Origin of the sequence: Salmonella sp. SAL03688 (assembly GCF_046551895.1) — a bacterium.
Classification (GTDB): domain Bacteria; phylum Pseudomonadota; class Gammaproteobacteria; order Enterobacterales; family Enterobacteriaceae; genus Salmonella; species Salmonella enterica.
In genome coordinates, this window is record NZ_JBGDVI010000011.1 from 1 (window position 1) to 162,520 (window position 162,520).

At 52.2% G+C, this 162,520-nt stretch carries 146 protein-coding genes, 12 tRNA genes, 1 other RNA gene, 1 pseudogene and 1 riboswitch; of the genes and pseudogenes, 66 read left to right on the top strand and 94 right to left on the bottom strand.

The genetic code is table 11. From position 1 onward, the window contains the following. Window positions 1–137 precede the first annotated feature (137 nt). From ACLJR2_RS12710 to moaA, 6 genes are all read right to left on the bottom strand, one after another. Window positions 138–842: a Bax inhibitor-1 family protein gene (locus ACLJR2_RS12710; protein WP_000373611.1), complete on the bottom strand. Its 705-nt coding sequence runs from the start codon at window positions 840–842 to the stop codon at window positions 138–140. 47 nt (window positions 843–889) lie between these two features. Next, entirely contained in the window at window positions 890–1,342 is a 453-nt protein-coding gene (gene moaE / locus ACLJR2_RS12715; protein ID WP_000545204.1) for a molybdopterin synthase catalytic subunit MoaE, read from the bottom strand. A 1-nt stretch (window position 1,343) separates the two neighbouring features. Beyond that, complete coding sequence (gene moaD / locus ACLJR2_RS12720) at window positions 1,344–1,589, bottom strand: molybdopterin synthase sulfur carrier subunit (RefSeq protein WP_000598596.1); 246 nt, start codon at window positions 1,587–1,589, stop codon at window positions 1,344–1,346. Then, window positions 1,582–2,067, bottom strand: a complete 486-nt coding sequence (gene moaC / locus ACLJR2_RS12725) for a cyclic pyranopterin monophosphate synthase MoaC (protein WP_000080894.1) — start codon at window positions 2,065–2,067, stop codon at window positions 1,582–1,584. Before moaC ends, moaD begins: the two co-directional genes overlap by 8 nt. Window positions 2,068–2,069: 2 nt before the next feature. Beyond that, window positions 2,070–2,582, bottom strand: a complete 513-nt coding sequence (gene moaB, locus ACLJR2_RS12730) for a molybdenum cofactor biosynthesis protein B (RefSeq protein WP_000084604.1) — start codon at window positions 2,580–2,582, stop codon at window positions 2,070–2,072. A gap of 21 nt (window positions 2,583–2,603) precedes the next feature. Continuing rightward, window positions 2,604–3,593, bottom strand: a complete 990-nt coding sequence (moaA, locus tag ACLJR2_RS12735; RefSeq protein ID WP_000168180.1) for a GTP 3',8-cyclase MoaA — start codon at window positions 3,591–3,593, stop codon at window positions 2,604–2,606. Then, a riboswitch (molybdenum cofactor riboswitch) is annotated at window positions 3,581–3,725 on the bottom strand. It overlaps the preceding gene by 13 nt. Before the next feature lie 264 nt (window positions 3,726–3,989). Between moaA and yvcK the strand changes: the two genes are divergently transcribed. Further along, complete coding sequence (gene yvcK / locus ACLJR2_RS12740; RefSeq protein WP_001246030.1) at window positions 3,990–4,898, top strand: uridine diphosphate-N-acetylglucosamine-binding protein YvcK; 909 nt, start codon at window positions 3,990–3,992, stop codon at window positions 4,896–4,898. 91 nt (window positions 4,899–4,989) lie between these two features. Here yvcK and slrP read toward each other — a convergent pair whose 3' ends face one another. From slrP to bioB, 7 genes are all read right to left on the bottom strand, one after another. Beyond that, the gene (slrP, locus tag ACLJR2_RS12745) at window positions 4,990–7,287 is read right to left on the bottom strand and encodes an SPI-1 type III secretion system effector E3 ubiquitin transferase SlrP (protein WP_000482012.1); all 2,298 of its coding nucleotides are present in this window, start codon (window positions 7,285–7,287) and stop codon (window positions 4,990–4,992) included. A gap of 7 nt (window positions 7,288–7,294) precedes the next feature. Next, window positions 7,295–7,468, bottom strand: a complete 174-nt coding sequence (locus tag ACLJR2_RS12750; protein WP_001539544.1) for a hypothetical protein — start codon at window positions 7,466–7,468, stop codon at window positions 7,295–7,297. Window positions 7,469–7,776: 308 nt separating this feature from the next. Continuing rightward, window positions 7,777–9,798, bottom strand: a complete 2,022-nt coding sequence (uvrB, locus tag ACLJR2_RS12755) for an excinuclease ABC subunit UvrB (protein ID WP_000042502.1) — start codon at window positions 9,796–9,798, stop codon at window positions 7,777–7,779. Between the two features lie 650 nt (window positions 9,799–10,448). Continuing rightward, on the bottom strand, window positions 10,449–11,135 hold the full coding sequence (gene bioD / locus ACLJR2_RS12760) for a dethiobiotin synthase (protein ID WP_000167227.1): 687 nt from the start codon (window positions 11,133–11,135) through the stop codon (window positions 10,449–10,451). Further along, the gene (gene bioC / locus ACLJR2_RS12765; protein WP_000079914.1) at window positions 11,128–11,883 is read right to left on the bottom strand and encodes a malonyl-ACP O-methyltransferase BioC; all 756 of its coding nucleotides are present in this window, start codon (window positions 11,881–11,883) and stop codon (window positions 11,128–11,130) included. Before bioC ends, bioD begins: the two co-directional genes overlap by 8 nt. After that, on the bottom strand, window positions 11,867–13,024 hold the full coding sequence (gene bioF, locus ACLJR2_RS12770; RefSeq protein ID WP_000118950.1) for an 8-amino-7-oxononanoate synthase: 1,158 nt from the start codon (window positions 13,022–13,024) through the stop codon (window positions 11,867–11,869). Before bioF ends, bioC begins: the two co-directional genes overlap by 17 nt. Continuing rightward, entirely contained in the window at window positions 13,021–14,061 is a 1,041-nt protein-coding gene (bioB, locus tag ACLJR2_RS12775) for a biotin synthase BioB (protein ID WP_000090727.1), read from the bottom strand. The genes bioF and bioB overlap by 4 nt, the downstream gene beginning before the upstream one ends. 86 nt (window positions 14,062–14,147) lie before the next feature. Between bioB and bioA the strand changes: the two genes are divergently transcribed. Together bioA and ACLJR2_RS12785 are read left to right on the top strand one after the other, a co-directional pair. Then, window positions 14,148–15,437: an adenosylmethionine--8-amino-7-oxononanoate transaminase gene (bioA, locus tag ACLJR2_RS12780; protein ID WP_015632854.1), complete on the top strand. Its 1,290-nt coding sequence runs from the start codon at window positions 14,148–14,150 to the stop codon at window positions 15,435–15,437. Between the two features lie 57 nt (window positions 15,438–15,494). Further along, the gene (locus ACLJR2_RS12785; protein WP_000767403.1) at window positions 15,495–15,971 is read left to right on the top strand and encodes a kinase inhibitor; all 477 of its coding nucleotides are present in this window, start codon (window positions 15,495–15,497) and stop codon (window positions 15,969–15,971) included. An 84-nt stretch (window positions 15,972–16,055) separates the two neighbouring features. On the opposite strand, the gene hutH is transcribed toward ACLJR2_RS12785, so the two are convergent. The 5 genes from hutH to hutI all read right to left on the bottom strand — a co-directional run bounded on the left by hutH (window position 16,056) and on the right by hutI (window position 22,391). Continuing rightward, window positions 16,056–17,576, bottom strand: a complete 1,521-nt coding sequence (gene hutH, locus ACLJR2_RS12790; RefSeq protein WP_001095238.1) for a histidine ammonia-lyase — start codon at window positions 17,574–17,576, stop codon at window positions 16,056–16,058. A 1-nt stretch (window position 17,577) separates the two neighbouring features. Continuing rightward, on the bottom strand, window positions 17,578–19,263 hold the full coding sequence (hutU, locus tag ACLJR2_RS12795; RefSeq protein WP_001115211.1) for a urocanate hydratase: 1,686 nt from the start codon (window positions 19,261–19,263) through the stop codon (window positions 17,578–17,580). A gap of 196 nt (window positions 19,264–19,459) precedes the next feature. After that, a complete protein-coding gene (locus ACLJR2_RS12800; protein WP_000287411.1) occupies window positions 19,460–20,185 on the bottom strand; it encodes a histidine utilization repressor in 726 nt (241 codons plus the stop codon). A 44-nt stretch (window positions 20,186–20,229) separates the two neighbouring features. Continuing rightward, complete coding sequence (hutG, locus tag ACLJR2_RS12805) at window positions 20,230–21,171, bottom strand: formimidoylglutamase (protein WP_000195688.1); 942 nt, start codon at window positions 21,169–21,171, stop codon at window positions 20,230–20,232. Beyond that, window positions 21,168–22,391, bottom strand: coding sequence for an imidazolonepropionase (gene hutI / locus ACLJR2_RS12810; protein WP_001249486.1), 1,224 nt, complete (start codon window positions 22,389–22,391; stop codon window positions 21,168–21,170). Before hutI ends, hutG begins: the two co-directional genes overlap by 4 nt. Before the next feature lie 237 nt (window positions 22,392–22,628). Between hutI and ACLJR2_RS12815 the strand changes: the two genes are divergently transcribed. Next, entirely contained in the window at window positions 22,629–23,912 is a 1,284-nt protein-coding gene (locus tag ACLJR2_RS12815) for a putative acyl-CoA thioester hydrolase (protein ID WP_001094776.1), read from the top strand. Between the two features lie 60 nt (window positions 23,913–23,972). Here ACLJR2_RS12815 and ACLJR2_RS12820 read toward each other — a convergent pair whose 3' ends face one another. From ACLJR2_RS12820 to ACLJR2_RS12830, 3 genes are all read right to left on the bottom strand, one after another. Continuing rightward, window positions 23,973–26,231, bottom strand: coding sequence for a hydratase (locus ACLJR2_RS12820; RefSeq protein WP_000258265.1), 2,259 nt, complete (start codon window positions 26,229–26,231; stop codon window positions 23,973–23,975). Window positions 26,232–26,333: 102 nt separating this feature from the next. Beyond that, a complete protein-coding gene (locus ACLJR2_RS12825) occupies window positions 26,334–27,767 on the bottom strand; it encodes an anion permease (RefSeq protein WP_001534237.1) in 1,434 nt (477 codons plus the stop codon). A gap of 82 nt (window positions 27,768–27,849) precedes the next feature. Next, a complete protein-coding gene (locus tag ACLJR2_RS12830) occupies window positions 27,850–28,905 on the bottom strand; it encodes a 4-oxalomesaconate tautomerase (RefSeq protein WP_000723617.1) in 1,056 nt (351 codons plus the stop codon). A 198-nt stretch (window positions 28,906–29,103) separates the two neighbouring features. Between ACLJR2_RS12830 and ACLJR2_RS12835 the strand changes: the two genes are divergently transcribed. Continuing rightward, a complete protein-coding gene (locus ACLJR2_RS12835) occupies window positions 29,104–30,036 on the top strand; it encodes a LysR family transcriptional regulator (RefSeq protein ID WP_015632852.1) in 933 nt (310 codons plus the stop codon). A gap of 112 nt (window positions 30,037–30,148) precedes the next feature. Here ACLJR2_RS12835 and pgl read toward each other — a convergent pair whose 3' ends face one another. Then, window positions 30,149–31,144 carry a 6-phosphogluconolactonase gene (pgl, locus tag ACLJR2_RS12840; protein ID WP_000815469.1) on the bottom strand — a complete coding sequence of 332 codons (996 nt, stop codon included), beginning with the start codon at window positions 31,142–31,144 and terminating at the stop codon, window positions 30,149–30,151. Between the two features lie 163 nt (window positions 31,145–31,307). Between pgl and ACLJR2_RS12845 the strand changes: the two genes are divergently transcribed. Continuing rightward, a complete protein-coding gene (locus tag ACLJR2_RS12845; RefSeq protein ID WP_000127031.1) occupies window positions 31,308–32,126 on the top strand; it encodes a pyridoxal phosphatase in 819 nt (272 codons plus the stop codon). Here ACLJR2_RS12845 and modC read toward each other — a convergent pair whose 3' ends face one another. The 4 genes from modC to ACLJR2_RS12865 form a co-directional block, all read right to left on the bottom strand. Next, entirely contained in the window at window positions 32,127–33,185 is a 1,059-nt protein-coding gene (gene modC / locus ACLJR2_RS12850) for a molybdenum ABC transporter ATP-binding protein ModC (RefSeq protein ID WP_000891710.1), read from the bottom strand. A 2-nt stretch (window positions 33,186–33,187) separates the two neighbouring features. Then, entirely contained in the window at window positions 33,188–33,877 is a 690-nt protein-coding gene (gene modB / locus ACLJR2_RS12855; protein ID WP_000604026.1) for a molybdate ABC transporter permease subunit, read from the bottom strand. Further along, window positions 33,877–34,650 (bottom strand): molybdate ABC transporter substrate-binding protein, encoded by a 774-nt coding sequence (gene modA, locus ACLJR2_RS12860; RefSeq protein ID WP_000951701.1) that lies wholly within the window; start codon window positions 34,648–34,650, stop codon window positions 33,877–33,879. Before modA ends, modB begins: the two co-directional genes overlap by 1 nt. Before the next feature lie 166 nt (window positions 34,651–34,816). Continuing rightward, entirely contained in the window at window positions 34,817–34,966 is a 150-nt protein-coding gene (locus ACLJR2_RS12865) for an AcrZ family multidrug efflux pump-associated protein (RefSeq protein ID WP_000891513.1), read from the bottom strand. A 128-nt stretch (window positions 34,967–35,094) separates the two neighbouring features. Between ACLJR2_RS12865 and modE the strand changes: the two genes are divergently transcribed. The 8 genes from modE to gpmA all read left to right on the top strand — a co-directional run bounded on the left by modE (window position 35,095) and on the right by gpmA (window position 43,962). Then, window positions 35,095–35,883, top strand: coding sequence for a molybdenum-dependent transcriptional regulator (gene modE / locus ACLJR2_RS12870; protein WP_001147418.1), 789 nt, complete (start codon window positions 35,095–35,097; stop codon window positions 35,881–35,883). Window positions 35,884–35,950: 67 nt separating this feature from the next. Next, a complete protein-coding gene (gene modF, locus ACLJR2_RS12875) occupies window positions 35,951–37,426 on the top strand; it encodes a molybdate ABC transporter ATP-binding protein ModF (protein ID WP_000096945.1) in 1,476 nt (491 codons plus the stop codon). 170 nt (window positions 37,427–37,596) lie between these two features. After that, the gene (locus ACLJR2_RS12880) at window positions 37,597–38,505 is read left to right on the top strand and encodes a DUF2167 domain-containing protein (protein WP_000885519.1); all 909 of its coding nucleotides are present in this window, start codon (window positions 37,597–37,599) and stop codon (window positions 38,503–38,505) included. A 222-nt stretch (window positions 38,506–38,727) separates the two neighbouring features. Beyond that, window positions 38,728–39,744, top strand: a complete 1,017-nt coding sequence (gene galE / locus ACLJR2_RS12885; RefSeq protein ID WP_001265463.1) for a UDP-glucose 4-epimerase GalE — start codon at window positions 38,728–38,730, stop codon at window positions 39,742–39,744. Window positions 39,745–39,754: 10 nt separating this feature from the next. Further along, window positions 39,755–40,801 (top strand): galactose-1-phosphate uridylyltransferase, encoded by a 1,047-nt coding sequence (gene galT / locus ACLJR2_RS12890; RefSeq protein WP_000187473.1) that lies wholly within the window; start codon window positions 39,755–39,757, stop codon window positions 40,799–40,801. A 2-nt stretch (window positions 40,802–40,803) separates the two neighbouring features. Continuing rightward, a complete protein-coding gene (gene galK / locus ACLJR2_RS12895; protein ID WP_001049365.1) occupies window positions 40,804–41,952 on the top strand; it encodes a galactokinase in 1,149 nt (382 codons plus the stop codon). Then, on the top strand, window positions 41,946–42,986 hold the full coding sequence (gene galM, locus ACLJR2_RS12900; RefSeq protein ID WP_000931429.1) for a galactose-1-epimerase: 1,041 nt from the start codon (window positions 41,946–41,948) through the stop codon (window positions 42,984–42,986). The genes galK and galM overlap by 7 nt, the downstream gene beginning before the upstream one ends. 223 nt (window positions 42,987–43,209) lie before the next feature. Continuing rightward, window positions 43,210–43,962, top strand: coding sequence for a 2,3-diphosphoglycerate-dependent phosphoglycerate mutase (gene gpmA / locus ACLJR2_RS12905; protein ID WP_001534211.1), 753 nt, complete (start codon window positions 43,210–43,212; stop codon window positions 43,960–43,962). Window positions 43,963–44,052: 90 nt separating this feature from the next. On the opposite strand, the gene ACLJR2_RS12910 is transcribed toward gpmA, so the two are convergent. The 7 genes from ACLJR2_RS12910 to ACLJR2_RS12940 form a co-directional block, all read right to left on the bottom strand. Further along, window positions 44,053–44,829: an ABC transporter ATP-binding protein gene (locus ACLJR2_RS12910; RefSeq protein ID WP_001214710.1), complete on the bottom strand. Its 777-nt coding sequence runs from the start codon at window positions 44,827–44,829 to the stop codon at window positions 44,053–44,055. After that, window positions 44,829–45,908 (bottom strand): FecCD family ABC transporter permease, encoded by a 1,080-nt coding sequence (locus tag ACLJR2_RS12915; RefSeq protein WP_000128328.1) that lies wholly within the window; start codon window positions 45,906–45,908, stop codon window positions 44,829–44,831. The genes ACLJR2_RS12910 and ACLJR2_RS12915 overlap by 1 nt, the downstream gene beginning before the upstream one ends. A 379-nt stretch (window positions 45,909–46,287) precedes the next feature. Further along, complete coding sequence (locus tag ACLJR2_RS12920; RefSeq protein WP_001534215.1) at window positions 46,288–46,986, bottom strand: triphosphoribosyl-dephospho-CoA synthase; 699 nt, start codon at window positions 46,984–46,986, stop codon at window positions 46,288–46,290. Between the two features lie 93 nt (window positions 46,987–47,079). After that, the gene (locus ACLJR2_RS12925; protein ID WP_001534195.1) at window positions 47,080–48,381 is read right to left on the bottom strand and encodes an oxalacetate decarboxylase subunit beta; all 1,302 of its coding nucleotides are present in this window, start codon (window positions 48,379–48,381) and stop codon (window positions 47,080–47,082) included. A 12-nt stretch (window positions 48,382–48,393) separates the two neighbouring features. Then, window positions 48,394–50,163 (bottom strand): sodium-extruding oxaloacetate decarboxylase subunit alpha, encoded by a 1,770-nt coding sequence (gene oadA / locus ACLJR2_RS12930; RefSeq protein WP_001534234.1) that lies wholly within the window; start codon window positions 50,161–50,163, stop codon window positions 48,394–48,396. Between the two features lie 16 nt (window positions 50,164–50,179). Beyond that, a complete protein-coding gene (locus ACLJR2_RS12935) occupies window positions 50,180–50,419 on the bottom strand; it encodes an oxaloacetate decarboxylase subunit gamma (protein ID WP_043991123.1) in 240 nt (79 codons plus the stop codon). Between the two features lie 49 nt (window positions 50,420–50,468). After that, entirely contained in the window at window positions 50,469–51,737 is a 1,269-nt protein-coding gene (locus tag ACLJR2_RS12940; RefSeq protein WP_000074129.1) for an SLC13 family permease, read from the bottom strand. Between the two features lie 222 nt (window positions 51,738–51,959). Between ACLJR2_RS12940 and ACLJR2_RS12945 the strand changes: the two genes are divergently transcribed. Further along, complete coding sequence (locus tag ACLJR2_RS12945; RefSeq protein WP_000282119.1) at window positions 51,960–52,943, top strand: LysR family transcriptional regulator; 984 nt, start codon at window positions 51,960–51,962, stop codon at window positions 52,941–52,943. Here ACLJR2_RS12945 and ACLJR2_RS12950 read toward each other — a convergent pair whose 3' ends face one another. Beyond that, window positions 52,944–53,834, bottom strand: coding sequence for a LysR family transcriptional regulator (locus ACLJR2_RS12950; RefSeq protein WP_000405927.1), 891 nt, complete (start codon window positions 53,832–53,834; stop codon window positions 52,944–52,946). It abuts the gene before it with no gap. A gap of 129 nt (window positions 53,835–53,963) precedes the next feature. Here ACLJR2_RS12950 and ACLJR2_RS12955 point away from each other — a divergent pair, with 129 nt between their 5' ends. Both ACLJR2_RS12955 and ACLJR2_RS12960 read left to right on the top strand, forming a co-directional pair. Further along, the gene (locus tag ACLJR2_RS12955; protein ID WP_000086831.1) at window positions 53,964–54,809 is read left to right on the top strand and encodes a fumarate hydratase; all 846 of its coding nucleotides are present in this window, start codon (window positions 53,964–53,966) and stop codon (window positions 54,807–54,809) included. A 14-nt stretch (window positions 54,810–54,823) separates the two neighbouring features. Further along, window positions 54,824–55,372, top strand: coding sequence for a FumA C-terminus/TtdB family hydratase beta subunit (locus tag ACLJR2_RS12960; RefSeq protein ID WP_000970375.1), 549 nt, complete (start codon window positions 54,824–54,826; stop codon window positions 55,370–55,372). A gap of 90 nt (window positions 55,373–55,462) precedes the next feature. Here the strand turns inward: ACLJR2_RS12960 and aroG are convergent, their stop codons facing one another. Continuing rightward, window positions 55,463–56,515 (bottom strand): 3-deoxy-7-phosphoheptulonate synthase AroG, encoded by a 1,053-nt coding sequence (gene aroG, locus ACLJR2_RS12965; protein ID WP_001109233.1) that lies wholly within the window; start codon window positions 56,513–56,515, stop codon window positions 55,463–55,465. A gap of 319 nt (window positions 56,516–56,834) precedes the next feature. Here aroG and ACLJR2_RS12970 point away from each other — a divergent pair, with 319 nt between their 5' ends. Together ACLJR2_RS12970 and zitB are read left to right on the top strand one after the other, a co-directional pair. Beyond that, entirely contained in the window at window positions 56,835–57,221 is a 387-nt protein-coding gene (locus tag ACLJR2_RS12970) for a YbgS-like family protein (RefSeq protein ID WP_000784380.1), read from the top strand. A gap of 110 nt (window positions 57,222–57,331) precedes the next feature. Beyond that, a complete protein-coding gene (gene zitB, locus ACLJR2_RS12975; RefSeq protein WP_000951250.1) occupies window positions 57,332–58,270 on the top strand; it encodes a CDF family zinc transporter ZitB in 939 nt (312 codons plus the stop codon). Here the strand turns inward: zitB and pnuC are convergent. From pnuC to ACLJR2_RS13115, 28 genes are all read right to left on the bottom strand, one after another. Beyond that, a complete protein-coding gene (pnuC, locus tag ACLJR2_RS12980) occupies window positions 58,267–58,986 on the bottom strand; it encodes a nicotinamide riboside transporter PnuC (RefSeq protein ID WP_000345361.1) in 720 nt (239 codons plus the stop codon). The genes zitB and pnuC overlap by 4 nt on opposite strands. A gap of 25 nt (window positions 58,987–59,011) precedes the next feature. After that, window positions 59,012–60,055 (bottom strand): quinolinate synthase NadA, encoded by a 1,044-nt coding sequence (gene nadA, locus ACLJR2_RS12985; protein WP_000115344.1) that lies wholly within the window; start codon window positions 60,053–60,055, stop codon window positions 59,012–59,014. Window positions 60,056–60,348: 293 nt separating this feature from the next. Then, window positions 60,349–60,476: non-coding RNA, RtT sRNA (locus ACLJR2_RS12990), on the bottom strand. 128 nt (window positions 60,477–60,604) lie between these two features. Further along, window positions 60,605–60,680, bottom strand: a tRNA-Lys gene (locus tag ACLJR2_RS12995). 134 nt (window positions 60,681–60,814) lie between these two features. Next, window positions 60,815–60,890: transfer RNA gene (locus ACLJR2_RS13000), tRNA-Lys, on the bottom strand. Window positions 60,891–61,029: 139 nt separating this feature from the next. Then, window positions 61,030–61,105: transfer RNA gene (locus ACLJR2_RS13005), tRNA-Lys, on the bottom strand. Window positions 61,106–61,108: 3 nt separating this feature from the next. Next, window positions 61,109–61,184 (bottom strand) — tRNA-Val (locus ACLJR2_RS13010). Between the two features lie 136 nt (window positions 61,185–61,320). Next, window positions 61,321–61,396, bottom strand: a tRNA-Lys gene (locus ACLJR2_RS13015). Between the two features lie 164 nt (window positions 61,397–61,560). Beyond that, window positions 61,561–62,349, bottom strand: a complete 789-nt coding sequence (cpoB, locus tag ACLJR2_RS13020; protein ID WP_000097553.1) for a cell division protein CpoB — start codon at window positions 62,347–62,349, stop codon at window positions 61,561–61,563. 9 nt (window positions 62,350–62,358) lie between these two features. Next, window positions 62,359–62,883 (bottom strand): peptidoglycan-associated lipoprotein Pal, encoded by a 525-nt coding sequence (pal, locus tag ACLJR2_RS13025; protein ID WP_001176621.1) that lies wholly within the window; start codon window positions 62,881–62,883, stop codon window positions 62,359–62,361. A gap of 34 nt (window positions 62,884–62,917) precedes the next feature. Continuing rightward, window positions 62,918–64,210, bottom strand: a complete 1,293-nt coding sequence (gene tolB, locus ACLJR2_RS13030) for a Tol-Pal system beta propeller repeat protein TolB (RefSeq protein WP_001562341.1) — start codon at window positions 64,208–64,210, stop codon at window positions 62,918–62,920. 123 nt (window positions 64,211–64,333) lie between these two features. Then, on the bottom strand, window positions 64,334–65,512 hold the full coding sequence (tolA, locus tag ACLJR2_RS13035; protein WP_000030592.1) for a cell envelope integrity protein TolA: 1,179 nt from the start codon (window positions 65,510–65,512) through the stop codon (window positions 64,334–64,336). Window positions 65,513–65,576: 64 nt separating this feature from the next. Then, window positions 65,577–66,005: a colicin uptake protein TolR gene (tolR, locus tag ACLJR2_RS13040; protein WP_000124676.1), complete on the bottom strand. Its 429-nt coding sequence runs from the start codon at window positions 66,003–66,005 to the stop codon at window positions 65,577–65,579. A gap of 3 nt (window positions 66,006–66,008) precedes the next feature. After that, window positions 66,009–66,701 carry a Tol-Pal system protein TolQ gene (tolQ, locus tag ACLJR2_RS13045; protein ID WP_000131318.1) on the bottom strand — a complete coding sequence of 231 codons (693 nt, stop codon included), beginning with the start codon at window positions 66,699–66,701 and terminating at the stop codon, window positions 66,009–66,011. Further along, window positions 66,698–67,102 (bottom strand): tol-pal system-associated acyl-CoA thioesterase, encoded by a 405-nt coding sequence (gene ybgC / locus ACLJR2_RS13050; protein ID WP_001046240.1) that lies wholly within the window; start codon window positions 67,100–67,102, stop codon window positions 66,698–66,700. The genes tolQ and ybgC overlap by 4 nt, the downstream gene beginning before the upstream one ends. 228 nt (window positions 67,103–67,330) lie before the next feature. Continuing rightward, the gene (ybgE, locus tag ACLJR2_RS13055; RefSeq protein ID WP_000148790.1) at window positions 67,331–67,624 is read right to left on the bottom strand and encodes a cyd operon protein YbgE; all 294 of its coding nucleotides are present in this window, start codon (window positions 67,622–67,624) and stop codon (window positions 67,331–67,333) included. Continuing rightward, window positions 67,624–67,737 (bottom strand): cytochrome bd-I oxidase subunit CydX, encoded by a 114-nt coding sequence (gene cydX, locus ACLJR2_RS13060; protein WP_000270278.1) that lies wholly within the window; start codon window positions 67,735–67,737, stop codon window positions 67,624–67,626. Before cydX ends, ybgE begins: the two co-directional genes overlap by 1 nt. 14 nt (window positions 67,738–67,751) lie before the next feature. After that, on the bottom strand, window positions 67,752–68,891 hold the full coding sequence (gene cydB / locus ACLJR2_RS13065) for a cytochrome d ubiquinol oxidase subunit II (protein ID WP_000568258.1): 1,140 nt from the start codon (window positions 68,889–68,891) through the stop codon (window positions 67,752–67,754). A gap of 15 nt (window positions 68,892–68,906) precedes the next feature. Then, window positions 68,907–70,475 (bottom strand): cytochrome ubiquinol oxidase subunit I, encoded by a 1,569-nt coding sequence (cydA, locus tag ACLJR2_RS13070; protein WP_000884369.1) that lies wholly within the window; start codon window positions 70,473–70,475, stop codon window positions 68,907–68,909. Window positions 70,476–72,057: 1,582 nt separating this feature from the next. Then, window positions 72,058–72,927 carry a succinate--CoA ligase subunit alpha gene (gene sucD, locus ACLJR2_RS13075; RefSeq protein WP_000114631.1) on the bottom strand — a complete coding sequence of 290 codons (870 nt, stop codon included), beginning with the start codon at window positions 72,925–72,927 and terminating at the stop codon, window positions 72,058–72,060. Next, window positions 72,927–74,093 (bottom strand): ADP-forming succinate--CoA ligase subunit beta, encoded by a 1,167-nt coding sequence (gene sucC, locus ACLJR2_RS13080; RefSeq protein ID WP_001048590.1) that lies wholly within the window; start codon window positions 74,091–74,093, stop codon window positions 72,927–72,929. Before sucC ends, sucD begins: the two co-directional genes overlap by 1 nt. A 141-nt stretch (window positions 74,094–74,234) precedes the next feature. Then, a complete protein-coding gene (odhB, locus tag ACLJR2_RS13085; protein WP_000099858.1) occupies window positions 74,235–75,443 on the bottom strand; it encodes a 2-oxoglutarate dehydrogenase complex dihydrolipoyllysine-residue succinyltransferase in 1,209 nt (402 codons plus the stop codon). Between the two features lie 14 nt (window positions 75,444–75,457). Further along, window positions 75,458–78,259: a 2-oxoglutarate dehydrogenase E1 component gene (gene sucA / locus ACLJR2_RS13090; RefSeq protein ID WP_001181500.1), complete on the bottom strand. Its 2,802-nt coding sequence runs from the start codon at window positions 78,257–78,259 to the stop codon at window positions 75,458–75,460. A gap of 525 nt (window positions 78,260–78,784) precedes the next feature. Then, a complete protein-coding gene (gene sdhB, locus ACLJR2_RS13095) occupies window positions 78,785–79,501 on the bottom strand; it encodes a succinate dehydrogenase iron-sulfur subunit SdhB (protein ID WP_001727709.1) in 717 nt (238 codons plus the stop codon). A gap of 16 nt (window positions 79,502–79,517) precedes the next feature. Next, on the bottom strand, window positions 79,518–81,284 hold the full coding sequence (gene sdhA, locus ACLJR2_RS13100; protein ID WP_000775561.1) for a succinate dehydrogenase flavoprotein subunit: 1,767 nt from the start codon (window positions 81,282–81,284) through the stop codon (window positions 79,518–79,520). After that, on the bottom strand, window positions 81,284–81,631 hold the full coding sequence (sdhD, locus tag ACLJR2_RS13105) for a succinate dehydrogenase membrane anchor subunit (RefSeq protein ID WP_000254356.1): 348 nt from the start codon (window positions 81,629–81,631) through the stop codon (window positions 81,284–81,286). Before sdhD ends, sdhA begins: the two co-directional genes overlap by 1 nt. Further along, on the bottom strand, window positions 81,625–82,029 hold the full coding sequence (gene sdhC / locus ACLJR2_RS13110; protein WP_000263340.1) for a succinate dehydrogenase cytochrome b556 subunit: 405 nt from the start codon (window positions 82,027–82,029) through the stop codon (window positions 81,625–81,627). The genes sdhD and sdhC overlap by 7 nt, the downstream gene beginning before the upstream one ends. Window positions 82,030–82,422: 393 nt before the next feature. Further along, window positions 82,423–82,668 (bottom strand): hypothetical protein, encoded by a 246-nt coding sequence (locus tag ACLJR2_RS13115; protein ID WP_001539488.1) that lies wholly within the window; start codon window positions 82,666–82,668, stop codon window positions 82,423–82,425. A gap of 100 nt (window positions 82,669–82,768) precedes the next feature. Here ACLJR2_RS13115 and ACLJR2_RS13120 point away from each other — a divergent pair, with 100 nt between their 5' ends. Together ACLJR2_RS13120 and ACLJR2_RS13125 are read left to right on the top strand one after the other, a co-directional pair. After that, on the top strand, window positions 82,769–84,052 hold the full coding sequence (locus ACLJR2_RS13120; RefSeq protein WP_000785811.1) for a citrate synthase: 1,284 nt from the start codon (window positions 82,769–82,771) through the stop codon (window positions 84,050–84,052). Window positions 84,053–84,188: 136 nt separating this feature from the next. Further along, window positions 84,189–85,235 (top strand): AbrB family transcriptional regulator, encoded by a 1,047-nt coding sequence (locus ACLJR2_RS13125; RefSeq protein ID WP_001122047.1) that lies wholly within the window; start codon window positions 84,189–84,191, stop codon window positions 85,233–85,235. Between the two features lie 54 nt (window positions 85,236–85,289). Here ACLJR2_RS13125 and nei read toward each other — a convergent pair whose 3' ends face one another. From nei to ybgI, 18 genes are all read right to left on the bottom strand, one after another. Further along, window positions 85,290–86,081: an endonuclease VIII gene (nei, locus tag ACLJR2_RS13130; protein ID WP_001113973.1), complete on the bottom strand. Its 792-nt coding sequence runs from the start codon at window positions 86,079–86,081 to the stop codon at window positions 85,290–85,292. A gap of 33 nt (window positions 86,082–86,114) precedes the next feature. After that, window positions 86,115–86,267: a hypothetical protein gene (locus ACLJR2_RS13135; protein WP_001145914.1), complete on the bottom strand. Its 153-nt coding sequence runs from the start codon at window positions 86,265–86,267 to the stop codon at window positions 86,115–86,117. Window positions 86,268–86,334: 67 nt separating this feature from the next. After that, a complete protein-coding gene (locus ACLJR2_RS13140) occupies window positions 86,335–88,230 on the bottom strand; it encodes an HAD family hydrolase (protein ID WP_077905107.1) in 1,896 nt (631 codons plus the stop codon). A gap of 57 nt (window positions 88,231–88,287) precedes the next feature. After that, window positions 88,288–89,121 carry a glycosyltransferase family A protein gene (locus ACLJR2_RS13145; protein WP_001800477.1) on the bottom strand — a complete coding sequence of 278 codons (834 nt, stop codon included), beginning with the start codon at window positions 89,119–89,121 and terminating at the stop codon, window positions 88,288–88,290. Between the two features lie 192 nt (window positions 89,122–89,313). Then, window positions 89,314–91,092, bottom strand: coding sequence for a glycosyltransferase (locus ACLJR2_RS13150; RefSeq protein ID WP_000273748.1), 1,779 nt, complete (start codon window positions 91,090–91,092; stop codon window positions 89,314–89,316). Between the two features lie 93 nt (window positions 91,093–91,185). Beyond that, window positions 91,186–91,896 (bottom strand): ABC transporter ATP-binding protein, encoded by a 711-nt coding sequence (locus tag ACLJR2_RS13155; protein WP_000702849.1) that lies wholly within the window; start codon window positions 91,894–91,896, stop codon window positions 91,186–91,188. A gap of 3 nt (window positions 91,897–91,899) precedes the next feature. After that, window positions 91,900–92,670 (bottom strand): ABC transporter permease, encoded by a 771-nt coding sequence (locus ACLJR2_RS13160; protein WP_000998823.1) that lies wholly within the window; start codon window positions 92,668–92,670, stop codon window positions 91,900–91,902. 128 nt (window positions 92,671–92,798) lie between these two features. After that, entirely contained in the window at window positions 92,799–93,932 is a 1,134-nt protein-coding gene (locus ACLJR2_RS13165) for a glycosyltransferase family 4 protein (protein WP_000824901.1), read from the bottom strand. Between the two features lie 12 nt (window positions 93,933–93,944). After that, window positions 93,945–94,841: a glycosyltransferase gene (locus ACLJR2_RS13170; protein ID WP_000973922.1), complete on the bottom strand. Its 897-nt coding sequence runs from the start codon at window positions 94,839–94,841 to the stop codon at window positions 93,945–93,947. Then, the gene (gene glf, locus ACLJR2_RS13175; protein ID WP_001534225.1) at window positions 94,838–95,989 is read right to left on the bottom strand and encodes a UDP-galactopyranose mutase; all 1,152 of its coding nucleotides are present in this window, start codon (window positions 95,987–95,989) and stop codon (window positions 94,838–94,840) included. Before glf ends, ACLJR2_RS13170 begins: the two co-directional genes overlap by 4 nt. A 285-nt stretch (window positions 95,990–96,274) precedes the next feature. Next, a complete protein-coding gene (locus ACLJR2_RS13180; protein ID WP_001194237.1) occupies window positions 96,275–97,015 on the bottom strand; it encodes a hypothetical protein in 741 nt (246 codons plus the stop codon). A 1-nt stretch (window position 97,016) separates the two neighbouring features. Next, the gene (locus ACLJR2_RS13185; RefSeq protein WP_001182680.1) at window positions 97,017–97,352 is read right to left on the bottom strand and encodes a hypothetical protein; all 336 of its coding nucleotides are present in this window, start codon (window positions 97,350–97,352) and stop codon (window positions 97,017–97,019) included. 459 nt (window positions 97,353–97,811) lie between these two features. Then, entirely contained in the window at window positions 97,812–98,378 is a 567-nt protein-coding gene (locus ACLJR2_RS13190) for a tyrosine-type DNA invertase (protein WP_000824704.1), read from the bottom strand. Window positions 98,379–98,427: 49 nt separating this feature from the next. After that, window positions 98,428–98,568 carry a hypothetical protein gene (locus ACLJR2_RS13195; RefSeq protein ID WP_001534230.1) on the bottom strand — a complete coding sequence of 47 codons (141 nt, stop codon included), beginning with the start codon at window positions 98,566–98,568 and terminating at the stop codon, window positions 98,428–98,430. Between the two features lie 323 nt (window positions 98,569–98,891). Beyond that, window positions 98,892–99,626 (bottom strand): 5-oxoprolinase subunit PxpA, encoded by a 735-nt coding sequence (gene pxpA, locus ACLJR2_RS13200; RefSeq protein ID WP_001017922.1) that lies wholly within the window; start codon window positions 99,624–99,626, stop codon window positions 98,892–98,894. Then, window positions 99,616–100,548 carry a 5-oxoprolinase subunit PxpC gene (gene pxpC / locus ACLJR2_RS13205; protein WP_000932043.1) on the bottom strand — a complete coding sequence of 311 codons (933 nt, stop codon included), beginning with the start codon at window positions 100,546–100,548 and terminating at the stop codon, window positions 99,616–99,618. Before pxpC ends, pxpA begins: the two co-directional genes overlap by 11 nt. Then, window positions 100,542–101,198 carry a 5-oxoprolinase subunit PxpB gene (gene pxpB, locus ACLJR2_RS13210; protein WP_001188371.1) on the bottom strand — a complete coding sequence of 219 codons (657 nt, stop codon included), beginning with the start codon at window positions 101,196–101,198 and terminating at the stop codon, window positions 100,542–100,544. Before pxpB ends, pxpC begins: the two co-directional genes overlap by 7 nt. Before the next feature lie 15 nt (window positions 101,199–101,213). Next, a complete protein-coding gene (ybgI, locus tag ACLJR2_RS13215; protein ID WP_000798844.1) occupies window positions 101,214–101,957 on the bottom strand; it encodes a radiation resistance protein YbgI in 744 nt (247 codons plus the stop codon). A gap of 328 nt (window positions 101,958–102,285) precedes the next feature. Here ybgI and ACLJR2_RS13220 point away from each other — a divergent pair, with 328 nt between their 5' ends. Then, window positions 102,286–103,767, top strand: coding sequence for an MFS transporter (locus tag ACLJR2_RS13220; protein WP_001041123.1), 1,482 nt, complete (start codon window positions 102,286–102,288; stop codon window positions 103,765–103,767). 38 nt (window positions 103,768–103,805) lie between these two features. On the opposite strand, the gene phrB is transcribed toward ACLJR2_RS13220, so the two are convergent. Continuing rightward, window positions 103,806–105,227: a deoxyribodipyrimidine photo-lyase gene (phrB, locus tag ACLJR2_RS13225; RefSeq protein ID WP_001142016.1), complete on the bottom strand. Its 1,422-nt coding sequence runs from the start codon at window positions 105,225–105,227 to the stop codon at window positions 103,806–103,808. Between the two features lie 110 nt (window positions 105,228–105,337). Further along, entirely contained in the window at window positions 105,338–105,544 is a 207-nt protein-coding gene (locus ACLJR2_RS13230) for a YbfA family protein (protein ID WP_000401437.1), read from the bottom strand. 336 nt (window positions 105,545–105,880) lie between these two features. Between ACLJR2_RS13230 and kdpF the strand changes: the two genes are divergently transcribed. The 10 genes from kdpF to ACLJR2_RS13280 all read left to right on the top strand — a co-directional run bounded on the left by kdpF (window position 105,881) and on the right by ACLJR2_RS13280 (window position 118,492). Next, entirely contained in the window at window positions 105,881–105,970 is a 90-nt protein-coding gene (kdpF, locus tag ACLJR2_RS13235) for a K(+)-transporting ATPase subunit F (protein ID WP_001670793.1), read from the top strand. Then, window positions 105,970–107,649 (top strand): potassium-transporting ATPase subunit KdpA, encoded by a 1,680-nt coding sequence (gene kdpA, locus ACLJR2_RS13240; protein WP_000730068.1) that lies wholly within the window; start codon window positions 105,970–105,972, stop codon window positions 107,647–107,649. Before kdpF ends, kdpA begins: the two co-directional genes overlap by 1 nt. 20 nt (window positions 107,650–107,669) lie before the next feature. Next, window positions 107,670–109,718 carry a potassium-transporting ATPase subunit KdpB gene (gene kdpB, locus ACLJR2_RS13245; protein ID WP_000088038.1) on the top strand — a complete coding sequence of 683 codons (2,049 nt, stop codon included), beginning with the start codon at window positions 107,670–107,672 and terminating at the stop codon, window positions 109,716–109,718. Window positions 109,719–109,726: 8 nt separating this feature from the next. After that, a complete protein-coding gene (gene kdpC / locus ACLJR2_RS13250; RefSeq protein WP_001534231.1) occupies window positions 109,727–110,311 on the top strand; it encodes a potassium-transporting ATPase subunit KdpC in 585 nt (194 codons plus the stop codon). Further along, window positions 110,308–112,992: a two-component system sensor histidine kinase KdpD gene (kdpD, locus tag ACLJR2_RS13255; RefSeq protein WP_000997469.1), complete on the top strand. Its 2,685-nt coding sequence runs from the start codon at window positions 110,308–110,310 to the stop codon at window positions 112,990–112,992. The genes kdpC and kdpD overlap by 4 nt, the downstream gene beginning before the upstream one ends. Beyond that, a complete protein-coding gene (gene kdpE / locus ACLJR2_RS13260; protein ID WP_000186054.1) occupies window positions 112,989–113,666 on the top strand; it encodes a two-component system response regulator KdpE in 678 nt (225 codons plus the stop codon). Before kdpD ends, kdpE begins: the two co-directional genes overlap by 4 nt. Before the next feature lie 277 nt (window positions 113,667–113,943). Further along, on the top strand, window positions 113,944–114,048 hold the full coding sequence (gene speFL, locus ACLJR2_RS13265) for a leader peptide SpeFL (protein WP_015632840.1): 105 nt from the start codon (window positions 113,944–113,946) through the stop codon (window positions 114,046–114,048). A 379-nt stretch (window positions 114,049–114,427) separates the two neighbouring features. Next, a complete protein-coding gene (gene speF / locus ACLJR2_RS13270; RefSeq protein ID WP_001534205.1) occupies window positions 114,428–116,626 on the top strand; it encodes an ornithine decarboxylase SpeF in 2,199 nt (732 codons plus the stop codon). Next, window positions 116,623–117,942, top strand: coding sequence for a putrescine-ornithine antiporter (gene potE / locus ACLJR2_RS13275; protein ID WP_000042658.1), 1,320 nt, complete (start codon window positions 116,623–116,625; stop codon window positions 117,940–117,942). Before speF ends, potE begins: the two co-directional genes overlap by 4 nt. A gap of 64 nt (window positions 117,943–118,006) precedes the next feature. Continuing rightward, the gene (locus ACLJR2_RS13280; RefSeq protein ID WP_000070047.1) at window positions 118,007–118,492 is read left to right on the top strand and encodes a pyridoxamine 5'-phosphate oxidase family protein; all 486 of its coding nucleotides are present in this window, start codon (window positions 118,007–118,009) and stop codon (window positions 118,490–118,492) included. A gap of 114 nt (window positions 118,493–118,606) precedes the next feature. On the opposite strand, the gene pgm is transcribed toward ACLJR2_RS13280, so the two are convergent. Further along, the gene (pgm, locus tag ACLJR2_RS13285; RefSeq protein ID WP_000974372.1) at window positions 118,607–120,247 is read right to left on the bottom strand and encodes a phosphoglucomutase (alpha-D-glucose-1,6-bisphosphate-dependent); all 1,641 of its coding nucleotides are present in this window, start codon (window positions 120,245–120,247) and stop codon (window positions 118,607–118,609) included. A gap of 24 nt (window positions 120,248–120,271) precedes the next feature. Then, window positions 120,272–120,814 carry a replication initiation negative regulator SeqA gene (gene seqA / locus ACLJR2_RS13290; protein WP_000848396.1) on the bottom strand — a complete coding sequence of 181 codons (543 nt, stop codon included), beginning with the start codon at window positions 120,812–120,814 and terminating at the stop codon, window positions 120,272–120,274. A 184-nt stretch (window positions 120,815–120,998) separates the two neighbouring features. On the opposite strand from seqA, the gene ybfF reads away from it, so the two are divergent. The 9 genes and pseudogenes from ybfF (at window position 120,999) to tcuC (ending at window position 128,634) form a co-directional block, all read left to right on the top strand. Then, on the top strand, window positions 120,999–121,769 hold the full coding sequence (gene ybfF / locus ACLJR2_RS13295; protein WP_000773245.1) for an esterase: 771 nt from the start codon (window positions 120,999–121,001) through the stop codon (window positions 121,767–121,769). Between the two features lie 133 nt (window positions 121,770–121,902). Continuing rightward, entirely contained in the window at window positions 121,903–122,196 is a 294-nt protein-coding gene (gene ybfE / locus ACLJR2_RS13300; protein WP_001040939.1) for a LexA regulated protein, read from the top strand. Window positions 122,197–122,346: 150 nt separating this feature from the next. Beyond that, window positions 122,347–122,877, top strand: a complete 531-nt coding sequence (gene fldA / locus ACLJR2_RS13305; RefSeq protein ID WP_001018621.1) for a flavodoxin FldA — start codon at window positions 122,347–122,349, stop codon at window positions 122,875–122,877. Window positions 122,878–123,080: 203 nt separating this feature from the next. After that, a pseudogene (locus ACLJR2_RS13310) lies at window positions 123,081–123,166 on the top strand (ryhB-regulated fur leader peptide). Further along, the gene (gene fur, locus ACLJR2_RS13315) at window positions 123,159–123,611 is read left to right on the top strand and encodes a ferric iron uptake transcriptional regulator (RefSeq protein WP_000131699.1); all 453 of its coding nucleotides are present in this window, start codon (window positions 123,159–123,161) and stop codon (window positions 123,609–123,611) included. The pseudogene ACLJR2_RS13310 and the gene fur overlap by 8 nt, the downstream one beginning before the upstream one ends. Before the next feature lie 114 nt (window positions 123,612–123,725). Next, window positions 123,726–124,652 (top strand): tricarballylate utilization LysR family transcriptional regulator TcuR, encoded by a 927-nt coding sequence (tcuR, locus tag ACLJR2_RS13320; protein WP_000423371.1) that lies wholly within the window; start codon window positions 123,726–123,728, stop codon window positions 124,650–124,652. 97 nt (window positions 124,653–124,749) lie between these two features. Then, window positions 124,750–126,153, top strand: coding sequence for an FAD-dependent tricarballylate dehydrogenase TcuA (gene tcuA / locus ACLJR2_RS13325; RefSeq protein ID WP_000228705.1), 1,404 nt, complete (start codon window positions 124,750–124,752; stop codon window positions 126,151–126,153). Then, window positions 126,140–127,279 carry a tricarballylate utilization protein TcuB gene (gene tcuB / locus ACLJR2_RS13330; RefSeq protein ID WP_000811148.1) on the top strand — a complete coding sequence of 380 codons (1,140 nt, stop codon included), beginning with the start codon at window positions 126,140–126,142 and terminating at the stop codon, window positions 127,277–127,279. Before tcuA ends, tcuB begins: the two co-directional genes overlap by 14 nt. Window positions 127,280–127,329: 50 nt before the next feature. Then, on the top strand, window positions 127,330–128,634 hold the full coding sequence (gene tcuC, locus ACLJR2_RS13335; RefSeq protein WP_000057014.1) for a tricarballylate/proton symporter TcuC: 1,305 nt from the start codon (window positions 127,330–127,332) through the stop codon (window positions 128,632–128,634). A 48-nt stretch (window positions 128,635–128,682) separates the two neighbouring features. Here the strand turns inward: tcuC and chiQ are convergent, their stop codons facing one another. The 4 genes from chiQ to nagE all read right to left on the bottom strand — a co-directional run bounded on the left by chiQ (window position 128,683) and on the right by nagE (window position 134,752). After that, window positions 128,683–129,015 (bottom strand): ChiQ/YbfN family lipoprotein, encoded by a 333-nt coding sequence (gene chiQ, locus ACLJR2_RS13340; RefSeq protein ID WP_000722260.1) that lies wholly within the window; start codon window positions 129,013–129,015, stop codon window positions 128,683–128,685. A gap of 49 nt (window positions 129,016–129,064) precedes the next feature. After that, window positions 129,065–130,471, bottom strand: coding sequence for a chitoporin ChiP (gene chiP, locus ACLJR2_RS13345; protein WP_001258803.1), 1,407 nt, complete (start codon window positions 130,469–130,471; stop codon window positions 129,065–129,067). Window positions 130,472–130,922: 451 nt separating this feature from the next. Then, complete coding sequence (gene glnS / locus ACLJR2_RS13350) at window positions 130,923–132,590, bottom strand: glutamine--tRNA ligase (RefSeq protein WP_001287186.1); 1,668 nt, start codon at window positions 132,588–132,590, stop codon at window positions 130,923–130,925. 209 nt (window positions 132,591–132,799) lie between these two features. Beyond that, complete coding sequence (gene nagE, locus ACLJR2_RS13355) at window positions 132,800–134,752, bottom strand: PTS N-acetyl glucosamine transporter subunit IIABC (RefSeq protein ID WP_001023069.1); 1,953 nt, start codon at window positions 134,750–134,752, stop codon at window positions 132,800–132,802. A gap of 326 nt (window positions 134,753–135,078) precedes the next feature. Here nagE and nagB point away from each other — a divergent pair, with 326 nt between their 5' ends. From nagB to ACLJR2_RS13415, 12 genes are all read left to right on the top strand, one after another. Next, a complete protein-coding gene (nagB, locus tag ACLJR2_RS13360; RefSeq protein ID WP_001237060.1) occupies window positions 135,079–135,879 on the top strand; it encodes a glucosamine-6-phosphate deaminase in 801 nt (266 codons plus the stop codon). 59 nt (window positions 135,880–135,938) lie between these two features. Further along, complete coding sequence (nagA, locus tag ACLJR2_RS13365; protein ID WP_000271186.1) at window positions 135,939–137,093, top strand: N-acetylglucosamine-6-phosphate deacetylase; 1,155 nt, start codon at window positions 135,939–135,941, stop codon at window positions 137,091–137,093. Window positions 137,094–137,097: 4 nt separating this feature from the next. Further along, window positions 137,098–138,318 (top strand): DNA-binding transcriptional regulator NagC, encoded by a 1,221-nt coding sequence (gene nagC, locus ACLJR2_RS13370; protein WP_000187572.1) that lies wholly within the window; start codon window positions 137,098–137,100, stop codon window positions 138,316–138,318. A 46-nt stretch (window positions 138,319–138,364) separates the two neighbouring features. Next, entirely contained in the window at window positions 138,365–139,117 is a 753-nt protein-coding gene (gene nagD, locus ACLJR2_RS13375; RefSeq protein WP_000153143.1) for a ribonucleotide monophosphatase NagD, read from the top strand. Between the two features lie 289 nt (window positions 139,118–139,406). After that, entirely contained in the window at window positions 139,407–141,071 is a 1,665-nt protein-coding gene (gene asnB, locus ACLJR2_RS13380) for an asparagine synthase B (RefSeq protein ID WP_000337032.1), read from the top strand. A gap of 221 nt (window positions 141,072–141,292) precedes the next feature. Further along, a tRNA-Met gene (locus ACLJR2_RS13385) sits at window positions 141,293–141,369 on the top strand. An 8-nt stretch (window positions 141,370–141,377) separates the two neighbouring features. Continuing rightward, window positions 141,378–141,462 (top strand) — tRNA-Leu (locus ACLJR2_RS13390). Between the two features lie 23 nt (window positions 141,463–141,485). Next, window positions 141,486–141,560, top strand: a tRNA-Gln gene (locus ACLJR2_RS13395). A 35-nt stretch (window positions 141,561–141,595) separates the two neighbouring features. Further along, window positions 141,596–141,670, top strand: a tRNA-Gln gene (locus tag ACLJR2_RS13400). 15 nt (window positions 141,671–141,685) lie between these two features. Continuing rightward, window positions 141,686–141,762 (top strand) — tRNA-Met (locus ACLJR2_RS13405). Between the two features lie 46 nt (window positions 141,763–141,808). Next, window positions 141,809–141,883, top strand: a tRNA-Gln gene (locus ACLJR2_RS13410). A gap of 43 nt (window positions 141,884–141,926) precedes the next feature. Further along, window positions 141,927–142,001: transfer RNA gene (locus ACLJR2_RS13415), tRNA-Gln, on the top strand. Window positions 142,002–142,133: 132 nt separating this feature from the next. Here ACLJR2_RS13415 and ubiF read toward each other — a convergent pair. After that, a complete protein-coding gene (gene ubiF / locus ACLJR2_RS13420) occupies window positions 142,134–143,309 on the bottom strand; it encodes a 3-demethoxyubiquinol 3-hydroxylase (protein ID WP_000184630.1) in 1,176 nt (391 codons plus the stop codon). 143 nt (window positions 143,310–143,452) lie between these two features. Between ubiF and miaB the strand changes: the two genes are divergently transcribed. The 12 genes from miaB to hscC all read left to right on the top strand — a co-directional run bounded on the left by miaB (window position 143,453) and on the right by hscC (window position 156,894). Continuing rightward, window positions 143,453–144,877: a tRNA (N6-isopentenyl adenosine(37)-C2)-methylthiotransferase MiaB gene (gene miaB, locus ACLJR2_RS13425; protein ID WP_001519200.1), complete on the top strand. Its 1,425-nt coding sequence runs from the start codon at window positions 143,453–143,455 to the stop codon at window positions 144,875–144,877. Between the two features lie 204 nt (window positions 144,878–145,081). After that, complete coding sequence (locus ACLJR2_RS13430; protein ID WP_001018045.1) at window positions 145,082–146,128, top strand: PhoH family protein; 1,047 nt, start codon at window positions 145,082–145,084, stop codon at window positions 146,126–146,128. Continuing rightward, window positions 146,125–146,598 carry an rRNA maturation RNase YbeY gene (ybeY, locus tag ACLJR2_RS13435; protein ID WP_000084477.1) on the top strand — a complete coding sequence of 158 codons (474 nt, stop codon included), beginning with the start codon at window positions 146,125–146,127 and terminating at the stop codon, window positions 146,596–146,598. Before ACLJR2_RS13430 ends, ybeY begins: the two co-directional genes overlap by 4 nt. Window positions 146,599–146,755: 157 nt before the next feature. After that, window positions 146,756–147,634 carry a CNNM family magnesium/cobalt transport protein CorC gene (gene corC, locus ACLJR2_RS13440; protein WP_001278615.1) on the top strand — a complete coding sequence of 293 codons (879 nt, stop codon included), beginning with the start codon at window positions 146,756–146,758 and terminating at the stop codon, window positions 147,632–147,634. A gap of 19 nt (window positions 147,635–147,653) precedes the next feature. Then, a complete protein-coding gene (lnt, locus tag ACLJR2_RS13445; RefSeq protein WP_024134114.1) occupies window positions 147,654–149,192 on the top strand; it encodes an apolipoprotein N-acyltransferase in 1,539 nt (512 codons plus the stop codon). Window positions 149,193–149,609: 417 nt separating this feature from the next. Then, window positions 149,610–150,518: an amino acid ABC transporter substrate-binding protein gene (locus tag ACLJR2_RS13450; RefSeq protein ID WP_001518176.1), complete on the top strand. Its 909-nt coding sequence runs from the start codon at window positions 149,610–149,612 to the stop codon at window positions 150,516–150,518. Window positions 150,519–150,677: 159 nt separating this feature from the next. Then, window positions 150,678–151,418 carry a glutamate/aspartate ABC transporter permease GltJ gene (gene gltJ / locus ACLJR2_RS13455; protein WP_000020930.1) on the top strand — a complete coding sequence of 247 codons (741 nt, stop codon included), beginning with the start codon at window positions 150,678–150,680 and terminating at the stop codon, window positions 151,416–151,418. After that, window positions 151,418–152,092, top strand: a complete 675-nt coding sequence (gene gltK / locus ACLJR2_RS13460; RefSeq protein ID WP_000272794.1) for a glutamate/aspartate ABC transporter permease GltK — start codon at window positions 151,418–151,420, stop codon at window positions 152,090–152,092. The genes gltJ and gltK overlap by 1 nt, the downstream gene beginning before the upstream one ends. Continuing rightward, window positions 152,092–152,817 carry a glutamate/aspartate ABC transporter ATP-binding protein GltL gene (gltL, locus tag ACLJR2_RS13465; protein ID WP_000631369.1) on the top strand — a complete coding sequence of 242 codons (726 nt, stop codon included), beginning with the start codon at window positions 152,092–152,094 and terminating at the stop codon, window positions 152,815–152,817. The genes gltK and gltL overlap by 1 nt, the downstream gene beginning before the upstream one ends. A gap of 116 nt (window positions 152,818–152,933) precedes the next feature. Next, window positions 152,934–153,869 carry a pyrimidine-specific ribonucleoside hydrolase RihA gene (rihA, locus tag ACLJR2_RS13470; RefSeq protein WP_001207422.1) on the top strand — a complete coding sequence of 312 codons (936 nt, stop codon included), beginning with the start codon at window positions 152,934–152,936 and terminating at the stop codon, window positions 153,867–153,869. Between the two features lie 31 nt (window positions 153,870–153,900). Continuing rightward, window positions 153,901–155,139, top strand: a complete 1,239-nt coding sequence (locus tag ACLJR2_RS13475) for a hypothetical protein (protein ID WP_000498865.1) — start codon at window positions 153,901–153,903, stop codon at window positions 155,137–155,139. A 75-nt stretch (window positions 155,140–155,214) separates the two neighbouring features. Beyond that, window positions 155,215–156,894: a molecular chaperone HscC gene (gene hscC, locus ACLJR2_RS13480; protein ID WP_000368026.1), complete on the top strand. Its 1,680-nt coding sequence runs from the start codon at window positions 155,215–155,217 to the stop codon at window positions 156,892–156,894. 21 nt (window positions 156,895–156,915) lie between these two features. Here the strand turns inward: hscC and ACLJR2_RS13485 are convergent, their stop codons facing one another. Genes ACLJR2_RS13485 through ACLJR2_RS13500 form a run of 4 tightly spaced genes read right to left on the bottom strand, consistent with a single transcriptional unit; the run spans window position 156,916 to window position 161,229 of the window. Continuing rightward, entirely contained in the window at window positions 156,916–158,379 is a 1,464-nt protein-coding gene (locus ACLJR2_RS13485; protein ID WP_001534201.1) for a J domain-containing protein, read from the bottom strand. Further along, a complete protein-coding gene (locus ACLJR2_RS13490) occupies window positions 158,376–159,080 on the bottom strand; it encodes a DUF1266 domain-containing protein (protein ID WP_000356618.1) in 705 nt (234 codons plus the stop codon). The genes ACLJR2_RS13485 and ACLJR2_RS13490 overlap by 4 nt, the downstream gene beginning before the upstream one ends. 11 nt (window positions 159,081–159,091) lie before the next feature. Further along, window positions 159,092–160,525 (bottom strand): J domain-containing protein, encoded by a 1,434-nt coding sequence (locus tag ACLJR2_RS13495; RefSeq protein WP_000845195.1) that lies wholly within the window; start codon window positions 160,523–160,525, stop codon window positions 159,092–159,094. Beyond that, window positions 160,522–161,229 carry a DUF1266 domain-containing protein gene (locus tag ACLJR2_RS13500; RefSeq protein WP_001534204.1) on the bottom strand — a complete coding sequence of 236 codons (708 nt, stop codon included), beginning with the start codon at window positions 161,227–161,229 and terminating at the stop codon, window positions 160,522–160,524. The genes ACLJR2_RS13495 and ACLJR2_RS13500 overlap by 4 nt, the downstream gene beginning before the upstream one ends. Window positions 161,230–161,353: 124 nt before the next feature. Here ACLJR2_RS13500 and ACLJR2_RS13505 point away from each other — a divergent pair, with 124 nt between their 5' ends. Next, window positions 161,354–162,451: an SEL1-like repeat protein gene (locus tag ACLJR2_RS13505; protein WP_001534240.1), complete on the top strand. Its 1,098-nt coding sequence runs from the start codon at window positions 161,354–161,356 to the stop codon at window positions 162,449–162,451. The last annotated feature ends 69 nt before the right edge of the window (window positions 162,452–162,520 follow it).

Genomic DNA, 162,520 nt, shown 5'->3' on the forward strand with positions numbered 1-162,520 from the left:
ATGTTTTAACAAATCAAAAGGGGTTTTAATAACTGGCTTAAAGCTGAAAGCTTTCCGGAACCCCCAGCCTAGCTGGGGGTTTTCCATAGACAAAAAAAATCCTGGCGCAGGGCCAGGATTTTAAGAGATCGCTATAATTAGCGGCGATTACCAAAAATACGCAGTAACATCAGGAACAGGTTGATAAAGTCCAGGTACAGCGTTAACGCGCCGAGAATCGAATATTTACGCAGATTAGCGCTATCGCGGGTATCTATTTGCTCGCCGATATTTTTCAGTTTCTGCGTGTCATAGGCGGTCAGACCGACAAACACCACCACCCCGATATAGGTTACCGCCCACATCAGCGCTTCACTCTTCAGCCAGAAATTGACCAGCGACGCCAGAACGATACCAATAAGCGCCATAAACAGCATATTGCCGAAACCGCTAAGATCGCGTTTAGTGGTGTACCCGTACAGGCTCATGGCGCCAAACATTCCCCCCGTCACCACAAACGTGCTGGCGATAGAGGAGTAGGTGTAAACGATAAAAATACTGGATAACGTCAATCCGGTTAGCGCCGAATAGAGCATAAACAGCGTCGTCGCCATTCCGGCGCTAAGTTTATGCACCAGTCCCGACAGAACAAACACCAGCGCAAGCTGGGCAATAATTAAGCCAAAGAAGGTGATCTTACTGGAAAAGACAAACATCATGACGGCTGGCGTATTAGCCGCATACCACGCGATAAACGCGGTCAGTAACAGTCCGACCGTCATCCAGCCATACACTTGCGCCATATAGGTCTGCAGGCCGGATCGCGCCTGCACTATTGAATCAGATCGTGGAAATCTGTCCATGATGAACTCCTGTGTGGAAATGATACCCTAAAGCGTATCACATTCTGCTACCAACGTTTCGCCGACTGCTGGTCGCTGTCGCGCGCTTCGACCCAGCGATCGCCTTCCGGCGTGGCTTCACGCTTCCAGAACGGCGCACGGGTTTTCAGATAATCCATAATGAACTGACCGGCGTCGAACGCGCTACTGCGGTGCGCGCTGGTGACGCCGACAAACACAATCTCATCGCCCGGCCATAATTCGCCAACGCGATGAATCACCGTGACCCGCCCCAGCGGCCAGCGGGAACGCGCCTTTGCGACGATCTCCGCCAGAGCTTTCTCAGTCATGCCGGGATAATGCTCCAGCGTCAGCGCCTTAACGCTATCGCCCAGGTTATGATTGCGCACTTTTCCGGTAAAGGTGACGACCGCGCCGTCTTCGTCGCGCGCCGCCAGCCAGGAATATTCCTCCCCGACGCTAAACGGCGCAGGGCCGACTACAATTCGCGTTTCGTGCATGTTAGCCCCCCGTGACTGGCGGGAAAAACGCCACTTCATCGCCCGCCGTCAGCGGATGGTCAAAACTGACCAGCGTCTGGTTGACCGCCGCCAACAGCTTGCCGTCTTCCAGCGCCAGCGCCCAACGATCGCTCTTTGTCGCCAGATGCTGTCGCAGCGACTCAACGGTGGAAAAATCTGCTGGAAGATCCAGCGCGTCAGTTCCTGTAAGCTCGCGAACCTGGGCGAAGAAAAGCACCTTAATCATGCGCATCCACCTTAAAATCCCCCGATTTGCCGCCGCTTTTCGCCAGCAGGCGCACCGGACCAATTACCATATCTTTTTGTACCGCTTTGCACATGTCGTAGATGGTTAACGCCGCGACGGACGCCGCGGTTAACGCTTCCATTTCGACGCCGGTTTTACCGGTCAGACGGCACAGAGACTCAATACGCACGCGGTTATGCTCCGGCTCGGCCTGAAGCTGAATCTCCACTTTACTTAGCAGTAGCGGGTGGCACAGCGGGATCAGCTCCCAGGTGCGTTTGGCGGCCTGAATACCGGCAATTCGGGCGGTGGCGAAAACATCGCCCTTGTGGTGTTTGCCATCAACAATCATCGCCAGCGTTTCACTACGCATGGTAACGAATGCTTCCGCCCGCGCTTCACGAACGGTTTCCGCTTTAGCGGAAACGTCCACCATGTGCGCTTCGCCTGCGGCGTTTATATGGGTTAATTGCGACATCGTTATTTCTTTAAATGAGGGTGAAAATTACATGGGCGTGTACGGGCATCCAGCTGCGGCGCAATGATATTCTCCCATGCGGTTCTGCACGCTTTTGTGGAGCCCGGCATGGCGAAAATCAAGGTGTTATTCGCCACGCCAGCTACCGCGCGCGACTGCAGAGTTGCGGTGCCGATCTCTTCAAACGAGAGCATGCGAAACACTTCGCCAAATCCTTCCACTTCACGATCGAACAGCGGCAACAGCGCTTCCGGCGCCTGATCGCCTTCGGTCAAACCGGTCCCACCAGTTATCAATACGACCTGCACCTCATCACTGGCGATCCAGGCGGAAACCTGGGCGCGAATCGCGTAACGGTTCTCTTTAACGATGGCTTTCGCCACCACTTCATGCCCGGCCTCCTGCGCCGAATCACGCAGATAATGACCGGAGGTGTCGTCTTCTTCGCCGCGTCGGCTGGAAACAGTAAGAATAGCGATGCGGGTCGGGATAAATTCAGCGCTGACCTGACTCATCTGAAATCTCCTTATTAAGGATTAACCGCCAATGTAAGATAAATTTTGCGTAATACCAGTATTGCTCTGGTGAAGGAAATGGGTCTGCTTTTTCTCCCGCAACGCGTCGGAAATACGTTCCTCAAGCGCGTATTGCTGCGCGTCATCCTGTAACAGGTCGCGTAAACTCACGCCGCCGTCGCCAAACAGACATAAATGCAGCTTACCGACGGACGAAACACGCAGGCGGTTACAGGTGGCGCAGAAATCTTTTTCGTACGGCATAATGAGACCGATCTCACCGGCGTAATCGGGATGACAAAAAACCTGCGCCGGGCCATCGCTACGCTGGCGGAGCTGGTGGATCCAACCGCGCTTAATCAGCTCGTCGCGTAATACCTGACCCGAAATATGATGTTTGCGGAAGAGATCGCTCCCCTCGCCCGTCTCCATAAGTTCAATGAAGCGTAGCTGAATGGGGCGAGGCTGAATCCAGGCAAGGAAGGTATCCAACTGATGGTGATTTACGTCGCGCATCAGCACGGTGTTGACTTTCACCTTTTCGAAACCGGCGTCAAAGGCGGCATCAATGCCCGCCATCACCTGGCGGAATTTGTCCTGACCGGTAATCGCATGGAACTGACGCGCATCCAGGCTATCTACGCTAACATTGACGCCCGTCAGCCCCGCTTCGCGCCAGTTCGCGGCATCGCGCGCCAGTCGATAACCGTTAGTGGTCACCGCGATCTGGCGAATAGCATCATTTTCACCCACGGCGGCAATGATGTCGGTAAAATCGCGGCGTAATGAAGGCTCGCCGCCGGTAAGACGCACCTTCTCCGTGCCAAGACTGGCAAAAGCGCGCGTAACGCGACGAATTTCATCGACGGTAAGGAAACCGTTGTTAGTGACGCCGCCAGGTTTGTAGCCATCCGGCAGGCAGTAGGTGCAACGAAAGTTACACACATCGGTAATCGACAAACGCAAGTAGTAAAACTTACGCGCGAAAGCATCGGTAAGTTGTGAAGCCATGTACACCTTTCCAAATACGGGAGGCGGAGTCATTTCTTCCTGCGCCCTGGTGGCAAACGTTAAACGTTGTCACGGCCAAAGCACCATATCAAAAATGACCCAGGTGCAGAGGCTAGAGTGTTTACTGTGGTTACGCCGATACTAGCGTGTAAATGACAATTTCGCCATCACGCTTTCGCTATATAAACATATACATAGCGATATGATCGTGCTATTTAGCGACAGAATACGTGAAAATCACACTTTTACATTGATATATATCATTTAGCCGTGGTAACGCCCTCGCTATAAAGGGGTAGTCGGGAATAATTAATTGTCTTTTAGCCGGTCGGCTAATTGCTGAAAACCCGCGACTTGCGCTACTGTAGCGCTGCTTATTTGACTTCAGGAATTTTTATGCGCAATCGTACGCTGGCTGACCTTGATCGTGTCGTTGCCCTCGGCGGAGGGCATGGATTAGGACGCGTCCTCTCCTCGCTTTCTTCATTAGGTTCGCGCCTGACCGGCATTGTGACTACCACAGATAACGGGGGGTCAACTGGCCGTATTCGCCGCTCGGAAGGCGGGATCGCCTGGGGCGATATGCGCAACTGTCTGAATCAGTTAATTACCGAACCCAGCGTCGCATCCGCTATGTTTGAGTACCGTTTTGGCGGTAATGGCGAACTTTCTGGTCATAACCTCGGAAATTTGATGTTAAAGGCGTTAGATCACCTGAGCGTGCGGCCTCTGGAAGCGATTAATTTAATTCGTAATCTGCTTAAAGTGGACGCGCAGCTGATCCCGATGTCGGAGCTACCGGTAGATCTGATGGCGATTGACGATCAGGGGCATGAGATTTATGGCGAGGTGAATATCGATCAGTTAGCGACTCCGCCGCAGGAGATCATGTTAACGCCAAACGTTCCGGCGACGCGGGAAGCGGTACAGGCCATTAATGACGCGGATCTGATTCTGATTGGCCCTGGCAGTTTTTATACCAGCCTGATGCCTTGCCTGCTGCTGGATGAACTGGCGCAGGCGCTGCGGCGCACCCCGGCGCCAATGGTGTATATCGGCAATCTGGGCCGCGAACTGAGTCTGCCCGCCGCCAGTTTAACGCTGGTCGATAAGCTGGCGATGATGGAGCAATATATTGGCAAAAAGGTTATTGACGCGGTGGTGGTTGGACCGCAAGTTGACGTCAGTGCGGTGAACGATCGGCTGGTGATTCAGGCAGTGCTGGAGGCCAGCGATATCCCCTATCGCCACGATCGTCAGTTATTACACAATGCGCTGGAAAAAGCGCTACAGGCGTTGGGTTAAGCCCGTTTACCGACGACGCTGCGCTTATCAGAAGCCTGTTTACACCGAAGGGTAAACAGGCTCTCTCCCCCTTCTGATAAACTGCGTTCAGCTATCGCCAGTAGGCGCTCATGAGCGAGCTCAACTCTTTTTTCAGCAATATATTCTCCATGATCTCAGTAAAGAGGGTCTGATTGATCTCTTCCATTATTTTTATCCCAATAGCACGCTCTGCATCCATCTGTACCTCAGTAGTACGCTCTGCGTCAGAGTCGTCTGCTATTCTTAAATCTTCCAGTTCAGCATTGACCCGGCTCTGATACTCATCCGTTTCAATACACTCATCCCTTTTAGCCATCCTTTCACGCCACTCTTCTGGCGCTATACGCTCCAGCACTTTATGCCACGGCCCCCACAGCGCAAACCATTTGTGAAACTCCCTATTTTCAGCCATTTTTATCCTTATTTCCGCCTCGTCCAGGTCAGACTCAGTGATACCCGAAACGTTATAAAATCGCATATCCTGGGTCATTGTTGTCAGCGACAGCGACTCTCGTAACTGATTCTGAAAACCCAGGTATACTTCGACTTCGTCAATAAAAAACAGCCGTTTTACCTTTTCTCTGGCGAGCGATTCTATTTGCTCCAGCCGAAAAATTTCACGCCCCGCCATAATCAGTTCCGCTAAGTGGCTATCAAAGGCGCCTCTTTCAGCATCATGAACCAACGTCGCTTCCTGCATTTGGTGGTATGCCAGTGTGACCCGATCTTCACAGCTTATCGTTGCATCCATCGCTATAATAAATGCGGTTTCTCTTAGTGTGCTATCATCAGCCAGGCGCATTAGCCAGGCGGAGACTTGTTCCTTAAAATCCGGGTGTCGGGTGTTCTGCGTATCGCTAAGACGATCCAGAAACATGCTGAAAGCCGCCGCGTTTGCCTCTGCCTCAAACGCCCGCCATTGGTTGACGTCTTCCTCCTCGAGATTGGTTAGCCACCCCTGGACAGCTTGATGCAGTGGTCGAGTTACCCGAACAATTGAAAAGTCGCCCATGGCAAAAAATACCTGGGGTCCCTGATAACCCGCAGAGGACATTAGCCGCTGCATATTCTGTATTGTTCGTTCTGAAAAAGGATTATGTTCTACGATTATTCTTGTAGGTTGAGGTCCTTCACCACGAAAACGGGGTAACGACTCCGGGAGACGGACCAGGCGATTGCGAGAGGCCTGCATTATTTGTAATGCCGCCGGGAGGTTTTCCGGTAGATTACTCAATGCGTTACGGGAAACGTCCAGCGTTGTTATCGTGGGAGGTAGTGTTTCAGGCAGAACAGTAATCTGATTTTTACTTACATCCAGGACCTGTAATTCTGGTGGTAACGATGCGGGCAGACTGGTTAAGGCATTTTCGCCGGCCTCCAGAGTCTTCAGGCCCGGCGGCAATGTTTCAGGCAAAGCGGTTAACGAATTACTCTGCACATTCAAATGGGTAATCCCTGACGGAAGATGTGCTGGCAGTGTCCTTATGCGGTTATCATAAACGCTCAGGTACCGAAGTTCCTCAGGTAGATTTTCAGGTAAGCAACTAATTTTATTATGGAAAAGATCCAGCGATTGAAGCGCTGAAGGCAAACGTTCCGGCAATTCAGTAATACGGTTAATGCTCAGCTCCATTTTCTGTATGGTATCCGGTAACGTGGCAGGGATACTGGTTAGCTGATTACTTCTGGCATACAGGATCTTTATATTTCCCTGTAAATTTTCCGGCAAACTTTTCAGTTCATTGTTATCGAGTATCAAAGTAGTTATCTGCTCAGGAATACAGGCGGGTATAGTGGTAAGTCCTAATATTTTCAGACGGAGTTCCGTCTTATTATTTTTCAGGCAGTCACGCATCCGTTGTACGGCTTTTTCACGATTTGCTGCCTCTTCCGCTGGCGCCGCTTTTACCCACTCAGACCAGATTAACTCATAATTCACAGTATCTTTGGAGCCGGAAGCGCTACTCGCCTGCTCGCTTTCTGTCACACGGGTATAGGTGACTGACTTCCCCCCTCCCTCAACGGTATAACCCTCTGTATTAAAAACTATAGACAGAATTTCCTGACTATTTTCACTCAAAATACAGTATTGGTCTGCCCCTCCTCTACTATACTGAATATTATCCGCATACGCCGGGAAAGCTAACATCCTTAAACATTCAAACTTGCTTTTGATCTCTTCTGGCGAGGCGGTTTCAGGTGGATGACAAAGATAAGCGATGCAGCTTTGTGCTTCAACCTGATGTTCTGAAGAGAAAAAGGCACTTATTTTATTCCATATCTCTTCTTTTAAAGGCACCTCTGTTGATGCCTCATTGCTAATACTTTGATGCCTTGCCGTAGATTGTATATTAGTAATATTAAACATATTTTCCCTACCTGATCTGAACGTAACCTAAAGTAACAGATAAGGATATTCTCAATTTTAAACAAGAGGCCATAGTCGTCATTATTTCGGACAAATCATTCAGTATTTGCAGCGCTTGACTTATAAATGCTCGCGCTTCCATCACCTCTTTTTTAAGTAGAATGATGTAATCTGTTGCCATGACACGCTTTCAACGAACTCACATAAGATTAAAATGACGATCATGAGGATAGCTATACCGATAATACGGGGCGTTTTTTTTCATAGCCGAGGAGAGAGGGAAAATTAGCGTTGGGTTCAGCCTCAACGCTAATTTTCTTCAGTTGTGATTAAACTAGCTACCCCATTGATGTTTTGACTTTTTCGACAATCTCGTTAGTCAAAGCCTGTCACTGTTTTTCATTCCTGACTGACTTAGCCCTGACTATTGCACTGAAATTCTCAAAAGCGAGCCATGGTAACGATGACTCGCTGGCGATCGACACATTGTCAGGACGCCGCGATAAACAACTCGCGTAACTGGTGCAACTGGTCGCGAATTTGCGCGGCTTCTTCAAACTCCAGATTTTGCGCGTGCTGCATCATTTGCCCTTCCAGTTCATGAATTTTCTGCTGCAACGCTTTCGGCGTCATATCCAGTTCGACAATTCCGGCTTTTGCCGTAGAACGGCCCTTGCCTTTCCCCTTCGCTTTGGTTTTCGCAATGTTCTGCCCCAGCGCCAGGATGTCGACCACTTTTTTGTTCAGCCCCTGCGGAGTGATACCGTGCTCTTCGTTGTACTTCTGCTGCTTCTCGCGACGTCGCTCGGTTTCGCCAATCGCCTTCGCCATCGACGGCGTGATTTTATCGCCATACAGAATCGCTTTACCGTTAACGTTACGCGCCGCGCGTCCTATGGTCTGAATCAGGGAGCGCTCGGAGCGCAGGAAGCCCTCTTTATCGGCGTCCAGAATCGCCACCAGCGAGACTTCCGGCATATCCAGCCCTTCGCGCAGCAGGTTAATCCCTACCAGAACGTCAAACTCGCCCAGACGCAAATCGCGGATGATTTCCATGCGCTCCACGGTATCAATATCTGAGTGCAGGTAACGCACGCGCTCGCCGTGCTCTTCCAGATATTCGGTCAAATCTTCCGCCATCCGTTTGGTGAGCGTAGTGACAAGGACACGCTCATTAATGGCCGCACGCTGACGAATTTCGGACAGCAGATCGTCCACCTGGGTCGCCACCGGACGCACTTCAATAATCGGGTCCAGCAGCCCGGTCGGTCGCACGACCTGATCCACAACCTCATCACCAGATTTTTCCAGCTCATAGTTGCCGGGCGTGGCGGAAACATAGATAGTTTGCGGCGCTAAGGCTTCAAACTCCTCAAACTTCAGCGGACGGTTATCCAGCGCCGAAGGCAGACGGAAGCCATACTCGACCAGCGTCTCTTTGCGCGCCCGGTCGCCGCGGTACATGCCGCCTATCTGCGGGATGGTGACATGAGACTCATCCACCACCAGCAGTCCGTCGGCGGGCAGATAATCGAACAAGGTTGGCGGCGGTTCGCCCGGCCCGCGGCCCGACAGAAAGCGGGAATAGTTTTCAATGCCTGAGCAGTAGCCCAGCTCGTTCATCATCTCTAAATCGAACTGCGTGCGCTGGCTTAATCGCTGCTCTTCAAGCAGCTTATTATTTGCCAGCAAGACCTTACGCCTGTCCGCCAGCTCATCTTTTATCTCTTCCATCGCCTGCAGAATACGCTCGCGCGGCGTCACGTAGTGCGTTTTGGGATAGATAGTATAACGTGGCACCGTTGACTCTACCTGCCCGGTTAACGGGTCGAACAGCGACAGGCGTTCCACTTCTTCATCAAACAGCTCAACGCGTAGCGCGATGTCGTCAGATTCAGCCGGGAAGATGTCGATCACTTCGCCGCGCACGCGAAAGGTACCACGCTGAAAAGCTTGATCGTTACGGGTGTATTGCAATTCCGCCAGCCGACGCAAAATCGCGCGCTGGTCAATCAGCATTCCCACCGTCAGATGCAGCATCATTTTCAGGTAGAGATCCGGATCGCCCAGACCGTAAATCGCGGACACGGAAGCCACCACCACGACATCGCGTCGCTCAAGCAACGCTTTCGTTGCCGACAACCGCATTTGCTCAATATGTTCGTTTACCGAAGCGTCTTTTTCGATAAACGTATCCGAACTTGGCACATACGCTTCCGGCTGATAGTAGTCATAGTAGGAGACGAAATACTCCACCGCGTTTTCCGGGAAAAACTCTTTCATTTCGCCGTAGAGCTGCGCCGCCAGGGTTTTATTGGGCGCAAGCACCATCGTTGGCCGCTGCAAGTCCGCAATGACATTGGCAATGGTGAATGTCTTCCCGGAGCCGGTCACGCCCAATAACGTCTGATGCGCCAGCCCGTCCTCCAGCCCCTCTTCCAGACGACGTATAGCGTCCGGCTGATCGCCAGAAGGTTTAAAAGCGGAATTCAGTTTGAACGGTTTACTCATGAGCGGCTACCTGAAGGAGTGAGCGGGCAGGGGTGTAATTTTACTCTCGACGGTGAATATTGCCAATAAAAAATACTGGATGAAAAAACAGTAACACTCCAGTGTATAATGGCTATCGGCAGATACCCCACGCTATTTAGAGGTAAAACATAGACAGTCGCGGGGTAAAATTCCAGCAGTGTGCTGGTTATCCCCAGACCAGAGTCTTTTTTAACATTTGTCAAGTCGGATGATGAAAGTTTTATGTCAACGTATCCCCCTTCCTTTACAACCATTGATTTTATATAACTTGCTGTCTGAAAAGGGATATTTTCTCAAGCCGTCTTTCGCGCCAATTTAGTCGCAGGCCGCGTCGCCTCTCGCTTACGTTGTGTTTTCTAACTCTAATACACAAGGTTATCCACAGGAATAGTGGATAACTGCTTCCAGCCCGTATCCCCTGCCGCCTGGCAAAATCAGCCCTTGACGTTTTCGCCGGGCGATAAAAAAAAATTATCGCTATTTTTGGCAGATTATTGGCTAACGAGAAGGGAAAAATTGAGGCGTAGACGCTCACATTTTGCACATTTTCAGCATGGCGACGTCAGGAGGGTCTGGCGAAAGAGCAGCAGGATCGTCAGATCCTGCAAGAAGGCGGTTTTTAAGCGCGGTCAGGCGCGTTCCAGGGGGCTAAGGTCCAGATACTGTCCTGTCGCCGCCTGCGATGGAGAAACGCCCAGCCACGGGATTTCCCCTAACAGCGGGGCCGGTATGACGCGGCGAAGCGTCGCGAGATATTCACCATGACGCGCGCCCGGCGGCTGTATGTCGTTGGCTATCCATCCGACAAGTGGTAATCCGGCCTGTTCTACCGCCAGCGCCGTCAGCATGGCGTGATTAATACAGCCCAGCTTGACGCCAACAACCAGAATCACCGGCAGCTGTTCCGTCTGTACCCAGTCGGCAAACGTCAGCGTGGCAGAGAGCGGTGTAAACCAGCCGCCCGCCCCTTCTGTCAACACCCAGTCTGCCTGCGACTCCAGCGTTCGCAATCCGCGTGATAATACCGCCGCGTCTATCGCCCGGCCTTCGTCGGCGCTAACGATGTGGGGAGAGGTAGGCTCGGCAAAAGTATAAGGATTGATAGCGGAATAAGGTTGCGGCAGGCTGCTGTTACGCTGCAAGGCCAGGGCATCGCTATTGCGTAGCCCGTCGGTTGTCATTTCGCTGCCGGAAGCGACGGGCTTATAGCCTACGGTTTGATAACCTAACTGCGTTGCGGCCTGCAATAAGGCGCAACTGGCGACCGTTTTACCGACTTCAGTATCAGTACCGGTCACAAAATAGCGTTTAGTCACGTTCAATCACTCCCATAAAAAGGTGGTACGTCAGCGGATATTTCCCCTGCCGCTGCGGCCATGCCAGTTGAATCTGTCTAAGCCGGGCGCGGGTTAATACATCCGTCTCCCGCCCTTCATGAAGATGGGTGGCGCCAATGCCTTTGAGCGAACGCATCGCGCTCAGGGCATCCTCAAACCACAATGTCATCGCCTGAGTATGACGAGACGCCCGCCAGCCGCGTAGCGCGTGGTCAATGGCCTCTTCCGGCAAAAAGCTATTCGCGTGAGCGCGATTATCGACGGCCTGCCATGCCTGACGCAGCTCCGGCAACGACCCCTGGCACAAGGTGGTAAACGCCACCACGCCGCCGGGCCGTACAACCCGATACAACTCGCTCAACGCATCGCGTAAATCGCCGCACCACTGGACCGCCAGGTTGCTCCAGGCCAGGTCAAAAACTTCGGCGTCATGGGGAATCGCTTCGATATCCGCCAGCAAATAGTGATGCGCCGCCTGACGATCGCGAGCCTGTTGCAGCATCGGCAGCGAAAGATCCAGGGCGGTCACTTCGCTCCCCCGCTCTCGCCAGTAACGACTCATACGTCCGGGGCCGCAGCCTGCGTCCAACACACTGGCAAACTGGCGGCCTGTCAACAGCGTCAGCAGCGCATCCGCGCTGTGTTGCTGCAAAGAGGCGTGCTGTTCATATTGCGATGCGGCCCGGCCAAACGCCGCCGCAATAGCCTGCTTATTCACCTGCGCCATGCAGCACCTCCAGCAGACGGTCTATATCGCACGCTTCATGCGCCTGCGTTAACGTTAAGCGCAGGCGCGCCGTACCGACAGGCACCGTCGGCGGACGAATCGCCGTCGCCCAGCATCCTTGTTGACGCAGCGCCTCCGCCAGGCGCAATGCACGGCTGTTATCGCCCACGATTAACGGCTGGATGGCGCTATGGGCATTCAGTAGCGTAAATCGGGACGCGTTAACGCCGGCCCGAAAGCGCTGAACCAGAGCGGCGAGTTTTTCGCGCCGTTCACGACCTTCATCGCTACGGATCACCGCCAGCGAGGCGCTTAACGCCTGCGCCTGGGCGGGCGGCATACTGGTGCTGTAAACCAGATGACGAGCAAATTGCAGCAGATAATCTGCGACGCTTTCCGAGCAGAGCACCGCTGCGCCGCTGACGCCAAACCCCTTACCGAAAGTCACCACCAGCAACTCAGGCTTCACCCCCCGTTGCCAGCAGGTGCCCCTCCCCTCATCGCCAGTCACGCCGATGCCGTGCGCATCATCAACCAACAGCCAGGCATGATGCCTGCGGGCAATGTGCTGGATTTCCGCCAGCGGCGCGCTGTCGCCGTCCATGCTGTATACACCTTCTGTCACCACCAGTTGCTGACCCACGCAGGGCGATTGCAGTAAACGCGACAGATGCTGCGTATCGTTATGGATAAAGCGGCGAAGCTGCGCCGGACTCAGATTGGCGGCCTCCAGCAGGGAAGCATGACTCAACCTGTCGGCCACAATCCGGTCATTTTTTTTCATTAAGGCGGTAATGACCGCCTGATTCGCCGCAAAGCCAGAGATAAACAGTAGCGCGCGCGGATATCCTAACCATTGCGCCAGTTCCTCCTCTAACGCCCGGTGCGCCACGGAATAACCGCTGATATGACCCGACCCGCCGCTGCCGACGCCAAAACGCGTCGCTGCCTGTTGCCAGGCGCGAATAATCTGCGGGTGTTGACTTAAGCCGAGGTAATCATTGCTGGAGAAGTTAAGATACTGTCGCCCGTTCGCTACCAGCCAGCGTCCGGCGCCCTGCGACACCACATAGCGGCGGCGCAACGTATCCGTCGCCCGACGCGCCGTCAGCGCATCGTCGACGCGTTGTTGCCAACTCATAAGGCTGCCGCGTTGTAATAATCATCGGTGTCAGGCGTCATCAGCGTCTGCTCCAGACGTTGCTGCTGCTCGTTATCGCCCGCCAGCACCCTGGTCTGCTGCGGATTCAGCCCCAGCTTACGGAATAACTGCAGATCCTTGTCCTCTGCCGGATTTGGCGTAGTTAACAATTTGCAGCCATAGAAAATCGAGTTCGCCCCGGCCATAAAGCACATCGCCTGGGTCTGCTCGTTCATCTGTTCACGTCCTGCGGAAAGACGCACGTATGAGGTCGGCATCATGATGCGCGCTACGGCGATAGTACGAATAAAATCAAACGCATCCACGTCATCGTTATCCGCAAGCGGCGTGCCTTTTACCTTCACCAGCATGTTGATTGGCACGCTTTCCGGCGGCGTCGGCAGGTTCGCCAACTGCAACAACAGTCCGGCGCGATCGGTAACCGTTTCGCCCAGACCCACAATGCCGCCGGAGCACACTTTAATCCCTGCTTCACGGACTTTTTCCAGCGTGTCGAGGCGCTCCTGATAGGTACGGGTAGTGATGATATTGCCGTAAAACTCCGGCGAGGTATCGAGGTTGTGGTTGTAGTAATCCAGCCCGGCGTTAGCCAGACGCTGCGCCTGGCTCTCGTTCAACATGCCGAGCGTCATACAGGTTTCCAGCCCCATCGCTTTGACGCCCTGTACAATCTGCTCCAGATAAGGCATATCGCGTTCATGCGGATTCTTCCAGGCCGCTCCCATACAGAAGCGGGTCGAACCGGCGTTTTTCGCTTTACGGGCGGAGTCCAGTACCTGCTCTACCTCCATTAAACGCTCGGCTTCCAGCCCGGTTTTATAGCGCGAGCTCTGCGGGCAGTATTTACAATCCTCCGGGCAGGCGCCGGTTTTGATCGACAGCAGCGTACTAACCTGTACCTGCTGCGGATCGAAATGCTGGCGATGAATTTGCTGCGCTTCAAACAGCAATTCCAGCAGTGGTTTTTCAAATAATTCGGTTACTTGCGACAGTGTCCAGCGTGGGTGGCGAGCCATCGGGCTTCTCCAAAATATGTTGTTTGTTTTTGATATGGTGTAGACTCGTAAACCTAAATCTTTTTAATTTGGTTTACAAGTCGATTATGACAACGGACGATCTAGCCTTCGATAAACGCCATATTTGGCATCCTTACACTTCCATGACCTCGCCGCTGCCGGTATATCCCGTTGAGCGGGCCGAAGGCTGCGAGCTGGTTCTCGCCTCGGGCGAACGCCTGATTGAGGGGATGTCCTCCTGGTGGGCGGCCATTCATGGTTATAACCACCCGCAATTGAATGCGGCGATGAAAGCGCAAATTGACGCCATGTCGCATGTCATGTTCGGCGGCATAACCCATCAACCTGCGGTGAATCTGTGCCGTAAGCTGGTCGCGATAACGCCTGAACCGCTGGAGTGTGTCTTTCTGGCCGACTCCGGTTCGGTGTCGGTGGAAGTGGCCATGAAGATGGCGCTGCAATACTGGCAGGCGCGGGGCGAATCGCGTCAGCGTTTTCTGACGTTTCGCCACGGTTATCATGGCGACACGTTCGGCGCGATGTCGGTGTGCGATCCGGATAACTCCATGCACAGCTTGTGGAAAGGCTATCTGCCGGAGAATCTGTTCGCGCCGGCGCCGCAAAGCCGGATGGATGGCGAATGGGATGAAAGCGACATCGCGCCATTTGCCCGCCTGATGGCCGCGCATCGCCATGAAATAGCCGCCGTGATTCTGGAACCTATCGTTCAGGGCGCGGGCGGGATGCGCATATATCATCCACAATGGCTCAGGCGTATTCGTAACATGTGCGATCGCGAAGGCATTCTGCTGATTGCCGATGAAATAGCCACCGGGTTTGGCCGTACCGGCAAACTGTTCGCCTGCGAGCACGCCGGGATCGCGCCGGATATTCTGTGTCTCGGCAAAGCCTTAACCGGCGGCACCATGACCCTCTCGGCAACGCTCACGACACGCCAGGTTGCAGAGACTATTAGCAACGGCGAGGCGGGGTGTTTTATGCATGGCCCGACGTTTATGGGGAATCCGCTGGCCTGCGCCGTCGCCTGCGCCAGCCTGACGCTGCTGGAAAGCGGCGAATGGCGTCAGCAGGTGGCGTCTATCGAGTCTCAGTTACGCGCTGAGTTAGCCCCCGCGCAAGGTTCGCCCTGGGTGGCGGATGTGCGGGTGTTGGGCGCGATTGGGGTGGTTGAAACCACGCATCCGGTCAATATGGCGGCGCTTCAACGCTTCTTCGTCGGGCAAGGCGTCTGGATCAGGCCGTTCGGCAAGCTAATCTACCTGATGCCGCCCTACATTATTCGTCCGGATCAACTGCGCCGTTTGACCCAGGCGGTCAATGACGCGGTACACAATGAAACATTTTTTAGCCATTAATCAGCGGTAAGCGATGCTGCTTCTGGCTACACTTCTGGTGAGTCAAAAGGAGAGCGCATGAAACTTATCAGCAACGATTTGCGCGATGGAGATAAACTTCCTCATCGCCACGTTTTTAACGGTATGGGCTATGATGGCGATAATATTTCGCCGCATCTGGCCTGGGACGACGTGCCGATGGGCACCAAAAGTTTTGTCGTGACCTGTTACGATCCCGACGCGCCGACCGGCTCCGGCTGGTGGCACTGGGTGGTGGTGAACCTCCCGGCGGATACGCGCGTACTGACCCAGGGGTTCGGCTCAGGCCTGGTGGCCGTACCAGACGGCGTCATTCAGACGCGTACCGATTTCGGTAAAGCGGGCTACGGCGGCGCGGCGCCGCCTAAAGGGGAAACGCACCGCTATATCTTTACGGTTCACGCGCTGGACGTCGAGCGTCTTGACGTTGATGAAGACGCCAGCGGCGCGATGGTCGGCTTTAACGTGCATTTCCATTCGCTCGCCAGCGCCTCGATCACGGCGATGTTCAGTTAAACGCTGTGCCGGATGGCGGCGTAAACGTCTTACCCTACCAACGGGTTGGGTAAGCCGAATAAGCGCCGCGCCATCCGGCAGCATTCACATAAAGTCCGGCACCAGACGCTGTAACGCGCCTTGCGCCAGCAGCGCCGTCGCACACTCAATATCGGGCGCGAAAAAACGATCCTGCGTATAGTGCGCCACCCGCTCGCGCAGTGTCTGCCGCGCCTGTTCCAGTAACGGGCTGGAGGTTAACCCTTCCCGTAAATCTATCCCCTGACAGGCCGCCAGCCACTCCACGGCAATGATGCCGCGGGTATTCGCCGCCATTTCCCAGAGTCGCCGCCCTGCCGCCGGGGCCATTGAGACATGATCTTCCTGATTCGCCGAGGTCGGCAGGCTATCCACGCTGTGCGGGTGCGCCAGCGCTTTATTCTCGCTGGCGAGCGCCGCGGCGGTGACCTGGGCAATCATAAAACCGGAATTAACGCCGCCATTTTTCACCAGGAACGGCGGTAACTGCGACATATGTTTATCCATCATCAGCGCGATGCGCCGCTCCGATAGCGCGCCGATTTCCGCTATCGCCAGCGCCAGATTATCCGCCGCCATGGCAACCGGTTCAGCATGGAAGTTACCGCCGGAGATCACCTCCCCCGCATCGGCAAAGACCAGCGGATTATCGGACACCGCGTTGGCCTCAGCCAGCAGTACCTCTTTCGTCTGACGTAACTGGGTCAGACAAGCGCCCATTACCTGCGGCTGGCAGCGAAGGGAATACGGGTCCTGAACTTTATGACAGTGGTGATGTGATTCAGCAATAGCACTGGTATCGGTCAACAGATGCCGGAACAACCGCGCGGCGTCAATTTGCCCCTGTTGTCCGCGCGCGGCATGAATGCGCGCATCAAAAGGACGGCGCGATCCCAGTACGGCTTCGGTAGTCAGCGCGCCGCAGACAACGGCGGAGGCAAATAACTCCTGTGCCTCAAACAAACCGCGCAGCGCGAAGGCCGTTGACGCCTGGGTGCCGTTAAGCAGCGCCAGCCCCTCTTTGGCCGCCAGCGCGACAGGCTCCAGTCCGGCCTTTTTTAGCGCCGTCTGCGCCGGAAGCCATTCACCCTGCCAACGCGCTTTTCCTTCGCCAAGCAGCGTCAGCGACAGATGCGCCAGCGGCGCTAAGTCGCCCGACGCGCCAACCGAGCCTTTTGCCGGAATCAGCGGATACACGCCGGCATTCACCAGAGCGATGAGCGCTTCTATCACGCTCAGCCGAATCCCGGAAAACCCGCGCGCCAGGCTATTGATTTTCAATACCATAATCAGACGCACCATCGCGTCATCCAGTGGGTCGCCTACGCCCGCGGCGTGAGACAGCACCAACGATCGCTGTAGATTTTGCAAGTCTTCATCAGCGATGCGCGTCTGCGCCAGCAGGCCGAAACCGGTGTTGATGCCGTAGGCGGTACGCCCTTCGGCAACGATATCATTGACGCACGCGACACTGGCGTTAATACCGTCAATGGCGCTGGCGTCCAGCCGAAGCTGTACCGGATGACGCCAGACATCGTACAGTTGAGAGAGGCTTAACTGCCCCGGAGTGAGTGTCATGGTGTTCATATCAGCCTTTCCCCTGCGTCGCCGCAACCATCGGTAAATTCAGACCTTGCTCAACAGCGCATTCCACCGCGAGATCATATCCGGCATCGGCATGGCGCATGACGCCCGTCGCCGGATCGTTGTGTAACACGCGGCGAATACGCGCGGCGGCCTCGTCAGTGCCATCACAGACAATCACCATACCGGCGTGTTGCGAAAAACCCACCCCCACCCCGCCGCCATGATGGAGCGATACCCATGTCGCCCCGCTGGCGGTATTCAGCAAGGCATTTAACAGCGGCCAGTCGGAAACCGCGTCGGAACCGTCGCGCATCGCTTCGGTTTCACGGTTAGGGCTGGCGACAGAACCGGAATCCAGGTGATCGCGACCAATCACAATGGGCGCGGATACCTCGCCGCAACGCACCATTTCGTTGAACGCCAGCCCCAGTTTTTGCCGCCACTCCAGGCCTACCCAGCAGATACGCGCCGGTAGCCCCTGAAAATGAATGCGCTCGCGCGCCATATCCAGCCAGTGATGCAGATGTTTATCCTCAGCCACTATCTCTTTGACTTTGGCATCGGTTTTATAGATATCCTGCGGATCGCCGGACAGCGCCACCCAGCGAAACGGCCCGATGCCACGACAGAACAGCGGACGAATATAGGCTGGCACAAATCCCGGAAAATCAAAGGCGTTTTCCACCCCCATCTCTTTCGCCATCTGACGAATATTGTTGCCATAGTCAAAGGTCGGCACGCCCATTTTACTGAACGCCAGCATCGCCCGAACATGCGCCGCCATGGAACGTTTCGCTGCCTGCATCGTCCCGTGGGGATCGGATTGCGCGTTTTTCTGATACTCCTCCCAGCGCCAGCCGGAGGGTAAATAGCCATGTAGCGGATCGTGGGCGCTGGTCTGATCGGTCACCAGGTCCGGGCGCACGCCGCGATTAACCAGTTCCGGCAGGATATCCGCCGCGTTCGCGCACAGGGCGACGGACACGGCTTTCCCCTCGCGGGTGTAGCGCGTAATGCGGGCCAGCGCGTCATCCAGCGTGGCGGCCTGCTCATCCACGTAACGAGTACGCAGACGAAAATCGATCCGGCTTTGCTGGCATTCAATCGTCAGCGAACACGCTCCGGCCAGCGTCGCGGCTAGCGGTTGCGCGCCGCCCATGCCGCCCAGCCCGGCAGTCAGCACCCAGCGTCCCGCCAGCGTGCCGTTATAGTGCTGACGCCCCGCCTCGACAAAGGTTTCGTATGTTCCCTGCACGATTCCCTGGCTGCCGATATAGATCCAGCTTCCGGCCGTCATTTGACCGTACATCGCCAGCCCTTTCGCATCCAGTTCGTTAAAGTGTTCCCATGTCGCCCAGTGGGGAACCAGGTTGGAGTTGGCGATTAATACCCGCGGCGCGTTGTCGTGCGTTTTAAATACGCCGACCGGTTTGCCAGACTGAATAAGCAACGTTTCGTCCGCCTCCAGCCTGGTGAGCGCATCAACAATAGCGTCATAGCATTCCCAGTTGCGCGCGGCGCGACCAATCCCGCCGTAGACCACCAGCTCATGCGGATTTTCCGCCACGTCAGGATCGAGATTATTCATTAACATCCGCAGCGGGGCTTCTGTCAGCCAGCTTTTCGCCGTTAATACCGTGCCTCTGGGCGCGCGGATAGTCTGCTGACGATACTTGCTTTCAGGCATAGCAATGACTCCTCATTATTATCGGTCTGCCATCGCCAAATAACGCTAAAACGCCACTATCAGGCACCGCCGCAGACCCACAGATAAGAATCAGACATATACTTGTCTATACAAGTAAGTACAAGGATAGAATTAACAAAAATGATACAATTTTGTTATATTGTGTCAGCAATCACGTTTTCCGGCAGCGGCCCGCTCAGGAGATAAATCGTCCCTGTAGCCGGTAGCGCGACCCGGGGAAAAGTAAGCGGGCGTGAGAAACAATCCGCGACGCGGACCAGGTTGTACGACGAATGAGCAGACAAGGCTCATGCTCTTTGATAGTTAACCACGCGCACTCTTGCGCCGTGGCGCGCACCGCCTCCACAATATGTTCCCCTTCCGTTAACGGCGCGATCCGCGACAAATAAGCGTGCGGCGTGGTCTGACGGTAATCCTGCGTCAGGTAATCCACGGCAATATCCGCATTCACGCAGCGATCTTCAATTTGTACCGGCAGATCGTTTTCATAATGCACCATGATGGAATGGAAAATGACATCGCTCTCATTGACGTTGAGAGCGCTGGCCTGGATGGCGTTTGCCCGCACGCGCTCCAGCGTGAGCACCTCACAACAATGCTGATGACGGCGGGCGGCAATCTCCTCGGCGATACTGCGGACTTCAAACAGCGCGGACTGGCCTTTCGGTTCGGCGACAAACGTCCCCACGCCCTGTAAACGCACCAGCCACCCTTCATCCGTCAGCTCACGCAGCGCCCGGTTGATGGTCATTCGGCTAAAGCCATACTGGGCGACCAGTTCAGCTTCCGACGGAATGCGATCGTGCGGCTGCCAGACGCCGCCGGCTATTTTTTTACAGATGTCCTGTTTCACCGTTTCGTAAAAAGGCGCAGGCGCAGAACGGGAGCGGGATGAATACATGCGTGAAGCCTTCCTTATGCGGAGAGTGTTTTCCGGATGACAGATTAACGCCACCAGTGCGCGATTTGCCAGCCAAGCCGCGCCGCCACGCGCGCCGCTGCGCCATCTTCATCAAAGCGTGGATTAAATTCAACCAGATCCGCCGCCTGTAATTTTCCGCTGCGGCAAACCGGCTCAATTAAACGCAGAACCTGTATCAGCGGCACGCCCAGCGCTGCGGGAGCGGAGACGGCCGGCATTTCCCAGACAGGCAATACGTCGAGATCGATAGTCAGATAAATTTTATCCACCTTGTCGATAAACTGCGCCATCTGCGCCAGCGCGTCATGGCAGTCCAGATCCTCCACCACGGTAACATTCCGCCACTGCGCTTCCCGCCACAACGCCTGCGTATTCGCCGCACGGCTCACGCCGAAACAGGCATAATGAAACGCGCGGCTCTGCGCGTCGCATAGCTGCGCCAGTTGACGAAACGGCGTCCCGGATGTTGCCCGGTCGGTCTGACGGAGATCCAGATGCGCATCAAGATTAATGATCCCTACGCTTTCCTGCGCAAACGCGTCCAGCACCCCCGCGCCGTGTCCAAACGCGGTTTCATGCCCGCCGCCCAGTACCAGCGTGCGCATCCCGGCCCGCAGACAGCGGCTTACCGCATCGCGCAAGGCCTGCTGCGCGCCTTCCAGATCGGGCGTCGGCGCAACCCAATTGCCTAAATCCACCAGCCGTTCATGTCCCTGGTGGCTGGCCATATTCGCCAGCGCTTTACGCAACGCGTCCGGGCCGCCTGCCGCGCCGGGACGACCTGCATTGCGTTTTACCCCCTCGTCGCAGGCAAATCCCATTAACGCGATCTTTTGCTGCCAGTTTTCGGGGGAAAAGGTCTCGCTGCGCGTGACGGTCTGAAACAGACGCCGCGCATCCGGCGCTTCTATACTGTCATCGCGCCCCTGCCAGAGCGCCGGAGAAGCCGGATACCATTGCGTCATGAGATTTGTCCTCTGTATACCCGCTGATATAAAGGGTTACGCCCCGGCTCATACACAATCTCTACCGGCTGTTCAGCATCCCACACCACAAAATCTGCCCGGTAGCCGGCCCTGAGCTGCCCATGCGTCGCCTGTCTTCCCAGCGCGCGAGCGGCATGGCGCGTAACGCCCGCCCATGCCTCTTCCGGCGTCAGACCAAACTGTACGCAGGCCATATTCATCGCCAGATGCAAACTGCAAAACGGGCTGGTGCCGGGATTGAAATCGCTGGCGACAGCGACAGGCACCTGATAGCGGCGCAGCAGTTCCACCGGCGGGCGCTGCGTCTCGCGCAGAAAATAAAACGCGCCGGGCAACAACACGCCGACAGTACCGCCGTCACGCATCGCCGCGACGCCCGTTTCATCAAGATATTCGATATGATCCGCCGATAAACCCTGATAACGGCTCACCAACTGCGCGCCGCCCAACAGCGAAAGCTGCTCAACATGGCCTTTAACGGGAATACCTAACGCCTTCGCCGTCTGCAATACGCGCTCACTCTGCGCCACATTAAAGCCGACGCTCTCGCAAAAGAGGTCTACCACATCAAATAACCCTTTTTGCCAGAGCTGCGGAATCATCGTCTCGCAGACCAGAGTGATGTAGCCGTCCGGGTCGTCACGATACTCCGCTGGCGTAGCATGAGCGGCCAATAGCGTGGGGCTAATGTCGATAGCGTTTTCGGCGGCAAGTTTTGCAGCGACGCGCAACAGCTTTTCTTCTGTCGCCAGCTCCAGACCATAGCCGGATTTAATCTCCAGCAGCGTAACGCCTTCGCTGGCAAGGCGCATCATGCGTTCGCGCGCCAGCAGGTAGAGCGTCTCCTCCGCACAGGCGCGGGTTGCTGATACCGTCGCGTTAATGCCGCCGCCCTGAGCGCTAATATGCTGGTATGACGCGCCGTTAAGCCGCTGCTCCCACTCTGCGGCGCGGTTACCGGCAAACACCAGATGCGTGTGGCAATCGATAAGTCCCGGGGTTACCAGTCGTCCCTGCATATCATGGATATTGTCCCCACTGACAGGAAGCTGCGTCTCTGGCACGATATCGCAAATATGCCCTTCGCGTACAATCAGCGCCTGGTTATCCACCAGCCCGTACGGGGCTTGCCGCTGCGGGTCCATTGTCGCCAGCCTGATGTTTCGCCAGACAGTATCGCCCGGTAAAAGTTGCCGCATTCCTGTCGCTCTCTTGCCTGTCATGAGTTGTATAGACATTTATTTTCTTTCTGCTCCGGATTGTCAACTCAAAGCGCGAAAGTTGTTGCTTAATTGTGATAAAACTATCTGATGCTACAGGTGTTTCCAGCCTGAAAAGGAACTTTTTACCTTTTCGCCTTCCCGTTTCGTTCAACTTAGTATAAAAAAGCAGGCTTCAATGGATGTCATTTAACTTTTTCAAGCCCGGAGCAACCTGTGAATACATTATCGGTTTCCCGTCTGGCGCTGGCACTGGCTTTTGGCGTGACGCTGAGCGCCTGTAGCTCTACGCCACCCGATCAGATCCCTTCCGATCAAACCGCGCCTGGCACCGCCTCGCGCCCAATTCTGTCGGCAAATGAAGCGAAAAACTTCGTTGCGGCGCGCTATTTTGCCTCCCTGACGCCGAATACCGCCCCGTGGTCGCCGTCGCCGATTACCCTGCCCGCACAGCCTGACTTTGTGGTGGGGCCGGCAGGTACGCCAGGCGTTACGCACACCTCGATTCAGGCCGCGGTCGATGCGGCAATGGTTAAACGCACGAACAAACGCCAGTACATTGCTATTATGCCGGGCGACTATCAGGGGACCGTGTATGTTCCCGCCGCGCCGGGAAGTCTGACCCTGTACGGGACCGGTGAAAAACCGATCGATGTGAAAATTGGGATGGCGATTGATGGTGAAATGAGTGTCGCTGACTGGCGCCGCGCGGTGAATCCCGGCGGGAAATATATGCCTGGTAAACCCGCCTGGTATATGTTCGATAACTGCCAAAGCAAACACGCCGCGACGATCGGTGTAATGTGTTCTGCCGCGTTCTGGTCGCAGAATAACGGTCTGCAGCTACAAAATCTGACCATCGAGAACACGCTGGGCGACAGTGTCGATGCCGGAAACCATCCGGCGGTGGCGCTGCGTACCGATGGCGACAAAGTCCAGATTAACAAGGTCAATATCCTTGGCCGCCAGAACACCTTCTTTGTGACCAACAGCGGCGTGCAGAACCGTCTGCAAACCGATCGCCAGCCGCGTACGCTGGTGACGAACAGCTATATTGAAGGCGATGTGGATATGGTTTCCGGACGCGGCGCCGTGGTGTTCGATAACACCAACTTCCAGGTCGTCAACTCCCGCACACAGCAGGAAGCCTACGTCTTCGCCCCGGCGACGCTGTCCAATATTTACTATGGCTTTTTGGCGATCAACAGCCGCTTTAACGCCTCCGGCGATGGCGTTGCGCAGCTTGGCCGCTCGCTGGATGTCGACGCCAACACCAACGGTCAGGTCGTGATCCGCGACAGCGTGATTAACGAGGGCTTCAACGTTGCCAAACCGTGGGCCGACGCGGTCATCTCGAAACGTCCGTTTGCTGGAAATACGGGAACCGTGGATGACAAAGACGAGGTGCAGCGTAATCTGAACGACACTAACTACAACCGCATGTGGGAATACAACAACCGCGGTGTAGGCAGTAAAGTAGTGGCGGAACCTAAGCAGTAATCGCCGTTCCGGTTCAGGCTTATAAACGGGCCGCCGCAGCAGATGTGGCGGCCCGTGGTTTTACTGCAAGCGATGTTTATTGAAATTAATCAGGCATCCCGCCTTGATGATTTCCCGCTCCTCGGCGGTCAAATTTTCCATATACAGCGCAATTTCCTCGACCAGCACATTATCGCGAATAACATATCCCGTTATGGCAGGACTCGCGGTTTCCAGCGCCGCAAGAATGCCCGGAATATAGATATAATCCCCCACCGTAAAATTTGGCGTCTCCTTCATTTGCAGCGGCAGCATTCCCCAGTTGATCACATTAGAGCGGTAGCGTTTGGTGGCGTATTCCTGCGCGATATTCGCCAGACCGCCAATCACTCGCTGACAGCTTGCCGCCTGTTCCCGCGCCGAGCCATCCCCCGGCTTGACGGCATAAATCAGGCTTCCTATCCCGGTATCTTCAGGGCGTACGTTTTCCTGACCGGCAATCTGCTGAATACACGCGAACACCGGGGCCAGTTCGGCGACCTCGCCGTCCTGTCGCCGTTTTTCCAGCGCGGCGACAGCTTTACTTCTGCCGACATAGTCCGGATCGCGACGCGAGAGGGTAAATTCCGCCAGCCCTACCGGATTTGAGCGGTAAGAGGAGGTCTCGCCGGAAGGGATCAACTCGTCGGTGGTCGTCACCTCATCGAGAATTTTCGAACAGACCCTGAGCAGAATATTCTCTGTCAGCGCGCCTGACTCCGGCCAGTCTTTAATGTTGGGTCCATAAATAAGCGGCTGCTGCGTCACGCCTTTTACATATCCCTGATAAACCCGATTTTTGTACGGCGTAGGATCAAAAACATAATCCGGCACATTATCCCAACAATCCAGTTCCGCCGCTGACGTTAAATAGCCGCCGTTCACCGCCGTTGCGGCAATGGAGCGGGCATCCATCAGCGCGACGGCGGACATCTGTCCATTCCCCGGTTTAGACCCTTCCCGGTTCGGGAAGTTACGCGTGGTATGACGAATGCTCAGTCCGTTATGGACAGGCGTATCGCCAGCGCCAAAACAGGGACCGCAAAATGCCGTTCTGATTATCGCGCCTGCGCCCAGCAACTCCGCCACGACGCCTTTTTTCGTCAGATCCATAAACACCGGTTGGGAAGACGGATAAACGGCAAGCGAGAACGCGTCATTACCGCATGAACGATGACGTAACGCATTGGCTGCGGCAATCACGTTCTCATAGTTACCGCCGGAACAGCCAGCGATAATCCCTTGCTGTACTTTTAAACGACCGTTTTCAATTTTATCCACCAGTGAGAGTGTCGCTTGGCCGTGCGCCACGCGCGCCGATTCTATTTCCGTCTGACGAAGAATATCCGCCAGATTTTCATTTAAGGTATCGATTTCATAGACGTTGCTGGGATGGAAAGGCAACGCGATCATCGGCTTGATAGCGCTAAGATCGACATAGATACAACCGTCGTACCAGGCCATCGGCTGCGGATGTAACGGACGATAATCCTGCTCGCGACCATGCAACGCCAGCCAGCTTCGGGTTTCCTCATCCGTTTGCCAGACTGAACTCAGGCAGGTCGTTTCGGTGGTCATCACATCAATGCTGTTACGAAAATCCGTAGAAAGATGACGAATACCGGGGCCGACAAACTCCATCACTTTATTTTTGACGTAGCCGTTTTTGAATACCGCGCCGATAATCGCCAGCGCCACATCCTGCGGCCCAACATACGCCGCTGGCTGGCCGGTCAGATACACGGCGACCACATCGGGATAATCAATATCCCAGGTATCATTCAGCAGTTGTTTAACAAGCTCGCCGCCGCCCTCGCCTACCGCCATCGTTCCCAGCGCGCCATAACGAGTGTGACTGTCGGAGCCCAAAATCATTTTACCGCCGCCGGCCATCATCTCACGCATATACTGGTGAATAACGGCAATGTGCGGGGGCACATAAATGCCGCCATACCGTTGCGCCGCCGATAAACCAAACATATGGTCGTCGCTGTTAATGGTTCCACCGACAGCGCACAGAGAGTTATGGCAATTGGTCAGAACATAAGGTAAAGGAAACCGCTCCATCCCCGACGCTTTTGCCGTCTGAATAATACCTACATAAGTAATGTCGTGTGAGGTCAATGAATCAAACTTAATTTTCAGTTTGTCCATATTGTCAGACGTATTATGCGAGGCGAGGATTGACCAGCTAATGGTACCTTTTTTAGCCTGCGCTTTATCGACAGCCCCGGCGTATTGCTCTTCGGCAATAATCTCATTTCCGGACAGATAAATACCCGATTTATATAACGTAACCATGACTTACTCCATTTGACTGTCAGTTACTCGCACCGCCAGGCGTCGCCGCCATGAATAATGACAGTCAATAGTATATTTTAAAACAAAAGAGAGAGGATTTGCTTACAGCATGTGCCAGCTCATTAATAGCTTCCACCACCAGACGCCCAGGGTAATATGAACGAGGAAGGTGAAAATAGTTAGTACGGCGCCCACCAGCCACCAGGATTTTATATCATTATAACCAACACCAAAAATAACCGGCCCGGCGGCGCCGCCATAATGCGTCACCATGCCGCCGTAAGAGTTAGAAAATAACAACGCCAGGGCGGTTAACATAAGCGGCGCGCCAGACACATTCGCCAGCATCGCAAATACCGGCACCATTGCCACAATATAGGCGCTGCCGGATGCAAAAAAATAACGCACGGCAATACTCATAAAAAGAATAACAAAGAAAGCGACATTACCATGATGATCAAATGAGATATTATTTTTGAACAGTTCCGCCAGCCAGTCAAAAAATTTAACTTTTGACAGTAATGAACTCAGACCGATGATACCGCCATACCATATTAACGTATTCCAGCCGCCTTTATTTTTTACTACGTCATCCCAGGTGACCACGCCAAGCATCAGCATCGCGCCCATCACCACAATGGCGACGGTTGACTCATTAATCCCCAGATAGCTGCTAAAAATCCAGCCGAGGAGCGCCAAAACGAAAATCACTAATAATAGTTTTTCCCGTGCCTGCATCGGCCCTAATGCCTGAAGCCCGGATCTGGAAATGCTCTTATTATCGACCTTTTTTATCTCCGGAGGGTACATCGTATAAATCACCAGCGGTGTCGCCAGGAGCATAACTATTCCTGGCACCCCTGCCGCCAGCGCCCAGTCGCCCCAGCTTAATTGCAGATGGCAAATATCGTTGATCATTTTCAGCGCCAGGATATTTCCTGCCATGGCGGTGAAAAACATATAACTGGTAGTTTTCGTCACCATATAGACGCACATCATCAAGTAATGACCCACGCGATGCGGGCTTTTTTCCGGCTCAGACCCTAGCGCTACCGCAACACTATTGATAATCGGCAATACGATTCCACCCGCCCGCGCCGTATTTGACGGCGTTGCCGGAGATAAGACAAGATCGAGAAAAACGGTAACGTAACCCAGACCTAATGTGGTGTTGCCGATTTTACCAATCAATAGGTAGGCGATACGCTTGCCCAGCCCGGTGGTGACAAACGCGGCGCTCAGAGTAAAGGCGGAAAATACTAACCAGGTTGTCCCGGAGGCATAACCACTCAATACGCTGGAGGTTTTAAACGCTCCGCCGCCTAAATTACCGACGACAACCATCGACGCCGCGACCGCCATTAATAAAACGACGGGTTCCGGGAAAGGTTTAATGACTAATCCCACTATTGCAGCAAGATAAATACCAAAGAGTACCCACGCCAACTGGCTTAACCCAGTCGGCACCGGCAACAAGGCAATAATACAAGGGATAGCTAATATCGTTATTAGCTTCCATAAAGATTTTCGTTTCATTTTATATATCCTGATATTTCCGTATATCAAATACAGAATCGTGTCGGCTCTTCCATTTTGATGTCAGCGCAATGCGTCAACATTATTCCGGGAGATAGACATCGCCAGAAAAGATTTTTCTTGCGGTACGAATGACTGCCGCCCGAATGGAATCAGGGGTATCGCCATCATTTTTTAAATGAATATCAAGACAGCCGCCGGGATGTTCAATAGTTATATTGCCATAGCCATGGTCTGTGGTAAGCGACCGGGTCACTGTACCGTCAATGACACTGCTGCTGGCAATGGCGATAGCGCCGGTAATCGCCAGCGCTTTATGACATGAATGCGGCATAAAATAACGCGCATTAATTGTGCCGCCATGTTGTGCAGGAGAAATAAGTACAGGCTTAGGAATAACCATGGAACGGACATCGCCAAGGCCCATTGCTTTACCGGCCTGTAGACGAATAGATTCAATACGGCGTAATAATTCAGTATCACTGTCTAATTCCACAGGCGACTCATAGCCTGTTTTCCCTACGCTGGCGGCGGGAATGATAACCACCGGCATCGCCATATCCATGCAGGTAACGGCGATATCGTCAAAATAGTCGATACGGCGTCCGGTGGGGAAAACGTTGCCGGTTTTTGCGCCCGCAGCATTCAAAAACGTAAGCATTACCGGGGCTGCCGTCCCCGGCACGCCATCGATTTTCGTAGTGCCTTCATACGTAACCCTACCGTCTGGCGTCTGCACATCGGCATCAATATAGGTATTGGTATTCACATTACGTATGCGCACTCGCGTGACCGGCGACGTCGCGGTAATAAGCCCCTGCTCAATAGCAAATGCGCCGACGCCGGAAAGCATATTGCCGCAGTTTGGCGTGGTATCGACGCGTTGCTCCTGTACAACGACCTGGGCGAAAAGATAATCAATATCCGCCTGCGGATCATCCGAACGGCTGACAATCGCGACTTTACTGGTCAGCGGATTCCCGCCGCCAATGCCGTCAATTTCTAACGCATTGCCCGATCCCATAATCGCGATTAACGCGTTATCTCGCTGGGTTTTATCTTCGGGTAAATGTTCCGCTAATAAAAAAGCGCCTCTGGAGGTTCCCCCTCGCATTAATACACAAGGTATTTTTTTCATGACACAATCCTTAATCATCATCTTATTTTCGCTGTGACTATGGTTGCATGTAAAAAATGGCGAGGCTAATGACTTTCGTGATGTGATTAATCAGCTTTTTTTATTAATCAAAAGCCAGACACGGCGGGTACACTCTCTGCAATACCCACGATGCGCCTAATAATGGGAACGACATTATTTTTATATGCTGGAGTTATAATGAAACACGAACTATCAAGTATGAAAGCGTTTGTCGCTCTGGCGGAGACCACTTCTTTTAACAAAGCAGCTAAATCACTCAATATTACGCAACCTGCATTAACTCGCAGAATAAAAAACATGGAGGATGATTTACATACACTCCTTTTTGAAAGAACTACACGTACAGTAACATTAACAAAAGCGGGGAGAATGTTGTTACCCGAAGCTCGTGAATTAATCAGAAGACTGGATGAAACTATTTTTAATGTTCGTGAACTCAATAATTACCATCACGGTATAATTACATTATCATGTATTCCAACCGCCGTTTTCTATTTTTTACCGCTCGCGATTGGCAAATTTAATGCTTTATACCCCAACATTAAAGTGCGGATACTTGAAAAAGGCACCAATAATTGTATGGAATCCGTACTGTGCAAAGAGGCGGATTTTGGCATAAATATGAATAGCATCACAAATCCTGCGATTGATTTTACCCCGCTGGTAAATGAACCGTTTGTTCTGGCCTGCCGACGGGATCACCCTTTAGCCGCCAGACAACTGGTTGAATGGCAGGAATTAGTCAATCACACGCTGATAGGCGTACGCGCTTCAAGCGGCAACCGCCTCTTAATCGAGCAACAACTTGCTGATAAACCCTGGAAGCTGGAGTGGTTTTACGAGGTTCGCCATTTATCCACTTCGCTGGGTCTGGTGGAGGCAGGTTTAGGTATTTCCGCATTACCAGGACTGGCAATGCCGCAGGCACCGCATCCTACGCTCATTGGCATCCCCCTGATAGAACCGGTGATCAGGCGCACTCTGGGCATTATTCGCCGGAAAGACGCCATGCTTTCGCCGCCGGCGGAACGTTTTTTCTCACTGCTGTTAAATGTCTGGGCCGAAGGCAAAGACAACCTTTGGACGCATTTTGCCAAACCGCAGCCATAACGGCGGATGACGGCTTTCGCGCGCTGCGTGGTGGCCCAGGCCGGATTGCCCGGTGGCGCAGCCGCCTACCGGGCCTACAGATCCAGACCGCCGCCATCCGGCACACAGCGCTTTAGTACGCGTTCACCACAACCCACATTGGCCCTTGGCCGACGGCATAACGACCTTTTTCCGTCAGCACCCCCTGAGTGCCCGTAATTTCATAGACCGCGATATGATGTGATTTTTGACCCGCAGCAATCAGGTATTTTCCGCTATTGTCGATATTAAAGCCGCGCGGTTGAGCTTCCGTCGGCTGGAAGCCTTCAACGCTAAGTACGCTGCCGTCTTCGGAGACACTAAAGACGGTAATCAGACTGGCGGTGCGGTCACAGGCATACAGATGCCGTCCATCCGGCGTAATATGAATATCCGCCGCCCAACGGGTATCGGAAAAATCGGCGGGCATCATATCCAGGGTTTGTACGCACTCTATCTCGCCATGCGGATTTTTAAGCTGCCAGACATCCACCGAACTGTTCAGTTCATTGACGCAATACGCATATTGTCGATTCGGGTGGAAGACCATATGACGCGGGCCTGCCCCTTCGACTGTATTTACTTCCGCCGGCTCCTGGGCCACCAGATGGCCGTCATCGCTTAGCGTAAACAGACAAATGCGATCCTGTTTTAGCGCAGGCACCCACAGGGTACGGTTATCAGGCGTAATATTTGCCGAGTGGCAGCCGTCCAGCCCTTCCACCACATCCACCAGCTCAACCGGCAGACCATCCTGTAAGCGCGTCACGCTGACATTACCGGCGTTATACGATCCGACAAAGACAAAACGACCATGATGATCGGTAGAAATATGGGTCGGGCTACCCGGCAGGGCGGATTCGGCGGCAAACGTCAGCGCGCCATCATCCGGCGCAATACGATACGCCAGGACACGAAACTCCGGGCGCACGCCGACATAGAGGTAGCGTTTATCCGGACTGACCACCATCGGCTGAACCTGGCCGGGCACATCCACGACCTGCACCAGCGTCAGCGTCCCTTCGTGGTTCAGGCTCCAGACGTGAATTTGCTGACTCTCAGGGCTGGCGGTATAGACTGTTTGTTTCATGAATACTCCTTTGCATATGGCATGTAGCTGCAATAACAGGACACAGCTTAACGTAGTCGCTTTTGACGGCGAATGCTGAATTCAGACGCAGAATTTTGTCTGCTTACCGTCCCGGTGTACCATGCCGACAGACGGAATTATTACTCTTAATCTGGAAAAAATTATGACTGCACGCGTGATTGCCCTCGATTTAGACGGAACATTATTAACCCCGCATAAAACCTTACTCCCCTCCTCGCTTGAAGCGCTATCACGCGCCAAAGAGGCGGGCTTTCAACTTATCATTGTCACTGGTCGCCATCACGTTGCTATTCATCCTTTTTATCAGGCGCTGGCGCTGGAAACACCTGCTATTTGCTGCAACGGCACCTATTTGTATGATTATCAAGCTAAAACTGTCCTGGATGCCGATCCTATGCCCGTGGATAAGGCGTTGCAGTTGATTGATTTACTGGATGAGCATCAGATTCACGGCCTGATGTATGTTGATGACGCTATGCTTTACGAACACCCAACTGGTCACGTCGTGCGTACCTCCCGGTGGGCGCAGACCTTGCCGCCGGAGCAACGTCCGACCTTTACACAGGTCTCTTCGTTGGCGCAGGCGGCGCGCGACGTAAATGCCGTGTGGAAGTTTGCGCTTACCGATGAAGATATTCCCAGGCTACAGCGGTTCGGTCAGCATGTTGAACAGGCGCTTGGCCTGGAGTGCGAATGGTCATGGCACGATCAGGTGGATATCGCGCGCAAAGGCAACAGTAAAGGCAAGCGCCTTACCCAGTGGATAGAAGCGCAGGGAGGGTCAATGAAAAATGTGATCGCTTTCGGCGATAACTACAACGACATCAGTATGCTGGAGGCGGCAGGCACCGGCGTTGCGATGGGCAACGCCGATGAGGCGGTGAAAGCGCGCGCTGACGTTGTGATCGGCGATAACACTACCGATAGCATCGCCAAATTTATTTACACCCACCTGCTATAGTCAGGCGGTGATAGAAACGCTTTTCACCTGCGCGTAAAGCCACAGGCCAGGCTTGATATTCAGCTCATCCCTGGCCCACGGGCTTATTCGCGCCCACAGCGTTCTGCCGCCTATCTCAAGCTGGACTTCCACCTGTCCGTTATCGTCATAACAATTCGCCACTTTTGCCCGCAATACGTTGCGGATACTGGTCTGCTGCGGCGGCTGTAGTACTAGCGAGACATCCGACGCCTGTATGCGAATACGCAGTGTGGATTGCAGCGGCTGATTGAGTTTATTTACCCACAGGTGCTGGTCGCCAAGCGCCAGCGCGGTCATGGCATAATGCGGGTGATGCTCCAGCACGCTGACTTTCAGAATACTGCTCTGTTGCTCTTTCGGCAGCCACGGGTGCATAACGCTGCTTCCCCAGACCTCCTCCAGCGGGCCAAACGCTTTAACCTGTCCATCCTCCAGCACCATGACTTTATCCGCCAGGTGGAGAATTTCATCGAGAGAATGGCTGACATACAGCATGGGAATATTGATTTCTCGCGCCAGCCGTTGCAGGTACGGCAGTAATTCGCGTTTACGCGGGATATCCAGCGAGGCCAACGGTTCGTCCAACAGCAGCAACTCCGGGGCGGTGAGCAATGCCCGGCCTATCGCTACGCGCTGTTTTTCTCCGCCGGACAGGCTCCCCGGCAGGCGATCAAGCAACGCTTCAATTCCCAGCAGCGACACCAGCTTATCAAACTGGCCGGTCATGCTTTTCGCCATGCCGTAGCGCAAATTGCCGCGTACTTTGTAATGGGGGAACAGGCGCGCATCCTGGAAAACATAACCGATGCGGCGCTTTTCCGGCGTTAAACAGATACCGTTTTCCGCGTCATGCAACACCCGGCCATTCAGCGCGATGCGTCCTTTTTGCGGGCGAGTCAAACCGCTGATGGCATTAATCAGCGAGGTTTTTCCCGCGCCGGAGACGCCAAAGATAGCCGTGATCCCACTGGCTGGCAGCGTTTCGTTGAGGGTTAAACAGTGCGTTCCCAGCGTCTGGGAAAAATTAAGCTCCAGCATGGTTAGCGCCCCGTCCGTTCACGGCTAATCCGCGCCAGCCATTCAGAAATCAACAGCGAAATCAGCGCTAATACAATCGAAATCACGCACAGCCTCGCCGCCGCGCTCTCCCCGCCAGGCGTCTGAATCAAGGTATACATGGCGGAAGGTATGGTGCGGGTTTCGCCCGGAATATTGGAAACAAAGGTAATGGTCGCGCCAAATTCGCCAAGCGAACGGGCAAACGCCAGCACCGTACCGACAATAATGCCCGGCAGGGTAAGCGGTAAGGTGATAGTCAGAAAAACGCGCCAGCGCCCGGCGCCCAGCGTTCTGGCGGCCTGTTCAAGCTTGATATCCACCCCCTCCAGCGCCAGCCGAATGGCCCGCACCATCAGCGGGAAGGACATCACCGCCGCCGCCAGCACGGCGCCGCGCCAGCTAAAGGCAAACGTGAGACCGAACCAGTCATACAGCCACTGGCCAATAAACCCGCGTCGCCCCATCGACACCAGCAGCAGATAGCCGACCACCACCGGCGGCAGCACCAGCGGCAGATGCAGGACGCTATCAAGTAAGGCTTTGCCCGGAAACCGGCATCGCACCAGTAACCAGGCAAAAAAGATCCCAAACGGCAGGCTAAACAGCACGGCCAGGGAAGACACTTTCAGGCTAAGAAGGACAGCCTGCCATTCTGGATCGGTCAGTATCATTACTTCGTCGTAAATCCATAACGTTTAAAGATTGCCGAGGCCTGCGGTCCTTTCAGGTAATCATAGAACGCGCTGACGGTCGCATTTTTATGCCCCTCCACGATAGCGATGGGGTATTCCACTTTTTTATGTGAATCTTCCGGGAACGTCGCCACCACGTTGACCCCCTTGCTGGCGACCGCATCAGAACCGTATACAATGCCTAAAGGCGCTTCGTTACGTTCGACCAGCGCCAACGCGCCGCGCACATCCTCGCCCGGCGCCAGTTTCGGTTCAAGCGTTTGCCATGCGCCCAGCTTTTGCAGCGCTTCTTTGGCATAAATTCCCGCCGGTACGTGTTGCGGATCGCCCACCGCCAGACGCCCGCCGTTCAGCAGACGAATCCAGTCCGTTTTGTTGTCGATGGTAAACGGTTTCTGCCCGCTGGCTTTCGGCGCTACCACCACCAGGCTATTGCCAAGCAATGTTTCGCGTGTCGTGGTATCCACCGCTTTTTTATCGGCTGCGTAATCCATCCATTTCTGGTCAGCAGAGATGAACAGATCCGCCGGCGCGCCCGCTTCTATTTGGCGCGCCAGCGTTGAAGAGGAGGCGAATGAGGAAACCACATCCACATTTTTCTCTTTTTTATATTCTGCCGCAATGTCTTGCATCGCGTTCGTTAGCGACGCGGCGGCGAATACGGTGATCTTGCCTTCATCCGCCAGCGCATGACCAGCGATGACGAAAGATAATGTCGCCCCTGCGACCAGGCGTAACCAGTAATGCGCCATCTGTAACTCCTTGTGCGTTTCGTTATGTAAACGACAATATAACGATAATCTCAGGGGTTTCCCAGCGGTTATTCATACCCATTAACGATTAAACACAGAAAATATCGGCAGGAAAAGCAGGATCTTGAGTAACAAAAACGCCCGACTGAGCGGGCGTTTGGGGAAATCAGCGGTTCTGTCTGGACTGGTCTTTCTGACCGATACCGGAAAAAATGTTGAACACCTCACCCAGACCGTAAATCAGACCGAGGATGATGGCCATCACTACCGGTACCATGATGACGGCGAATACCAGACTTTTTAATAACTCTAACATGGGCAACTCCAGATATAGTCCTTTTTGTATTTTAACCGCATCACACAGAAAAGCACTCCCCTTTTGTGCGGTCGGCTTTGCGCTGACGCGCTTTTCAGTCACAATAGTCTTTTTACCAGGAGCTGGTTATGCAGGCCGAAATCCTTCTTACCCTGAAACTTCAGCAAAAGCTTTTTGCCGATCCCCGACGTATCTCTCTGCTGAAACACATTGCGCTTTCCGGCTCGATTAGTCAGGGCGCGAAAGACGCGGGAATCAGCTATAAGAGCGCCTGGGATGCGATAAACGACATGAACCAGCTTAGCGAACATATGCTGGTTGAACGCGCAACGGGCGGCAAAGGCGGCGGCGGCGCGGTATTAACCCGCTATGGCCAGCGTCTGATCCAGCTTTACGATTTGCTGGGCCAAATTCAGCAAAAAGCGTTCGATGTGTTAAGCGACGATGACGCCCTGCCGCTTGACAGTCTGCTGGCCGCTATCTCCCGCTTTTCACTGCAAACCAGCGCCCGAAATCAGTGGTTCGGCACCATTACCGCCCGCGATCGCGATCAGGTGCAACAGCATGTCGATGTGCTGCTGGCCGACGGCAAAACGCGGCTCAAAGTCGCGCTGACGGCACAAAGCGGCGAGCGTCTCGGCCTGGAGGAGGGAAAAGAAGTGCTGATCCTGCTAAAAGCGCCGTGGGTTGGCATTACCCGGGATGCAGCCGTTGCGCGCGCCGCTGACAATCAGTTGTCGGGAACGATCAGCCATATCGAGCGCGGCGCGGAACAGTGTGAAGTGTTGATGGCGCTGCCGGACGGCCAGACGCTGTGCGCCACGATACCGACTTCAGATGCCGCCACGTTAAAGGAAGGCGATGACGTGATTGCCTGGTTTAATGCGGACAGAGTGATTATTGCAACGTTGTGCTAAGCACATTGACATCCGTTGCCGAAAGACGTATCCCTGTCATTCATCGCTGCAAAAAATGGGATGCAAAATGTCATCGTTGCAAATTTCGCAAGGCACGTTTCGTCTGAGCGATACAAAAACACTTCATCTGGATTCGCTGACGCTCAATGCGGGCGATAGCTGGGCATTCGTTGGGGCTAACGGGAGCGGGAAGTCGGCGCTCGCCCGCGCGCTGGCGGGCGAACTGCCGTTATTAACAGGCGAGCGCCAGTGTCGGTTTACCCGCATTACTCGTCTGTCCTTTGAACAATTGCAAAAGCTGGTCAGCGATGAGTGGCAACGTAATAACACCGATATGCTCAGTCCTGGCGAAGACGATACCGGGCGCACTACCGCGGAAATTATTCAGGATGAAGTTCACCATCCTGCCCGCTGTGCGATGCTGGCGCAGCAGTTCGGTATTTCCGCTTTACTCAACAGGCGTTTTAAATACCTTTCTACCGGCGAGACGCGAAAAGCGCTGCTGTGTCAGGCGCTGATGTCTGAGCCGGAGTTATTAATCCTTGATGAACCGTTCGACGGACTTGACGTGACCGCCCGTCAACAACTGGCGCAACGCCTGACGGCGTTGAACCAGGCGGGTATGACCCTGGCGCTGGTACTCAACCGTTTTGATGAAATCCCGGACTTCGTGCAGTTTGCCGGCGTGCTTGCCGACTGTACGCTGGCGGAGACCGGAACGACGACAGAGTTACTGCAACGGGCGTTGGTCGCTCAACTCGCGCACAGCGAGCGTCTGACCGACGTACAATTACCCGAACCGGACGAACCTTCCGCCCGCCATGCGTTACCCGATGGCGAACCACGGATCGTACTTAACGATGGCGTAGTCTCGTATAACGATCGCCCTATCCTCCACCACCTAAGCTGGCGAGTCAATCCGGGCGAACACTGGCAGATCATCGGTCCTAACGGAGCGGGTAAGTCTACGTTGCTTAGCCTTATTACTGGCGATCATCCGCAAGGCTACAGCAACGATCTTACGCTGTTCGGGCGGCGGCGAGGAAGCGGCGAAACAATCTGGGATATCAAAAAACATATCGGCTACGTCAGCAGCAGTTTACATCTGGATTACCGCGTCAGTACCACGGTACGCAATGTCATTCTCTCCGGCTATTTCGATTCTATCGGCATTTACCAGGCCGTTTCAGACAGGCAACGAAAACTGGCGCAACAGTGGCTGGATATTCTGGGAATCGATAAGCGTACGGCGGATGCCCCCTTCCACAGTCTCTCCTGGGGACAGCAGCGGCTGGCGCTGATCGTGCGCGCGCTGGTTAAGCATCCGACAGTGTTGATTCTGGATGAGCCGCTGCAAGGGTTGGACCCGCTGAACCGCCAACTGGTACGCCGTTTTGTAGATGTATTAATTCGCCAGGGAGAGACCCAACTGCTGTTCGTTTCCCATCATGCAGAGGATGCGCCTGCCTGTATTACCCACCGGCTGGAATTTGTACCAGAGGGCGAACGTTATAAGTACGTTTCCGGACGATGCAATAATTAAATGTATTATCAGAATGGCGCCGCGCGCCATTCTGGAACCACTCTCCTTTTATTAAGAATAATAATAACGGTCGATAAGCTTACTATCTCTTGAATCGCTGACCGCCTCATTGTCATAATAATCCTGAAATTTTCGACAATGATGTCGTATGTGAATATAAGGGATTCATTATGGCTTTTCGTTTTCCACAAATAATACTATTTTTACTGGCAGCCATGTTATTTTGCCCCGGCAGTTATGCTGAGCAAAAGCCGACCGCTGCGCAGGAAGCGCGTAAAACCGCCGTTGAGGTCGCTGTTGAAGGCATGAGTCGCGCCGCCGTTGCGGGTCCGACAAAGATTAGTTTAGGTGATAAAGCCACGCTTAATCTGCCGGAAGGATTTACCTGGATACCCGCAAAAGAAGCGGCGGTATTTATGCGTGAAATTGGTAACTATGTTGACGATGAATATTTTTACGGTCTCGTATTTAAAAAGGAAATGAATGGATTTATTTCTATCGAATATGATGATTCTGGTTATGTAAAAGATGATGATGCAAAAAATTGGGATGCCGATGAATTAATGGATAACCTGCGCAAAGGCACAAAAGAAGCGAATAAAGATCGTATTGCAAAAGGCATTGAGCCGATAGAAATTATTGGCTGGATCGAGAAGCCTACCTACGATGCAACCAATCATCGTCTGATCTGGTCCGCCGCCATCCAGGATATCGGCACCAACGAACCACTGAATGAACAAGGCGTGAACTACAACACCTATCTGCTGGGACGTGAAGGTTATTTTTCTTTAAATCTGGTGACCGACAGAGGTTCTGTTGACCATGAAATCCCTCTGGCGAAAAGAATTCTCAGTTCCGTCAAGTTCAACGCTGGACAACGCTACGCTGACTTCAACGAATCAACGGACAAAATAGCGGAGTATGGGCTCGCCGCGCTGATTGGCGGTATCGCGGCCAAAAAAGTAGGTCTGCTTGCTATGCTCGGTATCGCGTTGCTTAAGTTCTGGAAAGTGACCGCCATCGGCGTCGTTGCCGTCGGGGCGCTCGCCAGGAAGCTACTCTCGCGTAAAAAAGACTGACAGCTCCTGCCCCGTCCGTTTCATTCCCAGGCGCGTAACGCGCCTTTTTTTCGGATAAAAAGCAGAAGCATTCTCAAGCCAGATGATTTGTAATCATTTAATTGATATAAATGCGTAAAATCACCAGTGTGTAAACGATTCCACTAATTTATTACATGTCACACTTTTCGCATCTTTGTTATGCTATGGTTATTCCATACCATAGGCTTAACGGAGCGAATTATGAGAGTATTGGTTACAGGTGGTAGCGGTTACATTGGAAGTCATACCTGCGTACAATTGCTGCAAAATGGTCATGACGTCGTCATCCTCGATAACCTCTGCAACAGCAAGCGCAGCGTGCTGCCCGTTATTGAACGTCTGGGCGGTAAGCACCCGACCTTTGTCGAAGGCGATATTCGCAACGAAGCGCTTATAACCGAAATTCTGCACGATCACGCGATTGATACCGTGATTCACTTTGCCGGCCTGAAAGCCGTCGGCGAATCGGTCGCCAGGCCGCTGGAGTACTATGACAACAACGTCAACGGTACGCTGCGGTTGGTCAGCGCCATGCGTGCGGCCAACGTTAAAAACCTTATTTTTAGCTCCTCCGCCACCGTTTATGGCGATCAGCCCAAAATTCCTTACGTCGAAAGTTTTCCTACCGGCACGCCGCAAAGCCCCTACGGCAAAAGTAAATTGATGGTAGAACAGATCCTCACCGATCTGCAAAAAGCCCAGCCGGAGTGGAGTATTGCGCTGCTGCGTTATTTCAATCCGGTCGGCGCGCACCCGTCGGGCGACATGGGAGAAGATCCGCAAGGTATTCCGAATAACCTGATGCCCTATATCGCCCAGGTCGCCGTGGGTCGTCGCGAATCGCTCGCCGTTTTCGGCAACGATTACCCGACCGAGGATGGCACCGGCGTACGCGATTACATTCACGTTATGGACTTAGCCGACGGGCACGTCGTGGCGATGGAAAAACTGGCGGACAAATCCGGCGTACATATTTATAACCTCGGCGCGGGTGTCGGCAGTAGCGTCCTGGATGTGGTCAACGCCTTTAGTAAAGCCTGCGGTAAACCCATTAATTACCACTTCGCGCCGCGTCGCGACGGCGATCTCCCGGCGTATTGGGCGGATGCCAGCAAAGCCGATCGCGAGCTGAACTGGCACGTCACCCGCACGCTTGACGAAATGGCGCAGGACACCTGGCACTGGCAGTCACGCCATCCGCAGGGATACCCAGATTAAGGATGTTGTTATGACCCCATTTAATCCCATCGATCATCCGCATCGCCGTTATAACCCGCTTACCGGCCAGTGGGTTCTGGTTTCGCCGCATCGCGCAAAACGCCCCTGGCAGGGGGCGCAGGAAACGCCGTCTCAGCAAATGCTGCCGGCCCACGATCCGGACTGCTTCTTGTGTGCGGGCAATACGCGTGTCACCGGCGATAAAAATCCCGATTACAAAGGGACTTACGTCTTTACTAACGATTTCGCGGCGCTGATGGCCGATACGCCGGATGCGCCGGACAGCCACGATCCGCTGATGCGCTGTCAGAGCGCGCGCGGCACCAGCCGCGTGATCTGCTTTTCTCCCGATCACAGTAAAACGCTGCCGGAGTTGAGCCTGCCCGCGCTGACGGAAATCGTCAGAACCTGGCAAACGCAGACCGCCGAGTTAGGCAAAACCTATCCGTGGGTGCAGGTCTTTGAAAATAAAGGCGCGGCGATGGGCTGTTCGAACCCGCATCCGCATGGCCAGGTCTGGGCCAACAGCTTCCTGCCGAATGAGGCCGAACGCGAAGATCGTTTACAAAAAGCCTATTTCGCCGAGCAGCGCTCGCCAATGCTGGTGGATTATGTCCAGCGGGAACTGGCGGACGGCAGCCGCACCGTGGTCGAAACCGAACACTGGCTGGCGGTGGTGCCTTACTGGGCGGCGTGGCCGTTCGAAACGCTACTGTTACCCAAAACGCATGTCCTGCGCATTACCGATTTAAGCGACGAGCAGCGCGACTCTCTGGCGCTGGCGTTGAAAAAGCTGACCAGTCGTTATGACAACCTGTTTCAGTGTTCCTTCCCCTACTCAATGGGCTGGCACGGCGCGCCGTTTAACGGTGAAGAAAACGCACACTGGCAGTTGCACGCGCACTTTTATCCGCCGCTGCTGCGCTCTGCGACCGTCCGTAAATTTATGGTCGGCTATGAAATGCTGGCGGAAACCCAGCGTGATTTAACCGCAGAACAAGCGGCTGAACGCCTGCGCGCGGTCAGCGACATCCATTTTCGCGAATCCGGAGTATAAAAATGAATCTGAAAGAGAAAACGCGCGCGCTGTTTGCTGAAATTTTCGGCTACCCTGCCACCCACACGATTCAGGCGCCAGGCCGCGTCAATCTGATCGGCGAGCATACTGATTACAATGATGGTTTTGTTCTGCCCTGCGCTATCGATTACCAGACCGTAATTAGCTGTGCGCCGCGCGACGATCGTACCGTACGGGTGATTGCCGCCGATTACGACAATCAGGTGGACGAATTTTCACTGGATGCGCCGATCGTGACCCACGATAGCCAGCAGTGGTCTAACTATGTGCGCGGCGTAGTGAAACACCTGCAACAGCGTAACAACGCGTTTGGCGGCGTGGATATGGTCATCAGCGGCAATGTGCCGCAGGGCGCCGGGTTAAGCTCCTCCGCCTCGCTGGAAGTGGCGGTGGGCACCGTCTTCCAGCAGCTTTATCACCTGCCGCTGGACGGCGCGCAAATTGCGCTCAACGGACAAGAGGCCGAGAACCAGTTTGTCGGCTGTAACTGCGGCATTATGGATCAGCTCATCTCTGCGCTCGGCAAAAAAGATCATGCGTTGCTGATTGATTGCCGTACGCTCGGCGCCAAAGCGGTTTCCATGCCGAAAGGTGTCGCCGTGGTGATCATCAATAGTAACTTTAAGCGCACGCTGGTGGGCAGCGAGTATAATACCCGCCGTGAACAGTGCGAAACCGGCGCCCGTTTCTTCCAGCAGCCGGCCCTGCGCGATGTCAGCCTTGAGGCGTTCAATGCCGTTGCCAGCGAACTGGACCCGGTAGTCGCAAAACGCGTTCGCCATGTATTGAGCGAAAATGCGCGCACCGTTGAAGCGGCAAGCGCGCTGGAGAAAGGTGATTTGCAACGTATGGGCCAACTGATGGCGGAGTCCCATGCCTCAATGCGCGATGATTTCGAAATTACCGTCCCGCAGATAGACACGCTGGTAGACATCGTCAAAGCGACCATCGGCGATCAAGGCGGCGTGCGCATGACCGGCGGCGGCTTCGGCGGCTGTGTTGTCGCACTGATCCCGGAAGATCTGGTTCCCGCTGTTCGGCAGGCCGTTGCGCAACAGTACGAAGCGAAAACCGGAATCAAAGAAACCTTTTATGTATGCAAACCGTCACAAGGAGCAGGACAGTGCTAAATGAAACGCCCGCACTGGCCCCCGATGGTCAACCGTACCGCCTGCTAACCCTGCGCAATAGCGCAGGGATGGTGGTAACGCTGATGGACTGGGGAGCCACTCTTCTTTCCGCCCGTATTCCGCTGTCTGACGGCAGCGTTCGGGAAGCATTGCTGGGCTGCGCCAGCCCGGAACACTACCCTGAACAGACGTCATTCCTCGGCGCCTCTATTGGCCGTTACGCGAACCGTATCGCCAATAGCCGTTATACGTTTGCCGGCGAAACCGTACAGTTAAGCCCAAGCCAGGGCGAGAACCAGCTACACGGCGGACCGGAAGGCTTTGACAAGCGCCGCTGGCAAATTGTGAACCAGAACGATCGCCAGGTATTATTCGCGCTCACCTCTGATGACGGCGACCAGGGCTTTCCTGGCCATCTTTGCGCCACGGCGCAATATCGTCTGACCGATGACAATAGAATCTCCATCACCTACCGGGCGACGGTCGATAAACCCTGTCCGGTGAATTTGACCAACCACGTCTATTTTAATCTGGACGGCGATCGGACCGACGTGCGCCAGCATAAGCTGCAAATTCTGGCGGATGAGTATCTGCCGGTAGATGAATCCGGTATTCCACGCCAGGGGCTAAAATCGGTAGCCAATACCTCGTTTGACTTCCGGATGCCAAAAGTCATTGCCAGCGAGTTTCTCGCCGATGACGATCAGCGCAAGGTTAAAGGCTACGATCATGCTTTCCTGCTACAGACGCAGGGTGATGGCAAAAAGCCGGCGGCCCGTCTGTGGTCACAGGATGGAAAGCTACAAATGATGGTTTACACCACCGCCCCGGCGCTACAGTTTTATTCCGGCAATTATCTGGCGGGTACACCTTCCCGCGGGCCGGAACCTTATGCCGACTGGCAAGGGCTGGCGCTGGAAAGCGAACTGCTGCCGGACAGCCCGAATCATCCTGAATGGCCGCAGCCTGACAGTATCCTTCGCCCTGGCGAGGAGTACGCCAGCCTGACCGAGTATCAGTTTATTCCGTTCTAACGATATGCCGCTACATGCCCGATGACGCAAGCTTATCGGGCCTACGCGCCATTGCCCTGCTCAAACCTCCACCACTTAAAGACAAAATCGCAACTCTGAGTTCACAAGAACCTTACACTGCGCCACTATTTTCGCTATGGTTATGCGTAAGCATTGCCGCCAACACCTCGCGGCAATATAATGAGAATTATTATCATTACATATGATTTATAGGAGTGAGAGTATGGCTGTAACTAAGCTGATTCTGGTACGTCACGGTGAAAGTCAATGGAACAAAGAGAACCGTTTCACCGGCTGGTATGATGTTGACCTGTCTGAAAAAGGCGTAAGCGAAGCAAAAGCAGCGGGTAAACTGCTAAAAGAAGAAGGTTTCAGCTTTGATTTTGCCTACACTTCCGTACTGAAACGCGCTATCCATACGCTGTGGAACGTACTGGATGAACTGGATCAGGCGTGGCTGCCGGTGGAAAAATCCTGGAAACTCAATGAACGTCACTATGGCGCGTTGCAGGGGCTGAATAAAGCGGAAACGGCAGAAAAATATGGTGACGAGCAGGTTAAACAGTGGCGCCGCGGTTTTGCCGTGACGCCGCCGGAACTGACCAAAGATGATGAGCGTTATCCGGGTCACGATCCACGTTATGCCAAACTGAGCGAGAAAGAGCTGCCGTTGACCGAAAGTCTGGCGCTGACCATCGACCGCGTTATTCCTTACTGGAACGACACCATCCTGCCGCGTATGAAGAGCGGTGAGCGCGTGATCATCGCCGCTCACGGTAACTCATTGCGTGCGCTGGTGAAATACCTGGATAACATGAGTGAAGATGAGATCCTTGAGTTAAACATCCCGACCGGCGTGCCGCTGGTGTATGAGTTCGACGAAAACTTCAAGCCGCTCAAACATTACTATCTGGGCAACGCTGACGAAATCGCCGCGAAAGCGGCTGCCGTGGCGAATCAGGGTAAAGCGAAGTAATCACCTTTGCCGGATGGCGGTATAACTGCCTTATCCGGCCTACGAGCAATGGGTAGGCCGGATAAGCGCAGCGCCATCAGGCAATATGTCTTAAACAGCGATCACGCCGTCCAGCACCACCTGCAGTTTACCCTGCGAACAGCGCTCCACGCGTCCTCGTACCCGGTACACTTCAGCCAGACGCTCCGCAGTAATCACCGTCTCCGGCGCGCCGCTGGCGACCAGCCTGCCGTCTTTTAGCATCAGGACATGGTCACCATGACGCAGTGCAATATTAATGTCATGCGCCACGACTATCGTTACCCTATTTTGCGCCTGGGTATCCCGACGCACGAGATCCATTACGTGAAACTGATAGTTTAAATCCAGCGCGCTGAGCGGCTCATCCAGCAACAGAAGTTCAGGGCGACGAATCAGCGATTGCGCCAGACCCACTAACTGCCGTTGACCGCCGGAAAGCTGGTCGAGATACTGCAACGCCAGATGCGTTATGCCCAATTGCTCAAGGATAGCCAGTATCTGCGCTCTGCCCTGCGCATTGTCTCTGCCGCCTGATGCCCGCAGTACCACGATAATCGACTCCAGTACATGCAGATGTACGCCCTGCGGTAATGACTGCGGCAAAAACACAACTTTCTGCGCCCGCTCGGCAAACGATAACGACATGAGATCTTCGCCATCAAGCAGCGCCTCGCCGTCGGCGTTATTCAGCCCGGCCAGCGAACGTAGTAACGTCGATTTACCACAGCCGTTCGGCCCCAGCAAAATGGTAATTTTCCCGCGCGGCAGTAAGGGAACGTTGAGATCTGCAATAACCGGCTGAGTGGAATAGCCGGCGCTAAATGAGCGGAGCATTAACCCGCGCATCAGAGACTCCCCCGATGTCGCAATACAATGCTTAAAAAGAACGGAACCCCGACCAGCGAGGTGACAATCCCCACCGGCACCATGACGCCCGGAATACTATTTTTCGCCGCAATAGAGGCCAGCGATAACACCAGCCCGCCTATCAGCACGCTGCCCGGAAGGTAGAAACGGTGATCTTCCCCCAAAAGTATTCGCGCAATGTGCGGTGCAACGAGACCAATAAAACCAATCGGCCCGACGAAAGCTACCGTCAGCGCTGATAACAAGCTGATACGCAACAATGACAGCAGGCGTAAACGGCGGACATGAATCCCAAAGCTCATCGCCCTCTCTTCGCCCAGACGTAATGCCGTGAGTTGCCAGGCGCTTCGTAACGCGCAAAAAAGCACAGCAATAAACACCACGGCCAGTACGCCCAATTTTTCCCACGACGCGCGGACCAGGCTCCCCATCGTCCAGAATACCAGCCCCTGCAGCGTATCTTCATCAGCCACAAACTGCATAATGGCGACCAACGCGTTAAAGGTGAATACCAGCGCAATACCGAACAACACCACTCCGGATGCGGCGACGCCTGTCCAACGGGTAATACCGTCCAGGAGTAACGCGGATAAAAGCGCAAAGATGAACGCATTGGCCGGGATAAACCAGGCGGCAGGAATACCGGGAATACCGATCCCCAACACAATCGCCAGCGCAGCGCCAAAAGCCGCTGCGGACGATACGCCAAGGGTAAACGGCGTCGCCAGCGGATTATTTAAAATGGTTTGCATTTCGGCGCCCGCTAACCCTAACGCCATGCCCACCAGTAGGGCCATCAGGGCATAGGGTAAACGAATATCCCAGACAATAACGTGTATGCCCGCATTCACCTTTTCCGGCTGGAAAAGCGCCTGCCACAGCGCACTGAGCGGTAAACCCGAAGACCCACAGGTTACATCCACCATCAGTGAAGCCATCATCGCCAGCGCAATAGCTAACATGAGCACAGCCCGTTTGCGTATGATCTGGCGATAGCGCGGAATGACGGGCGTGGAAGCGAGAGCGGGGGCTAAAAGTGATTTGTCCTGACAGGTCATGGCTCGGGCTACGTTATTAATCAGAGGAGAATTATAGCGCCGAATTATTTCGTTATATATTTATTTATATTTCGATTAATGACACGGTGGCCTATCTCACCGGTTTCCAATAAATATCCTCCGGCATAGCCCTGTGTCTTGATCAGATCTCCTGATCAAGACACAGGGCCTGGCTGGGGGTTTTCCATAGACAAAAAAAGCGTGGAGCCATCCACGCTTGAGGCTGTTGACAAAATGTAACCAGGTGGCAATGTTCCAACCACGGACCTACAAAAAGTACGTAATCTGTTGATATTCTCGTTTCGTAAGTCAGGCAAAGCGCTAGCTGCCTCTCGCAGAAATGCCAACACCACAGATAATTGTCAGCAGTCCTCATTTTTCAGTCAGCAAATATCGGTCCGGCAGGGAATTTCGCCAGAAACCCGGTGACGGCCAGCAGAGACCACAGCCCGGGCCACTCAATCTGGCGCTCCCGCAGTTCATCATCCAGCGTCATAAGCGCAAACTCACCTTTATCGCCCGGCACGCCGCCCTGCCAGAGCAGCCGCTGCGCCTGCTGCCGCGCCCAGGGAGAATCGCTCTTCCAGGCCAGCAGGTGCAGCAGAGCCTGCTGCAGGCAGACACTGTGAGAATGTTGATCCCGCAACAGCCGCCGGTAAACCGGCAGCGATATGCTGCGCACGGTATAAAAACCGCTGCGGGTTTCGCTGTCAACATCTGCCATGCCAGCACAGAACTGACTGGCCAGGTCACATAAACGATTGTGCGTCAGCGGCTGGCGCAGGGCATCCAGACGACCTGCTGCGGCACACAGCAGCCCGCTCCTTTGCCGTTCTTGTGGCAGCGAATCAGGCAAAACCGCTACCGTTTCAGCCGCCCCGGCCTGCGCATGCTGTACGCCCGCGTCATAACAACGGACAAAGAAATCATGGCTGCCACGGACAATTGACGGGTGCGCCAGCAGATTCAGCGCCGGGTGCAGTTGTTCAAGCTCGTCCAGTGATGCCAGCGTATAATTGACAACCACATCTTTTATCGATGCCCGGCCTTCCGGACGAAATGCTATGGTTTCATTCATCAAAGTCTCCTTATGGGACATTCCCGGAGGCGATGCTGCGCATCTGTCCGGGCTACAGAGCCATGCAATCCGGTAGCCCGGACAGGTACCGGTTTACATCGCCAGCACGTACTTGAGCATCACCCCGGCGGCTATCGCCGAGCCAATCACCCCCGCCACGTTCGGGCCCATCGCGTGCATCAGCAGGAAGTTCTGCGGGTCTGATTCCAGGCCCACCTTGTTCGATACGCGTGCCGCCATCGGCACCGCCGACACCCCCGCCGAACCGATAAGCGGGTTGATTTTGTTCTTACTGCACAGGTTCATCAGCTTCGCCATCAGCACCCCGGCCGCCGTCCCAATCCCGAACGCAATCACACCCAGCAGCAGAATGCCCAGCGTCTGCGGCTGCAGGAACTTGTCCGCCACCAGCTTCGCGCCCACCGACAGCCCGAGGAAGATGGTCACGATATTAATCAGCCCGTTCTGTACCGTGTCGCTCAGACGCTCCACCACGCCGCTTTCGCGCATCAGGTTGCCAAAGCAGAACATCCCCAGCAGCGGCGCGGCGTCCGGCAGCAGCAGGGCCACCAGTAGTAACAGCACCACCGGGAACAGAATCTTCTCCCGCTTGCTCACCGTGCGCAGCTGCACCATGCGGATTTTCCGCTCTTTCTCGCTGGTCAGCGCGCGCATAATCGGCGGCTGGATTAACGGCACCAGCGCCATATACGAGTACGCCGCCACCGCGATGGCCCCCAGCAGCTCCGGCGCCAGTTTGCCCGACAGGTAAATCGCCGTCGGGCCGTCCGCGCCGCCGATGATGCCGATGGCCGCCGCCTGCGGCAGGGTGAAGCTGATAAGGCCGAAGTAGTTCAGCGTCAGCGCCCCCAGTACGGTGGCGAAGATGCCGAACTGCGCCGCCGCGCCGAGCAGCAGGGTACGCGGGTTGGCCAGCAGCGGGCCGAAGTCGGTCATCGCGCCGACGCCCATGAAGATGACCAGCGGCGCGACGCCGGAACCAATCGCCACTTTGTAGAACAGCGCCAGTACGCCAGGCGTGTAGCCCATGTCCACCGCCAGATTTTCCATCTGGTTCTGGACGGAGGGCAGCGCCAGCGCTAACGCCTCTTTAATGGCGTGCACGTCCGGCGCGCAGTTCAGCTTCGCGGCAATCACCGCCAGCTGCCCGGCGTCGTGGTGCGCCAGCAGGCTTTCCAGCGCGGTCAGCGCCATACCCGCTTCCGGGATGTTGGAGAGCAGCCCGCCGAAGCCAATCGGCAGCAGCAGTAACGGCTCGAACTTCTTCGCAATCGCCAGCCACAGCAGCAGCAGGCTCACCAGCAGCATGATGGCCTGGCCTGCGCCAAGGTGCATCAGCCCCATGCCCTGAAGCAGGGCGTTCAGACTTTCCATTTCAGTTCTCCGTTACGCCAGCGTCATCAGGGTGTCGCCCACGGAGACCGCGTCCCCGGACTTCACCGCGATACCGCGTACCGTCCCGGCCTGCGCGGCGCGGATTTCGGTTTCCATCTTCATGGCTTCCAGAATCAGCAACACATCGCCTTCGGCCACCGTCTGGCCCTCGGTGGCAATCACCTTCCAGATGTTGCCCGCCAGCGGCGCGGTGACCGGGGTGCCGGCGCCTGCCGGGGCGGTGGCAGGAGCAGAAGAGGCAGCAGGTGCAGCCGCAGTGAGCTGGCTGATATCGCCGCCGTCGCTGACCTTCACCACAAAGGCTTTGCCTTCCACTTCCACGGTGTAGATACCGGAGGCGGCAGGCTTCTCTGCTTTTGCCACCGGCTGCGCGGCTTCCGCCTGCGGCAGTGGCTCAAACGCCGCCGGGTTGTGGCGGTTCTCAAGGAATTTGAGGCCGATTTGCGGGAACAGCGCCACGGTGAGCACGTCGTCGATGGCGTTTCCCGCCAGAGTAATCCCCTTCTCCTGCGCCTGGCGCCTGACGTCCGCTTCCAGTTCAGCCAGCTCTGGCTTCAGCAGGTCCGCCGGGCGGCAGGTCACCGGAGCGCCCCCGTCCAGCACGCGGGCCTGTAACGCAGCGTTCACCGGCACCGGGGTGTGGCCGTATTCGCCTTTCAGAATGCCGGCCGTTTCTTTGGCAATGGTTTTGTAGCGCTCGCCGGTCAGCACGTTGAGCACCGCCTGGGTGCCGACAATCTGCGAGGTGGGGGTCACCAGCGGGATAAAGCCAAGGTCCTCGCGCACGCGGGGGATTTCCGCCAGCACCTGGTCCAGCCTGTCCGCCGCGTTCTGCTGCTTCAGCTGGCTTTCGAGGTTGGTCAGCATTCCGCCCGGCACCTGGGCCACCAGAATGCGGCTGTCGTAGCCTTTCAGCTGGCCTTCAAAGGCGTGATACTTTTTGCGCACCTCGCGGAAGTACGCGGCGATGCTCTCCAGCTTCAGGATATCCAGCCCGGTGTCGTGCTCAGTACCTGCCAACGTCGCCACCAGCGCTTCGGTGGCCGGGTGGCCGTAGGTGGCGCTCATGGACGAAATCGCCGTGTCCACGCCGTCAACACCCGCCTCGATAGCCTTCAGCAGCGCCATCTCTGCCATCCCGGTGGTGGCGTGACAGTGCAGGTGCAGGCGCACCTCAAAACGTTTTTTGATTTCGCTGACCAGCTCATACGCCGCCATCGGGGTGAGAATGCCGGACATATCCTTGATGGCGATGGAATCGACGCCGGTTTCCAGCAGTTGCTCCGTTAAATCCAGCCAGGTCTGCAGCGTGTGCGCCGGGCTGGTGGTATAGCTCAGCGTGCCCTGGGCGTGGGCGCCGTGGCTGCGCACCGCCTGCAGGGCGGCTTTCATATTGCGCGGGTCGTTCATGGCATCGAAGACGCGGAACACGTCCATGCCGTTTTTTACCGCGCGTTCGACGAAGCGTTCCACCACATCATCGGCGTAGTGGCGATAACCGAGCAGGTTCTGGCCGCGCAGCAGCATCTGCAGGGGGGTCTTCGGCATGGCCTTTTTGAGTTCGCGCAGGCGCAGCCACGGGTCTTCGCCGAGGAAGCGGATGCAGGCGTCAAAGGTGGCGCCGCCCCAGCACTCCAGCGACCCGTAGCCCACGTCGTCGAGCTGAGCGGCAATCGGCAGCATGTCATCAAGGCGCAGGCGGGTGGCGAAAAGGGACTGGTGGGCGTCACGCAGGACGACGTCGGTAATGGCAATGGTCATGGATCCCTCCGGGAAATTAAACGTGGTGGCGGTGATGGTGAATGGCGGCGGCAATCACCGGCTTTAAGCGGGTGAAGTCGTCCACGGCGGGAACGGCGCGCGGTGCGGGCGCGGCGACGGGTTCCGGGAAGAAGCGAGTAATCACGGCGGACATGCCGCGGATGGCGAAAATCAGCAGGAACAGAAACGCCAGCACGAATCCCATGCCGAGGAACATCAGAGTGAAGCCTTCACCTAATAGCACCGAACTATTCATAATAAAGTCTCAAATTTAATAATCTAAAATAGAAAAGTAATATCAGGCATTAATAGAAGGGATAAAATACCGGTAGTAAAATCATACTAACGATAAAACAAACCAAACTAATCGCCAATCCGGGTTTTAAGAAATCTTTAAATTTAACATTCCCCGGACCAATAATCATTGAGTTTGCTGGAATAGCCATTGGAGTACAAACAGCAACACTACTCGCAATAAAAACAGCAATAACAACTGCACGAGGGTCTGCGCCAATAGACTGTGCGATAGTCCATCCTACCGGGCATAACAACGTACATGCTGCAGTGTTACTCATTACTTGAGTCAAAGCCCATGTAAGTATCCACAATGACGCCATAATAATCATAACGCCAGAATCTCCGGTTACTGAAATAACGGCATTGGCAATCATTTCTCCAGCACCAGTAGAATTAAGCGCGGCACCTAAAGGCATCATAAACGCAAGCATGAAAACAGTTAGCGTTTCAAAAGAATTAAAAGTTTCCTTTTGTGTTAAAACGCCAGCGAATACAAGAACAATAGCCGCACAACATGCAATAATATGCATTGGAGGCAGAAACTTAATATAATCAGTTGCCACCATTCCAGCGATAGACAGAATAAAAACGGCTAAAGTTAAATTTCTATGCCAGGCCGGAATTTGGCTATAATCCATTTGAGAATCAGATTGTGTATTTCCATCACGATCTGCGATGAGTTTTGAACCGAAGAAATAGAGAAATATAGAGCATGCAATCAGCAAAGGAATACCAATTTTAGCGTATTCGAAAAATGGCACCGACAGACTTCCCTTACTAAAAGTTTCAATAGTATTTTTAGCAATCAGATTTCCTGGCGAACCGATAATAGAAATGTCAGCACCGATTGTTGCCCCAAAAACCAGAGGCATAAGAAGTTTAATAGGCTTAATCTGACTACTGGCGGCAATACCTAAAACAATAGGAATTAGCACAGCAACTGTTCCGCTATTAGAAACAAAGGCAGACATAACTCCACCAATAAGAAAAATCAATACACTAAGGCTTCTTTCTGTTTTAGCATATTTTAGTAAAATTTTACTTGATTGCCATGCCAAACCTGTTTTAAAAAATGCCGCACCGAGTACACACATGGCGACGATAAGAATAACATTCGCATTTACGATTGAAGCAAAAATATCCTTAGCATCGATAACACCGGTAAAATAAAGTGCCATTGGGACCATAAATGCAACTAATCCCATAGGAAGACGATCGCTAACAAAGATAATTATTGCAACCACTAAAACCAACAAAGTAATAATCGCTGGTGACATGTATACGTCCTTATATTATTAGGGTACAAAAACAACTCATTACAGTCATGAATACAACTGCAACAAGCATAAATCACATGTTATACTAAAATTACATCTAATTAATTTCTATTGAGAAAGAATACACTCACATAAATAACAACACTTACCCGACAAAGGCATAACATATTCTTACTGCTTTTGTTTCTGTTTAATCAAATAATTTCCTCTTAAAATCTGTCTGTGTATAATGCTACTTATATAAATGAAACTCATCCAATGCTAATAAGGTTGCAGCTTATGCAATATCGGCATCACCTCGAACTAACATGGCTCGAAGACTGTCTGGCTCTAAAAGAAACGTTAAATTTTTCAAAAGCGTCTGCCTCAAGATATGTGACTCAACCCGCATTTAGTCGTCGGATACAATCTCTCGAAGAATGGGTGGGGACGCCCCTTTTTGAAAGAAGTAAACGGGGAGTCACCCTTACCAAGGCCGGAGAAGTATTTACAGACCAGCTTCCCGAACTGATCCACTCCTTGTACACATTGAAAAGTGATACCCTTGAGGCTGCAGGTAATAAACAACCCAGTCTTGTTTTTTCAGCAACGCATGCTTTGTCTTTCTCTTTTGTACCGCATTTGTTAAAACAGAGTGATAAAATTGCAAAATTTGGTTCATTTCGTCTTTTATCTGACTCATTGAATGCGTGCGAAAAAATGATGCGGCAGGGAGATTCACAATTTTTGCTGTGTCACCATCACCCACATATGCATCTAAATTTAAATAAAAATAACTTTATGAGCATTCGTCTTGGGTTTGATACATTAATTCCATTCAGTAAACCAGACTCAGAAACGTTAAAACCGTTGTGGAATATAAATAATAAGATTCAATTCCCTTACCTTTCTTTTTCATCACAATCAGGTCTGGGAAGAATAATAGCAAATACAGCGTCTATTAACAGAATTACCCATAATATAAATGTTGCCTTTGTGGCCGATCTGGCAGCAACACTATTGGCAATGGTCAGATCTGGCGACGGTGTTGCCTGGATACCTCAAAGCCTTGCCAGGCAAGATATAGAGGCTAAAACTATTGTTACTGCAGCGGAAAAAGAAAGCAATTTATGGGTACCCATAGAAATAAGACTTTATAGACCAGCCAAGAGAATGCCTCCAGATGCCGAAGAGCTATGGGAAATTTTTGTTGAAGAACAAATATAATTATTTAATTGTAAAATGTTCTTTAATATAATCCTCAATGAATTTAATTAACGCTCTGGTTGCATATGATAAATATTTATCTTTCTTCCAGGCCAAACCAATCGTAACATAAGTCGGCTCAGTCATGGCCTTGGTTATTACTTTTTCGGCTTTAAGATCGACAGCGTCCAAAATGAAAGAAATTCCTTCATTTTTAGCAACCAGATCTATGTTGGTTTGAACCCTGTTTGATGATAGAAAAATATGAGTATGAATTCCTCGCTTTGTACATTCTTCAATAATCGTTTTTCTATGCCAGGAATCTTTTTTCATTAGTATCAATGGCTCATATTGTAGATCTTCCCAATCGATACTATCCTTTTTTGCCAGGGGATGTTTATCTGACATACATACCACGTGCTGCTGAGTCATTAATGGTACCGTAACTAATTCTTTTGGACAGTCATTAATAATAACAATAGCAAGATCCAGCTCTCCAGCAGAAAGTTTATCATGTAAACCAAAAGTCCCCTCTTCAACAAGAGAGAGTTCCATCTCTGGATAAATCTCTCGGAAATGCTTGAAGAGCGGTGAAAAAAGAAACAAACTTATCATCGGTGGGATCCCCAAAGTTACTATACCACCATTTTCATTACGATAATCTTTCATTTCCGCTACGCTATTTTTTAACGCAATAAGGATAGGTTCAATTTTTTGTAAGAAAAACATGCCCTCCTCAGTAAGGACAAGTTTATTTTTCTTTCTATCAAATAATGTCACCCCTAATTCAGTCTCTAACTTCTTAATAGCAATGGTGATATTAGGTTGAGAAACAAAATGCCGCTCAGCAACTCTGGTTAAGTTACCTAACAAAGAAGCGCTTACAAAATATTCTAATTGTCTAATTTCCATCTATTTTCCACTACTATAAATAAAATTTATCATTTAATAAAAATAACATATTTCCTTCCTACAATGAATACGAATATCATGAAAATGTGATCAATGGATAAAACAATGCAACATAGCACTGGAGGGAGTATGAGTCGTATATTAAATACAGAAATTATCATTCCGGTTATCGAAAAACTTGTAAAAAAAGCTTGTTATGAACTGGATGATAATCTCATGTGTTCTTTTCGTAAAGCATATGATAAAGAAGAGTCAAAGATCGGCAAGGAAACCATTAAGATATTAATTGATAATGGAGAGTATGCAAAAAAAGAACAACTTGCATGCTGCCATGATACCGGCACTTGTATCGTTATAATGGAAATTGGACAACATGTATGCTGGGAAGGTAAGCCGCTTAAAGATCAGGTGAACCAGGGTGTTCGCCAGGGCTATGAAAATGGATACTTAAGAAAATCCATGGTTGCAGATCCATTAGAACGTATTAATACTAATGATAATACTCCTGCAATTTTACATACTGAAATTGTTGATGGTGACCGAGTGACAATTACCGTTATGCCAAAGGGCGGCGGTAGCGAAAATATGGGAACTTTTAAAACATTGCTTCCCGGCGATGGTATTGATGGTATAAAAGATTTTGTTCTGGAAACTGTCCGTCGTGTAGGAGGCAATCCATGCCCTCCTTATATTATTGGTATCGGCGTTGGCGGTACAATGGATCACTGTTCGTGGATGGCGAAGAAAGCATTATTACGCCCTCTTGGTGAGTTCAATGCTAAACCACTTTATGCCCAGCTCGAAGCTGAATTATTAGAGGCCGTGAATAATACAGGGATCGGCCCTTTAGGTATGGGCGGGCGTATTACGGCGTTAGGCGTGCATGTCGATTACTATCCTTGCCATATCACTGCACTGCCAGTCGCAATCAATTTCCAATGTAATGCAAGCCGCCACGCTAGTGAAATCATTTAATACCTGGAGAAGCTATGATGGAATTAACATTACCATTGACTAAAGAGAAAGCGAAAACTCTTAAGGTCGGCGATATATTATTTCTCACTGGATTTGCTTACACCTGCCGTGACGCCGCGCATAAAAAAATCGAAGTAGCGCTTAGTAACGGAGAAAAATCACCAGTCGATTTTCAAAATCAAACGATTTACTATGCTGGCCCCTGCCCTGCCAGACCTGGTTTACCTATTGGCTCCAACGGTCCTACAACGGCCGCGCGTATGGACCCATTTGTAGAAATGATGTTTCAACAAGGGGCAACTGCGTTTCTTGGCAAAGGCGATCGTGCTGATTATGTCGCTGAGCTTTGTAAAAAATACGGTGGGGTTTCGCTACTCGGGATTGGAGGAGCGTCTGCAATTAATACAAAACATGTTAAATCAGTAGAAATTGTTGCCTACGAAGAATTAGGAACAGAATCCATTAAGAAGTTATATTTTGACCGCTATAGAGTCATTGTAGGAATTGATTCGGAAGGAAATACTCTCCAGAAGCAGGAAGTACCTAAGTACGCCAAAGAATAATACATTAATATTGGCAATATCGGTCCGGTAGGCTGTTACCGGACCGATATGTTTTCTATCCTGCACTTCACCACAGGATAGAAACTAAACTTAGCCGCGACGGGCTTTTACCGCTGCCGACAACTGACGAAGCAGCGCATCGGTATCTTCCCAGCCAATACAGGCGTCAGTAATGCTTTTACCGTAGGTCAGCGGCTGACCGCTTTCCAGACTCTGGTTTCCTTCCACCAGATGACTCTCTACCATCACGCCAATAATCGCTTTTTCACCGCCTGCTATCTGCTGACAGACATCGGCGCAAACCTCCATCTGCTTTTGAAATTGCTTACAGGAGTTGGCATGGCTGAAATCGATCATGACCTGCGGCGTCAGTCCCGCTTTGATGAGGCCTTCTTTCACCTCAGCAACATGTTGCGCGCTATAGTTTGGCGCTTTACCGCCGCGCAGAATGATATGGCAGTCGCCGTTGCCGCTGGTATTCACAATCGCCGAATGACCCCATTTAGTGACGGAGAGGAAGCAATGCGGCGCGCCGGCGGCGTTGATGGCGTCAATGGCGACTTTAATCGTGCCATCAGTACCATTTTTAAAACCGACCGGACAAGAGAGGCCAGACGCCAGTTCGCGATGAACCTGGGATTCAGTAGTCCGCGCGCCAATGGCGCCCCAGCTCATCAGATCGGCCAGATATTGCGGCGTGATCATATCGAGGAATTCGCCGGCGGCAGGCAGGCCGCTGTCGTTAATATCCAGCAGCAGTTTGCGCGCAATACGCAGACCGTCGTTAATCTGGAAGCTGTTATCCATATGCGGATCGTTAATCAGCCCTTTCCAGCCGACGGTGGTACGCGGTTTCTCAAAATAGACACGCATGACAATTTCAAGCTCGCCTTGAAGCTCATCGCGTAGCGCCAGCAAACGGGCGGCATACTCTTTCGCCGCTGCCGGATCATGAATTGAACAAGGACCGATCACCACCAGCAGACGATCGTCATTGCCTTTGAGAATTTTATGGATGGCTTTGCGTGCGTGAGCAACGGTATTTGCTGCATTTTCCGTGGCGGGAAACTTTTCCAGCAGCGCGACCGGAGGTAATAACTCGTTGATTTCTTTAATGCGTAAATCGTCGTTCTGATAATTCATGTTTATTCCAGTGTTGCCGTACTTATCCCAATGAATGCAATCCCTCCAATCTATCTCTTCAATTAAATAGTGTAAACGGGCTTTTACACTTTGAACGGAATAATCCTGGAATTCAGGAAAAAAACGCACAAATGTAGCGAAAAATGGGATCTAACCTACACTTTTTAACTGTAACCACTCTGTTTATGAATTATTGCAAGATTCTCTGCTGCGTTAACCCGCGGCGGCGAACGCTTTTTATCCCTTATTTGAGGATTTGACTGACACGTGCACTGTTGGAAGAGGTTATCCGACATATCCACCATAACAGGAGCATCTTATGAAAATGACAAAACTGACTACGCTTTTACTCACCGCTACCCTCGGCCTTGCCAGCGGCGCAGCGTTAGCTGCTGAATCTAACGCGCAATCCAGTAATGGCCAGGCGAACTCGGCGGCAAATGCCGGTCAGGTTGCCCCGGACGCCCGCCAGAATGTAGCGCCGAATGATGTGAATAACAACGACATCAATACCAACGGCAATACTAACAGCACGATGCAGCATCCAGACGGTTCAACCATGAATCATGACGGAATGACCAAGGATGAAGAGCATAAAAATACCATGTGTAAAGACGGTCGCTGCCCGGATATTAATAAAAAAGTGGAAACCGGTAATGGCGTCAATAATGACGTGAATACCAAAACCGACGGTACCACACAGTAATGCAGAAAAAAGTCTGATAACGGGAGAGCTTTCGCTCTCCTTTTTATTTTGTCAGCGAAAAATCAGTATGATGTCTACAGTATTGATGAGAATAACAAAGGAATGACGTTATGGCGCACTCACACTCTCATGCCGATTCACACCTGCCGAAAGATAATAATGCTCGTCGCCTGCTTTTCGCCTTTATCGTCACTGCCGGATTTATGCTCCTTGAGGTGGTGGGCGGGATACTCTCCGGCTCTCTGGCGTTGTTGGCGGATGCGGGACATATGCTCACCGACGCGGCGGCCCTTCTCTTTGCGCTGCTGGCGGTTCAATTTTCCCGTCGTCCCCCGACTGTTCGCCACACTTTTGGCTGGCTAAGACTCACCACTCTGGCGGCCTTTGTGAATGCCATTGCGTTGGTGGTCATTACCCTTCTCATTGTCTGGGAAGCGATAGAGCGCTTTTACACGCCACGTCCGGTGGCGGGCAATCTGATGATGGTGATTGCGGTTGCGGGTCTGCTGGCGAACCTGTTTGCGTTCTGGATTCTCCATCGGGGAAGCGATGAAAAAAACCTGAACGTGCGCGCTGCCGCGCTACATGTGATGGGCGATTTGCTGGGTTCCGTCGGCGCAATAGTCGCCGCGTTGATCATTATCTGGACAGGCTGGACGCCAGCGGACCCGATTCTCTCTATTCTGGTTTCGGTACTGGTGCTACGCAGCGCCTGGCGTTTGTTAAAAGATAGCGTCAACGAATTGCTGGAAGGCGCGCCGGTTTCACTGGATATTAATGCCTTACAGCGCCATTTAAGTCGGGAAATCCCCGAAGTCCGCAACGTACACCATGTGCATGTCTGGATGGTCGGCGAAAAACCGGTCATGACGTTGCACGCTCAGGTCATTCCGCCACACGACCATGATGCGCTGCTGGAACGTATCCAGGATTTCCTGATGCACGAATACCATATTGCGCACGCTACGATTCAGATGGAGTATCAAGTGTGTCACGGCCCGGACTGTCATCTGAATCAGACGCCATCCGGGCATGTTCATCACCATTAACGGGAAAGCGCGCGCGATCCTCGCTCCCGCGCGCTGTTTATCCACAGGCGACTACCGTTCACGGCGATAAATGTCAGGATCAGATATTCCAGCGACATCGCATAGACGCCCTGCAAAGCAAAAATCACCACACTGATTACGTTGATTATCACCCACAGGAGCCAGTTTTCGACATATTTGCGTGTCATCAAAATCATCGCCACGATAGACAGCACCATCATGCAAGAGTCCCAGAACGGGAAAGCGTCCGGTTGCAGTACAGGCATTGTCACCTGTAACCCCAGCATCTGCATAATGGCGACGGCCACGCGCGTCAGGACGGCGAATACGGGATCGATATATCGCGTCATCAAACCAATGGCTATCACACATATCGCCAGCCATGCCATTGCTTTTGGCAACGGCAGCCAGCGGATTTTAAGCTCGGCTTCATTATCCTTTGTTTGCCGCGACCACGCATACCAGCCATAAATATTGGCGGCAAAGAAAAAGAGTTGCAGCAACAGGCTGGCATAAAGCTGGATCTGAAAGAAAATAATCGCAAACAGGGTGACGTTAACCAGTCCAAAAAAGTAGTTGCTGATCTTCTCCAGACTGGCAAGCCAAATACAGAGCAGGCCGGCGATGGTTCCTACCGCTTCGATCCACGAGAGATCGTACCCGCCAGCGCCAATCGGAATATGAATCAGTATGTTGTGCGTACTAAAAAAATCCATTCTCTCCCCCCAAAGATTTCCGTCTTTACGCCCGAAGTGTAGTCGCAAAATCCAGCATCCGGTTGAGGGGCAGTAACGCGCCCTCGCGTAGCGCCGCATCAACCTGTATTTCATGCGCCGCGCCTCCCTGCTCCAGCCCTTCAGCAATGGCTTTCAGGCCATTCATCGCCATCCACGGACAGTGCGCGCAGCTACGGCAGGTCGCCCCCTCGCCAGCCGTGGGCGCTTCAAGCAGCTCTTTTTCAGGCACCGCCTGCTGCATTTTGTAGAAGATGCCGCGATCGGTCGCCACGATAAGCTGTCTGTGCGGCAGCGTTTTTGCCGCCTTAATAAGCTGACTGGTGGAGCCCACCGCATCGGCCATTTCGACAATGGACTGCGGCGATTCAGGGTGAACCAGAAGAGCGGCATCGGGATAGATTTTTTTTAAACGGGTCAACGCCTGGGTTTTAAACTCGTCATGCACGATACACGCCCCTTGCCAACACAGTACATCGGCCCCGGTCTGTTTTTGCACGTAATTCCCCAGGTGTCTGTCCGGCGCCCAGATAATTTTTTCCCCCAAACTATCCAGATGCTCAATCAGTTCTACGGCGATACTGGAGGTCACAACCCAGTCCGCACGCGCTTTAACAGCAGCCGAGGTGTTAGCATAGACCACTACGGTTCTGTCAGGGTGCGCATCACAAAAAGCGCTAAATTCGTCTATTGGGCAGCCTAAATCCAGCGAACATTCCGCCGCCAGGGTAGGCATAAGAATGGTCTTTTCCGGGCTGAGGATTTTGGCGGTTTCCCCCATAAACCGTACGCCCGCTACCAGTAACGTGGATGCGGCGTGCTTCGCGCCGAAACGGGCCATTTCCAGTGAGTCGGAAATACAGCCGCCGGTTTCTTCTGCTAACTGTTGAATTTCCGGATCGGTGTAGTAGTGCGCCACCATGACGGCATTGCGCTCTTTGAGCAACCGCTTGATTTTCTCACGATAAAATTGCTTTTCGTCGTCGTTCAACGGCGTTGGTTTCGGCGGGAACGGGTAGATTGCGGCTTGTGGGTCAAACATTACGCTCATCGTGGCTTCTCGTTTTTCTGACTTAACGAAAAAACCGAATGAAAGCGTAATAAACGCCACAATCGGTTAATTTGTTTTATATGCTAAACAAGATAGCCGATTCAATAAGGAAAGTCACAATAATTACGTAGCCCGTGTCTGATGGCGGCGTAACGTTTTATCTGGCCTGCGTGAGCGGTGCCGTCTGTAGGCCTGATAAGCGCAGCGCATCAGGCAAGACCCAAACCTGCGGCAGGTTCGAATCTTCCATATCGCAGATAGCAAAAAGGCGCCGCCAGCGCCCTCTTTTACATTGGTGGGTCGTGCAGGATGACTCGGCTTCGCCTCGCCCTTCGGGCCGTCGCCGTAAACGGCTCCGTTGTCTCACTGCGTTCGACCCGAACCTGCGGCAGGTTCGAATCTTCCATATCGCAGATAGTAAAAAAGCGCCTTTAGGGCGCTTTTTTACATTGGTGGGTCGTGCAGGATGACTCGGCTTCGCCTCGCCCTACGGGCCGTTGCTGACGCAACGTTATCCTTCACGCTCAACATCTGAGTTTGATGTTAAATTGGTGGGTCGTGCAGGATTCGAACCTGCGACCAATTGATTAAAAGTCAACTGCTCTACCAACTGAGCTAACGACCCCCTGGATAAGGGTTACTGCTTCAATCATTCAGGATGGTGGGTCGTGCAGGATGACTCGGCTTCGCCTCGCCCTTCGGGCCGTTGCTAAAGCAATGTTATCCTTCACGTTCTCTACCAGTTACCACCTTGTATATTGGTGGGTCGTGCAGGATTCGAACCTGCGACCAATTGATTAAAAGTCAACTGCTCTACCAACTGAGCTAACGACCCATACGGGTGCTGCCTGAAAGATTTTACTCGGACCATCTAAAGATGGTGGGTCGTGCAGGATGACTCGGCTTCGCCTCGCCCTACAGGTTGCTGAAGCAACGTTATCCTTCACGTTCAACATCTGAGTTTGATGTTAAATTGGTGGGTCGTGCAGGATTCGAACCTGCGACCAATTGATTAAAAGTCAACTGCTCTACCAACTGAGCTAACGACCCAAGTGGTGGGTGATGACGGGATCGAACCGCCGACCCCCTCCTTGTAAGGGAGGTGCTCTCCCAGCTGAGCTAATCACCCGATACTACGCTGGATATTACTGACTAACCGAAGTTAGTGGTGGGTCGTGCAGGATGACTCGGCTTCGCCTCGCCCTACGGGCCGTTGCTGACGCAACGTTATCCTTCACGTTTTATTCTCGTTTCCACCGAACGATTGGTGGGTCGTGCAGGATTCGAACCTGCGACCAATTGATTAAAAGTCAACTGCTCTACCAACTGAGCTAACGACCCACTTTTACGTTGCTTTCGAGTTGTTTAATATCCCGTGGCAACGGCGGCATATATTACTGATTTCAGATTTGAGCGCAACAAAAATTTCGACGCAGAGGGCTCAACTGCTTAGGAATCGCACGACGCGACCAGAAAAAAGGCGTTTTCTGGTCGCATGGTACGCATTACATCGCGTTAAGACGCTTCTGCGCCTGTTTCGCGCCATCAGTGCCAGGATATTTGTTAATCACCTGCTGATAAACCGCTTTCGCTTTTGCCGTATCACCTTTGTCCTGCATGATAACGCCAACTTTGTACATCGCGTCCGCAGCCTTCGGCGACTTAGGATAGTTTTTTACTACCGAGGCGAAATAATAGGCGGCATCATCTTTTTTACCCTTGTTGTAATTCAACTGGCCCAGCCAATAATTGGCGTTCGGCTGATAAGTAGAATCAGGGTATTTCTTGATGAAGTTCTGAAACGCTACAATCGCATCATCCTGGCGAGACTTATCCTGCACCAGCGCGATAGCCGCATTGTAATCGGTATTCGCATCGCCACTTTGTACCGGCGCCCCTGAGGTTGCCGTACCGGCATCCGGGGCGGGGGTCGCAGTGGTTGCCGTCCCGCTCTGGTCACCAGCTGCTGGCTGCGCTGCGCCGCCATTATTTAAGCTCCCCAGCTGCAGCATAATTTGCTTCTGGCGCTCCATCACCTGATTCAGTTGATACTGATTTTCCTGGATTTGGCCGCGCAAAGAATCGATATCGGACTGATTATCGGAGAGCTGCTGCTGAAGTTGGGTTAAAAGCTGGCTGTGAGCGTTAGAGATACGCTCAAGTTGAGTGACGCGGTCTTCGACCGAGCCTGAGCCGACACTACTGATTGGCGCCTGAGCAAAAGCGGCCCAGGGGGCCGCTATGCCAACCAGTAACGACAGACTCAACAGGTGATGTCTGAAGTTACTGCTCATGCAATTCTCTTAGTAAACCAGTACAGCGCGACGGTTCTTAGCGTAAGCCGCTTCGTCGTGGCCCAGTACGGCAGGTTTTTCTTTACCGTAAGAAACGATGGAGATCTGGTCAGCGGAAACGCCTTTACCCTGCAGATACATCTTAACAGCGTTCGCACGACGTTCGCCCAGGGAGATGTTGTACTCCGGAGTACCGCGTTCGTCCGCGTGACCTTCTACGGTGACTTTGTAAGACGGGTTGCTACGCAGGAAGTTAGCGTGCGCATCCAGCATTGCCGCGAAGTCAGAACGGATATCGTACTTGTCGAGATCGAAGTAAACGATGTTGTTCTGCTGCAGCTGCTGCATCTGCAGACGCGCTTGCTCTTCAGATGACATGTTGCCGTTGCCGTTAGCGTCCATACCAGTGCCGGCGCCGTTCAGCATGCCGCCTTCGCTACCGTCATTGCTGGCGTTCTTGTTGGAAGAACATGCCGCGATTGCCATAACAGGCAGGGCAATCATCAGGCCCTTCAGCACTTTGTTCAGTTGCATTTCTTTAATTCCTTTAGTAATCAATTAATTATTATCACAGATACGGCGACCAGGCAGGCGATTTCACCTGACCATCAGTTGCCGGAAGACGCGCTTTGAAACGCCCATCTGTAGAAACCAAATTCAGCACAGATCCCATCCCCTGAGAAGAGCTGTAGATTACCATCGTGCCGTTAGGTGCCAGACTTGGCGTTTCATCCAGGAACGTTGACGACAGAACCTGTACGCCACCCGTCACCAGATCTTGTTTGGCAATGTGCTGCTGCCCGTTATTTGAGCTTACCATTACCATAAATTTACCGTCGCTGCTGACATCCGCATCCTGGTTTTGCGAACCTTCCCAGGTAATACGCTGCGCCGCACCGCCGTTAATGTTCATTTTATACACTTGCGGACGTCCAGCCTGGTCAGAGGTAAAGGCCAGAGTCTGGCTGTCCGGGAACCAGGTCGGCTCCGTATTGTTGCTACGCCCGTCCGTTATCTGACGAATCTGGCCGGAGGCGAGATCCATAACGTACAGGTTCAGACTTCCGGTTTTCGATAACGCGAACGCCAGTTTCGTCCCATCCGGCGAGAAGGCCGGCGCGCCGTTGTGACGCGGGAAGGACGCAACCTGACGCACTGCGCCGTTTGCCAGCGTCTGGATAACCAGCGCGGAGCGACCGCTTTCAAATGTCACGTAAGCCAGTTTTGAGCCGTCCGGAGACCACGCCGGAGACATCAACGGCTGCGGAGAACGGTGCACTACGAACTGATTATAGCCATCGTAATCCGACACACGCAGTTCATACGGGAACTGACCGCCGTTAGTCTGTACCACATAGGCGATACGAGTACGGAACGCGCCCTTAATGCCCGTCAGTTTTTCAAAGACTTCGTCACTGGCAGTGTGGCCTGCATAACGCAGCCACTGCTTGTTCACTTTATAAGAGTTTTGCGCCAGTACAGTCCCCGGCGCGCCGCCAGTGTCAACCAGCTGATAAGCAACATTGTAGGAACCGTCCGGATTCGGCGTTACCTGCCCAACGACGACGGCATCAATACCCAGCGCAGACCATGCGGTAGGCTGAACTTCCTGAGCGGTGGCTGGCTGCTGCGGCAGTCGGGACCGGTCTAACGGATTAAATTTACCGCTATTGCGTAAATCTGCCGCCACGATGCCGCCGATATCTTCAGGCGCAGCGCCCGGCCCGGCCCATTTAAAAGGCACAACGCCAATCGGTCGCGCCGAGTCCACCCCCTGGGTGATCTCGATACGGACTTCTGCGTGCAGCACTGCCGCCCACAGCATCAGAAAACCAAATGCTACTCGTAATGCCTGCTTCATCATATCTCCCATACCTGGGCCTGCGACCCACGATAATTTAGCAGAATGTTAACAAACTCAAATACACAAAACCACCAGGACCAGTAACAACTCAACCGCTCCAACTTCCATAAAGAAAAGTATCTACAGTTTAAAGTCTAGTTTGGCATCCTTTATTTTCTCATAAACAGCCTGGCTTGGCGGTTTAGGAATTTTCGCGGTTTTTGCCGCCATTAACGCCGCCTGACAAAGCGCCGGATCGCCGCCCTCAGACGTAATGCTTTTTAATGAGCCATCCGGCGCCAGGCTAATATGCAAGACACATTGTTTGCCCTGATACAGGCTCGCATCATACAGACGGCTCTGAATGGCGACCTGAATCTGTTTCGCGTAGGCGCTGATATCAGCGCCTGTCGCCCCACCGTTAGCGCCCGATGTACCGCTATCTTTCGATGGCTGACCATTCCCTTTCGCGCCACCGCCGGTTTTTGGCGCATTCTTACCCGAGCTGAGATCGCCAAGCAGATCGTCGACGCCTTCTGCGGCGGCCGCTTTTTCGGCAGCCGCTTTCTTCTTAGCGTCCGCCGCTGCTTTCGCCGCCGCGGCATCCGCTTTCTTCTTCGCCTCCGCCGCCGCTTTCGCCGCCTCGGCATCCGCTTTCTTCTTCGCCTCCGCCGCTGCTTTCGCCGCTTCGGCCTCCGCTTTCTTCTTCGCCTCCACCGCTGCTTTCGCCGCTTCGGCCTCTGCTTTCTTCTTCGCGTCCGCCGCCGCTTTCGCCGCTTCGGCTTCCGCTTTCTTCTTCGCGTCCGCCGCCGCTTTTACCGCCTCGGCCTCTGCTTTCTTCTTCGCGTCCGCCGCCGCTTTCGCCGCCTCGGCCTCCGCTTTTTTCTTCGCGTCTGCCGCCGCTTTCGCCGCTTCTTCGGCCTGTTGCTGCTGCTGTTGCGCCAGTTTTGCCGCTTCTTCAGCCTGCTTTTGCTGCTCCTGAGCCGCTAAACGTTCTTTCTCAAGTTGTTTCAACCGCTCCTGTTCGGCAGCCTGCTTCTGCTGCAGCTCCTCTGCTTGCTGCTGTTGCAGCTTTTTACGCTCTTCTTCCGCGCGTCTGGCGCTGGCCTGTTGATCCTGCTGACGGTTGTACTGCTGCACAACGGCGCCAGGATCGACCATCACCGCGTCGATAGCGGAACCGCCGCCGCCGCCGGCAGAAGCCTCTATATGCTCATCAAACGAACTCCAGATCAGCACTGCAAATAAGATGATATGCAGCACGGCTGAAATAATTATCGCCCGTTTGAGCTTGTCGTTTTGTTCGGTTGCCTTTGACACTCTCGGTTCCCAAAAAACTGTTCGCCTGTTACTCGCCGTCTTTCAAGCCAACGGGACGCAGACTTCAGATTGGCTGCGTCATTAAGCCAACCGATTTTACGCCCGCGCTGTGTAACAAGTTCAGCGCTTTAATTATTTCATCGTACGGCACCTCTTTCGCGCCGCCGATTAAAAAGACTGTTTTCGGATTAGCCTGCAGATGACGCTTTACTTCTGCGATCACCTGTTCAGACGGCAGTTGATCCATTCGATCTTTATCAACCACTACGCTGTATTGCCCTACTCCGGAAACCTCAATAATGACCGGTGGATCGTCGTTACTACTGACCGCCTGCGACTGATTCGCCTCCGGCAAGTCGACTTCCACGCTCTGGGTAATGATCGGCGCGGTTGCCATAAAGATCAGCAGCAGCACCAACAGTACGTCGAGTAGCGGTACAATATTGATTTCGGACTTAAGTTCGCGACGACCTCGTCCACGCGTTCTGGCCATGGCTTACCCCTTGTTGCTTTCGCTTACGGTAAACGCCTGGCGGTGCAGAATCGCGGTGAACTCTTCCATAAAGTTGTCGTAATTCAGTTCCAGCTTGTTCACGCGCTGATTCAGTCGGTTGTAAGCCATAACCGCAGGGATGGCGGCAAACAGACCAATCGCCGTGGCAATCAATGCTTCGGCAATACCCGGCGCAACCATTTGCAGAGTCGCCTGTTTCACCGCGCCCAGGGCGATAAACGCATGCATAATCCCCCATACGGTGCCAAACAGACCGATATAAGGACTGATAGAGCCTACCGTGCCAAGAAACGGGATATGCGTTTCCAGCGTTTCCAGCTCTCGGTTCATGGAGATGCGCATCGCACGCGACGCCCCCTCTACCACTGCCTCCGGCGCATGGCTGTTGGCGCGATGGAGCCGGACAAACTCTTTGAACCCGCTATAAAAGATTTGCTCCGAGCCCGACAGACTATCGCGTCTCCCCTGGCTTTCCTGGTACAGACGCGATAGTTCGATTCCGGACCAGAATTTATCTTCAAACGCTTCCGCCTCACGCGCAGCGGCGTTCAGGATACGCGTTCGCTGGATAATGATGGCCCAGGATGCTATTGAAAAACCAATCAAAATCAACATGATAAGTTTAACCAGAAGGCTTGCCTTCAGGAACAAATCAAGGATATTCATGTCAGTCACTGCTTAAACTCCGCGACAATAGACTTAGGAAGCGCACGAGGCTTCATTTTGAGTGGATCAACGCAAACAATCAGAACCTCTGCTTCATTTAGCAGCGTGTTCTCTGCGTTGACAATGCGTTGCGTGAAAACCAAAGCGGTGCCACGCATTGACGTAATTTCTGTTTGAACTTCAAGCATATCGTCGAGCCGCGCAGGCGCATAGTATTCCAGCGTCATCTTGCGCACCACAAAGGCGACCCGCTCCGCCAGCAGCACCTGTTGGCTGAAGTGATGGTGACGCAGCATCTCCGTGCGCGCTCTTTCATAAAAAGCGACATAGCTGGCGTGATAAACCACACCGCCGGCGTCCGTGTCTTCGTAATAAACTCGAATTGGCCATCGAAACATATACTTATTCATCCCTGCAGCCTCTTTGTTGGCGTCATCCGCTTGCCGCCGTAATGCCTCAAGAATGCCGTTGTATATCGCCTTGTATTCACTTTACATCCCGGTAATGCAACAAAAGTAGAGCTTTTAAACGTTGCTACTATACGCGTGGGAATGAGGCTTGGGAATGGGGGGAAGTTAAGGGAGAGTAAAAATATATGGGCTTATGCAAGCCCCTATATTTTTAAGGAGGTTTCTTATTCACAAGAAGAAGAAAATCAGGCCGACGATAAGGACGATATCCGCAAGGAGCGGACAGAAAATCCCTTGCCAGTGTACGGATTCAGGGCGAAAACCCACACCGTGGATTATGCCTGCGCAAACCGCCCACATCAGCAATAATCCGTGCCAGATTTCAAGCGTGCTGGTCCTGGCGGCAAACCGTGACGGGTCCCAGAACATACATCCTGCCAGCACTATCGCCATCACGAAGGAAAGCGCCCTTAACGGGCGCTTGTCCATTACCGCATACAGTTTTGCGATAATATGGGTCATTAGCTTTCTTCTTGACCGGTTTTACCCGCTTCAACGTGCTCAAGCGCCAGGGCGGTAATGATCCCGAATGCACAGGCAAGAAGCGTTCCCAGAATCCATGCGAAATACCACATTTTAAGCTCCTTACTTAGTACAGAGAGTGGGTGTTGCTTTCAATATGTTCTTTAGTGATACGACCGAACATTTTCCAGTAACACCAGCTGGTGTAGATCAGAATGATCGGTACGAACACCGCCGCAACCCAGGTCATCAGGTTCAGCGTCATCTGGCTGGATGTCGCATCCCACATGGTCAGGCTGGCATTCATCATCGTGCTGGACGGCATCACAAATGGGAACATAGCGATACCCGCCGTCAGAATAATGCAGGCCAGGGTCAGCGAAGAGAACAGGAATGCCCACGCGCCTTTCTCCATACGGGAAGTCAGGATAGTCAGCAGCGGCAGAACCACGCCCAGAGCCGGAACCAACCACAGGATCGGAGCATTATTAAAGTTCACCAGCCAGGCGCCAGCTTCACGCGCCACTTCTTTAGTCAGCGGGTTAGAGGCGGCATGATGATCAATCGCGGATGTCACGACATAACCATCAATACCATACATTACCCAAACGCCCGCCAGCGCAAAGCACACTAATGTCACCAGCGCCGCAATCTGCGAGGTGGCGCGCGCGCGCAGGTGCAGTTCGCCAACGGTACGCATTTGCAGGTAAGTCGCCCCCTGCGTGATGATCATCCCTACGCTTACGATACCCGCCAGCAGACCAAACGGGTTCAGCAACTGGAAGAAGTTACCGGTGTAGTACAGACGCAGATACTCATCCACGTGGAACGGTACGCCCTGCAACAGGTTGCCAAAGGCCACGCCAATCACCAGCGGCGGCACAAAGCTACCGATGAACACGCCCCAGTCCCACATGTTGCGCCAGCGCGGGTCTTCAATCTTGGAACGGTAATCAAAACCGACCGGACGGAAGAACAACGACGCCAGCACCAGGATCATCGCCACATAGAAACCGGAGAACGCCGCAGCGTAAACCATCGGCCAGGCAGCAAACAACGCACCGCCCGCGGTGATCAACCACACCTGGTTACCGTCCCAGTGTGGGGCGATAGAGTTAATCATAATTCGACGTTCGGTGTCGTTACGACCGAGGAAACGGGTGAGCATCCCCACCCCCATGTCGAACCCATCGGTGACGGCGAAACCAATTAGCAAAATGCCAACCAGCAGCCACCAGATAAAACGTAGTACTTCATAATCGATCATTTGACGACTCCTGTCTTAGCGTGCCGGCTGAGAAGTCACGGTGGACTGCTCAAAGTGATAGCGACCGGTTTTCAGGCTGCTTGGGCCAAGGCGTGCAAATTTGAACATCAGGAACAATTCTGCCACCAGGAACAGGGTATACAGGCCGCAAATCAGGAACATGGAGAACAGCAGATCGCCCACGGTCAGCGATGAGTTCGCCACGGCTGTCGGCAACACTTCGCCGATCGCCCACGGCTGACGACCATACTCGGCGACGAACCAACCTGCTTCAACCGCAATCCACGGCAGTGGAATGCCGTACAGCGCCGCGCGCAACAGCCATTTTTTCTCACCGATGCGGTTACGAATCACGCTCCAGAAGGAAAGTGCGATAATCGCCAGCAGCAGGAAGCCGCACGCCACCATGATACGGAAAGCGAAGTACAGCGGCGCAACGCGAGGAATAGAATCTTTCGTCGCTTGCTGGATCTGCGCTTCGGTCGCGTCAGTCACATTAGGCGTATAGCGTTTCAGCAGCAGGCCGTAACCGAGATCTTTCTTCATGCTGTTAAACTGGTCGCGAACGGCCTGGTCGGTAGAACCGGCGCGCAGCTGCTCCAGCAGTTCATAGGCTTTCATCCCGTTACGGATACGCTCTTCATGCTGAACCATGAGATCTTTCAGGCCAATAACCGGCGTGTCCACGGAACGCGTAGCGATAATGCCGAGCGCATAAGGAATCTGAATCGCCAGATGGTTTTCCTGTTTGTCCTGGTCAGGAATGCCGAACAGGGTAAAGGAGGCCGGAGCAGGTTGCGTTTCCCATTCTGCTTCAATCGCAGCGAGCTTGGTTTTCTGCACGTCGCCCATTTCGTAACCGGATTCGTCACCGAGTACGATAACGGACAGTACGGCAGCCATACCGAAGCTGGCAGCAATAGCAAAGGAGCGTTTAGCAAAGGCGAAGTCACGACCTTTCAGCATGTAGTAAGCGCTGATACCGAGGATGAACATCGCGCCGGTGACATAGCCGGACGCCACAGTGTGAACAAATTTCACCTGTGCTACCGGGTTCAGTACCAGTTCAGAGAAGCTCACCATTTCCATACGCATGGTTTCGAAATTGAAATCCGCAGCGATTGGGTTTTGCATCCAGCCGTTCGCTACCAGAATCCACAACGCGGAGAGGTTGGACCCCAGAGCCACCAGCCAGGTGACGCACATATGCTGAACTTTACTCAGACGATCCCAGCCGAAGAAGAACAGACCTACAAAGGTGGATTCGAGGAAGAAGGCCATCAAACCTTCGATGGCCAGCGGCGCACCGAAGATGTCCCCAACATAGTGGGAGTAGTACGACCAGTTTGTCCCGAACTGGAACTCCATGGTCAAACCGGTAGCCACACCCAGAGCAAAGTTGATACCAAACAACTTGCCCCAGAACTTGGTCATATCTTTATAAATCTGTTTGCCGGAAAGGACGTATACCGTTTCCATAATGGCCAGCAGGAACGCCATACCGAGCGTTAGCGGCACAAACAGGAAGTGGTACATCGCGGTCAAGGCAAACTGTAAGCGCGACAGTTCGACTATATCTAACATCATGACTCCTTGCTCATCGCATGAAGACTCCGAGAGTGAACCCCGTTAGAAAGGGTCACACGCATGCCCCAATACAAATTTATTTGCGGCCTTCCATCGTACTATCCCCTCGGGAAGGAAACAGTAATGATGAAAAGTTACAAACATGTTAATAAAAAACCCAAATTGATCCCGCAAATATATTACGCCGTAAAACCCTTACAATAAACAGGTTTTTAGTGGGTCAGATTTGCTTTTTTCGACAGCGATCAATTTATGGCTAATCTATCGCTTTTCAGGGAATTTGATCACGGACAATTTAACCAGTTTTGATGCTCTTTTCCAACATTTAAATATTGATTAAAATCAATTTTTGAAGTTAATGTTAATAATGTTTATTCATTGAATGCATGGTGAATTTTTTGTTAACTTTTTGTTTTTGCAAAGAGTAATTTCAAACTCCCTGTAAAAAGAGGCTTATTCGGTAAGGCTAAACATTTTGTGCGTTTTTTACTGCCCCGCATCCCGTAAAAAACATTCCACATTGATGTTCAATTATTGCTAAATAGCTCACAGATTTTTTCTGTAGGTTATCAACACTTATTATTTTATACATTTAGTCTATTTTTATTTTACTTATAATTAACACCGCAAAGAAACTATCTCATTGCACACGCGCCATCATCCCACCGGGATTACCCTGCCCCAACTTCCCTTTCCCGACGACTAACGGCCAGGATCATCTTGCCAGGTTATCGCCTTAATTATCGCTAATAAGCTTTCCAGATAGCCAGAAACAAACATTTTATTCGCTAATTTTTCTTTATTTCAATAACACCGTATTTGCCTCTCTATAATTATTATAGTGAAGATTCTGTTATCACCTTCACAGATTTACCCTCAATATCTACGTCACTCATAGTGATAATTCTGTTTATTCGCAGCCATAAATACCCTTTAAACATGATTAATCACGAACGAATAGTGTCAATAAGTTCTTAATAATTTTTAAAGTTAACCTCTTTTAACCAGCAAAAGTTCATATGATTTATTAAACGATATCTTTAATACTTCATGGAAATAATGTCGGTACTCTTATGATTAAAATAGCTGTTTTATTCTGCCATTAAACAAGCAGTCTGTGTAAGCGCGATACATCTGAGGAGACATGTAGTTCGCGCTCAGGCAAACATGCGCGGCCACAGAGTCAAGCGTCAATTTACTATAGAGGTTAGCGTCAACATAGTGTAATGCTGCGATGCGTTTTTTTCATGGCGGAAAGCGCATAATCCGTCTCCAGTGAGGTCGGCAGGTCTTTCACTAAGACAGCATCTGTATTTGCTGAAAAAGAGTTAACCAGCAATCTGAGTAAATTTACTGCCGCTGCCAGACGGTTATTATCAATTATTTTTAGACTCCACCATGTTTTTTTAATGAGGCATCATTTTCCTATAGTTCAATATTTACAAAGCCAATAATTTTATATCCCGGATGCTTCACCCGTACTTTGCCACAAACAATAAAGCCATAAAAAAGGCCACCGTAAAGGTGGCCAACCATGTCGAAAACGGACATTTATCTGTTCCCGCAGGAACAGCGAGTTTTATTTTATAATTGCTTTCAGCGCTTCGCCGATATCGGCCAGGCTGCGAACGGTTTTCACGCCCGCGGCTTCCAGCGCGGCAAATTTTTCATCCGCAGTGCCTTTACCACCGGCAATGATGGCGCCCGCGTGGCCCATACGCTTGCCTTTCGGCGCGGTAACACCCGCGATATAGCCAACAACCGGCTTGGTCACGTGGTCTTTAATGTAAGCCGCCGCTTCTTCTTCTGCGCTACCGCCGATCTCGCCGATCATCACGATCGCTTCAGTCTGCGGATCTTCCTGGAACAGTTTCAGAATGTCGATGAAGTTAGAGCCCGGAATCGGGTCGCCGCCGATACCCACGCAGGTGGACTGGCCGAAACCGTAGTCGGTGGTCTGCTTAACCGCTTCATAGGTCAGCGTGCCGGAACGGGAAACGATACCCACTTTACCCGGCTTATGAATGTGACCCGGCATGATGCCGATTTTGCATTCGCCCGGGGTGATCACACCTGGGCAGTTCGGGCCGATCATGCGTACGCCCGCTTCGTCCAGCTTCACTTTCACGGTCAGCATATCCAGCGTCGGAATACCTTCGGTGATGGTGATAATCAGTTTGATGCCTGCGTCGATCGCTTCCAGAATGGAGTCTTTGCAGAACGGCGCCGGGACGTAGATAACGGATGCGGTCGCACCGGTAGCTTCTACTGCTTCGCGCACGGTGTTGAACACCGGCAGACCCAGATGCGTGGTGCCGCCTTTGCCCGGCGTTACGCCGCCGACCATTTGCGTACCGTAAGCAATCGCCTGTTCGGAGTGGAAAGTCCCCTGGCTACCGGTGAAGCCCTGGCAGATAACCTTGGTATCTTTATTAATTAAAACGGACATTATTTCCCCTCCACTGCGGCAACAACCTGCTGAGCTGCATCCGTCAGACTTTTCGCTGCAATAATATTCAGGCCACTGTCAGCCAGTTTCTTCGCGCCGAGTTCGGCGTTGTTGCCTTCCAGACGCACCACCACCGGAACGTTCACGCCCACTTCTTCCACCGCGCCGATGATACCGTCGGCAATCAGGTCACAACGGACGATACCGCCGAAGATGTTAACCAGAACCGCTTTCACGTTGTCATCCGAGAGGATAATTTTAAACGCTTCGGTGACGCGCTCTTTGGTTGCGCCGCCGCCTACGTCAAGGAAGTTAGCCGGTTCGCCGCCATGCAGCTTAACGATGTCCATGGTGCCCATCGCCAGGCCCGCGCCGTTCACCATGCAACCGATGTTGCCGTCCAGCGCGACGTAGTTCAGTTCCCACTGTGCCGCCTGCGCTTCACGCGGGTCTTCCTGAGACTGGTCGCGCATTTCGCGCAGATCCGGCTGGCGGAACAGCGCGTTGCCGTCAGCGCCCAGCTTGCCGTCGAGGCAAATCAGATCGCCCTGCTTAGTGATCACCAGCGGATTAATTTCGATTAGCGCCAGGTCGCGCTCAAGGAAAATGGTTGCCAGGCCCATAAAGATTTTGGTGAACTGCTGCACCAGTTTACCTTCCAGACCCAATTTGAACGCCAGTTCCCGTCCCTGATACGGCATCGGGCCGGTCAGCGGATCGAGCGCGACTTTATGGATCAGATGCGGGGTTTCCTCCGCAACTTTTTCGATCTCTACGCCGCCTTCGGTAGACGCCATAAAGACCACGCGACGAGAACTACGGTCAACTACCGCGCCGAGGTACAGTTCTTTGCCGATGTCGGTCGCCGCTTCAACCAGAATCTGGTTTACCGGTTGGCCATTAGCGTCTGTTTGATAGGTCACCAGACGTTTGCCCAGCCAGTTTTCCGCGAAGGCGCGAATCTCTTCTTTGCTTTTTACTACCTTCACACCGCCCGCTTTGCCGCGGCCGCCAGCGTGAACCTGACATTTCACTACCCACGGGCCGGCACCGATTTTAGACGCGGCTTCTTCGGCTTCACGCGGAGTAGTACAGGCATAACCCACCGGCGCCGGTAAGCCATAGCGGGCAAAAAGTTGTTTTGCCTGATATTCATGTAAGTTCATGTGTTCTGTCCATCCTTCAGGTAATCGTTATCTTTAGACCTGTAGGCCTGAAAGCTGCGCGCCATCAGGCATTACACCATCGCCGGATGGCGGCGTGAACGCCTTATCCGGCCTACAGGTAGCAGGTGATGCTCTTGCTGACTACACGTCCAACAGCAGACGGGTCGGATCTTCCAGCAACTCTTTGATGGTGACCAGGAAGCCCACGGATTCGCGACCATCGATCAGGCGATGATCGTAAGAGAGCGCCAGATACATCATCGGCAGGATTTCCACCTTGCCATCCACCGCCATCGGCCTGTCTTTAATAGCATGCATTCCCAGAATCGCGCTCTGCGGCGGGTTGATGATCGGGGTAGACATCAGCGAACCGAATACGCCGCCGTTGGTAATGGTAAAGTTACCGCCGGTCAGGTCTTCTACGGTCAGCTTGCCGTCGCGGCCTTTGACAGCCAGTTCTTTAATTTTTTTCTCAATGTCAGCCATGCCCAGCGTATCCACGTCACGCAGGACCGGCGTGACCAGGCCGCGCGGCGTAGACACCGCCATGCTGACGTCGAAGTAGTTGTGATACACCACGTCATCGCCGTCGATAGAGGCGTTCACTTCCGGATAACGCTTCAGCGCTTCTACTACCGCTTTCACGTAGAAGGACATAAAGCCCAGGCGGATACCATGACGTTTTTCAAACACTTCGCCATACTGCTTACGCAAATCCATAATCGGCTTCATGTTGACTTCATTGAAGGTCGTCAGCATGGCGGTGGAATTTTTCGCTTCCAGCAGACGCTCGGCCACGCGCTTACGCAGGCGGGTCATTGGCACGCGTTTTTCGCCGCGCGCGCCCAGAGCGGGTTGTGCTGCAGGTTCAACAGCGGGTGCTTTAGACTCGCCTTTCGCCAGATGTTTTTCCACATCTTCACGGGTCAGACGCCCACCCACACCAGTGCCTTTAATGGCGCTGGCTTCCAGATTGTGTTCAGCCAGCAGGCGACGGATCGCCGGGCTGAGCGCATCGTTGTTTTGTTCTTCCAGCGACGCCTGCTGGCGCTGTGCCGGCGTAGACGCTTTCTCTTCAGATTTCGCGCTGGTCTCTTTACCCGCGCTGTTGCCTTCACGCAGGCGACCCAGGATCTGGCGAGAGGTGACAGTCGTCCCCTCTTCTTCCAGAACCGCATCCAGAATGCCGTCCGCTGATGCCGGTACTTCCAGTACCACTTTGTCAGTTTCGATTTCTACCAGCACTTCGTCACGAACAACCGCATCGCCCGGTTTTTTATGCCAGGTGGCGACGGTCGCGTCCGCTACGGACTCAGGCAGGTCGGGAACAAGAATATCTACGCTACTCATTATTTATCCTTTATTTAATCGACGTTCAGCGCGTCATTAACCAGATCTTGTTGCTGTTTCTGGTGAACGGACATATACCCTACCGCCGGAGAGGCGGAGGCCGGGCGACCTGCATAACGCAGAGCGGCCCCAAACGGAATCACTTCACGGAAATGATGCTGACTGCAGTACCATGCGCCCTGGTTGAGCGGCTCTTCCTGGCACCAGACAAAATCATGGACGTGAGCGTATGGTTGCAGCGCTTCCTGCACCGCTTTATGCGGGAACGGATAGAGCTGTTCGATGCGCACGATAGCGACATCTTTCTGGTCGTTTTTGCGACGTTGTTCCAGCAGGTCGTAATAAACCTTACCAGAACACATTACCACGCGTTTTACGGCTTTAGGGTCCAGCTCGTCAATTTCGCCAATGGCCGGCTGGAAGGAACCGTTCGCCAGTTCATCAAGCGTGGAAACCGCCAGCGGGTGACGCAGCAGCGATTTCGGCGACATCACCACCAGCGGACGACGCATCCCGCGCAGCGCCTGACGGCGCAGCATATGGTAGACCTGCGCCGGGGTGGACGGCACGCAAACCTGCATATTCTGCTCGGCGCAAAGTTGCAGATAACGTTCCAGACGCGCGGAAGAGTGCTCCGGCCCCTGCCCTTCATAGCCGTGCGGCAACAGCATCACGAGGCCGCACATCCGGCCCCATTTCTGCTCGCCGGAGGAGATGAACTGGTCAATCACCACCTGCGCGCCGTTGGCAAAATCGCCAAACTGCGCTTCCCAGATAGTCAGGGTACGTGGTTCCGCCGTGGCATAACCGTATTCAAAAGCCAGTACCGCTTCTTCAGACAGCACGGAGTCCCAGACTTTAAACTGTCCCTGACCGCTGTGAATATGCTGCAACGGCGTATACGTTGAGCCGTTCGTCTGGTTGTGGATCACCGCATGACGATGGAAGAAGGTGCCGCGACCAGAGTCTTCCCCGGACAGGCGCACCGGAATGCCTTCATCGACCAGCGTGGCGTAAGCCAGATTTTCCGCGCCGCCCCAGTCAAACAATTTCTCGCCTGCCGCCATTGCCTGACGGTCGCCATAAATTTTCGCCACGCGAGACTGCATTTCAATGGCTTCCGGCACGGTGCTGATACGTTTTGCCAGCTCCTGCAGACGCTTCATTTCTACCTTGTTCGGGTATGCTTCATCCCATTCGTGGTTTAGATACGGCGACCAGGTGAACGAGTGCATATTCATCGGACGCCACTCTTTCACCACGCATTCGCCTGCATCCAGCGCATCGCGATAGAGGTTGACCATTTCAGTGGCATCTTCCAGCGTTGCGACCTTATCAGCTTCCAGTTTGTCGGCGTAGATTTTACGCGGCGTCGGATGCTTTTTGATTTTCTGGTACATCAGCGGCTGGGTTGCGCTTGGCTCGTCGGCTTCGTTGTGGCCGTGACGGCGGTAGCACACCAGATCGATGAACACATCACGTTTAAAGGTGTTACGGAAGTCCAGCGCCAGACGGGTCACAAAAGCGACGGCTTCCGGATCGTCCGCATTGACGTGGAAAATCGGCGCCTGGACCATTTTACCGATATCGGTGCAGTAAGGCGTTGAACGCGCATCCAGTGGGTTAGAGGTGGTGAAACCCACCTGGTTGTTGATAACGATACGTACCGTACCGCCCACTTCGTAACCGCGCGCTTTCGACATGTTCAGGGTTTCCTGAACCACGCCCTGGCCGGTCACCGCGGCGTCGCCGTGAATAGTGATCGGCAACACTTTGTTGCTGCTCGGTTCGTCCAGTCTGTCCAGACGGGCGCGCACGGAGCCCATCACCACCGGGCTCACAATTTCCAGATGCGATGGGTTAAACGCCAGCGCCAGGTGAACCAGACCGCCTTCGGTTTCGATATCTGACGAGAAGCCCATGTGATACTTCACGTCGCCGGTACCCAGATGTTCTTTATGCTTACCGGCAAATTCGTCGAACAGATCCTGCGGTTTTTTACCCAGTACGTTGATCAGCACGTTCAGGCGACCGCGGTGCGCCATCCCCAGCACCACTTCGCGAGTGCCGCTGTTACCCGCATGGCGAACCATCTCTTTCAGCATGGGTATCAGCGCATCTCCCCCCTCGAGCGAGAAACGTTTCGCACCCGGGAATTTGGCGCCCAGATAACGTTCCAGCCCTTCAGCGGCGGTCAGTTCGTTCAGGAAGCGTTTTTTCTCGTCAGCGCTAAAGGCCGCACGACCGGATTCGATGCGCTGTTGGATCCAGCGTTTCTCTTCGGTGCTGGTGATGTGCATATACTCAGCGCCAATCGGGCCACAGTAGGTCTGTTTGAGCGCGTCGAGCAGCTCGCCCAGCTTCATCGTCTCTTTGCCGCTGGCAAAGGAGCCGACATTGAAGGTTTCCTGGAAATCGGCCTCGGTCAAATCATGGAAAGAAGGGTCCAGATCCGCCACGCGTTCTTGTTTCCAAAGACCCAGCGGATCGAGGTTTGCATGCTGATGGCCACGGAAACGATAAGCGTTGATAAGCTGCAGGACTTTAACCTGCTTCACATTGGTGTCAGGGTCGGAAATCGTAGAAGAGTGACGTGAGCCAGCCAACGCCTGCCGCCGGAAATATTCACGTGTTTTTGAATGGAGTTGATCCGGTTTGACTCCGGTACCAGGTAACTGCTGGAACGTCAAACGCCAGTTAGCGTCTACCGAGTCAGGATCGGTTAAGAAGTCTTCATAGAGCTGTTCTATCCAGCTCTGATTCGAACCAGAGAGGTAAGAAGAGTCCAACCAGGCTTTCAAAGCGCTGTTCTGCATCGTGATCCCTTAAGCATCTTTTCTGCTTATTTAATACTCTAAATAGGTCACGTTTCAGGAAGGCGGCAAGCTTGCGAATCCCTGGGAGCTTACATCCAGTAAGTGACCGGGGTGAGCAAGTGCAGCCAACGCACATGCAACGTGAACTATGACGAGTATTTCGCCGTGGATACTAACCACGCATACGCTGTATGCGTGCCGGGGTTCACTTGTTGCGGACTGTCGTGTCATCTGCGTCCGCTAAGGAACCTTTAAAAACTGTCTAATAATCTTCGCTGTTCAGGCTACGACTGCGTTGCGGCCTTCGCTCACTCCGGTCACATAGTTAACTATGCTCCCGAAGATTCGTTCAGACCGCGCCTTGTCTCGCTCTGAACATCTCGATTATTACTAATCATATGGCAGTTTTTAGAGGTTTCCTGCACTTCTATTGCCCGATGGCGCCTGGCTTATCAGGCCTACAGAATACGTAACCCGTAGGCCGGATAAGACGGTACGTCGCCATCCGGCAACCACTACAACTACTTACGCACTACGCTGCAACAGCATCGACTTAATATGGCCGATAGCGCGCGTCGGGTTCAGTCCCTTAGGACATACACTGACGCAGTTCATAATGCTGTGACAGCGGAATACGCTGAATGCATCGCTCATCCCTTCCAGACGACTATCGGTCTCGGTATCACGACTATCGATCAGGAATCGATACGCCGCGAGCAGACCCGCCGGACCGATAAACTTATCCGGGTTCCACCAGAATGACGGGCAGGATGTTGAGCAACAGGCGCAAAGAATACATTCATACAGCCCATCGAGTTTTTCACGCTGCTCTGGCATCTGCAGATGCTCACGAGCCGGTGGATTTTGCCCATTATTCAATAAGTAAGGCTTAATCTTCTCATATTGTGCGTAGAATTGCCCCATGTCTACCACCAAATCGCGGATCACCGGCAAACCGGGTAGCGGGCGAATCACAATCTTCTTACCCGGCTGGTTCAGCGCCGAAATAGGGGTAATACAGGCCAGACCATTCTTACCGTTCATATTCAAACCATCAGAACCACACACACCTTCGCGGCAGGAACGGCGGAAAGAAAGGCTGGGATCTTTTTCTTTAAGCTGGATTAACGCATCCAGCAGCATCATGTCGCGCCCTTCTTCGCCTTCCAGGGTGTAATCCTGCATACGCGGAGCGTTATCGACATCCGGGTTATAACGATAAATCGAAAATTCGAGTTTCATCATCCTGTCTCCGCAATTAATAAGTACGAATCTTCGGCGGGAACGCCGGACGCAGTTTCGGTTCCATATTGACGCTTCGGCGCGTCATGGATTCCGTTTGCGGCTGATACAGGGTATGACACAACCAGTTGGCATCATCACGCTCCGGGAAATCGAAGCGGCTATGCGCGCCGCGGCTTTCCGTTCGGAAGTTGGCTGATACGGCAGTGGCGTAGGCGGTTTCCATCAGGTTATCCAGCTCCAGACACTCAACACGCTGGGTATTAAACTCGCTGGACGTGTCATCCAGACGGGCGTTTTTCAGACGCTCGCGGATCACTTTCAACTGCTCAAGCCCTTTCGCCATCGCGTCGCCTTCACGGAATACGGAGAAGTTATGCTGCATACACTCCTGCAACGCTTTGCGGATAGCCACCGGATCTTCGCCATTGCGGTTATTGTTCCAGCGATTCAGGCGCTCCAGAGAACCTTCAACGTCAGACTCGCTGGCGTCGCGCAGCACGCCCTGCTCGGCGATGGATTCCTGTAAATGCAGCCCCGCCGCACGGCCAAAGACCACCAGATCCAGCAGTGAGTTACCGCCCAGACGGTTGGCGCCGTGAACCGATACACAGGCGATTTCGCCTACCGCAAACAGCCCCGGAATCACCACATCTTCGCCCTGCTCGTTCACGGTCAGCGCCTGACCGGTCACTTTAGTCGGAATACCGCCCATCATGTAGTGGCAGGTCGGGATAACCGGAATCGGCTCTTTCACCGGGTCAACGTGGGCGAATGTGCGGGACAGCTCCAGGATACCCGGCAGGCGAGATTCCAGCACCTCTTTACCCAGGTGATCCAGTTTCAGTTTAGCGTGCGGCCCCCACGGACCATCACAGCCGCGACCTTCACGGATTTCGATCATGATGGAACGCGCCACCACGTCACGACCCGCCAGGTCTTTGGCGTTCGGCGCATAACGCTCCATAAAGCGCTCGCCGTGTTTGTTCAGCAGGTAACCGCCTTCGCCGCGGCAGCCTTCTGTCACCAGCACGCCCGCCCCGGCGATACCGGTCGGGTGGAACTGCCACATTTCCATGTCCTGCACCGGGACACCGGCACGCAGCGCCATACCGACACCATCACCAGTATTGATGTGAGCGTTGGTGGTGGACTGGTAGATACGGCCTGCGCCGCCGGTCGCCAGCACCGTCGCGCGGGCTTTGAAGTACACCACTTCACCGGTTTCGATGCACAGTGCGGTACACCCCACCACAGCGCCATCCTGGTTTTTCACCAGATCCAGCGCATACCATTCGGAGAAAATCGTGGTGTGGTTTTTCAAATTCTGTTGATACAGCGTATGTAGCAAGGCGTGACCGGTACGGTCAGCCGCTGCCGCGGTACGTGCCGCCTGCTCGCCGCCAAAGTTTTTCGACTGGCCGCCGAACGGGCGCTGATAGATACGTCCATCATCAAGACGGGAGAACGGTAGCCCCATGTGCTCCAGTTCCAGAATCGCTTCCGGTCCGGTCTTACACATATATTCGATGGCATCCTGGTCACCAATGTAGTCCGACCCTTTTACGGTGTCGTACATGTGCCATTCCCAGTTATCTTCATGGGTATTGCCGAGCGCCACGGTGATACCGCCCTGCGCGGAAACGGTATGGGAACGGGTCGGGAAGACTTTCGAGAGCAGCGCACAGGTTTGGCCGCTTTGGGAAATTTGCAGCGCCGCGCGCATACCTGCGCCACCGGCACCAATCACAACAGCATCAAATTCTCTGACTGGCAGTTTCATTACACACCCCACACCACAACAAATCCATAGATGACGTAAACCACCAGCGCAACAACAATAACGAGTTGCAGTATCAGACGCACTGCCAGTGGTTTAACGTAGTCGGTTAACACCTGCCACATGCCGATCCAGGCATGAATCAAGATGGAAAAAAGCGCCAGCAGGGTGAAGACTTTGGTGAAGGCCGATGAGAAGAAACCGGTCCAGGCTTCAAAGGTCAGTTCGCCGCTCGTGGCGAAAAAACCCACCATGTAGATGATGTATAACGTCAGAACGATAGCGGTAGCACGGACCAGGATGAAGTCATGTACGCCATTGCGTCCTAATGCGGAGGCGTTGCTTACCATACGAGGACTCCTGCGAGAAGTGAAAGCACGACAGTGATAACAAAAGAGATTTTGGCAGAGCGTTGACCCGCTTCGAATGTTTCTTCCAGATAGCCAAAATCCATTAACATGTGACGAATTCCCACGATGACGTGATACGCCAGCGCGGTAAGGATGCCCCACATGATAAATTTAACGATGAAGCCGTCCATGATGTCGGCGGCCTGCTGGAATCCTTCCGGAGAAGAGAGGCTGGTGCCCAGTAGCCACAGTAGTATGCCGACGGCGATGAAAGTAATCACACCGGATACGCGATGGAGAATGGACGCTATCGCTGTGATGGGGAACCGAATCGTTTGTAGATCCAGATTGACAGGTCTTTGTTTTTTCACATTTCTTATCATGAATAACGCCCACATGCTGTTCTTATTATTCCCTTAAGACTTCGGTTACAGAGATGAATCTACCTGTAGCCAGAAAGACGACGGGATTTCCTTCCTCCGGTCTGCGTGCGGGTCAGACAGCGTCCTTTCTATAACTGCGCGTCATGTAAAACACTGCTTCCAGTAGCTAAAACGACACGTTACAACGCTGGGTGGCTCGGGATTGCAGGGTATTCCGGAGACCTGGCGGCAGTATAGGACGTTCACAAAATCATTACAATTAACCTACATATAGTTTGTCGGGTTTTATCCTGAACAGTGACACAGGTCACGATAACAACATTTTTTTAATTTTCAATCATCTGATTTGACAAACATTAAACAAAATTGTTACAAACAACACCAGAAAAAGCATATAATGCGTAAAAGTTATGGGGTCACTCTTTCACCTGTTAATAAGTTATGCAACAGTACAATGATATTGACCCATTCTTTCAGGACAGTTATTAGTGATAGACAGGTTACATTACTCGGATTGCTACGTTCCTGATTTGCTGCTAATTCGAAATTAATCAAGCCGTTACCTGCAAGCGCCCATTGCTCTGTACCCAGGTCATCCCCTCTTTCACAGAGCGGCGAGCCAAATAACAAACTGGTAACGGTTGATTGATGCATACACAGAATCTTCCCTGCACTAACGACGAGGAAGATGACGTGTAGAAGGCAAGTCTGAGTTCCGGCAGTCTTAAGCAATAAGGCGCTAAGGAGACCGTAAATGGCTGATACAAAGGCAAAAATCACCCTTACTGGTGATACTGCTATTGAACTGGATGTGCTAAAAGGTACACTCGGTCAAGATGTTATTGATATTCGTAGTCTCGGTTCAAAAGGAGTTTTTACTTTTGACCCTGGTTTCACCTCTACCGCATCCTGCGAATCTAAAATCACCTTCATCGACGGCGACGAAGGCATTTTGTTGCATCGCGGTTTCCCGATTGACCAGCTTGCTACCGATTCCAACTATCTGGAAGTCTGTTACATCCTGCTGTACGGCGAAAAACCGACGCAGGAAGAGTATGACGAGTTCAGAACGACAGTCACCCGCCATACGATGATCCATGAGCAAATCACTCGCCTGTTCCATGCTTTCCGTCGCGACTCACATCCGATGGCGGTAATGTGCGGGATTACTGGCGCGCTGGCGGCGTTCTACCACGACTCGCTGGATGTGAACAATCCGCGCCACCGTGAAATCGCGGCGTTCCGCCTGCTGTCCAAAATGCCGACCATGGCGGCGATGTGTTACAAATATTCCATCGGCCAGCCGTTTGTTTATCCGCGCAACGACCTTTCCTACGCCGGTAACTTCCTGAACATGATGTTCTCCACGCCGTGTGAAACCTATGAAGTGAATCCGGTACTGGAGCGCGCGATGGACCGTATTCTGATCCTGCACGCTGACCATGAGCAGAACGCCTCTACGTCAACGGTACGTACCGCAGGTTCAAGCGGCGCCAACCCGTTCGCCTGCATTGCCGCCGGGATCGCCTCCCTGTGGGGACCCGCGCACGGCGGCGCCAACGAAGCCGCGCTGAAAATGCTGGAAGAAATCAGCTCTGTTAAACACATTCCGGAATTTGTTCGCCGTGCGAAAGACAAGAATGATTCTTTCCGCCTGATGGGCTTCGGTCACCGTGTTTACAAAAACTACGATCCGCGCGCCACCGTGATGCGTGAAACCTGCCACGAAGTGCTGAAAGAGCTGGGCACCAAAGACGATCTGCTGGAAGTGGCGATGGAGCTTGAGCACATTGCGCTCAACGACCCGTACTTCATCGAGAAGAAACTGTACCCGAACGTAGACTTCTACTCCGGCATCATTCTGAAAGCGATGGGCATTCCGTCCTCCATGTTCACCGTGATCTTCGCCATGGCGCGTACCGTTGGCTGGATTGCACACTGGAATGAAATGCACACTGACGGCATGAAAATCGCCCGTCCTCGTCAGCTGTATACCGGCTACGATAAACGCGATTTTAAATCGGCGCTGAAGCGTTAATTGACAACCGGATGGCGACGCAACCCTCGCCATCCGGTACATTTTCCCTTTTTTCTTATCCTCATTATTTTATTCTTACCCCGTTACTCTCTATGATTAATTAAGGTTTCGCTAAATATCATTCAGGGAGCATGGAATGCCGATTCTGCAGTGGTTTTTGTTGTTCCTGTTATCGCTGCTCATTTCCCTTATTTTTCTCTATCTGCACCTTCCGGCGGCAATGCTGCTCGGTCCAATGATTGCGGGTATCGTGTTGAGTTTGCGAGGTAGTACGCTACAACTTCCGCGCGGTATTTTTCTCGCCGCGCAGGCAATTCTCGGCTGTATGATCGCCCAAAATCTAACCGGTTCGATATTGACCACCCTCGCCTTCTACTGGCCGGTCGTGCTTTTAGTGTTGCTGGTGACGCTGCTTTCCAGCGCGGTAGTCGGCTGGCTGCTGGTACGTTACAGCTCGCTGCCCGGCAACACCGGCGCATGGGGGTCTTCGCCGGGCGGCGCGGCGGCAATGGTAGCGATGGCGCAAGATTACGGGGCGGATATCCGCCTGGTGGCGTTTATGCAGTATCTACGGGTACTGTTTGTGGCTGGCGCGGCGGTGCTGGTGACACGCCTGATACTCGGCGACAGCGCGGCAACGGTCAGCCAACAGGTGGTCTGGTTTCCGCCGCTTAGCGGTAATTTATTGACGACGCTGTTATTAGCGATCGTGGCGGGCATTGCCGGTCGCCTGATGCGTATCCCTTCCGGCACGATGCTGCTCCCCATGTTGGCAGGCGCGCTTCTCCATTCGCAAGGCATCATTGAGATTGAATTACCCGAATGGCTGCTGGCCGTGGCGTATATGGCGATAGGCTGGCGTATTGGGCTCGGTTTTGACAGACAGGTGTTTTTTATGGCGCTGCGGCCATTGCCGCAAATCTTATTGTCAATTTTCGCGCTGATGGCGATTTGCGCCGCGATGGCGTGGGGAATGGCTTACTACATGCAGATTGATTTTATGACGGCTTATCTCGCCACCAGTCCCGGTGGTCTGGATACGGTTGCCGCGATCGCGGCAGGAAGCAGTGCCGATATGGCGCTCATCATGGCAATGCAAACCCTACGGCTGTTCAGCATTCTGTTAACTGGGCCAGCAGTGGCCCGTTTTATATCAACCTATGCGCCCAGACAACCTTTGTAGGACTGATAAGCGTCGCGCCATCAGGCAATAGCCGCTCGCCGATGGCGGTTCCGGCTATTTCTGGCAATGCGGGCACCAGTAAAACGGGCGTGAGGACAGTGTTGTCTTTTCAATAATGCCGCCACACCGCTTGCACGCTTCGCCGTCACGGTGGAAAACCTTAAAGCGAAACAGTGCGCCATGATGCTTGTTTTCATCCGCCTGACCGCGAGTCGTGTAGGACAGGCGCGGAATATCCAACAGCGCGTGAGAAAGCGCATTCAGTTGCGCCTCGTTGAGATCTTTCGCTTTATGCTGTCCGGTTAACCCTACCTGCCAGAGGATTTCAACGCGCAGATAATTCCCCAATCCCGCCAGAAAGGCCTGATCCAGCAACAGTCCGGAAAATTGTCGGTTGCGAAAACGCGGCGACAGCAATCGAGCTTTAACCTCTTCCGAAGTGAGACGCGCGTCCAGCACATCCGGACCGACTCGCTGTAAAAAGGGGTGCGTCGTGAGCTGCTCTGCTGTCAGCATTTCGATATCAGACGCGCTATAAAGCAGAATAGTTTTATCCGCCGTTTGTAGCCTGACGCGCAATATACGCGTGGTCTGCGGTATTTCACCAGTATCGATCACCCGCCATACGCCATAGAGTTGGTTGTGGCTGTAGAGCGTCAGGCCATTTGAAAAGTGGGTCAATAACGCTTTTCCCCGCGTCTCTATCCGGGTAACAAGTTGACCGGTAAGCTGCGATTCATACGGTTTTAACTGTGCAAAGGCAAACCAGACATCGGTTAAGGGTTTGCCTTTGATTGCCGCCTCCAGATTATCCGCCGCACGACGAATTTCCGGGCCTTCAGGCATGATAATATCCTTTGTTAACAGTTGATTAATGGACTACACCGCCTCTGACTGTCTGGAATGCACATCGAACGCCATAATGAACATCCACAGCGGATGGACAAACAGGCGGTGGTATCCAGCGATAATAACATTATCGCAGCACGAGACCACTTCCCCGTCAGGGTTAACATGATCGCGCCAGGGCATAATCGACTCAACCCTTGTCGGGCGAGCGCCCAATAATGATTGTCTGCCTACCGGAATTAAATGACGCTTAGTTATATTTTGCCCAAAATTTTTTTCTGTTGATCCTTTTAAAGCCTTCTTTCCAATAACTGGCATTCAACTCTTTGATATAATTTTCTCCGGGAAAAAGTTTATCCTTTAAAGGCAGTTTCTTGGCTAGCACGATTCTTTCTGCGTTAGATCCCGCGGACTCTGAATGTGTGAGGGAAGATAAGGCGTCCAGTTGAGCGCTTGAGGGTCTGGCTATCAATTCAAAAAAAGGTTCTGACAATACAACACTACTAAGTGCTGCATAATTTCCTTTTTGTATGAGCGGTTTGACGTACTCAAAAAAAGAAATAATCCCTGATTGCAATCTTGCCGCTTTTTTTAAATACTCAATTTCAGAACCACTGCTATCTTCACGTACAGGAATTATTCCATTATCCGTTTTTTTATAGCCAATTGTTGACCCAGTATTATCAGCCATAGCGAACTCCATTATTTCCACCCCTCCTGATAAGAAAAGATCACACTTATCGTGGGGATGGCCATAGTTGGTTAGCCAACCAAACATCTTATTATAAATAGATCGGTTATCATTGGCGCCAGCAAAAGTTGCCAAATAAAACCCATGTATTTGTTTTTCTGCCCATTGCGCACCTAAAGAACGAGCAAATACTGATTGAATATTACCCATCCATCCTACATCGATAAGTGCTATATTTTTAAAACCTTCACAGGCCGTTTTAAAGTAATCAGCGTAAACTTCCCTGTGCTGAGTGTTTTTTAATAAAATATATGGAAATAATTTATTTATAAGCCAGTGAACCTTATGTTCCTCTCCTGAAACAGGAATATACTCCTCGTCAGGAAAACCAACATGATGTATATCTGAAATATGCTCACTCGCATCTAACCCCGCGATAGCAAGTATCTTTTTAATACTTTTCTTATTCTTACCACCAAAAAGATGCCAAATCCTGTGCATCGGCCAATCAGTCATCCCCACCATATAAGCTGATGCGCGGGATATATATAAATATTCACATTTTACATGTTCTTCTGAAAAGTATTCATTATAAATTTTATAGATTAAGTGAGCATCGCGTGCTAAAAAAAGCGCTTTATCAATTTTATGAATCTTTAACTGATTCGCTAACCAGGATACATAACCTAATAATAACGGACCAAATACTTTAAATCCTATCTCGTTTAAAGGATCATTTTGATGGAAAGCAGAAACTTGTTTAAGTAATAAAGTCTTACAAATAGATTCACCAATAATATCTTTAGCTTTCCAATGATTAGATATCCCATGATTATACTCTGACCAATCAGCATGGAGAGTATTTATGCCGAGTTTTTTAGCATTCAGAATATCAGCATGAACATTGTCGCCAACATGTATCCACGATGTAATATCTACATTTTCATTTTTCTTGACTATTGAAAATAATTTACCACTATTTTTAGAGTACCGCTCTTCGCCAGATGAATAAACTGGAATGTTACTGATATCATAGCCACATGATGTTAACAACTCCTTTAATATTGCTGATGGAAGGTACATATCACTAATTAAAATGACTTTGCAACCATCACTAATAGCCTTTTCAAACAAACAGCTTCCACGCGCATTTTTATATAAAACAATCTTCTCCATTTGTATTTCCAGATCGATTATCTTTTTTACTGTCGCTGGTGAAAGCTGCGGATGCTTTTTTAAAATTTCATCGTATATTTCAGATATGAGTATTTCCGGCTCGCCGCCAAAACGCCTGACCCTATTCTCTCTGGCACTTACTTCCGCCTGAACTCTTATCTCTGGGAAATTATCAACAATACCAATCTCGTACGCTGATATAAAAAAGTTCTCAGTTGCTAAAGTTGATTGCATTAATGAAAACAAATCTCTGGGACGGTAAATCCTCCGGCTAACCAATGTATCAAAGATATCAAAGCTTACGGTCTTGTATTTTTTAAAGTTCATATCCATATTTTATTTAATCTTATTTTCAATATAAGAAATTTTATGAAAAAGACTATTGTTAGCAATATTTGAAAGTAACACATTGAGCAATGATGAGTCATCAATACTTCTCATCATTTTATTTTCTGCAATTTTGCATTCTATATCAAATAACTCATTGTTAATTACGGTATAATTGCCAAATTCAAAGTCATCATTTTCTCTGAAATGATAAAATGCCAGTGCTTCAGGTAAGATCCAAACATCATTTTCTGCCAGGTAATGAATAAAAAAAGGCCAGAAAAATGCAGGAGAGGATAATTTATGACTTTCAATCACATCGATAACAGAATTTTTATCGAATAAACACGAGGAAAGTGGAATAGAATTCCTGTAATAAATAACATCAAAACTAACAGGGCCAGCATTTAAATAGTGGTTCCATGGTTGCGTTGAATTTATAATTATTCTATTATTTTCCGCAATCTCAGCAACTTTATTTGTATGGCATGCTATTGCATTTACAGATGAATACGTTGACTGTATATTCGCCAAAACACTGAGTAGCCTTGACACATATTCAGGGGCCCAGGAATCGTCATCATCCATAAAGCATAAATAATTAGATTCAGACATCTTAATAGCATTAAAGATACAGTTTTCGTCGTAGATAACACTATATATATTTGACAGTTCTTTCAGATAAAAATCATCCACATTGTGACATTTCAATTCTTCCTCCATGCAGAAAATGATGATATTTATTTTTTTGAACGTCTGGTCATTAATGGATTGCAAGGCCCGCATTAATAGACGAGTACGCCCAGGTTTATGTCGGACAATAACTAAAAGACTCTTTTCCATATTCTGATTTCGCGTTTTACGGTATATATAAAAATTAACACCCTATGAATGAATGCTGACATTGGGTAAGGATTATAATATTTTATTAGACTGACACCAGATAAGGTGTAGCAACAGAACCATACCTAAGATTATCATAGTCATATAATTAAAAAATCGGTATAATTCTCATCAACACCACTTACATCATGTTTAATATTTATCTTCAGATTTTTTATTGAATTTTTTATACCAAAAGAGCTTTGAGGTAAGATAGGGCAAACTATTTTTCATCTCTTTTTTTGCAGATTTAAACCGATAAAAATTTTTGACTGCCGTAAACAAACCATTAATAATAACTTTAAAAAACTCCATTTTTGAGTGGGTAAGTTTTAATAATTTGCCATTTTCTATATTTAAATGATAGATAGTAATTCTCCGGAATGAAAACTTAGTAGGGTGATAATGACGATAATCAACCACGATTGGTTTTTTAATTAAAAAGAAAGCTGGAATTAAGTGTCCATTAAGGGTTATGCATCTAAAAAATTTGTAGATGGCTTTTTCTTTACCAGAACATGGGTAATCAACACAACCATTAACAATATCAATACCTTCTACATTGAATTTTTCATTATGAGTTATTGCATTAATTCTTTTTCTTATCTCCAGAAGATCTACATTATCTTCCCAAAACTCCCGTCCAGAAAGACAATCGTTATATGACATAATCATTGCTCTGGCAAGTTCATAGCGGCATGAAAAACTCGCAAGAAAGACTTCCCGCACAAAGAAAACACTTAACAGTAGTGCAGCAAACTTTCTTTTACTAATTAATGCAGGTACAGCAACAGTCCTGAAGTTCAAATAGCTATTTAGAACCGATATTTTTCTTTCAAAATCCATTTGCCACGAAGCCACACCATTAAGTGTGACAATATTATGTTTTTTATGCATATATCCAAATAGCAGGTCATCACCACGAACAAAGAAAGGAAATGAGTAATATTCAATAGCGTTAATATTAAAGGCAAAAAACCACCATCCACCGTAGCCTATTTTTCTTTCATTATCAAAAGTATCTAAAGAATCTATTTCCCGAGCATCCAGATAATGTTTATCCGGGTAATGTAAAAAATCTCTATGCCATATGGCACCAGATTCATGTATGATTGCCGGGTTATCTTCAAAAAGCATACAGCCAGTAACAACTGTATTTTTGTCTTTAGCCATCAGTAAAAAAGCATGAGTTCGACAAATCGATTCAATTTCACATGAGCCGTCGTCATCCATAAATATGACATGTTTGACATCGTTGATTTTCCCTGCCTCTATCAAACCTCTCATAAACCCGCCTGACCCACCGAGGTTTTCATTATTGATAACCATAATGCCGTTTCCTGACGGGTGATTAATCGCCTCGCCATTATTAACGACAATCAATTTAAAACGATCTTTAAATTCGCTCTGGGTTAAGAGTGTTTTATTAATTCTATTGATTGTTTTAGTAACAGCTTCTTTTCTATTATAAGTTGTTATAACTAAAGCCATAGATGATTTACTAACATGATCTTTAGTCAGAAATTCAAATCCATTTAAAACAGAGTCTTCGTCTGATTGCCACTCCACATAGATATATCCAAAATTTATTTTTGATATATCAATTTCAATCTCATCACTAATATTACATGACGAGTTAAAATCAATTTGCTTTAATACTCTAATGACACCATTCTCTTTATGCCTTACAGTTATAGTTCCGCGACCAATTATATTAACCCGCAAAAAAAGTGATGTTAAGGTTGTATATTTTTTCCATTTCTTAATTGAGAATGCATTAAAAAAAGTATCAAAATATGCAACCTTATGACGCGGAACAAGTAAGTTACGTGAGGTATAGTTATACTTCCCGCCCTGAGTTCTGAAATAAAGCTGCTCTTCCGTGCATAGATCAATGTTTGGTAAAATTACTTTTTGAAGTAAAAAATACATAACGAACCTATAAATTTATATTATCTGGGGTAACGCTATTATAAAATAGTAAATTACTCACCGCGTAGTGATATAAATACTGCAATAAGAATATTAAAATCCGCCTTTGCTAACTATCTCACCGTGCTCAAGCCTGATGAATTTATTACATACAGATTTAGCCAGTTCATCATCGTGAGTGGCCATTACCATAATGCCCGCTTTAGAGATAAAGCTATTTAATCTCATCTCTGCTTTTCTTTTAAAATCACTATCACCCACGCTCATCCATTCATCCATCAGTAAAATTTCAGGATTAATTGCAGTAGAAATAGAAAAACCAAGCCTCAGAACCATACCACTAGAATACGTTCTAACGGGGATTTTAATAAAATCACCTAACTCGCTGAACTCGATGACATCTTCTGTAATATTTTTTATTTCATTTTTTGACAGACCGAGAAATAGTCCCCTCAGTTTTATATTTTCCAGGCCTGTAAGCTCACCATCCATTCCCATCATGGGATCAATGAGGCTGGTGACTCGACCGATACATTCATACTTCCCTGAAGTTGGTTTATAGGCCCCTGCAAGTACTCTCAGAAGAGTGGTTTTGCCCGAGCCATTGTGTCCGATAAGCGCAAGACGGTTACCTTCGGTAAGCGTAAAATCAATTTTTTTTAATGCCTCTACTTCAATAATCCCGGTATTCGATGAGCCAATTCGTCCACCTGAAGCAGCCTGTAGAAAAGTTTTTTTAAATGAACGGTGGCTGGAGTTAAATATAGGGAGTATTACGCCAACGTTTTTACAAGAGATTTTCATTAATTATAACCAGTATACGATTCTTGAGCGATATTTAGTCAACACTAAGGTTGAGACCATCAACATAATAATAGAGGTTATTATTGTGTAAAACCATATAGTTACATCTGGTACAGTTCCCATTAATGGTTTCCTGAGCATCTCCATAAAGTAATAAAAAATATTATAATCAACAAATTCCTTTCTTCCCTTTGGTAATTGTTCCGATGTCCAAATGATGGGAGTTATAAAAAAACACAACGTTACCACACTTTGAACAACCGGTCCCATATCACGATATCTTGTGCAAAAAATGGCGAGAATCATACCTGTAGAAATTAATGAGATGGATGTTATTACAATTGCAGGTATAAAAAGGAGAATATCAAGATTTACCGATGTATTGGTAAAAAAAATCACGAAAGGTATAATGATAAAATTATGCAACATAATCATAAACTGCCGATAGAAAACACGTAATATATATAAATATAGCGGAAGGTCAGATTGTTTAATAATTGATGCGGACTCATTAAATATTCCGCATGACTCATTAATAGTTGCTGATAGAAAGGCCCAAAAGATCATACCTAAAGTAAGATGCATGATAAAATTTTCGGAACCAGAACTGAACAGCGAACCGTAAAGAGGTCCCATCGCTGATATGGTGACCCCCATCGAAATCGTTATCCAAAAAGGCCCTAACACCGATCGCCGGTATCGTCCCAGGACATCATTCCAACCTAGCGAAATCCAAAGTTGGTGCCTGGCCAGAGCTTCTTTCAAATCATTCATTGTTTCCGTGTCACCTTTACCTGAAGAACTTATTCTTTAACGATATGAAAATATAACTTATTTATTTTCTATAATATTTACATACTATTTATCTAAACACTGACCTACTTCATAAGCACTTTATGGTGTTAGCAACCAATAGTGTCTTTATAAATTTGCAATGTCTTATTAATGACTAATATGCTGGAAAACAATTCCTTTACACGTTTTCTTCCATTCGCCCCCATCTCTAAGCGAATCTGTGGATTTTTTAACAAATACTCTAATTCTACCGCTAACTCCTGAGCTGAATTACTTTTCACGATCAACCCATTATAGTTATGAATAATTAAGCTATCACATCCGCCGGTATCATAAGCAATACATGCACGTCCTACAGATGATGCCTCTAATAAAAGCCGTGGTACTCCTTCCGGATAAATAGATGGTAATGCAACGATATTCGATTTCTGAATAAGCTCATATACATTCGAAGAGCGTCCCAGCCAGTTAATTAGTCCTTCATTATGCCAGTGATGAATGAGCTCCAAAGGGATAGCATCTTTATCGTCCTCGGCCAATATACCTGCAACATTTAAAACAAAATGAATATTTTTTTGTCTGAGGATCTTTTTTGCTTCAATGAGATCGCCAAGACCTTTACTCCATAACATTCGGCTTGCAAAAAGGACTATCGGTATCTCATGTTTTTTCTCTATAGAGAATTTATAAATATCCGGGTTAATTCCAGCACCTTCGATAACGATAGTTTTATGATAATCAATACCTACTAAACGCGATATTTTTCGTCGATCTTTATCATGTTCAAAAATAAAAACACCACGCTTATTACCGGCAATATATTTGTAAACCAAAACGGTTAACGCACGCAATATTCTCATTGGCACGGTATTATATAAAAAGATTCGACCAAGTCCGACAAAGCTGATAACAACTGGACTATTACTTCTTCTGGCGCTAACTCCACCAATCAGGCAAGGTTTGAGCGTAATACAATGCAATAAGTCAGGATTAATCTCCTTAATAATTTTCCGAGCGTTAAGGAATGCTCTAAAAAAAACAAACATATTAAATGACTGAGCAACAAGAGACACATTGTGACAAATAAAACCAAGCGTTTTGAATTTTTTTATAATCTCTTCACCAATAAAATGACTTATGATATGAATTTCATAACCCGCATCCCTTGCCGCTATCGCACGTTCTGTCCAGTGTAAATCAAAGTACCAGTCTGAATTCACAAAATAACATAACCTTTTCATCTCTTCGTCCTGCTAATGATATTTCCCACTAATACCTTTAAGTCCATGAAGTATTCCCTGCCAGATAAAATATAGATAACGAAATTTCTTACGCTGCCATGGTAATATGGCGAGATATTTAGAGAGGCGTAATACTATAGAAAGAACACTGAATATCCTGGGAACGGGTAAAAGTTTTCTCAGCAGCAACAAATTTCTACAAAGATAATATACTTTCCATTCGGGGCAGATACACCTTCCATGAATAGAGATATCATGAATAAATTTAATTTCTGGGGAGTAACGAATTTTCTGCCCGGACAATACTAGCTTATAACCAAAGAAAAAATCATCATAATAAAGGAAAAGTTCATCATGGATATCGTTAAGATGGTTATTCAATACCTTTCGATCAATAATCATACCAACGAATGACACAGTTTGAACATCAGTAACCTGAGTTCTTACTGGAGAAAACCTCTCTGGGCGCATCGCATAATAAATAGTCTCAAACACCGTAGATGGGACCCTAATGAAAGGCAAATTCATCCGACAAGACCGCCCATAGGTGTCCTGAACTCGCGACGCAAATATACGGTAACTTGATGTATCTAATAACGAGAAATGCTTTAAAATATTAATTTCCGGGTAAGCATCATCATCATAGAAAAATACCCAATCGGCATTACTATATGAGCATATATATTGACTACCTACTTTAAATCCGCCAGCACCACCAAGATTATCTTTAAGATTAAGTATCGTGATGCCAGGTTCACTTAATGAAGAAAGCCATTCCCTGGTACCGTCGCTTGAGCCATTATTAACGATAACAATAGAGGAAAAACCCGCCTTAACAGTCTCTCGCACACTTTTTTTTAATTTTTCAAGACGGTTAAAAGTTACGATTAGCGCTGTACACTTCATCAAACGGTAACTGTAAAAGCTGGCATTTCTTTTTGTTCATATAGCGACGTTAAGTATACGTCCGCCGTCTGTAATGCTTCAGCTATCGTGATGTCCATATCGAGATAACGATAAGTGCCAAGACGACCAATGAAAGTAATATTTTTTTCTTTTTTAGCCCGCGACAGATATTTATTCAGTAAATCCATTTTATCTGCCCTGCGAATAGGATAGTAGGGTATATCACCAGCTTCACATTCCCGACTATATTCTTGATAACATATTGAAGCTTCATGTTTCTCCCACGGAGAAAAATATTTGTGCTCAGTAATCCGAGTATAAGGAGTATCTATTGAACAATAATTCATTACTGCGCATCCTTGATAATCACTCTGGCAAATTATTTTTTTAAAGTCTAATGTACGATATTCCAGTCGGCCATATTGACAGGAGTAAAAGGCATCCAGCGCGCCGCTGAAAAAAACATGATCATAATCTGTCCGCATTTCCTGAGTGAAGGAGCGACATAGTTCAACAGCGATATTTTCGTGTTCGACAATGGACTTGACCATTTGTGTATAACCAAATTTTGGTATTCCCTGAAACTTATGATTGAAATAGTTATCATCATAATTAAAGCGAACAGGGATACGTTTCAATACAGAAGCGGGTAACGCGGAAGGATGAAGCCCCCATTGTTTAATGGTATAACCTTTAAAAAAGGCTTCATATAACTCTTCACCAATGAAACGCAAGGCCTGTTGCTCAAAATTTTGTGGTTCCAGAATGGTGCTATCACATTTTTGAAGCAGTAATTTCCTGGCATCATCAGGTGAGCAGGCGACACCAAAAAATTGATTGATGGTATGAAGATTGATAGGTAAAGAAAATACCTGACCATTTACTGTGGCCTTAACTTTATTGATATAAGGCATCATCTCAGCGTATTTATTTACATAATTCCATACAGTTTCATTATCAGTATGAAAAATATGAGGACCATAAACGTGCACCATAATACCCGTGTGCTCATCTCGGGCATCATAAGCGTTACCACCGATATGCGAACGTTGATCAATAATATTGACTACATGTCCCTGCTCGGCTAACTGGCGTGCTATTACTGCGCCTGAAAGGCCCGCACCTACAATTAGTATCTTTTTACGTTGCATTATTTTTGTCACTCTGTTCGCAGACACAGATAATATTAGATAGTTTATCCAGAACCATTTTCATTTATATCAGAAGGGTAAAGTGAAATTTACTCAACGCATCCAGATAATTCCACGCTACCGCCACAGCGCGTAAACCCTCGCACTGATTACAGATTCATTAATGTCACACGTTATGCGGTATTTCCGGACAACGATGATTGCCATATTTATTTTGTGAAGATAACTCATTCAGAACGCAACATTATGGGTCTGAATACCGCGCGGCATGATGTAAATATGCTGTCAGCATAAATCCGGTGCGTTACCGGCCCCAGTTTTTACCAACCCACTCTGTTGACTGATGTCCGGGCCGACGTCCGGTATCCTTATTCTTACCGCATCAGATAGCGGTACTCCTGTCGGGATATCCCAGCGTTGTTTCAGCGTCTGCTCCGCGAGCCAGACCTGCCTCACGCCGGTTCCCAGCATACGGGCCGTCATTTCCGGGCTACAGCCTGACAACAGTAATCCCAGCACCCGCCGTCCCTGTTTTGGCAGACGCTCTGACAGTAACCTGACCAGCGTGCGGCTGTTTATCTCCATCACCAGCTCCGGCACGCTCAACGCGCTTTTCATCTCCTCCTCGTAAGGCGATGTCTGTAGTGATGACCATATGGCAAGCTCAGCCATTCTGGCCAGAACCCTTACCGACATGGCGCGTTTAATCAGCCTCAGATGGCGGAAGTAACCTTCCACGCTGACGTCAACCGGTAAAAACGCGTTACTGCTGCAAAAAACCACTGTCCGCGGATAACGCTGAAAAACCTGTTGCCACAGCAGAAGCTGGGTTGATGGCCGTCCGGCGGATATCACCATCGCGCCGGGCCACCGACGCAACCGATCCAGCAGCCCTTCTGGTGTCCTGAGACGAACGCAGTCCTCCACGCAAAGGCCACCGGTATCCGGAAACTGCGCAGGATTTTCGCCTGACTGACAAAACATAATCAGCCGGAGAGGCGGCAGTACTCTGGTTAACGTCTGCATATCAGTACGTCAGAACCTGATACAGGCTGAACAACGCTGCGACGGTGGAGACCGCCAGCAGGAGCAAAAATATTTTCGCCCCCATACTGTACCGGCACTTACTGGTGCCCCCCCTTCCGGTGGATATTTCCGCATATTCTTGCGTCATCAGATTGTTCTCCTCTGGCCATTGCCGACCCGGCACTGCGCCAGCAACGGCAGCTTCGTGTTGTGGAAACAACATGTCCGCACCCTTTCGTGGACCGGGAGCCATTCCATGTCTGTATGAAAAATGACGTCTGGCCCTATCTAAACACAGCACTCTGACACCCTGTCCGGTTCTGCTTTTCGGCTGCACAGGCCGTCAGTCCCCCTGGTAGTAAATGCTCCTGCCGCAGGGTAATTCTGCCCTGTGCGGAGTACAAAATGACAAATAGAAAACACAGTAATCTATTGATTTATATGTTGATTATGTAAATCAGCTTTCCCTGAACAGATTTCTCTGTGATTTAACAATATGATTCAAAAAGTAAAATAAAGGATTTAATTCTTTGATATGATAATTAATCAGCATTAAATATTATTTAATACGTTTTTTTAACACTTAAAATTAACATTTTGTGCAGGCAGGACAAAAATGGATACAGCATAGTGCTGGTTGGACCAGGTGAATTTTCCCTTAGTTTTTTTATTGTTATATGGATAACTCCTTAATAAGCAAGAGATTACGATTGCATGACTCTTGTGTGGAAGGGGTAAATCTGAGAGGATGATGAAAGCGCGAAGCGGACTTAACTTTTTGAATCAGAACGTACGGTTATACTCGACGTTTTTTTCGCCATATTCCATGAAAACGCCCGGCGTTACTTGCGGTGTATCTTACGGTGTGCTGGATATTCCTGTGCCCCAGATAGTCCTGTATGAGTCGTGTATCAATCCCTTTATCAGCAAGGGCGTAGCCGCAGGCATGTCGCAGCATATGAGGATGTGGCGCTATCGTTAATTCGGCCAACCGCCCTGCCTCACGAAGTATGTAAAAAAATTGTTGCCTGCTGAGCGGATGCCGTCGTAGCGACAGGAACAGCCAGTCTCCGTCAGCCCCTTTCTCAAGATACTTCCTGGCCCTGAGCCAGCTTTTCAGTACGTTATACTCATCGGGAAGGAGGGGGTGACACGTTGAAAAGCCATTTTTGAGGCGCCGGATATAAAGCTGTCTTCCTGCAAGATCAATATCCGACAAGCGCAGCCCCAGCAGCTCACTGGCCCGGAAGCCGTGAATAAACGCCATCAGGATTAAGCAGCGGTTTCTTTCCGGGAAGGGCATTCTGTCGGTCGCTGACAGCAGTTTTTCAATCTCTTCTTGCGTAAGATATTTTCTTTTCACAAAACAAATCCATCATAACAAAATGAGTAATATACTAAAAAATCACTGATCAGATGAGTTTAATTTTCGCTAAAAAGTTGCTATGCGTAAACAGCTTAAAATCCATATAGCTGGCAATCTGGCACGCTATCCATGACGTGATAGTGAAACAGCGAATCAATCTGGCTTCAATCTCCTGATAAGTCGTCATGATGAGGAATATAAATGCTAAAAATGAGGCTATCGTGAGGTAAATCAATCAGAAAGGGGTAATAAAGAGTCAGGTAGTTTACCCGCCCCGGAGGTTTGATTAGATGGCGATAGCTAACAATATCATAATGATTTTCAAAAACTCTGCTGCTAACAGCAATAAGCTCATCATACTGGCTATTACAGCATCACTTGGTTATTTTTAAAATAATATATTATAAGGGGATTTATATAGTATTGAATAAATCCCTCTTCCTGACATTAAGAGAACAGAACACGATAATTTTTAGCAGCCGTAATATAATAGCTTCAATCGTCGGGCTCTCAGGCAATAACGTGTATATTACGCGCATTGAACGCGGCGCGTAACCTGCGAGCGAATGCAAGCGCATACTCGCCGTCGCCATGAATGCACACCGTTTGCGCCGTGACAGTCGTCCACACGCCAGTAACGCTTTTCACTCTCCCGGCTTGTACCATATCCAGCGTTTGCGCCAGCGCCTGCTCTTCGTCGTGAATCAGCGCGCCAGGTTGCATGCGCGGCACCAGGCTACCGTCGGCCTGATAGCCGCGATCGGCAAACACTTCCTGCCGCGTCACCAGGCGATGGCGCTCACCGGCCCGGATCAGCTCACTTCCCGCCAGTCCAACCAGTATCAGTGACGGATCATAGTCGTGTACCGCTTTCGCAATCGCCTGTGCCAGATGGGGATCTTTCGCCGCCTGGTTATAGAGCATACCGTGCGGTTTGACATGGCGCATCACGCCGCCTTGCGCCTGAACAATCGCCCCCAGCGCGCCGATTTGGTACAGCGTCTGGGCGTATACCGTTTCCGGCGGCAAAACCATCGCCGTCCGTCCAAAATTATCCCGATCCGGAAAGCTGGGATGCGCGCCGATCGCCACGCCGTTTTTCAGCGCCTCGCGCACGCAGGTCAGCATGGTTTGCGCATCACCGGCGTGAAAACCACAGGCGATATTGGCGGAGGAGACCAGCGTTAATAATTCGCTGTCGCTGGCGCAACCTTCGCCCACATCCGCATTTAAATCAATGTTCATGCTGAAGCCGCCAGGTAAGCTGTTCCAGATAGCGCTGACGCTCATGGCGCGCGTTGAGCGCCTCTTCCAGCGAACATTGCACAAAATGGATCGGTTGTCCTAGCGGGATCTGCGCCAGATGGTACATATCTGCCTCGATGATGCAGGCAATGCGCGGATAGCCGCCAGTTGTCTGGGCATCATTCATTAGCACAATAGGTTGGCCGTTGTAAGGCACCTGCACGACACCGGGCAGCAAACCGTGCGACAGCAGTTCGCGATCCGTTGTCCGCGTTAACGATTGTCCCTGCAAACGATAGCCCATGCGATTACTTTGCGGACTGAGCTGCCATGGCGAACGCCAGAACGCTTCTTGCGAGGCGCGATCGAATTCACGGTATTCCGGCCCCGGCAGCGCACGGATGCGATTCCCCCACAGTAACTGCTTCACGCCCTGCGGCCCGCTAAACTGTCGCGATGGTTTACCCGTCGCCAGCCGATCGCCATCTTTTAGCAGCCGCCCTTCCAGCCCACCGATACCGGACTTCAGATCGGTACTACACGATCCCATCACCTCCGGCACAGCAATACCGCCCGCCACCGCCAGATAGCTACGCATCCCGTGAAGCGGTCGATGCAGCGTAAGACGCTGACCCGCTTTTACCGGCAATCGCCAGCCGGTCCAGACCGGTTGATCATCCAACTGCGCCTCGCAGCCTGCGCCGGTAAGAGCGAACCAGGTCTCATTTTCAAATTCGACAACCAGTTGACCGAGAGTGATTTCCAGCGCCGGGGCATTCGCATCGTTCCCGACCAAGAGATTAGCGGTCTGAAAGGCGGGTTTATCCAGCGCACCGCAGTGACTCAGCCCCGACTGACGAAAGCCGTGACGCCCGCTATCCTGCACGGAGGTATAAATCCCCGCGCGAATAATATTCAGCATATTCCCTCCTTTTGCGGCACAAAGCGTACGCTATCGCCAGGGCGTAGCAAAACCGGAGGCTCCCGCATCGGATCGAATAACTTCAACGGCGTGAGGCCGATCAGCTGCCAGCCGCCCGGCGTGGATAATGGATAAATACCCGTCTGCGCGCCGCCGATGCCGACAGAACCGGCCGGAACCTGCAGGCGCGGCTCCGCGCGTCTGGGCATATGGAGCGGTTCTGGTAAATTCCCAAGATAGGGAAAGCCAGGCTGAAAGCCTAAAAACCAGACGACATACTCAACGGAGGCATGTAGCTCCACGACCTGCTTTTCACTCAAACCGCTGTGCCGTGCCACCGCCGCCAGATCCGGCCCGCCTGCGCCGCCATAGATCACCGGGATCTCAACCGAACGCGAGTCCGGCTCCAGCGCCTCGCTCTCTTCCCACCAGCGCTGCAGACGCTCAATCGCATCCAGCGCCAGGGTTTGCGGTTCCCGCAAGATCACGGTGATATTGTTCATCCCGGGAATGGCTTCCACCACGTTCGGCATATCAACCAGACGCTGCGTCAGACGCCAGATGCGTTTCTGGCTCGCCAGCGTAATCGGCGGTTCAAGTTCCAGGACGACCGCCGTTTCGCCTAACAGATAACAACGCGCTCGCTGCACTTTATTACCTCTCAGTTATGCCGGGTTAGGGATATCAATAAACGTCACATCCAACGCCGTGTTTTCGTTCAACCATTCGCTCAGGGCGCGAATACCGCCGCGTTCAGTGGCATGGTGCCCGGCGGCATAAAAATGCAGCCCCTGTTCGCGCGCGGAATGAATGGTCTGTTCAGACACCTCGCCGGTAATAAAAGCATCCACGCCGAAGCGGGCGGCGCTATCAATAAAACTTTGCCCGCCGCCGGTACACCAGGCGACACGCTGCACATTCTCTGGCCCGGTATCGCCGCACCATAGCGGTTTACGCCCCAGACGCGCTTCAATCCATGAGGCCAGTTCCAGCCCCGGCACCGGCATTGAGAGCTCTCCCCACGGCACCAGCGGCTCAATTTCTCCTTTCACGGTAATGCCCAATAGCGCCGCCAACTGCGCATTGTTGCCCAGCTCAGGGTGCGCATCCAGCGGCAGATGCCAACCGTAAAGGTTAATATCATTTGCCAGTAACGTTTTTAAGCGACGGCGTTTCATGCCGCGAATAACCGGAGACTCGCCTTTCCAGAAGTAACCATGATGAACAATGACCGCATCGGCCTGCAAACGCACCGCCTCATCGAGCAGCGCCTGACTTGCGGTCACGCCGGTAACGATTTTCTGTACCGTCTCTTTTCCTTCGACCTGTAAACCATTCGGCGCATAATCGCTTATTGCCGCACTGTTCAGCTTGTCGTTAATCAGTTGTTCCAGCTCGGTGTTTTTCATCATCGCTCCCTTTAACCCACGTTCTACTTTCCCGTTACGGGTTCAGTCTCCGTTAACATAGCCTCCCGTTGGCCGTTCGTCGATAAACATTTGTTTGACACATCAAGAAACAATCACCCCCGGGTTTGGCGCAAATTACTTAGCAAAACACGATCGGTTTCATGTATATTTATGCAATCAGAACGCATATTGCAGAAAAAATCAGTTCTGTATCATGTTGGTAACTTTAAGGAAACACGGCGATACGGCAGGCTTAATAAGCCCACAAAGAAAGGCATTATCTGAGAATGCCGCGTTCTTGCCGCAGCGTCTCTATCCCGGAAACACGATGAATAAACAAGCATCTCAACCCCGCGCTATTTACTACGTTGTCGCCCTGCAAATTTGGGAGTACTTCAGCTTTTATGGTATGCGCGCCCTACTGATTCTTTATCTCACCAATCAGCTAAAATACGACGATAACCACGCCTATGAGTTATTCAGCGCTTATTGTTCGCTGGTCTACGTAACGCCGATTCTTGGCGGCTATCTGGCGGATAAGGTGCTTGGCAACCGAATGGCAGTCATGCTGGGCGCATTTTTAATGGCTATAGGTCATTTAGTGCTGGGCGCCAGTGAGATCGCGCCGACATTCCTTTATCTGTCGCTGGCGATCATTGTCTGCGGCTACGGCCTGTTTAAATCGAATATTAGCTGCCTGCTGGGCGAACTGTACCAGCCGGAAGATCCGCGCCGCGACGGCGGGTTCTCGCTGCTTTACGCAGCGGGCAATATTGGTTCGATCGTGGCGCCTATCGCCTGCGGCTATGTGCAAGAGGAGTACAGTTGGGCGATGGGCTTTGCGCTCGCCGCCATTGGTATGCTTGCGGGGTTAGTGATCTTCCTGTGTGGAAATCGTCATTTCACCCACACCACCGGCGTGAATAAAGCCGTGTTGTGCGCCAGAAACTACCTGCTGCCGAACTGGGGCTGGCTGTTAATTTTGCTGGTAGCGGCGCCGTTGCTGATTACCGTTCTGTTCTGGAAAGAATGGTCTGTCTATGCCTTAATCGTGGCGACCGCGATCGGCCTGGTCGTGCTGGCAAAAATTTATCGTCAGGCGCAAACGGCCAAACAGCGCAAAGAACTGGGGCTGATTGTCACCCTGACCCTGTTCAGTATGCTGTTCTGGGCGTTTGCCCAGCAGGGCGGTAGCTCTATCAGCCTGTATATCGACCGCTTTGTGAACCGCGATATTCTGGGCTATTCCGTTCCTACCGCCATGTTCCAGTCGGTGAACGCCTTTGCCGTGATGCTGTGTGGGGTCGTCCTGGCCTGGCTGGTTAAAGAGAGCGTAAGCGGTAATCGCACCGTGCGTATCTGGGGCAAATTCGCGCTGGGTCTCGGTCTGATGAGCGCCGGATTCTGTATTCTGACCCTGAGCGCACGCTGGTCCGCCGCTTACGGACACTCTTCAATGCCGCTAATGGTGCTGGGACTGGCGGTGATGGGCTTTGCCGAGCTGTTTATCGACCCGGTCGCCATGTCGCAAATTACGCGCATTGATATCCCCGGCGTCACCGGCGTATTAACCGGAATTTATATGCTGCTGTCCGGCGCGATAGCTAACTATCTGGCAGGCGTCATCGCTGACCAGACCTCGCAAAGCGCCTTCGACGCCAGCGGCGCGGTTAATTACGCCATCAACGCCTATGTGGATGTTTTTGAACAGATCACCTGGGGCGCGCTAGCCTGCGTAGGGGTTGTCCTGCTGATTTGGCTGTATCAGTCCTTCAAATTCAAAAGCCGCGCGCTGGCCGTCGAATCCTGATAGCAGAATGCCCGGTAGTTTGCGCTACCGGGCCTGTATCACGCCCCTTTTCTCGCCGCCTCATAGGCGGAAAGCGTTGCGATTCTCGCCTGTTTGTGCTCCACAATAGGCCGAGGATAATCAAGCACGACTCCCGCTTTTTCCGCCCACCGCCACGGCTCGTGAATCGCTTTTCCAGGGATATCGCGTAATGCCGGTAGCCACTGGCGGATAAATTCGCCGTCGCGATCGAACCTCTCTCCCTGAGTCGTGGGATTAAAAATACGAAAATAAGGCGCGGCGTCAGTACCGGTTGAGGCGGCCCACTGCCAGCCGCCATTATTGGCGGCAAGATCGCCGTCAATAAGCTGCGACATGAAATAGCGCTCCCCCAACCGCCAGTCAATCAACAGATCTTTTACCAGAAAGCTGGCGGTAATCATGCGTAAACGGTTATGCATCCAGCCCGTCGCATTAAGCTGGCGCATCGCCGCATCGACAATGGGATAACCGGTTTCGCCTTTCTGCCATGCCTGAAAATAGTGCGGGTTTTCCTGCCACGCGACGCGTTTTGTCCAGCGGATAAACGGCTGGTGTTTGCATAATGCCGGATACCAGGTCATTAAATGACGGTAAAATTCCCGCCAGATGAGCTCATTCAACCAGACGCTTCCCGGCCCGCCGTCCAGCGCCTGCGGCTGCTCCGCCAGTAATCGGTGCAGGCACTGTCGCGGCGACAGGCCGCCCGTCGCCAGGCTGGCGGAAAGCCGACTGGTGCCGTCAACCGCAGGGAAATCGCGCCGTAACGCGTACTCGTCTGCGCCCTGCGCGCAAAACTGACGTAGCTGCGCGATGACCGCGTTTTCTTCCACCGGGAAAAGCGCGGCGTCAAACGCCTGTTGCGGGTAGTTAAGCGAGACTGGCGTTAAGGGTGTAGAAAGCGCGCCGCTCACCCGGATCTTCGGGGCCGGAACGCATGGCGGAATATCCTCTTTTAGCCGTTTCAACCAGGCGTTTTTAAACGGCGTAAAAACTTTATACATTTCATGATTGCCGGTCATCACCGCGCCGGGCGCCAGAATCACGCTATCGTCAAAGCCTTCGCAGATGACAGAGGGCAGCGTTTTTTCCACCGCCGCATCACGCTGACGCTCGTTAAACTCATACTGATAGTTATAAAACAGATGGCTGACGTCATGCTGTCGGCAAACATTTTTGACCGTTTCAATACTGGCGTTAAAATCCGCCACTTCATGAAACAGCAGCGGAATGCCTTTCTCTGCAAGGGCCGTCTGTAGCGCATTGAGCTGCGCGCTGATGAATGCCGCCTGCCGCGGCGCCATATCATGAGCCTGCCACTGGGCGGGGGTGGAAATATAAAGCGCCAGCACCCGCGCGGATGCATCGCGGCAGGCGGCGGCCAGCGCAAGGTTATCCTGTAAACGCAGATCGCGCCTGAACCAGACTAAATGGGTGGGCATACAACTCCTGAAAGATGAAACGTCACGGCGAATAGCGTTAAACAGTGTAGACCCTGGCGCATAAAAAAACCGCCAGCGTGGCGGCTGACGGTTTTTCAGGCTGGTCGCGATTAATAAAAGTCGCAGGTGGCTTTTTCAGCCTGCGCCATCCATACCGGCTTATCACTGGTTTTCGACCAGACACGGTGCAGATAACTATAAAAACGCGCGCGGTCTTTCCAGAAGAGCATCACCGGCAGCGCCAGCACGCCTGCGATCACCGCGAAAGCACGACGGACAAAAATGACATGCGCCGGATAGTCTTTATAGTGTTCCATACGTTTCCCCCCTTTATACCGACGCTACCCGCCCCGGTATAGATTGAATCGGTGAATAGCACCGAAAAATTGAACCTCGTTACCTGATTAAAATAGTACCGCTTTCGGTGTAATTTTACTACTCATCCGACCACTTATTTTCACGCTTTTCCAGCAGATTTACATTCAAAGCGTAAATTAGTTACAAAAAAGTTAAATTAATACTAATCATTAGTTAAATAATGGTCTTTGCCATTTTTATACTTTTTTTACACTCCGCCCGCCAATTTTTGCGAAATCTTTGCAGCCAAAAAATTACCTTTCTCAGGAGTAAAACAATGCCACTGGAGGTGCTCTGTGAGTGCAGGCGTGATAACCGGCATCGTGCTGGTTTTCTTACTTTTAGGTTATCTGGTCTATGCCCTGATTAATGCGGAGGCGTTCTGATGGCCGCGCAAGGATTTTTACTGATCGCCAGTTTTTTACTGATTTTATTAGTACTGGCGAAACCGTTGGGTTCGGGCCTGGCAAGGCTCATCGCCGCCGTTCCGTTGCCGGGCGTGGCTGGCATTGAGCGTATCCTCTGGCGGACTCTTGGCATTACCGACCACGAAATGAACTGGCGTCAGTATTTACTGGCGCTACTGACGCTCAATCTGCTGGGACTGGGCATCCTGTTTTGCCTGCTATTCTGGCAGGAGTGGCTGCCCTTAAATCCGCAGCGGCTACCGGGGCTGTCCTGGGATCTGGCGTTGAATACCGCCGTCAGCTTCGTCACCAATACCAACTGGCAAGCTTACAGCGGCGAAAGCACGCTGAGCTACTTTAGCCAGATGGCGGGGCTGACGGTGCAAAATTTCCTGTCGGCGGCGACCGGGATTGCGGTGGTTTTTGCGCTTATCCGCGCCTTTACGCGCCAGAATGTGCACACGCTGGGTAATGCCTGGCAGGATCTGGTACGCATTACGCTATGGATATTATTTCCTGTCGCGTTAATTATCGCGCTGTTTTTTATCCAACAGGGCGTACCGCAAAACCTGTCGGCTTATCAGCCCATCACCACTCTTGAAGGCGCTAAACAACTCTTGCCGATGGGTCCGGTTGCTTCGCAGGAGGCGATCAAAATGCTTGGCACTAACGGCGGCGGTTTCTTTAACGCCAACTCTTCGCATCCGTTCGAAAACCCCACCGCGCTCACTAATCTGGCGCAGATGCTGGCGATATTTTTGATTCCAGCCGCGCTCTGTTTCGCCTTTGGCGAAGCGGCGGGCGATCGCCGTCAGGGACGCGCACTACTGTGGGCAATGTCATTCATTTTTGTGGTCTGCGTAGCGGTAGTGATGTGGGCGGAAGTTCAGGGAAATCCACATCTGTTGGCGGCTGGCGCGGACAGTAGCGTCAACATGGAGGGTAAAGAAACACGCTTTGGCGTGCTGGCCAGCAGCCTGTTTGCCGTCGTCACGACCGCGGCGTCCTGCGGGGCGGTAAATGCCATGCACGACTCGTTTACCGCTCTGGGCGGTATGGTGCCGATGTGGCTGATGCAAATTGGCGAAGTGGTCTTTGGCGGCGTCGGTTCAGGGCTGTACGGCATGTTGCTGTTTGTCCTGCTGGCGGTGTTTATCGCGGGGCTGATGATCGGTCGCACGCCGGAGTATCTGGGGAAAAAAATCGACGTGCGCGAAATGAAAATGACCGCGCTGGCGATTCTGGTCACGCCGATGCTGGTCTTGTTGGGTTCGGCGCTGGCGATGATGACGGATGCCGGACGCAGCGCAATGCTGAACCCTGGCCCGCACGGTTTTAGCGAAGTGCTATATGCCGTCTCCTCTGCCGCCAACAATAACGGTAGCGCCTTTGCGGGTCTGAGCGCTAACTCGCCTTTCTGGAACTGTTTGCTGGCGTTCTGCATGTTCGTCGGACGTTTCGGCGTGATTATTCCTGTCATGGCCATCGCCGGATCGCTGGTCAGTAAAAAAGTACAGCCGGCCAGTCAGGGAACGCTGGCGACCCACGGCGCGCTATTTATTGGACTGCTCATCGGCACGGTACTGCTGGTCGGCGCGCTGACGTTTATTCCTGCCCTGGCGCTTGGCCCGGTAGCGGAACATTTCTCTTTACCTTGAGCGATGTGGAGTACATTGATATGAGTCGCAAGCAACTGGCGTTGTTTGAACCTGTTTTACTCGTACAGGCGCTAACGGATGCCGTAAAAAAATTAAGCCCACGCGCCCAGTGGCGTAACCCGGTGATGTTTGTGGTCTGGGCCGGCAGCGTGCTAACCACCTTGTTAACACTCGCTATGGTAACAGGACAAATAGCGGGAAGCGCCCTGTTTACAGGGGTGATCAGTCTGTGGTTATGGTTCACCGTACTGTTCGCCAATTTTGCCGAAGCGCTGGCGGAAGGCCGCAGCAAAGCCCAGGCAAACAGTCTGAAAGGGGTGAAAAAGACCGCGTTCGCTCGCCGCCTGCGCGCCCCGCGTCATGATGCGCAGGCCGATAACGTGCCCACCGCTGAACTGCGGAAAGGCGACATTGTCCTGGTCAAAGCGGGCGATATTATTCCCTGCGACGGCGAGGTCATCGAAGGCGGCGCCTCGGTGGATGAAAGTGCGATTACCGGCGAATCCGCGCCCGTGATCCGTGAGTCCGGCGGCGATTTCGCCTCTGTCACCGGCGGCACGCGAATTCTTTCCGACTGGCTGGTGATTGCCTGTAGCGTCAATCCTGGCGAAACCTTTCTTGACCGGATGATCGCGATGGTGGAAGGCGCGCAGCGGCGGAAAACGCCTAACGAGATTGCCCTGACGATTTTGCTCATCGCCCTGACCATTGTCTTTTTACTGGCGACCGCCACCCTGTGGCCCTTCTCCGCCTGGGGCGGTAACGCGGTCAGCGTCACCGTGTTGGTGGCGTTGCTGGTGTGCCTGATCCCTACCACCATCGGCGGGCTACTCTCCGCCATTGGCGTAGCCGGAATGAGCCGAATGTTGGGCGCGAACGTCATCGCCACCAGCGGCCGCGCCGTAGAAGCCGCGGGCGATGTCGACGTGTTACTGTTGGATAAAACCGGCACTATCACGCTCGGCAACCGCCAGGCGTCCGATTTTATACCCGCCCGAGGGGTGGACGAACGCACGCTGGCTGACGCCGCGCAGCTCGCTTCGCTGGCCGACGAAACGCCGGAAGGCCGCAGCATTGTGATCCTCGCCAAACAGCGCTTTAACCTGCGTGAACGCGATGTGCAGTCGCTTCATGCCACCTTTGTTCCGTTTACCGCGCAAAGCCGCATGAGCGGGATTAATATCGATAACCGGATGATCCGTAAAGGCTCGGTGGACGCGATTCGGCGTCATGTCGAGAGCAATGGCGGCCATTTTCCCGCCGATGTCGAGCAAAATGTCGAGAACGTAGCGCGTCTGGGCGCGACGCCGCTGGTGGTCGTGGAAGGCGCGCGCGTACTGGGTGTTATCGCCCTCAAGGATATCGTTAAAGGCGGCATTAAAGAACGTTTCGCCCAGCTACGAAAGATGGGTATTAAAACGGTGATGATCACTGGCGATAACCGCCTGACGGCGGCAGCGATTGCCGCCGAAGCCGGTGTGGACGATTTTCTTGCCGAAGCCACGCCGGAAGCCAAGCTGGCGCTGATCCGTCAATATCAGGCGGAAGGACGGCTGGTCGCCATGACCGGCGACGGCACTAACGATGCCCCGGCGCTGGCGCAGGCTGACGTCGCGGTGGCGATGAACTCCGGCACCCAGGCGGCAAAAGAAGCCGGTAATATGGTGGATCTGGACTCTAACCCGACCAAGTTGATTGAAGTGGTGCATATCGGTAAGCAGATGCTGATGACGCGCGGCTCGCTCACCACTTTCAGTATCGCGAATGATGTAGCGAAATATTTCGCCATTATTCCCGCCGCGTTTGCCGCTACCTATCCGCAGCTAAACGCGCTCAACGTGATGGGGCTGCATTCGCCGAACTCCGCCATTCTGAGCGCGGTGATCTTTAACGCCCTGATTATCATATTTCTGATCCCGCTGGCATTAAAAGGTGTGAGTTATAAGCCGCTTTCCGCATCGGCCATGCTGCGCCGTAATTTATGGATCTATGGTCTGGGTGGTCTGGTGGTGCCGTTTATTGGTATCAAAGTGATTGATGTGCTGCTGACCCTGCTGGGTCTGGCGTGAGGTGTATGATGATCGGTTTACGTCCTGCTTTTTCGACAATGTTATTTCTGCTGTTATTGACCGGCGGCGTGTATCCGCTTCTGACCACGACGCTGGGGCAGTGGTGGTTTCCCTGGCAGGCTAATGGCTCGCTGATTCATAAAGACAATGTGATACGCGGCTCAGCGCTTATCGGACAATCGTTTACCGCCGCGGGCTATTTTCATGGCCGGCCCTCCGCCACCGCCGATACGCCTTATAATCCACTGGCGTCGGGCGGAAGCAACCTGGCCGCCAGCAATCCCGAACTGGATGCGCAAATACAGGCCCGCGTCGCCGCGCTACGCGCCGCTAACCCCCAGGCGAGTTCCGCGGTTCCGGTTGAGCTGGCGACGGCGTCGGCAAGCGGGCTGGATAATAATCTGACACCCGGCGCCGCGGCATGGCAAATCCCCCGCGTGGCGGCGGCTCGCCAGCTTCCCGTTGAACAGGTCGCGCAACTGGTTGCAGAATATACGCACAGGCCGCTGGCGCGCTTTCTTGGGCAACCGGTGGTGAATATTGTTGAGCTTAATCTGGCGCTGGATGCGCTACAGGGACACAGAGCGAAATGAACGACGAACCCTTGCGTCCTGATCCGGATCGCTTGTTGGAACAAACGCCCCCGCCCCACCGGGGGAAGTTGAAAATTTTCTTCGGCGCCTGCGCAGGCGTCGGAAAAACCTGGGCGATGCTGGCGCAAGCGCAGCGGCTGCGAGCGCAGGGGCTGGATGTGGTGATCGGCGTGGTAGAGACGCACGGCCGTGAAGAGACCGCCGCGCTACTTGACGGGCTGACCATTCTGCCGCCAAAACGTCACTCGCACCGGGGGCGGCAAATTCGCGAATTTGACCTGGATGCCGCCCTCGCCCGGCGTCCGGCGCTGATTTTAATGGATGAGCTGGCGCACAGTAACGCGCCTGGCTCACGCCATCCTAAGCGCTGGCAGGATATTGAAGAGCTGCTGGAAGCGGGAATAGACGTTTTCACCACCGTGAACGTACAACATCTGGAAAGTCTGAATGATGTGGTGAGCGGCGTCACGGGGATTCAGGTGCGCGAAACCGTCCCCGATCCCTTTTTTGATGCCGCCGATGAAGTCGTACTGGTCGATCTGCCTCCCGACGATCTGCGCCAACGGCTCAACGAAGGTAAAGTGTATATCGCCGGCCAGGCGGAACGCGCTATTGAACATTTTTTCCGCAAGGGCAATCTGATCGCCCTCCGCGAGCTGGCGCTACGCCGGACAGCCGATCGCGTGGACGATCAGATGCGCGCCTGGCGCGCGCATCCGGGCGAAGAAAAAGTATGGCATACCCGCGATGCGATTTTACTGTGTATCGGGCATAACACCGGCAGCGAAAAACTGGTGCGTACCGCGGCGCGTCTGGCCTCCCGGCTCGGCAGCGTCTGGCACGCCGTCTATGTCGAAACGCCAACGTTACACCGCTTACCGGAAAAACAACGGCGGGCCATTTTAAGCGCGCTGCGCCTGGCGCAGGAGCTTGGCGCGGAAACCGCCACCCTGTCCGATCCCGCCGAAGAGAAAGCGGTCGTGCGCTATGCCCGCGAACATAATCTGGGGAAAATCGTCATGGGCCGCCCGGCGTCGCGACGCTGGTGGCGACGTGACGCTTTCGCCGACCGTCTTGCCAGGCGCGCGCCGGATCTCGATCAGGTGATCGTCGCGCTGGAAGAACCGCCTGCCCGCGCGTTGGCGCAAACGCCTGATAACCGACCTTTTAAAGAGAAATGGCGTGGGCAGATTCAGGGCTGTCTGGTCGCCGTGGCGCTTTGCGCCATCACCACGCTTATCGCTATGCAGTGGCTTGTCACCTTTGACGCCGCCAATCTGGTGATGCTCTATTTGCTGGGCGTAGTGGTGATTGCGCTGCTTTACGGACGCTGGCCGTCGGTGGTAGCGACGGTGATTAACGTGGCGAGTTTCGATCTCTTTTTTATCGCGCCACGCGGTACGCTCGCCGTTTCGGACGTGCAATATTTGCTGACCTTTGCCGTGATGCTGACGGTAGGTCTGGTGATTGGCAATCTTACTGCCGGGGTGCGCTATCAGGCGCGCGTCGCCCGTTATCGGGAACAGCGTACCCGCCATTTATATGAAATGTCTAAAGCGCTGGCCGTCGGGCGTAGCGAACATGATATCGCCGCGACCAGCGAGCGGTTTATCGCCTCGACGTTTCAGGCGCGCAGCCAAATTTTATTACCTGATGCTAACGGTAAGTTGCTGCCTCTCACCCACCAGCAAGGCATGACGCCGTGGGACGACGCAATTGCGCGCTGGAGTTTTGATAAAGGCCAGCCTGCCGGCGCAGGCACCGATACCCTCCCTGGCGTGCCTTATCAAATCCTGCCGCTGAAAAGCGCCGATAAAACGTACGGTCTGGCTATCGTCGAACCGGGTAATTTGCGTCAGTTAATGGTGCCGGAGCAGCAACGCCTGCTGGAAACATTCACTCTGCTTGTCGCCAACGCGCTGGAACGACTGACGCTGACCGCCAGCGAGGAACAGGCGCGTCTCGCCAGCGAGCGCGAAAGTATTCGCAACGCTCTGTTGGCGGCGCTGTCGCATGATTTACGCACGCCGCTGACGGTATTGTTCGGCCAGGCGGAAATTTTGACGCTGGATCTAGCCAGCGCAGGATCGCCCCACGCGCGTCAGGCCAGTGAAATTCGCCAGCATATTCTCAACACCACCCGGCTGGTGAATAATTTGCTGGATATGGCGCGTATTCAGTCCGGCGGGTTTAATCTTAAAAAAGAGTGGCTGACGCTGGAAGAGGTCGTCGGGAGCGCGTTACAGATGTTAGAGCCGGGTTTATTGCATCCGATTACATTGTCGCTGCCGCAACAGTTAACGCTTATCCATGTCGATGGCCCCTTATTTGAGCGCGTCCTGATCAACTTGCTGGAAAACGCCGTTAAGTACGCCGGGCCGCAGGCCAGTATCGGCATTGATGCTGCGGTTAAGGACGATCGTTTACAACTGGATGTCTGGGATAACGGGCCGGGTATTCCTGCGGGGCAAGAACAGAAGATTTTCGATAAGTTCGCCCGCGGCAACAAAGAGTCCGCCGTCCCCGGCGTGGGGCTGGGGCTGGCGATTTGCCATGCTATCGTAGAGGTACACGGCGGCACGCTTACCGCCTATAATCGACCGCAGGGCGGCGCCTGTTTCCGTGTGACGCTGCCGCAAGGAAAGCCACCTGAACTTGATGATTTTCATGAGGATATGTGACAAACGTTCTGATTGTTGAAGATGAACAGGCCATCCGCCGCTTTCTGCGCGCCGCGCTGGAAGGCGACGGCCTGCGCGTGTATGAAGCTGAAACATTACAACGTGGTTTACTGGAAGCCGCCACGCGAAAGCCCGATCTGATTATTCTCGATCTCGGCCTGCCGGACGGCGATGGAATCGATTTTATTCGTGACCTGCGTCAGTGGAGCGCAATACCGGTGATTGTCCTTTCCGCCCGCAGCGAAGAAAGCGATAAGATTGCCGCGCTTGACGCCGGAGCTGATGATTACCTGAGCAAGCCATTCGGCATTGGCGAATTGCAGGCGCGTTTGCGTGTCGCGCTGCGACGGCACGCCGCCAGCCCTTGCGCCGATCCGATCGTCCGCTTTTCCGGCGTGACGGTCGATCTCGCCGCACGGTTGATCCACCGTGGCGACGAAGAAATCCATCTGACGCCGATTGAGTTCCGCCTGCTGGCGGTATTACTCAATAATACCGGCAAAGTATTAACCCAACGGCAGTTATTAAACCAGGTCTGGGGCCCTAACGCCGTGGAGCATAGCCACTATTTGCGCATCTATATGGGACATTTACGCCAGAAACTGGAACAAGATCCCACCCGCCCACGCCATTTTATTACCGAAACCGGAATTGGCTATCGCTTTATGCCGTGAATAGCTATTCATTATTTTTAAATAACTTCTAATTTTTGTGTCATTTATTTTCGGCGTCGCGAATAATTATTTTCGCGGCGATATTATATTTTATGGAGAATATAAAAAACATATAATTAACATTTAAGAAACAATCAGTTATTTCACAGCACGATATGCATAATCGCCGACTAATTATTTTTCAAATGATCGTTTTTTGTTGATCTGGTTCACAGATTGCTGGCGCTTCCTGGATAAAATATCCATGCTTTCAATAAATCAATGAAAGGACCTCAAAATGGAAAATAATAATCGTTTTATGCCCCATATAAGGCGGACAACGCATATTATGATGTTTGCCCACCGTAATAGTTTCGACTTTCATTTCTTTAATGCCCGGTAGTTTTTCTGCTACGGGTACTTCAGCATACAGGTCTTTCCGACCCTTATGTCATTCAGGTCTATTGCCTAAATAACTCGAATTGTTAAAAGCGACAGTACGGTAATTCCTTTACGCCCAGCCAGCTAACTATGTGGTTTGACAGAAGAAATTCCGACTCAGCGCAATTTTAGTTATCGCGGTTTCTGCCTGTATATCGTAGTACTCAACTCCTTAAATCCTGAATTTCCTGCAACCGGACGGGTTGGGATTTATTACATCTAAAATAAAGCTAATTTACTGATTTTTTTATCAGCGGGATAGCTTTGATTTTTTCCGGAAGAATCAGTTTCTCATGCGAGAAATTGAGGGCCTGCTATTACCTGAAATAAAGAGATGAAAAATGTCAGAATTAAAAATTGCCGTTAGCCGTCATTGCCCGGATTGTTTTTCTACACACCGTAATATTGTAAATGTTGATGAGAGTCGTTTCATCGACGTGGCTGCCATCGTGTTATCCATCGACGACATTGAACACGGAAAACTCGATGAAATCGACGCAACGGGTTACGGTATTCCCGTGTTTGTCGCGACTCATGACGAAGGGCGCGTACCGCCTGAGTATTTGTCGCGTATCTCTGGTGTATTCGAATATAATGAATCCCGTACTGCCTTCTATGGTCGCCAGTTGGAAACCGCAGCAAGCCACTACGAAACGCAGTTACGTCCGCCGTTTTTCCGCGCGCTGGTGGATTATGTCAACCAGGGCAACAGCGCATTTGACTGCCCGGGGCATCAGGGCGGCGAATTCTTCCGCCGTCATCCTGCCGGTAATCAGTTCGTGGAATACTTTGGCGAAACGCTCTTCCGCTCCGACCTATGCAACGCGGACGTGGCGATGGGCGATCTGCTGATTCACGAAGGCGCGCCTTGCATTGCGCAGCAACATGCGGCGAAAGTCTTTAACGCCGATAAGACCTACTTTGTGCTGAACGGGACCTCCTCCTCTAACAAAGTCGTACTCAACGCGCTGTTAACGCCGGGCGATCTGGTACTGTTTGACCGTAACAACCACAAATCTAACCACCACGGCGCATTATTGCAGGCGGGCGCAACGCCAGTTTATCTGGAAACCGCACGTAACCCGTATGGTTTTATCGGCGGGATCGACGCTCACTGCTTCGAAGAAGATTACCTGCGCGAGCTGATTAGCGAAGTCACGCCGCAGCGTGCCCGCGAAGCACGTCCATTCCGTCTGGCCGTCATCCAGTTAGGCACCTATGACGGTACCATTTATAACGCCCGTCAGGTCGTCGATAAAATTGGTCATCTGTGCGACTACATCCTGTTTGACTCCGCCTGGGTCGGCTATGAACAATTTATTCCGATGATGGCCGATTGTTCGCCGCTGCTGCTGGAACTGAACGAAAACGATCCGGGTATTCTGGTGACGCAGTCCGTTCACAAACAACAAGCCGGTTTCTCCCAGACCTCGCAGATCCATAAAAAAGATAGCCATATCAAAGGGCAATCGCGCTACGTTCCGCATAAGCGCATGAACAACGCCTTTATGATGCACGCCTCCACCAGCCCGTTCTATCCGCTGTTCGCCGCGCTGGACGTTAACGCCAAAATGCACGAAGGCGTCAGCGGTCGCAATATGTGGATGGATTGCGTGGTTAACGGCATCGATGCCCGTAAATTGATCCTCGAAAACTGTCATCACATCCGTCCGTTCGTACCAGAACTGATTGATGGTAAGCCGTGGCAGTCATACCCGACATCAGAGATCGCCAGCGATCTACGCTTCTTCCACTTCGTTCCGGGAGAACACTGGCATGCGTTTGAAGGCTATGCCGAACATCAGTACTTTGTCGACCCTTGCAAACTGCTGCTCACCACACCGGGCATTAATGCAGCAAGCGGCGAATATGAAGACTTTGGCGTTCCTGCCACGATCCTCGCCAACTTCCTGCGCGAGAACGGCGTTGTGCCGGAAAAATGCGACCTCAACTCCATTCTGTTCCTGCTGACGCCGGCAGAAGACATGGCGAAGTTACAACAGCTTGTCGCCCTGCTGGCTCGTTTCGAAAAACTGCTGGAAGCTGATGCGCCGTTAGCGGAAGTATTACCGTCCATCTACAAACAGCATGAAGCGCGTTATGCCGGCTACACCCTGCGTCAGCTTTGCCAGGAGATGCACGATCTCTATGCACGGCACAACGTGAAACAGCTGCAAAAAGAGATGTTCCGTAAATCGCATTTCCCGAAAGTCAGTATGAATCCGCAAGAGGCCAACTATGCCTATCTGCGCGGCGAGGTCGAACTGGTTCGCCTGCCGGAAGCGGAAGGTCGTATCGCGGCTGAAGGCGCTCTGCCTTACCCGCCGGGAGTGCTGTGTGTAGTTCCGGGTGAAATCTGGGGCGGTTCTGTCCTGCGTTACTTCAGCGCCCTGGAAGAAGGGATCAACCTGCTGCCGGGCTTTGCGCCTGAACTGCAGGGCGTTTATATCGAAGAACACGACGGCCGTAAGCAGGTCTGGTGCTACGTCATTAAACCTCGTGACGCGCAGCGCTCCCTGCTGAAGGAGGAAAAATTATGAGTAAACCTAAATCCAATAAAATGGGTGTCGTGCAGCTCACAATTCTGACTATGGTCAACATGATGGGCTCCGGGATCATCATGCTACCGACCAAACTGTCTGAAGTCGGCACGATATCCATTATCTCCTGGCTGGTCACCGCCGTCGGCTCGATGGCGCTGGCCTGGGCGTTTGCGAAATGCGGTATGTTTAGCCGTAAATCCGGCGGCATGGGCGGTTACGCCGAATATGCCTTCGGTAAATCCGGCAACTTTATGGCGAACTATACCTACGGCGTCTCGCTGCTGATCGCCAACGTGGCTATCGCCATCTCTGCTGTCGGCTATGGCACCGAACTGTTCGGCGCCGCGCTGACGCCGCTCCAGATCGGCCTGGCGACTATCGCCGTATTGTGGGTTTGTACTATCGCAAACTTTGGCGGCGCGCGTATTACCGGACAGATCAGTAGCGTTACCGTTTGGGGCGTCATCATTCCGGTTGTCGGCCTGTGCATCATTGGCTGGTTCTGGTTTAGCCCCAGCATGTACGTAGCGTCATGGAACCCGCACCATGTTCCGTTCTTTAGCGCGGTCGGTTCTTCCATCGCCATGACGTTGTGGGCATTTCTTGGACTGGAATCCGCCTGCGCCAACGCAGACGTGGTCGAGAATCCGGAAAAGAACGTCCCCATCGCGGTACTGGGCGGTACGCTGGGCGCGGCGGTCATCTATATCGTTTCGACTAACGTGATTGCCGGGATTGTGCCGAACATGGATCTGGCGAACTCCACGGCGCCGTTTGGTCTGGCGTTTGCCCAGATGTTCACGCCTGCGGTAGGTAAAGTGATCATGGCGCTGATGGTAATGTCCTGCTGCGGCTCGCTGCTGGGCTGGCAGTTCACTATCGCTCAGGTCTTTAAATCCTCCGCTGACGAAGGCTATTTCCCGAAAGTCTTCTCTCGTGTAACGAAAGTCGACGCGCCGGTTCAGGGGATGTTGATTATTGTGATTATTCAGACTGGCCTGTCGCTGATGACCATTAGCCCGTCGCTGAATAGTCAGTTTAACGTCCTGGTTAACCTGGCGGTGGTGACGAACATTATTCCGTATATTCTGTCGATGGCCGCGCTGGTTATCATTCAGAAAATGGCGAATGTGCCGTCATCAAAAGCGAAAGTCGCTAACTTCGTGGCCTTCGTTGGCGCCATGTATAGCTTCTACGCGCTATATTCCTCCGGTGAAGAAGCCATGCTGTACGGCTCAATTGTGACCTTCCTCGGCTGGACGTTATACGGCCTGGTCTCACCGCGTTTTGAATTGAAAAATAAACACGGCTGATGGCGCGCCCGGGCTGCGGTAACGGTAGTCCGGGCATTTTCACTCTTTGAATAAGATAATAGAAATGAGTAATCCAGAACGGGAAGTCACTGATATAGCAGAAATACTGGCTATTCTCAATAAACACGAAGTGTGTCGGATAGGGTTTAACGACAATCTCTGTCCGTATGTTGTCCCCGTAAATTTTGGCTACGAGTATCAGAACGGACGCTGGATATTTTATTTTCACGGCGCACGCACCGGGAAAAAGATGCGTCTGTTACGTAAGAACCCGGCAGTATGCATTGAAATGGACGGCGACCATGCATTACTACGTGCCGATGACCCCTGTGATTATAGCTACGCCTACACCAGCGTTTTCGCCACCGGACTGGCATCGATATTGCAAACACGCGATGAGATGCGCTACGGCCTGGACGTCATTATGCGTCAGACCGATCCTGGAAAAACCTTCAGTTATCGGGAAGATATGATGAAAGCGGTTTGCGTGGTGCGTATTGAATGCGACGCCCTCACCTGCCGCCGACATCTGGCGACTCAGAGCGAATAAGTCTGATATCACAAGCGCCCTATCCGGCCTGGAGGCGATTTACAGGCCTGATAAGCGCAGCGCCGTTAATACAAAAAAGGAGCCGTAAGGCTCCTTTTTCTTCCATATCGCCCATCAGGCGTTTTTCAATACTTCGCTAACGATTTCAACGGCTTCTTTCTCAATCTGCTTGCGATGTTCTTCCCCCAGGAAGCTTTCGCAATAGATCTTGTAAGCGTCTTCCGTACCGGATGGACGCGCGGCGAACCAGCCGTTATCGGTCATTACCTTCAGGCCGCCAATCGATGCGCCATTACCCGGCGCTGCGGTAAGACGCGCGGTAATCGGGTCGCCTGCCAGCGTGCTGGCGCTCACCATTTCCGGAGACAGTTTAGACAATGCCGCTTTCTGGGCCGAGGTCGCTGCCGCCTGCAGACGGTTATAGCTCGGCGCGCCAAAACGCGCTGCCAGTTCATTGTAATGCTCTTGCGGGTTTTTCCCGGTAACGGCGGTGATTTCCGCCGCCAGCAGGCACATGATGATCCCGTCTTTATCGGTAGACCACGGCGTACCGTCGAAACGCAGGAACGAAGCGCCCGCGCTCTCTTCCCCGCCGAAACCAAAGCTGCCGTCGAACAAACCGTCAACAAACCATTTGAAGCCTACCGGCACTTCCACCAGCTTGCGTCCCAAGTCATTCACCACGCGGTCAATCATCGCGGAAGAGACCAGCGTTTTACCGACAGCCACGTCTTTGCCCCACAGCGGACGATGCTGGAACAGATAGTTAATGGCGACCGCCAGATAATGGTTCGGGTTCATCAGCCCTGCAGGCGTCACGATGCCATGACGGTCGTAGTCCGGGTCGTTGGCGAAGGCCAGGTCAAACTTGTCACGCAGCGCCAGCAAACCCGCCATCGCACATTCGGAGGAGCAATCCATACGGATCGCGCCATCTTTATCAAGGTGCATAAAGCGGAAGGTTTGATCAACCTGATCGTTAACTAACGTCAGGTTAAGTTTGTAATGCTCAGCGATACGTTTCCAGTATTCAATACCGGAGCCGCCCAGCGGATCAACGCCCAGCGTCAGACCGGCTTTCTGAATCGCCGCCATATCAACGATATCCGCCAGCCCTTCGACAAACGGCTGTACCAGATCTACCGCTTTAACGTGGCCCGAGGCCATTGCCGCATCCAGAGAGATGCGCTTAACGCCTTGCAGGCCATCCGCCAGCAGCGCATTGGCGCGATCTTCTACCACTTTAGTGACGTTGGTGTCCGCCGGGCCGCCATTGGGCGGATTATATTTAATACCGCCATCTTCCGGCGGGTTGTGCGACGGCGTAATGACAATACCATCAGCCAGCGGGCCGCCTTTTTTGTTATGGACCAGGATAGCATTTGACACGGCAGGCGTTGGCGTAAAGCCATTATTTTCCTGCACGATAACGTCTACGCCGTTTGCCGCCAGCACTTCCAGCACGGAAATGAAGGCCGGTTCCGAGAGCGCATGGGTGTCTTTCCCCACATAGCAGGGGCCGGTAATGCCATTTTTCGCCCGCTCTTCAGCAATCGCCTGGGCGATCGCCAGAATATGCGGTTCGTTGAAACTGTGACGACCTGCGCTGCCGCGATGGCCGGAAGTGCCAAATTTCACGGCATGTTCTGCATTCCCTGCCTCCGGTTTCAGTACATAATACTGCGCCGTCAGTTGGGCGACGTTAATCAAATCACTCTGTTGCGCGGGTTGTCCTGCGCGGTTGTGGATTGCCATTGCCTGGTCCTTCTAATGCAAGGATTAAATTGTTCCGCAAACCTTTTCAATCAATTCCGCCGGGAATTGCATTGACTGCATGATGTGTTCGATCATGCTGCATTTACGGCCGGTGTTGGTGTTGGTGATCACCCAGTACGGCGTGCCGGGAACGTGCTTAGGTTTAGTTTGATTCCCATTTTTCAGCAGCGTTTGTTCATCCGCCGCAAAATAGACGCGCGTGCGGCCATGCAACGACCCCGTCGCCTCCGCAAACGCGTGGTGATCCAGTGAATAGAGTGTAGTCAGAATCAGCATAAAGCGGTTGACCGCTTTTTTCTGCTCGGCATATTCGTCAGACAACAACAGCTCACGCATCGCGCGAACTTTGTCTTTTACCGGGTTGACCGGTTTCGCTTCGGCAACGGGTTGCGCCGCAGGCGTCCCCTTCACCGCTGAAGCCGTTGGCTGTGTCGTGGCGGAAAACTTCAACATACGCCGTAAAATGTCGGATGCGCTCTCGCCGATATGCTTGGTGTGGCTGGCAATATAGCTATAGAGTTCATCATCAACTTCAATCGTTTTCATCTTAATCCAGTGCGATGTCTTTGCTGAATACAAGTCATTGGGATTATAGGAACAAATCCCAACAGCGGATAGCGTTAAGCCCGGCTGACAAAAAAACTCGGAGTAAACCTTAGAGGTTGCAGCCCAGTGGCAGAATGGTCAACATAATACCCTAACCCGACAGAGCGAAAAAAAGAACTTTGCCATGAAATTAAACATCCGAGCGCAATCTGCACAAAACCTGCACAATAATTCCCCCATCGTTCTCGTTCATGGCCTGTTTGGCAGCCTGGACAACCTCGGCGTACTGGCGCGCGATCTGGTGACCGATCACGACATTATTCAGGTCGATATGCGCAATCATGGTTTATCGCCGCGCGATCCGGTCATGGATTATCCGGCAATGGCCCAGGATCTTCTGGATACGCTTGACGCGCAGCAGATTGAAAAAGCGACGTTTATTGGTCATTCCATGGGCGGAAAAGCGGTAATGGCGCTGACGGCGCTGGCGCCCGATCGCATCGATCGTCTGGTCGCGATTGATATCGCCCCCGTGGATTATCACGTTCGCCGCCACGATCGCATTTTCGCGGCCATTAATGCCGTCAGCGAATCCGACGCGACATCCCGCCAACAGGCGGCAGGGATTATGCGCCAACACCTCAACGAAGAAGGCGTGATCCAGTTTCTGTTAAAATCCTGGGCTGAAGGCGAATGGCGTTTTAATGTTCCGGTATTATGGGAGCAGTATCCGCATATCGTCGGCTGGGAAACCATTCCGCCCTGGGAACATCCGGCGCTGTTTATTCCAGGCGGTAACTCGCCGTACGTGACCGAAGCGTACCGCGACGCGCTGCTGGCGCAATTCCCTCTGGCGCGCGCGCATGTGATCGCCGGCGCGGGCCACTGGGTACATGCTGAAAAACCAGAGGCGGTTCTGCGCGCCATCCGCCGTTATCTGCACGATAAACGCTAACTGATTAAAAACTCATCGCCTGTGCGCGATTACGCGCGCGGGCGTTGGCGTCGCTTCCTCGCTGATGTATGATGGCGCGCTATCCATCCGGGCATAAGCCTGGCTGATTGTTTCCCCCGAAGTCACCAAAATCATGGCCAAAGAACAAACGGACCGTACGACATTAGATCTGTTCGCGCACGAGCGTCGCCCGGGACGACCTAAAACGAATCCGCTTTCGCGCGATGAACAGTTACGCATCAACAAGCGCAACCAGTTAAAACGCGACAAAGTTCGTGGCCTCAAGCGTGTCGAATTAAAACTCAACGCACAAGCGGTTGACGCGCTGAATGAGCTGGCCGAAGCGCGCAACATTAGCCGCAGCGAGCTCATTGAAGAAATATTAATGAAGCAGCTTATGGCGCTGCGCGGCCAGGGTTTAGTCTGAAAATAAGTTTTGTTTCATATTTCGTGTAGCAGAGCGTGCAGTCCCGCGTGATTGCTGTTTCCGCATATCTGCCTGTTCTGCTATGATTGCCCTTATCCGTGGGCAATTCGCCACCACCATTTCAATAAGTTTCAAGAGGTTATTTTACTCATGGCAATCACTGGCATCTTTTTCGGCAGCGACACCGGTAATACCGAAAATATCGCAAAAATGATTCAAAAACAGCTTGGTAAAGACGTTGCCGATGTGCATGACATTGCAAAAAGCAGTAAAGAAGACCTGGAAGGGTATGACATTCTGCTGCTGGGCATCCCAACCTGGTACTATGGCGAAGCGCAATGTGACTGGGATGACTTCTTCCCGACTCTCGAAGAGATTGACTTTAACGGTAAGCTGGTGGCGCTGTTTGGCTGTGGCGATCAGGAAGACTACGCGGAATACTTCTGTGATGCGCTGGGCACGATTCGCGACATTATTGAGCCGCGCGGCGCCACGATTGTGGGTCACTGGCCAACTGCAGGCTATCATTTTGAAGCCTCTAAAGGTCTGGCTGACGACGATCATTTTGTCGGTCTGGCGATTGACGAAGACCGTCAGCCTGAACTGACCGCCGAGCGTGTTGAAAAATGGGTTAAGCAAGTTTCGGCTGAATTGCACCTCGACGACATCCTCAACGCCTAATCTTATGCGGCGCAGCGTTATATCTGCGCCGCATCAATAGACAAGACCAATCAAAATAATTGCTACAAATTTGTAACTTTCGCACCCATCCCTGTACAATGTCCGGGTGTAATCAGGTGGCGCCAGAATTTGCAGGCAAAACCACAGTTTTATTAATATCTGCGAGAGACTTGCGGTTTTCATTTCGGCATGGCAGTCCTATAATGATACGCATTATCTTGAGTGCAATTTCTGTCACTTCTCTAATGAAGTGAATCGTTTAGCAACAGGACAGATTCCGCATGACTGACAACAATACCGCATTAAAGAAGGCTGGCCTGAAAGTAACGCTTCCTCGTTTAAAAATTCTGGAAGTTCTTCAGGAACCAGATAACCATCACGTCAGTGCGGAAGATTTATACAAACGCCTGATCGACATGGGTGAAGAAATCGGTCTGGCAACCGTATACCGTGTGCTGAACCAGTTTGACGATGCCGGTATCGTGACCCGCCATAATTTTGAAGGCGGTAAATCCGTTTTTGAACTGACGCAACAGCATCATCACGACCATCTTATCTGCCTTGACTGCGGAAAAGTGATTGAATTTAGTGATGACTCTATTGAAGCGCGCCAGCGTGAAATTGCGGCGAAACACGGTATTCGTTTAACTAATCACAGCCTCTATCTTTACGGCCACTGCGCTGAAGGCGACTGCCGCGAAGACGAGCACGCGCACGATGACGCGACTAAATAAGTGTAAATCTTTCGAAGAGCCAACCGCCCGGTTGGCTTTTTTATATCCTCCCCTTTCCTGCCGCTTGATGTTGATTTAATGTAAAAAACGCTATCGCATCTCAGGAGAGCAGGAATGGAGCTTCGCCAGTTACGCTATTTCGTGCGTATTATTGAAACCGGCAGTATGGGCAGCGCCGCACAGGATCTTGATATTGGCGTTTCAGCCTTAAGTCAACAGATGTCCCGTCTGGAAAACGAGCTTGCTATCCGTCTGCTGCAGCGCACCTCGCGCGGCGTAACGCCAACCAACGCCGGGCTGGCCTTTTATTCACAGGCGCAACTCGCCCTGCGTCATGCCGACGACGCGATTCTCGCCGCCAGAGAAGCGCGCCTTTCCGGTCATGTGAGCGTAGGAATGGCCCCCAGTACCGCCTCCATACTGGGTATACCGTTTATCCATGCCATGCAGGAAAACTATGCCGATGTCCGACTGCATGTGGTGGAAAGCTTGTCCGGTAATCTGGAAAGAATGATCAATACCCGCCAGATTGATTTAGCCGTTGTCTTTCAAAAAGATAAAATCCTGCGCTGGAGCGCCAGACCGATCCTTGAAGAACAGCTTTTTCTGATTGGCTCCCATGCCCTGCTGGCGGCGCTTCCTGATAACCCGATCACACCTGAACAACTGGCAGGCATTCCGCTCATTATGCCAAGCCAGGGACATGGGCTGCGCGGCAGGCTGGACGCTGTCTGCCAGGAACATGCGCTTAACGTTGAAATCGTCGCGGAAATTGACGGCCTGGCGTTGTTGATGCGCGCCGTGCGCGACGGTCTTGGCGCCACATTGCAGCCCGGCGCGGCGATTTCTCATCTGGATAACGACGCGCTACGCGTGATCGGCGTCCATAATCCGGTACTCAGCCGCCCCAATTTTTTAGTCAGCCTGTCGGATGATGAACTGACGCCCGCCGGCCTTGCCGCCAGAGTAGTCCTTACCAAAGTTATGCGTCAGTTAGTCGACGCCGGTGAATGGCCAGGCGCAACCCTTTACGCTTACTAAACCCCTGTTTAGCGCTACCTGATAGCGCGCCGCTTATTTATCCGTATACATTTCAATTACAAATTTAACAAATAGTTAAATGGTACGGGAGTATAAGATGGTTGATGTACTGGTGATAGGCGGAGGCAATGCCGCATTATGCGCCGCCCTGACCGCACGGGAAGCGGGCGCATCGGTTCTGCTGCTGGAGGCTGCCCCGCGGGAATGGCGCGGCGGAAATTCTCAGCACACACGAAACCTGCGCTGTATGCATGATGCGCCGCAGGATGTGCTGGTAGAAAGCTATCCTGAAGAGGAATTCTGGCAGGATCTGTGGCGAGTCACCGACGGCAACACCAACGAGGCGCTGGCGCGGCTGGTCATTCGCACCTCTTCGCAATGCCGCGACTGGATGCGCAAACATGGCGTTAACTTTCAACCGCCACTATCTGGGGCGCTCCACGTTGCGCGCACCAATGCGTTTTTTATGGGCGGAGGGAAAGCGCTCGTCAATGCCTATTACCGTAGCGCCGAACGGCTGGGCGTACAGATTCGCTATAACACGCCGGTTCACGCGCTTGAACTTCATGACGGCGAATTCGTGGCAGCGCTGGCGGGTAGCGAACGTATTACCGCCAAAGCCTGCGTATTAGCGGCTGGCGGTTTCGAATCAAACCGTGAATGGCTGCGGGAGGCCTGGGGAGAAAACGCCCGCGGCGAATGGCCCGCGGATAATTTCCTGATTCGCGGCACGCGTTTTAACCAGGGCGTATTACTCAAATTTATGATGGATGCCGGCGCGGATATCATTGGCGATCCGTCCCAGTCGCACTGCGTAGCGATTGATGCCAGGGCGCCGCTGTACGACGGCGGTATTTGTACTCGCGTGGATTGCGTATCGCTGGGTATTGTCGTGAATCGCGACGCCGAACGTTTTTATGATGAAGGCGAAGATTTCTGGCCGAAGCGTTACGCCATTTGGGGGCGGCTGGTGGCTCAACAGCCAGGACAAATTGGCTATTCGATTATTGACAGCAAAGCCATCGGCCACTTTATGCCGCCGGTTTTTCCTGGCGCGCAGGCCAATACGCTGGCTGAGCTGGCCTGCCAGTTGGGGCTGGACGCGGAAAAATTTACCCATACCGTCACGCAATATAACCAGGCCTGCCAACCCGGTCATTTTGATCATACCTTGCTTGATGACTGCGCTACTAAAAACCTGACGCCGGCGAAAACCCACTGGGCGCGCCCGCTTGATGCGCCGCCCTACTACGGTTATGCGCTGCGACCCGGCATCACGTTTACCTACCTGGGTCTGAAAGTCAATGAACGTGCCGCGGTGCATTTTGCCGGTCATCCAAGCCGCAACCTGTTTGTTGCTGGCGAGATGATGGCAGGAAATGTTCTGGGCAAGGGGTATACCGCAGGCGTCGGCATGTCTATCGGCACAACCTTTGGCCGCATTGCGGGAATAGAAGCCGCTCGCGCGGCGCACAAGGAGGCGCAGCATGAAACAGCTTGAAAAATTAATCATTGAGGCCACCGTGCTTACCGAACCGGAAGCCGAGGTCGAACGCGTCATGCAAGTGTGTAACGCGTGTCGCTACTGCGAAGGTTTTTGCGCGGTATTTCCGGCGATGACCCAGCGGCTCGAATTCGGTAAAGCCGATATTCATTATCTGGCGAATTTATGTCATAACTGCGGCGCCTGCCTGCACGCGTGCCAGTATGCGCCGCCCCATGAATTTGCCATTAACGTGCCGAAAGCGATGGCGCAAGCCCGCCTGGAGACATATCAACAGTATGCCCAGCCCGCCGCTTTTGGCGCGTTATACCGTCGGGCGGGGATTACCGTCGCGCTGGCGCTGATAGTCGGTCTGACGCTCTTTTTATTACTGACGATGGCGCTGAAAGGGTCGCTGATTCATCCGCCGCTGGCCGGTGACTTCTATCAAATTTTTCCGCATAGCCTGCTGGCATGGATGTTTGGCTCAGTTTTTGTGCTGGCAATCGGTTTGCTTATGGCGGGCGTAATCCGCTTCTGGCGTGAGATCTCGCCGGGTGTACCGCGTTCGGCGGAGATTGCGGAAGCGTCGCACAATGCGTTAACGCTGAAATATCTCGACGGCGGTCACGGCAAAGGCTGTAACGAAGCGGACGATGCGTTCACGCTGCTGCGCCGTCGCTTTCATCACTTTACCTTCTACGGTTTTATGCTCTGTTTTGCCGCCACGGTCGTGGCGACGGGCTATCACTACGTCGCCGGTTGGGAAGCGCCCTACCCGTTCTTTAGCCTGCCGGTCATGCTCGGCACGCTGGGCGGTATCGGTCTGCTTATCGGCCCGGCCGGGCTACTGTGGCTCAATCTGCGGCGGTCGCCGTTACATGGCGATGCGCGCCAGAACCCCATGGATCGCGGCTTTATTCTGCTGCTGTTCTTAACCAGCCTTACCGGGCTGGCGCTGCTGGCAGGCAGAGACACCAGCGGAATGGGCATACTGCTGGCGCTCCATTTAGGCGTGGTGATGGCGCTCTTTCTTACCCTTCCCTACGGAAAATTCGCCCACGGATTTTTCCGCTGCGCGGCCTTACTCAAATGGGCAGTTGAGAAGCGACGCGGAAAACATGCGGGGGATACAGGCAACTGACCCGCAACATCTTACCCATAAAACAATAAAGACAGTGGAGAGCAAACCCTATGGCACAACACACACCTGCAACATCGCGCGCCGGCACGTTCGGCGCAATACTGCGCGTGACAAGCGGCAATTTTCTTGAACAGTTTGATTTTTTCTTGTTCGGATTTTACGCCACCTATATCGCCAGAACGTTTTTTCCGGCGGAAAGCGAATTTGCCTCATTAATGTTGACCTTTGCCGTCTTTGGCTCCGGTTTTTTAATGCGCCCCGTCGGCGCGATTGTGCTTGGCGCCTATATTGACAGAATCGGACGTCGTAAAGGGCTGATGGTGACGCTGGCGATTATGGGCTGCGGTACGTTGCTCATCGCCCTCGTCCCCGGCTACCAAACGATCGGCCTGGCAGCGCCTGCATTGGTGCTGCTGGGCCGGTTATTACAAGGATTTTCTGCGGGCGTTGAGTTAGGCGGCGTCTCGGTCTATCTGTCCGAAATCGCAACGCCAGGCAATAAAGGGTTTTATACCAGCTGGCAATCCGCCAGTCAGCAGGTCGCGATCGTTGTCGCCGCGTTGATTGGTTATAGCCTGAATATCACGCTGGGACACGACGCGATATCGGAGTGGGGCTGGCGAATTCCGTTCTTTATCGGCTGTATGATCATTCCGCTGATTTTTGTTTTACGTCGTTCATTACAAGAAACAGAAGCGTTTTTACAACGCAAGCATCGCCCCGACACCAGGGAAATTTTTGCAACTATCGCCAAAAACTGGCGCATTATTACAGCCGGAACGCTGCTGGTGGCGATGACCACCACAACATTTTATTTTATCACCGTTTATACGCCGACCTATGGCAGAACCGTGCTTAATCTCAGCGCGCGGGACAGTTTGATCGTCACCATGTTGGTGGGGGTATCCAATTTTATCTGGTTACCCATTGGCGGCGCGATTTCCGACCGGATTGGCCGTCGCGCCGTGTTAATGGGCATTACGTTGCTGGCGCTGATCACCACCTGGCCCGTCATGCAGTGGCTGACCGCCGCGCCCGACTTTACCCGCATGACGCTGGTACTGCTGTGGTTCTCTTTCTTTTTTGGCATGTATAACGGCGCAATGGTCGCGGCGTTAACCGAAGTGATGCCAGTCTATGTGCGTACCGTTGGTTTCTCGCTGGCCTTTAGCCTGGCGACGGCAATTTTTGGCGGCCTGACGCCGGCCATCTCTACCGCGCTGGTGAAGTTAACCGGCGATAAAAGCTCGCCCGGCTGGTGGCTGATGTGCGCAGCGTTATGTGGACTTGCCGCGACGGCGATGCTGTTTGTACGTCTGAGTCGCGGCTATATCGCGGCAGAAAATAAAGCCTGAAAAAACCACGGGCGGAAAACATTCGCCCGTGGGTGGCAAGGCAGGGTTTTATTGCACATTATTATGACTGCGAATTTCCTGCCAGACCTTATCGCAGTCAGCCTTGACCGCCTGATCGTTACCCGTGCGCGTCGCCTGAATGCACTGCTGATAGTCCAGTACCCGCACGCTTTCTTCGTTAGCAAATTGCTGATGTTTGCGCTCTTTTTTAAGGACATTCAGTACGCTTTGGCAGGCCTCTATCTTCTCAGGCGAGCCCTGTGCGGTATTGATACAGGCGCTGTACGCCTCTTTCAGCCGGCTATCTTCTTCCGGCGCGGGTGATGACGCGCAGGCCGTCAAACCGGCGGTCATGCTGGCGATGAGTAAAATTTTTTTCATAGGTCGTTCCTCAACAGCGCGGCAGACCGGCAGCCTGCCGCATCTGACATCAGAAAATAGTGAATGGCGCAATAACGATAAATTTCACGTCACGTTCATCCTGGAAGATGTTGCCGTAACCACCGCCCCAGCTTGGAATATTGGAGTGGTTGTCATATTCGGTGAAGTGCAGTTTGAACATGGTGCCTTTGGCACGCCCCTCCTGCAGGGTATAGACCGCATCCAGACTGTATGAGGACTCTTCGATAGTGCGGTTTTTGTCGTAGTAAGCATCCGGGTTACTTTGCCAGGTTGCCGGTTTAGCATCCCAGGCGTAAACGTAAGACGCGCCCACAGCCCAGCCCGGCAGATTCCAGTTTTTCAGGTCATACATCGCGCCGAAGAAAACCGCCTTTTCACCGTTAGCGTTAAAGTCGGAGCGGTTATCCCACCAGATATCCAGACGACCGTTTGAAGAGGCGTAGGTTGGCGTCATACGTTGCAGAAAATAGCCCTGCTGACCGTCCGCTTTCACCCAGGTACCTTCCAGACGCAGGTCAACCACTTCCGCGACTTTGTAGCCGAAGGTCAACGCCTGCAGCCAGGCCGTACCGTCGTAAATATCATTCACGCTGCGATCGTCTACTTTGTCGCGCGCGCCGTAGAACTGGTAACTGGTGGTGAACGGATTGCCGCCTAAATCAAATTTATAGCTGGCCTTTGCGAAATATTGATCGACATAGCCTTCGGACTGACCAAACGCCGCTTCCAGCACCAGATCATTTTTGAAGTCGTACTTCGCGCCGATGGAGTGGAGGTAGTCCACATTGGTTTTTTTATCCGCCTGATAAAACTTATCCATTTCGGTATGCCACGGCGCTTTATATTCGTTAGTCCACATGTAGGAAAAACTTAACGCGCCCGCATCGCCATAGTCAAAACTGGCGCCGGCTTCCGCACCCTGATAAGTACCCGGCATAAAACTCCAGTGCGGCGCTAACAGCGTCTGACCGGTAGGCTGAATATAACCGGCGCGCGCCCAGACCGGGCCATATTTAAATTTCGCGGCGGCTTTATAAAGACTGATACCGCTCTTATCGCCGGAATAGTCTTCGTCGTAGCCTTTATTCTTTTTCGAGAAGGCAATTTCGTTTGGATGACCACTGTCGCCGTTTTCTGCCATTTCAATCGCGGTAAACGCCGCGATATCCAGACCGAACATATCCGCAGCGTAGCCAGACTGAAAATCCAGGTTAGCGTTCCAGGTCGCATGAGAAAGGTTAGTTTTATATTTGTCGCCGTCGGTCACATCTTTGCGATCGCGTTCACGCTGCCAATAATAGATGCCGCCCGTTAACGTGGAGTCGTCGAAAAAGCCGGAGGCTTGCGCCTGCGGAACAACGATCCACCCCGACATTGCTGTGATACCGGCGATAGCCAGAGCCAGCGTACTACGTTTGCCACTAAACGTACGCATAAGTTAATCCTCTTTGACGTATAAATTGCTGCCGACAAAAGCGAACAGCGAAAAAATAAAAATAAAAAGTAGCGCTGAGAAACCTCATTTACTACGTTAAATAGACTATTTTTCGCGATGCGAATTATCAATCTCTTTCTGTAACCAGTATGTAATAATATGAGCAACCGCACATATTTAATTGCTTTCTGTTACATTCAACTGCTGGTGAGGGAAGCAGACCGCCAGAAAGAAAATTGACTTGTTTTCCATAGGCATGAAAATAATTGTCTCCTGTTGACCTGAAGCTTATAACATTTAGATTAATAATCATTTATCAGATCAATAATTTTCAGAAAATAATTAATTCGCCTCGCAAAAAAGAGAATCGACTTAGAAATGCAGAGAAAAAACGCCGCAGAACGCGGCGTTGACAAGGTATTTTTACAGCATTCGCCTGTTGGCGCAGTGCTTACTCGCCCGCTTTCGCCCAGGTATCACGCAGGCCCACGGTGCGGTTAAAGACCAGCTTATCGGCCGTTGCATAGCGGCTGTCGAGGCAGAAGTAGCCTTCACGTTCAAACTGGAAAGCTTTCCCTGCTACCGCCGCTTTCAGCGACGGCTCGCCATACCCCTGCTTAATCACTAATGATTCGGGGTTGATAACAGACAGGAAGTCCTCCGCGGCGCCTGGATTCGGCACGCTGAACAGACGGTCGTAGAGACGAATTTCAATCGGCAGCGCATGTGCTGCGCTAACCCAGTGGATTACGCCTTTCACTTTACGCCCGTCAGCCGGATCTTTACTCAGCGTATCGGCATCATAGGTACAGAAGATGGTGGTGATATTCCCTTCGGCATCCTTCTCTACGCGCTCCGCTTTAATGACGTAGGCATTACGCAGACGCACTTCTTTGCCCATCACCAGACGCTTGTACTGCTTGTTCGCTTCTTCGCGGAAATCTGCGCGATCGATCCAGATCTCACCGCTAAACGGCACTTCACGGCTGCCCATCTCCGGTTTATTCGGATGGTTAGGCATGGTAACCATTTCGCTCTCACCCTGCGGGTAGTTTTCGATAACCAGTTTTACCGGATCGATTACCGCCATTGCGCGCGGCGCGTTTTCGTTCAGATCTTCGCGAATGCAGGATTCCAACGACGCCATCTCAATGGTGTTGTCCTGCTTGGTGACGCCGATGCGTTTGCAGAACTCACGAATAGAAGCCGCGGTATAGCCGCGACGGCGCAGACCGGAAATAGTCGGCATACGCGGATCATCCCAGCCTTCGACGTGTTTGTCGGTCACCAGCAGGTTCAGCTTACGCTTGGACATCACGGTGTATTCCAGATTCAGCCGCGAGAATTCGTACTGGCGCGGGTGAACCGGAATGGTGATGTTGTCCAGCACCCAGTCGTACAGACGACGGTTATCCTGGAACTCCAGCGTACACAGAGAATGAGTAATGCCTTCCAGCGCATCGCTGATGCAGTGAGTAAAGTCGTACATCGGATAGATGCACCACTTCGTGCCGGTCTGATGATGCTCGGCGAATTTAATGCGATATAGCACCGGATCGCGCATCACGATAAACGGCGACGCCATGTCGATTTTAGCGCGCAGACAGGCTTTACCCTCTTCAAAACCGCCGGTACGCATTTTTTCAAATAGCGCGAGGTTCTCTTCGACGCTGCGATCGCGGAACGGGCTGTTTTTACCCGGCGCGGTCAGCGTACCGCGGTATTCGCGGATCTGCTCCGGCGTCAGCTCATCAACGTAGGCCAGGCCTTTATTGATGAGCTCGACCGCATAGGCGTGCAGTTGGTCAAAGTAATCGGAGGAGTAGCGAATATCGCCAGACCAGTGAAAGCCTAACCACTCGACGTCGTTTTTGATCGAATCAACGTACTCGATATCTTCTTTTACCGGGTTGGTGTCATCGAAACGCAGGTTGCACTGGCCCTGATAATCTTGCGCGATGCCAAAGTTCAGGCAGATAGATTTCGCGTGGCCGATGTGCAGATAGCCATTCGGCTCCGGCGGAAAACGGGTATGGACAGTGGTATGTTTACCACTCGCCAGATCTTCATCAATAATCTGACGAATAAAGTTAGTCGGGCGGGCTTCAGCCTCACTCATCGTGGATTCCTCAAAGCGTAAACAACGTATAACGGCATATGATCTTATAAGCCGGACAGACTGACAACCTTTAGTTACTTAAAAAGTGGCTTTGCAGAAAATATTGGGGCTAATTGCGGTAAAAAAAGCGGCGAAGGTTTCCCTCTGCCGCTTATGTTTTCTGTGATATCGCCGGATGGCGTCTTACGCCTTATCCGGCCAGGAAGCGATTATTTGCTCTTGATCTCGTACAGTGGCGTTTGACCCGCTACCACGTGACCATCCGCTTTGATGACCAGAGCGCTGAAGTCATCGCTGTTGCTGCAAACAACCGGGCTTATCATGGAGCGCGCATTGGCATTCAGGAAATCCAGATCCAGTTCCAGAACCGGCTGACCCGCCGTGACTTCCGCACCCTCTTCTACCAGACGCTTGAAGCCCTGACCGTTCAGCGCGACGGTATCGATACCCATATGGACAACGATCTCCGCGCCTTTTTCGGTTTCCAGACAGAACGCGTGGTTAGTGTTGAAGATTTTCACGATAGTACCCGCCGCCGGAGAAACCACGGTTTTATCGGTGGGTTTCACCGCCACGCCGTCGCCGACCGCTTTGCTGGCGAAAGCTTCATCCGGTACCTGATCCAGCGCCACTACCTCACCGGTAATCGGAGAGACCAGTTCAGCGATAGTCACCGCATTCGGCACCGCCTGGGGTTTGGCCGCCGGAGCAGGTGTTGCAACGTGAGCCGCATCAGCAGACGCTGCCGCGACCGGCCCCCGCGCCACCACTTTCTTCATTTCATCGCCAATCGATTCCGCTTTCGCGCCGACAATAACCTGAATGGTCTGTTTGTTCAGTTTCACCACGCCGGAAGCGCCGAGGCGTTTGCAGGCCGCATCGTTGACGCGAGCAGAGTCATTCACGGTCAGGCGCAGACGGGTAATACACGCATCGATCGCTTTCAGGTTGTCCGTACCGCCAACCGCAGCAATATAGCTGGTCGCCAGTTGCGTTAACCCTTCTTCGGTGTTGCTATTGGCTTCTTCCGTTACCATCTCATCAACTTTATCTTCGCGGCCCGGCGTTTTCAGGTTAAACATACGAATAACCGCGCTGAACAGCAGGAAGTAGATGATAAAGAATACAACGCCCATCACCAGCAACATCCAGACGTTATTGCTGGCCGCTGGCAGGTTATACATCAGAACATAGTCGATCGCGCCTGCCGAGAAAGAGAAGCCCGCATGGATACCCAGCAACGTCGCGACGAACAGGCTGATACCGGTCAAAATGGCGTGCAGGAGGTACAGCAGCGGCGCCAGGAACATAAACAGGAATTCCAGCGGCTCGGTTACGCCGGTCAGAAACGCGGTGATCGCGACAGACAGCAGCATACCGCCCACCATCGGACGACGTTCTTTCGGCGCGGCGAAATACATCGCCAGAGCGGCGCCCGGCAGACCAAACATCATGATCGGGAAGAAGCCGGACATAAACATCCCCGCCGTGCCGTCGCCAGCATAGAAGCGGTTGATATCGCCGTGGAATACAGTGCCTGCGGCATTGGTGAATTCGCCAATCTGGAACCAGGCGATGGTGTTCAGTACCTGATGCAGACCGGTGGGGATCAGCAGACGGTTGATGAAGCCAAAGATACCGGAACCCAGCGCGCCTGCGGAAACGATCCATTCACCGCCCGCATGGATGCCATGCTGGACCGGCGGCCAGACGTAACCGAAAATAGCGGCCAGCACCAGACAGAAAAAGCCCGTTGCGATCGGCACAAAACGTTTTCCACCGAAGAAACTGAGAAAATCAGGCAGTTTGATACCAGACCAGCGATTATAAACCGCGCCGCCAACCAGACCGGTAATAATCCCCGCCAGCACGCCCATGTTGATTTCCGGGTTAATCGTCACCATCGCTTTGGTCATGACGAAGTAACCCACGGCTCCCGCCAGCGCTGCCGCGCCCGCGCTATCTTTAGACCAACTGGAGGCCACGCCGATAGCGAAAACCAGCGCCAGGTTATCGAAAATAGACCCGCCCGCTTGCGCGATAAACGGCATATTCAGCAAATCTGGTTGGCCGAATCGCAGCAACAACGCTGCCACCGGCAACACGGCGATAGGGAGCTGCAACGCCCTACCCAGCCGCTGGAAAAAACCTAAAATATTCATCTTATTCCCCCTACGAGACGCCGATATGGCTTCTTTGAAGCCGTTTTTTATTGTGCTGCAAACGTTAAAAACGTGATGTTCTGTAATCGAACGGTGAGATCATCTTCTGCAGAGTGTGTGGAAAATTAATTCGCCTCGCAAATTAAACGGGTGTTTTTTGTGATTATAATCACTAAATATCGTAATCACCCCCACCATCCACTGGCTAACACGGAAAACTTATTTTATGATTCAAAAAATCAGGACGGATTGAACACGAACCCTGGATATCCAGGTTACGCTTAATACGATCCGCCAAATTTTGACATTGATTATTGAGGTGAAGAATGAGACTGATCCCCCTGAGTACCGCAGAACAGGTTGGCAAATGGGCCGCTCGCCATATCGTTAACCGTATTAATGCGTTCAAACCGACAGCCGATCGTCCGTTTGTCCTTGGACTGCCTACCGGCGGCACGCCGCTAACGGCGTACAAAGCGCTGGTTGAGATGCACAAAGCGGGCGAGGTCAGCTTTAAGCATGTGGTCACCTTTAATATGGACGAATATGTTGGCCTGCCGAAAGAGCACCCGGAAAGCTACCACAGCTTTATGCATCGTAACTTTTTCGATCACGTTGATATTCCAGCAAAAAACATCAATCTTCTCAACGGTAACGCACCGGATATCGATGCAGAATGCCGTCAATATGAAGAAAAAATTCGTTCTTACGGTAAAATCCATCTGTTTATGGGCGGCGTCGGCAACGACGGTCACATCGCCTTTAACGAACCGGCGTCTTCCCTGGCTTCCCGTACCCGTATCAAAACGTTAACCCATGATACTCGCGTAGCGAACTCCCGCTTCTTTGACGGCGACGTAAACCAGGTGCCGAAATACGCGCTGACGGTAGGCGTAGGCACGCTGCTGGATGCGGAAGAAGTGATGATTCTGGTGCTGGGCCATCAGAAAGCCCAGGCGCTGCAGGCGGCGGTTGAAGGCAACGTCAACCACATGTGGACCATTAGCTGCCTGCAACTCCATCCGAAAGCGGTTGTGGTATGCGATGAGCCGTCCACAATGGAACTTAAAGTTAAAACATTGAAATATTTCAATGAATTAGAAGCAGAAAATATTAAAGGTCTGTAATGTTGTCTCCGCCCCGCCAGTCAATGCGGGGCGGTAAATTTTTGATATCGGGGGTCGGAATGTATGCTTTAACCCAGGGCCGGATCTTTACCGGTCACGAAATTCTTGATGACCATGCGCTTGTTGTCGCTAATGGCCTGATTGACCGCGTTTGTCCGATGGCTGAACTGCCGCCGGGAATAGAACAACGCTCATTGAATGGGGCCATTCTCTCCCCCGGTTTTATTGATGTGCAGCTAAACGGCTGCGGCGGCGTGCAGTTTAACGATACCGCAGAAGCCGTCAGCGTTGAAACGCTGGAAATTATGCAGAAAGCCAATGAAAAATCGGGCTGTACTAACTTTCTGCCAACGCTTATCACTACCAGCGACGAATTGATGAAACAGGGCATTCGCGTCATGCGCGAATACCTGGAAAAACATCCGCACCAGGCGCTGGGTCTCCACCTGGAAGGCCCCTGGCTTAATTTGGTAAAAAAAGGCACCCATAATCCTGATTTCGTACGTAAACCAGACGCTGCGCTGGTTGATTTCTTGTGCGATAATGCCGACGTCATCACCAAAGTTACACTCGCGCCGGAAATGGTGCCTGCTGACGTAATCGCTAAACTGGCGAATGCGGGCATTGTGGTTTCCGCAGGCCACTCCAACGCGACGTTAAAAGAGGCAAAAGCGGGCTTCCGCGCCGGGATTACCTTTGCGACTCACCTGTTTAACGCGATGCCGTACATTACAGGGCGTGAGCCGGGCCTTGCTGGCGCCGTTCTGGACGAAGCGGATATTTATTGCGGCGTTATCGCCGATGGTCTGCATGTCGACTACGCCAACATTCGCAATGCCAAACGCCTGAAAGGCGACAAACTTTGTCTGGTGACAGACGCCACCGCACCGGCGGGGGCCAATATTGAGCAGTTCATTTTCGCAGGTAAAACAATATACTACCGCAATGGACTGTGTGTGGATGAAAACGGTACGTTGAGCGGTTCGTCCTTAACCATGATTGAAGGCGTACGCAACCTGGTCGCGCATTGCGGCATCGCGCTGGATGAAGTGCTGCGCATGGCAACGCTCTATCCAGCTCGCGCTATCGGCGTTGATAAACATCTCGGTAGCATTGCGCCGGGTAAAGTCGCCAACCTGACCGCGTTCACCCACGATTTTAAAATTATCAAGACCATCGTTAATGGTGACGAGGTCGTTGACTTGAGTAAGTGAGAATATGACACCAGGCGGACAAGCTCAGATAGGTAACGTTGATCTCGTAAAACAGCTTAACAGCGCGGCCGTTTACCGCCTGATTGACCAGCATGGTCCTATCTCGCGCATACAAATTGCCGAGCAAAGCCAGCTTGCTCCCGCCAGCGTAACGAAAATTACGCGTCAACTCATTGAACGCGGGCTGATCAAAGAAGTCGATCAGCAGGCCTCTACCGGAGGCCGCCGCGCTATCTCTATCGTCACGGAAACCCGTAACTTCCACGCCATTGGCGTTCGCCTGGGCCGTCATGACACCACTTTAACGCTCTACGATCTGAGCAGTAAAGTGATCGCTGAGGAGCATTATCCGCTACCGGAGCGCACCCAGGAGACGCTGGAACATGCGCTGCTCAACACCATCGCCGTCTTTATTGATAGCTGTCAGCGTAAAATTCGTGAATTGATCGCTATCTCGGTGATCCTGCCAGGGCTTGTCGATCCGGAAAGCGGCGTGATTCGTTACATGCCGCACATTCAGGTTGAAAACTGGGGACTGGTCGAAGCGCTGGAAAAACGGTTTCACGTTACCTGTTTCGTGGGACACGATATCCGTAGCCTGGCGCTGGCGGAACACTACTTCGGCGCCAGTCAGGATTGCGAGGACTCGATTCTGGTGCGCGTTCATCGTGGTACAGGCGCCGGGATTATCTCCAACGGACGCATCTTCATTGGCCGTAACGGCAACGTCGGCGAAATTGGGCATATTCAGGTGGAGCCGTTGGGCGAACGCTGCCACTGCGGTAATTTCGGCTGTCTGGAAACCATTGCCGCCAATGCGGCGATTGAACAACGGGTGCTGAATTTGCTTAAACAAGGGTATCAAAGCCGTGTTCCGCTTGACGACTGCACGATTAAAACCATCTGTAAGGCGGCAAACCGGGGCGACAGCCTGGCCTCGGAAGTCATTGAGCATGTTGGCCGCCATTTGGGCAAAACGATCGCCATTGCTATCAACCTGTTTAATCCGCAAAAAATCGTCATTGCCGGCGAGATCATTGAAGCCGATAAAGTCCTGTTGCCCGCTATCGAAAGCTGTATCAATACGCAGGCGTTAAAGGCATTTCGCAAAAATTTGCCGGTGGTTCGCTCCACGCTGGATCACCGTTCTGCTATCGGCGCTTTTGCCTTAGTTAAACGCGCCATGCTCAACGGAACATTGCTGCAACGTTTGCTGGAAAGTTGATGCGCTCTTATAGTATCGGATTATTCACAAATTCCCTGGGTAGTTCATGACCATCAAGAATGTAATCTGCGATATCGACGGCGTGCTGATGCACGACAACGTAGCCGTACCCGGTGCGGCGGAATTTCTGACGGGGATTCTGGAAAAAGGTCTGCCGCTGGTGCTGCTGACCAATTACCCGTCGCAAACCGGCCAGGATCTGGCGAACCGTTTTGCTACCGCTGGCGTTAACGTGCCGGACAGCGTGTTTTATACGTCAGCAATGGCGACAGCCGATTTTCTGCGCCGTCAGGAAGGTAAGAAAGCGTATGTCGTGGGCGAAGGCGCGCTCATTCACGAGCTCTATAAAGCGGGTTTTACCATTACCGATGTGAACCCTGATTTTGTCATCGTTGGAGAAACCCGCTCCTACAACTGGGACATGATGCATAAAGCAGCATTTTTCGTCGCCAATGGCGCGCGCTTTATCGCCACCAACCCGGATACCCACGGTCGCGGCTTTTATCCGGCCTGCGGCGCGCTGTGCGCAGGCATTGAAAAAATTTCCGGCCGGAAGCCGTTTTATGTCGGCAAACCCAGCCCGTGGATCATCCGCGCGGCATTAAACAAAATGCAGGCGCACTCGGAAGAGACCGTTATCGTCGGCGACAACCTGCGCACTGACATTCTGGCGGGGTTCCAGGCCGGTCTGGAGACCATTCTGGTGCTTTCAGGCGTATCAACAATCAATGATATTGACAGTATGCCGTTCCGCCCAAGCTGGATTTACCCTTCCGTCGCTGAGATCGACGTTATCTAAACCTGTCCTCTGCCTGATGACGCATAGCTTTCAGGCCTACGGTTCGAACAACATTGTAGGTCTGATAAGCGAAACGTCATCAGGAAAAACATAATTCAATTAATCCACGATAAAACTGAAGATCCATCAATAAATCCGCGCAATATGTAATCATTTTTCACTAATCAACAATGACGATTGCATTTTTCATTTTTCAGACCGTAATCCCCTTGCGCCTTCCACGCCTTTGCGGCATTTTTTAGTCAAGCAAACACAAAAAGTACGACGCAACAGATTAACGGAGAAGGCTATGTGTTCTATTTTCGGCGTATTCGATATCAAAACAGATGCAGCGGAACTGCGTAAAAAAGCCCTTGAGCTGTCACGCCTGATGCGCCATCGCGGCCCGGACTGGTCCGGCATCTATGCTTGCGATAACGCGATTCTCGCACATGAACGCTTGTCGATTGTTGATGTTAACGCCGGCGCCCAGCCCCTGTATAACGCCAGGAAAACCCACGTGCTGGCGGTGAACGGTGAAATTTATAACCATCAGACGTTACGCGCGGAGTATGGCGATCGTTACGCGTTCCAGACAGGCTCCGACTGCGAAGTTATCCTCGCGCTGTATCAGGAAAAAGGGCCGGATTTCCTTGACGATTTACAGGGGATGTTCGCCTTCGCCCTGTATGACAGCGAAAAAGACGCTTATCTGATTGGTCGTGACCATATCGGTATTATTCCGCTCTATATGGGCTATGACGAATTCGGCAACTTCTACGTAGCGTCAGAAATGAAAGCGCTGACCCCGGTCTGCCGCACCATTAAAGAGTTCCCGGCGGGCAGCTACCTGTGGAGCAAAGACGGCGAAATTCGTCAGTACTATCAGCGCGACTGGTTCGATTACGATGCGGTAAAAGACAACGTTACCGACAAAAACGCGCTGCGTCAGGCGCTGGAAGAATCCGTGAAAAGCCACCTGATGTCCGACGTCCCTTACGGCGTGCTGCTCTCCGGCGGTCTGGACTCGTCGATTATCTCGGCTATCACCAAAAAATTCGCCGCCCGTCGCGTCGAAGATCAGGAGCGCTCCGAAGCCTGGTGGCCACAGTTGCACTCTTTTGCGGTCGGTCTGGAAGGTTCGCCTGACCTGAAGGCGGCCCAGGAAGTGGCTAACCACCTCGGCACCGTGCACCATGAAATTCACTTCACCGTGCAGGAAGGCCTTGATGCCATTCGTGATGTTATCTACCACATCGAAACCTATGACGTGACCACTATCCGCGCCTCAACGCCGATGTATCTGATGTCGCGTAAGATCAAAGCGATGGGCATCAAAATGGTGCTCTCCGGCGAAGGTTCCGATGAGGTGTTTGGCGGCTACCTGTACTTCCATAAAGCGCCGAACGCCAAAGAGTTACATGAAGAGACGGTCCGTAAGCTACAGGCGCTGCATATGTATGACTGCGCCCGCGCCAACAAAGCGATGTCCGCCTGGGGCGTGGAAGCGCGCGTACCGTTCCTGGATAAAAAATTCCTCGACGTGGCGATGCGTATCAACCCACAGGATAAAATGTGCGGTAACGGCAAGATGGAAAAACACGTGCTGCGCGAGTGCTTCGAGTCTTATCTGCCAGCAAGCGTGGCGTGGCGTCAGAAAGAGCAGTTCTCTGACGGCGTAGGCTACAGCTGGATTGATACGCTGAAAGAGGTGGCGGCGAAACAGATTTCCGATCAACAACTGGAAACCGCCCGCTTCCGCTTTCCATACAACACGCCGTCGTCTAAAGAGGCGTACTTGTACCGCGAAATTTTTGAAGAGCTGTTCCCGGTGCCGAGCGCGGCGGAATGCGTACCCGGCGGCCCGTCCGTGGCCTGTTCTTCCGCCAAAGCCATTGAGTGGGATGAAGCATTCAAAACGATGGATGACCCGTCAGGCCGCGCGGTCGGCGTGCATCAGTCGGCGTACCAGTAAATTAACGATGACGAAAGAGCCCTTAGGGGCTCTTTTTTTATAGCAAACCACTTTCGGAAAAACGATTAATAACCAATAATTGCCGAATATTGCGCCACGCTGTTCGCAACCTAACCAAACAGACACTTTCCGACGTTTTTCGATGAAAAAGAGGTTGACGCTTCAAGGCTCAATACGCATAATGCGCCCCGCAACGCCGATAAGGTAACGCGAAAAAAGATGGCTACGTAGCTCAGTTGGTTAGAGCACATCACTCATAATGATGGGGTCACAGGTTCGAATCCCGTCGTAGCCACCATCTTTTTTGCGGGAGTGGCGAAATTGGTAGACGCACCAGATTTAGGTTCTGGCGCCGCAAGGTGTGCGAGTTCAAGTCTCGCCTCCCGCACCATTCACCGATAAGCGTTGTACGGATGGGGTATCGCCAAGCGGTAAGGCACCGGTTTTTGATACCGGCATTCCCTGGTTCGAATCCAGGTACCCCAGCCATATTTCTTCGAGTTTGCGGTTCACCGCGACGGTATTGGGGTATCGCCAAGCGGTAAGGCACCGGTTTTTGATACCGGCATTCCCTGGTTCGAATCCAGGTACCCCAGCCATCGAAGAAATCATCTGGCTACGTAGCTCAGTTGGTTAGAGCACATCACTCATAATGATGGGGTCACAGGTTCGAATCCCGTCGTAGCCACCATATTCAGAACGCGTCGAGGTATTCGACCGGTTCGAAAATAATTTGTTGGGGTATCGCCAAGCGGTAAGGCACCGGATTCTGATTCCGGCATTCCGAGGTTCGAATCCTCGTACCCCAGCCAGTTTTAAAGACGCTCTGCTAACGAGCGCAAGAAGTACGACAATTGGGGTATCGCCAAGCGGTAAGGCACCGGATTCTGATTCCGGCATTCCGAGGTTCGAATCCTCGTACCCCAGCCACCTTTAAAAAGCTCGCTTCGGCGAGCTTTTTGCTTTTCTGGCAATTCGGACTGCCTGATGGCGCTACGCTTATCAGGCCTACGGGCGAATACAGGCCGGGTAAGGTATTGCCGCCACCCGGCATAACACAAACTACAACCCCAACGCATATTTCAGCGCCTGACGTTTTAGCACGCCTGCGCGCTGCGCCGCCATCAGCCCCATATTGCGTAAAATACGCAGCGGCGGCAGTTCATTGCTGAACCCGGCATAAAACAGATCCATTCCACTTTGCATCATAAAATTATCTGCCATACGCCGCGTCTGATAGCGTTTCAACACCGAATGGCTGGCCCAGGACTCGCCACAGCTACGGGCACTCGCCAGCACATCAATCAACGCATCAACATCCCGATACCCCAGGTTGACGCCCTGCCCGGCCAGCGGATGAATGGTATGCGCCGCGTCGCCTACCAGCGCCAGCCCCGGTTGCGCATACTGCAACGCGTGACGACGGGTTAGCGGAAACGCGCCCACCGCGACAGGCATCACCGCCCCCAGACGCGCCGGAAAGTGCTGGTTAATTTCCACCTGCAATTGCGTCATCGATAAACTCTGTAGCTGGCGAATACGTGCCGGAGCGTCATACCACACCAGCGACGCCCAATCGTCGAACAGCGGCAAAAAGGCGCGCGGCCCCGTTGGCGTAAACTGCTGCCAGGTGCTGTCGCCTGGCGCATTTTCACACTTGACGGTGATAAGCATACACGACTGCGCATATTGCCAGGCATGAATGCCAATTCCCGCCATTTGCCGAACCTGCGAATTCGCGCCGTCGGCGCCAATCACTAACTTCGGCGTTACCCATTCGCCGTCGGCCAGTTCCAGCGCATAACCATCGCGGCGGCGGTGCAATGCCGCCAGTGAAGCCGGAACGCGCAGCGTCACGCCGGGGTGCGCTTCCAGCGCCTGCCACAGCGCCTGTTGCAGGACGTTGTTCTCTACCATATAGCCTAACAGCGGCAGCTTGAGTTCAGCGGCGTCGAACACCACATGGGCGTTTTCCCACTCCCAGGTCTCCAGTCGCCGATAAGGATGGCTACGCATCCCCTGCACCGCCTCCCAAACGCCCAGCCCCTTGAGCAGCGCCACGGATGCCGCGCTAATGGCCGAAATCCGCACGTCAGGCTGGCTGTCAGCCACAAACGGCGCAGGCGCGGCATGTTCTATTACCATCACCGTAAACCCTTGCTGCGCCAGACCCAGCGCCAGCGCGCCGCCGACCATTCCCCCGCCGACAATGGCAATTTCCGTTGGTTGATTTGTCATGGTCATTCATCCTGTTACGTTTTAGACAAGTTTACAGGATTTTTTACCCATTAGGGCTGACGTCAGTCATACTGGTCACAACCGCGCCAAAGCATTACACTATGCGCCCTGCTTTTCAGCCACTATTTCGCAAGAGCAAGTCGATGACTAAAAAACTCCATATTAAAACCTGGGGCTGTCAGATGAACGAGTACGATTCATCGAAGATGGCCGATCTGCTGGACGCCACCCACGGCTATCAACTGACCGACGTGGCGGAAGAGGCGGATGTGCTGCTGTTGAATACCTGCTCAATCCGCGAGAAGGCTCAGGAAAAAGTCTTCCATCAATTAGGTCGCTGGAGACTGTTAAAAGAGAAAAATCCCGATCTGATTATCGGCGTCGGCGGCTGCGTGGCCTCCCAGGAAGGCGAGCACATTCGTCAACGCGCCCATTACGTCGACATTATTTTTGGTCCGCAAACCTTACACCGCCTGCCGGAGATGATTAACTCCGTGCGTGGCGACCGCAGCCCGGTGGTCGATATCAGCTTCCCGGAAATCGAGAAGTTCGATCGTTTGCCGGAGCCGCGCGCCGAAGGCCCGACCGCTTTCGTTTCTATCATGGAAGGCTGCAATAAATATTGTACTTACTGCGTGGTACCGTATACCCGCGGTGAAGAAGTCAGCCGTCCCTCAGACGATATCCTGTTCGAAATCGCCCAGTTAGCGGCGCAGGGCGTGCGTGAGGTCAACCTGCTGGGCCAGAACGTTAACGCCTGGCGCGGAGAAAACTACGACGGCACCACCGGCACCTTTGCCGATCTGCTGCGTCTGGTTGCCGCCATCGACGGCATTGACCGTATTCGCTTTACCACCAGCCATCCGATTGAGTTCACCGACGATATTATCGAGGTGTACCGCGATACGCCGGAGCTGGTCAGTTTCCTGCATCTGCCGGTACAGAGCGGTTCCGATCGCGTGTTGAATCTGATGGGGCGCACCCACACTGCGCTGGAATATAAAGCAATCATCCGTAAACTGCGCGCGGCGCGGCCGGACATTCAGATAAGCTCTGACTTTATCGTCGGTTTCCCAGGCGAAACTACCGATGATTTCGAAAAAACCATGAAGCTTATCGCCGACGTCAACTTTGATATGAGCTACAGCTTTATCTTCTCTGCGCGTCCGGGAACGCCGGCTGCCGATATGGTTGATGACGTACCGGAAGAAGAGAAAAAGCAGCGTCTGTATATTCTGCAAGAGCGTATCAATCAGCAGGCGATGGCATGGAGCCGCCGTATGCTCGGCACGACACAGCGCATTCTGGTGGAAGGCACGTCGCGTAAAAACATTATGGAACTGTCTGGCCGTACCGAAAACAATCGGGTGGTGAACTTTGAAGGCACGCCGGAGATGATTGGTAAGTTTGTCGATGTGGAAATTACTGACGTCTATCCGAACTCCCTGCGCGGAAAAGTGGTGCGTACCGAAGATGAAATGGGTCTGCGCGTCGCCGAAACGCCGGAGTCCGTCATTGCCCGTACCCGTAAAGAAAATGAGCTGGGCGTAGGATTCTACCAGCCTTAATCCTGCAGGAAAGGCAATAATGCCCGATGGCGCTACGCCTGTCGGGCTTCCTGGTCATGGCCTGTCGCCCGACGGGCCTTGCAATTTTCTCTCTTCATCCCCATCTTCATTGCAATGCTTGCGCCTTTTCCCTATGGCGTGAATAATTTCCTTAGATGCCGGTAAATGTTCAGCGTCCGGCGATACAGACACAAGAGGAACAGTTTGAATATAGACACTCGCGAAATTACCCTTGAGCCTGCAGACAACGCCCGTCTGTTGAGCCTTTGCGGGCCGTTTGATGACAATATTAAACAGCTCGAACGTCGTCTCGGTATTGAAATCAACCGCCGTGACAATCACTTTAAACTGACCGGTCGTCCGATTTGCGTGACCGCGGCGACAGATATTTTGCGAAGTCTGTATGTCGATACCGCACCGATGCGCGGCCAGACTCAGGATATCGAACCGGAACAAATTCATCTGGCGATCAAAGAAGCGCGGGTGCTGGAACAGAGCGCGGAAAGCGTGCCTGACTATGGCAAAGCTATTAATATCAAAACCAAGCGCGGCGTGATTAAACCGCGTACCCCGAACCAGGCGCAGTACATCGCCAATATTCTCGATCATGATATTACCTTTGGCGTCGGCCCGGCGGGTACCGGTAAAACGTATCTTGCGGTCGCTGCTGCGGTAGACGCCCTGGAGCGCCAGGAGATTCGCCGTATTCTGCTGACCCGTCCGGCGGTTGAAGCGGGCGAAAAACTCGGCTTTCTGCCAGGCGATTTAAGTCAGAAAGTGGACCCGTACCTGCGTCCGCTGTATGACGCGCTGTTCGAAATGCTCGGCTTTGAAAAAGTCGAGAAGCTGATTGAACGCAATGTGATTGAAGTCGCGCCGCTGGCCTATATGCGCGGACGCACATTAAACGACGCCTTTATCATTCTGGATGAAAGCCAGAACACCACTATCGAACAGATGAAGATGTTCCTGACACGTATCGGCTTTAACTCGAAAGCGGTGATCACCGGCGACGTGACGCAGATTGACCTGCCACGCAACACCAAATCCGGCTTGCGTCATGCTATTGAAGTGCTGGCGGAAGTCGATGAAATCAGCTTTAACTTCTTCCACAGCGAAGACGTGGTGCGCCATCCGGTCGTTGCCCGCATTGTTAACGCCTATGAAGCCTGGGAAGAGGCCGAACAAAAACGCAAAGCGGCGTTGGCGGCGGAGCGTAAGCGTGAAGCCCAGGAGCAGGAACAGAAATGAGCCAGGTGATCCTCGATTTACAGTTGGCCTGTGAAAACCACGCGGGCCTGCCGGATGAAGCTCAGTTTCAACGCTGGCTGGACGGCGTTATTCCGCAGTTTCAGGAAGAGGCAGAAGTCACAATCCGTCTGGTGGATGAGGCCGAAAGCCATGACCTTAATTTGACGTACCGCGGGAAAGATAAACCCACTAATGTTCTCTCCTTCCCGTTTGAAGCGCCCCCCGGCATTGAAATGCCGCTACTGGGCGATCTGATTATTTGCCGTCAGGTCGTGGAGCAGGAAGCGCAAGAACAGAGCAAGCCGCTGGAGGCGCACTGGGCGCACATGGTCGTGCACGGTAGCCTGCATTTGCTGGGTTACGATCATATCGACGATGACGAAGCGGAAGAGATGGAGTCTCTCGAAACGGAGATTATGCTTGCTATGGGCTATGAGGATCCGTACATTGCCGAGAAGATTGCAGAATAGTAGCTTGCCGGATGGCGGCGCTTGCGCCTTATCCGGCCTACATTCATGCCTTTTGTAGGCCTGATAAGCGTAGCGCCATCAGGCAAAACATGCCGTCACAGCTGAGTATACGCATGACGAGCTTTGTATTAACTAACATGAGAACCCATACGACGCCATGAGCGACGACAATTCACACAGTAGTGACACAGTAAACAGTAAAAAGGGATTTTTTTCCCTGCTACTCAGCCAGCTTTTCCACGGTGAACCTAAAAACCGTGATGAGTTGCTGGCGCTGATCCGTGATTCCGGGCAGAACGAGCTTATCGATGAAGATACGCGCGATATGCTCGAAGGCGTAATGGACATCGCCGACCAGCGCGTTCGCGATATTATGATCCCGCGCTCCCAGATGATTACCCTAAAACGCAACCAGACGCTGGACGAATGTCTTGATGTTATCATCGAGTCCGCCCACTCGCGTTTTCCGGTGATCAGCGAAGATAAAGATCACATTGAAGGGATTCTGATGGCCAAAGATTTGCTGCCGTTTATGCGCAGCGATGCCGAAGCCTTCAGCATGGACAAAGTGTTACGCACCGCGGTTGTCGTACCGGAAAGCAAACGGGTTGACCGTATGCTCAAGGAATTCCGCTCCCAGCGCTACCATATGGCCATCGTTATCGATGAGTTTGGCGGCGTTTCCGGCCTGGTAACTATCGAAGACATCCTCGAACTGATTGTCGGTGAAATTGAAGATGAGTATGACGAAGAAGACGATATCGACTTCCGTCAGCTTAGCCGCCATACCTGGACGATTCGCGCGCTGGCGTCGATTGAAGACTTCAACGACGCTTTCGGCACCCACTTCAGCGATGAAGAAGTCGATACCATCGGCGGGCTGGTGATGCAGGCGTTCGGCCATTTACCGGCCCGCGGCGAAACCATTGACATTGATGGTTACCAGTTCAAAGTGGCGATGGCCGATAGTCGTCGTATTATTCAGGTGCATGTCAGGATCCCGGATGACTCGCCCCAGCCAAAACTGGACGAATAACAGCAATAGTGGACTAAAAATGGCATTTGCCTCGTTAATTGAACGCCAGCGTATTCGCCTGCTGCTGGCGTTATTATTCGGCGCCTGCGGAACACTGGCTTTCTCTCCGTATGACGTCTGGCCCGCAGCGATAGTGTCGCTTATCGGGCTGCAGGCCTTAACGTTTAATCGCCGCCCGCTCCAGTCTGCCGCCATCGGCTATTGCTGGGGACTCGGACTTTTCGGTAGCGGGATTAACTGGGTTTATGTCAGTATCGCGCAGTTTGGCGGCATGCCGGGCCCGGTTAACGTTTTTCTGGTGGTGCTGCTTGCAGCTTATCTCTCGCTGTATACCGGACTGTTTGCCGGGATTTTGTCGCGCCTGTGGCCAAAAACCAACTGGCTGCGCGTCGCTATCGCCGCGCCTGCAGTATGGCAAATCACCGAATTTTTACGCGGCTGGGTGCTGACCGGCTTCCCCTGGCTGCAATTTGGCTATAGTCAGGTCGATGGCCCGCTAAAAGGCCTGGCGCCGGTAATGGGCGTCGAAGCGATCAACTTCCTGCTGATGATGGTCAGCGGCCTGTTAGCGCTGGCACTGGCGACGCGGAACTGGCGTCCGCTGGCTGTCGCCGTGATTCTGTTTGCTTTGCCCTTTCCGCTACGTTATATCCAGTGGTTTACGCTGGAACCGGCCAAAGCGACCCAGGTATCGCTGGTGCAGGGCGATATCCCGCAGTCGCTGAAGTGGGACGAAAACCAGCTACTGAATACGCTAAAAATTTATCTCAACGAAACCCGCCCAGAGTTAGGCAAATCACAGATTATTATCTGGCCTGAGTCGGCGATTCCGGATCTCGAAATCAATCAGCAGCCTTTCCTTCGTTCGCTGGACGAGATGTTACGCGAAAAAAATAGCACGCTGATCACCGGTATTGTCGATGCGCGTCTCAATAAACAGAATCGATACGACACCTACAATACGATTATTACGTTGGGCAAGGATAATCCATACAGTTATGACTCGCCCAATCGCTACAATAAAAATCACCTTGTACCCTTTGGCGAGTTCGTTCCGCTGGAGTCTATCCTGCGTCCGCTGGCGCCGTTCTTCGATCTGCCCATGTCCTCCTTTAGCCGCGGCCCTTATATCCAGCCGCAGTTACATGCGCACGACTATAAGCTGACGGCGGCAATCTGTTATGAAATTATTCTTGGCGAACAGGTGCGGGATAACTTCCGCCCGGACACCGACTATCTGCTGACGATTTCTAACGACGCCTGGTTTGGTAAGTCCATTGGCCCGTGGCAACATTTCCAGATGGCGCGGATGCGTTCGTTGGAGCTGGCGCGTCCGTTACTGCGCAGTACTAATAACGGTATTACGGCGGTGATTGGCCCGCAGGGCGAAATTCAGGCGATGATCCCGCAGTTCACACGCCAGGTGCTAACTACCAAAGTCACGCCGACCACCGGCCTGACGCCGTACGCACGAACCGGCGACTGGACGGTGTGGTTGATTACCGTACTGTTCGGCTTTGGCGCGCTGGTGATGAGCCTGCGTCAACGCCGCAAATAAAACATTGCACTATCCAATGTAGGCCGGATAAGGCGTTACGCCGCCATCCGGCAGTTGTATCGCACCGTGCCTGATGGCGCTACGCTTATCAGGCCTACAACCTCTCACCGCCACCAAAATCTCATTCTGGCACGCCAATTGCTTAATATAATCAAGAGGCTGCACACTCCCTACCGGCGCAACCAGGTTGCACCACAACACAGCATCGGTAGCACCATTATTGTGCAAACTGCGATTTTTGCCTCTGAACGGTGCGGCGCACTTCGCAAAAATAAACAATATCGCAGCAAAATATTTACAACAAGCCACACTAAATGTTAACAAACGCACATAACACTGCACGCGCAAGTTGCAGGCAATAACAACATCACAATAGCTATCAATGCGTCGACGGCGCAGATGATAAAGGAGTTGGATATGCAATTACGTAAGCTAACCACAGCAATGCTGGTCATGGGACTGTCTGCGGGCCTTGCGCACGCAGAAGATGGCGCGCCTGCCGCTGGTAGCACCCTGGACAAGATCGCTAAAAATGGCGTGATCGTCGTCGGGCATCGCGAATCTTCTGTGCCCTTTTCTTATTACGACAACCAGCAGAAAGTGGTCGGCTATTCCCAGGACTACTCCAACGCCATTGTGGAAGCGGTAAAAAAGAAACTTAACAAGCCCGATCTGCAGGTGAAGCTGATCCCGATCACCTCGCAAAACCGTATTCCGCTGTTGCAAAACGGAACCTTCGATTTTGAATGTGGTTCAACGACTAACAACCTTGAGCGCCAGAAACAGGCCGCCTTCTCCGATACGATTTTCGTCGTCGGGACGCGACTGCTGACTAAAAAAGGCGGCGATATTAAAGATTTCCCGGATCTGAAAGGCAAAGCGGTCGTCGTCACCTCCGGGACGACCTCTGAAATTCTGCTGCATAAGCTTAACGAAGAGCAAAAGATGGGGATGCGTATTATTAGCGCGAAAGACCACGGTGACTCGTTCCGCACCCTGGAAAGCGGTCGCGCCGTCGCCTTTATGATGGATGACGCGCTGCTGGCCGGCGAGCGCGCCAAAGCCAAGAAACCGGATAACTGGGAGATTGTCGGTAAACCGCAGTCCCAGGAAGCCTACGGCTGTATGCTGCGTAAAAACGACCCTGAGTTTAAAAAGCTGATGGACGATACCATCGCCCAGGCGCAAACCTCCGGCGAAGCGGAAAAGTGGTTTGATAAGTGGTTTAAAAATCCGATCCCACCGAAAAACCTGAACATGAATTTCGAGTTATCTGACGAGATGAAAGCCCTGTTCAAAGCACCGAATGATAAAGCGCTTAACTAACTAAAACTAAATGGGACGGGACTCCTGTCCTCTCGATTGTCGCTCAGCACGGACAGACTATAAGCCTGATGGTCGTTCCCCATCGGGCCTGAAGCCGCAAATCGCCGGGCAACAATCTTCGAGGGTAGCGCTGCTACCCTTTTTTTTCGGAGTAGATGTATGTCAATAGACTGGAACTGGGGTATTTTTTTACAGGAAGCCCCCTTCGGCAATACCACCTATCTCGGCTGGCTATGGAGTGGTTTTCAGGTCACCGTAGCCCTTTCGATTACCGCCTGGATTATCGCTTTCCTGGTAGGATCTATTTTCGGCATTTTACGTACCGTTCCCAACCGTTTCCTCTCCGGACTGGGCACGTTGTACGTAGAACTGTTCCGTAACGTGCCGCTGATCGTGCAATTCTTCACCTGGTACCTGGTGGTGCCTGAACTGTTGCCGGAAGATCTTGGCATGTGGTTTAAGGCGGAACTCGATCCCAATATTCAGTTTTTCCTCTCCTCAATGATTTGTCTGGGACTGTTTACCGCCGCCCGCGTTTGCGAACAGGTACGCGCTGCGATTCAGTCTTTGCCTCGCGGGCAGAAGAACGCGGCGCTGGCGATGGGGCTAACGCTGCCGCAGGCTTATCGCTATGTCCTGCTGCCGAATGCCTATCGCGTTATCGTGCCGCCAATGACGTCAGAGATGATGAACCTGGTGAAAAACTCGGCTATTGCCTCAACCATCGGCCTGGTGGATATGGCGGCGCAGGCAGGCAAACTGTTGGATTACTCGGCGCACGCCTGGGAATCCTTCACCGCCATTACGCTGGCCTATGTGCTGATTAACGCCGTTATCATGCTGGTCATGAGCCTGGTTGAACGCAAAGTCCGCCTGCCGGGCAACGTGGGGAGCAAATAATGTACGAATTTGACTGGAGTTCGATTATCCCCTCACTGCCTTACCTACTGGCCGGGTTGGTCATCACGCTGAAGATCACCGTCACCGCCGTTATCGTGGGGATAGTCTGGGGAACCATTCTGGCCGTCATGCGCCTCTCAAGCTTCGCCCCTATCGCCTGGTTTGCTAAAGCGTATGTTAACGTTTTCCGTTCCATCCCGTTGGTGATGGTGCTGCTGTGGTTCTATCTGATTGTACCCGGCTTTCTGCAAAACGTGCTGGGACTATCGCCGAAAACCGATATCCGCCTGATCTCCGCGATGGTGGCATTCTCTATGTTTGAAGCGGCCTACTATTCCGAGATTATTCGCGCCGGTATTCAAAGTATTTCCCGCGGGCAGTCCAGCGCCGCGCTGGCGTTGGGGATGACCCACTGGCAGTCGATGAAGCTCATTATTCTGCCGCAGGCGTTTCGGGCGATGGTGCCGCTGTTGCTTACGCAGGGCATCGTGCTATTTCAGGACACCTCTTTAGTTTATGTACTCAGCCTGGCGGACTTCTTCCGCACCGCGTCGACTATCGGCGAGCGTGACGGTACTCAGGTCGAAATGATTCTGTTCGCCGGCGCCGTTTATTTTGTTATCAGCCTGAGCGCGTCGTTGCTGGTCAGCTATTTGAAGAAAAGGACAGTTTAATGATTACCCTGAAAAATGTTTCAAAATGGTATGGTCACTTTCAGGTGCTGACCGATTGTTCAACAGAAGTGAAAAAAGGTGAGGTGGTGGTAGTCTGCGGACCATCGGGTTCCGGTAAATCCACGCTGATTAAGACCGTCAATGGTCTGGAACCGGTGCAAAAAGGCGAAATTACCGTTAACGGCATTATTGTGAACGACAAAAAAACCGATCTGGCGAAACTGCGTTCCCGCGTGGGCATGGTATTCCAGCACTTCGAGCTGTTTCCCCACCTGTCGATCATCGAAAACCTGACGCTGGCGCAGGTGAAAGTGCTGAAACGCGATAAGGCCGCCGCCCGCGATAAAGGCCTGAAGCTGCTGGAGCGCGTTGGCCTGTCTGCGCATGCCAACAAGTTCCCGGCGCAGCTTTCCGGCGGTCAGCAGCAGCGTGTCGCCATCGCCCGTGCGCTGTGCATGGACCCCATTGCCATGTTATTCGATGAACCGACTTCCGCGCTCGATCCGGAAATGATCAACGAGGTGCTGGACGTGATGGTCGAACTGGCGAACGAAGGGATGACCATGATGGTGGTGACGCACGAAATGGGCTTTGCCCGTAAAGTGGCTAACCGGGTGATCTTTATGGATGAAGGTAAAATCGTCGAAGATTCGCCAAAAGAGGAGTTCTTCGCTAACCCCAGTTCCGATCGCGCAAAAGACTTCCTTGCGAAAATCCTGCACTAATCTTCCCGGCGCGCACGTCAGAGTGCGCGCTATCTCACGCTTTACCGCTTCGCTTCTCGAAACGTATCCAGCCGGGCGTTAACCTTGTCACAAAGTACCGCTTACAAGGAGCCACAATGGCACTGCCCATTATTATTGATTGCGATCCGGGTCATGATGACGCGATCGCCCTCGTTCTCGCCCTCGCCTCCCCTGAACTGGAAGTGAAAGCGATCACCTCTTCCGCCGGTAACCAGACGCCGGAGAAGACCCTGCGCAACGTGCTGCGGATGCTGACACTGCTCAAACGCCCGGATATTCCGGTGGCGGGCGGCGCGGTGAAACCTCTCATGCGCGAACTGATTATCGCCGATAACGTTCACGGCGAAAGCGGCCTCGACGGCCCGGCGCTGCCCGAGCCGTCATTCGCCCCGCAAAGCGGCACTGCCGTTGAGCTGATGGCAAAAACGCTGCGCGAGAGCGCACAACCGGTCACCATCGTCTCCACTGGCCCACAGACCAACGTGGCGCTGCTGCTGAATAGCCATCCGGAACTGCATACGAAAATCGCCCGCATTGTGATCATGGGCGGCGCGATGGCGCTGGGTAACTGGACGCCCGCTGCGGAATTTAATATTTACGTCGACCCGGAAGCGGCAGAAATTGTCTTCCAGTCAGGCATTCCGGTGGTGATGGCCGGGCTGGACGTCACTCATAAGGCACAGATTCACGCCGCCGATATCGAACGCTTTCGCGCCATCGGTAACCCGATTTCCACCATCGTCGCCGAACTGCTGGACTTCTTTATGGAGTACCACAAAGACGAAAAATGGGGATTTGTCGGCGCACCGCTGCACGACCCGTGCACCATCGCCTGGCTGCTCAAGCCCGAGATTTTCACCACCGTTGAGCGTTGGGTCGGCGTGGAAACCCAGGGGAAATACACCCAGGGGATGACGGTGGTGGATTATTATTTCCTGACGGGGAATAAGCCGAATGCGACGGTGATGGTCGATGTAGACCGCCAGGGATTTGTCGATTTGCTGGCGGAACGGCTGCAATACTACGCATAAAGCGCAAAGTAGAATCCAGGGATGAATAGCGATGTTTTGGCGTAACAATAGACCTGAAATTCGCCTGCTACAGCACGACGTAGCCCATATTACGTTTTCAGTACGTAACGGAAAAGCATTGCTTCGTCCCTGCGTTATCCACGATCCCGACTCTGACGCCGGTATTCATACGCTCTCCTGGCATGGCTCGCCGCTGATTCGTTTTTACACTGAAGCCTGGTGCCCAACCTGCGCAGAATTTGTTTATGCCGGTTTTAGCAATGATGATGAAGGCGCCGCGCAGTTTTTATCCTCACTTGCCGAATGGAATCAGCCAGGAGTCGGGTTGAACGAAGCATTTACCTCCCTGACGCCGCTATTTTCACTCTTTGCCGATGGCTATTACCGGCTGGAAGAACGCGAACTTTATCCCACAGATGGCAACGGACATTTTTTCTGGGCGGTGGGTAACGAAAAACAACCGAATCCCGCGACCACAGGGCAGTGGATTGCTGACGTGGACTATCACTACCAGTCCGGCGAACCCTGTTTTTTACTGCCAGGCCAGCCCCCATCGCGATTTAACCCACAACGCGCCGGGTATTACCGCGATAAGCCAGAGAGCCACGCGCTGGCCTGGTATATGAATGACAGCTGGCTTTGCGTCCTGCTTGATGGTCACCATAAAGCCACCGCCGCCGCGCTGGAAGGCCGGCCCGTGAAGACCTGGGTCATCAGCCAGCCGGTGGCGATGACATGCTACGAGACGCGACAGCAATACCTGCGATTTTATGACGGCGCGCGCCTGGAAGAAGCCCAGTTTCAGCGCCGCATCCCCCCGAAAATACAGTACGAAAAACTACCGCCATCCCTTTGGGAGGATTACTTTACTCGCCATGACGAACGTTATACCCGCGTCAACTGGCCGAACGCATTGGCTAACTGCGCAACGCATTATCCCGATCTTGCGGCCTGCGCAGATATTATTGCCGCAGGCGATCTGAGCGAAGCCGGCCTCAATAAAATCATGGCGCAAGGGATCACCGAAGAGGGATTTCCCGCCGTACTGTTACGCGCGCTGTTTTATACCCATTCCCCCTTGTTGATTGATTTTGTCCGTTTTCTGACTCGCATCCCCGATTATGCTTGCCACTACCCGCTGGCGTTTCGTTTACTGGCCCAGAAACGCACGCCACAGGCCGATGCTTTTTTCCTCGATTTCGCCATCAATGATGACGGCGAGCGCCCGGAGTTGACGAACATTATGGATGAATACTTTCGCCAGGCGTGACATTGATAAAGATCACCACGCCAGAGGGTGGTGTTCTTTATTCTATAAACTCTCTTTCCCGATAAATTAAACGCAATGGATAATGCAACGTTAGCGATTGGTATCGATCTCGGCACCACTAATAGTTTAATCGCCGTCTGGCAAGACGGAGCCGCACAATTAATACCTAATAAATTTGGTGAATATTTAACACCATCCATAATTAGTATGGATGAAAATAAACAAATTCTGGTGGGAAAACCTGCCGCAGCTCGTAAAACATCTCATCCAGATAAAACCGCTGCCTTATTTAAACGCGCAATGGGCAGTAATACTCACTGGCATTTGGGTGAAGAGTCGTTTAATGCGCCGGAATTATCTTCGCTGGTTTTACGCTCGCTGAAAGAAGATGCGGAAGACTACCTTCAGCAGCCAATCAAGGACGTCGTGATCTCGGTTCCGGCTTATTTCAGCGATGAGCAGCGTAAGCATACACGCCTTGCCGCTGAGCTTGCGGGGTTAAACGCCGTGCGCTTGATCAATGAACCCACGGCGGCGGCAATGGCTTATGGTCTGCATACGCAGCAAAATAGCCGTTCGCTGGTTTTCGATCTGGGGGGCGGAACCTTTGATGTGACCGTTCTGGAATACGCTACGCCGATTATCGAAGTTCACGCCTCCGCTGGCGATAACTACCTCGGCGGCGAAGATTTCACGCATTTGTTACTTGATGAAGTGCTGAAACGCTGGAATCTCGATAAATCAGCGCTGACGGATAGCGATCTGGCTGCGCTGTATGCCTGTGTTGAAGCCGCAAAATGCGCCAGCGGCTCCCCGCTGCGCATGAGCTGGCTTTATCAGGAGCGCGCGCTGGAAAGCACGTTTTATGACGATGAGCTGGAAGCCCTGTGGCTACCGTTGCTCAACCGGCTGCGCACGCCCATTGAGCAGGCGCTGCGCGATTCCCGACTCAAACCGGAGCAAATTGACAGCCTGGTGCTGGTCGGCGGCGCGTCACAGATGCCGCTGGTGCAACGCATCGCGGTGCGCTTATTCGGTAAATTGCCCTATCAAAGTTACGATCCCAGCACCATCGTGGCGCTTGGCGCCGCAACTCAGGCCGCCTGTCGCCTGCGCCATGAAGACGTTGAAGAGGTGATCCTCACGGATATCTGCCCCTACTCGCTGGGCGTGGAAGTCAACCGACAGGGCGTGCCTGGTATTTTCTCGCCCATCATTGAACGCAATACCACCGTTCCGGTGTCAAAAGTGGAAACGTACTCCACCATGCACCCTGAGCAGGACTCTATTTGCGTCAGGGTATACCAGGGCGAAAGCCATAAGGTGAAAAATAATATCCTGATCGATTCTTTTGACGTCATGCTGAAGCCGAACGGGCACATTCAGGCCATTGATATTCGTTTTAGCTACGATATTAATGGTCTGCTGGAAGTTGACGTGCTGCTGGAAGACGGCAAGAGTGAATCCAGAATCATCAGCCACAATGCCACCTCACTGACGACGCAGCAAATCGACGCCAGCCGCGAGCGCCTGCAGGCGCTGAAAATTTATCCCCGCGATATGCTGATTAACCGGACGTTTAAAGCACAGTTAGAGGAGCAGTGGTCACGCGCGTTAGGCGATGAGCGCGAAATGCTGGGGGAGATTATTACCGATTTCGACGCGGCGCTGCTGTCTAATGATATGCAGCGCGTCGATGATGTGCGCCGTCGCGCCTGTGAATATCTGGGTATTGACGAGCCGAAAGCGCCGTAACGGCGCTTTCACTGCCCCTGTTCAGAAAAAATGGAAGAATCGATTTAACGCGCAGACAATCAACGCGATCAAACCGACAATCTTCATGATTTTCATCACCCCGCCAGATTCCGCCTGACGGGGTGCTTCGGTTTTCGCTTCAGAAGACAATTTTTTCTCAGCCGCCAGCCTGAGCTCTTCCGCCAGCTCCTTTTTGTCGCGAATATCGCCTGGCTTCATGGCAATTTTAGATGACAATGCCTGCGTTATCAGCGCCTCCAGCGGACAGGCTTGCCCCTCCTCCAGCCGGATCAGCAGGCGAAAAAAGGGCTTTTCTTTGGGAAACGCTTCCAGCACCACCTGCTCCGCCGTCCGGTACAGATCCAACAGCGGCGTTTCGGGTTCCCCCTGGGTACTCAGCCGTGAATTTGCCCACGCCATCGCTTTTCGCTTATAAAACAGGGAGTCAACAAATGAACGCCCCAGCGGTGATAACCTACCGCTGTGCAAAATGTCGGCCCACAGTAAACGCGTGCGCGCGCTTTCACCGGGCACATATTCGGCATCCACCATACAGCGCGCTTCGACCGCCATCACCGCCAGCGGGAAGAAATCAGGCCGATGCTGGCGGCACCAGCCCAGCAACAGGTCGTCCGCCTGCGTGGAGGGATAACGCTGCCAGAAATCGCAAAGGTCGGCCAACAGGCTTTCCCCTTCACCGCAGAGCAAACGCTGTTTGCACAGGTAATAGTGCGCATCTTCGTTATCCGGCTCCGCGGCCTGCCAGCGACGAGCAATATCGGCCAGTTCCGCCATGCCCCACTGCTCGGCGCTAAACCAGTGTAATAGTTTACGATGCAGCTGTTTATCATCGGGAATTATCCAGGCTCCCTGAACCTGCAGAGCGTCGGCAAAATGTTCGGGATAAAAGCGCCAGATACGCTCAAGCTTAAAAAAGTAGGCGTCAGTTTGGTCTTGAACAACAAGAGGCAATTTGGTCAGACTTAGCAGATCAAACGCATCGCCCCGCTTTACGGTCTCCAGAAATGCTTCCAGCTCTTCTCCCTCAGCATCATCGTCTGCTTCCTGCGGCTGCCAGTTCAGACGCTGCGCCAACAATGCCAGGCAAGACAGCGAGATCGTTTCCGTTTTCATGGCGATGTCGCACAACTGCCAGCGCAGCTTATCTATCTCATCCATTGAACACTGGTTCAATTGCTGAATAAATTTCTGCCATGCCGAGGGCTGAAAGCGATCGCGCTCTGATGCCAGCAATTCCCTGAACGCCACCAGTATTTCATGTTCGTCGCCCACCTCTTCCGTTTTTACATCTTCCGCAGGCGAGGCGGCCCAGTGCTGCGCTTCTTCATAGGCCTGGCGCAATCGCTTAAAACCCTGCGGATCGCTCTCAGGGTGGAATGAGGGCAACAGGGCAAGATAAGCCTGACGGATACATTCCAGATCGGTGGTGGGTTCAATGCCCAGGATTTCCCAACAGATATTCATAAATCGCTCACTCCTTTAAGCGTTTCCGGGCATGTCGGTTGTTCGTTGAGCGGACGCCACGGTAGCTGCGCATAATAACTCTCTGTCGTAGAGGCCAGTTCATTAAACATCCGCGCGCCTGAAGCGTCGTACTTTAGGTGAGCGAAATATGCCTGTATGGTGTCCCCTTTAGCCTGCCAGTACAGCCGACCCAACGAATAGGCGGCAAAATATTGCGTCCAACCGTCGTAAAAATAGTACGCCCGCGCATAGATACGCGATTGCAGCCACAGGCTTTCCTCTTCCGTCAGCCATTGATTCAACACCCCCATCCGGCATAAAAACCCCATACGCACATAGTCCCAGGCTTTAATGCCGCCACGCCCGCAGCATAGTGCGGTTTCGGCAACAAATCGCGCATAAATCTGGCCCTGCTCGCCAAACTGCGCGGTAAATTCGCGCCAGTGACGCGGAGATAGCGTAAACCAGCGGATATAAAAGGGAGCCAAATCTGCCGCATGGCCATCGTCCGTCATCCGATAGATGGTTTGAATAAGATCTTCACGGTTATCAATCCCCCATGAATCGGAGAGATCAAAGTGTGTTTTCCCGGTATACATTGCCGGGGAGAAGTGCGAAGGTTTCGCGCCAATGGCACGACTGTTTAGCACCTCCATCGGCGTGGAGAGCGCAAAAAGTAAATATTGTTCTTCCTTGTCCATATTCGATATCCCTAATGCATAAACTGGCGTAATACATGGCCGACAACGCCAATAAATAAAATGATTTTAATCATCTGCCAGAGGCCAAAGCCGCCGCCAGATTCCTCCGTACTCGGCGAAGTCACCGTCGTCACCGGTTCCTCATCTGCGACTACAGCTTCACACGGTGTGGCAACAGCCGCAGCCCGCCCCAGCAACCCGCGAATAACCAGCGCTTCCAGCGGGCAGATATCCGGCGCATCAAGCTTCGTCACCAGCCTCTGTAACAATGTCGCTGACGGCTCCTCGGCGCACGCCAGGCTATCCGCCACCTGATACAACAGCCAGTATGGATGCTGGCTATGCGCCTCACTCATCGCTGGTGCGCCATAATTCAAACGCCGCGCAATAAAACTTTCGCTTAGCGGCGATAATGCGCCGCTGTGCAGCGCCTCGGCCCACAGCAAACAGGAACGGGCGCTGGAGCCGGGAATATACAGCAGCTGTTCAGCGTTAATATCCACCTGCTCACGCCCCTCAACTGCCATCACCAGCAGCGGGAAAAAGTCCGGCCGATGCTGGCGGCACCAGCGCAGCAACAGATCGTCAAGCTGGGTAGAAGGATGCGCCCACCACTGCGCGTAAAGTTCCGGCAGCAGACTATCGCCTTCACCGCAGAATACGCGCTGGGCTAAGTAGTAATAACCCGGCGTCTGGCTATCGGATTCGGCTTCCTGCCATGTCAGGGCAACAGGCAGCAGCTCCGCGACGCCAAGATGCAGGGTGCTGAACCAGCGTAACAAGCGTCGGTGAAAGCGCAGATCGTCCGGGACAATCCACGGGCCGTGCTGGGCCATAAGTTGGGCGAAATAGAGAGGATGCTCGAAAAAGGTGCTGTCCAGGGCATCATAAAACGCCAGAGTCTGATTCTGCACCTCCGGCGGTATATTGAGCAGTAGCGCATAGTCAAACATATCGCCGTGCTCAACATAGGACAGAAAATTATCCAGCCTTTCGCGATCCATCTCCTCATTGCAGTCCCGTTGCTCCCAGCTCAACCGCTGCGATAGCAGGTTCATACAACTATAGGAGACTGGAAACGTCTGCATCGCGATATCGCACAATAGCCAGCGCGCTTTTTCGGCCTGTGTAATCGATAATTTATTGATCTGTTGGATAAACTCCTGCCATGCCTGCGGCTGAAAGCGCCGTTCGCCATCCGCCAGCAAGTCACGGAAAATCTCTCCGAGATAATTCACCCACGGGCTATCGGGATCCTCTTCAACCACCGTAATGACGGGCGATTTTGTCCCCTGCAATGCATTCTCATAGGCTTCTCGCAATTGCTTAAAACCCTGCGGATCGGTTTCCGGATGAAATGACGGCAGCAGCGCCAGATAAGCCTGACGAATGGCGTCAGTATCCGTGGTGGCCTCAATACCAAGGACTTGCCAACAGGTTTTCATAGATCACTCACCTCCTGAAGCGTGTCCGGGCATTCAGGGTAATGGGGCAGGTAGCGCCACGGCAGCGTGGCGTAAAAACTGTCTTTCCCGGCGATCAGCTTATTCATCATACGTCGCCCCGCGTCATCAAACTCCTTACGGGCGAATGTCTCGCGTAGCAGCGGTAGGTTATCGCCATTCCGTAACTGCCAGTACAAACGCCCGGTGTAATAGGCGCTGAAATATTGCAACCAGCCGGAATAATAGCTGAGCGCACGAAGCTGTATCCGCGACTGCAGCCACAGGCTCTCCTCTTCCGTCAGCCATTCATTGAGCACGCCCATGCGGCAGAGAAACCCCATCCGCACATAATCCCAGCTACGAATACCACCTTCGCCGCAACACACGGCGGTATCAGCGACGAATCGGGCATAAATGCGATCTCCCTCATCCAGCGCGTCGGTATACTCCTGCCACTCCTGCGGCGCATACCTAAACCAGCGGCGATATAGCCATTCCAGTTGTGTGGCATGACCGTCATCCGTCATGCGGGAAATGGTCTGAAGCAGTTCATCGCGATTTTCAATACCCCACGACGATTCAAGATCGAAACGTTTTACACCTAAATACATTTTCGGTGACGAATGTGAAGGTAAACAGTCCTCGTTCAATACTTCCATCGGCGAGGAAAGTGCAAAGAGTAAATATTGTGATTCTTTATCCATAATAAATCGCCAAAATATATTCACACCACAAATAAAAACGCAATTGAAAACTAAAATAGAGTACAACAAAGCCAAATCGCAATATATTATTAATCTAAAAAACAATGGCGGGATAAATTAAAAAATGAATCATTCCATAACCAGTCATCCCTGCGACAACGTATCTTTAGCACAATTAACCGAACTGGCGCAGTCAGGAAATAGTGAAGCTCAATATATATTAGGCCGTTTATATAATGACGAACGTATAGATGGCAGCGAAGAGGATAAGCTCTCTTTTTATTGGCTACAGCAGGCGGCCGAGCAAGGGCATTGCGAGGCGCAATATTGGCTCGGCTTACGATATTCAGACACGCCTACCAGCATGAAAGATAATGCCAAAGCCTCATACTGGTTGGAAAAAGCAGCAAAGCAAGGGCATAAGCTTGCGCCTAACGACCTGGGGTGGGTCCTGGAAGGAGAAACAGGAAGTGAACCAGATTACGCTCAGGCAGTATTCTGGTATCGCGTCGGTACGGAACGCGGGCACAGCTATGCGCAAAATAATCTCGGCAAAATGTATGAAGGAGGTGACGGTGTTGAGAAGAATCATCAACTGGCCTTTTATTGGTACAAACAGGCGGCCTTACAAGGTGACGCTACCGCCCAGGAGAATCTGGCAGATATGTATTGGGACGGTCGCGGCACGACAAAAAACCTACGCCTGGCTACCTTATGGTATTTGAGAAGTGCGCTACAGGATGAAGTCCATTCCCAATTCCAGCTTGGCTGCGCGTATAGCGAAGGGGAAGGCGTTAAGCAGGATTATCAGCAGGCAATGCACTGGTATCAACAAGCTGCGGCGCAGGGAGATAGCAATGCTTACGTTAATATCGGCTGGATGTACAAACAAGGACACGGTGTCGAGCGTGACGATGAAGAAGCACTTAGCTGGTTTCATCGGGCGGCGGAAGCTGGCAACGTTACCGCATGGTATAACCTGGGTTTTATGTACCGCGACGGGCGCGGTACCGCAGTGGATGTGAAGCAGGCGCTCTACTGGTTCCAGAAAGCACAGCCCACGGGCAAATGGAACGTCGACGAAGAGATCCGCAAACTGGAAGCGCAGTTGAATGGAGAGCGTTCAGAATTCTGTGTCACGTTAAAAATTCTACAGCGTCATCACATTATTCAGCCGCCCTTCAAAATAAATGAGAGCGTTCAGAATTCTGTGTCACGTTAAAAATTCTACAGCGTCATCACATTATTCAGCCGCCCTTCAAAATAAATCGCCAACTGCGACAATGTCAAA

Excerpts from the sequence above, each read along its gene's own strand:
- ACLJR2_RS13220 (WP_001041123.1), top strand. The coding sequence starts at position 102,286 with ATGAATAAACAAGCATCTCAACCCCGCGCTATTTACTACGTTGTCGCC.
- nagB (WP_001237060.1), top strand. The coding sequence starts at position 135,079 with ATGAGACTGATCCCCCTGAGTACCGCAGAACAGGTTGGCAAATGGGCC.
- bioF (WP_000118950.1), bottom strand. The coding sequence starts at position 13,024 with ATGAGTTGGCAACAACGCGTCGACGATGCGCTGACGGCGCGTCGGGCG.
- pal (WP_001176621.1), bottom strand. The coding sequence starts at position 62,883 with ATGCAACTGAACAAAGTGCTGAAGGGCCTGATGATTGCCCTGCCTGTT.
- oadA (WP_001534234.1), bottom strand. The coding sequence starts at position 50,163 with ATGACCATTGCCATTACCGACGTCGTCCTGCGTGACGCCCACCAGTCC.
- ACLJR2_RS12940 (WP_000074129.1), bottom strand. The coding sequence starts at position 51,737 with ATGTCACCAGCGATTATTACTTTGTTGGTTTTAGTGGTTGCAATAATT.
- ACLJR2_RS12830 (WP_000723617.1), bottom strand. The coding sequence starts at position 28,905 with ATGAAAAAAATACCTTGTGTATTAATGCGAGGGGGAACCTCCAGAGGC.
- kdpC (WP_001534231.1), top strand. The coding sequence starts at position 109,727 with ATGATCGGTTTACGTCCTGCTTTTTCGACAATGTTATTTCTGCTGTTA.
- gpmA (WP_001534211.1), top strand. The coding sequence starts at position 43,210 with ATGGCTGTAACTAAGCTGATTCTGGTACGTCACGGTGAAAGTCAATGG.
- ACLJR2_RS12935 (WP_043991123.1), bottom strand. The coding sequence starts at position 50,419 with ATGAATAGTTCGGTGCTATTAGGTGAAGGCTTCACTCTGATGTTCCTC.
- bioA (WP_015632854.1), top strand. The coding sequence starts at position 14,148 with ATGACAACGGACGATCTAGCCTTCGATAAACGCCATATTTGGCATCCT.
- slrP (WP_000482012.1), bottom strand. The coding sequence starts at position 7,287 with ATGTTTAATATTACTAATATACAATCTACGGCAAGGCATCAAAGTATT.
- ACLJR2_RS12960 (WP_000970375.1), top strand. The coding sequence starts at position 54,824 with ATGATGGAATTAACATTACCATTGACTAAAGAGAAAGCGAAAACTCTT.
- ACLJR2_RS12880 (WP_000885519.1), top strand. The coding sequence starts at position 37,597 with ATGGCTTTTCGTTTTCCACAAATAATACTATTTTTACTGGCAGCCATG.
- sdhC (WP_000263340.1), bottom strand. The coding sequence starts at position 82,029 with ATGTGGGCGTTATTCATGATAAGAAATGTGAAAAAACAAAGACCTGTC.
- galT (WP_000187473.1), top strand. The coding sequence starts at position 39,755 with ATGACCCCATTTAATCCCATCGATCATCCGCATCGCCGTTATAACCCG.
- ybgI (WP_000798844.1), bottom strand. The coding sequence starts at position 101,957 with ATGAAAAACACCGAGCTGGAACAACTGATTAACGACAAGCTGAACAGT.
- tcuC (WP_000057014.1), top strand. The coding sequence starts at position 127,330 with ATGGCACAACACACACCTGCAACATCGCGCGCCGGCACGTTCGGCGCA.
- modC (WP_000891710.1), bottom strand. The coding sequence starts at position 33,185 with ATGCTGGAGCTTAATTTTTCCCAGACGCTGGGAACGCACTGTTTAACC.
- ACLJR2_RS13475 (WP_000498865.1), top strand. The coding sequence starts at position 153,901 with ATGTTTTGGCGTAACAATAGACCTGAAATTCGCCTGCTACAGCACGAC.
- kdpB (WP_000088038.1), top strand. The coding sequence starts at position 107,670 with ATGAGTCGCAAGCAACTGGCGTTGTTTGAACCTGTTTTACTCGTACAG.
- potE (WP_000042658.1), top strand. The coding sequence starts at position 116,623 with ATGAGTAAACCTAAATCCAATAAAATGGGTGTCGTGCAGCTCACAATT.
- bioB (WP_000090727.1), bottom strand. The coding sequence starts at position 14,061 with ATGGCTCGCCACCCACGCTGGACACTGTCGCAAGTAACCGAATTATTT.
- galE (WP_001265463.1), top strand. The coding sequence starts at position 38,728 with ATGAGAGTATTGGTTACAGGTGGTAGCGGTTACATTGGAAGTCATACC.
- nagA (WP_000271186.1), top strand. The coding sequence starts at position 135,939 with ATGTATGCTTTAACCCAGGGCCGGATCTTTACCGGTCACGAAATTCTT.
- yvcK (WP_001246030.1), top strand. The coding sequence starts at position 3,990 with ATGCGCAATCGTACGCTGGCTGACCTTGATCGTGTCGTTGCCCTCGGC.
- pgl (WP_000815469.1), bottom strand. The coding sequence starts at position 31,144 with ATGAAACAAACAGTCTATACCGCCAGCCCTGAGAGTCAGCAAATTCAC.
- nei (WP_001113973.1), bottom strand. The coding sequence starts at position 86,081 with ATGCCTGAAGGCCCGGAAATTCGTCGTGCGGCGGATAATCTGGAGGCG.
- sdhA (WP_000775561.1), bottom strand. The coding sequence starts at position 81,284 with ATGAAACTGCCAGTCAGAGAATTTGATGCTGTTGTGATTGGTGCCGGT.
- sucA (WP_001181500.1), bottom strand. The coding sequence starts at position 78,259 with ATGCAGAACAGCGCTTTGAAAGCCTGGTTGGACTCTTCTTACCTCTCT.
- moaE (WP_000545204.1), bottom strand. The coding sequence starts at position 1,342 with ATGCACGAAACGCGAATTGTAGTCGGCCCTGCGCCGTTTAGCGTCGGG.
- corC (WP_001278615.1), top strand. The coding sequence starts at position 146,756 with ATGAGCGACGACAATTCACACAGTAGTGACACAGTAAACAGTAAAAAG.
- ACLJR2_RS12920 (WP_001534215.1), bottom strand. The coding sequence starts at position 46,986 with ATGAATGAAACCATAGCATTTCGTCCGGAAGGCCGGGCATCGATAAAA.
- phrB (WP_001142016.1), bottom strand. The coding sequence starts at position 105,227 with ATGCCCACCCATTTAGTCTGGTTCAGGCGCGATCTGCGTTTACAGGAT.
- miaB (WP_001519200.1), top strand. The coding sequence starts at position 143,453 with ATGACTAAAAAACTCCATATTAAAACCTGGGGCTGTCAGATGAACGAG.
- ACLJR2_RS13120 (WP_000785811.1), top strand. The coding sequence starts at position 82,769 with ATGGCTGATACAAAGGCAAAAATCACCCTTACTGGTGATACTGCTATT.
- lnt (WP_024134114.1), top strand. The coding sequence starts at position 147,654 with ATGGCATTTGCCTCGTTAATTGAACGCCAGCGTATTCGCCTGCTGCTG.
- ACLJR2_RS13180 (WP_001194237.1), bottom strand. The coding sequence starts at position 97,015 with ATGCAGACGTTAACCAGAGTACTGCCGCCTCTCCGGCTGATTATGTTT.
- hutH (WP_001095238.1), bottom strand. The coding sequence starts at position 17,576 with ATGAACACCATGACACTCACTCCGGGGCAGTTAAGCCTCTCTCAACTG.
- ACLJR2_RS12955 (WP_000086831.1), top strand. The coding sequence starts at position 53,964 with ATGAGTCGTATATTAAATACAGAAATTATCATTCCGGTTATCGAAAAA.
- ACLJR2_RS12825 (WP_001534237.1), bottom strand. The coding sequence starts at position 27,767 with ATGAAACGAAAATCTTTATGGAAGCTAATAACGATATTAGCTATCCCT.
- ybeY (WP_000084477.1), top strand. The coding sequence starts at position 146,125 with ATGAGCCAGGTGATCCTCGATTTACAGTTGGCCTGTGAAAACCACGCG.
- pgm (WP_000974372.1), bottom strand. The coding sequence starts at position 120,247 with ATGGCAATCCACAACCGCGCAGGACAACCCGCGCAACAGAGTGATTTG.
- speF (WP_001534205.1), top strand. The coding sequence starts at position 114,428 with ATGTCAGAATTAAAAATTGCCGTTAGCCGTCATTGCCCGGATTGTTTT.
- ACLJR2_RS12970 (WP_000784380.1), top strand. The coding sequence starts at position 56,835 with ATGAAAATGACAAAACTGACTACGCTTTTACTCACCGCTACCCTCGGC.
- ACLJR2_RS13145 (WP_001800477.1), bottom strand. The coding sequence starts at position 89,121 with ATGGAAAAGAGTCTTTTAGTTATTGTCCGACATAAACCTGGGCGTACT.
- ACLJR2_RS12820 (WP_000258265.1), bottom strand. The coding sequence starts at position 26,231 with ATGGTTACGTTATATAAATCGGGTATTTATCTGTCCGGAAATGAGATT.
- sdhD (WP_000254356.1), bottom strand. The coding sequence starts at position 81,631 with ATGGTAAGCAACGCCTCCGCATTAGGACGCAATGGCGTACATGACTTC.
- speFL (WP_015632840.1), top strand. The coding sequence starts at position 113,944 with ATGGAAAATAATAATCGTTTTATGCCCCATATAAGGCGGACAACGCAT.
- moaA (WP_000168180.1), bottom strand. The coding sequence starts at position 3,593 with ATGGCTTCACAACTTACCGATGCTTTCGCGCGTAAGTTTTACTACTTG.
- ACLJR2_RS13115 (WP_001539488.1), bottom strand. The coding sequence starts at position 82,668 with ATGCATCAATCAACCGTTACCAGTTTGTTATTTGGCTCGCCGCTCTGT.
- ybfE (WP_001040939.1), top strand. The coding sequence starts at position 121,903 with ATGGCCAAAGAACAAACGGACCGTACGACATTAGATCTGTTCGCGCAC.
- pxpC (WP_000932043.1), bottom strand. The coding sequence starts at position 100,548 with ATGCTGAATATTATTCGCGCGGGGATTTATACCTCCGTGCAGGATAGC.
- hutI (WP_001249486.1), bottom strand. The coding sequence starts at position 22,391 with ATGCGGCAACTTTTACCGGGCGATACTGTCTGGCGAAACATCAGGCTG.
- uvrB (WP_000042502.1), bottom strand. The coding sequence starts at position 9,798 with ATGAGTAAACCGTTCAAACTGAATTCCGCTTTTAAACCTTCTGGCGAT.
- chiQ (WP_000722260.1), bottom strand. The coding sequence starts at position 129,015 with ATGAAAAAAATTTTACTCATCGCCAGCATGACCGCCGGTTTGACGGCC.
- ACLJR2_RS13485 (WP_001534201.1), bottom strand. The coding sequence starts at position 158,379 with ATGAATATCTGTTGGGAAATCCTGGGCATTGAACCCACCACCGATCTG.
- hutU (WP_001115211.1), bottom strand. The coding sequence starts at position 19,263 with ATGCCTGAAAGCAAGTATCGTCAGCAGACTATCCGCGCGCCCAGAGGC.
- ACLJR2_RS12710 (WP_000373611.1), bottom strand. The coding sequence starts at position 842 with ATGGACAGATTTCCACGATCTGATTCAATAGTGCAGGCGCGATCCGGC.
- sdhB (WP_001727709.1), bottom strand. The coding sequence starts at position 79,501 with ATGAAACTCGAATTTTCGATTTATCGTTATAACCCGGATGTCGATAAC.
- modE (WP_001147418.1), top strand. The coding sequence starts at position 35,095 with ATGCAGGCCGAAATCCTTCTTACCCTGAAACTTCAGCAAAAGCTTTTT.
- ybgC (WP_001046240.1), bottom strand. The coding sequence starts at position 67,102 with ATGAATAAGTATATGTTTCGATGGCCAATTCGAGTTTATTACGAAGAC.
- ACLJR2_RS12750 (WP_001539544.1), bottom strand. The coding sequence starts at position 7,468 with ATGGCAACAGATTACATCATTCTACTTAAAAAAGAGGTGATGGAAGCG.
- tcuB (WP_000811148.1), top strand. The coding sequence starts at position 126,140 with ATGAAACAGCTTGAAAAATTAATCATTGAGGCCACCGTGCTTACCGAA.
- ACLJR2_RS13500 (WP_001534204.1), bottom strand. The coding sequence starts at position 161,229 with ATGGATAAAGAATCACAATATTTACTCTTTGCACTTTCCTCGCCGATG.
- aroG (WP_001109233.1), bottom strand. The coding sequence starts at position 56,515 with ATGAATTATCAGAACGACGATTTACGCATTAAAGAAATCAACGAGTTA.
- ACLJR2_RS13490 (WP_000356618.1), bottom strand. The coding sequence starts at position 159,080 with ATGGACAAGGAAGAACAATATTTACTTTTTGCGCTCTCCACGCCGATG.
- odhB (WP_000099858.1), bottom strand. The coding sequence starts at position 75,443 with ATGAGTAGCGTAGATATTCTTGTTCCCGACCTGCCTGAGTCCGTAGCG.
- glf (WP_001534225.1), bottom strand. The coding sequence starts at position 95,989 with ATGCAACGTAAAAAGATACTAATTGTAGGTGCGGGCCTTTCAGGCGCA.
- moaB (WP_000084604.1), bottom strand. The coding sequence starts at position 2,582 with ATGAGTCAGGTCAGCGCTGAATTTATCCCGACCCGCATCGCTATTCTT.
- tcuR (WP_000423371.1), top strand. The coding sequence starts at position 123,726 with ATGGAGCTTCGCCAGTTACGCTATTTCGTGCGTATTATTGAAACCGGC.
- ACLJR2_RS13495 (WP_000845195.1), bottom strand. The coding sequence starts at position 160,525 with ATGAAAACCTGTTGGCAAGTCCTTGGTATTGAGGCCACCACGGATACT.
- ACLJR2_RS13505 (WP_001534240.1), top strand. The coding sequence starts at position 161,354 with ATGAATCATTCCATAACCAGTCATCCCTGCGACAACGTATCTTTAGCA.
- asnB (WP_000337032.1), top strand. The coding sequence starts at position 139,407 with ATGTGTTCTATTTTCGGCGTATTCGATATCAAAACAGATGCAGCGGAA.
- cydB (WP_000568258.1), bottom strand. The coding sequence starts at position 68,891 with ATGATCGATTATGAAGTACTACGTTTTATCTGGTGGCTGCTGGTTGGC.
- hutG (WP_000195688.1), bottom strand. The coding sequence starts at position 21,171 with ATGACGCAATGGTATCCGGCTTCTCCGGCGCTCTGGCAGGGGCGCGAT.
- sucD (WP_000114631.1), bottom strand. The coding sequence starts at position 72,927 with ATGTCCGTTTTAATTAATAAAGATACCAAGGTTATCTGCCAGGGCTTC.
- ACLJR2_RS12950 (WP_000405927.1), bottom strand. The coding sequence starts at position 53,834 with ATGGAAATTAGACAATTAGAATATTTTGTAAGCGCTTCTTTGTTAGGT.
- nadA (WP_000115344.1), bottom strand. The coding sequence starts at position 60,055 with ATGAGCGTAATGTTTGACCCACAAGCCGCAATCTACCCGTTCCCGCCG.
- ACLJR2_RS13280 (WP_000070047.1), top strand. The coding sequence starts at position 118,007 with ATGAGTAATCCAGAACGGGAAGTCACTGATATAGCAGAAATACTGGCT.
- nagD (WP_000153143.1), top strand. The coding sequence starts at position 138,365 with ATGACCATCAAGAATGTAATCTGCGATATCGACGGCGTGCTGATGCAC.
- kdpA (WP_000730068.1), top strand. The coding sequence starts at position 105,970 with ATGGCCGCGCAAGGATTTTTACTGATCGCCAGTTTTTTACTGATTTTA.
- hscC (WP_000368026.1), top strand. The coding sequence starts at position 155,215 with ATGGATAATGCAACGTTAGCGATTGGTATCGATCTCGGCACCACTAAT.
- zitB (WP_000951250.1), top strand. The coding sequence starts at position 57,332 with ATGGCGCACTCACACTCTCATGCCGATTCACACCTGCCGAAAGATAAT.
- ACLJR2_RS12845 (WP_000127031.1), top strand. The coding sequence starts at position 31,308 with ATGACTGCACGCGTGATTGCCCTCGATTTAGACGGAACATTATTAACC.
- fur (WP_000131699.1), top strand. The coding sequence starts at position 123,159 with ATGACTGACAACAATACCGCATTAAAGAAGGCTGGCCTGAAAGTAACG.
- ACLJR2_RS12910 (WP_001214710.1), bottom strand. The coding sequence starts at position 44,829 with ATGCGCGGGTTAATGCTCCGCTCATTTAGCGCCGGCTATTCCACTCAG.
- ACLJR2_RS13150 (WP_000273748.1), bottom strand. The coding sequence starts at position 91,092 with ATGTATTTTTTACTTCAAAAAGTAATTTTACCAAACATTGATCTATGC.
- ybfF (WP_000773245.1), top strand. The coding sequence starts at position 120,999 with ATGAAATTAAACATCCGAGCGCAATCTGCACAAAACCTGCACAATAAT.
- cydX (WP_000270278.1), bottom strand. The coding sequence starts at position 67,737 with ATGTGGTATTTCGCATGGATTCTGGGAACGCTTCTTGCCTGTGCATTC.
- pxpA (WP_001017922.1), bottom strand. The coding sequence starts at position 99,626 with ATGAACATTGATTTAAATGCGGATGTGGGCGAAGGTTGCGCCAGCGAC.
- gltL (WP_000631369.1), top strand. The coding sequence starts at position 152,092 with ATGATTACCCTGAAAAATGTTTCAAAATGGTATGGTCACTTTCAGGTG.
- rihA (WP_001207422.1), top strand. The coding sequence starts at position 152,934 with ATGGCACTGCCCATTATTATTGATTGCGATCCGGGTCATGATGACGCG.
- ACLJR2_RS12800 (WP_000287411.1), bottom strand. The coding sequence starts at position 20,185 with ATGTATTCATCCCGCTCCCGTTCTGCGCCTGCGCCTTTTTACGAAACG.
- bioC (WP_000079914.1), bottom strand. The coding sequence starts at position 11,883 with ATGGCGCAGGTGAATAAGCAGGCTATTGCGGCGGCGTTTGGCCGGGCC.
- ACLJR2_RS13135 (WP_001145914.1), bottom strand. The coding sequence starts at position 86,267 with ATGCCCTGGCGCGATCATGTTAACCCTGACGGGGAAGTGGTCTCGTGC.
- glnS (WP_001287186.1), bottom strand. The coding sequence starts at position 132,590 with ATGAGTGAGGCTGAAGCCCGCCCGACTAACTTTATTCGTCAGATTATT.
- tolB (WP_001562341.1), bottom strand. The coding sequence starts at position 64,210 with ATGAAGCAGGCATTACGAGTAGCATTTGGTTTTCTGATGCTGTGGGCG.
- gltJ (WP_000020930.1), top strand. The coding sequence starts at position 150,678 with ATGTCAATAGACTGGAACTGGGGTATTTTTTTACAGGAAGCCCCCTTC.
- ACLJR2_RS13155 (WP_000702849.1), bottom strand. The coding sequence starts at position 91,896 with ATGAAAATCTCTTGTAAAAACGTTGGCGTAATACTCCCTATATTTAAC.
- tcuA (WP_000228705.1), top strand. The coding sequence starts at position 124,750 with ATGGTTGATGTACTGGTGATAGGCGGAGGCAATGCCGCATTATGCGCC.
- cydA (WP_000884369.1), bottom strand. The coding sequence starts at position 70,475 with ATGTTAGATATAGTCGAACTGTCGCGCTTACAGTTTGCCTTGACCGCG.
- ACLJR2_RS13125 (WP_001122047.1), top strand. The coding sequence starts at position 84,189 with ATGCCGATTCTGCAGTGGTTTTTGTTGTTCCTGTTATCGCTGCTCATT.
- ACLJR2_RS12915 (WP_000128328.1), bottom strand. The coding sequence starts at position 45,908 with ATGACCTGTCAGGACAAATCACTTTTAGCCCCCGCTCTCGCTTCCACG.
- gltK (WP_000272794.1), top strand. The coding sequence starts at position 151,418 with ATGTACGAATTTGACTGGAGTTCGATTATCCCCTCACTGCCTTACCTA.
- ubiF (WP_000184630.1), bottom strand. The coding sequence starts at position 143,309 with ATGACAAATCAACCAACGGAAATTGCCATTGTCGGCGGGGGAATGGTC.
- kdpD (WP_000997469.1), top strand. The coding sequence starts at position 110,308 with ATGAACGACGAACCCTTGCGTCCTGATCCGGATCGCTTGTTGGAACAA.
- nagC (WP_000187572.1), top strand. The coding sequence starts at position 137,098 with ATGACACCAGGCGGACAAGCTCAGATAGGTAACGTTGATCTCGTAAAA.
- ACLJR2_RS13230 (WP_000401437.1), bottom strand. The coding sequence starts at position 105,544 with ATGGAACACTATAAAGACTATCCGGCGCATGTCATTTTTGTCCGTCGT.
- ybgE (WP_000148790.1), bottom strand. The coding sequence starts at position 67,624 with ATGACCCATATTATCGCAAAACTGTATGCGGTAATGGACAAGCGCCCG.
- chiP (WP_001258803.1), bottom strand. The coding sequence starts at position 130,471 with ATGCGTACGTTTAGTGGCAAACGTAGTACGCTGGCTCTGGCTATCGCC.
- modF (WP_000096945.1), top strand. The coding sequence starts at position 35,951 with ATGTCATCGTTGCAAATTTCGCAAGGCACGTTTCGTCTGAGCGATACA.
- ACLJR2_RS13160 (WP_000998823.1), bottom strand. The coding sequence starts at position 92,670 with ATGAATGATTTGAAAGAAGCTCTGGCCAGGCACCAACTTTGGATTTCG.
- modA (WP_000951701.1), bottom strand. The coding sequence starts at position 34,650 with ATGGCGCATTACTGGTTACGCCTGGTCGCAGGGGCGACATTATCTTTC.
- sucC (WP_001048590.1), bottom strand. The coding sequence starts at position 74,093 with ATGAACTTACATGAATATCAGGCAAAACAACTTTTTGCCCGCTATGGC.
- ACLJR2_RS13195 (WP_001534230.1), bottom strand. The coding sequence starts at position 98,568 with ATGACGACTTATCAGGAGATTGAAGCCAGATTGATTCGCTGTTTCACT.
- modB (WP_000604026.1), bottom strand. The coding sequence starts at position 33,877 with ATGATACTGACCGATCCAGAATGGCAGGCTGTCCTTCTTAGCCTGAAA.
- ACLJR2_RS12865 (WP_000891513.1), bottom strand. The coding sequence starts at position 34,966 with ATGTTAGAGTTATTAAAAAGTCTGGTATTCGCCGTCATCATGGTACCG.
- ACLJR2_RS12835 (WP_015632852.1), top strand. The coding sequence starts at position 29,104 with ATGAAACACGAACTATCAAGTATGAAAGCGTTTGTCGCTCTGGCGGAG.
- ACLJR2_RS13450 (WP_001518176.1), top strand. The coding sequence starts at position 149,610 with ATGCAATTACGTAAGCTAACCACAGCAATGCTGGTCATGGGACTGTCT.
- tolR (WP_000124676.1), bottom strand. The coding sequence starts at position 66,005 with ATGGCCAGAACGCGTGGACGAGGTCGTCGCGAACTTAAGTCCGAAATC.
- seqA (WP_000848396.1), bottom strand. The coding sequence starts at position 120,814 with ATGAAAACGATTGAAGTTGATGATGAACTCTATAGCTATATTGCCAGC.
- moaC (WP_000080894.1), bottom strand. The coding sequence starts at position 2,067 with ATGTCGCAATTAACCCATATAAACGCCGCAGGCGAAGCGCACATGGTG.
- galK (WP_001049365.1), top strand. The coding sequence starts at position 40,804 with ATGAATCTGAAAGAGAAAACGCGCGCGCTGTTTGCTGAAATTTTCGGC.
- fldA (WP_001018621.1), top strand. The coding sequence starts at position 122,347 with ATGGCAATCACTGGCATCTTTTTCGGCAGCGACACCGGTAATACCGAA.
- cpoB (WP_000097553.1), bottom strand. The coding sequence starts at position 62,349 with ATGAGCAGTAACTTCAGACATCACCTGTTGAGTCTGTCGTTACTGGTT.
- ACLJR2_RS12925 (WP_001534195.1), bottom strand. The coding sequence starts at position 48,381 with ATGGAAAGTCTGAACGCCCTGCTTCAGGGCATGGGGCTGATGCACCTT.
- pnuC (WP_000345361.1), bottom strand. The coding sequence starts at position 58,986 with ATGGATTTTTTTAGTACGCACAACATACTGATTCATATTCCGATTGGC.
- nagE (WP_001023069.1), bottom strand. The coding sequence starts at position 134,752 with ATGAATATTTTAGGTTTTTTCCAGCGGCTGGGTAGGGCGTTGCAGCTC.
- ACLJR2_RS12785 (WP_000767403.1), top strand. The coding sequence starts at position 15,495 with ATGAAACTTATCAGCAACGATTTGCGCGATGGAGATAAACTTCCTCAT.
- ACLJR2_RS13165 (WP_000824901.1), bottom strand. The coding sequence starts at position 93,932 with ATGAAAAGGTTATGTTATTTTGTGAATTCAGACTGGTACTTTGATTTA.
- moaD (WP_000598596.1), bottom strand. The coding sequence starts at position 1,589 with ATGATTAAGGTGCTTTTCTTCGCCCAGGTTCGCGAGCTTACAGGAACT.